This window comes from Flavobacterium sp. GL_143 (assembly GCF_057834355.1).
In genome coordinates this window covers 115,344-346,029 of sequence record NZ_CM174401.1, presented here as the reverse complement: position 1 = coordinate 346,029, position 230,686 = coordinate 115,344, and the positions used below count along the sequence as shown (strand labels likewise).

Here is a 230,686-nt window from a genome sequence, read left to right as displayed (position 1 = left end):
AGAGTACAATCAACAACTAGTGTTATAGTTCCTGCATTAATCGAAGAGAAATCGACCGTTACAACTATTCCCTTCTTTAAAAATAATGAATTTGATTACGCCGAATTATTGGCTTGGACAGGCGAAGGATATGAAAAATGGGCTTGGTTAATTTTTATCCCAGTTGTAATTTTTATTATCACAGCAGTTTCTAATGGAGCTAATTTAACCGATGGAATAGATGGTCTTGCAGCGGGAACCTCGGCAGTGTCCGTCCTCGCGCTCGGGATATTTACGTTTCTTTCCGGGAATATTATTTTTTCGAATTACCTCAATATAATGTATATCCCCAATTCGGGAGAAATGACCGTTTTTATATCCGCCTTCGTAGGTGCATTAATTGGTTTTCTATGGTATAATTCATATCCCGCATCTGTTTTTATGGGAGATACAGGAAGTTTAACAATAGGAGGTATTATAGCTGTTTTGGCAATTGCGGTTCGTAAAGAAATGCTGATTGTTTTGTTCTGTGGTATTTTCTTGGCAGAAAGTGCCTCGGTAATTATCCAGGTGGCTTATTTTAAATATACAAAAAAGCGTTTTGGCGAAGGACGAAGGATTTTCCTGATGTCGCCATTGCATCATCATTACCAGAAAAAAGGGTATCATGAAAGTAAAATTGTAACCCGTTTTTGGATTGTTGCAATCATGTTAGCCATATTGTCTATCGTAACATTAAAACTAAGATAATATGAGGTTAGTTGTTTTAGGTGGTGGAGAAAGCGGTGTTGGTACTGCTATTCTTGGAAAAAAGAAAGGATATGATGTTTTTGTTTCCGATTATGGAAAGATAAACGAGAGTTATAAAGAAGTTCTTATCATTAACGGAATTGCCTGGGAAGAAGGAAAGCATACCGAAGAATTGATTTTGAATGCCGATGTCGTCATGAAAAGTCCTGGTATTCCTGAAAAATCACCTATAGTTAAGAAGCTTATAGAAAAAGGAATTAAAGTAATCTCCGAAATTGAGTTTGCAAAACCTTTTACTGAAGCCTTAACAGTTGGAATTACCGGAAGTAATGGTAAGACAACAACAACAATGTTAACCTATCATTTGCTAAAGTCGGCAGGATTAAACGTAGGATTGGGAGGTAATATCGGAAAGAGTTTTGCATGGCAGGTAGCCGAAAACAAATTTGATTTTTACGTGCTTGAGCTAAGCAGTTTTCAATTGGACGGGATTATAGATTACAGGCCAGATATTGCGATTATAACCAATATTAGTCCAGATCATTTAGATAGATATGATTATAAGTATGAAAATTACATTAACTCGAAGTTTCGGGTAACGATGAATCAGACAGAAAGTGATTATCTTATTTATGATGGCGATGATGAAGCATCCGCCGAATGGCTTAAAAATAACACGACAAAAGCAAAACTAATTCCTTTTTCATTGACAGAAGAATTCAATGAAGGAGCATTTATAAAAAACAACAAAATGGAAATCAAGATTAACCAAGAAGAGTTTACAATGGATACTGAGTACATTGCTTTAGAAGGAAAACATAATTTGAAAAACGCAATGGCAGCAAGTTCAGTAGCTAAGTTGATGCAAATCAGAAACGCAACAATTCGTGAGAGTTTATCTAATTTTCAAGGCGTTGAACACCGCTTAGAAAAAGTTCTGAAAATTCAGAATGTACAATATATTAATGATTCAAAAGCAACAAACGTAAACGCTACATTCTTTGCTTTGGATAGTATGAATGCTCCAACAGTTTGGATTGTTGGTGGTGTTGACAAAGGAAATGATTATAACGAATTAATGTCATTGGTTCGTGAGAAAGTAAAAGCTATTATTTGTCTTGGAGTTGATAACCGAAAAATTATCGATGCTTTTGGAAATGTAGTTGATATTATGGTTGAAGTTAATAATATGAACGACGCTGTAAAAACAGCACAACGCTTAACCGAAAAAGGTGATGCAGTATTATTGTCTCCAGCTTGTGCAAGTTTTGATTTATTCGAAAACTACGAAGACAGAGGAAAGCAATTTAAGCAAGCGGTTCACAACCTATAAAAAGTTTAAGGTTTAATGTTTAAGGTTGAACAACTTTGAACATTAAACAAAAATAACTTTAAACAAAATTGAAGATGAAAGAGCTAGTAAACAAATTAAAAGGAGATAGAGTAATATGGTCATTCGTGGCTTTATTGGCTTTGTTTTCGTTTATGCCTGTTTTTAGTGCGAGTAGTAATTTGGCCTATTTAGGTCATGGAACAGGAAATACACTAGGGTATTTGGTAAAACATTTGGCTCATATTTGTATTGGTTTTTTAATTATTTACTGGGTACACAAAGTACCGTACCATTATTTTAGAGCAATTTCTAAAGTTGCCTTGCCAGTAGTTTGGCTTTTGTTAGCCTATACACTTTTAAAAGGAACCGTTATTGCTGGTGCAAATGCGAGTCGATGGATACAGGTTCCGTTTATCGGGATTACGTTCCAGACATCTACATTAGCATCGATGGTGTTGTTTATTTTTGTGGCACGTTATTTATCGAAAACAAGAGATGAAGATGAACCTTTTCAGACCTCGTTGATACAGCTTTGGATGCCGGTTTTTGTTACGCTGATGCTTATTTTGCCAGCGAATTTCTCGACAACAGCGCTTATCTTTTCGATGGTATTAATGCTTACGTTTATTGGTAAATATCCCTTAAAATATATAGGATTAATTATAGGTTCGGGAGTTGTAATGTTTTTGTTCTTTCTTCTTTTAGCGAAAGCGTTTCCTGAATCCCGCTTTTTTAGTAGGGTAGGAACATGGGGAAGTCGAATCGAGAATTTTACGACTGATAAACCAGATGAAGATGATTATCAGATAGAGAAAGCAAAAATTGCAATTGCATCTGGGAAATTAGGAGGTTTAGGGCCTGGGAAAAGTGTTCAGAAGAACTTTTTGCCACAATCATCTTCCGATTTTATTTATGCAATTATTGTAGAAGAATACGGTTTAATAGGAGGATTAACAATCTTGTGTTTGTATTTATTACTGATGTTCCGATTTGTAATCGCATCGCATAAAGCCAATACATTATTCGGGAAATTAGTCGTCGTCGGGCTCGGATTCCCTATGATATTTCAGGCGATGATTAATATGGCTGTTGCGGTCGAATTATTGCCAGTAACAGGACAAACGTTGCCACTTATTAGTAGTGGAGGTAGTTCGATTTGGATGACATGTTTTGCACTTGGAATCATTATTAGCGTTACCAAAAAAGACGAAGAAATTGAAGAAGAGCTGAAAGAAAAGGAAAAAAGAGAAGAAGCGCTTAAGAAATTAATCGATAAACAATTAGAAGAAGAGAATGAAGTAGGGAGTGATCAAGAAGTAGCAGCAGCATATTCTATAGAAGACAATGCAAAGAATCCAATGGAAGCTGTTATGAGGTAGTTAGAGTAAAAAGAGAATATAATAATTTTTAAAATGTAGTAACATTTAAAAATATGACAAAATATAAATTCATATTAAGCGGTGGTGGAACAGGAGGACATATTTATCCTGCAATCGCAATTGCGAATGAATTAAAATTACAATATCCTGATGCTGAATTTCTTTTTGTTGGTGCAAAAGACAAAATGGAAATGCAGAAAGTACCACAAGCGGGATATGAAATAAAAGGTCTTTGGATTGCTGGGTTACAACGAAAATTAACTTTACAGAATGCCATGTTTCCTTTTAAGTTAATGAGTAGTTTATTGCAATCAAGAAAAATAATAAAAGCATTTAAACCAAATGTAGTTATCGGTACAGGAGGTTTTGCGAGTGGGCCATTATTAAAAATGGCAGGTTCGGCAGGAATTCCAACAGTTATCCAAGAACAAAACTCATTTCCGGGAATTACAAATAAGTTGCTTAGCAAAAAAGCGAATGCAATTTGTGTAGCTTATAAAAACTTAGAGCGTTTTTTTCCTGCAGATAAAATTGTTTTAACTGGTAATCCTGTTCGTCAGGATTTAATTGATATTGATAGCAAAAGAGACGAAGCAATTGCATTTTACAATTTAGATGCAAATAAAAAAACATTGTTGGTTCTTGGCGGAAGCCTTGGTGCTCGAAGAGTGAATCAATTAATAGAAAAAGAATTACCAAATATGCTTTCGCAAAATGTTCAGGTAATCTGGCAATGTGGGAAATTATATTTTGAAGATTATAAAAAATACAATCAGCCAAATGTAAAAGTGGTTGATTTTATAGAGCGAATGGATTTTGTTTATGCAGCTGCCGATGTAATTATTTCAAGAGCAGGAGCGTCATCAGTTTCGGAATTATGTATAGTTGGAAAGCCAGTTATTTTTATTCCGTCACCGAATGTTGCCGAAGATCATCAAACAAAAAACGCACAAGCTATTGTAGATCAGAAGGGTGCGATTTTGTTAAAAGAATCTGAGTTAAATAGCGAGTTTAGCATTGTTTTTGAAGCGTTGTTGAAGGATGAAGAGAAGCAAAAACAGCTTAGAGAGAATATAAAAAGATTGGCAATGCCAGGTGCAACAAAAGCGATTGTTGCAGAAATTATAAAGTTGATTAAGTAAAAAAATAGTCATAAAGTTGAGAGTCTAAGTTTTAAAGCTTAGTGCTTAAAGCTTAAAGCAAAAAAGAAATGAATTTAAACCAAATACAGAACGTCTATTTTATAGGAATTGGAGGCATCGGAATGAGTGCTCTGGCTCGTTATTTCAAGAACATTGGAAAACAAGTTTCAGGGTATGACAAGACACCTTCAATGCTTACAAGTGAACTTATCGAAAGTGGGATTAATATTCATTTTGAAGATAATATCAGTTTAATTCCAAGTGATTATTTTGTAGAAAATACACTAGTAATTATAACGCCAGCAGTTCCAACTAAACATTCGGAGTGGAATTACTTTTTAGAAAGAAATTATCAGGTTAAGAAAAGAGCCGAAGTTCTAGGAATCATTACTCAGGGTACTTTTAGTTTTGCTGTAGCAGGTACGCATGGTAAAACAACAACATCTAGTATTTTAGGACATATTCTTTACGAAAGTGGAGCCGATGTTACTGCTTTTGTAGGTGGAATTGTTGAGAATTATAATTCGAATTTAATAGGAAACGGAAAAACGGTTACTGTTGTCGAAGCAGATGAATTTGATCGTTCGTTCTTGCATTTACACCCAAATATCGCTTGTATCACATCTATGGATGCAGATCATTTGGATATTTACGGAACAAGTGAGGCTATTGAAGAATCTTTTGTAGAATTTGCTTCAAAAGTTGAAGATAAAAATAATCTTTTTATAACCAAAGAATTGCCTCTGGAGGGAGTTCAATGTGCTATAAATGAAGATGCTCCGTTTAAAGCGTTTAATGTAAGAATTGCTAAAGGGAGCTATATTTTTGATGTGCAAACGCCATCAGAAACAATTAAAGATTTGCATTTTGGTTTGCCAGGAAAGCATAATTTAATGAATGCGTTAATGGCTATTGCAATGGCAAAAACATACGGAACATCAACCAATGCAATTGCAAAAGCTTTGGCTTCATTTAAAGGAATAAGAAGACGTTTTTCTTATCAGATAAAAACAGATAATCTGGTTTATATAGATGATTATGCACATCATCCGACAGAGATAAATGCAGTTAATCAAGCGGTTAGAGAATTGTATCCGGGACAAAAAGTACTGGCTATATTTCAGCCACATTTATTTAGCAGAACAAGAGATTTTGTCGATGGTTTTGCCAAAAGTTTATCAGCATTTGATGAAGTGATTTTATTAGATATTTATCCAGCAAGAGAATTGCCGATGGAAGGAATTACATCGCAATGGTTAATGGATAAAATGAGTAATTCTAACAGGAAAATAGTTGCTAAAAATGATTTATTAGCATCAATTAAGGCTAGCGATGCAACCATAATTGTGACTATTGGAGCGGGTGATTTAGGAGAATTAGTACCGTCAATTAAAAATATTTTAAATGAAACTAATTAATTGGATAAATCTTCGTTTGGTACTCATGTTCGGAGTCGTTATTGTTTTATTTTCGTTTACTTCTCATAGAAATGGAGAGCGAAAATTAAAGAAATCGACTGTTGTTTTTGTAGGGGAAAACGCTATTTTTGTTAAGCTGGAGGCGGTTAATAAATTGTTAATAGAAAATGAAAAAGATGCTTCTAGCATTAAAAAAGAAGGGTTAGATTTGAATAAGATAGAGAAAGCCCTTAATACGCAAGAGATGATTGAAAAATCAGATGTATTTGTGAGTATTGATGGTATTCTAAAAGCAGTAGTAAAACAGAAGACGCCGATAGCCCGCATTATGAACGGGAATGAGTCGTTTTATATTGATTACGAGGGTAGTAAAATGCCTTTGTCGGATAATTTTACAGCTAGAGTTCCTCTTGTTTCGGGGAACTTAAATGAGAAAAATAACGAAGAATTAGCTACATTATTCCGCATGATTTTTGACGATGCTTTTTTGAAAAAAAATATCATTGCGATTCAAATTATGCCTAATGGTAGCTTGAAAATGCTTAACAGAAATTTTAATTACGAGATAGATTTTGGCAGAACAATAAATGTTGAGCGAAAATTTAATAATTATAAAGCCTTTTTTCAAAAGGCAGTTTTGGATAGCTCGTTATACAAATACAAAAGGATAGATCTTAGGTTTACGGAACAAGTAGTTTGCACAAAATAATAGATAATGGGAAAAGATAATATTGCAGTAGGTCTAGATATTGGTACAACCAAAATTGTTGCCATGATAGGTAAGAAGAATGAATATGGTAAGCTTGAGATCCTGGGAATAGGAAAATCAAAAAGCTTAGGTGTTGCGAGAGGTGTTGTAAACAATATTACTCAAACAATACAATCTATTCAGCAAGCGATACATGAAGCGGAGAATAATTCGGGTTACAAGATTAAAGATGTAGTTGTAGGTATAGCAGGACAGCATATTCGCAGTATTCAGCATACAGACTATATTAGCAGAACCAATCCTGAAGAGGTAATTGGCGAGAATGACATCCAGCTTTTAATAGACCAGGTGAATAAACTGGCGATGTTACCAGGTGAAGAAATAATTCATGTTTTACCACAGGAATTTAAAATTGATGGACAATCGGAGATTAAAGAACCGATTGGAATGTACGGAGGAAGATTAGAATCTAGTTTTCACGTTGTAGTTGGACAAGCTTCATCTATAAGAAACGTTGGAAGATGTATTCAGAGTTCAGGAATAGAATTGTCAGGCTTAACATTAGAGCCATTGGCTTCTGCAGATGCAGTATTGAGTCAGGAAGAAAAAGAAGCAGGAGTAGCACTTATTGATATAGGTGGCGGTACAACAGATTTAGCGATTTTTAAAGACGGAATCATTCGTCATACGGCTGTAATTCCTTTTGGAGGAAATGTAATTACAGATGATATAAAAGAAGGTTGTTCGATTATTGAGAAACAAGCTGAATTATTGAAAATTAAATTTGGATCTGCATGGCCAGGTGAAAACAAAGACAATGAAATTGTTTCGATTCCGGGATTAAGAGGAAGAGAGCCAAAAGAAATTTCTTTGAAGAATTTATCAAAAATAATCCATGCTCGTGTAGTCGAAATTGTAGATCAGGTTTTTACAGAAGTAAAAGCTTATGGACATGAAGATCCTCGTAAAAAATTAATTGCAGGAATTGTTCTTACAGGTGGTGGAGCTCAACTAAAACACATTAAGCAATTAGTAGAGTACATTACAGGAATGGATACCAGAATTGGTTATCCAAATGAGCATTTGGCAGGAAATTCTAACGAAGAAATCTCAAGTCCGTTATACGCTACAGCTGTTGGTTTAGTAATGAACAGCATTGAAAATAGAACTCAAAGTGCCGTAAGATTGGATGTTATAGAACAACCAAAGGCACCAGTACATAGAGCTCCGGTACAACAGCAACACTATGAGGTTGAAGAATCTTATGTGGAAACTGTTGAAGAAGTGAAGAAAGTAGTTAAGGAAGAATCGACTGAAACAAAAATAAGAAGATCCTTTTTTGACCGCTATGTCGATAAAATCAAAGATTTTTTAGACAACGCTGAATAAGCGATTTGAAATAATACAAGAATTAATATTTAATATCAAAAAACCAAAAATATGATGGGCAACTCAGAATTTGGAAGCATTTCATTTGATTTACCAAAGAATCAATCAAATGTAATAAAAGTTATCGGTGTAGGAGGTGGAGGTAGTAATGCCATAAACCATATGTTTAAACAAGGAATTAAAGGAGTAGATTTTATCGTTTGTAATACAGATTCACAAGCGCTACAAAATAGTTCCGTGCCTAATAAAATTCAGTTAGGGGTTAACTTGACAGAAGGTTTAGGAGCAGGTGCCAATCCAGATGTAGGACAGCAGTCGGCTATTGAAAGTATTGCAGACATCGAGAAGATGTTGGATCGCAATACCAAGATGGTATTTATTACTGCAGGAATGGGTGGAGGTACCGGTACAGGTGCTGCGCCAGTAATTGCACAATTATCCAAGGAAAGAGAGATTCTTACAGTTGGAATCGTTACTATTCCGTTTCTTTTTGAAGGTAAAGTACGTCAGGAGCAAGCGCTTTTGGGTATTGAAAAGTTACGTAAGCAAGTCGATTCATTAATTGTAATTAATAATAATAAGTTAAGAGAAGTATACGGAAATCTTGGTTTTAAAGCAGGATTCTCTAAAGCTGATGAAGTTTTGGCAACAGCCTCTAGAGGTATTGCTGAAGTTATTACGCATCACTATACTCAGAATATCGATTTACGTGACGCTAAAACAGTATTGTCTAATAGTGGAACTGCTATAATGGGATCATCTACTGCATCTGGAGAAAACAGAGCAAAAGATGCTATTATTTCGGCATTAGATTCTCCATTGTTAAATGACAATAAAATTACGGGAGCTAAAAACGTATTGTTGCTTATCGTTTCAGGTTCTAACGAGATTACTCTTGATGAAATTGGAGAGATCAATGATCATATCCAGGTAGAAGCAGGTTTTAACGCTAATATAATTATGGGGGTTGGTGAAGACGAAACTCTTGGTGATGCTATTGCGGTTACAATTATTGCGACTGGTTTTGATGTTGAACAACAAAATGAAATCGTAAATACAGAGCCTAAAAAAATTATCCATACGCTAGAAGATGAGCAAAGAAGTGTTCATAATTTAACGAATAAAACAGTTACTTCTTTTGATTTGAATGCTGAAACACCTTCAACACCAAAACCAGAAGAAAAAATAGTTTTTGAATTAATCGATGATACTCCTGCACCTACAGCAGTTGCACCGATTGTTCAAACTCCAGTGATTAACGAAGATGAATTAGTTGTAATGTCTGAATTTATTAAAAATTTAGATGTGACTTTTGAAATCGTTTCTCCAATTACAGATATTGATTTTACTATTTCAGCTCCTGAAGTTGCCCCTGTAAGAGCTGTTCAACATAGAATCGTAGAAAAAGAAGAGCAAACTACTTTTTCTTTTGACTTGCCTCTTTTTAGAACTGAGCCAGAAGTTAAAGCTCCACCAGTAGTAGAAGATACAAGAGTTTTATTTGAATTATCAAATGAAACACGTGATATTAAAGTAAATCAGCCAGTTCAGTTTGTTCCAGTTACAGAACTTTCAGATAAAGGTATTATCAAATATTCTTTGGAAGAGTATATGGAGCTTGAAAATGATTTTACTTCATCTAAACCTGTTGAAAAGGTAATTGAAGAAGTTATTCCAGAAGAGCTTAATATTACAGTTCACCAAAGAGCGGTTACTCCGGAAACTAATTTTTCTGCAGAGGTATCTCCGATGGAATTAACTATCGAAGAAACATTACGTTTGAGAGCTGACGAAAGAAGAAAGAAATTAAAAGAATTTAATTATAAGTTCCATAATAACGTTTCTAGAGTTGAAGAACTAGAGAAAGAGCCAGCCTATAAAAGATTAGGTATTGATCTTTCTAACAGTTCACAGAACAACACAAATTCTAGAATCTCTGTAGGAACAGATAGTAATAATGATTTACAGTTGCGTTCTAACAATTCATTTTTGCACGACAACGTAGATTAATACGATAAAATCAAAATGAGGTAACCCGAAAATTGAATTTAATTTTCGGGTTATTTTTTTTATCTTCGCACAGAATTAGAAATTTGACTTCTTTCATAGACTTTTAAAGTGAATTTTATTATCAGTTCGAGTCCTTCGGCTTTGTTCAGGATAAATAAGGAGAGAACAAATTTTAAATAAATATATAAATCTATAAGCCTGGCTTATAAAAAAATAAAACTGAGATGAGTTTACAAACATTAATCATGGACGAAATTAAAACCGCCATGAGAGCAAAAGATACTGTTGCATTAGAAGCTTTAAGAGCAATTAAATCAGAAATGTTATTGGCTGCTACAGCTACAGGATCTAAAGAAGAATTAACGGAAGATGATGAAATTAAATTGCTTCAGAGACTAGTTAAAACTCGTAAAGAGAGCGCTAGAATTTTTACAGAGCAAAATCGTCCAGATTTAGCAGAGCCAGAATTAGCTCAGATTGCTGTAATCGAGAAATTCTTGCCTGCACAATTAAGCGAAGAAGAAGTAGAGGTAGTTATTGCAAAAATCATTGCAGAAACTGGAGCTTCTGGAATTGCTTCAATGGGTAAAGTAATGGGATTAGCATCTGCTCAATTGGGTGGAACTGCTGAAGGAAAAACCATTTCGACTATTGTGAAGAAATTATTAGTATAAAAAATCCAAAAAATAAATTCCAAATTCCAAACTTAAAATTGGAATTTGGAATTTAAAAAATTGAATTTTAAATATTTTGACCGCGTAGTTCAACTGGATAGAATATCAGATTTCGACTCTGAGGGTTGTAGGTTCGAACCCTACCGTGGTCACAAGAAAATTAAAAAGCCTGTAAAATCAATGTTTTACAGGCTTTTTTTATGTTCGACAAAATCATTGATAGTTTAAACTGATTGATAACCTCTCTATGTTTATTAAGTTTACCGGTTTGAATCCTTTATAGTTTTTAACTTAGATTTTAAAGATTCAAATTTAAAAGCATTAATTTATTCTGAGTGGTTACTAACTCTTGCATCGATTTTTTTAAATCACTTGGTATATTATCAATTTCATTTTGCTTGGTATAAAAGTCATTTTCATCTTTGTAATGTGTAATACTCACTAAAAGGTTTTTATCTTGAAAAACGGGTAGTCTTGGAAAATGATTTTCAGTCATTTCGCTTACCCAAAGTGTTATATCTTCTATTTCTAAATTTTTAAGAAAAGGAATATATGTAGTGTCAAATAGGTCAATAACCTTTTCAAGTGTGCTGTTACAAATATAAAAATCTACAACGGTAATTGTTTTATCGGTTTTTAGCAATCCACTATTAATTTCTTTCTTTAATGGTCGTAATAAATAAACATTGTCAGAATTTATCATCAGCTGGTTTGCACCTTTACCATATTCTTTCCAAGTTGCACTATCAATATAAAAATCATTCAAAAATTTTAATCTAGTTTTCATGTCTCTAAAACCACGAAACCAAACAAATCTATCATTTACGCTATTAATTTTGAATTCTCCCAAAGTGTAGCCACCCAATTCATTCATTTGGTCAACAAATTTGGAATGAAAATAATCACTGAACTTATCGACTAAATTTGGTTTTAATAAATAATTACGGATTTCTAATACTTTTATGTTTACTGAATCTTGTTGGGCTAAATTACTCATATTGTTTTTTTTGCGTTCAATAATATCGATTTGCAAGTAATTATGGTGAATAACATAAATACTGCTAATTGTTTTATATTCATTTTCCTTTAAAGACTATAGTAAATAAAGTAATTTAATATCTTTATTGCAAGTACATACATTTTAGTGATTAAGATGTTAAAAATATACTATTGCTGATTATCAGTAATTTAAAAAATTAATTAATGGAAAAAAGTTTAAAAAAAGCATATTGTCCAGTTGATTATGCTTTTCAAAGAATAGGCGGGAAATACAAAGGAAGAATTTTATGGTATTTAAAAGATGGTTTGATGAGATACGGTGAATTAAAAAGAATAGTTGAAGGTATAACCCCCAAAATGCTCACTCAAACACTCAAAGAATTAGAAGCCGATGAACTAATTTCAAGAAAGGTTTATGCTGAAGTTCCACCTCGTGTTGAATATACTCTTACTGAAAATGGAATAGAATTAATCCCTTTTATCAATCAAATGAGGATCTGGGGCGAAAAACAAATGAGCTTGGGTAAATAATTGAAATGATTTACCGATTGAGGTAAATTATGTATTCAGTTTTATCAGGGGTAAATTTTCTTTCCTAAACTCTGGAAATCTCCATGTAAAAGTCTCGAATTTTGTACCGAGGCATTCCCTAAAAAAGGTAAAATACATTATGTGTTTTACCTTTTTTTTTTGAATATATGAATTATCACATGTTCTCTTTATGAGTCTTAATTGGTAATCATTGGAACTCAAAGCTTATCATTTTTACCTCTTTTATTCAATTCCAGAATCTACTTTGCGCTATCTATTTGATTAGATTATCATTGAAGTGCAATATTTGAGCATTTTTTTGTTTTTAAAGATTATACTTGTTTATATTTTTAAAATAACACTACATTTCTTATAAATATCTTTATTTGTCAGTTTAAAAACTTTTGAAAGTAAAAACAGATCTTAATTACTGCAATATTTGAATAATATAATAGCGCTAACCCTCATGGTTGGCTAACTCGCCAACTTATAATTGCAATAATTTTACAATCAGGACATTATGTTTTTGGGGTTGTTTTTTTGTAAAATTCCTACTTGCTTAAAGTGTTTTTTTGAGAATTTTAAAATTAATGTTTAGTGAGTTATGTGCGATTGTTTTTAAAGAGTTGTATTGGTCTTTAAAATTAAAAAAAAGAGTGATAAATAAATGAATTTAAAAAATTAAAAAGATGAAATAGAAAATTAGCAAAAATGAATAAAAACTTAAAAAAAAACGAACAGAAATAAAATAAAAATGAACAAAAATTTACTTATAGTATTAGCCATTCTTTTATTTAATATAGGATATGGCCAAGATCTAAAAACATGGACAGGAGCCCAGAGCACTGCATGGGATGATGATGCAAATTGGGCGCCTGAAGGAATGCCGACATTTGACAATGACATATTAATATCAAACGGACCTAATGTGCTATATCAGCCGATAATATCTATCCCAGGAATTACTTGCGGTACTCTTACGTTGCAAAATTCAACTCCAGGTAGTATTGTTGTTCTGACAGTTAAGGGGTTAGGTGGATTGACTACTGCATCAATAATTATGAATAGTAGCGTAGCTACCAGCAAGTGTAGTTTAAATATCGGCTCAACTGTAACTGTAAAAGGTGATGTTAAAATGAATGGAACTGCGCTTCAAAATGATGTGACTTTTTCCGGAGATGGAAATTTACTAATTGGAGGAATGATGACTGGAGGTTCTTTAAATACTGGTACTGTATCAGATCAAAAAGGAACTGTAACTTATAATGGTACAACAACACGATCTGTTGGTGCATATAGTTATCATAATCTAACGCTTTCTGGTAGTGGTGTAAGAACAATTGGTTCTGGAGTAATTGTAAATGGTACGCTAACTATGACTGGTTCTGCAACAGCTTCTGCTGCGCCGGTTTATGGTGATAATGCAGCTTTAAGGTACAATAGTGTATCGAATCAGACAGTTGGACCGGAGTGGGTTACTCCCTTTGTTTCGAAAGGTGGGGTTCAGATTTCTACTGTTGCTCCAAAAGTAGTCACTATAGGTGATAATTTAGAGAAGAAATTTGATAAAGGAGTGTCGCTTATCATAGATTCAGAAGCTTCATTAGTAGTTGGTAACAACAGTAATATGTATTTCGCGGGTAATTTTATGAACAGCGAAGGGTCATTAATAACTGATGGATATGTTTATTTGACAGGTACAAGTAATCAAAATATTGGTGGTTTTGTATCTACAAAGGGAGTTGTTATGAGCAAAACTGCTGGAACAGCTACTTTTACAGCTAATGTTAAGGCAGAAGAATTAACAATTGACGGTATAGGTGGGGCACTTAATCTTGGAAAAAATTTGACTCATACATTTACTAAATGGATTAGAACCCAAGGAACATTAAACGGAGGTTCAAGTATTTTAAAAATTTCAGGGGATGTTGTAGGTAACGGAAGTAATTTTGTACCAGGAACTAGTACTGTAGAATTTAATGGAGAAGCTCAAAATTTAGGATCAGGATCCATAACTTATAATAATTTGGTATTATCAGGAACTGGAGTTAAAACATTTGGTGCTAAAACTACAATAAATGATACTTTTTCTATAGCGACTGGAGTAGTTGCTGATCTTACAGCTGGTTTCGTGCATACAGCTAAAAGTATAAAACTTGGTGGCAATGCAGGATCTGGTGGATCATGGGGAAGCTCACTTTCAAACGCAGTGAATAAAAATAATGTTTATTTTACTTCTAATAGTGGTATCGTAAATGTTGGGCCAACAATAGTAGTAAGTACAAATAGCTTACCAGCATTAACGACAATTTATGGCACACCATCAGTATCAAAAAACTTTGATATAACAGGTATCGCAATGCTTGAAGGAATTGTAGTTACGCCATCTTCAGAGTTTGAAGTAAGTACAGATGGAATTACTTTTGCTAATACACTTACTCTTGGAGCGACTGGTAATATTGCGCAATCAAAGATTTATGTTCGATTAAAAGCGACAACTGCAGCAGGAAGTTATTCCTCTGGAAATATTGCTTTAACGAGTAATGGTACAACTACGGTAAATATACCAATAGCGACAAGTACTGTAGATAAAGCAGAATTAACTATCAAAGCAGAGAACAAGGAAAAAGCTTATGGATCAGACAATCCAGTTTTAACAGTAAGTTATGATGGATTTGTAAATGGAGAGACTGTAGCGATTTTAATTAAACTACCTACAATTACAACTACGGCAGTTAAAGGAAGTGTAGCAGGAACAACTTATCCAATCACTGCTACTGGAGCAGAGGCATTGAATTATAAGTTTAAATATGAGCCGATAAATGGATCATTAACTATTACTCCTGTAGCTTTAACTATTACAACAATTGATAATAGTAAAGTTTACGGATCTCAGAATCCAGTTTTAACAGTAAGTTATGATGGTTTTGTGCCTGGTGAAACTGAAGCGAATTTAACCGCAAAGCCTACTATTGCTACTACAGCAGTTACAGGAAGTCCCGTAGGAAAATATGAAATTACAGCTACTGGAGCGGCTTCATCAAATTATAAAATTACATATGTTAATAAAGGATCATTAATTATTACTCCTGCGGCTTTAACTATTACAACAAATGATAATAGTAAAGTTTACGGATCTCAGAATCCAGTTTTAACAGTAAGTTATGATGGTTTTGTGCCTGGTGAAACTGAAGCGAATTTAACCGCAAAGCCTACAATTGCTACTACAGCAGTTACAGGAAGCCCAGTAGGAAAATATGAAATTACAGCTACTGGAGCGGCTTCATCAAATTATAAAATTACATATGTTAATAAAGGATCATTAACTATTACTCCTGCGGCTTTAACTATTACAACAAATGATAATAGTAAAGTTTACGGATCTCAGAATCCAGTTTTAACAGTAAGTTATGTTGGTTTTGTAAATGAAGATACTGAAGCAAGTTTGGCCCCATCAGCTAAGATTGTAACTAGTGCACTTATAGGAAGTGGAGTAGGAACTTATTCAATCATAGCTAGTGAAGCAGTTTCATCAAACTATACCATTACTTATGATAACAAAGGATTATTAACTGTTACTCCTGCTGAGCTAAAAATCACAGCAGATAATAAGGAAAAAGAGCATGGTAATGATAATCCAGTTTTAACAGCAACTTATGTTGGGTTTGTAAATGGAGATACTGTTACAAGTTTAAGTATGCCAGTGACAATTGTTACGCAGGCAGTTAAAGATAGTTCAGTAGGAAAATATGACATCACTGTTAGTGGAGCAAAATCAACAAATTATGATATTACTTTCGTTTCTGGTACTTTAGAAGTGACTAAATCTACTAATGCAGGTTTAACAGATTTAGCTATTAGTGAAGGTAAGTTAAGTCCGGATTTTGCAGAAGGAACTAAAGATTATACAGCTACAGTACCAAATGATGTTAAAACTATTACAGTTACACCAACTACAGCAGACACTGAAGCAAAAGTAACAGTAAATGGAGTAGAAGTGCCTAGTAGAACTCCTAGCGGAGAAATTACTTTACAAGTAGGTGAAAATAAGATTACCACTATAATAACAGCTCAAGATGGAACTATTAATACTTATACTGTAATTGTTACAAGAGAGCCTTCTAGTAATGCAGGTATGACAGATTTAGCTATTAGCGAAGGTACTTTAAGCCCAGTATTTGCAGAGGTAACTAAAGATTATACAGCTACAGTAAAAAACGATGTTAAAGATATTACAGTTACACCTTTTACTTCTGATAGTACTGCAACAATAACAGTAAACGGAAAAGAAGTAGCTAATGGCACTGCTAGTGGAAACATTCTTTTAGAAGTTGGTAAAAATGAGATTACTACTATAATTACAGCACAGGATGGAAAAACACAAGAAACATATACTGTTGTTGTTACAAGAGAGCCTTCTAGTGATGCAGGTTTAGCTGATATTACGGTTAGTGAAGGAACTTTAAGTCCTATTTTTAATACAGACACTAAAGGATATACAGTTGATGTGCCAAATGGAACTAACTCAATCATAGTTACACCTACACCAAGAGATCCGGATGCCAAAGTTGAAATGATAGTTGATGGAAAAACGATTACTGATAACGCAGCTCCAATCGATTTAAAAGTTGGTGATAATGAAGTTACAGTAGTTATGACTGCTCCTGACGGAACACAAGAAACATATACTGTTGTTGTTACAAGAGAGCCTTCTAGTGATGCGGGTTTAGCTGATATTACGGTTAGTGAAGGAACTTTAAGTCCTGCTTTTAATACAGATACAAAAGATTATAGTGTAGATGTACCAAATGAAACTGACTCAATTGTAATTACACCTAAATCAATCGATCCGGATGCAAAGGTTGAAATGATTGTTGACGGAAAAACGATTACTGATAACGCAGCTCCAATCGATTTAAAAGTTGGTGATAACGAAGTTACAGTAGTGGTTACTGCTCCTGACGGAACACAAGAAACATATACTGTTGTTGTTACAAGAGAGCCTTCTAATGATGCAGGTTTAGCTGATATTACGGTTAGTGAAGGAACTTTAAGTCCTGTTTTTAATACAGACACTAAAGGATATACAGTTGATGTGCCAAATGGAACTAACTCAATCATAGTTACACCTACACCAAAAGATCCGGATGCCAAAGTTGAAATGATAGTTGATGGAAAAACGATTACTGATAACGCAGCTCCAATCGATTTAAAAGTTGGTGATAACGAAGTTACAGTAGTGGTTACTGCTCCTGACGGTACACAAGAAACATATACTGTTGTTGTTACAAGAGAAGATGCTGATGTTAAGCCTTCTGATAATGCTGGTTTATCTGATATTGTTGTAAGTGATGGGACATTAAGTCCTGCTTTTAATACAGATACAAAAGATTATAGTGTAGATGTACCAAATGAAACTGACTCAATTGTAATTACACCTAAAGCAATCGATCCAGATGCAAAGGTTGAAATGATTGTTGATGGAAAAACGATTACTGATAACGCAGCTCCAATCGATTTAAAAGTTGGTGATAACGAAGTTACAGTAGTGGTTACTGCTCCTGACGGTACACAAGAAACTTACACTGTAATTGTTACAAGAGAAGATGCTAATGATAAGCCTTCTGATAATGCTGGTTTATCTGATATTGTTGTAAGTGATGGGACATTAAGTCCTGCTTTTAATACAGATACAAAAGATTATAGTGTAGATGTACCAAATGAAACTGACTCAATTGTAATTACACCTAAATCAATCGATCCGGATGCAAAGGTTGAAATGATTGTTGACGGAAAAACGATTACAGATGCTACAGCTCCAATCGATTTAAAAGTTGGTGATAACGAAGTTACAGTAGTGGTTACAGCGCCAGATGGTACACAAGAAACATATATTGTTATTGTAAATAGAGCAGATGCTGTACCACAAGAAATTATACCAACAAACATTGTTACTCCAAACGGAGATGGTAAAAATGATTTTTGGATAGTTCCAGGTCTTGATAAATATCCAAACAATTCGGTTAAAGTTTTTGATAGAGCAGCAAGATTAGTGTATTCTAAAAATAATTATAACAATGAGTGGGATGGTACTTATAAAGGATCTCCACTTAATGAGGATACTTATTACTATTTAATTGATCTAGGAAATGGTTCACCTAAAATGAAAGGGTTCATTTCAATTATTAGAGATAACAATTAAGAATAAAATAAATAAGAATAGTAAAAATGGTTAGAAGATAGCCACACAGAAATGAATACAATGAAAATAAAATCAATGAGAGCAATCTATATACAGGTAATTATGTTCCTGATTATATTAGGGACAAACTCCGCAAATGCGCAGTTAACAGAATTCGAGTCTATGTATTTTCAAAACCAATATTTAAACAACCCTGCAATGGCAGGGTTAGATAAAGGGATGAAGTTTAATGTAGGTTACCAAAGACAATGGGATGAAGTTCCGGGAAATCCGATATTAATGAACGCTACTTTCGAATACAATTCCGGAAACAGAACTGGACTAGGGTTAAATGTTAATAGCGACAGAGCAGGTTTAATCAATAGAACAAGGATAATGGGAACTTATGCTTATCATTTACCAACAGGAGTTGACCAAAAGATACATTTCGGCTTGTCTGCGGGTGCAAAATTTTCTGCTATAGATTATAATAAAGTGGAAGGAAGTCTGGATGATGTTGCACTACAGAACTATAACGAGGGTGCCATTTTTGATGGAGATTTGGGTATTGCTTATACTAGCAGATTATTAACAGTTCAGGCATCATTGCCAAAACTTCATAATCTTTTCTATGAAAATGATAATGGTATTAAAAATTATGCAGATCGTTCTACTTTTTATTCGGCTATAAGTTACAAGATATTACTATCTAATGGAGATGAAAACTTAAATGTTGAGCCATTGTTAGCTTATAGAGGTGTTAAAGGGCACAAAGATATTTTGGATATGGGTGGAAGGTTTAATTTTCCAGATTATAAAATAAACATTTCTGCATTTTACCATACTAATAAAACTGTTTCTACAGCATTTGGAATTTCGCTTGATGATTTGGGTGTTTTCCTGGCTTACTCTAAATATTTTGGAGCATTAGGTGCTTATGCAAACAATACTTTTGAATGTGGACTTAGTTATAAAATGTAATAAAAGAGTTTGTTAGAATTTAAATAAGAAGCTCTGCTCTTCACACTATTTTTTTATAAAAAAGAGTTTTATTTTAGGAACGAAGTTGAAAATGAATTGGTTATGACTGTTGAGTGATTTAGAGGTGCCTGATGTTTTTGGGATTTAAAAATGGAAAGCTAATGCTAGAGTAAGTTTAGGTGTTTTTAATCATGTTTCATAAACTTAGGGAATCAAATGCTTTTCTTTTCAGACCTCTGTCAAGTTTCACAAAATCTGGAAATCTCTAAGTAAAAGGCTTTAATTTTGTATCAAGATTGTTCATAAAAAAAGGTAAAATACATAATGTATTTTACCTTTTTTTTATTTCTATAATTACGAAGTCAGTGTTAAAAGAAATATGTAATCATGTTCAAAAGTTGAATATGAAGTGAATATAGTTCCTCTTTAAAATTGTTTTATTCGTATATTCAACGTTCACGTATAAAATCAGAGTATCTTTACCCATGATTGCGATAAAGAATATGCAGATGATTGATCATCTCTCCTTTTCATAACTTCAAATTCTAGTTTCAAGTCATAATAACAAAGTTCCCAAATACACATTAACTTATTGCTAATTCCATTCCTTTTAGGTTTTTTATTAGTTTTTTGCATTCAACCTTAATTAGCTATAATATATGACATTGATCTCCAAAGAAAAATTTTCTGAAGCTGCTGGCCTTTCTAAAATTCCTATCCCGGGATTATCCTCTTATTTAATGAAAGTAATGAAAATTAACAATTTAAATACTGTTGTAAAAGAAGCAGGTAATCTTGAGGGTGCAGATTTTGCTAATTATGTTTTAATGAAAATTGGTGTAAAAGTCCAATATGATGCTACCGAATTACTTAATATTCCTCGCGAAGGAGCTTTTATTGTTGTTGCAAATCATCCTTATGGAGGTATCGAATCATTAGCTTTATTAAGTACAATTGCAAAAATACGTCCTGATACAATGTATATGGGGAATTTTTTATTAAAGGAAATACCAAATCTTGAAAAATGCATTATCGCAGTAAATCCATTTGAAAATCTGCAAAATTCTGCGAGTATTACGGGATTAAAAATGACGCTAAAAGCTTTATCAGAAGGTATTCCTGTTGCAATATTTCCTGCTGGAGAAGTTTCATCTTATAATTTTAAGACGAGTGAAATCACTGATCCTGAGTGGCATCCCGTGGTAGGGAAAATTATCTGTAAAGCTGATGTTCCTATTCTGCCTATATATTTTCATGGAAATAATGGTTTTTTCTTCAGTATGTTAAAATCAATTCACCCGATGTTGCAAACTTCAAAACTGATTTCGGAACTTTTTAATAAACAAGGACATGCTTTAAAGATGACTATCGGAGAAGTTATTTTTTTAACCAGGGTTAAAGGTAAAGTTTCGGATCCTCTAATGTTAAAAAATCTTAGAAGCAAGTTGTACGCTCTCAAAAATCAATTACATAATTAAGAGATTAAAGTTTATTTAACGCTTGTAATTAACTTTAAAAATTAAATACTTTCTTTTCATACCTCTGGCAAGTTGCTTAAAGCTCGAAAATATTCAAGTAAAAGGTTCAAATTTTGAACCGAGGAGTGTCTCGTCCTAAAAAAACGATACGAATTATTAAATAAAATTAAAATATTAAACAGCAGTAAAAACGTTTTTACTGCTGTTTTTTGCTTTATATGTTCTCATGTTTATTTTGTTTTGAGAATGCATTTGATTAGGGGTCAGCATATAGTTGGAATAATGAGGTCTAAGTTCATTATAAACAGCAATTGATTCCTTAATAATTTTATTTACAATTTTATCTCTTGAATTATACTTATCAATCCAAAATTCTTGTTTTAGTATTCCATTTATTCTTTCAGCCACTGCATTTTCATAAGGATCTGAGTTTTGAGTCATACTACATAAAATCTTGTTTTTAATAAGTTCATTTTGATACTCATTAGCACAATATTGAATTCCTCTATCAGAATGATGTATCAAAGGTAAATTGCAATTTTTTCTTTGCTTAAGAGCCATTTTTAAAGCTTTTATGCTGCTTTGAGTATTTAAATTGTCAGCTACATAATACCCCATTATCTTCTTGGAATAAGCATCAGTAATTAAACTTAAATAACGAGGATTATCTCTTTTTCCAATATATGTGATATCAGATACCCAAACTTGTTCGGGTCTGATTATATTTAAATCTAAAATTAAATTCTCATGTTTTCTAAAGCGATGATGCGAGTTGGTTGTTACATGATATAACCGTTTAGGCTTTATCAACAAATGATTAGCTCTGAGTATATCAAAGAATTTATCTCTTCCAATCTTCATTAAATGGAGTTGATCCAATAAAAGATAATAGAGCTTTCGAGTACCAATTCTAGGCATTACTGATCTAATATTATGAACCAATGATACAACTTCTTTGGCTTTATTCTGACTGGATGTTGTTCTTCTAATTTTTCGATAATAAACCTGTCTGTCTATCCCGAACAAAAAACAGGTAAATGCTATTGTTTCTCGTTCTCTTTGTCTGAAATGGGCGATTGTTCGGGCACAGAGTTTTTTCGGATATCAATATGATATTCCTTTTCAGCTAAATCAATCATCATATCAAACAGAATCGCTTTTTTGTCAGCAACAAAAGCCTGTCTCTCTAAGAATGCCTTTTGTTTCTCTAAAAGTTTGACTTGAGCTTCAAGCTCCATAATCTTTTGTTCGGGTGTTTTTATCATTTTGATTGGGGTTTGGTTCTCCCAATCAAAGTTACCAAATTTTATAAGCCACTGAACAACAGTTGAACGGGCTTGAATACCATATTGTTTCTTTGCCTGAGTAATAGATATAAATCCTTTCTCAATATCACTAACAATTTGAAGCTTTAATGACATACTGTAGTCGCGTTGACTACGCTTTACATAATTTGAGTGCTCTTTCATAACGATGTTTTTTTATGTATCGTTATTTCAGGACTAGACAGAGTTATAAAATAAAAAACCTATTTCGTAATGAAATAGGTTTTTTTATGTCTTTGAAACTTCATTTCATTTGTTAGTAGAAACAACTCTGGAATCAGTTAAGAAATTGTTCCAAACAGTTAAAGGAATTATGTACGATGTTTGATAACTTGTATCAAAAATAAATGCTTTATCTTTTACTTTTAAAGTATCAACATTAAACCTTTTTAGTCTTTTTTGCTGCTTATATAAATCGATTCTATAATGAGTTTTAGGACAGCAGCAGTAGCCTTCATTTTTTGTTGAATCAAATAAAGAATCAAATTCTTTTATTTTCTTTTTATCAAGTATTCTGTCTAACCCAACAAGTTTTGTTGTGTCCTGCCGAGTATCGTCTTTAATTCTATAGAGAGAAATTTCTATTCTATCCATTTCATTTCGTAGCTTTTTGAAATAATTTTTGTGATAGTCTAAAACTAAATGCTTTTGGTCTTTAACGTCTTGTTCTATCTTTGGTTTTACAACTTCATTTTTTTTATTGCAACTACTACAAAGTATTACAATCCCAATAATAATCAGCTTTTCAAGTTTAATCATACTTACAATCAATGTGTTACATATGCATTTTTTGTTTCAAGTAGTAGCTATCTTTTAGATGTAATAAAATAGTTTCTGTATCTCTATCAAATAGAGATACAGTTATTAGCTCATTTCTGTAATTACTAATATATAACTATTTTTATTAGATCAATTACCTTTTAAAGCAGATCTTGGTAAAAGGTAATGTTACGCACATTAACAGGATCCCAGCCTCCGTTGGAAATACGATGCAATTCGATATAATAAATTCCTTCTTCAAGATAAACATCGCCCAATTGTTTCGTTTGATAGTTTGTAAAGCTATTGTTGGTTGTGGTAAACGGATAAATAATACTTGAAATATCTTTTATCACCAATTGAAATTTACCAGAATATCCGGCTAGTTCACTTTGCCAGTGATAAATTCCTGCCTTATTCACCTTTACTCTCCACCCTACATAAGCATCTGCATTTGTCCATCCTCCAATGTTATAATTAGGAGCATGTTCTATTACAATGCCACTTCCGTGTAGTATGGCATTTTGCGCAGGAAGAACAAGAGTGTTATCTGTATTTTGATTAATAATAGGAGTTGTGTCAATATAAGGATGAATTAGAATTTGACGCACATTGACAGGATCCCATCCTCCGTTAGAAATACGATGTAGTTCTATGTTGTAAATACCAACAGACAGATTAATCATTCCGAGAGATAAAGTTTGATAATTACTAAAACCGTTTGTTGTTGTAAACGGATACGGTCCCTGATCTACTCCGTTTACTTTAAGTACAAACTGTCCTGAGTAGCCAGATACAATAGCATCCAAAAAGAAGTTTCCGGGTTTAATGACTTCTACATACCAAGTCGCAAAGTTAGCATCATCAGTCCATGATCCGAGATTATAAAGCGGTCCATTTTCAATACTTAATCCAGTTGCTTTAGCATCGACTGCATTTAAATTAAGTGTACCATCTTTGTGTTGTTTAACAAAGTGAATAAGTATATCTACAATTTCAGACATTTCTAAAACAATGGTTGTACTAATACTATCCAAAGGATTTTCTGGTACAGGAATAATATATCCCGATGCATTGTCATTGGGAGTTATGTTTAACGCAGTTTTGGTAGTATCGGCAAGGAAATACGCTTTAACAACGCTTCCTTCACGTAAATCGGGAACAGCTAGATTTCCGTCTTGAGGCCAATCATCGGCAAATACATGTAGGTATAGATATTGTGTTCCGTTTACAATTTTGCGAGTAGCTCGTCCCCAAGGTAATTGTTTTGTATAAGGACTAGGTAAGGCTTTCTCTATTGCCATTTTATTTATTGCCATCCAGGCAGCAAATCCATCAAGTCTGTTTATTGCTTCAGGCGGGAATGTTCCATCTCCTTCAGGACCTATATTGAGAAGGAAATTACCTCCTTTACTGATAATATCAATCAACTTTTGAATTAAATCTGTTTCGGTTTTCCAACGCGGATCGTAAGCATCATAACCCCAATTATCATTCATGGTCATACAAGTCTCCCAGTCTGTTCCATCTCCGTTTGGAGGCATATTAGGAATGTTTTGTTCGGGGGTAGCATAATCTCCGGTCAAACCATCTTCCATTCGGTTATTAAATATCAAACGATCAGATCCAGGGATATTTTTAATAGCCTTCATCATTCGGTAGCGGAATTCAGGTTTGCTGCCGCCTCCCATATCCCACCAAATAAGGTCGATGTTATAATCATTAATCATGGTTTCGAGATGAGGAACTACAATAGTATCTGTATATTGCGCCATGTCGTCATAAGCAGCTTCATGACTAGGGGTTGTGTTTTGGGGAATCCATCCCATTCCTCCGGGATTCATCCAGTCCAGACATTGCGAATAATAAAACCCAATTTTTAACCCTTCGGCATGAGCCAAAGTCACTAAATTTTTTAAAATATCGGCTGAGATATTAGTATCATCCTGAATATTGTACCCCACATGATGTGTATGCATTAAGGCAAAACCTTCGTGGTGTTTGGCAGTAATGACAATATATTTCATACCAGCATCTTTTGCCATTCGTACCCATTCGGCAGCATTGAAGTTTTGTGCTGTAAAGTTTTGTTGCCAGCGCGTTTTGTATTCAGTTCTGGGAATCTGGGCAGCAAACATAATCCATTCGGCATATTGACCACGTTTGTAAGGCTCTCCTGTAGTAGGGTCTATTTTAATAGTCCCATCGGGGTTAATCCATTCGGGGCGATAAGCCGAATAATAATCCTGCATCCAATAATCGGGGCCAGTATAAGGTCCGGATTTCATTAAAGTTGGTCCTGTATAATGTCCCGCCAGTCCAGAGTAAGCACCCCAATGTAAGAATAGTCCAAAACCTGCTTCACGCCACCAACTCATTCGTTCATCTTTGTGCGCTTTTGTCTCTAGCGTCGCTACATAAAGACTGTTACTCATATCGGTAAAAAGATTCTGGTTGTCATCCCGCCCTCTTACTGTGAAGTAGTAAATATCAAATGTATTCAGGTTATGTATCGTTATCGAATTAGTGCTAATGTTTTGATGAAAAACACCTTCTTTAAAAACATCGTATGAAGTTACCCCGGGAAGAATATCCCATGTTAAAGAAATAGAATTGGTCTGTATATCGGTTGTTTTTAGCTCTTTTGGGACATTGTTGTAGAAAGGATTAAGATCAATTTCGGTATCGCTAAAGGTTAGTTGATCGATGTAAACAGTATCTCCAACGGCACGATTATCAGTAAAATCAGGCTGAATGCCAAAAGTAGAGATATCTTTTACCTTATTCGTCAATAAATCAAATACGGCAACTCCCCATTCATTTTGTTTATCTAATGGACTTTGAGATAAGAATTCAGTCGAAATATTAACCCTGATCTGAGAATTCGGATTATTGCGATAATATTTCATGTATAAATATTTATACTCCGAGAGCGGCTCCTTTAGAGAAGAAAAAAAACCTGCCCATTTAGTAGCATTGTCCAGTCGTTTAAATTTCAGGACTTTATTACTTTGATTTGATCCTGTTTTGTCGGGATTATCTACTACCGTAATTTGCATAGAAGCAGCCGGGTTAATATTAATTTTATTGGTAAAGTTAATTTGCCCGTTTTCAAAATTGTCAATTACAAGTGGTTCTCTAATTATGGGACGCGGATAATAATCTGGTTTAAATTGTATTTTGATTAATGCTGATTGAATTTCGGGAGCCGACATAAAATAATCCCATAGCATACCCGAACGATAATTTTCGATCATGCAAATAATAGGCCCCTGATCGATAGCCAAATAACTACCATCAACCCAATTGGCGGTTTCATTAAAGGAGTCTACAAATCCCGCTTTTTCGTTCCAGATTTTCGACCCCAACTTTTCATAAAAATATCTGAGAGCGGCTAATGACTCTTTAGGAGTATATGGCATTGACGAGATAGCAGCTGTTGGGGCAATTACGCCTTTGTCATTTCCGGGTGAATGGGCGCTGTAACTTGTCGGGCCATCAGAAGCAGTTAATCCCCAGGCTTTGTTTTGGCCATATCCCGTATATGTAAGCGGGTTTTGTTCGCAATAAGCTCTGTTTATTAATGTATGAGCCTGATTTTGCTGAAAATAATTTACATCATTATAAGTGTCCCTTAAATTTTTAGGATTAAATCCGAGAAATGAATAATGAGCAAAAAATAGAGGGCCACCTTTTGCATTTCCGTTTCCAATAGGAAGCGTAATATCATAAAATTTTTGATTCTTGGTTTTATAAGTACCGCCCGATGACCAGCCGCTTTGCCACAAACTGGGATCGATAGCATGAGTGGGTGAAGCAATAGCCAACAGATACGTAATCATACACTCGTTCCAGCCTACAATACCCAAATTCTTTACATTTTGCAGCTCATTGTTGCAATGCCAGTACAGCTTATTTGATCCGAATGTAAAATAATTCCAATCAACATTGTTCCAAAGTATGTTAATCTTAATAACCAGAGCTTGTTCTGTTACTATTGGTTGGTTAAAATACTGACGTGCCGTAATCAAGCCCTGCATCATAAAAGATGTTTCGACCAAATCACCTCCATTGTCATCTGCGCTAAACGGAATGGTTGCACCTGTATTTCCATTTATCCAATGAGCAAAAGCTCCTTTGTAATTAGTGGCCGAGTTGGTTAAGAAATCGACAATTTTATCAATACGTTGTCGTCCTTGTTCTCTTGTAATAAATCCTCTCTCGATGCCAACTAAAATTGCCATTACTCCAAATCCCGAACCGCCAGAGGTAACGGTATTTCCGGCTGTTCCCGAAACAGGAATACGCTCGTATGCCATTCCTGAGCTTGATGCATAATCCCAAAAGTATTTAAATGTGTATCGTTGCGTTATAGTAAGCAACTCTTCATCCGTAAGCGTAGGTGTTAATGGAGTAGATTCTCTCATAAGATTAATTAGATTATTAAGTAAATATTAGGGAAAGGGGGCGTGGTATTGATATTTTAAACAACTCATATATCCTGTTGTAGATAATACTGCCAATAACAAACTTTGAGAGTCTGTCGGAAATGAGGCTTTGGATGTTTTGTTGTTTTATGTAATTGAAAATCAATGTTATACGAATATATTAATTATTATTGAATAACACAACACGAAAAAATATTATTTATTTAATTTATTCTCCAATGTTAAATTTATCTTTAAATCGTTTTCTTTTTTTATTTCAAGAACTTGTTCTAATAAATCTATTATCGTTAATTAAAAGTATGTCTTATCTTATCATAAATAAAACTACAGACAAATTCGCTATTATCTGCTTTTCTATAAGTTTGTAGATGATTAAGTTATTGATTATAAGTTATGTATATTATTTGTGGAATAGATGAAGTATTAACTTGGGAAGATTAATTTTGAAAAATAAAATTTATGAAAGCTAATGAAAAAGTAAAATGATATATAGAAAATTATTAATACTAATCTTTTCGGTGCTTATAATTAGCTGTAAAGACAATTGTAAAAACATTGAGAATATACGTTTCTCGACAGGTATAGAAAAAATGATTGAATCTAAGCAAATATGCGATGCTGGTGTGTCGTCTGCTAAATGGGGATTGAATTTAAAACTAGAATATGATGATAGTAATTTTTCATTATTTGGATTTGATGAAAAAATAAAAATTCTTTCGGATAAAAAAAGAAATATTATACTATGTATTAAGACCAATGAAGCTTATAATTTTGGTGTGTTTTATAATCCTAATGAAAAAATTATGTATGGTATATATGAAATTATTTTTTTAGACAAAGATTTAGTACCCCTGTATTCTATGGGAGAATATGGTTCTTATAAATATGAAGATGATTTAAAAAATCAACAAATAAAATATTATATGATTAATAAAGATGAAACATTTTTTCTCAATCTTGATTACAATAATGTTTTAGATATGTATGATAAGTTAAAGAAAAGTCCAATTAAAAGTGATGGAGGAGGGATCAGTCCTTATTATAAAAAGCCTTATTCTTGGGAAATACCATGATGTAAAAGAAAAAAAATATGAAACAAAGGATTCTAAAAGGCATTTTATTGAGCTTTGTCGTTATAATATTTTTGATAGGGGCATATTTATTTTATAATGTTAAGATTAAATCTTCTAATTGGTATAAAGAAAAAGTTTGGAACGAACGTGTTAGAGAAAAACAAGGAGAAGTAGTAACAGTTAAAAAGGGAAAAGATGAATAAAAAAATAATTTTTAGTTTTCTTCTAGTTATTAGTTATATCTATTTTATATACAATCCAATACTTATTCATACAAAATTTGATGAGTCAGATAGTCTAACTTATGATAAATCCAATAAAGGAGACAGAATAAATGTTTTTAGTTCTTTTAATTTTGATGATGGGAATTATTGGAAAGCTTCAGTGATAATAAATGAAAGAGATGAAATTTCTACAAAAATACCGTATGGACAATATTTAATGACCAAAGATATAAAGCTAATTAAAAAGCTAAGTGAGATTCCGCTTAGGTACACAGAAAGCGATATGACTACAGTTTTAAATGAATTAATATTATATAGAAACGATACAATAGTTTTCCGAAGTTACCTTGTTATAGATAATAAGATAGAAGGACTTCAAAATTATAAATATGGATGGCTTGAGGCAAATGGAAATAAATTTTCTAGTATTATTAAAGATTTTGAAATAACTTATTTTCCAATTGTATGTTGGTAAAATAAAGATATTTGATAGAGAATAGAAAAGTTCAGTTAAAAATGACGAAAGAGGAATTAGTCCTAATTACAATAGTCGTTTATGAAATAATAAAGAGAAAAATATATTACGAATAGATTTTTTAATGAAGCTATAAAAACGTGACATTTTAAATTATGGATAAAGGAAAAATCATACCTATGGAATCAACAGATTATGTGTTTGTTAATAATCTACTTTTTAAAAATTTAGATGTCATTATTTTAGGAGTGATATTTTTAATTGTGTTGAATACTGTTTTATTGATAATATTACTGAAACGAATAAAAAATCGGTAATCTATAGGATAAACCTAATAAACCTGAAGATAAATTATAATTTCATTTCCCAAAAAAAGTTAATCATATGGTTATATTTTTCGGTTTTAAAACTAAGGAATAAATGAAAAGAAGTTTTATTATATTGCTGTTAATTTTAATGAATCTAGTCATCATTTTTTATATTGACTATAAGATAAATTTACCCGATTTAGATTATTATCATGGGAAAGATGGTGGTGTAATTGTAAGGTTTCATGTAACTATTGTTATGAGTGTTATCTATTTTTTTATCATGAGTAAAAAGAACAAGATTATATATTCTATTTATGGATTTATTATCGGGATAGTATCAATGGTCATTTGTTACTTGGCTCTAGCGGAGTTTACAAAATTGAGTGATATCTTTTATCAAATAGTAGCAACCATGGTTTTTATGTCAGCATTTTATTTGATTGAAAAAAGGGGTGAAGTTTATAAGGATAGAAGTAAGGTGTTTGATATTGAATAATTTAAAGAAATAATTTAAGATAATGGAGAATAATACAATACTAGAAAATATTGATTTAATTCAATTTGTTTCAAAAAGACCAGCAATGTTTTCAATTCATAATGTAGAATCTTTCTTTATCTTTTTTAAAGGATATTCAATTGGTAAAAGTGATTCCGTAGTTCACGATTTTTTTGACTCTTTTAGAGGTTTTATTCATGAAAAATTTGCTGAGGATGGGTTAAAAGATATTGATCCTGAAAGAATTATTAGGCTATATAGTGCTAATGATGGTCACTCTTTAGAACTTTTAAGGATTTTGATAAAAGAATTTATGGAGAGATAATATATTATAAAACAATAAAAAATTAAAGAGAATAATTAATGAAAATCATAATTAATATTGCGTTGGTATTGTTTTAGATTTAATATTATAAAAATTCTTTTTAGATTATCACATTTCATAAAAATTACTTTAAAAATCTATAAAATTTAAATACATGGTTGCCAAAACACATATAAAATTAATTTTTTCAATCTATGGAGATGTATTTAATTCAAATGAATTTACTGAACTTGTCGGAATATCACCGACAGCTTGCTGGAACAAAGGAGATTTAATAAAAAATAACAAGAAAGAAAAGAAAAGAATAGAGTCAGCTTGGGAATATTCTATCAATAATATTGAGACAATATACTTTGAAGAAATATCAAATGAGTTTGTTAAGTTATTTAATGAAAAAGTAGAGAAGATACTATTGTTTAAGAAGAAGAATAAATTGGCAATAAAATTTGATATAGTATTAGAAATAGTGAAGGATAATGGAGTTGTAATGTCTTTTAATAGAGATTTCTTAGAGGTAGTAAATAGGTTAGGTGCCGAAATTGAGATAGATATTTATGTTTTGGATTAGGGTAACCTATGATATATGAGTGACGTGAGTATTCAAGGGAAAAATATAAAATGTTTTTTGCGAATAATTTAAAATTTAAAAATAAAGAGAATAATTAATGAAAATCATAATTAATATTGTGTTGGTATTGTTTTACATCTTACTTGTATTTTTTGCCGTAATTTGGTTTCTTGCTCATGGTTCAGGCCACAAAATACCACTCGAAACAGATTTAAGTATAGCAGGATCTATAGTATTAGATATTCTAGTAATAGTCGTTTTGAGATTTGCTAAAAAACGGATAACAAAAGATGAATAGGTTAGGGGTTTATAATCCCCAAATCTCTAAACACGGACTTCGTGATATCTTTTCGGCAAGGACCGAAATTAGTACTATTTAATTTTCTGTCTTGTATAAGGCGTGTTGCAAAAAAGTAAGTTCCGTTTTTATTCTCGATGTAGCCAACCCACCAACCCGTATTGATTTCATTTTCTCTAGTCCAGCCAGTTTTGGAGTGAATAGTATATTCTGGATTTTGTTCGGTTATCATGACCTTTTTTACTATTTCGATGTTTCGCTTAGAAAAAGGAAGGTTTCCTTCGTAGAATTTTTTGAGAAATTCAACTTGATTGATTGGCGAGATTCCGAAAGCACCAAAATTCCAAAAGTCAGCATCCGTTTGTGAGAGGTCAAGATTACCGTAATTGCAAAGGGATAAATATTTTTTGTAATTGGCTTTGCCAATTTTTTTAGCTAATTCTATAAACGCCCAACCTGCCGAAACTTCAAAAGCTTCTTTTACCGTTATATCATGATAAATAGTAGGGCGATAATCATATTTTATAGTATCGGTACTTCCGGGCCATTTCACTATCTCATTCTCACTAGCAATAGTTTTTGTTTCTAATGCAATAAGCAGATTAATGATTTTAAATGTCGATGCTGGTAACGTTTCCTTTTTTGTATTGATAGTGTCGGATAAAATCCATTTATGATTGTTATTGTCATAAATCGCAATCGAGCCTTCGACATTACAATTATCAAAATATTTTTTAAAATCCTCCCGTATTAAAACTTTTTTGCTATTTGATGTAATTGAGGAATTGTCTTTTTTCTTGTTCGATGAACAGGAGAAAAGAAGTCCGATAAATAACAATCCAAATAACAATCGTTTCAATTTCATTTTGGTGTTTTTAAAATGTATTCTTGACTATGTCTTTAGCCACAGATTAAAATGATTTTATAGATTTCTTTATGAAAAGGATTACCACGAAGTGCACTAATTTTTTATGCTAATTGAACATAGTGAATGTTCTGATTCGTGAAAATTCGTGCAATTCGTGGCAATCCAAGAAAACAAAAAACTAAAAAAACTTTACTATATGTTTTATACTTTAAAAATCAGTTTCTTTTTATAGAAAACCCAAAGTATAAGTGACCAAAAAATGGCGTATGATATTGCATAAGCTAATGATGCATTTAGTGGATTTTCAAAACAAGGCGTAATTCCAAATTTGTAAATCAAGGCTTGAAGATTGATTTCTTCTGTAGCTATATCTGGACTTTGAACTTTAATAGAACTCAAAACTCTAGGAATTATCCCCGAAAAGTAAAAAACAATCATTGGATTTACTCCCCAAATTAAAAATAGTTTAGTCCATTTTTTATAGTTTGCTACATCTATTATATAGTATAATATGGTTAAGCATATTGTAGCTATACCAGCGGTATATAAAACATAAGAACTTGACCAGAGTGATTTGTTTATTGGGAATATTATGTTCCAAAGCATACCGATAACTAAGAGTACAATTCCTGAGATTGCTAATTTTTTTAGAATTTCGGTTTTTGTAATCTGTAAGTTTAGTATTTGTCCTATGAACATTCCGAGAATTCCTGTACCAATAGCTGGTAAAGTACTTAAAATTCCTTCTGGATCCCAAGTTTTAGAGAAGCTCCATAAATGCCCATTCAAGAGTAAATTGTCTAACCAAGCAGCCAGATTGGTTCCTTTGTCAAAATTGGCAGCGCCAAATCCTGGAACAGGAACAAAAGCCATCAAAATCCAGTAAATCAACAAAATTGAAGCTGTAACCAGAAGTTGCGTTTTTAAATTTGTTTTTAGATATAATAGCGAAGTAAAGAAATATACAATTCCGATACGTTGTAAAACACCAGGGATTCTTACGTCCTCAAAAGCTTCTATTTTACTATATGCTAGGAATAATAATAAAGCAAAGATTCCAAAAACAAGATATGTTTTAACTTTTAAAGTAAAGTTTCCTAAAAGGGCATAGGCTACTGCAAATGTTATACTTAATCTAAGAAGTAACAAAGGGATTCCTTCTAGTCCAAACAATTGAATTCGGCTGAAATAATTTAAAGATAATCCTAAACAGAATATTCGTAAGGAACGAACCAAAATTTTATTAAAAACTCCTGAGTCAAAATGTTTTGTAGGCATTGCAAACGGGATTGCTGTTCCCATTATAAAAATAAAAAAGGGAAAAACTAAATCGGTAGGAGTACAGCCGTGCCATTCGGCATGTTCTAAAGGGGGATAAATAGATGCCCAGCTTCCTGGATTATTAACAATAGTCATTAATAAAATCGTAAATCCTCTAAATACATCTAGTGAAATTAAACGTTCTTTTGTCATTGGTTTGGTTTATTTTATTATTTAAAAGTGAAACTTTTAATCTACTGTATGGATATAAGTACAAAAAGTAAACACGAATTGACACAAATTTTAATGGTTGACTTAGTTTGTGAAATTAATTCCACAAACTAATTCGTGTCAATTCGTGGAATTCGTGTTTAAAATTCATTTGTAATATTTGTGTTCATACGGTTGAAGTTTTACTGGTTCTTTATTTTAACTTGGAAAAGAAATTTTACCCATCGATACAGACGGAATTCCTTTGCGTGTTCCAAAATCTGATGTTCCACCAGAAACAGTTTCATTTGCCAAAATCGCAAAAAGTATTGCTTCTTTTGCATCTCCTGAGATTCCTAAAACATCGGTATTTAAAAAAGTACAAGGCAATAGTTCTTTTAGCCAACTTACTAATAATGGATTATGTGCGCCTCCGCCTGACATATAAATCGTAAAACTTTCAACAGGATGTGTTGTGTTCTTTATAGCTGTGTGTATGGCGCTGGCTATCGTTTCGGCACTAAATCGGGTTAGGGTTGCCAATAAATCTTCAACAGAAATATCGTTTGTATTGCTTTGGGTTTGAGCTTTTTTAACATATTCTATATTAAAAAGTTCTGGACCTGTAGTCTTCGGGAAAGAGGCAAGGAAGAACTCATCGGCTTTTAAAGCTTCTAAAAGTGAATTGTTTACTTTGCCTTGTTTCGCGATTTCGGCATCTTTATCATAGGCTTTATCAGGAAATGAAAGTCTGGTAAAGGCATCGATTAAGGTGTTTCCGGTTCCTGTATCGGTAACAAAAACTTCTTCGGGATTACTGCTTGATGGCAAATAGGTAAAATTTGCAATTCCGCCCATATTAAGCATAATACGATTTTCTCCTTTTTTTCCAAAGAGGAAATAATCGCCATAAACGGCAAGTGGAGCTCCTTCTCCTCCTGCAGCAAGATGCTTTTGACGAAAGTCTGACAGTGTTATAATTCCAGTTTTTACAGCAATATGATCTCCGTCACCAATTTGTAAAGTAGCGTTTGGGAACTTTTCTTGTTGGTGTAAAATCTTAGGTGCATGAAAAACAGTTTGACCATGCGAGGCTACCAAATCTACTTTATCTGTTGGAACTCCCCAACGTTCTAAACATTCCAAAATCATGTTGGCATGAAGAACCCCAATCCATTCATTTAATAAAACCAGTTTCTGAAAATCAATGGTTTGTTTAGCAAATACGGTTCTGATTTCTGATTTTATTTCTTCAGAATAATCAATGGTATCGAATTGTACTAATTGAACTTCGGTGTTTTCACCAGAACCAGAGATTTCGCATAGAGCCACATCAAGACCATCTAAAGAAGTACCAGACATTAATCCGATAATAGTTCGGGAAGGTTTTTGAGCAATTTTATACAGTGATTCCAGATTTGTGTTCATGATTTTTGTTTTTAAAAGTTCATTTTAATATCCTTTTTAAACCATGTAAGTAATGTAAGTTCATTTAAGCTGTATTTTGAGGAGACTCTAATATGAACTTATATTTCTTATATGGTTAAATTTAATACAGGTTTTATTTAACCTTTGATTGATATAAATAGAACTGTTTTTTATTTTATAATAGCGTCCTGAATTATTTGCTGAATATCTTCTCGGATTTTTCCTCTAGCTAATTTATTCTCATCATTAATAACTTCGGGATAGGTTCTATTGGATAAAAATACATAAACAATTTCTGTTTCTGGATCAACCCAAGCTATGTTTCCAGTAAATCCGGTATGTCCAAAACTAGATGGAGAAACGCAGGCACACGTAGGACCTTTTTCGTTTATTCTTTTATCAAAACCTAAACCTCTTTGTACTCCTTTGTCAGCGTAATAGCAAGTATTAAAGGCATCAAATGTTTGTTTGGAGAAATATTGTTTATTACCATAATTTCCTTTTTGTAAAAATAGTTGCATCATTTTAGCAACATCCATAGCGTTGGAGAAAATCCCAGCATGACCCGCAACTCCGCCTTCCATTGCTGCTGCCATATCGTGTACATATCCCTGAATAACCTGGTGTCTGAAATAATTATCAATTTCGGTAGGAGCAATGTTACTTCTATCAAATCTGTCTAAAGGATTGTAAAGCGTATTGTTCATTCCGAGTGTGTTGTAAAAATTTTGCTGACTCAGTACTTCTAATTTCTTATGCGTTTTTCTTTCTAAATATTCTTTCAGGATAATAAAGGTAAAATCGCTATATCTGTATTCTTTTTTTAAGGATAAGGGAGTATCGGCAATGATTTTCATGATGGTGTCGTGATAGTCATTTCTAATAAAAAGATTGTCTGCAACTTTTGTAGAAAAATCAGATTCGGCTACTCTGCGATAGTATTTAGCCGAAGGTTTTCCTTCGCTATCCAGCGTTGCTTTGTAAAACGGAATCCAAGCCTGAAGCCCTGCATAATGAGTTAGTAAATCCTTGAAGCTGATATTTTCTTTATTTGTTTTCGCGAAAAGCGGCACCATATCTTTTAATTTGGTATCCAGATTTACTTTTTCATTATCATACAATTGCATTACGTTAGGCAATGTCGAAATCATTTTTGAAATCGAAGCTACATCGTATAAATCTGAGTTTGTAACTTTTCGGGTATTATCATAGGTTTGACTACCGTATGATTTCTGGAAAATAACACTTCCTTTTCTAGCTACAAGTACCTGCATTCCCGGAGTCATTTTTCCATCAATTGCTTTTTGTGCGATAGCATCAATTTTAGATAAAATAAGCGGATTCATGCCTACATTTTCTGGCTTTGTAAAACCCAAACGATTTATTTTTTCGGTAGTTAAACCATCATTTACATTAAAAGATGTATTGATAGACACGGGTAGTTTTCCTTTGGCAGGGATGGCTCCAAATAATAATTCTGCCGAAACTATCTGACTGATATCTGAGTTTTGATAGGAAACTACTAATCCTTCGATATCATCAAAATTAGTGATTGGCAATAGTGAATAGGGCTTTGTGAAAATATCCAAAATCACTTTGTTGTGTTTTGCAATTTCTTGTAACCAAATCAGTTCAGTATCTGTGAAATTTTGTTTTTCCCAAGTTTTATTTACTTTGTGAAAACCAATAATAACAAGATCGTATTTTTTTAATTCTTTATTTAAGCTATCTATGTTCGTGTTGGCTACTTCGGTAACTTCTGTGTATTTTTTTAAAGTAGTAACAAAATCACTATTAACATCTTCTCCTAGTTTTACATACGCTATCTTTTGTCCTAAATCTTTGATAGGAAGTATTTCCTTTTCATTTTTTAAAACGGTAATAGCGTTTTCGTATAATTTATAGTGCAAAGCATCATTTTGCGGCGGATTAAGCTCGTCGTATATGTTTGCCATATCGATAGGTTTGTATTTGTTTAATCCTGCTTTAAATTTATAATGCAATATTTTTTTTACCGAATGTGCCAAACGTTCCTCGGTAATAACACCTTCGTTATAGGCAACTTCAAGTTTCTGGAATGCTACAGGAACATTTTCTGAACAAAGCAAAATGTCATTTCCTGCAAGTAGTACGGCAATTTCCAGATCCCCAGGGCCTTTAAAATTACTTGCGCCTTTCATCGCTAGACCATCTGTAAAAATTAAACCTTCAAAGCCTAATTCTTTTTGAAGCAGATTAGTTACTACATTATAAGAAGCAGAAGATGGAAGATTTGGTGTTGGTTCCAGACTTGGAATATTAAGATGGGCAACCATAACCGATACTAAACCTTCGTCGAAGATTCGTTTGTACGGATACAATTCGACTAATTCAAGTCTGTCTTTTGTGAAATTAACCAAAGGCAATGCGTGATGAGAATCTGTTGAGGTGTCTCCATGTCCAGGGAAGTGTTTTCCGGTACTAAAAACACCTTGACTTTGTACCCCTTTCATTAAGGCAATGGCTTTGTCGCTTACATTAACTTTGTCTTCACCAAATGAACGGTTTCCGATAATAGGATTTTTAGGATTGGTGTTGATGTCAAGAACTGGAGCGAAATTAAAATGGATTCCGATTCGTTTGTTTTCATTGGCCATGTTTCTTCCAACATTTTCAATTAAACTTAAATCCTGAATTGCGCCTAAAGTCATATTCCAAGGGTAACGATAAGTTGAGTCTAATCGCATACCCAATCCCCATTCGGCATCAATCCCTACGAACAAAGGAACTTTTGCTTTAGATTGATACTGGTTGGTTAATTTGGCCTGACGAACAGGACCTCCTTGAAAAAATATAACTCCACCTACTTTATAGTCTTGAACTAATTTATTGATTTGATTGGTATGAACAGAATCTTTGTTAGAATAGGCAGAAATCATAAATAGTTGACCTATTTTTTCCTGAACCGACATTTTATTGTAAATACTATCTACCCAAGCAGTTTCTCTGTCTGAATCTTTAAAGAATGTTTTCTTTTCGGATTTACTTGGAGCTACATAAACTACTGTATCTGCTGGGGAGGTATCATTTTTTGAATCTGTAACTGTATTGTTTTTTCTGGAAACGCCACAATTGGTGATTAAAAATAAAAATGTGGCACAAAGGCTAATTTTTATAAAGTAATCTTTCATATCATTATTTTTTGGCAATTGAATATTTAGAGTCTGTTTAAATTTTAAACAGGCTCTAGCTTATTTAAAAGCGTTCAATTGATTAGTTAATTAGTTTTGTTTTTAAGGTGGTTTTAAAAACTTATTTTTTCGCTACTGCGTGAGCTTGTCAGGAATAATCCTAAGTAAGTTATTAAACCATTTAGCACGATTAATTCATTATCAAATACATATCCTGCAAACAATACTTTTGAATTTTCATTTATTAAATACGTGAAGAAAGGAGATAATAAACAGATAAATGGAACGAGTTTATCATTTACATTTCTTGATTTTTGGAACAATCCAAATGCATATAATCCTAATAATGGACCATAAGTGTAGGATGCGACCTTAAATATCATCCCAACTACTGAACTATCATTGATGGAATTAAAGATGATTATTACGAAGAAAATCAATGCTGAGAAGCTGATATGAACCAAGTGTCTTGTACGTACTGAGTTTTTCTTATTGCTATTTTCGGCTTTGTCCATGCCTAAGAAATCAACACAAAAAGAAGTTGTTAATGCTGTTAATGCTGAATCTGTCGTAGCAAATGTTGCAGCAATAATTCCTAATAAGAATACAATTGCCGGAATTGTGGCTAAATGATTTAAGGCAATTTCTGGGAAAAGTAAATCGGTTCTTGGTTTACCTGTAATTAAATCTGTTGGAATTGCAATTCCGTTTTTATTAGCATAAATGTATAGTAAAGCTCCAACACTCAAAAAGAAGATATTGATTATAACGAAGATTCCTGTAAAGGTAAACATGTTTTTTTGTGCTTCGCCAATGTTTTTACAGCTCAGGTTTTTTTGCATTAAATCTTGATCAAGTCCTGTCATTGCTATAGTAACAAACATTCCTCCTAATATTTGTTTTATAAAATGAAATTTGCTTCCTAGAAAATCATCAAAGAAAAATATTTTAGAGTAATTACTATTTTTAACTTCTTCAAAAGCACCAATAGCACTTAAATCCATACGATCACAAATAAAATAGATGGTAAGAAAAACTGAGGTAACTAAGAAAAACGTTTGTAACGTATCTGTTATAATAATGGTTTTTAGTCCACCTCTATACGTGTAAGAAAAAATAAGAATTAAGGACATTAATACTGTAAAAGCGAAAGGAATACCATAAAAATCGAATACAAAACGCTGTAATACAATTACCACTAAGTATAGTCTGAATGCTGAACTAACGGTTCTACTAATCAGGAAAATAGAAGCTGCAGTCTTATAGCTGTAAAACCCCATTCGTTGTTCTATATATCCATAAATAGAGGTTAAGTTCATTCGGTAATAAAGCGGTAATAATAACTTTGTAATTATTATAAATCCGATTGCATTACCTAATACAAACTGAAAATATTTGAATTGTTCACCACTCGCAGCACCAACTTCTCCAGGAACAGAGATAAAAGTTACTCCAGAAAGAGCAGTTCCTATCATCCCAAAAGCAACTAAATACCATTTTGAGTTTTTATTGGCTGTAAAAAAAGCATCATTTCCATCATCCTTTCGGCTCACTCTATGCGAGATATAGAATAGTGTTCCGAAATAAATGATAATAAGAAGAAGGATAGTACTTGGTGTCATTTTATCTTTTGTGGTTTAGTATTTTATAAATTTACTTGTTGGGCGTAATTAATTTTTAACACATAGAAACATAGATTTTGTAATCTTAAAAAAGGCGTTTCACTTGTTTAAAACACACAGAGTTTGCTATGTGAAAGAAATGTATTTCTCTTCGTATTTTTTTACACATAAAATCTATGTTTCTATGTGTTAAATGAAATTTTCATGAGTTATATCCAACGTGTATAAATCTATAAAAGATTTTGATTAGTTTGGTTATTAAATTTCCAGATCTTTATTTTCTGCCAATAAAACGGCTCTTACACTTTTGTGTTTTTTTAATAATTCTGAAGCTAGTTTCTCATCAATATGAAGTTCTTCTACAATCATTTCTACACCTCTTTGTACTAGTTTTTTGTTAGACAATTGCATGTCTATCATTTTGTTACCGTAAATTCTTCCTAGTTTAATCATAACAGATGTTGAAATCATGTTTAAGACTAGTTTTTGAGATGTTCCCGCTTTCATTCTTGTACTACCTGTAAGGAATTCTGGCCCTACAATTAGCTCTATAGGATGGTCGGCTTCTTTAGAAATAAGACTTGCGCTATTACAAGAAATACTCCCTGTAATGATATTATTTTCTCTTGCTTTTTTTAATCCTCCAATAACATAAGGAGTATTTCCTGAAGCTGCGATTCCTAAAACGACATCTAAACTCGAAATATCATAGGCAGATAAATCTCTCCAAGCCTGATCAATATCGTCTTCGGCATTTTCTACCGCTTTTCTAATGGCCGAATCACCTCCAGCTATAATACCAATAATCCAATTGTCTGGAACACCAAAAGTAGGAGGACATTCAGAAGCATCAAGAATACCGATTCTTCCAGATGTACCTGCGCCGATATAAAATAGTCTTCCGCCAAGTTTCATTTTAGAAACAATAGCATCTACTAATTTCTCAATAGTAGGGATTTGTTTTTCGACAATCTCGGCTACTTTTTTATCTTCATTATTTATATTGGTAAGCAATTCATTTGTGCTCATTTTATCTAAATTAGAGTAAAGTGATTCACGTTCTGTATCGGGATTTATTTTTGCCATTTTATTTTGTTTTTAGCTAATTTTTTTAATTTTTTAATTTTGTTTGGAACATATTTTATGATTGGGCATCATAAAAAACAGTCCAGAATTTATTTGACAATAAATAAGGGTATGATTTAATAGATTAGGTATTTTGTGCGCATTTTTTTAAATGCTTCTAAATCCTTTTGCCAGGTCTTTCTAATTTTATCTTCAGAAATTCCGCTTTCAATTTGCTGTTGCAATTTTTTTGTTCCAGCAAGTTTTGTAAAAAAAGGATTGAAGAATTTAGTTTTATCACTAGTGTTTTGGTAAGCTTTAATCAACCATTTTAATTCTAAACGTGTTAGTTTAGGATAAGATGTTAAATCCTCACCAAAGCATTCTTTCCCATTATAAAGTGGGTCTTTGGCTCCAAAATTTGGTTTAGGAGTAAAGCTAAAATTAGTTTTTGTTAAAAAAGGAGAACCATAAATCTGGAATTGTTTCTCGGTTCCACGCCCCATACTTACATTAGTTCCTTCAAAAAGACATAAACTTGCGTATAGGTTTATAGATTGATCATTTGGTAAGTTTGGCGATGGTTTTGCAAGCAAGCTATATTCCATTTTTCGGTTATAATCGACACAAGGAATAACGGTTAGCTTACATTGTACTTCATTTTTAAGCCATTTTTCGCCATTAATCATTTGAGCATATTCGCCGATAGTCATCCCGTGAAGCAGTGGGATAGGGTGCATACCCACAAAACTTGTAAATTCTTTTTCTAAAAGTGGCCCATCGACAATACCTCCATTAGGATTTGGTCTGTCAAGAATAATAAGCGGAATCCCATTTTCTGCGCAAGCTTCCATCACATAATGCAAAGAAGAAATATAGGTGTAAAAACGTGCTCCAACATCTTGTAAATCAAATATCATAACATCGACTCCTGCTAATTGTGCTGCTTTTGGTTTTTTATTATCTCCGTAAAGAGAAATGATTGATAGTCCGGTTTTTGGATCTTTTCCGTCTACAACATGTTCGCCAGCATCGGCAGTTCCTCTAAACCCATGCTCGGGAGCAAAAATGGTTTGAACAGCAATTTTTTTCTCTAATAAAAAATCTACCAGGTGAGTTTTGTTAGTCAAAATCCCTGTTTGATTTGTAACGATTCCTACTTTTTTATCTTTTAATAAGGGTAGGTATTTTTCATAATTATCGGCTCCGGTTTTAATTGCCGGTGCGTTTAATTCTTGAGTGTTGTTTTTTGTAATTGTTTGTAATGAACTGGAATATGATGTTGTGTAAAACATTGATGCTACAATAACACATTTAGCTATGAATTTTATCATTTTAAATTACAGTTTAATAGTTAGAAGGCAGAAATTGACTAAATAAAGTTAGATTATTATTTGATTGGTATTCTGTATTTTTTTGATTGTTGTTGTGTGGTTTATTGTAGTAGCGTTTATCTGAGTTTATCAGACTAGGATTTTATTTTCGTCGGTTTATTAAACGATGTCTTCGTTGTACGAAATAATAATTTTAAAATACTACCTCTGGAGTTTTCCATGACCAGAGGTAGTTTATTATTTTGTTAGTATTCAGTTTTTGAGATTCTGAATTACCAACCTGGGTTTTGTTTTAATTCTACCCCTTGAGCTTTGTACAAATCGATATCGTTTGTTGGGATATTCAATAAATAATGTTTGGCTTCAAAGGTTCTTGCATTTGCTGGGTATAATTTAATATATCCGTTACCATCTACTATAACTTGTGTTCCAACAGGTGTACCTATTCTTGCTCCAAGATTTACATCTATATTTTTTGAAGTATCAAGGTAATCTCCTTTTTTCCAACGGTAAATATCCATTTGTCTAAGCGTTGTCCAGCTCATAAATTCAATTTGACGCTCACGACGTACTTCCCATATAAGAGGGCTAACAGAACCTGAGATTTGCTCTAAAGTAGCCGTTCTTCTTGGGTCATTAATTTGTATTCCTCCAGCAGAAGCATTAGTCCCGTCTGTAGTTAAAGGCGCAATTCCTGCACGGGCACGTACTTTATTGATAGACATATCAAGATCAGTATTTGTAGCAGTACCAAGTTCTGCGCAAGCTTCGGCATAATTTAAATATACTTCGCTTAAAGTAAATACAGGGGCATCAGTATAATTACGTCCTCCTGTAGTAACATCGGGACCTGTTGTTGCAGGGTTGTTGTATAATTCGAATACATATCCTGACATTGAAACTAATGTAGCAGCACTAAAAGGTTTTCCTTTATATCCATAATTAGTAGGATTTACAGTTTTACCAAAACGAGGATCTCTGTTAGCAAAAGTTTTTGTAATGTCATCATCACCTGTGTATTGGCTGTTTCCTGCTTGTTGTATTGGTAATCCATTTGTGGTCACATAACTATCTGCAGCCCATTTTGTTAAACCATATTGTATGGTTGACGTATTGGTGTAGTTTTGAAGAGAATGCATCAATACGTTTGATAAATAACGTTTTGTAAGTATCACCTCTGTATTACCAGCCAATTCAACAGAGTTGTAAAGAGATTTCCAATCTGAGTTTAATTTATAACCACCATTATTCATTACAGCAAGTGATGCTGTTTTGGCTTTGTTAAGATAAGCGCTTCCATCTTGACCTAAATGATATTTTCTGTACGTTCCTTCGTAGATACAAATGTTACTTAAAGCAGCATAAGCGGTATATTTATTAACAGTAGTATTTTTATCATCTACCGGAAGTAACAAGTCTATAGCTTCTTCCATATCTTTAATAGCTCTATCAATAACTTCAGCTCTTTGCATTGAAGGAGAATATACCTCAGGATCATTCTGAGCTAAAAATTTATCGGTGTATGGAACATTTCCCATTTTTTGTACTAAACGGAAATATGTATAGGCTCTGAAAAATTTAGCTACACCTAAATAATGATTCTTTTTTACCTCTGCCATAGGAACGCCAGGTACTTTTTCTATCATTAAATTACAACGACGAATCAGTGTGTAAAATTCATCCCAGGAATACTTATTGGTAGTACTTGCTGTAACAGGCATTTGAAAAAAAGTATAAGCTGCCAGGTTATCATCTACTTTAGAGTCGGTGCCATGGAAATAGAAAGAAGAAACTCCAATTGTTGTCCCGTTGCCGTAACCAAAAAAAGTATCATAATTAAGCCATGAAAATGTTTTTACGTTGTCTTCAGATTGCCAGAAGTTCTCGTTTGTAAATTTATCTGCAGGCTCATCTGTCAGGTAGTCCGAACAACCAACGGCGCTCATTGCCATTATAGTTGCTGCAAACATCAGCTGTAATTTGGATTTTATAATTGATTTTTTCATTTTAAAATTTTTGAATTGTTAGTATTAGAAAGATAGCTCAACACCAAAAGACCATGTTTTGGTAAAAGGATAAGCTCTTCCCCAGAAGATTTCCGATTCGTCAAGTTCAGGATCTACAGGAAGACGGCTATCTGCCCAAGTCACTAAGTTTTCACCCGAAGCATATATTCTTAATTTTTCTAACCCTGCTTTTTTGATGAATTCTTTTGGTAAAGAATAACCAAGAGTAACATTTTTAAGACGTAAATAAGACATATTAAGTAAGTATCTTGTTTGAGTTACGAAGTTATTCATACCTTCAGTACTACCTCCAAAAGCTGTCGATTCGCTACCATAATAAGGATTTGGCCAGTAAGCTCCTGTATTTTCTGGTGTCCAATAGTCTGATTGGTTTGCATACATTTGTTGAGGTGCACGATAGAAAGGTAAAACAGCATCTGATGCAGCCCAATAATCACGTTTAGCAACCCCTTGGAAGAAACCAGAAATGTCAAGACCACGATATTTTCCACCTAAAGTTACTCCGTATTTGTAACGAGGAGTTGTATTTCCAATTTTGCTTAAATCTCCATGATCGTCTGCAGTTCCAGCTCCACGTGATATAACACCATCACCATTTGTATCTACATAATGTACGTCTCCAGGTCCGTATTTAAAACTACCAAGCATAGTTTTAGAATAGTCAACACCATTTACCGTTTTACCGTTATTGGTAAACACGTCATTAGATTGTAAAAGTCTGTCACTCGTTAAACCCCAGATTTGACCAATTTCATATCCGTCATAATAAGTAGTTAATAATTTAGAGCTATTATTCCATTTAGTAACTACCGATTTGTAATCAGATAAAGCAACATCTACAAAAACTGAAGCACTCTCGCTTAATTGTTTATTAAAGTTTAAAGATAGTTCCCATCCTCTTGTTCTCATGTTCCCTGAGTTTGTTTTAGCTGCATCCTGACCAAAAGAACCTGGAAGCGTTATACCAGGGGCAAGCATTCCTTTTGTATCACGTTGGTACCAATCAAACGAAGCACCAAGCATATCAAATATTCTCACATCTATACCTATGTCTTTTGTATATACTTTTTCCCAAGTTAATGATGGGTCAACGTTAGTTGGTAATTCTGTTGAAGGAGGTAATACTGCTCCACCATTTATCCACGAAGGATTTTTAGTTTTCATGATAGATAAGAAAGCATTGTTACCAATGTTTTGATTTCCTATAGATCCCATTGATGCACGTAATTTAAGGTCATTTAACCATCTGCGTGTACCTTCCATAAAACTCTCATTAATAATTTTGTATCCTATAGATGCCGAAGGGAAGAATCCCCATTGTTGGTCTGTAGGGAATTTAGAAGAACCATCATAACGAGCGTTTAATTCTAATAAGTAAATTCCGTTATAGTCATAATTTACACGACCAAAGAAACCTGCGATTGAATAAGCTGTTACATCTGGGTTCAAATCAGTATTTGTAGCTCCAGAAACAAATTGTTCTCCTACAGCAAGATTAAATTCTGGTTTTGTTTTGTCTAAAAGTGTGTTTCTTCTTGCATATGTACGAGAAAAATCTTGCCACTCTGAGTTAAAACCTCCTAAGAATTTTAAATTATGTTTGTTAAATTGCTTTTTATAGTTCGCATAAATATTAACAACATTTGTTCTTGTTTCTGCTTTTGATTGTGCTACAAAATCATTTCCTGCTTCAAGAGTTGCAGGTGTAGCTGTTTGTATTGTTGTAGCGTCGTATGGCATAGATGACCAGCTATCCCAAGCCTGAAATTTACCTCCGTTTTGTTTTCTGGAGTAATAATCAGTAACACTGCTTATCTCAGTAATTATATTAAGATCTTTTATAACTTCGGCTGTAAATTTTGCACTTAACCTGTTATTGTATTGATCATTTTCGTTCATAGACGCATTAGATAAATACCCTCCGGCAGTACGGAAATTATATCCTCTATAGGTTCCGAAGTTTGGAGTATATTGTCCCCAACGAAGTGCGTAACCAAAATAACCTCCATATTTTGTATCATCAGTACCAGAACCACCATAATAGTTAAATGGCTGATCGTAAGTACTGCGAATAGTCATTACTTTGAAATCTCCTGTAAGCCAATCCGTTAATTTTGTAGTAAATCCTAAATTGATATTTGTTCTCTTTCTAGTTTCCTGATTTACTCTTAACATACCTTGTTGGTCTGTAATTGCAAACGAAGCAAAGAATGAACTTTTATCTCCCAGATTACCTTGAGCAGAGAAATTATGAGAAGTTTGAAGCGCATTTTTTGCATACATTTCTTTATTAGCATCCCAAACTCTGTAGAAATAAGGAGTACCATTTTTAATTTCCCAATCTTCACCATAAACCATTTCATTGCTAGTACGATTGTTTGCATATTTCTCTTTCCAGGTTTTAATTCCGGCAAGTAAAGTGTTGTAATTTGCTCCAAAAAATTCTGGTGTAGAACCATCAGTACGCGTTCCTGCAGCAATTAGTCCAGGAATTTCGTCTGTAGGGTCTAAGAATTGTAATGTAGAAATCGGATTGGTAAAAGCAGTGTTTCCGCTATAAGAAAATCTAACTTTTCCTTCTCCTGTTTTTCCTCCTTTTGTAGTAATAAGTACTACCCCAAAAGCGGCACGAGCACCATAGATAGAAGCCGAAGCTGCATCTTTAAGTACTGTCATCGTTGCTACATCATTAGGGTTGATAAGAGATAAATCTGTAGGAACTCCATCAACCAATATTAAAGGATCGTCAGAGCCGTTAACATTCACAGTTCCAGATCCACGTATGTTTATTTTTGCCATACGATTAATATTCCCTGAGTTAAAACTAACATTTACACCAGGCGTAGTACCCTGTAATGCCTTGCTTATATCAGTTAAAGGTCTGCTGCCAATAGTTTTAGCAACATCTATAGACGCAACAGCACCAGTTACGTTGGTTTTTTTCTGAGAAGAAAACCCTACGACAACTACTTCGTCTAATTTTGAAGCGGTTTCAGAAAGATCAACATTAACCTTTTGTTGTCCCTCTATTTTTACCACCTTAGTTTCAAAACCCATGTAGCTAAAGCTAAGGCTTTCTCCTGGTGATATTGCGATACTGTAGTTACCATCAAAATCAGTAGAGCTACCTTTTGCAGTTCCCTGAATAAGGACACTCACTCCAGGAATAGGAATCCCATCCGCTTTGTTTTTTACAGTTCCGGTTATTGTTTTTGTTTGCCCAAATGTTACTTGAATGAACAAAACCAACAATGAAATAAGGAATAATTTTTTCATGATAATTTGGTTTTTTTAATGGTTGTTGAGCAAATATATTTATTTATTGCATATAAATGCGGTATTTTATATTTATTTTCAAAAATTAACTAAAATAACGCAAAACAATGCAGTTTTTGCGTAGTAATACCCTATAAGGTCTATAGGAGATTCAAAATATGCAAACTATTGCATATACTAAGGAGTCCTCAGCTTTTGAATTGAATTATTTGATATATTTGCCCTGAATTTTTAATTTTTAAAAAATGCTGAAAGCCGAAAGACATAAATACATAATGACTAAACTCCTTGAAGAACAAAAGGTTGTTACGACGGATTTGGCTTTAGCTCTAGATCTGTCAGAAGACACTATAAGGAGAGATTTGAATGAATTAGACAGTAAGAATCTTCTTGAGAAAGTTTATGGAGGTGCTATACAGCCTACAGAAAAATCTGTTGATGTTTTTGATATTGTCATATCGGCAGAAGAAGAAAAGAAAAAAATTGTCACAAAAGCGTTGTCATTATTGCATGATGGACAGGTTATTATAATGAGCGGAGGCAGCACCAATCTTGTGTTTGCGAAGCTAATCCCTTCCGATTTAAAGGCTACAATCTATACTTATAGCTTACCAATAGCAATGCAATTATCACAGCATCCTAATATAGATTTAATATTCATAGGTGGAAAAATGCAAAAAAACGCAATGGTTACTATTGGTATGGATGTAATCCAGGTTTTGTCTAAGATTAAAGCCGATATCTGTTTTATTGGAGCCAGTAGTATTAATGTAAAACAAGGATTAACAGAGATAGGGTATGAAGTGTCTATTGTTAAAAAAGCAATGATAGAGTCTTCTGACAGAGTAGTTTCGATGTTTTCTTCGAATAAATTAAATACTAAAATGCCACATGTTGTTTGCGAACTTAGTCAGCTCGATACTATTGTTACAAACCTTGATCCAGAAGATCCAACGCTGGAAGAATATAGAAAATCAGGAGTTTTTGTGTTGTAATTTGAGATTCAATCAGTAATTTCTGCGTTATTTTACGGTATTTTAATTTAATTTTGTTAAATAACGCAAAATAATGTATTCGTTTTGTTTTTTGTATATATTTGTTAAACTAATTTTTTAACTAAGAGATATATTATGAAAACCAATACTTCTTTGGCTTACGACATACCTGGCAAATTTGAAGAAACCCGATTTGAGAAAAATCATAATGTGATTTTTGATAATTCAATTGTAGGTTCAAAAGCAGTTGCTCAGGAAATAGCCGAATTAATACGTTCAAAACAAGCCAAGAATAAAACTTGTGTACTTGGTCTGGCAACAGGCTCATCACCTATAAAAGTATACGAAGAGTTAGTTCGAATGCACAAAGAAGATGGTCTTAGTTTTTATAATGTAGTTACTTTTAATCTGGATGAATATTATCCAATGACCAAAGAGAACCGTCAGAGCTATCATTATTTTATGCATCAATATCTCTTTAATCATATTGATATAAAACCAGAAAATGTAAATGTTCCAGACGGAACTGTTGTTTTAGAAGAACTTAATCAATATTGTGTTGATTATGAAATGAAAATAAAAGAAGCCGGAGGGCTTGATTTTCAGCTTCTGGGAATTGGTCGTACAGGACACGTAGGATTTAATGAGCCAGGATCACACATTAATTCAGGAACCAGAATTATAACCCTAGATCATATTACCAGAGTCGATGCTTCATCAGACTTTAATGGTATCGATAACGTTCCTAAAAGAGCAATCACAATGGGAGTTTCTACGATTCTTAGATCTAAAAGAATTGTTTTGATGGCTTGGGGACAAAATAAAGCCGAAATTATTAAGAGAACTATTCAGGGAGATATAAGCTCAGAAGTTCCTGCTACATTCTTGCAAAATCATTCTAATGCTACTTTTGTATTAGATCAGTCTTCAGCATCTGCATTAACACGATTTGAAACCCCTTGGTTAGTAGGCGGATGTACCTGGACACAAGAATTAAAAAGCAAAGCAATCGTTTGGCTTTGTAGAGAAACCAAACAATCTATATTAAAACTTACCGACAGAGATTATAATAATAATGGTATGTCAGATCTTTTGGCACAAGAAGGTTCTGCTTACGATTTGAATATTAATATGTTCAATGTTTTGCAGCATACTATCACGGGTTGGCCAGGAGGTAAACCAAATACAGATGATTCACATCGCCCTGAGAGAGCCAATCCGGCTAAGAAAAGAGTAATCCTTTTTAGTCCACATCCAGATGATGATGTTATCTCGATGGGAGGAACATTTTCTAAATTAATAAAACAAGGACATGATGTACATGTAGTATATCAAACTTCTGGAAATATTGCTGTTACAGATGATGAGGCATTAAAGTTTGCCGAAGTATGTAGCGATTTTGTTGGAAAAGAGATAGAAGGAGTTAATTTTTCATTGGTTATTAATTTCCTAAATAATAAGACAGAAAATCAAATTGATTCTTTGGAAGTTCGAAAATTAAAAGGACTAATAAGAAGACGTGAGTCGTATGCAGCCACGAGATATATTGGTTTAAAAGATGAAAACACTCATTTCCTTGATCTTCCTTTTTATGAAACAGGTCAAGTTAAGAAAAATCCGTTAGGTACTGAAGATATTGCAATCGTTAAGGATATTATTGCCAAAATAAAACCACATCAAGTATTTGCAGCAGGAGATTTAGCAGACCCACACGGGACGCACGAAGTATGTTTGAATGCGATATTTGCAGCAATGAAAGAATTAAAGTCAGAACTTTATATGAATGATTGCTGGTTATGGTTATATAGAGGAGCTTGGCATGAATGGGATATTCATGAAATAGATATGGCAGTACCCTTAAGCCCATCAGAAGTATTATTGAAACGTCATGCAATTTTATACCACCAATCTCAGAAAGACAGAGTAATGTTTCAAGGAAATGACTCAAGAGAATTCTGGGTTAGAGCCGAAGATCGTAATAAAAACACAGCCATTTTATATGATGAATTAGGACTTGCCGAATACGAAGCAATCGAAGCATTTAAACGTTTTGATTACTAATAATTTGTGGTAGTTTAATAAATTATAATATAGATTTCCAACAAAGGATTATAATCCTGCAAGATTTTGTACCGCAGACCTGACGTTTTTTAAAAGAAGTTAGGTCTAATCTTGCTAACTTGCAAAGTCAAATTAACACCTTGAAATACAATAATAAAACAATAGCAATATCATATTAAATGTCTGATACTCTTCAACTACAGCAATTATCCGATTCATTAGAAGGAACTCTTTTTTATGACGAGCTTCATAAAAAATTATATGCCACTGATGCATCTGCTTATAGAATTATACCACAAGCAGTAGCAGTTCCAAAAACAGAAGAAGATATTGTTAAAATTATTCGCTTTGCAGCAAAAAATAAAATTTCAATAACGCCCAGAACGGCAGGAACTTCTCTGGCAGGGCAAACTGTAGGGAATGGAATAATTGTAGATGTATCTAAACATTTTACTAAGATTGTTGCTTTTGATGCTGCTAAGAAAACCATAACAGTTCAGCCCGGAGTAATTCGCGATGAGCTGAATTTGTATTTAAAACCACACGGATTATTTTTCGGACCTAATACTTCGACCACAAATCGATGTATGATTGGCGGAATGGTAGGAAATAATTCATCAGGAACAACATCAATACGTTATGGAGTAACCCGTGACAAAATAGTCGAGATAAAAGCTGTTTTAAGCGACGGAAGCATTGTTGTATTTAAGGAAATGACTTCGAAGGAATTTATAGAAAAGACAAAAGGAGATTCGCTGGAAAGCAAAATCTACAAAGCGATTTATGAAGAACTTTCGAATAAAGAAAACCAGGAAGAAATTGTAAAAGAATTTCCAAAACCTGAAATTCACAGAAGAAATACAGGATATGCAATTGATTTATTATTAAAATCAGACTTGTTTTCGGGTACAGAAAACACAATAAATTTAGGAAAGCTACTTTGCGGAAGTGAAGGAACTTTGGCATTTACCACAGAAATCACACTGAAAGTAGATGATTTGCCACCAACAAATAATGTTATGGTTGTGGCACATTTTCATACTATTCAAGAAAGTTTAGAAGCCGTAGTTACTGCAATGAAACATCATTTGTACACTTGCGAAATGATGGATGATACAATATTAGATTGTACTAAAACCAATAGGGAACAAGCTAAAAACAGGTTTTTTATCGTAGGAGAACCTAAGGCAGTAATTATGCTCGAAGTAGGATCACACCATAGTATGGAAGATGCCGAACGACAAGCAGATGCGTTAATTAAAGATCTTGAAGAAAATAATTTTGGGTATGCTTTGCCTAAAATTTATGGAACCGATATTGATAAAATAAATGACTTACGAAAAGCAGGACTCGGACTTTTAGGAAGTATTGTTGGCGATGATAAAGCTGCCGATTCTATAGAAGATACAGCGGTTGAATTAAGTGATTTGCCTAATTATATAGCCGATTTTTCTGCCATGATGCAAAGACATGGGCAAAGTGCTATTTATTATGCGCACGCAGGAGCGGGAGAAATACATTTGCGTCCCGTTTTAAATTTAAAAACAAAAGAAGGATTACACCAGTTTAGAAACATTGCTACCGAAGTGGCAATTTTGGTAAAAAAATATAGAGGTTCACTAAGTGGAGAACACGGTGACGGAATTGTTCGTGGAGAGTTTTTGCCATTTATGATAGGCGAAAAGAATTACGAATTATTAAAAAGAATTAAAAGTGCTTTTGATCCGCATACAATTCTGAATGTTGGAAAAATTGTGAACGCTTTTAAAATGGACGAAAACCTGCGGGTAGAATCAGGAAGAGTAGAACCAGATATTAAAACAATTCAGGATTTCTCGGATAGTATGGGGATTTTGCGTGCTGCCGAGAAATGTAATGGTTCAGGCGATTGCAGAAAATTACCTTCGGCAGGAGGAACTTTATGCCCTAGTTACCGAGCTACAAGAAATGAAAAAGATACGACTCGCGCCAGAGCCAACGCACTGAGAGAATATTTAACGCATTCAGAGAAAGACAATAAATTTGACCACGAAGAATTATATAAAGTATTTGAGTTGTGTGTGAGCTGTAAAGCCTGCGCAAGCGAATGCCCAAGTAATGTAGATGTAGCGACTTTAAAATCGGAGTTTTTATATCAATACCAAAAAGCAAACGGATTTTCTGTTCGAAATAAAATATTTGCTTTCAATTCTAAACTCAATAAGCTAGGAAGCATTGCGCCTTCCATGACAAATTTTGTTGCCAATTTGGGCTTTGTTAAAAAAAGTATGGGAATTGCTTCTCAAAGACAAGTTCCATTATTAGCACCAACAACTTTTAGAAAGTGGTACGAAAAAAATAAAAAATCAACAGTAAATAGTCCTTTTGCAAATGGAGCAGTCTATCTTTTTTGTGATGAGTTTACCAATTATTATGATGTTCCAGTTGGAATAGATGCCTATGAATTGCTGACAGGACTAGGCTATGAAGTAATAATTGTGGACCACGAAGAAAGCGGAAGAGCATTCATATCCAAAGGATTCTTAGAAGAAGCACAAGAAATCGCTAATAAAAACGTAGGTATTTTTAAAGATTTAATTTCAGAAAATATACCCCTGATAGGAATCGAACCATCTGCAATATTGACTTTTAGAGACGAATACATTCGATTGGCAAAAGACAAAGAAAGTGCTGAACGATTATCGAAAAACACATTTACTGTCGAAGAGTTCTTTAAGAGAGAAATTGCTGCAGGAAAAATTCATTCTGGACAATTTTCGGATGTAGAGAAAACAATAAAAATTCACGGACACTGCCATCAAAAATCATTAAGTACAGTCGAAGCTTCTTTTGCAATGCTCAATGTGCCTAAAAATAGTTCGGTTACCATTTATAATTCAGGTTGTTGTGGTATGGCAGGTTCATTTGGATATGAAAAAGAGCATTACGAAATCAGTATGCAAATGGGTGAGGATACTTTGTTCCCGAAAATCCGTTCAACCGAAGCAACAACTGCAATTGCAGCTGCAGGAACGAGTTGCCGTCACCAGATTTTTGACGGAACCAATAGAAAAGCAATGCACCCAGTGACGATTTTGAGGGATTGTTTGAAGTAAATTTCTCGAATCTAAATTTTATATTTTTTGAGTTTTATTAAAGAAATAAAATTGTAACAAAAAAAGTTAACCATGTAAGTGATGTAAGAAAATATAAGCATGACTAATCAGCGTAAAACTTAAATGGACTTATATCACTTACATGGTTAAAATAGTTTTATTTAATTGTGTGTTACCTTTTAGCTTAAGCTTTAAAGTCAGTGAAATAATAACTTAAAAGAAAGAAAGTTAATCATTTAACCCGTTATATTTTTTTGTCAAAATGTATCAGAAATAAAAAATCTCATACATTTTGAAGAAAAATTATTGCCTCTTTTTAACCAAAAGAAACCATAATTCTATGAAAAAAACAATTTACACATTACTCTTAGTATTTCTATTTTTTTCTGCCAAAGCAGCTAAGATTGACACGATACAAGTGTTTAGCGCTTCGATGAGTAAAAACATACAGACGTGTGTAATAGTTCCTGATAATTATAAAAAAAGCAGGAAAAAATTTCCAGTAGTTTATCTGCTTCACGGATACAGCGGAAATTATGCAACTTGGGTAAAAAGTTTTAAAGAGGTTGGAGAACAGGTTGATAAATATGGTTTTATAGTAATTGGTGTTGATGGGAATTATTCAAGTTGGTATTTTGATAGTCCAATAGATTCCACTTTTAAATATGAAACTTATGTTGTAAATGAGTTAGTTCCCTTTATAGATAAAAATTACAAAACGATTGCAAGTCGTGAAAGCAGAGCTATATCTGGTCTTAGTATGGGCGGACATGGAGCATTGTATCTCTCGTTTAAACATCAGGATGTTTTTGGAGCTGCTGGGAGTATGAGCGGAGGAGTAGATTTTCGTCCGTTTCCTGAAAAGTGGGATATAAAAAAACGTTTAGGTTCTATAACTGAATTCCCTGAAAATTGGGAGAAAAACACAGTAGTAAATATGCTTGAATTAGTAGAAAACAATAATCTAAAACTTATTATCGATTGTGGAGTAGATGATTTTTTTATTGATGTAAATAGAGAACTTCATACAAAGATGCTTACCCAAAAAATTAACCATGATTATATAGAACGTCCAGGAAAACATAATATTGAATATTGGGAGAACTCCTTAAAATTTCAATTGCTGTTTTTCTATAATTTTTTTAATAATTGAGAGAGGTTTAAAGGGACAGAGTAACAAAGGTTCAAAGGTTTTCTGTAGAGGCGCATAGTGTAGAGACGCACCGCAGTGCGTCTAACATAAAGGATTAAAATATTTTTTTTCTCCACGAATTAATGAATTTGCAGGAATTAAATCTGTTAAATCTGCTGAATCTGCGAGAGAAAACACACAAAGATGTATCGTAGAGACGCACCGCAGTGCGTCTAACATAAAGGATTAAAATATTTTTTTTTCGCCACGAATTAATGAATTTACAGGAATTAAATCTGCTAAATCTGCAGAATCTGCGAGAGAAAACACATAAAGATGTATCGTAGAGACGCACCGCAGTGTGTCTAACACAAAGTAACCACAATATAATTTGTTTCAAAATAAAATAAAAAAACATACCAATGAAACATTCATTTTCCATAATATTATTGATTTTTATAATTGCATCAGGGTTTTCTCAAAAGGCAGAAAAATCAGGAAATATCAAGTTTGTGCAACTTACAGATTTGCATGTTTCTGTGGGAAACGAAAATGATTTTTTGTTGCAAGATATTATAAAAGAAATCAATAATTCGGATAATGAATTTGTTGTAGTAACAGGAGATTTAACGAATCGTGGAGCAGACGATGAACTAAAACAAGTGCATTCTATTCTGGCTAAATTGAAAATTCCGTATTATGTAATCTCAGGAAATCACGAAACCAATTGGAGTGAAAGCGCAGGTTTAACGTATAAAAAAATATGGGGTAACGATAGATTTGTTTTCTCAAAAGGCGACTATCTTTTTATCGGATTTCCGTGTGGACCTTATATGAAAATGGGTGATGGTTTTGTAAAGCATGAAGACGTTCTTTGGCTTGACCAAACACTAAAAGACAGTCTTAAAAATAGCAATAAAAAAGTATTGAACTTTGCGCATTATCCATTAGATAATAGTGTGAGTAATTATAAAGAAGTACTTTCTGTTTTAGAAAAATATCCTACAGTTGTTAGTTTTTGTGGTCACGGACACACCTTAAAAAAATATGATTTCTCTGGTCTAAGCGGTATTATGGGAGCATCGATTACCTCTCGTGATGGAAAAACAAGAAGCTACAACGAAGTTGTAATCAGTAATGATAGCATTAGTGTTTATCAGAAAATGATAGACAAACCAGGAGTTTTTAATTTCTCAGTTCCAACGAAACCTTCAAAAATTGAAATCCCAAAAGACAATTTAGAAACTAATTTCTCTCCATTTATAAAAGACATTGCATCTATTTATAGTGTCCCTTGTTTTGATAAAAAGAGCCTCTATTTTACCAATTCTATTGGCGAGATACAATCGGTTAATTTGAAAAACAAAACCCTGAATTGGAAAATAGAAACAGGAAATGCTATTTATTTCTCTCCAATTATTGCAAAAAATAATCTTGTTATTGGTACAATAGAAGGAAATCTGTTAGGATTTAATACAGAATCTGGCAAACAAAAATGGAAGATTCCTGTAGGTGGAGTTTTGGTAGGTTCGCCAATTGTTGAAAATAATAAAATTTATACAGCAAGCTCTACAGCGTTTATATGCATTGATGCCGTTAATGGACAGGTAATTTGGAAGAATAACTTACCACAATCGTATTCGCAAGGAACTCCATTGATACAAGGAGATAAGATTATTTTTGGAGCATGGGATGCCAATGTTTATTGTTTAAATAAAAATACGGGAGCACTTATCTGGCGATGGAATAATGGCAATATAAATCAGCTTTTGTATTCGGCTGGAAATGTAAATGTAGTGTCGTCAAAAAGCAGACTTTACTTTGTTACACCAGAACGTTTTTTGACTATTCTGGATATCGAAACAGGTAAAACTCTTTTAAGAACCTCTAAATGGAAAGTCAGAGAATCGATGGGAAAAAGCCAAGACGGAAAATGGTTTTATGCAAAAACGATGAATGGGGAATTGTTAAGATTACCAGTAAGTGACAATCTAGAATTAACCGAAGAAAATTTGATTAGTCAAAGTAAGATTTTAGATTTAAAACTAGGGTACGAGCATAATCCAGCGCCAATAGTAGAAAACAATAATAAAATATATATAGGAAGCCGAAAAGGAGAAGTCGTTATTGTTGATGCAGAGAAATTTGAGATTATAAAACAAATCAATTTAGGAAGCTCGAGCGTAAACGGATTTTCAGTTGATGATCTGGGAAAAGTTTGGACATCGCTTATAGAAGGTGGGGTTTATTTGTTAGAGTAAGTTGTTATCCTAACAGGTTTCAAAAACCTGTTAGGTATTTATTTATCGACAAATATTATGGAGCTTTTCGCGAAACAATTGCACAAATTAAATCTGCTTAATCTGCCAAATCTGCGTGAAAAAAAAATTACACGTTCCAAATTATGTTAAGTTTTTTGGTTATTTTCCGCCACAGATTAAAAAGATTAGAATGATTAGAAAATTATATTGAGTAAATATGCTATGCTATAAAAGCTCCAGCGGAGCGTAATATTTATAGCCAATGTTATACGTTCTTTTTGTAAAAGCTCCAGCGGAGCGATATGTATGTTTGTCTTCGGGTTGCTGAAATGTCACCCCGCTGGGGTTTCTTTAGATAAACAATTAAATTTCTATAAATATAATGTCCCGATGGGACTTATTTCGTTGGTGATTTAATAATGAATTAGATAGAAATTAAAGGATTAAACAGATTAAAAACTTTGTGGACTTTGCGTAAAACCCTTGCGGACTTTGCGGTTAAATTGCCCGAAAAACATTAACTAACCAAAAATAGAATTTATGAAAATCTTAAAAATTTTAATTCTAGTGCTGTTGTTTCAAGCCAATCTCTTTGGACAACAACCAGCAAAAAGAGAAATGCGGGCTGCTTGGATTTCTACTGTAGATAATATCGATTGGCCTTCAAAACCAGGTTTATCAGACAAAGCGATGAAAGCCGAAATGATAACAATTCTGGATAATTTACGGTCGTATAATCTGAACACCGTAATCTTTCAAATTCGCCCTACGGCAGATGCCTATTATAAATCGACCAAAGAACCAGCATCACATTGGATAACCGGAACTCAGGGCGTTGCCCCGGGTTTTGACCCATTGCAATTAATGATTGACGAAGCGGGGAAAAGAGGAATGAGTGTACATGTCTGGCTAAATCCGTATCGTGTACAAAAAGATACGGCTAAGAATGTGCTAGCAAAGACACATTTATATTTTAAAAAACCAGAGCTATTCCTTACTTACGGAAATACGAGATATTTTAATCCGGGTTACAAAGAGACCAGAGATTTTGTTGCTTCTGTGGTGGGCGAAATAGTTCGAAATTATGATATTCAGGCAATACACATGGACGATTATTTTTATCCATATAGAATTGCTGGACAAGAATTTCCTGATCAGGTTGCATTTGCCAAAGAGCCTCGACAGTTTAAAGACAAAGACGATTGGAGAAGGGATAATGTTGATTTGATAATCAAACAAATACGAGATACTATAATTGCAAATAAACCAGAGGTCGAATTCGGAATTTCACCTTTTGGAGTATGGCGAAATATTGCCAAAGATTCAGAAGGATCAAACACAATGGCAGGAGCTACAAACTATGATGATTTGTATGCCAATGTTTTAAAATGGCAAAAAGAAAACTGGATAGATTATGTAACACCTCAAATATACTGGCACATTGGTTTTGACAGAGCTAATTTTGAAGTTTTGGCAAAATGGTGGGCAACACATAAATACGGGACAAATGTATATGTAGGTCATGGAGTTTATAAGCTTTCGAAGACAGCAAACGAAGTAGAGTGGAGAAGTCCAGACCAGATTGTGAAGCAAATAGAAATGGTTCGGTCTCTGCCTTTACTAGATGGCTCTATGTATTTTACAGCAAATAATTTTCTAAAAAAAGGAGATACGCTTAGAAAGCCTCTTATCGAAAAACAATATAAATATATCGCGTTAACACCCGAAGCAAATAGAATTACAAGAATAACACCACAGTCGCCAATAAACGCTACGATTGCTAAGAGCGGAGATAAAGGACTGCTTACCTGGAAGGCTGGATTGAACAATAAAAAATATGTGATATATAGATTTGCTAAAGGAAAAATAACCGATTTCTCTAATCCTGAGAATATTTACTATGTAACCACAGCCACAAAATTAGAAATACCAAATGCTAATTTTGAAAAATATATTTATGCCATTACCGCTTTGAGTACCACACAAACGGAAAGTATTCCAATACAATTTTAACAAAACAAAAAACCAGAAAAGATGAAAAAAAGTATGCTACTAATCGCAGTTTTCCTGAGTTCCCTGAATGTATTACAGGCTCAGAAACTCGATATAATTCCGCAACCAGTAAAAATAGAACAGAAAGAAGGAACATTTGTAATTCCTTCATCAGTACAAATTGTTGTAGACAAAAAGTTGCAAAAAAGTGCCCATTATATAGGGAGTGATTTTTTTGCAACTACAGGAATTAAACCGATTGTTTCTATTGGAAAAGGAAATAAAAAAGATGGAATATCATTTTTAGTAGATGAAAAATTAAATCTTCCTAATGATGGTTACGAATTGAGCGTAACCAAAAAAGGAGTGGTTATAAAAGGAAAATCTTCAAATGGAGTCCTAAACGGACTTCAAAGCTTATTACAAATTTGCTCTGCCAAAGAGGTGAAAAAAGGAACAATTCCGTTTGTGAAAATAGAAGATTATCCTCGTTTTGAATGGCGCGGAATGATGCTTGATTGTTCAAGACAGTTTTTTGATAAGCAAACGGTTAAGAATTATATCGACTGGTTAGCAGCACACAAGATGAATGTTTTTCATTGGCATCTTACCGATGATAACGGTTGGAGAGCCGAGATTAAATCAATGCCAGATTTAACCTTAAAAGGAGCCTGGAGAGGACCAGGAGGAGTATTGTTGCCATCTTACGGTTCAGGAAACAAACGTTACGGCGGTTATTATACCCAAGCCGATATGAAAGAAGTGGTGACTTATGCAGCAGCTCGTGGAATCTCAATCATGCCCGAAATCGAAATTCCGGGACATTCTCGCGCTGTAACGGCAGCATATCCAGAAATAGGATGTGTTACGACACAGGAAACAAAAAGTGTTCAGGGAGAAGTAAAAAATGTATGGTGTGTGGGGCGTGAAGAAAATTATCAGATTTTAGATTCTATAATTAGAGAAGTTTCTGAAATGTTTCCTTTTGAATATATTCATGTTGCAGGAGACGAGGTAAACAGAGCCAATTGGGAACATTGCCCAAAATGTAAAGCGCTGATGGAAAAAGAAGGCTATACAGATACTTTCCAACTTCAGAATTATTTCTTTAGACGTGTTGAAAAAATCGTAGAAAAATACAATAAAAAAACAGCTGGCTGGAATGAAATTTTAAAAGGAGGAGAGATAAATCCAAACACTTTAATTAGTGCTTGGCAGGGAATAAGCTACGGAATTGAATCGGCTAAAAAAGGATATGAAACTGTTATGATGCCAGGACAATTTACTTATTTTGACATGGCACAGTCCGAAAATGAGCGTGGTCATCGTTGGGCAGCAATTACAGATACAAAAAGAGCTTATTCGTTTGAGCCAATTCCAGACAACGATTTAACACCCGAACAACAAAAATTGATAAAAGGAGTTCAAGGTGCTTTGTGGAGTGAATATCTTGATCGTCCGACACGATTTGTAGAATACCAAAGTTACCCAAGAATTAGTGCTTTGTCTGAAATTGGATGGTCTAAAAAAGAAGATAAAAACTGGGATAATTTTTATGGAAGATTAACCAATAGCCATTTGCAACGTTTGGCTAATATGGGAATTGCTTTTAGAGATTTTCCGCCAACGGCAATTTACAAAAGCGGAACGATTACAGTAACACCACCTTATGAACGAGCAGTTGTACGTTATGATGCGCAAGGAAACGAACCTACGAGACAATCCCCTTTATATACTGGACCAATCCAGACTAAGAATTACGAGCAATATTTGTTCCGTACCTTCTTTAATGAAGATTCGGCAAGTCCTGCGGTAAAAGTTGAGAAATTACCAGTTGCAAATTGGAGCACTTCTAAAGTTGAGGTTTTAAACATTTCGGAGAATATTACAGAGCATGTTGATAAAAGCGGGATTTGGTATTTAACTTTTAATCCAACTGCAGATGAGGCTAGTAATGGAGTTATTAAATTGGTTTCACTTTATGAAAATGATAAATTAATCCAAACCTATTCAGAAGAAAAAACACTGAAATCAAAACCTCGTTTGCGATTTGTGATTGATAATTATAATGATAAAAACACTTATCGTTTAGATTTTATTGTAGATAATAAAGAGGCTACAGCATCTTCGGCTAAGGTAAAATTCAATTGTTCACCATATCTGGAACCAGAGGTAAAAGTTACCTCATCGATGGCTGAAAATCCTAAATTTCCAATTTCAAGATTAGAAGATTATAATGAAGAGACTTATTTGCGTACCGATGTTCCGTGTGTAAGTGGTGACTGGATTCTATACACTTTTACCAATCCTGTTGTTTCTTCAAAAATTGATGTATTGACAGGAATTCCGCATCACCCAAGATTTATTGTAAATGATGGTTATGTTGAATATTCGTATAACGGAATTGATTTTGAAAAAGGAGATATTTTTGATTACGGAAATGCTTCCATCTACCCAAAGAAACCTGTAAAAGCAGTTAGAATAATGATCACAGGAACCAACAACGAGCCTCTTATGGCAGGTCAGGACTTGAGAGTTAATCCATAAAGAACATGAAGAAAATAGGAGTTAAAATCGTACTTGTTTTTTTGATTCTTCTAGAGATTAGTTGCCATTCTCTAAAGAGTTCAATAAAATCTTTCGATACAAAGCAAAATGAAGTTTACATCGATTCGATGATGAATAATGCGCTCGAAAAAGGATTTTTTCCTGGAGCTCAAATTATTGTAGGTAGCAAAGATTCTGTTTTCATTTTGAAAAATTATGGGTATCACGATTATTCAAAAAAAGAGTTAGTAAAAACAGACGACGTGTACGATTTAGCTTCTATGTCTAAAGTTTTAGGAGCAACCCTCGTCGCCATGCGTTTGGTTGGAGAAAACAGATTAAAATTAGAAGATAAGTTGGGAGACGTAGTTCCTATGTATAAAAACACAGCTATTGCCGATTTAACTTTTTTTGAATTACTCACGCATACTTCGGGATTAACGCCCAGTATTACTTTTTATCAAAGTATGTTATCTACACCAGATGGATCTCCTTTGTTAAGTAAAGAAAAGTCGGAGAACTATCCTGATTTATTTGATACGATGTATGTAAACAAGAATATTGTTTATGATGCAAATTATCTCTCTTTTGAACCTAAAGAGAATTATGTTCAGGTTTATAAAAATATGTGGATAAATCCTGAGTTTTATAAATCGGTATATGAGAAAATAGCTGTAGCCAATACCAATCCTCGTGGTAAGTATTTGTACAGCGATTTAAACCTGATTCTTGTGCAACAAATGATGGAGATAAATACAGGTAAAAAGTTAGATCAACTGGCTAATAAAATTTATGCTGAATTAGGGATTTCAAAAATTGGATATAATCCTTTAAAATGGACTTCGGAGCAAAATGTAATGCCAACCGAAATTGATAATTTTTTCAGAAAAGATACCATCAAAGGATATGTTCACGATGAAGCTGCGGCTATTTTAGGTGGAGTTTCCGGGAATGCAGGTTTGTTTGCCAATGCACAATCGATCTCGGTAATTTGCCAGATGTTGCTTAACAATGGGAAGTATCAAGGAAAGCAAATTCTAAAAGCAAAGGCGGTTGCAACATTTACAAATTCGCCTCTTGCCAAAGAAGGAATTTATCGTGGACTTGGTTTTGATAAACGAAAACCAGATGCGTTTTATTGCAAAAATGATTTTGGACATACGGGTTTTACAGGAACATTTTTCTTTTTGAATCCCGATAATAATAGGTTCTTAATTATTCTTACCAATCGTGTAAACCCTACAAGAACTAATAGATTAATGTATAAAGATGATTTTTGCCCGAAGATTTGGAAACAAATAAATAATTAAAAAAAGTTAGTCACAGATTAAAAATGATTTTTGTTTTGTTGACGCTAAGTTTTTCACGCAGATTTTACAGATTTAAGCAGATCAACACAGATTATAAAATTTAAATCTGCCAGAATCTGCAAAATCTGCGAGAAACAATTTATTATAATGTAAATGTCCTAAATCTGCAGAATCTGCGAGAAACAAAAATTAGTGGCAAAAAACAATCTGTGTTAATCGGCTTAAATCTGCTAAATCTGAGTGAAACAATTTATGCTAATTCGTGCAATTAGTGAAAAACAAATAAACCCTATGAAAAAACTAACCATAATATGCGTATTAATTACAACCGTTTCTTTTGCGCAAAAAATAAAAACAGGAGCAGAAAATTATACTGAATATTTACCTTTACTAAAAGGGAAAACTATTGGTATTGTAACCAATCAAACAGGAATTATTGATAAGAAAACCCATCTGGTTGATTTTTTGGTTGAAAAGAAAGTAAAGATAAAAACCATTTTTGCACCAGAACATGGTTTTCGTGGTACTGCCGATGCTGGCGAACACGTATCTGATGAAATCGATACCAAAACAGGATTATCGATTGCTTCCCTTTACGGGAAAAATAACAAACCAAATGCTGAGCAATTAAAAGGAATTGATATCATGGTTTTTGATTTGCAAGATGTAGGAACACGATTATATACGTATGTTTCTACAATGCATAGAATTATGGAAGCTTGTGCCGAGAATAACATTCCGTTAATTGTATTAGATCGCCCGAATCCGAATATTGGTATTGTGGATGGTCCTGTTTTGGATATTGCGTTTCAAAGCGGAATTGGAATGCACCGAACTCCTTTGCTCCACGGAATGACTTTAGGCGAAGAAGCTAAAATGATTAATGGAGAAAAATGGCTTAAAGACGGAATTCAATGTAAATTGACCGTTATTCCGTGTCTGAATTATAATAGAACCATGAGTTATAGTCTGCCAGTACGACCTTCTCCTAATTTACCTAACGATCAATCGATTAATTTATATGTTAGTTTATGCCTTTTTGAAGGTACTAATATAAGTATGGGACGTGGAACGGAGAAACAATTCCAGATATACGGTTCTCCTTATTTGCCAAAAAGCGATTTTGCATTTACTCCAAAACCAAATTTTGGAGATAAAGATCCTTTATATAATGGTGTAGAATGTAATGGGGAGGATTTGTCGGCAATTCCTAGAATTAATAGACTAGAAATTAAATGGCTGATTAAGGCATACCAAACAACTGTCGATAAGTCTAAATTCTTCGATAAAAGAAAATTCTCTATACGAGCTGGAAATGAAAAATTGCAACAACAAATAGAAGCTGGAATCTCCGAAGAAGAAATTAGAAATAGTTGGAAAGATGGTTTGCGAGATTTCAAAAAAATGAGAGCAAAATATCTGATTTACAAATAAGAATAATAAATTTATGGGCATGCCCCGCAGAAAAAGCGGGTCGGGCTATACATTCCAATCTTTTTATTTTTTAAAGAAAAAAATAAAAAGGATTTCCATTGCTATCCCTCATGCGACCCCAGCAGATAAAAGATAAAAAGATTTAAGATTTTTGACTAACGATTTTTGATTTCAGATGTGGGAAACAGTGTAAAATCAGCAATCTTATTATTTATTAACACAAAATCAAAAATCGACAATCGTTACCCGAGCCTGAAAGAGCGAACAGGCGAAGCAATCTTCAATCAAAAATCTCTTAACCTTAATGGCATTGGGGTCTCCGCGAGTAGCTCCACAATCTAATACTCTTTTATGTTAGTTTCTTACGGAGATCCTTCCTTCGTGAGGAAGACAAGATTGAGGTAAAGGATACGCTGATTCATCATGGATTTTTTATGTAACATTATTAAATCTATTTTATCTGCGTTTCCTTTACGCGTAATCCAAGCCTTTGCACCTTTGTCTCTCAGCGCCTTTGCACCTTCTTCAAACAATCTTGTCAACCTGGGCGGAGTCGAAGGGCATAACGTGCAACCAACTTTGTCCTAAAAAAGTAACGCGGATAAAATGGATTCGCTATCGCGAAGACGCTGAAAAAAAACGGATTTAATAATGTTGCATAAGAAATCCGTGATTAATCCGTGTCTTTACGGAGTAAATCCGTTTCATCCGCGTTCCTTTTATGCGTAACGTTTTATACGTGGGCTTCGACTCACTCAGCCTGACAAGATTATGGTTGTTTTACGCGTAATCCAAGCCTTTGCTCCTTTGTCACTTAAAACCTCAACAACTCAATAACTTACTCTGAATCAGTTTTTTTTGTAACAAAATGACATTTGTAATGTATTGATATTTAGTATGTTAAATATTTGGTAAAAAAATTATTTATTCGTTGAACGACACAATAATTTGCAGAATAATTTAAATATATGCAGAAATATTTTGTTAATTTTATCATTAAATATTTTAAATACCTGTAATTCAGCAACTTGTGAATTATGTGTTTCTTGATGAAAAATGCCTTGATAACATTTTAATCAAATGAAATTTCTTTTTAATACCACACTTATCATAAATACCCTTTTCCCAAAATAATTAACTGATTTTTTTCATTATTAAAACCTACTATTATGAAATTAAAATTATTTTTATTACTCGTTTTTATTAGTTTTTATTCGTGGTCACAGACCACCAATACATTTACAACTAGTAGTGGTACATTGGTTCTGCCAGCAGGTGTGACTAGCATTTTTGGTCAGGCTTGGGGCGGTGGCGGCTCAGGCGGAGGTGCTAGTGGCGCAGGATTACTCCTTGGGCGAGGTGCTGCAGGAGGAGGAGGAGGTGCTTATGCAAGTGCTAGACTATCAGTTACTTCTGGAGCGACCTTAAATGTGGTTGTTGCAGGACAGACAACTGGAACTACAGGAGCTAATGGTACAACAGGAGGAAACTCTACTATTATAGGATATGAATCTTCATTTTTGGCAGCTGGCGGTTCAGGCGGAGGAGCAAATAATGCAGGAGGAACACCTCTTGGAGGAGTTGGAGGTACAGTTGCCAATTCTGCAGGAACAGTTCGGTTTGCAGGTACTAATGGAGGTAATGGTACTACAGGGGCACTTTTAATCAATTCTGGAGCAGGTGGTGGTGGTGCAAATTTTGGTGGTGCAGGCGGAGCAGCTGTTATGGGGGCTCTATTAGGGAGTAATGCGCCAGGAAATGCTGGAGCAGTCTCTGGTGGTGGCGGTAGTGGAGCAATAAATTCAGGACTGGGTGCAGCTCAGGTTGGTGGAAGTGGTGCAGCTGGTAAAGTAATAGTTTCCTATAATTGTCCTACTTATAACATTACTGGCACAACAGCATCAAATGTATGTTTGGGTACAACATCTACAATAACGGTAGTTTCTAGTGCGGCATTATTGCCTACGGGTAGTTATGTAGTAACTTACAATAGGAGTAGTCCTAGTGCAACTGCATTAACTGCAAATATGACGGTGAGTACAGCAGGAACTGGAACTTTTACAGTTACAGGATTAACTACTGTAGGGACTAGTACAATAACAATTACGAAACTCAGTTCAGAGAATTGTTCATCCAATATCACAACCAATAATACAGCTACTATAACTGTTTTTACCAATACTGTTGGCGGAACTGTATTTGTACCTAATGGAGAGGTTGATTACGGAAGCACGAGTGGAGTATTGACATTAGTAGGTAATGTAGGTTCGGTCATCAAATGGCAATATTCAATAAATCCGTTTACGACATGGATAGATGTGCCTAATCCGAGTACCAGCACGGATTATACTTCGGTGGCATTAACAGAAACAACAGATTTTAGAGCCGTTGTAAAGAATGGAGTTTGTGGTACTGAAAATTCTTTTTCAAATGTCGTACTAGTAAAACCAAGGCCTACTATAGCTTTAGCTTCTTCGGCAATAAGTGTTTGTGAAAGCGGTATTATCGAAAATACAATATTATCTTACAAAACAACAACAGGGGACCCAACAACTTATAGTATCGTTTGGGATTCCTCGCCAGCCAATAGTTTTGTACCAGTTGTTGATGCTGCATTACCAACTAGTCCAATCACGATTGCTGTTTCTGGAGGAACAGCTGCAGGAACTTATACAGGAACATTGACTGTGAAAAACGCAAACGGAGTTGCCAGTATCAATTATCCTTTTGATTTAGTTGTACATGATACTCCTACAATTGTTTCATATGGAACAGTTAAACCAATTCATGCAAGTGCCAATTTACAGAATGGAGAACTGTTTTATGATAGGGTTTATGCTAATCCTACAGCATATCGTATTGATTGGAATGATAATGCAAATAATGCTTTATTAGTAGATCAGCCTAATACTCCATTTACTTTTTCGCCAAACGGGGGTGTTTTAAATACAATTGTGATACCTGCCAATGTTCCACCTGGAAATTATACAGGTGAAATTTATATATTCAATGAGTATTGTTCTGAACATGAGGTGATATTCTTGGAGGTCACTCCAGGATTACCTACTATAGCTTTGGCTTCTTCGGCAAAGGATATTTGTTTTAGTGATAATGCAACAAGTACCTCATTATCCTATAAAACAACAACAGGGGACCCAACAACATATAGTATCGTTTGGGATTCCTCGCCAGCCAATAGTTTTGTACCAGTTGTTGATGCTGAATTACCAACTAGTCCAATCACGATTGATGTTCCTGGAGGAACAGTTGCAGGATTTTATACAGGAACATTGACTGTAAAAAACGCAAACGGAGATGTTAGCGGAGGATATGCCTTTGAATTAGTTGTAAATGCTTCACCTACAATTACTACAACAGGATCAGTTGAATCGGTTTATACAAGTGTTAATTCACAAAACACAACATTGGCCTACGATACCACCACAGGTAACCCTACATCATATCTTATCGATTGGAACTATGATGCAAATCAGGCCTCATTGGCAGATCAGGGAGCTACTCCATTTATTTTTCCGTCAAGCGGAGGTGCTATAGATACAATTGTTATCCCGGCCAATGTTCCAGCGGGAACTTATTATGGTGATCTTTATGTTGACAACGTAACCTGTTTTAATATGTATCCAATATCGATAACAGTAACAGATATACTTAGTATAGGTTTGGCAGAATCTGCTAGTAATATATGTACAAGTAAAGAGGGTAATGCACAGAATACAACAATAGATTATTCGGGAACTACTGGAGACCCAATAACTTATAGTATCGTTTGGGATTCTACTCCAACCAATAGTTTTGTATCAGTTGTTGATGCTGCATTACCAACTAGTCCAATCACGATTGATGTTCCAGGAGGAGCAGTTGCAGGAATTTATACAGGAACATTGACTGTGAAAAATGCAAACGGAGATGTTAGCGGAGGATATGCCTTTGAATTGGTTGTAAATGAGACTCCTACAATTACTACAACAGGGTCAGTTGATTCGGTTTATACAAGTGTTAACTCGCAAAACGCAACATTGGCTTATAATACCACCACGGGTAACCCTACATCGTATCTTATTGATTGGAACTATGATGCAAATCAGGCTTCATTGGCAGATCAGGGGTCTACTCCATTTACTTTTCCGTCAAGTGGAGGTGCTATAAATACAATTGTTATCTCGGCAGATGTCCCTCCGGGAACATACTATGGAGATCTCTATATCGACAATGTAAATTGTTATGATGTTTATCCAATATCTATAACTGTTATTTCAGCCGAAGTTCCAAGGATAGGATTATCTACATCAGAAAATAAAATTTTGATTTCAGCTTTAAGCAAAGTGATTACAGTTGAAACTTCTGATGAAACAATTGATAAAGTGTATGTTTTTGATGTTTCGGGTAACTTACTCTACCAGAAAGATGCGGTAGGAAATCCTAAATTGAGTATCAATAATTTAAAATCTGCTAATCAGGTTTTGGTAGTCAAAGTAGTTTTAGATAATAATAAAACTCAGACAACAAAAGTGATTTATTAAATTGAATAAAGATTGTGTTTTTAAAAACCATTCCGTTTTGCGGAATGGTTTTTTGTTAAAGATCAGGGAGAACTGAAGCTCAAAGCCTAAGTAACATTGAATCTCCTTATTATCTCAGTACTTTTTTTGTAACAAAACAACATTTGTAACTTATTGATTTGTAATGTGTTAAAAAATAAAGAAAAATCTCTTTTTATCTGTTTAAGTACACAATTATATGCAGAAATATTTTGTTAATTTTATTAACACAAAGACTTAATGTATTAAAATACAGTACGTTATGATTTTTAAGAAAAAAAGAAACATTCTAGATTGCTCTTCAATCTAATCCTGTCTTTCTTTTTAATACCACTCTTCATAAATACCCTTTTCCCCAAATAGTTAACTGATTTTTTTCATTATTAAAACCTACTATTATGAAGCTAAAATTATTTTTATTACTCGTATTTATTAGTATTTATTCGTGGTCACAGACCACCAAAACATTTGCAACTAATGGTACACTTATTGTCCCCGCAGGCGTGACCAGTATTTCCGGTCAGGCATGGGGCGGCGGTGGCTCAGGCGGAGGAGCCAGTGGTGCCGGGTTACTTTTAGGGAGAGGCGCTGCCGGAGGTGGTGGCGGAGCTTATGCCAGTAGTATACTTACAGTTGCTTCTGGGCAAATCTTGAATGTGGTTGTTGCAGGACAGACTACTGGAACTACTGGAGCCAATGGTACAAGAGGAGGAAACTCTACTATTACAGGATATGAATCTTCATTTTTGGCATCAGGCGGATCAGGCGGAGGAGCTAACAATGCAGGAGGTACGCCACTTGGCGGAGTTGGTGGTACGGTTGATAATTCCGCAGGAACTATTCGTTTTGCAGGGGTTGATGGTGTTATTGGTAACACAGGGGCACTTTTATCACTATTGCTTACCTCGGGCGCTGGAGGTAGTGGCGCTAATTTTGGAGGCGCAGGAGGCGCAGGAGTTGGAAGCTTAATTTTAGGTAATGCACCTGGTAATGCAGGATCAGCCCCGGGCGGAGGAGGTAGCGGAGCTATAAATTCGGCATTAGGTACTGCACAGACAGGAGGAATTGGTGCAGCGGGACAGGTAATTGTTTCGTATACTTGCCCTACTTATAGTATTACATCTACAACTGCTGCAAGCATTTGTGCTTCTAGTGATACAACTTCTACAATAACAGTAACAGGTAGTGCTACATCATTGCCTGTTGGTAATTATGTAGTGACTTATAACAGAAGCAGTCCTAGTGCTACAGCATTAACTGCTAATTTAGCGGTTAGTACAGCAGGTATAGGAACCTTTACAGCAGTAGGATTAACTACCACAGGCTCTAGTATAATAACTGTTACTAAACTTACATCAGAGACTTGTTCTTCTACTATTACCGCTAACAATACTGCTACAGTAATTGTATCGCCAGCAACAGTTGGAGGAACAGTAAATGGCGGAACTATTATTAATGCAGGAAGTACAAGTGGTTTGTTAACCTTATCAGGTCATACAGGATCTGTTGTTAAGTGGCAATCAGCTGTAAGTCCTTTTACTACTTGGGCAGATATCGCTAATACAACCACAACTTATACTTCTGGAGTATTAAATGTAACAACTCAATTTAGAGCGGTTGTTCAGAGTGGAAATTCTGCTGTCGAAAATTCTGCAGCAACAACGATTACTGTAAATCCAAGACCAACTATAACATTAACTTCATCTGCTATCAGTCGTTGTTCTACTAACGATGGTAGTGCCTCGCAAATAGCATTAGGCTATTCTGCAACAACAGAAAACCCAACAACCTATAGTATTGTCTGGAGTTCATCTCCTACAAATAGTTTTGTACCTGTTACCGATGCAGCATTGCCGGCAAATTCAATTAATATTGCTATTCCTGCAGGAGTAATTCCTGCAACATATACAGGTACATTGACGGTAAAAGATGCAAACGGAGGTGTTAGTAATCCAGGTTCAATTTTTACTTTAAAAATAAATCCAGGTGTTACTATTAATACTGTAACAACAATCACTGCTGTTAATGCAAGTAGTAATCCGCAAACTACAGACTTGTATTATGGTGCTAATACTGGTACTCCTAATAAGTATTCTATTGATTGGGCATCTCCTTTATTTGCAGATCAAGGGGATACTCCAAATTACTTTTATGGAAATGGATTTATGATACAAAGTATTCAGGTACCAGCAAATGTTCCTGCCGGAACTTATATGGGAACCATACTTATTAGCAATGATAATTGTTCGGTATCTAAACCAGTATCTATAACCATTAATCCAGCTATACCACCAAGTATACAGTTAGTATCTACCTTAGTAAAACGCTGTACTGGAGGTGGTAATTATCCGCATTATGTTGCATTACCGTATAATCAGGTAACAGGTAATCCTATAACATAGAGTATTGTCTGGGATGTATTACCAACGAATAGCTTTACAGCAGTTACTGATGCAGTGTTGCCAGACAGTCCTATTTCAATTCTGGTTCCTTATAATGCTCCGACTGGAACTTATACTGGAACATTAACGGTAAAAAATGCAAATGGTAGTATAAGTAGTCCATTAGCTTTTAGTGTAAAGACATCTCTGGGAGCGCCTTCAATTACCACAACAGGAATAATCACAGCAGTTTTTACAGCAGCTAGCTCACAAACTACAACATTACAATATTCAGCTAGTATGGATAATCCTGAGCAATATTATATTGATTGGGACAGCACTGCAAATAATGCTTTATTGGAAGACCAACCTAATACTTTATTTGCTTTTAACCCGAGTGGTGGTACTATAGACTCAATTAATATTCCGGCAAATGTTGCACCTGGAACTTACAATGGGACATTATTTGTTGTTTTTGATTCTTGTGTGAGACTTTATGAAGTATCTATAACGATTAATGGTGAGGCACCAACCATTGATTTAGCAGCTTCGGCAGAAAATCGTTGTTATACAGGTACTAATATAGTTCAAAGTTCAAAGTTAAATTATGCAGGAACTACAGGGGCGCCAGTAACATACAGTATTGTTTGGGATTCCTCTCCGGCAAATAGTTTTGTACCAATTACTGATGAAGTGTTACCAGCTAGTCCAATCATAATCACTATTCCAGCTGGAACAAATATTGGAACTTATAGAGGAACATTAACTGTGAAAGACGCAAACGGCGTTATTAGTTTAGGGACGGTTTTTAAAGTAAACATCGGATTACTAGCAACAATTCTTAATGGAGGTACCGTTAACTCAGTGGCAACAAGTGGCAGTTTACAAAATGCCTCATTAAAATACACAGGGGCCTTTGCTACTGCTCCTACTAAGTATTCTATTGATTGGGATCAAGCGGCAAATGATGCTTTATTGGCAGATCAGCCTACCTCTTCATTTGCTTTTTCATCAAGTGGAGGTATTCTAAATACAATCCAGATACCTGCAAATGTTTTGCCAGGAACTTATACTGGTTCGTTAATTACTTCTACTGAAACTTCTTGCGATGCACAGCAAAAAATATCTATAACGATAAATCCACAGGTAATAATACCTACTATAGCCTTAGCTACTTCGACAAAGGATGTTTGTTTTGATAACAATGCTGTAAGTACAACATTGTCTTATAAGGGAACAAGTGGAGACCCGATAACATATAGTATTGTTTGGAATTCTTCTCCTGCAAATAGTTTTGCTGCTGTTACAGATGAATCTTTGCCAGCCAGCCCAATTACGATTAATGTTCCTGCCGGAACAGCTGCCGGAACTTATGTAGGAACATTGACTGTAAAAAATGCAAGTGGTGGTGTTAGTATTAATCATGATTTTAATGTAGTTGTAAATAAGACACCTTCTTTTAGGTTGTCTCCTGAGGTTGAACCGAGATGTACAAGTACCAACTCACAAAATTCAAGATTATCGTACGGCGATACCTCTGGAAATCCCACAAGCTATTATATTGATTGGGACCAAGCTGCAAATGATGCTTTACTTGAAGATCAGCCTAACACTCCACATGTTTTTAGAGAAGATAATGGTATTATAAGCACAATTATGATCTCTGCAAATGCTCAACCTGGAACTTATTTTGGTAGAATATATATTGTTAATGCTCTTTGCAGTACATCTTATGAAACGTCAGTACGTATTATTCCGTTGACAGCAACTCCGATTATTGGAGAAATTAAGCCATCAAAAGAAGGGGCTTCAACAGGTAGTGTTGCTTTAAGCGGATTACCTTCGGGTAGATGGGAAATTGAAAGTGATCCGGCGATAGGATTTAGACCAGGATCTGGTACAAGTACAGTTGTAAAAGGTCTTGCAGCGGGTACATATATTTTTAAGGTACTTGCTGAAAGTGGAGGATGTATCTCATTAGCATCAGAAAGCGCTACAGTTTATTCTTATACAGAGATGAGAGGAACTCTTCCAAAAGATATTATGGCAGCAGAAATACCAGCGACACAAGATTTAGATTCGGATGAAAATAGAATTTCGGTAGCTACCTTAAACAAAGTAATAAGTGTTAATGCTTTTAATCAGAATATTGATCAGGTGTTTATTTACGATGTTTCAGGTAATTTACTCTATCAGAAAGAAGCGGTAGGAAATCCTAAATTGAGTATTGATAATTTAAAATCTGCTAATCAAGTTTTAGTGGTTAAAGTTGTTTTAGATAACAACCAGACCAAAACCCAAAAAGTGATTTTTTAAATTAAATAAAGTGTTGTTTTTAAAAACCATTCCGTTTTGCGGAATGGTTTTTTGTTTTTTAATAGATTCTAAACTGTTGAGGTTTAAAGGTGCTAAGTGGCAAAGGTTCAAAGGTTCAAAGGTGCTGAGGTTCAAAGTTGCAAAGGGACAAAGGGACAAAGACTTGATCACAACAGAACCCTAATCTTGTCATTCCGAAGAATTGAGGAATCTCCGCGAGTGGCTCCGCAATTTAAGAAAAACTTTATGTTAGTTACTTGCGGGGCTTCGACTCCTCAGCCTGACATTCGCAAACCTAATTTTTGCACTTTTGTCTCTCAGGTTCAAAGGGACAAAGGTTTTCTATCGATGTGCTAAGAAAGGTTCAAAGGTTTTCCACCAATGCGCTAAGAGAGGTTCAAAGGTTTTAAGTTGCAAAGGGACAAATACTTGATCACAACATAACCACAATCTTGTCATTCCGAAGAATTGAGGAATCTCCGCGAGTGGCTCCGTAATTTAAGAAAAACTTTATGTTAGTTACTTGCGGAACTTCGACTCCGCCCAGCCTGACATTCGCAAACCTAATTTTTGCACTTTTGTCTCTCAGGTTCAAAGGGACAAAGGTTTTCTATCGATGTGCTAAGAAAGGTTCAAAGGTTTTCCACCAATGCCTAAGAGAGGTTCAAAGGTTCTAAGTTTCAAAGGGACAAAGGCTTGATCACAACATAACCCCAAACTTGTCATTCCGAAGAATTGAGGAATCTCCGCGAGTGGCTCCGCAATTTAAGAAAAACTTTATGTTAGTTACTTGCGGGGCTTCAATTCCGCCTGACATTCGCAAACCTAATTTTTACACTTTTGACTCTCAGTTTCAAAGGGACAAAGGCGCTGAGGTTCTGAGCTGCAAAGAGACTAAGACTAAGGCAATTTTGCGGTTAATTTTTTAGCTACAAATTTCACGAATTTAAACTTTTAAAATCCGTTTTTATCTGTGTTTTCGCTTTAGCGAATCTGTCTTATCCGCGTTCCTTTTCAGCGACAGATTATCCCGATGCTTTGGGATTGCGTGTTTTGCGTAATTCTTTGCGAACTTTTCGATTAATTTTTTCTACCACAAATTGCACAAATTTTCACAAATTTAAACTTTTAAAATCCGCTTTTATCTGTTTTATCCGCGTTCCTTTTCATCCACAGACTTAAAAAAAAAGCTCCGAAATTAAATTTCAGAGCTTTTAGAATGGTATTATATAATTATATTTTTATTTGTCTATTCTAAGGAAATTTCCAAGAGTGTCAAAAATTAAATCAGTATCATTAGAAAGTTCTACTTCAGTATATGTTTTTTCATTATCAATAGATGTTATGAATAAACCTGGATAAGTGGTTGTAACATATGTATTGATTTTTGCAGGAATTAATGCAACAGGAATTGCAAGACGATCTCCATCGATATCAATCCATTTTCCATTTACATCAAAATCAATTTCAAATCCGTTAGAAAGAGAAACATCATAAACAGAACCGTTTGCATCTGGTTGATTTTGTTTTTCTACCAATCTAATTGTTGCATTAGGGAAATGCGTACTAATTAATGTTTTTGCAGTTTGAGGTAAAGCTGTAGGGTTAATAACTATTTCATTATGATTATCTCCATCATGATCTATTCTAACAAAATCTCCTTGTGTAGTAAAAACTAAATCTAGATCATTAGATAATTCTACGTCGTATTTAGTTTTTTCATTTTCGATTTGTACGATAAACAAACCTGGATAATTTGCAGCAACATAAGCATTAATTTTCTCTGGAATTAAAGCAGTAGGTATTGCTTGGTTACCTCCGTCTATTTCTGTCCAGTTTCCGTTAGCATCAAAATCTATTTCGAAACCATTTGCAAGCGAAACATCATAAATAGTTCCATTTAAACTAGGTGTATTTAATTTTACTGTTGATTTATATACAGGATTAGGAAAATAGGTTTCTGTAAATGTTTTTGCCGTAGTAGGAAGAGTAGTTGGCTCGATTGTATTTTTATCATTATTGATAATGTCTTCATTACTATCACAAGAAGTTGTTGAAAGTAAAATTGATAAAATTGTAAAACTTGTTAAAAATGTTTTTTTCATGGTAGTAGTATTAAATTGTTATTTTTTTATACTGCAATATTATAACCTGATTCTGGAAACATTTAGGAATATTCTTATTTTTTTTACAAAAGAGATAGTAAGGGAGATTAATCTTTATTGACGATATGTTTTTAAAAAGATTATAGTGATTTATAACGGTTTAATGATTTGTGTAGATTCGTGAAATCTGTAGCGAAAAATTAACCGCAAAGTTTTAGGAAAAGGTTCTAAGGCGCTGAGATGCAAATGCGCAAAGGTTTCTCTGAATGTGCTGAAAAATTCCTTTTATTCTTTTACCCCGATAGCTATTCTGAATGGGTAAATTTTTTCTCACGCAGATTTTAAAAAAATTTAAGCCGATGTGCGCAGATTTATTTATTACTATTTTTTTAAATTAAATCTGCTTAAATCTGTCGGATCTGCGTGAAAAAAATCATTTTAATCAGTGGCTAAAGAAAGGTACTGAGGTACTGATTTACAAAGGTTCAAAGGTTTCCTATCTATACGTGAAAAAATCATTTTAATCTGTGGCTAAAAAAGGTTTCCTATCGATACGCTTAAAAATTTGTGTAAATTCGTGTAATTTGTGGCAGAAAAATTTTAAAATCTCCAGCAAAAAAAGCCCCGAGATTAAATTTCGGAGCTTTTAGAGTATGATGCAGTTTTGTTTTTATTTATCTATTCGAAGAAAATTTCCTTCAAGATCAAAAACTAGTTCCAGATTATTAGAAAGTTCTATTTCTATAAACGTTTTTTCGTTATCGATTGATGTTACAAATTGATCAGGATAATTTGTAGTTACATAAGTATTGATTTTTGTAGGAATCAAAGCAACCGGAATTGCCTGATGATTTCCATCTATATCAATCCAATTTCCTTTAGCATCAAAATCAATGTCGAAATTATTACTTAGTAAAACATCATAAATTGACCCATCGGCATCAGGAATATTTTGTCTAGTTATAAGCTTATAAGTAGCATCAGGAAAATATGTAGTAACAAATGCAGTTGCCGGTTGAGGTAAATCGGTGGCACTAATTATTGTTTCATGATCATTATCATCATCGCTATCACAAGATGTTGCCGAGAATAAAAGTGTTAAGGCTATAAAGCCAGATAAGATTATTTTTTTCATGATTGTTGTATTTAATGTTAATTATCAATTCTTATAAAATTGCCTTTAGAGTTAAATTCTAATTCAAGACCGTTACTTAAATTTACTTCATATCCCCAAGTTCCTTTGTCAATTTTGGTTATTACAGTATTTGCAAAATTAGTAGTAAGGTAAGATGCTATTTTTTTAGGAATTATACTACTTGGAATTGCTTGGTGATTACCATCTACTTCTTCCCAATTTCCTTTTCCGTCAAATTCTATTTCTATATAATTTGTAAACTGAACTTTGTAATCTTTAGAGAAGGTTTCTTTATCCTCAATAATATTAACAGGTTCTTGTCCTGGAAAATGAGTTTTTAAAAAAGTCTGAGTATTTGCAGGTAAAGCATTTTTTGTAATTACTGTTTTTTGTGCATTTGCAGAAAGTCCAAATGCTAATCCTGCTATTAGGCATGTAGCCAAGTTTAATTTAGTTTTCATAATTGATGTTTTTAATTCTGGTACAAGTGTATAACCAGAATTTGGAAACAATTAGGAAAATAAATAAAAGACTACTTTTTTGGAAAAATAATTTTGAATTGATGATTTCCCGTGAACAAATATTCGATAGTAATCGAGTAATTATTTATGATAGATTTTACGATAGACAAACCTAAACCGGTAGATTCATTGGTTGTGGTATGGCGATAGAATCTGCCAAAAATAGCTTCAGGATTTAATGGAGAATTATTACCACTATTCGAAATGATGATATCATTCTTGTTTATTACAAAATTTACAAAACCATCAGGATGATTATGAATCAAGGCGTTTTTTAATAAATTACTAATTAATGCAATGGCTAATCCTTTGTTCATCATAAAAAACAAAGTATCATTTTCGGTTACTGTGATTTTTATTTTTTTGAATTCTGCCAAGTCTGCATAATCCTCTGTTAATACTAATATGAGTTTATTAAAGTTGACGCTTTCTTCTTCAGAATATTGTTGGTTTTCTATTTTGGATAACATCAATAACGATTTATTCAATCTTGTTAATCGAGTCAGTGTATCTGTTATTTTACCTATCTCCATCATTTGTTCATCAGAAAGTGTACTATTCTCGGCAAATAATTCGAGTTTGTTAATGCTAATCGCCAGAGGAGTTTGTAATTCGTGTGAAGCATTTTCTATAAATTGTTTCTGACTAGAATAAATTGTTTCATTACGATTTAGCATTTTCTCTACTTCTTTTGCCAAAACATTAAATTCATCAATAGGAGAATTTATAGGTTTTAATCGGCTGCCAGTTCCTAATTTAATCTCTTTAAGATTTTCTAAAACGATATGAAACGATTTCCAGATTCTTTTTAAGAGCAAATGGTTTACTACTAATATGCTAATAACAAGCATAACATACAAACCAATTAATGCAAGAAGTAAATCTTCTAGCAACTCATCTTCTTCTACAATCGATGCTTTTATAATTAATTCATGAGGATTACCTTTATCATCATTAAAAATAGTTCTTAATGTTCTAATAGGCTCGTTATCGTTATCATATTCCATGAATTCCTTAGAAGTAGAAAATTCATCTTTTCGAGAATAATCACCTTTAGGAAGTGGTTTTATAGTAAACTTATTGATACCAAATTCGGGAGAATTTAATAGTTTTTTGTCGGCAAAAGCATGTCGGATAATAATGATTTTAGAGTTTTTTAAATCATCATCAATATTATCATGCACTTCATCTAAAATCAGCATATAAAAAATCCCAGCCCAAATTGGGATGACAATAAGTAGCGTAAGTGCGAGATAGCGAAGTGTATAGTTTTGTAATTTCATTAATTCATTTTATATCCAATTCCGTAAACAGCCTGAATATCAATTTCGGCATTACTGTCTTTTAGTTTTTTGCGTAAATTTTTAATCTGTGAATATACAAAATCCAGATTGTCTGCCTGATCTGTATGGTCGCCCCAAACATATTCGGCTATTGCAGTTTTATTAATTAATCGGTTTGGGTTTATTATAAAATAGTAAAGTAAATCAAATTCTTTTCTGTTTAAGATTAGTTCATTATTGTCTATAGAAACTGTTCGTTGTTCTGGGCAAAGCGTTACGTTTTTCCAAACAATTAAATTGTCTCCATTGTGATTGTTTCTCCGAAGTGCCGATTTAATTCGAGCATGTAATTCTGATAAATGAAAAGGCTTACTTAAATAATCATCAGCGCCTAAGTCCAGTCCTTTTACTTTATCATCAACAGCATCTTTTGCCGATATGATAATAACTGCACTTTGTTTCTTTTGATTTTTTATTTCCCTCAGTAAGTCCAAACCATTTCCGTTAGGAAGCATAATATCGATTAATATACAATCATAATCGTACGCGCCTAGTTTGTCTAGTCCGGAAATATAATCATGTGCGGTTTCGACAATATATTTCTCTTTTTCAAGTGATTGTTGCACGACTTCACGTAAACCAGCTTCATCTTCTATTATTAAAATTTTCATGTTACCTGTTTTATGTAATTCAAATGTATGAATACGAATTCAAAATAAAACTTGGTTTCTGGAAACATTTAGGAATTAATGGAATTTGCATTAAATAATTTATTTAAAAAGGCTAAATACAAAAATGATGTATCTAGCCTTTTTTATAATTGGTTATTTTTTTAATATCAAATTGTTTTGATTTTAGAGCTTAATTATCTTCGACCTCTAAAACCTCCGCCACCACCTAATCTATTTCCGCCACCTCTTTGAAAGTTTTGAAAATCTCGTGTTTGAGTTTCTCCACGTTGTCTGGCAAAATCCGAATGGTTTAGCCCTTGTATGGTATTATCATGATCAGGTTCTCTAAGAGGTCTGTCAGGTGAACCAGAACCAAGCGTTTGGTTCGGTTTCTGTATGTTATTGCGTTCAGTTTCTCCTCCAAGAGATCTGTTAGGAGAGTTAAGCGTTTGGTTTGGTTTCTGAACGTTATCACGCTGGATTTTATCTCCATTATGTTGTGTAGAACCTAGCGTACCAGCTTTAGACCATCCGCCGTTGCCATTATTATAATGACTCCAGTTACCGTTATTGTCTTTTTTATAAACGTGTCCATCATGTCCGGCATAAAGATTATTGTTTGTGTGTACAGTAGTTCCTCCGCCTCTATGGTGTGTGATTATGCCCTCTTTACCACCAGAAGTTTGATAACCAACTACTGTTCCTTGTCTTGTTGTTACATGACCAGATTGTACCCATTGGCGACCATTGGACGCTGCTGAATGTCCCCATTGCGCATACGCATTATGCCCTTGTTCTGTTCTTCCATAATTTCCTGTCCAAGGGTTGTAACCACCAGCTGCGGTGCGCCCGCCATACCAACCTTGTACACTAGCCGAACGACCATATCTTCCTGTTGCAGGATTATACCAAGCTGCTGTTCCTACAGATCCGTATGGGCCATATGCAGCTCTTCCTGCTGCCCAACCTCCCGACCACGGATTATAAACTGCTCCAACACCATAAGTACATGGCCACGGGCGATATACAGGATAAATTCCGGGACCATAATAAAGATATGGAGGATAGTAAAATCCAGTTCCATAAGTAAGTACAGATCCTATTACCGCGCCTACAATAAAAGCTCCAAAATAACCTGCAGTAGTACTACTCTCTACAGTTGTATCTGTAACATTTGTTTGGGTTACATAGGTAACATTATAAACAGGAGAGCTAGGCGGAATAGAATAGATTTCTTTAGGTACAGAATCGGTTACTTTCCAAGGGCCATTAGGAGTTGTAGACATAAACCATACAGCCTGAAAACACAGATAATATAAATCTCCAACCTTTATTACTTTTTCTTGTGTGTTGCTCGCGTATTGAAGTGATGTACCCTGAATAGGTTTAAACTGAGGAGTTCCGTCGTAAGTAACTTTAGCCTTGGCTTCGGCATCGGCTTTTTTTACAATAGCTGTTGTTGGAACTTGTGATAGCATTACTGCATCCGAGGCTTCTTGTGTTCCAGGAACTGAAGCTAATACATTTGCTCGAGGAGAATCTTTAGGGATTTTTGCAAAATCAGCAGGTAACTTATCAGTTGCATAACTCCATGGACCAGTAAGCTCTTTAGAGCGAAACCATCTGCCCGATAATAATACATAATATTGCCCGTCACCTTCATCTGCAAAAACATCGTTATCCGTATTCTCAATATATATTAATTTAGTTCCGGGTATTTTAACAAATTTAGGAGTTCCGTTTATGGCAATAAGTTCAGCTGGTTTATCACTAAAGAAAACTTGTAATGAGGTATTGCTTGTTGGTGGAGGAATCATTTTCTTTACTTCATCAAAGTTTTGTCCTGATGGTAAATTGCTCATTTCTTTAGGTAAACTGGTCGTCTTTTCCCATTTGCCTTTTAAATCTGTAGCAGTTAACCAAACATTTTCGACTAATAGATAGTATTTCTTAGCCGATTTATCAAAAAATAAATCCCAATTTGTATTTACAACATAGCTCAGATTTGTTTTTTCAATCGGAACCAAAACGGGATCTCCTTGAACCATCAATAATATCGAAGGACTTGTACTATAAAAAATAGGAGGAGGGTCATTTTTAACCGCTATACCTTTAGGTGGAGTTTTGGTTTTACTTAAATCTGCCATTACACGATCTATAGAAATAGGATCTCCTCCTTTAGGAATTAATTCTTTAAATAGTTTTTCCATTTGCGGAACTAGTTTTTCATCGAGAGCAGGAAATCTGATATCGGTAACTTCTACATTTCTAAAAAATACACTTCTGGCATCTTTATCTACCAAGGTTCCAGCTTTTAGAGAAGCTACACCCAGAACCTCTTTGCCATCTTTTGGAGTTAAGGCAAATGCAATTCGTGCAGTTATTTCTTTAAAATCTTTCCAGTCATCTACCTGCGGTTGGTAATAAACTAATTTGGCATCATTGTTTGTTACTTCGCGTGGCCAACCATTATCGATTGTTTTTGTAGAATCTGAAGCAGAAGGATTTTCTGCTTGAGCTTTTTTATCTTCTTTGTCTTTTTTACAAGAAAAAGAAATCAAGAGAAAACTAAAGGCTATTGCAATTAAAAATGTCTTTTTCATAATTTTAGAATATATATCATAAAATTAAGTTGGCATCTATTACAAGCCTAATATTTAATAGTTTAGTCTGTTTCAGATTTTAAAATGATACAAAAAAAATCAACTATTTAAAGTTTACGAATTGTTTTTAAAATTAAACTGTAAAATTGACTCTCTTTTTATTAATAGAACCCGTTGTGTGTAATTAATTTTAACACATAGAAACATAGGCTTTGTATTCTCAAAAGAAGTCGTTTCACTTATTTTAAATGCACATAGCTAAGCTATGTGAAAGAAATGTATTTCTTTTTGTGTTCTTTTTTACACATAAAATCTATGTTTCTATGTGTTAAATGAAATTTTTACGAATTACACCCAACGGGTTAATAGATTATAGTTCTATTAAAACGGACTCAACATTTTGACGAATGGTCGTATTTCATTGACGTAATTCCCAGATTTGTGATTAAAATCAATTTATTATGTACTATTTTTATATACTTATAAACTCTTGTTAAATAAGTTTTTTTGAAATAATAAGGGGTATTAATTTTCGTTCTAAAAACACAATGAAATCATATTTTTCTTTTTTACTCCTTTTTACTTTTCCTCTTTTTTGCAATGCGCAAATCGATACGACTTACATTAAACCTTTTGAGAATAAACTTTCGCTAAGGACATATATGTCAATGAAACTTATTTCTATGGAAAAAGAAGTAGATGGAAAGGTTAAAAGTTTCATGCCCAATAACCCTATGAGCTTAGGCTTTGGAGTGTCTATAAATAACACAATAATTAATTTGAGTTATGGATATGGTTTGAGCTTTATGAACGATAAAGAAAAGGGAAGAACCAAAGCATTAGATTTTCAAATTCATAATTATGGTCGAAAGTTTATAATTGACCTTTTTGTACAAAAATATCATGGATTTTATACTGCTGATAATAATGATAAAAACATACAATTATATCCAGATTTAAATATTCAGCAATATGGTGCGTTTGGACAATATGTATTTAATAATAAAAAGTTCTCCTATAAAGCTGCTTTCAATCAGAACGAAAAGCAATTAAAATCGGCAGGGAGTTTTTTATTAGGAGGTGGAGTTTATTTTACAAAAATAGATTCAGATAGTTCTTTTGTGCATAAGGACAAGAATTCCTTGCGTAATTTTCAGTTTGGAGTAAGTGGAGGATATGCTTATACCTGGGCAATAAATAAAAGATGGTTTGCCAGTGGCTCTGTAACAGTAGGTGCTAATTTTGGTACGGAAAGAATAGATGACTTTGGCAAAAAAAAGATAGAAATATATCCCACATTCTTCCCAAGAACGGCTATAGGGTATAACAAAGAGAAATGGTCCCTCGGATTATCGTATGTCAATAATCTGATTTTCTCTTCATTTTCAGATAATAATGATACGGGTAACGTAGGACTGTCTTCGGGAAATTTTCAAATTGCTTATATATGGAGACTTGATTCAAACCCTTTTTGGGGAAAGAAAAAGGCAAAGTAAGTATTTTATGAGTATCTATTGCCTTCTATGTTTGAAGTACTGATTTGATTACATTCACTGCATTAATAATTCAAGTTTTGCTAAAACACTATATATAATTCAATATAATTATTTTAACCATCTAAGTGATTTAAGCAGATATAAGCTTGACTAACAAATTAGCACTTAGCTTAAATGAACTTACATCACTTATATGGTTAACTTTTTGGTTGCAATCTTAGATTTATATAGCTTAATTAGTATTTAATGTTTTCAATGTTTAAGCAATATGATTTGGGTAATTATTTACCCTTAATAAGGTATTTTGCTATAGCTTCGTAAGCAGGTAAAGAATAAGGATCATTTGCAGAGTTAGCCGCAACTGGGTTAGATGCAAAACGCACAATAACCATATCCGCTTTTGGGTCTATATAAATAAGTTGTCCATGTACGCCACGAGCACAAAATGCACCATTATCATTATTAGTTATCCACCACATATTTCGGTAGCTCCATCCTTTTAACAATGTATAGTTTGCTTTTGCAAATACTTTTTTGTTTCCGCCCTTTTTTATGTCATCAATTGCCGATTTTGGGATAATTTGTTCTCCGTTAGCCTTACCATTATCTAAGATTAACTGTCCAAAGCGCGCCATATCTCTTAAGCCTAGATTATAACCTCCACCAGCAAATGGAGTACCTGCAGCATCTACAGAGTAATAACCATCTTGTTCTGTTCCTAGTTTCTTCCATATTTTTTCGGATAAAACTTCGGCAACTGTTTTTCCTGTAACTCTGGCAATAATCCATCCCAAAACATCGGAGTTTACAGTTTTATAGCCAAAGGCATCTCCATGAGTTCCTTTTTTCTTAACCGTTGGTAGGTATTCGTAATACGTTTTAGGTCCAGTGTAATCTTTAGGTTTTGGTAGCGGATTACCTGCTGCCGAAAATTTCCATATTTCGGCATTAGGATCAGCGTAATCCTCACTAAACTGTAAAGCGGTAGTCATATCCATTACTTGTCTTACAGTTGCGTCCCCAAAAGCTGAATTTTGAAGTTCTGGAATATATTCTGAAACTAGTTTGGTAGGATCTATAAGACCTTCTTCGACCAACATAATCCCAAGTGTTCCCGTAAAAGATTTTGTTACAGACATGGCAGCATGTTGTCCATCGGTAGTTAATGCTCCAAGATATTTTTCATATACAACCTTTCCGTGGTGCATGATAATAACACCATCGGCATAGGTTTTTTGCAACGATTCTTCCCAGGAAATTGTTTTTTTCTCGTTTAGAGGTTTGAATTTAATTTGATCAATGTCACTTTTAATATTTGCTTCTAATGGAGTTGAATTTCCTAAACCACGAGAAACATTTACTGTTGGCATAAATTGGCGCATATGTGCTACGCTCCATCTTAGTGCTGGAAATTGAAAAAAACTGCCATCATCAAAACGTACAAGACGGTCAGCAGGTGGCGGAGAACCTACCATCCAACCCATTTTTACAGGATCACTCTGTTCAGCATTTAGATATTTGTTTTTCTCTTGAGCATTACCAATGTTACTTGATAATAATATTGAACAGGAAAATAATACACTGGAATAAAAATAGGTTTGTTTCATATTGTCTTAATTGATTAGCTAATGGGTAATAGAAAATGGAATGTAGAATGAGTTATTTTTCAGCTCGTTTTTGGATGTTGTTTTACTGAAAAAATAAGAATTTACGCTAAGTTAAGAACTTAATTTTGAAATGTTAAAATTTAAAGAAATATAATTTATCTAAAATGGAAATGTGATTATTATTAGAAAGGAGTTTTTACTGATGAAAAGTCTTCTTTTTGTGCTAGAATTAATAAGATTAAAAGGATTTTTAAGTGCGTCTATAGGGAATCTTTGAGCCTTTGTTACTCATTACCTTTCTTTCTAAACACAATCTTGTCATGCCGAAGAATGAGGCATCTCCGCGAGAAACTAACACAAACTTGTCGAGCCACTCGCGGAGATTGCTTTGCCAGTTCGCTATCGCTCGTGCCTTCGTTCCTCAGAAAGACAAGTTTGTGGTTATTTTATGGTTAACTAAAAAAAGAGCTGAGTTTTTTAAACGTAATCGATAGGAAACCTTTGTACCTCAGTTCCTCAGTCCCTCTGAACCTTTTTCAGTGTGTCTACAGAAAACCTTAGTACCTTAGTTTCTTAGTGTCTTTTTAGAAGAATTAAAAAAATAAAAACTCATCAATGCTAAAATCCAGACTCCAAAACCTCCGTACAAGAGGATTAAGTCAAAACCATGTGCAAGCGCTTCGTGTACAATTCGACCTGATGCGTCTAATGAAGCTAGTTCAGGAAAATCTTGATTGAGAGAAGAAAAGTTTCCTGCTGCTATTTTTTCTGCTAATGAACGTAATGTTTCTCGATTTAGAGATTCAGAAAAGGCAGTTGATAAATGAGAAAAGATTCCTTCGACTAGTATAAAACCCATTAATGCAATATTTATAGATAATGAAATCATTCGTGCGCTCATGTCTATTCCCGAAGCCATTCCTGCTCGATTACTCGATACAGAACTAGTTATAGTATTGGTTACAGGTGTGTTGGTTAAGCCTAAGCCAATACCTGCCAAAAGTGAACCAGGAAGCATGGTAAGCCAACTAGGATTTTCTGCTACGGTACCATATCTCATAATAATAAAGCCTAATCCTAATATAAACAATCCCAAAGGAATTACGATTCCTGAACGATAGCGAACTGAAAGATATTCTGCCAACGGAGGTATAATTAGAGTAGGTAGGGTATAGGCAAGTAATGAGAGTCCTACTGTTACAACATCGTAACCCAAGCAACTTTGGAAATAAATAGGTAAGTAAATTATAAACGGCCAAAAACTAAAATTCATACCGATTGAGCCAAAGATAGCGCCAGAGAAATTACGACTTTTAAATACCGAGAAATCAAACATGGGATGAGGGTTTGTTTTTTCGACCTTTATAAAAAGTACTAAACTTATCACCGCAATAAGGATACTTGCTAGGGCAATAGGGCTAGAGAAACCTAAATCTGGACCTTGTGTAATAAAATAAGTAAGCCCAAAAATGGATATAGACAAGGTGAGCATTCCCCAAATGTCTAGTTTTTTGGCTTGAGGATCTTTGGATTCATTTACATTACTATAAACAAGAATAGCTGCTATAATAGCTATTGGAACGTGAATCAGGAATACCCATTCCCAAGATAATAAAGCTGTGATTGAACCACCAATAATAGGTCCGAATCCTAACCCAACTCCAAGAATTATTCCCCAGATGCTAAAAGCCCTGCTGCGTTCTTTTCCTTCTTGAAATTGATAGGATAAAGTAGCTACTTGGCATATAAGCATTGCACCGCCACTTACTCCCTGAAAGAATCGGCTTATGATTAATACGGTTACATTTTGTGCTAAACCACAGATTAGGGATGAAATACCAAATAGAATTAAAGTGATGATAAGAATGCGTTTTCGACCATATCGATCGGCCAAGGTTCCAGCGGCCATAAGAACTGCAGTGCAACCAATTGTATAAATATTCATTATCCATTGCATATCCCGAAGGTTAGCGTTTAAGACTTTTTCGAGAGTTGGGAGAATTACAGGAACACTCGAAATTTCTAGTGAGAACATTAATGTGGCTAGACAAATGGCGATTAAGGCAATTGTATTTTTGGTGAGTTTAAATTTTTGCGTCATTTTTAAGTTTTTATATTTAGCAAAAATAAACTGAGTATGGCTGATATTTCGGTACAATTTTATGATAAAGAGGTATCTTTGCAAGATGAGAAAAGAAAATATGCACCAATCTGTCGAGGTAATTTATAAGAAGGTTAATGAATGCCCTATCGGAAATTCGCAATTCAGCTTTTTCCAGATGGTTTATGTTATTTCAGGAAATGGATTTCTTCATATTAACGGAAATTGTATCTCTTATCAAGCGGGTAATTTAATGTTGCTTACGCCAAATGATTATCATACGTTTGATATCGTTACAACTACAGAGTTTTTATTGGTTAAACTTAATAGTGAATATGTAAGAGATTATAAGTCGAAAAGTATCGATCATATTGAATGTATATTGCATTATGCAACTCATTTATCAGGCTGTATTTTAAATCGTAAAGAAGATGAATTTCTTGTTAAGTCTATTGCAGAATCTTTGATACATAGTATTGATAACAAAGATATTTATGATGAAGATTTAATTATTCATTACGTAAATGCATTGATTGTAATTGCTGCAAGAAATATTGCTAAAATAAAACCAGTTGGGATAAAGGAGAATGCTGATAAAAGAATTTTGGAAATCATAAATTACATTCAATCTAATATTTTGTGTCCTCAAAAATTAAAAGCTTCTGCAATAGCAGAGAAATTTGATATATCGGATACGTATTTAGGGAGTTATTTCAAGAATCATTGTGGAGAAACGATTCAGTCTTTTATTTCAAATTATAAAATTAGATTGATAGAGCACCGATTAAGTTTTAGTGATATGCGAATTAATGAGATTGTAGATGAATTTGGTTTTTCTGACGAAAGCCATCTTAATAAATTTTTCAAGAAACACAGAAACATTAGTTTAACGGGGTATCGAAAGGCTAAAGTTTTGTTGAGCCATGATTCTTAATATCTCACTTTAAGTGCAGCATAAAAAAAGCCGAAGAGATATCTTCGGCTTTTGTATTTTTATTTACTTCTAAAGAAATTAAAAAGAAGTCAATGCTTTTAAATCGGCGATTGTTGCTGTTGGGTTTTCGGCTTTAAAAACGAAACTTCCTGCTACTAGAACGTCTGCTCCAGCTTCGACTAATTGTTTTGCATTTTTATTAGTTACACCACCATCAATTTCAATAATTGTAGATGCATTTTTTTTGGTAATTAAATCTTTTAGTTTTTTAACTTTTGCGTATGTATTCTCGATAAATGATTGTCCGCCAAAACCAGGATTTACACTCATGATACAAACCAAATCGATGTCGTTTATAACATCTTCTAGTAAATCTATGTTTGTATGTGGATTAATTGCTACTCCAGCTTTCATCCCTTCTGCTTTAATCGCTTGTAAGGTTCTATGAAGATGTGTGCAAGCTTCATAATGTACGCTTAATATATTAGCGCCTAAGTCGGCAAAAGTTTTAATATATCTATCTGGATCAACTATCATTAAGTGAACATCGATAGTTTTTTTTGCATGTTTGTTAATTGCTTCTAAAACTGGCATTCCGAAAGAAATGTTTGGAACAAAAACGCCATCCATGATGTCTATATGAAACCAATCGGCTTGACTGTTGTTAATCATCTCGATGTCACGTTGTAAGTTTGCAAAATCGGCAGCAAGAACAGACGGTGCAATAAGTGTATTTTTCATTGTGTAGTTGTGTGTTGTGTTATTTTTTGCAAAGGTAATTTTTTTAACCGCAAAGTTCGTAAGGATTTATGTAAAGTTCATTAGGGTATTTTATGCTGTTTTTTTAACCGCAAAGGGCACAAGGATTTACGCAAAGTTCACAAAGCTTTGTGTTCTTTGCGTTTAAAATTCAATATAAGACATGAAAACCTTCGACTACTAAAATGGTTTTGCGTGAGGGATTGAGTAATTGTTTGAGCTCTTTTTTAAAGGATGTAACGTAGTGGAATGATTTAAAAAAAGCGAGTGCGAAAGCCTGACCTGTAGTTTTTACGGAAGGGCACGCCCAATTATAAGATGAAATAGTTGATGGTATAAAAAAATAAAACTCCGGTAATCAGCCGGAGTTTCAATCATCAATCAAAAAACGAACAGTCAATCAAACTGTTGTTTACTGTTTAGTCGAAAGTTAAATGTCTTAAAGCCTAAACCTTTGGACTTTATAAACTTTCTAACTTTAAGGCTAGTTTTAACCTAAATAAGTTTTAAGAATTTTACTTCTTGAAGTATGTTTTAATCTACGGATTGCTTTTTCTTTAATCTGACGTACACGCTCACGAGTTAGGTCGAAAGTTTCTCCAATTTCTTCCAGAGTCATTGGGTGTTGGTCTCCAAGACCAAAATATAAACGAACTACATCTGCCTCTCTTGGAGTTAATGTTTCTAATGAACGTTCGATTTCTGTACGTAATGATTCGTGAATTAATTCTCTGTCAGGATTTGGAGATTCACCAGAACGTAATACATCGTAAAGGTTTGAATCTTCTCCTTCTACAAGAGGTGCATCCATTGATAGGTGACGACCAGAGTTTTTCATTGACTCTTTTACGTCATTTACTGTCATGTCTAGTTCCTTAGCAATTTCTTCAGCAGATGGCGGACGCTCATTAGATTGCTCTAATAAGGCATACATCTTGTTGATTTTATTGATAGAACCAATTTTATTTAAAGGTAAACGAACGATACGTGATTGTTCTGCTAATGCTTGAAGAATCGATTGACGAATCCACCAAACTGCATATGATATAAATTTGAAACCACGTGTTTCATCAAAACGTTGTGCCGCTTTAATCAAACCTAAATTTCCTTCGTTTATTAAATCGGGAAGTGTTAATCCTTGATTTTGATATTGTTTTGCCACCGAAACCACAAAACGTAAGTTGGCTTTTGTTAATTTTTCTAATGCTCTTTGATCACCAGCTTTAATTTTTTGTGCTAACTCTACTTCTTCGTCAGCGGTAATTAGGTCAACTTTTCCAATTTCTTGTAAATATTTGTCTAATGAAGCAGTCTCACGATTGGTTACCTGCTTGGTGATTTTAAGTTGTCTCATGTTTTTGTCTCCTCAATTTTTAAGTGTACAAATGGTTATACGTATGAAGTTGCAAAAAAGTTACAAAAATTTAAAAATAATTATTTTACTTCGAAAGTTTCTCTCAATGATACAGGGATTCCTTCTTGTGTAAAGCCTTCTAAATTGATCTCATATTCTCCAGATACATCAGAAGTGAAAAAGGAAATTGTGTTCTCTTTGTTTTCCAGCGTTAAGTCTGGTTGCCAAAGTAATTGGTATCTATAATCAGGAATTCTGTCGTATTTATCACCATCAGTATAATCTTGTTTGAAATAGATAGTTTTATTTAAAGGTCTTTGAATTTCAGATTTCAAAATATAGTTTCCAGTTTCTTTACTTACGTAATCATTTCTTTTTGTAGTGATGCTTATGATGCCATTAAATGCTTTTGGACCATAAAAATAAACTCCTGGGACAACACTTATTTTGTATATATTTTCTGTTTTGTAATCAAATAATTCGTTGACATTCTGGATTAATAATCCATCGACTAATACTAATGTTGGCTCAGAAAAATATTTTAAATCATAGTTTATGTCTCTCACATTGAGGCTATATTTTTTATCTTCTTCACGATAATAAACTTCTTTTACCACTTCAGTTATTGTTTCTTTTAAACTCGGAAAGCTTGTGTAGTCCCCAAGAATATACTCTTTCTGTAATGGATTAAAAAATGATACAGCTTTACTATTGGCTTCTACACTATCTTTTTTTATGGAGTAATAAGCGTTTTCTATTTGGTTTGCAATTGATCTTTCTTCAATGCTATTTTTATAATCTGAAGTAAGATTTAACTCATCTGTAAATTTTAACTCTGATAAAGTGTATGGTTTGGTTTTATCAATTTCTATAGTGTAATCATTTTTGTCATCTCCTATTACCTGAGCTACAACATTAGTGTAGTTGGGGTTTTTATCTAAAATAAAGTTGAATTTACCATTTTGATCTGTCTTAACTATTTTAAAACCAAAATCAGTCCCGGGTATAGATAATGCTACACTTTTGTCGTTTATTTGTTTTGAATCTTTACTGTTTGTAATTGTACCAGATATTATTTCTCCTCTAAGTTCCGGTATAAATAAGATTGTATCATTTATTGTATTTGCCCATTTATTATTTGAATTATACTTTACAAATTCATAAGAATTTAATGGTTTTTTAGAAGGTAAGTTATCAATCTTTTTTATCGAAAGAGAATAGTTTCCTTTACCGCTAATAGTGTTTAAGGATTTAATTTTAAGTGAAAGTTGTTCTCTTTTTATTGCACTTATCTTATTTAATTCTATCGCAAAAGTTTGGTCTTTAGTAGGAGATAAGGCTAAATCTGATTTAGTTTCAGAAACTTTTGTTTCGTTTTTTTGAGAGTTGGAATCTTTGATCGAATTGCTTTTTACGCTCTTTAGATAGGGATTAATTATTACAAGATCAATTTCTGATACTTTAGAATCTTTTTTGTTTAACATCCAATTTGTATAAGCAATAAGCTTGTAGTTACCAGTGTTAATAGTTGTTGGTATAAAGAAATCACCGTGTCCCTTTCCGTTATCTAAATAGATTTTATTCATGAAAATAAGATTATTTTCACTGTCAATAAGTTCTACATGAGCAATTTTGCTAATGCTGCTTAATTTATTATTTTCAGGGTTTACAGCATATAATTTGCAATGCAACGTTTCTCCAGTAATTAGAGTAGAGGTGCTTAAGTGAACAAATATATTTTCGCTAGTTGATCTGCTTATAAATCCATTTTTATTTAATGAACTATTTTGTGCAATAGCCAATGTGTGAATTGCTATTAACATCACTATGCTTATGATTTTTTTTAGTCTATCCAAAATAAAGGTTTAATGTTAGATGAAATTTTTGTGCAGTCAGTACAAGGAGCGGTAATAAATGCAAAGGTATCTTTATCGTTTCCATAATATAAAACATCCATTCCTGACCCTTTAACAATCGAAAGTATTTTATCTCCTCCACATCCTCTATCTTTCCAACAGTTACTGTACAAACTAATTTCACATTTGAAATAATATGGAGGATATGGGTCGTCTATAAAAATATCTCTAAAATTAAAAAATATTCTTTTTGACGAAATTGATGATACTTCAAAAAAGCCAATTATTTTTTCACTGGGACTGTCATTTGATTTTAAATTACCATAGTTAAATCCAGGCTGAACTTGTGAGAAGATGCTTTCGGAAGTAGATAAACTTTTTAATGTTTTGTAATAGGTATAAGATTCTAAGTTCTGAACATATTGGCGTACTATAATACTGTAACGCTCATTAAGAATCGGGTTTTTGATGTCTATAAAACGTATTGGTAAATTAATGCGATCTTCACTTAATCCTACAGTATTCATTAAAAGTAAATCATCAGATTTTTTTGTGGTATAACAAACTCGGGATTCTCCTTCTCTGGGTACAACCAAGAAATCAGGATGACCATCTGTAGTAAATGGTGCTACTATAAGTTTATCCGGTTTCCAATCGGGTGCTATAACCTTATAGGTTTCATCATATTCATATCTGTAATACTTTGATTTAGCATCTGGATCATAACTACTCACAACTATTTGTACTCCTTTTTCTCCTTTAATGGTTTCAATCTTTGGTTCTACCTGAATTTCACTAACAGGCGTTAAAGACTGAACAGATGAAGAGTATGATTTTCCTTCTTTTGTAGTGATGTTTAATTGATATGTTTTTCCAGGAACTGCCTGAAATTCATTATTTGAAACATATAGGCCAGATATTTTTTCAAGACTAAATGAATAGTTGTTATTGTCATTATCGGTTACATAAACAGTAGCTCCTTCTTCTATAGTTGGACCATTCTCTTCGAAACGATAAGATCTTGAAATTTTTATTTCTTGTTTTTTGTATTCATTTGTAATGTTTGCCTGAACAACAAGTATATTTTCAAACGTACTGGTTTTAAAGGCATATTGTTCTGTGCAACTACTTATAGTAAAGCAAAAAAGTATAAAAAATAATGTTTTATATAAGCATCTGATATGTTGGATTCTTAATTCCATTTGCTTTGGTTGTTGAAATTTATTACTATGTGTTTTAATCTCATTTTTATTTAATGCAATAACAATCTATAATTTCTATCAATTTTAGAATGTTTATTATTTAGTCTCTCCAAAATAAAGGTCTAATGTTAGATGAAATTTTGGTACAGTCGCCACAAGGCGCGGTCACAAAATAAAAGTTTCCTTTCGCATCAGCTCCATAATATACTTGCTCAGTTCCAGATCCGTTAACTAGAGATAGTATTTTGTTTCCTCCGCATCCTCTTTCAGTCCAGCAGTTACTGTATGGAGTAATAAAACACTCGAAATAATAGGGAGGATATGGATCATCAAAAAAGATATCTCTAAAGTTAAAGAAAATTCTTTTTGATGAAATTGATGATACTTCAAAAAAGCCAATTATTTTTTCACTAGGATCATCATTTGATTTTAAATTACCGTAGTTAAATCCAGGCTGAACTTGCGAGAAGATACTTTTGCTAGTTGACAAACTTTTTAATGTTTCATAATAGGTATAAGACTCTAAGTTCTGGACATATTGACGCACTATAATGCTGTATCGCTCATTAAGAATCGGACTTTTAATATCTATAAAACGTATAGGGTAATTAATTCGATCTTCACTTAAACCTAATGTATTCAATAAAAATAAATCATCAGATTTTTTTGTAGTGTAACAAATTCTGGTCTCTTCTGTTCTGGGAACAACCAAAAAATCTGGATGTCCATTTGTTGTAAATGGAGCTACAATAAGTTTATCAGATGTCCAGCTCGGGGCAATTACCTTATAGGTTTCGTCATATTCATATCTGTAAAACTTTGATTTGGCATCTGGATCATAACTACTCACAACTATTTGTACCCCTTTTTGTCCATCAATAGTAGCAACCTTTGGTTCTACCTGAATTTCACTAGCAGCTGTTAAAGACTGCACATTTGAAGAATATGATTTTCCTTCTTTTGTGATAACGTTTAATTGATATGTTTTTTCCGGAACTGCTTGAAATTCGCTATTTGAAACATATAAACCTGATATTTTTTCAAATCCAAATTGATAGCTATTATTGTCACTATCGGTTACATAAACAGTAGCACCTTCTTCGTTAGTTGGCCCATTTTCTTCAAAACGATAAGATCTGGAAATTTTTATTTCTTGTTTTTTGTATTCATTCGTAATGTTTGCCTGGATAACAAGTATATTTTCGAATGTACTGGTTTTAAAAGCATACTGCTCTGTACAACTACTTATAGTAAGACAAAGAAGTATAAGAACAAATGACTTGTGTAAGTATCTAATATCTAGGATTCTTAGTTTCATTTGTTAAAATTTAATATTATAAGTTATCGTAGGAATAGGAACAGAAAAAATGGAAGTTTTGTATGCTTTAATTTCTCCATTTGCTGTTACAAAAAAGATAGAATATGGATTATTTCTTCCTAATACATTATAGATAGATATGTTCCAGAAACTATGTGTTAATTTCTTAATTTTATGATTTCCTTCTATATTAAAACCAATATCCAATCGATAATAGTCTGGTATTCTGTATTTATTTCGGTCACTATATACGGTATATTCTATCCCATTGTACATATAACTTCCTATAGGGTAGGTAATTGGTCTTCCTGATTGATATACAAAATTACTTGATACGCTATATCTCTTCGTGAACTTATAATTTAATACAGCACTTATCTCATGAGGTTTATCAAAATTTGTTGGAAAATAATCTCCGTTGTTTACTTTTTCCTCATTAAACTGAGTGTCTAATTTTATAAAAGTACGTGAATAGGTATATCCTAACCAACCATTAAGTTTTCCTGCATTTTTTTTAAGTAACAATTCAATTCCATAAGCTTTCCCTTCACCTTGTAATAATTGTGTTTCTGTGTTTTTGTTTAAGACTAAATCGGCTCCAACTTTATAATCTAGTAAGTTGTTAGATTTTTTATAATACCCCTCCAAACTAAGCTCAATATTATCATTATCAAGATTTTTATAAAAACCTAATGAGAATTGTTGAGCATCTTGTGGCGCAATGTGTAAGCCAGATAACTTCCATGCATCTGTAGGCGATTGAGTCGTATTATTGGTTAATAGGTGAATGTATTGGTACGTTTTGTCATAGCTTGCCTTTACAGAGAAATCATCAGTAAATAAATAGCGTACTGCTAGTCTGGGTTCAAATCCACCATAAGTTTTAATCACTTCATTTTTTTTGTAATATTGGGTACCAACAACGGTATTATCATTAACAGGAGTATTATCTCCGTAAATTCTTTGTGTTGATTCTCCTAGTGCTGAATATGTTGAATAACGCAGCCCCATACTAACTAATATTTTTTCACTTAGATTATAATTGTCCGAAATGTAAACTGCAGATTCTACTGCTTTTTCGTCAGCTATAGTTATTGGAATTAATGTAGAGTTGGGATTTTTTGGGTTGAGATATCCAGGTTCAACATTATACAGTTTGCTTGAAACTCCATAATTAAAAGCGTGCTTATTATTTGGTGTATAATTACCATTTAATATAACTTGAGTTTCATTTAATTTATAACCGTAATCAAAAGAATTCATTCCTCCATTATCATAGTCGATATTGAATTTGTATTCGCTATTTGTAAAAATTAAGTCAGCTTTACTTTTGTTGTTAAATGCATGGTTCCATTTTAATGAAATTAGGGCATTACTATATTTATAAACAGAATCTGAAGAGATACTAAAACGATCTTTGCTATAATATAAGGTAGATTCAATAGTATTGTTGGTATTTATTTTATGATTGTATTTTAGAATACCATCAAAAAATGCTGCTTGGCTATTATTTAAAGATTCATTATCTATTTTTTTCAAAATCCACTCAGAATAAGTAGCTCTTACACCAACTAACAAGCTAGATTTATTTTTTATAACAGGAGTTCCTATAGAAAGATTACTTGTTACAGATCCAATTCCTCCTTCTCCAGAAAATTTTTCTGGATTACCATTTTTTGTTGTAATGTCAAAAACAGACGATAGTCTGCCTCCAAATCGAGCAGGAATACTTCCTTTATAAATATCCACTTTACTGGTAGTATAAGGGTTGACTGCAGAGAAAAATCCTAAAAAATGAGATGTATTATATAAAACGGCATTATCTAAAAGGATAAGATTTTGATCATCTTTACCTCCTCTAACATTGAAACCAGCAGAACCTTCTCCAGTAGTTTTTATTCCGGGTAAAGTTGTAGCTACTCTAAAAATGTCTCTTTCTCCAAGAACTAGAGGAACATTCTTTATTCCTTCTACATCTATAGTAGAAACTCCAGCAATGACATTCTTTACGTTTTTATTTGCGTCTTTCTTTATGATAACTTCATCTAATTCATTTATGTTCTCATAAAGAGTTACGTCTAGTTTTCCATTGCCATAAATCATGACAGTCTCCGTATTTTTTTTGTGACTGATTGACTCTATTTCAATATAATTAAGACCATATGGGGCTTCAATAGTGTAGTATCCTTCATTATTGGTAACTGTGCTTGTGTTTTTATCACGTATTCTAATCGTAACGTTAGAAAGAGGTTTTTTTGTTTTTTCATTTTTTATAAAACCAGAAAGAGTATATGATTTTAATTCTCCTCCCTTTTTTTCTTTACCAATGTAAGTTATGCCAGAATTAATATTGTTGTGTATTATTGTATCATATTGTTGATGAAATATTGGTTTTGCAGAGTCTTTATTCTCAGTTTTATCTATTTGTGGAGTTGATGAAGACCCAAAATAATCGTTGGGTAGCGAATTGTGAATGATGCTATTTTTTGTTAGAATTATTTTTTTGTCAGAAATAAAATAATTCAGATTAGTCTTCTCAAAAAGATTATCTAATATATCTTCAACCGAAGTATTTACATAATTTTTATTAATTAAGACGGCATCAACAGTATTAAGCCAATTTGTATCAAAATAAAATTTATAATCTGTAGTTTTTTCAATTTTCTCTAATGCAGTTTTTAAATCAACGTTATTAAATTCAATGGATATTTTATTTCCTTTTTCTTGACTAAATGATAACGCATGAAAAGTTAATAAAAATAGGGTTAGTATAATTTTTCTCATTTTTTAATTGAATACATTAGTTAGAGGGAGTACTGTTGATTTCTTTTATTAGATTTTCAATGAAAATTTTCTTATCCGATTCCTCTAACTGAGAATAGTTATTGTAATAATTCTTTATTTTACTTTTAGACTCGGGAAATATTTTGATAATATCACTTTTGGAACTTATTTTATAATAGTTGCCTTTGTGTTTTAGGATAAAATCATTCTTCTCAATAAATTCATCAAATGTATTTTGGTTAGCTACATCAGAAATTCTTTTATTATCAATAATCTTTCCTCTGTTTTTATGATGTTTAATATAAAGAACATCATCTGGAGAATAAATAATTTCTTGATAATAACCATTCATGTAGTCTGGACATGTAGGATTGTTGTAGTTTACATTAATAAAATTTTTATGATTAATGCTAAAACTAGCTGTTTTTTCTTTTATGACATTAATTCCTAGGTAGTCAAATTCGCCAGTGGCTTTTAAGACCAGAACATCATTATTAACATCGTATTTAAGATCAAGGTTATTATAGTCTTGACCTTCATAGTTAAGATTTCCAATACTAAAGTTATTTGAAAAATAATAACTATGGCTGTTATCTATTGTTCTGTAATAGTTCACATGGCGTGAGCCATTGTATATTGCTAAATTTTCTTTACCTATGGCTTTATCAAACAAATTATATATAGAAGTTTCTTTGTTTGTTTGAGAATGTAAAGCATTAATGCTTATGATAACGCCTAGTAATAGTAATGTTAGTTTGTTTTGGGAATTTTTCAACTGTATCTTTTGATATAAAGTTAATTTCTTGCTTAATTTCAAAAGTATTAAAAAAATGTTATAAATATCACGTAAATGTGTTAAATAGTAATAAAATAACTACTCCAAAAACTATAAAAAATGATTATTCCTTTAAAACAGTAGGTCTACCTGAGAATTTATTTTTTCGATATAATAATCTATTTTTCGATTGGCTCGATTGTAGAATGAATTTTGCTCTTTGATTCCCGAAGCGCCCAAAGACTTTGAGTTGATAATTTGCTGCTTAAAGAATTGATGTACATTTTTGCAACTATCTACATTATCAGTAATAAAATAACCGAGTAAGGTATAAGGAACAAACATGGTTAGTTTTTCTTCGGTTTCTATGAGCATATTATTGTTTAATAATATTAACTCGTTGTAGTATATAGTGAAATTAGAATTTGGTTTATTGCCTTTTTCCTGAATAGAATTGATGATTCTTTTTAAGTCTTTACAAAGAGCATTTGCATTTTTTAAGTTAAGTAAGCCAGCCTCATAAAAGTATAAAATTTGTTGTAGACTACTGTTTATTGTAGTGTCATTCCATACCTCATTTACAATAGCATTATCATAAACATTTTTCAATTTTTGCATATATTCTGTAAAGGATTCTTCGATTACAAAATTTTCAAAAGTAACTTTCTTTTGATTCGTATTTAAAAGATTCAGCCACACAAATGCTTTGAATTTAGATAAAATGGTTCCGTCCATAAAATAAAACAGTGGAATATCCTTGGCAGAATAAAAAAGGGTCGTTTTTGGATTTTTAGTTAAAAACTCAATTTGTTCTGCTGAAGTTTTGAAATACTGAAGCATATCTTTTAATGTTTCTATTTCAATTGTTTTCTCTACAATAACTTTTTCTTTTTTTGAGAATAAATTATCTAACGAAATATTAAAATGATCCGCTAGTTTGATAGTTTCATCTATCGAAAATTTACTTTTTTCAGATATTCTTCGGTGTGATGCATCGTAACTAATTTCTAATACAGAAGCAACTTCGTCTATTAAAGAAGCTGATTTTGGAACTTTACTTCGAATGGCTTTTAATAATGATTCTTGGTATTTCATAATTTGCGATAATCACAAATATAAGAAATGGTTTTATTGATTTAAGCAAATTCATGTGTGATAATTGCAATAGGTTTGTCCTGTAATTTTAAAACAATGATTTATGAAAACGTCAATTTTAGTATTCCTGTTTTTTGCATTTGGATTTATTCATGCTCAGGATACAATCCAGATTCATACAGTTGATTCCGTAAAAACACATTCGCAGATTTTTAGTCTTTCGCCAATTTCTAAAAAAGTAGATCAAGTAAATGGACTTGTGTTTGGTCTTGGTCATATCAATAATAAAAATATAGAGCATCAAACAATTAATGGGATAAATATAGAAGCAAACCCGGCACCAGCCGCTGGAGCATTATATGCTTTTATATCGTTAATGTATCTGCCAGAAATCATTAAGAATAATAAAAAGTACCATGTTGTTAAAGAACCGAATGAGGTTTATAAAATTAAGAATATGAGCTATACTCCTTATTTAAAATTGAATGGCTTAAATCTTAGTTCAGGTTGCTTTTTTACAACAGCAAGCATGAATGGCTTAAATATTTCGGCAGGAAACAAGTTCAATGATTTTAATGGATTTTCGGTTACTGTTTTAGGAACAATTGCTGATAATCAGAACGGATTGTCGATAGGTGTTTATAATGCTAATAATGATTTAATTGGTTCAACAATTGGAGTTTATAATCAATCGTATGAGTTGAAGGGATTGCATTTGGGAGTTTTTAATCAGGCACAAATTAATAGAGGATTACAGATTGGTGTTTTTAATAAATCAAATTCTAAAGGTTTTCAGTTAGGGCTTTGGAATGTGAATAATAAAAGGTCGATGCCTTTTTTAAATTGGTAGTTATGAGAAGTTTTTTATTCCTATTCATTCTTCTGTTCTCAGAATTTGCATTCTCACAAAATGATTCTCAAGATTACTCGGATGATTATGAAAGAATTTATATTGAAGCTGGTTTTGTTCAGCCAATCGGGAAACTTTCGGATAAGTTTGATTTATCGCCCTCATTTGGTTTTTGGTTTAGAAATAAACTGAATCGGGAAGATTTTATAGATTTTGGGTTTAATTTTTTTATACCTAAAAGACCAGTAGAGCCTGATTTTGAATATCGAGATTCTATTGTTCAATACAAGTCAAGTCATTTTGCGATAAATATTGGAACTCGTTTTGCAAAAGTTGTTCCTTTATCTATGCGAAAAAAAGATTTTAATTTAGAATGGAATTCTGGAATTGGTTTGGCTTTAAATTTTTATAAAGCGCCAGACGAATTAGATTTTGAAGATGGAGAACATACAAAAGAAGTTTTAACTACATTTTACCTTTCGCAAGGAATTAAGCTCAATTATAAAAATATTGGATTACAATGTCATTATCAATGGTCTCCTTATGGATTGTTTAATGATAAGGTTGAGAAAGATTTTGGATCACAGAGTTTAATGTTCGGAATTGTTTATCGACAATAGCTAAAAACGAAAAACCCCAATTCAACTAAATGAATTGGGGTTTTCTATGAATAAACCTTTAGTAAACTAAGATCTGATTACTCTTTTTTCTCCTCACGTGGAGGTCTTGGAAGAAGTGCTTTTCTAGACACTTTTTCTTTTCTAGTTTTAGGATCAAGTCCAAGGTATTTAACTTGGAATACATCTCCCATGTTTACTACATCAGTAACGTTTTCTGTACGTTCCCAAGCTAGCTCAGATACGTGAAGTAAAACTTCATTTCCTGGTGCAGCAGTATATTCTACTACAGCTCCAAAATCAAGCATTTTAATTACTTTAACTTCGTAAGCTTCGCCCATTTGAGGTTTGAAAGTAATAGATTGAATTTTAGCTAAAACTGCTTCAATTCCTGCAGGATCTGTACCTAAGATTTCGATAACACCTTGTTCATCAACTTCGTTGATTACAATAGTTGTTCCAGTAGCTTTTTGTAATTCTTGAATTACTTTTCCTCCAGGTCCAATTAATGCTCCAATAAAGTTTCCAGGAATAGTTCTAGTGATGATTTTTGGAGAGTGTGCTTTAACGTCTGCTCTTGGAGCAGCAATAGTCTCAGTTAATTTTCCTAAAATGTGTAAACGTCCTTCACGTGCTTGCCCTAAAGCTTGCTCCATGATGTCGTAACGTAAACCATCAATTTTAATATCCATTTGACAAGCTGTAATACCGTCAGCAGTTCCAGTTACTTTAAAGTCCATATCACCTAAGTGATCTTCATCACCTAAAATGTCAGACAATACAGCAAACTTTTCACCGTCAGTAATTAATCCCATAGCAATTCCAGAAACTGGTTTTACCATTTGAACTCCAGCATCCATCAAAGCCATTGTACCAGCACAAACTGTAGCCATAGAAGAAGAACCATTAGATTCTAAAACTTCAGATACAATACGGATAGTATAAGGACAATCAGCAGGGATCATGTTTTTTAAAGCTCTTTGAGCTAAGTTACCGTGACCAACTTCTCTTCTTGAAGTTCCTCTTAGAGGTTTAGCTTCACCAGTTGAGAAAGGAGGGAAGTTATAGTGTAAATAGAATTTCTCTTCACCTTGCTCAGATGGAGAATCAATTTGGTTAGCTTCTCTAGAAGTTCCTAAAGTTACAGTTGCCAAAGCTTGAGTTTCTCCACGTGTAAATAAAGAAGAACCGTGAACTCTTGGTAAATAATCAATTTCACACCAGATTGGTCTGATATCTGTTGTTTTTCTACCATCTAAACGAACACCTAATTCTAATACTACGTTACGAACAGCTTCTTTGTTTGTTTTGTAGAAATATTTAGAAACTAAATCTCCATCAGCAGCTAATTCTTCTTCAGTAAATAAAGCTTTTACTTCTTCTTTTACTTCAGCAAATGCAGCAGTTCTTTCGTGTTTAGCCGAACCAACTTTTGCAATAGCATAAATTTTATCGTATGCTGCAGCTTTTACTTTTTTGTAAATTTCTTCGTTTTCTTTCTCACCTTCGTAAGTACGAATTTCTTTTTTACCAAAAGCAGCTTGCAAACGTAATTGTGCTTGGATTTGAACTTTAATAGCTTCGTGAGCAAATTTAATTGCTTCTACCATTTCAGCTTCTGAAATTTCTTTCATCTCTCCTTCAACCATCGCAACTGAGTCCATAGAAGCTCCAATCATCATGTCGATGTCAGATTTTGCTAAGTCTTCTCTACTTGGGTTAATTACAAATTTTCCGTCAATACGTGCAACACGTACTTCAGAAATTAAGTTGTAAAAAGGAATGTCTGAAACTGCCAATGCTGCAGATGCAGCTAAACCAGCTAAAGCATCAGGCATAACAGTTTCGTCATGAGACATTAATTGAATCATAACTTGTGTTTCAGCATGGTAATCATCTGGGAAAAGCGGACGTAAAACACGGTCAACTAATCTCATTGTTAATACCTCGCTATCGCTTGGACGAGCTTCTCTCTTAAAGAAACCTCCTGGGAAACGACCAGCTGCTGCAAATTTTTCGCGATAATCTACCGTTAATGGTAAAAAATCAACATTTGGGTTAGCGCTACGTGCAGATACTGCTGTTGCAAGTATCATCGTATCGCCCATTCTTACTACTACAGAACCATCAGCTTGTTTAGCTAAGCGTCCTGTCTCGATTGTGATGCTTCTGCCATCACCTAAATCGATTTTTTCTACAAATAATTGTGGAATCATAAATTTTTCCTTATTGGTTATACAATGGGTTTTAGTTGTGTTGTAGTTGTTGTTGTGCGTAGTTAATGCCTAAAACCCAATGAAAAACCAAACTTTTTTTCTTTGTTTGTGTAAAAACAAAAAGAGGCACTCTCGCACCTCTTTTTTATATTGATTATTTTCTGATATTCAATACTTTGATAATCTCACGATATCTGTTGATTTCTTTTTTCTTCAAGTAATCTAACAAAGCTCTTCTTTTACCTACTAAAAGTACAAGTGAACGCTCAGTGTTATAATCGTGACGATTTTTTTTCAAGTGTTCAGTTAAGTGTGAAATTCTGTAAGTGAACAATGCGATTTGACCTTCAGCTTTTCCAGTGTTTGTAACATCACCGTGTTGTGCAAAAATCTCTTCCTTTTTTTCTTTAGTTAAATACATTCCAATATTATTTAATGATTTTTATGTATGTCATACAACTTTTGTAAGACGGGTGCAAAAATAGTACTTTTTTCTCTAAAAATAAATTTTATTGAGTATTTTTTCTAATTGTTATAGGTAATGAATAGCTAACTCGGCTTGGAATGCCTCTTATTAAGCCCGGATTCCATTTTCCAGCATTTGTAATTGTGGTTATTGCCTTTAGATTTAAATCGTAGCCAAGTCCTCTTAAAATTCTTGGTTCAATCAGGTTTCCTTCCTTGTCTATAACGAAATAAATATACATTTTTCCTAAAAATCTATTTTCAGAAGTATCTAAATTTTGTGATATGTATTTGTAAAATGATTCCATTCCGGATTTAGGCACGGGTTTTTGAAAGACAACTTTATAATGATGTCCGATTTGTAAGGAATCAATGCTTGTTCCTGATTTTAATTTTCCGTTTTCATAAATCTCTGTAAAAGTGTATTGACTTTTTATACTTTTTCCCTTCCAGATTCCGTCAGGAAAACCATCTTTTATTTTTCCGCTTTGTTCAATGTTTTCATTTACCTCTTTAAGTTCGCCGTTACCATTTATCACAGTTTGTTCTTTTTCGGGATTCCAAAAGTTATTTACTTTAAACTGAACTTCTCTTTTTTTTTCAAAATATTCAAGCTCAGATTTCGGGTTTCCGTTTTCATACCAATTAAACTCTTTTCCAGTTTTTTTTCTATTTGAATAATTGACGGAGAGTTTTTTATTCCCATTTTCGTAATAATAAATATAAGGTCCTTCTTCTTTGATAATGTCCTTGTCAGTTGTACCACCAATCATTTGCAAGGTTTTTGATTTGTAGTAATCCTTAACGATATAAATTTTTTTATCATCAGAGTAATAATCTTTAATGACTCTTATATATTTATAGTTTTCAGACGTTGTTTCTAGCCAAGTAGAATCGAGATAAACAATTTTATCTGAAGAAATTGCCGTTTGTGTTTGTGCAAACAGTTTTGTCGAAATAGTGAGAAAAAAGAAAACGCGTAAAATTAGTTTCATAAAAGAGTTTAAAAGTAAAGTTACGCGAATGTATTATTTTTAGTACAATTTTGCAACTTCCAAATTTACAAACTCTAAAAATCTTTCGTCAGCTTCTGTAAAAGGGTCAATAACGTGACTATCAATATCAATTTGACCAATATTTACTCCGTCAACAAATAAAGGAACCACGATTTCAGATTTTACAGTAAAGCTACAAGCAATATAATTGTCTTGAGCAGCTACATCTGGAACTACAAAATTCTCGTTAGAAACAGCAACTTGTCCACAAATTCCTTTTCCAAATGGAATTACAGTATGATCAGTTTCAGCTCCTACATACGGTCCTAAATGCAATGTTTTATTTTCGTGATTGGCAAAATAAAATCCAACCCAGTTATAATAGTCAACATTATTGCTTAATAATTGACAAATGTTTAATAGTTTTTCGTCTCTAGACTGATTTGTATCTGCTACAATTGCAGTTATTTTTGGTTGTAATTCCTGAAAAGTCATCTTATTTAGTTTTTATACAAAAGTATTTAAAGCCAAATTCAAAAAATACATAAATTTGTTAAAAATTTCTCTTGAAAAAATATTTAATCCAGTACAAGCCTTTTCTTCTTTTTATAGGTACATTTTTTGGGACTTATATTCTATTGACATTAGTTTATCAATTCTATTTAGGTAGTTTTGAGAATGATAAAATAGATGGAATAACAAAATTAGTAGGTAATCATACCGAGTGGTTGTTGCAATTATTTAATAATGATGCTAGGGTTGATGAAATTTCCTCAGAGCCATATTTACAGATATTCTACAATCAGGAAGTAGTTGCTGTAATTGTAGAAGGCTGTAATGCGATTAGCGTGATTATTTTGTTTGTCGCTTTTATAGTCGCTTTTTCAGGTAAATTAAAGCCGACATTGTTTTATATTTTAGGAGGAAGTCTTTTTATTTATATTCTTAATATTTGCCGAATCGCTTCATTAGCAGGATTGTTATATTATTTCCCAGAGAAAACACATCTCTTACATGGTGTGCTTTTTCCATTGGTTATTTATGGAGTAGTTTTTATTTTGTGGATTATTTGGGTAAGTAAATTTTCAAAATATGCTAAATAATATTCTTCAAAATAAATCAAGAATTTTTCTCTTAATTGTGTTTGTGTTTCTTCTGGTAGGCATAAGAGCATACGAAAATCAATTATTTTATGATCCTTTTCTCGTTTATTTTGAGAGAGATTATAAAGAACTTCCTCTGCCTGAATTCAATTCGATTCAATTGTTCTTGGGATTGTTATTTAGATATTTCTTAAATACGATTATATCATTGGGAATAATTTATGTCATTTTTAGAGAAACAGAACTGGTTAAGTTTGCTTTGGTTTTATATGTTCTGTTTTTTCTTATCCTCATTATTGCTTTCTATTGTATTGTTTATTTTTATGGCAACCATAATAATTTGATTCTTTTTTATGTACGTCGTTTTTTAATTCAACCTATTCTTATACTGTTGTTTATTCCTGGATTTTATTATCAAAAAATAAATAAATAGCCCTTTTTTTGTACCTTTATTAGTCGATTTGTATTTGTTTAATTTTCAAATCAAAAAATAAATGAGAGTTGTAAAAAAATCAGGAGATACTGTTGTTTTTGATAGAAAGAAATTAGAGAAATCTCTTTTGAATTCTGGTGCAAATCAATCAGTTGTTCAGGATGTTTTACAAATGATAGAGAAAGAAATGTACGAGGGGATTTCGACCAAGAGAATCTATAAGATGGCTTTTAAATTGTTAAGAAAAATATCCCATTCGCATGCGGCACGTTATAACCTAAAAGAAGCCATTCAGTTATTAGGACCTGCTGGTTTTTACTTCGAAAAATATATTGCCAGACTTTTTTCTAAAGAAAATTATGAAACAAAGACTAATTTGACTTTGCAAGGCAAATGTGTTACTCATGAAATAGATGTCCTGATAAAAAAGAATGATGTTATTGCAATGGTAGAGTGTAAGTTTCATATGGGAAAAGAAGCATCTACAGATGTAAAAGTGCCAATGTATATTCTATCCCGATTTAATGATATTAAAGAAAGGAAACATCCTGTTTTTACAGACAAAGATGTTATCTCAGAGTGTTGGATAGTTACCAATAATCGATTTACATTGGATGCGATGACTTTTGGAGCGTGTTCAGGATTAAATTTATTAAGTTGGGATTATCCTGCAAATAATAACTTGAGAACAAAGAATGAGAATAATAATCTATATCCTATAACTTGTTTAACCACACTAGCCTTGGCCGAAAAGGATAAATTATTGGCTTTGGATGTGATTTTGGTTAAAGAATTGTTGAATAACCGCAGTTGTTTAGAAGAAATTGGATTGAGTTCTCAAAGAATAATAAGTGTTACAAAAGAAGCCTCAGAATTATGTAGGTATTCTTGAAAGTATTGCTTTTTGTTGTCGGTGTAATTTAAATTCAAATAAAATGAAAGTCAAATTCATTGGAGGTGCGGGAACAGTAACAGGTTCCAAAACGTTGATTGAGAGTAATGGGGTTAGAATTTTAATTGATTGTGGGCAGTTTCAGGGGATAAAACCTTTACGGGAACTCAACTGGGAACCTTTGCCTATTTTACCTTCAACTATAGATTTTGTGTTGCTTACACATGGACATTTAGATCATTGTGGTTGGTTGCCGAGATTGGTATACCAGGGATTTAAAGGGAAAATATATTGTTCTGGCCCTACAAAAGAAATAGCCAAGCTTATTCTTCTGGATAGTGCTAAGATTCAGGAAGAAGAAGCTAATAAAGCTAACGAAGAGCAATATTCTAAACATGAAATAGCAGAACCACTTTATACTGTGGAACAAGCCAGGAAAGTCTTTCCGCTTTTTAGAGTGGTAACAATAAATGAACCATCTTTTTTAGAAGCAGATATTTCGGCAGTTTTTTTTACTGCGGGACATATTATGGGAGCTTGTAGCATTGCATTAACGGTTGAGAAAAAAACACTAGTTTTTTCGGGAGATATTGGTCGTGATAATGATGTACTGTTATATCCTCCAGAAAAACCTAAAACTGCTGATTATATATTTTTAGAAAGTACCTACGGAAACCGATTGCATCCAGATACCGATGCTAAAGATGAACTCGAAAAATACATCAATGCTACATTTCAGAAAAAGGGAACAGTTATCATTCCTAGTTTTGCTGTAGAGCGAGCACAAAGTGTAATGTATTTGTTGTGGCAGCTTAAGAAAGAAGGTAGGATTCCGAATATTCCTTATATTATTGATACACCAATGGGAATTAGTGCCTTAGAAATCTTTATGAATAATAGAGAATGGCATAAATTAACGATGGAAGAATGTACAGGTATGGCCAAAATGTTTTCTCTAGTTTCGGATTATCAGGAAACGATGGATGTTATTTATAATAAAAGTACAAAGGTTATTATTGCTGCAAGCGGAATGGCAACAGGAGGAAGGGTTCTAAATTATTTTGAACATTATATCGGATTGCGTGAAACAACGGTAATTATTGTTGGTTATCAAGCCGAAGGAACTCGTGGTAGAAAGTTATTAGAAGGTGATAATGAAATTAAAATTAGAGGTAAATATTTCCCCGTTAAAGCTAAGATTTTAGAAATAGCGGGACTTTCTGCTCATGGTGATCAGGATGATTTGCTCCTTTGGCTTTCGGCATTAGAAAATAAGCCTAAAAAAGTTTTTCTGGTTCATGGAGAAAATGTTCCTGCAGATGCGCTTCGTATAAAAATTAAAGAGAAATACGGTTTTAATTGTTCTATTCCTTTAATGGGGCAGGAGTTTGACTTGTAAAAGGTGCTTTTTGAAATTTTTAACAAGAATTTGATTTTAAGAATTGATTATAATGCTAATTTTGCAGACGATATGAATATAAAAAAATGCACTAGTTTATTTTTAGCATTTCTACTATTGGTTTGCAATGTAGGACTAGCTTTTGATGTGCATTATTGTGGTGACAAATTAGCTTCAATTTCATTAAACAAAACTGTAGAAGCTCCACCAACAAAAACATGTTGTGGAATTACTTCCGAAAAAAAATCATCTTGCTGCAAAGACAAAGTAGTTCATTTTGAGAAAAAGTCAGATACAGCTACGATTAAAACATTCTTGTTTCAGTTTGATTTTCCTTTTACACTACAAGAATTTAAAACTGTTGCGTTTTTCTCTATTCCGAGTTTTAAAAACAAACAGATAATTGCATATTATAGCGATGCTCATGCACCTCCGCTATTTAAACTCTATCACCAATATATATTTTACGCCTGATTTTAATGTTTTTTTAAAGTCAAATCATTCAGTATGGTTTGAATCTACTTTTTTAAACATTAAAATTATTCTCATGAAAAAAAATATAGCACTTTTTGCTATGCTTTTGCTTTGTATTCCTGTTTTTGCGCAAGAAAAATTGGAAGAAGTTAAGATTACTAAAAAGCAAAAAGGAATTAAAAAATCATATACACTTACAGGAAATACTTCGCTTATAACAAGTAAAGAATTGCTTAAAGCAGCTTGTTGTAATCTTGCCGAAAGTTTTGAAACTAATCCATCTATTGATGTTAACTTTTCGGATGCATTAACGGGAACGAAGCAAATTAAAATGTTGGGGCTTACGAGTCCATATTTAATGATTACTGAAGAGAATGTTCCATCAGTTCGTGGAGCTTCTCAAGCCTATGGAATGTCATTTACACCAGGAACTTGGGTCGAAAGTATTCAGATAACCAAAGGAGCTGGAAGTGTTGTAAATGGTTATGAAAGTATTTCTGGACAAATAAACACAGAGTTGTTAAAGCCGATGAATGACATCCCATTCTTTTTGAATGCTTATGGCTCTGCCGATTCTCGTTTTGAATTAAATACCCATTTTACTAAGCAACTTTCGGATAAATGGGCAACAAGTTTGTTGGTTCATGGTAATGCGCGTGTTGCAAAAACCGATATGAATGATGATGGATTTATGGATAATCCATTAGCGAAGCAAATCAATATTTTAAATCGTTATCAATATACTAATGCCGAGAAAGGTTGGGTTGGTTTTGTTAATCTTAGATATATGAATGACAAAAAGCAAACTGGAGAGCTTGACTTTGATAAAGATCGGGATAAAGGCACAACCAATTATTGGGGATCTGAAATAAATACAGAGCGAATTGATGTTTCGACCAAAATAGGTTATGTTTTTCCAGATATGCCTTTTCAGAGTATTGGTTTTCAGAACGCATTTAATAGTCATAATCAGAAATCTTACTATGGTTTAAATGATTATAATATCAAGCAGAATAGTTATTATTCTAATTTGATTTTTAATTCGATTATCGATAATACCAAGAACAAATTTGCAGCAGGATTAAACTTTACATACGATCAATATCAGGAGTTTGTGAATGTAACTGATTATAGCCGAATCGATAATTCTGTTGGAGCTTTCTTTGAATATACGTATGACAACTCTGATAACTTCAGTATTATTTTAGGCGGAAGAATAGATAACCATAATCGGTTGGGAACTTTTGTAACACCACGTTTGCATGTAAGGTACAACCCTTGGGAAAAAGCAGTTTTGAGATTTTCGGCAGGAAGAGGAAAACGTTCGGCTAATATTTTTGCCGAGAATCAGCAACTCTTTGCTAGTTCAAGAGTATTCTCGATTCTTGATAATAGCGGTAAAATTTACGGAATGAATCCTGAGATCGCTTGGAATTATGGGTTGAGCTTTTCACAAAGATTTTCTCTTTTTGATAGACATGCCGAAGTTGTTTTTGATTTATACAGAACCGATTTTCAAAATCAGGTTGTTGTAGATGTAATGCAAAGTCCACAGGAAGTTTTATTCTATAATTTAAATGGAAAATCATATGCTAATAGTCTGCAAGTTGAGTTTAATTATGAATTATTAAAGAATTTTAATTTCCGTTCGGCTTATAAGTATTATGATATTCGAACAGATTATTTGTCTGGAAATTACGCAAGACCGTTACAGGCAAAACATCGTTTTTTTGGTAATCTGGAATATGAAACAAATCTTGTTGACGGAAAGCAATGGAAAATGGACTATACTTTTAATTGGATTGGACAACAGCAATTGCCAAACACAGCTTCAAATCCAGAAAAGGATAGATTGCCTGAGTTTTCACCTTCATACTCTTTGATGAATGCACAAGTGACAAGAGTTTTTTCGGATACTTTTGAAGTGTATGTAGGAGGGGAGAATATTGGAAATTACCGACAAGACAAGGCTATCTTAGGAAGTGATAATCCGTTTGGACCAGATTTTGATGCGTCGATTGTCTATGCTCCGGTTTTTGGACAAATGTATTATGCAGGATTACGATTTAAAATAAAATAAAAACAACTTAAATATAATTTAATAAACCCTTAAAAATAAAACAAAATGAAATCGAAGATTTATGAACTCCCAAAAAATAATAGAAAAATGATGAGTAATAATATAATAATAGTTTTACTAGTGACTCTTTTCTCATTTGCTGCTCAGGCACAAGAGAAAAAGAATAAGAATGCAAAATACGAGACAGAGGTAAGTGGTAATTGCGAGGATTGTAAAAAGCGAATAGAAAAAGCAGCTTTTAGTGTTTCGGGAGTGAAATCGGCAACATGGGATATTAGTACCCATAAATTAAATTTAATCTTGAATGAAGAGAAAACTTCACTTGTAGATGTGAAAAATGCTATTGCCAAAGTAGGTCATGATACTGATGCAGCGAAGACTACGCAAGATGTTTATGATGGACTTCCGACGTGTTGCCAATATGAAAGAAAATAATATTAGAGAACAAGTGTGAATTTGACTTTTTATAGCGTTAATAAAACTTTAAAATATGCCAATTTATTGTGGCTAAACTAATTTATTATTACTTTCACCAACTTATAAATTTAACGAATAAATCGCTTATATGAATAATTTTGATTGGACTCAATTAATCAATCCTGAGTTTTATATTACCCTTACCATTGGTGGATTTCAAATTGGTTTATACATTGTTATATTTATAGTTTTTGCCGAAACAGGACTTTTTGCAGGTTTCTTTTTACCAGGTGATAGCTTACTTTTTTTAGCAGGAATTTATAGCCGTGATTTAATCCAGAATATGGTTTATATCGAAAGCGACTTTATAAATGTTTTTTTGCTCTCTTTAATGGTGGCTGTTTCTGGAATTTTTGGTAATATGACTGGATATTGGTTTGGAGCCAAAAGCGGTTATTATTTATTTAAAAAAGAAGATACATTTTGGTTTAAGAAAAAATACTTGTTACAATCAAAAGATTTCTTTGAAAAATACGGAGGTAAAGCTATAATCTATGCTCGTTTTTTACCAATTTTTAGAACATTTGCTCCTATAGTTGCAGGAATTGTATCTATGGACAAAAAGAAATTTATGTTCTACAATATTTTAAGTTCATTTTTATGGGCTTTCATTCTGATATTTTCAGGACACTATCTTTACGGTGTGTTTTTGAAACAAGGAGTTGACTTAAAGCAGCATATTGAATACATCATTATAATTATTGTTATCATAACGACTTTTCCAGTTTTAATGAAACTACTAAAGAAAAGACCAGCAGATAAAATACAATAGATATTAAAACTAAGAAATCCGAAGCTTAAACTTCGGATTTTTTTTATTTATGATTGTTATCATAACAACTTTTTAGCTTTAATAAATTGCTAAAGAAGTGATAGTAGAAAAAATACGATAGGTGTTAAAACAAAAAATCCGAAGCTATAAACTTCGGATTTTTTTATTTCGGGACTTTTGTAAGTCAGAAAGGATATTACATCATTCCTGGCATACCTCCACCCATTGGGTTTCCGCCTCCATTATCTTCTTTAATATCGATCAAAGCACATTCAGTAGTTAAGATCATACCTGCTACAGAAGCAGCATTTTCTAAAGCAACACGAGTTACTTTTTTAGGATCGATAATTCCTGCTTTAAGCATATCTACATACTCGTCAGTTTTAGCATTGTATCCAAAATCACCAGAACCTTCGGCAACTTTAGCAACAACTACAGAACCTTCAAGACCTGCGTTTTCAACGATAGTTCTTAACGGAGCTTCTACAGCACGAGACACGATTTGAATACCTGTAGCTTCATCAGCATTGTCAGCTTTGATTTCGCTTAAAGCGTTTTTAGCTCTTAACAAAGCAACTCCACCACCAGCAACAATTCCTTCTTCAACAGCAGCACGAGTAGCATGTAATGCATCATCAACTCTGTCTTTTTTCTCTTTCATTTCTACTTCAGATGCAGCACCAACATAAAGTACAGCAACACCACCAGCTAATTTAGCTAAACGTTCCTGTAATTTTTCTTTGTCATAATCAGAAGTTGTAGCTTCCATTTGACCTTTAATTTGGTTTACACGATTTTTGATCATGTCAGCTTCACCAGCACCACTTACAATTGTAGTGTTATCTTTATCGATAGTTACTTTTTTAGAAGTACCTAGCATTTCGATTGTAGTGTTTTCTAAAGTATAACCTCTTTCTTCAGAGATTACAGTTCCGCCAGTTAAGATAGCGATATCTTCAAGCATTGCTTTTCTTCTGTCTCCAAAACCAGGTGCTTTTACAGCAGCAATTTTAAGAGCTCCACGTAATTTGTTAACTACAAGAGTTGATAAAGCTTCTCCGTCAACATCTTCAGCAATAATTAATAATGGTTTTCCTGATTGAGCTACTGGCTCTAAAACTGGTAAAAGTTCTTTTAAAGAAGAAACTTTTTTGTCGTACAAAAGGATATATGGATTCTCTAATTCTACTTCCATTTTTTCAGGATTTGTAACGAAATATGGAGAAAGGTATCCTCTGTCAAATTGCATTCCTTCTACAACATCTACGAAAGTATCTGTTCCTTTTGCTTCTTCAACAGTAATAACACCTTCTTTTCCTACTTTTGCGAAAGCAGTAGCGATTAACTCACCAATTACTTCGTCGTTATTTGCAGAAATAGAGGCAATTTGTTTTATTTTTTCAGAATCACTTCCAACTACTTTAGCTTGTTTAGCTAAGTCGGCAACGATAGCTTCAACAGCTTTGTCGATACCACGTTTTAAATCCATTGGGTTAGCTCCGGCAGCTACGTTTTTCAAACCTTCTTTTACAATCGCTTGAGCTAAAACTGTAGCAGTTGTAGTACCATCTCCAGCTAAATCATTAGTTTTTGACGCTACTTCTTTAACCATCTGAGCTCCCATATTTTCTAATGGGTCTTTTAATTCGATTTCTTTAGCAACTGTAACACCATCTTTAGTTACGTTTGGTCCACCAAAAGATTTTCCGATGATTACGTTACGACCTTTTGGTCCTAAAGTTACTTTTACTGCATTTGCCAATGCATCAACACCACGTTTTAATCCGTCACGTGCTTCAATATCAAATTTTATATCTTTTGCCATTTTTGTTTTTAGATTTAGGCAGTATGCTTTAGGCTTTAAGCTAGGCTCATACTGCTGATTAATTTTGTTTTTTATTTAAATAGAATTGATTAAAGCTTTTTTTAAATTGTAAATTTTGCTTTTAATTATGTTTATCTCCTTTTCAAGAGGTTCATATAATTCAATACTAATGTAATTTAAATCTTTTGAGAGTAATAGTAAATATTCTGTTTCATTGGCAGAACCCAAAGCAATATTGAGAAACTGATTAAATTCTTTGTCGCTATTTCTTCCACATCCTTCACTAATATTTGTAGGTATTGACGAGGATGCTCTTCGAATCTGACTTGTTAATCCATACAATTCTTCTTTTGGGTATATAGAAGTAATTTTATATAGTTTTAAAGTAAAAGAATGACTTAACTGCCAGACATCATATTTCTTAAAATCTCTCATTTTTTTTTTCGCATTAAGCTTTAGGTAATATATTTTAAGCAACTGAGGAAGCTTAAAGCCTACAGCTTATAGCGTAAAGTCTTTAGATTATCGCTAAGATATCATCTTCACGCATAATCAAATAATCAATTCCTTCATGTTTTAATTCTGTTCCTGCATATTTACCATAAAGAACTGTATCTCCAATTTTCACAGTCATAGTATGGTCTTTAGTACCATTACCTACGGCTACAACAGTTCCTTTTTGTGGTTTTTCTTTGGCAGTATCTGGAATAAAAATCCCTGACGCAGTTTTAGTTTCAGCAGCAACTGGCTCAATAAGTACGCGATCTGAAAGCGGTTTAATGTTTAAAGTCATGATTTTATAATTATGTTATGTTTATAATTTTGTTTGCTTATAAACTTTCAGAAACTATGCCACCTTAAAAAAACTGACATTATTTCTTATAAAAAATGCCAGCTTTGACAGGCTGGCATTTCTATATTTTATAAAGAATGTATTATTTTGCTGGGTTTGTCGCAGCAGGTGCTTCTTGTGCTGGAGCTGCAGGCGTAGTGACTGGAGCTGTAGTTGTAGATTTCTCGATAATTTTAGATTCTACATCGCTTAATGAACCAGTAAAACTTAAACTAGAAAGTAAGATTAATGCAATTAAAATTGTAGCCAAAGTCCAAGTACTTTTGTCTAAAAAGTCAGTTGTTTTTTGAACTCCACCTAACATTTGAGATCCACTTATTGTTGAAGATAATCCACCACCTTTAGGGTTTTGAACCATGATTACTACGATCAATAGAAAACATACTATTGTGATTAAAACTAAAAAAATTGAAAATGTGCTCATTGTTTAATTATTATTGTTATTTTGTTGTAATGTCTTAATATCCGAAATACGGTCTGCAAAGAAACTAATTTTTTCTGGATATTTCAAAATTAATATTTCATATGCTTGTATTGCTTTTGTATATTTCTTTTGTTCTAAATATACTCTGGCTAAAGTCTCTGTCATTAAATAGGTATTATCGTCCTTGTTAATGTCTATCTGTATGTTTGCTGCAACTGTTGTGGTTTGTTTTACAGGAGATATTTTTGGGCTTGTTTCAATAAATTTATCTATTAACTCAGCTTTTTTCTTTTTCTCTTCATCAATTTCGATTATAGAAGAATCAATTTCAACTGGTTTTACTTGTTTCTCTTCTTCCTTTTCTTCTTTTTCTTTCTTTTCCTCGTTTTTTACTTCGATTTTTACTTCTTTCTTTTCCTCTTTTCGCTCAATAGGCTCAGTTCTGGAAAGTTGAAGCCATTCTTGAAAAGAATGTTTTTCGCTTTTTGAAAAATCTAAAGGTTTTCCTATTTCCAGATTCTCTTCAGCAGTTTCTATAGCTTCAGTACTTTCTATCGTTTCTAAGGATTCTACAGTTTCTAAGATTTCTTCAGAAGTATTTACATTTCCCTCAATATTTGGAATAGAAGATTCTTTTATAGAAGTAAGAATAGAGCGCTCAATAGGGTCTATTAATTTAGGTTCTACCTTTTCTATAAAATCTTCCAGAGCAACGACTTCAGGTAAAATATGTTCGCTATCAACAACATCTATGTCCAAAAGAGCCAAAGCTTTTTTGTCATAATACTCTTTTTGAATGATCGAAAAAGTTTCGGATGTTATAAAATCAAATAAAATAGCTCTATCTGTTGTATGTGCAGCGGTAACTTTTAAGGCGTAATTATACTTAAAGCTGTTTTGACTGTAAAGCCCTTTTAATCGTAATGCTCTTGCACTCTGAAAATATGGAAATTCATTCAATACATTGCCTAATGCTTCCGTTTGCTTTTCTGTAATAGCATCGGGTCTGTTTATTAGGTATGTATAATCGTTAACATTCATTATTTTAAAATTGTTTAACTGTTTATTCGTTGAATTGTTTATTTGTATACTCGTTTTTTTTGAATCGAATTAACGATTAACCAATTAAACGAATCAACCTTTTTACCATTTTGCCAACGACTCATTAAATATATCTTGGGTAATACGGTCGAAAATTTCTTTAAGAGCCGTGTCTAATACAGATCCTACAAGTTGATCTTGTGCAGGGTAATCATAATAGAATTCAAAAGATTTTTCGAAATCGTCAGTTTCTTTCTTTTTATTAGTGAATCGTACGTTTACACGAATTTTTAATCTGTTTTGAGATGCTTGTTGATCTGCTGTTGCAGTCATTGGGCTAATTCTGTAATCGGTAATTTCTCCTTCATATACTAAATCACCACCTGTACTTACTAAATTCAGGTTAGTTTGATTTTGGATAAGATCCTGTAATTGTAAAGTGAAAGTACGATCCAGTCCTGGCTGAATTAAATCAGCATTATTCTGGAAGTAATTAACTTGAAATGTTTTTGCATCAATTTTTCCTGTTCCTGTAAAGTTGTAAACAGAACAACTACTAAAAGTGAAAAGAATTGCAATTATAATTAGGTACTGTATGTTTTTCATTTTATTTTTTAAAAGAACCAAAGGTATTTATTTTAGTTAATCAATTTTACTCCATTTGTTTTTTTACAAATCAAATTGTTTTATTTTTCGATATAAAGTTCGTTCCGAAATTCCTAATTCGTCTGCGGCAGCTTTTCGTTTTCCTTTATTTTTTTCTAATGATTTTTTAATCATTTCGATTTCTTTTTGCTCCAATCGTAAAACTTCTTCTTCCTCGATTGTTTCTGCAAATAAATAATTGTCATCGTTTGACTGGTATTGTTCCTCACGATTAGGAGTCGTCATAACAGCTGTTCTTGGCTCTTCTTCAAAATCAATTTCGCTATCATTTTCTTGGGAACCATATATTTTTTTGATCAAGTTTTTATTGGTTTCCTGTACATTTGCGCTACCATTTTGCATTAATTCCAGAGTAAGCTTCTTTAAATCATGTAAATCACTTTTCATGTCAAAAAGGACTTTGTATAAAATCTCTCTCTCCGTATTAAAGTCACTATCATTTTTTTTATCATTAATTACAGAAGGTAAATTTGGACCTTCGGCTGGTAAGTAAGATTGTAGTGTTGCGAGAGTAATATCGCGATTTGTTTCCAGAACCGAAATTTGTTCGGCTACATTTCGTAACTGACGAATGTTACCGTTCCATCTGAATTTTTGCAATAGTTGTACCGCATCATCATCTAGTTTTAATGGAGGCATTTTGTATTTATGAGCAAAATCAGATACGAATTTTCTAAATAATAAATGAATATCTTCTTTTCGCTCACGCAAAGGAGGTAAAGTAATTTCAACAGTGCTTAAACGATAGTATAAATCTTCACGAAATTTACCTTTTTCGATTGCATTAAATAAATTAACGTTGGTTGCTGCAACAATCCTCACATTTGTTTTCTGTACTTGTGATGAACCTACTTTTATAAATTCGCCATTTTCTAGTACACGTAGTAGTCTTACCTGTGTGGTAAGTGGTAATTCTCCAACTTCATCCAGAAAAATAGTTCCTCCATCAGCAACTTCAAAATAACCTTCACGTGTACTTGTAGCACCTGTAAAAGCTCCTTTTTCGTGACCAAATAATTCACTATCTATAGTTCCTTCTGGAATTGCACCACAGTTTACAGCTATGTATTTTCCGTGTTTTCTATGTGAAAGGGAGTGTATGATTTTTGGGATACTTTCTTTACCAACACCACTTTCTCCAGTTACCATTACCGAAATATCGGTTGGCGCAACCTGAATTGCTTTTTCGATGGCGCGATTAAGCTTAGGATCATTTCCAATAATTTCAAAACGTTGTTTTATAGCTTGAACTGTCTCCATTTGTATATTTTTTGCCACAGATTAAAATGATTAGCACAGATTTTTTTTAATTATTTTATATAATATATCTTTTATATTGAAGTGATTTTGTTTGAAAATTGACAAGCAATCCTACTTCAGATCCAGATAGTTTTATATAATTTAAAACCTGAGCAATATGTTCATTTGAAAATTCTTTTATTGCTTTGACCTCTAAAACGATGTCCTGATTAATTATAAAATCAGCATAAAATTTATGAGGTAAAATTTTTCCTTTATATTCAATTGAATATTCTTTTTCTCTTTCGAAAAGAATATTATTTTCTTTAAACTCTATTTCTAAGGCGTCTTTGTAAATTATTTCTAATAAACCTGGTCCAAGATTTCGATGCACTTCCATGCAAATGCCGATTATCTTATAGGTTTCGCCTTCTTTGTAATGTTGCATAAATTTATTTGTTTACCATATTTTTTAAATATAAGAAAAATAAGATAAAAATCATTTTTAATCCTATTAATCTGTGGCAACAAAAAAAATTAATTCATTTCGCTCAACCCAACAGCCTGACCTTTTAAAGTTCCACTAGTGCAACTTGTAATTTTTACATTTACAAAATCTCCTATTTTATAATTCTCTTTTGGGAAAACCACTGTAATACTTTGTGAATTTCTTCCTGAGAATTCTTCAGTTGATTTTTTTGAAACTTTTTCAACTAAAACTTCTACAGTTTGACCTATAAACTCTTCAGAGCGTAACCAAGCATGTTTTTGTTGTAAATCGACAATTTCTTGTAATCTTCTTGCTTTGGTTTCGTCGGTGACATCATCTTCCATTTTTCTTCCGGCCAAAGTCCCAGGGCGTTCTGAATAGGAATACATATAGCCAAAGTTATATTTTACGTATTCCATTAAGCTCATAGTGTCTTGGTGATCTTGCTCGGTTTCTGTTGGGAAACCTGCAATCATATCTTGTGAGATAGAACTGTTTGGGATTATGGTTTTGATTTTATCAATCAAAGTCATGTATTCCTCACGTGTATGTAAACGGTTCATTTCTTTTAGGATTCTATTGCTTCCTGACTGAACCGGTAAATGTATGTGTTTGCAAATATTAGGATATTTTGCAATAATGTGTAAAACACTCTCGTGCATATCTTGAGGATTCGAAGTTGAGAAACGAATACGCATTTTAGGGAAAGTAACGGCTACCATTTCTAGTAATTGGTCGAAGTTTACAGCAGTAGCTTTTTGCATATCTGTAGCATTATCGAAATCCTTTTTTAATCCGCCGCCATACCATAAATAACTATCTACGTTCTGACCTAAAAGTGTGATTTCTTTAAAGCCTTTGTCCCATAAATCCTGAATCTCATTCATAATACTTTGAGGCTCACGACTACGTTCACGTCCGCGGGTAAAAGGTACTACACAAAACGTACACATATTATCGCAACCACGAGTAATAGAAACCAAAGCGGTAATTCCGTTGCTCATCAATCGTACAGGTGAGATATCACCATAGGTTTCATCTTTGGATAAAATCACGTTTATAGCATCACGACCTTCTTCAACTTCACTTAATAAATTAGGCAAATCTTTGTAGGCATCTGGACCAACAACAAGGTCAACGATTTTTTCTTCTTCTAGAAACTGACTTTTCAAACGTTCTGCCATACAGCCCAAAACACCAACTTTCATTTTTGGGTTAATGCGTTTTACAGCATTGTATTTTTCTAAACGTTTGCGTATAGTTTGCTCTGCTTTATCACGGATAGAGCAGGTGTTTACCAAAACTAAATCGGCTTCTTCAAGCTTCTGAGTTGTATTAAAGCCATTTGCTGATAAAATTGAAGCAACGATTTCGCTATCCGAGAAATTCATCGCACAACCGTAGCTTTCTATAAAGAGTTTTTTTGTATTCTCAGGTTTATGTTCTAAAACAAGACTTTCACCTTGTTTGCTTTCTTCAATAATCTTTTCCATAAGTCACTTTCAAAAGTGTATTTTAATAAGGTCGCAAAGGTACGATTATTTGTATGATTGTGACAAGATGTCAGATGAAGATTTAACATTGTTTTTTATTTTAAAATTTGAATAAAAAAAAGCTCTCTTTTGAGGATAAAGAGAGCTTTGATTAACAAATTAAAATCTATGCAGAGATTAGAACAAATTGACGTCTAATTGTACTCTTGCAATTTTATTAGCAGGATTCCACATTGCAGTTGCCGATATAGGTAATTTATAGTTAAATACCGAAATATCTTTGGAGACTTTTATCCCCGTGTTTACAATGCCAAAAGCGCTTTCTTCCTGATTTGTGTACAAATATTTTTTCCCGTCGATTGCAAAAGCTCCTCCCATAAAAATATTTAGATTTACTTTTTGATTTCGGATAACTGGGTAGCTTAATTCTACGTACGTTGAATATCTACTTCTGTAATCATTATTGTTGTCTAATTCTCTATCATTTAACCCACTATAAAGTAAAATATCAGCTTCTATTCGAATGGGGAATGACTCGGGAAAACGATACGAAGTTCTTAAATCAATAAGGTGAGTAGTAGTTAGTTTATTGTAATTAAAAACTTCAGGGTTTTCAATTCCTGTAGTATTAAATAAATCCCATAGTCCGATTGATAAGTTATTTTTTTGATATTGAATATAATAGTTTATCTCACGATATTTCCCGTCAAATCCAGCACCTCCCCAAATTCCAACGGTAAAATTTCGTCCTTCATTTAATGCATAATGGATGTTTCCAGTTGCAGTCATACCATCATTTATAACGAGTCCTCTCCATAAATGGCTAGTTTCTAAACCTACGTTAAAGTCTAAACGAGATGGTTTTGTGTCTTCTATTGGAGTAGAAATGCTATCTTGAACTGTTCTTTTTTGAGCGTATCCAGCTAGCCCTATAATCGAGATTATAGAGAAAAATAATATTTTTTTCATGATTTTTTGATTTATAAAGCCATACTAGAGCATTGCTATATATAAGAGTGCTGCTAAACATGCTCCTATAATTGGACCAAGAATTGGGATCCAGGCATAGCTCCAGTCGCTGCTTCCTTTAAGAAGAAGAGTGTGCATAATACGCGGTCCTAAGTCTCTTGCGGGATTAATAGCGTAACCTGTAGTGCCACCTAAAGACAATCCAATCGCCCATACCAAAATAGCAACCGGTAAAGCACCAATAGATCCAAGTCCAATTTTAGCGTCAGAAGCAGTGCTGATGCTGAGTTCGGGACCTGCAATATAAAAGATTACGAAAATAAGAACGAAAGCCCCGATAATCTCACTAATCAAATTAGAAAAGGTATTTCTGATTGCTGGTATTGTACTAAAACAAGCAAGTTTTCCACCTTCGTCCTCAGTAATGGCAAAATGATCTTTATGGAATAACCAGACTAAGAATGCTCCTAACATGGCTCCGATTATTTGAGCAATAATGTAATAAGATACTTGGCTCCAGGCAAATTTTCCAATAAGAGCTAGTCCGATTGTTACGGCAGGGTTTAAGTGCGCACCACTAATTGGCCCTGCAACTGTTACGCCTACAAAAACGGCAAATGCCCAACCGGTAGTAATTACAATCCATCCCGAGTTATTTCCTTTTGTTCCTTTAAGAACTACGTTTGCAACAACGCCATTACCTAGTAAGATAACTAGCATTGTTCCTATGATTTCAGCAGTAAATGGCGACATCTTTTAAGTTTTAATGATTCATATTTTTAGTCCTCAATCCAGTTTTTAGTACGTCCAACGGCTTTATCCCAGTTTTTTACAAGTTTGTCAACTTCTGCCTTAGGCATTTCTGGAGTAAAAGTTTTGTCGATATGCCATTGTTCTTGTAATTCGCTTATGTTTTTCCAGTATCCTACGGCTAATCCTGCCAGGTATGCGGCGCCTAATGCTGTTGTTTCTAGTGTTTTAGGTCTAACTACATTAAAACCAAATATATCTGATTGAAATTGCATCATTAAGTTGTTAATGGCAGCTCCACCATCTACTCTTAGTTCTTTTCCTTTTCTTCCAAAATCTGCTTCCATTGATGTTGCTAAATCTAGTACTTGGTAAGCGATTCCTTCTAAAGTAGCACGTGCTATATGTGCGTTTGTAGTTCCTCTTGTAATTCCTAAAATTGCACCTCTGGCATATTGGTCCCAATGTGGTGCGCCTAAACCTGTTAAAGCAGGAACAAAATATACACCGCCATTGTCTGGTACGCTTGCTGCTAAGGTTTCGATTTCTTGGGCTGAGTTGATCATTTTTGCACCGTCTCGCAACCATTGTACAGCAGCTCCACCTACAAATACACTTCCTTCTAAGGCATACGTTGTTTCGCCATTTATTTTCCAAGCAACTGTGGTAAGTAAATTATTTTTAGAATAAACAGCCTTATTTCCTGTATTCATTAACATGAAGCAACCTGTTCCGTAAGTATTTTTCACCATTCCGGGGTCTGTACATAATTGTCCAAAAAGAGCTGCTTGCTGGTCGCCAGCTACACCTGAGATTGGAATTTTTGTAGAAAATAATGTTGTACTAGTTTCTCCGTATATTTCGCTACTTTGTTTTACTTCGGGTAACATTGCTCTTGGGATGTTGAACAATTCTAGTAATTCAGTATCCCATTCTAATGTGTGAATGTTTAATAATAAAGTTCTGCTTGCGTTAGAGACATCGGTCATGAATATTTTGCCTCGAGTAAGTTTCCAGATCAGCCATGTGTCTACAGTTCCGAAACATAGTTTTCCTTGTTCTGCTTTTTCACGTGCCCCTTCGACATTGTCTAAAATCCATTTAATTTTAGTCCCCGAAAAATAGGCGTCTAATAATAATCCAGTCTTTTTCTTGATCATTTCAGCATGACCTTTTGCTTTTAATTCGTCACAATATTTTGCTGTTCTGCGATCTTGCCAGACGATAGCATTATATAAAGGTTCGCTGGTTTCTCTGTCCCAAACAATTGTTGTTTCGCGTTGATTGGTGATTCCAATTGCGGCTATTTCTTTTCCAGAAATTCCCACTTTTGCAATAACTTCGGCAGCGACGCTAATTTGAGATGACCAAATTTCGTTAGGGTCATGTTCTACCCATCCTGGTTTTGGAAATATCTGTTCAAAAGGTCTTTGAGAAATACTTACTATTTCTCCGTCATGATTAAATACGATGGCTCTGGAAGAAGTTGTTCCTTGGTCTAGTGTTAAGATTAATTTGTCCTGCATGATATATGTATGTTGTTACTGATGATTTTTTTGAAAATCTGATAAGATGAATCCGTTAGCGATTGTTTTGAAATGCGATATTTGGGTTTGTGCCCATGTTTCGTCATGACCAAGTTCTTTTGCTAATAAATGTCCCACTTTTTCGCATGAAGCAATGGCTGCATGAGCATCTAGAAATAATAAACGTACTCTTCTTGCTAAAATATCGTCTATCGTTCTTGCCATTTCATGACGAATTGCCCAGGCTACTTCTGCCATAGTGTAGTCGTAATTAGGGTGTAGCTTTTCTTTTAATTCAGGCTCTTGATTTTGTAATTCTAGTATTTTAGGAATGTCAGTTCCGTATATGTATAAATGATTTTGACGGGTTGTAGAATTTGTTTCCGTACTTCCGTGAATTGCGATATGTTCCGTTTTACATTCCTTTTTTGGTAAGCGGTGTACAACTATTGCTTTGTCTATGATGTCTTCGGCAATTTTTCTATAAGTAGTCCATTTTCCACCAGTTATAGTTATTAATCCGGTTTCGGAAACAATTATTTTATGACTTCTTGAAACTTCTTTGGTACTTGTTCCTTCTTTTTCTGGTGCTGCCAATGGTCTTAATCCTGCAAAAACTGATAAAACATCAGCACGAGTAGGTTTTTTTGCTAAGAATCTTTGTGCTGTTTCTAAAACAAATTCAATTTCTGATTCTAATGCAATAGGTTCTAGACTATGTTTTTTAATTAGAGTATCAGTTGTTCCTACTACTATTTTATCATGCCAAGGCACTGCAAATAATACTCTTCCATCGCTAGTTTTTGGAATCATTAAAGCGTGGTCGCTTGGTAGGAAAGATTTGTCGAATACAAGATGAATTCCCTGACTTGGTACGATGTATTTTTTATATACAGCGTCGTTTAGTTTCATTATTGCATTAGTAAAAACACCTGTAGCATTAATAACTGCTCTACCTTTTATATCATACCACTCGCCAGATTCGTGATCTACTATTTGTACACCGATAACTTTATGGTTGTCGTCTTTTAATAGATTCATAACTTTGGCATAGTTTAAAATACATGCGCCTTTTTCTGCTGCAGTCTGTGCGATATTTATAGCCAAGCGAGAATCGTCAAATTGTCCGTCTTGATAAATAACACCACTTACTAAGCCTTTTTGTTCTATTGTAGGAAGTAGTTCAATAGTTTTTTTCTTCGAAATATACTTAGATCTACCTAGGCTTAATCTTCCGGCTAATAGGTCATATATAGTAAGTCCGATAGTGTAAAAATAGCCACCCCACCAGTTATAATTTGGTATAACAAAAGATTGGTTTTTTACTAGATGGGCTGCATTTTGAGCCATTAAACCTCTTTCTTTTAAAGCTTCTCTTACCAGAGAGATATCTCCTTGTTCTAGGTAGCGAACACCACCATGAACTAATTTTGTACTTCTGCTTGATGTTCCTTTTGCAAAATCTATTGCTTCGACTAAAACTGTTTTGTAGCCTCTACTAGCTGCATCGAGTGCGGTACCTAGCCCGCTAGCTCCGCCACCAATAACGATTACATCCCATTCAGGTGTTTGTTTTAGTTTTGTTAATTGTTCGAGTCGTTTCATTATATGTCTTATTTGTTGTGTTTTATGTCGTTTTACTTTCGAATAACAAACATAACGAAATTAAATGAAACTAAATAAAACAAAATGAAATTTATTTTTTTATTTAATTGTTGTATCTTTCGATTGTGGAAAATCTTAATACTAAAGAGGAATTATGACTATAATCAATAGGAGGCAAGAGGATATACTTAAGGAATTAAATCAAAAGGGATATGTAAATGTGGTTGATTTATGCGAAACACTTAATGTTTCAAGCGTAACCATACGAAAGGACTTAACTTTTTTGGAGAATCAAAAGCTCTTGCATCGTACACATGGAGGAGCGAGCAAGCAACCTATTTATGCTTTTGAAAGAGATGTTAATGATAAAGAAGGGTTGCAAGTAGAGCAAAAAAAACAAATAGCAGAAGAGGCGGTAAAATATATAAGTAATCACGATTATATTATATTAGGGTCGGGATCGAATATTCATTATTTATCTCGGGTTATAAAAGGATTTCAAAAACTAACGGTACTTACGCCTTCATTAAAAGTCTCTTTAGAGCTTAGTAAGGAAACAAATATTGACACAATACAATTAGGAGGAGATATCCGAAATAGTTCAACTTCGGCTGTGGGACCTATTGCAGAAGCAACTTTGAGCCAGTTTTCTTGTAATAAATTATTTTTAGGAACAGATGGTGTTCATTTAGATTTTGGTTTAAGTACATCAAATGCTTTGGAGGCGCATTTAAATCAAGCGATGATAGAGGTTGCAGAGAAGGTTATTGTCTTGGCCGATTCGACAAAAATGAATGTTCGGGGTTTTGGTAAAATTTGTGATTTAAGTAAAATTGATGTGCTGATTACAGATGCGGGCATTGATGCTGAAACTAAAACGAAACTCGAAGAAATGGGTATTGATGTAGTTGTTGCTGGTAAAATTTAGTTTTGATTTTGTAAATCAGGCTTTTTTTAATGTAGTTATTTATTGGATAGGCTTTTGTAATAAAGTTTTTGATTTTTATTTTGTTTTGAAGGAAAGGAATACATAATAACGAGAATATTTTTGTTATATATTAAGGTATAAAATAGCAGCTGCGAAAATAGATTTTTCTCAAAAAACGATTTGGGTGCACTCTCATTTAAAAAAAACTTCTACTTTTGTTCCAGAAAAATAGAGTAATGGCAAAGAATTTAGTAATAGTTGAGTCACCTGCAAAGGCAAAAACGATAGAGAAATTTTTGGGAAGTGATTTTCAAGTAGAGTCAAGTTATGGGCATATTGCCGACTTGCCTTCAAAAGAAATCGGTGTGGATGTAGAGAATGGTTTTAAACCTAAATATGAAGTTTCTCCGGATAAAAAAGCTTTAGTTAGTAAACTAAAAACATTATCTAAGAATGCCGAAATGGTTTGGTTAGCAAGTGATGAGGACCGCGAGGGGGAGGCTATTTCATGGCATCTTGCGGAAGAATTAAAACTTGATGTTAAAAAGACTAAGCGAATTGTTTTTCACGAAATCACAAAATCAGCAATCCTAAAAGCGATTGAAAATCCTAGAGAGATAGATTATAATTTGGTTAACGCACAACAAGCGCGTCGTGTATTAGACAGGTTGGTTGGTTACGAATTATCTCCTGTATTATGGAGAAAAATTAAAGGAGGTTTATCTGCAGGACGTGTTCAGTCAGTTTCAGTTCGTTTAATTGTTGAGAGAGAAAGAGAAATTCAGAATTTTAATGCAATAGCATCGTATTCTGTTGTAGCTGAGTTTACAAATGAAAGCGGAAAAACATTTAAGGCTAAACTGCCTAAAAATTTTAATACAAAAAAAGAAGCCGAAGATTTTTTAAATAAAAATATTGGTTCTTCATATAAGGTATCGGATTTAGAAACGAAACCTACCAAAAAATCACCAACAGCACCATTTACAACTTCTACATTGCAACAAGAAGCAGCAAGAAAGTTGTATTTACCAGTTGGAATCACAATGCAACTAGCACAACGACTATACGAAGCAGGACTTATTACTTATATGAGAACTGATAGCGTTAATCTTTCTAAAGATGCAATGGATGCTGCACAAGCTGAAATTATAAAATCGTACGGGAAAGAATTCTCAAAACCAAGAACTTTTACAAACAAAAGCAAAGGAGCGCAAGAAGCGCACGAAGCTATTCGTCCTACTGATATGTCACGTCACACAGTGAACATCGACAGAGATCAAGCTCGTTTGTATGATTTGATTTGGAAAAGAACATTGGCTTCGCAAATGAGTGATGCACAATTAGAAAGAACTAATGTGAAGATTGAAGCTAATAATCATAGCGAAATTTTTACAGCATCTGGAGAAGTTTTACTTTTTGAAGGATTCTTAAAAGTATATCTTGAAGGTCATGATGATGACGAAGAAGAGCAAGAAGGAATGTTGCCTGCAATGAAAGTGAATGAGAAATTATTAAATAATTATATCACAGCAACCGAAAGATATTCAAGACCACCGGCACGTTATACAGAAGCTTCTTTGGTGAAGAAATTAGAGGAACTTGGTATTGGTCGTCCTTCGACTTATGCGCCAACTATTTCTACAATCATCAACAGAAATTATGTAGAAAAAGGTAACCTTGATGGTCAGGAGCGTAATTATACTCAACTTACTTTACAATCAAACAAAGTAGGAGAGAAGTTGCTTAAAGAAAATACAGGTTCGGATAAAGGGAAGTTAGTTCCAACTGATATCGGAACAATTGTTACAGACTTCCTGGTTAAGAATTTTGGGACAATATTAGATTACAACTTTACAGCAAAAGTAGAACAGGATTTTGATGAAATTGCTGAAGGAAATATCGACTGGGCACAAATGATGAAGGAGTTTTATGATAAATTCCATCCAAATGTAAAAGATGTCGAAGCTAATGCTGAGAGAGAAAGTGGAGAAAGAATCTTAGGAAAAGATCCAGTTTCAGGAAGACCAGTTTCTGTTCGTTTAGGAAAGTTTGGGCCAATGGCACAAATTGGAGAGCCGGATGATGAAGATAAAAAATTCGCCAGTTTAATGGCAGATCAAAATATCGGAAATATAACACTGGAAGAAGCTTTGAATTTGTTTTTATTGCCTAAAAACTTAGGGGAATACAAAGGAGAAGAAGTAGAGGTAAGTAATGGTCGTTATGGACCATATGTTCGTCACGGAAGTGTTTTTATCTCATTGCCAAAAGGAGAAGATCCTCTGGATGTAACAATTACAAGAGCTCAGGAGTTAATAGATGAAAAAGCACTTGCTGATGCGCCTATTGCTGTATATAAAGGAGAAGGAGTACAAAAAGGAGTAGGTCGTTTTGGACCTTTTATCAAATGGAATGGATTGTTTATTAACGTAAGCAAAAAATACAATTTTGATAATTTATCACAATCAGATATTGAAGCGCTGATAGAAGATAAACTTCAAAAAAATATTGATAAAGTACTTCATAACTGGGAAGAAGAAGGTATTCTTGTTGAAAAAGCACGTTGGGGACGTTCGGTTATTACTAAAGGTAAGATTAAAATTGAACTTAGTAAAGATGTTGACGCTACAAAATTAACGTTGGCCGAAGTTCAGGAAATGATTGCTAAGAAAACCCCAGTAAAAAAGACAGCTGCAAAGAAAGCACCTGCTGCTAAGAAAGCAGTGGCTAAAAAACCAGTAGCTAAAAAGAAATAAAGAATGGAATTTGATTTTCTACAACCAGTTGCCGAAGAAATTCTAAACTACATTGATACATTGTCTTCTCAAGAATTGGGAAGTAAAATAGTTTTACATACAAAAGAACAGTTTCCAGATTTAGCAAAAGTAAATATTGCTATAATTGGTGTTTTAGATAATCGCGGAGATACTTCTGCGATTAGCGATGTAAACTTAAATCCTTTTCGTAAAAAGCTATATAGTATGTTTCCTGGAAACTGGGATATGACTATTGCTGATTTAGGGGATATTTTACCAGGAAATTCAATAGATGATACCTACTATCTTTTAAAAAAAATAACTGCAGCCTTAATAAAAAACAGAGTTGTACCTATAGTTATAGGTGGATCTCAGGATTTAACCTATGCTTTGTATCGTGCTTACGATGATTTAGAGCAAATGGTTAATTTGGTTGCTGTAGATAATAAATTTGATTTTGGAAAAGAAAGTGAAGATTCTTCAGCAACTTCATATTTAACCAAGATTATAGTTGATGAGCCAAACAATCTATTTAATTATTGTAACATAGGTTATCAAACTTATTACAACTCACAAGAAGAGATTGATTTAATCGAAAAATTGTTTTTTGATGCGTATCGATTAGGAGAGGTTTCGAATAAAATTGCGCTTGCTGAGCCAGTTTTTAGAGATGCTGATTTAGTGAGTTTTGATTTAAATTCAATAAAATCTGCCGATTCAGGAAACATCATCACTTTTGAACCTAATGGGTTTAATGGGAAAGAGATTTGTTCGCTTGCTCGATATGCAGGTATTAGTGATAAAGTGTCTGCTTTTGGACTTTTTAATCATAATAATACATCGCAAGAAGCTCCTTTAATGGCGCAGATCGTTTGGTATTTTATCGAAGGGTATCATTATCGTTCTAACGAGTATCCATATGGTAGCCGAAAAAACTATTTAAAATACATAGTTCCATTAGAGGAAGAAGAGCTGGTTTTTTATAAAAGCGACAAAACTGACCGTTGGTGGATAGAAATTCCTTTTATTTCTGACGGAAGTAATAAATTGAAGAGAAATACGTTGTTATCATGTTCGTATGACGAATATTTGACCGCTTGTAATCAGGAATTACCTGAAAGATGGTGGAAAGCACAACGTAAAAATACTGTGTAATCGTTTTCGTAATAAGGTACCAGTATTTAAGGGTTTTTTGAAATGATTGTTTTTGATTTTATTAGTAGGAATAGATTTATAAATACTAAAATTTAACGTTTTATGTCGATTTTTAATGACAGTTTATCGACTAAATATTTTTTTTTTATTTTTTTTAACTTTATTTTTGAACCGTGAAATAAATTACACAAAAAGCTATTGTTTTTTAAGAAAATAATAAATAGGTTTACGGACTTATAATAATGAATAGATAATCCAAATATATATGAAGAAGTTTATTGCATTTGCGGCATTTTTAACACTAATGATTAGTTGTGGTAGGTCAAGTGACAAAGGAGAATTGGTAGGTGTTAAAGGTGGGAAATGGTATCCTGAAAAGCCTTATGGAATGACTTTAGTTCCAGGTGGGTCGTTCATTATGGGTAAGTCAGATGATGACTTAGCTCAAGTAGAAGATGCACCAACAAAAACGGTTACCGTTCGTTCTTTTTATATGGATGAAACAGAGATAACAAATAGTGAATACCGTCAATTTGTGGAGTGGGTAAAAGACTCAACAATGAGAGTTCGTTTGGCAATTATGGCAGATGAAATGGGACAAAAACCAGGTGGCGGAACAGATGCTAAAGGTAAAAAAGGTGGAAGCATAGGAGATTATGCTTTTAACGATTCTGATCCAGAAAAAATGACAGCTTACGATAAATATATGTATGATAATTACTATAGTATCGGTACTGCTGATGATCCTTATGCAGGAAGAAAATTAAATAGAAAAGTAAAGTTAGCTAAAGGTACTCAAGCATATCCAGATGAGTATTATACAGAGGTAATGGATTCTATGTATATTCCTATAGAAGAGTCATATAATGGTTTAAGAACTATTGATGTTAATAAATTGAAATTTAGATATTCTTGGATGGATATTCAAGCTGCAGCTAAAGCTAAAGTTGGAAAAAGAAAAGATTTCGTTAAGACAGAAGAAGTTAAGGTTTACCCAGATACAACAGTTTGGATTAAAGATTTTACTTACTCATATAATGAGCCAATGCATAATGACTATTTCTGGCACAAAGCATATGGAGATTATCCAGTTGTAGGAGTACAATGGACTCAGGCAAAAGCATTCTGTGCTTGGAGAACATTAAACAAAAACACATACATAAAAGCTAAAAAGAAAGGTCATGATTTAGTGAACTCTTTCAGATTGCCTACAGAGGCAGAATGGGAGTATGCTGCTAGAGGAGGTCTGGAGTCTGCTACTTACCCTTGGGGAGGTCCTTACATCAGAAATGATAGAGGTTGTTTTATGGCTAACTTCAAGCCAAACAGAGGAGATTATGCTGCAGATAATGCTTTGTACACTGTAGAAGCAAAATCATACGATCCAAACGGATACAATTTATACAATATGGCAGGTAACGTTGCCGAGTGGACAGATTCTTCATATAGCCCAAATGCTTACGAATATGTTTCTACTATGAATCCTAACGTTCAAGATGGTTCAAACAAGCGTAAAGTAGTTCGTGGAGGTTCATGGAAAGATGTTGCTTATTTCCTACAAGTAAGTACCAGAGATTTTGAATACGCAGATTCAGCAAGAAGTTTTATTGGTTTTAGAACAGTTCAAGATTACATGGGAACGCAAGTGACCGGGAATAAAAAGAGTAAATTATAATTAGAGAGTACAATTAAAACAATAACCAAATCCTTATTTTTAAAACCTAAAACAAACAAACAAAATTATGGCATTATTAAGTAAAAAAGCGATGAACTTCGCTTACGGTATGGGAGCAGCAGTAGTAATTATTGGAGCTTTATTCAAAATTACCCACTTTGAAATCGGACCGTTAACAGGAACCTTGATGCTTTCAATCGGATTAGTAACAGAGGCATTAATCTTTGCTTTATCTGCTTTTGAACCAGTTGACGAAGAATTAGACTGGACTTTAGTTTATCCAGAATTGGCTAATGGTCAAGCAAAAACTAAAGCTGCAAAAGTTGAAACCCCATCTGATGCACAAGGTCTATTATCTCAAAAATTAGACGTTATGCTTAAAGAAGCTAAAATTGACGGTGAGTTAATGTCAAGCTTAGGTAACAGTATCAAAAACTTTGAATCTGCTGCTAAAGGAATTGCTCCAACTGTTGATTCAATCGCTTCTACTAAAAAATACAGCGAAGAGTTATCTACTGCAGCTGCACAAATGGAATCATTAAATAGTTTATATAAAGTTCAATTAGAAAGTGCTTCAAGAAACGCAGAAGCAAACAAAGAAATCGCTGAAAATGCAGGTAAGTTAAAAGAGCAAATGCAATCTATGACTGCAAATATTGCTTCTTTAAACAATGTATATGGTGGTATGCTTTCGGCTATGAATAATAAAGGATAATTAGTTAAAAACAATTATTATTAATAAAAAACTAATTATTTAGAAAATATGGCAGGAGGAAAATTAACCCCTAGACAGAAGATGATAAACCTGATGTATCTGGTTTTTATCGCAATGTTAGCAATGAATATGTCAAAAGAAGTATTATCTGCTTTTGGCTTAATGAATGAAAAATTTGAAAGTGCAAACGAGTCTGCTAATATGACTAATGAGCAAATGTTGATGTCATTAGACCAGAAAGCTGCTGAAGCTAAAGGTGAATTTGAAACAGCTGCTCAAACAGCTCACAAAGTGGCAGCAATATCTAAAGATTTTTATACATACATCGGAACTTTAAAAGGTGATGTATTAAAAGGATTCGAAAAAGATAAAGAAACTGGAAAATTGCCTTACGAGTCTATGGACAAAGGTGATAATATCGACAACTGGTTTACAGGTGAAGGTTATACTAAAAAAGGTGACGAAATCGTTGCAAAAATCAATCAGTATAGAGCAGATATGAAATCTGTATTGAGCGATAAAAAATATAGTGCAATTGTAGCTGAGATTGATAATAAATTTAATACTTCTGACGTTAAAAACAAAGAAGGTTTAAAAGATAAATTTTTAGCTTATAACTTTAAAGGTTTTCCAGCTGTTGCTTCAGTTGCAAAATTATCTGCTTGGCAGAGTGATGTTAAAAAAGTAGAATCTGATGTTTATAGTTCAGCTTTAGGAAAAGCGGCAGTAGCTGCAGCTTCTTATAACAACTATAAAGCGATTGTAGTTCTAGATAAAAGTGCTTACTTCCAAGGAGAAACTGTTACAGGTAAAGTTGTTTTAGGTCGTTATGACGAAAACACAACTCCTACTTCATTCTCAGGACCTGGTAAAATTGTTAACGGACAAGCTGTTATTTCGATGACTGCTGGTGGAATTGGAGAACAAAGCATTAACGGACAATTTACATTCTTAGAAGATGGAAAAAACATTCCACTTAAATTTGAAGGTAAATATGTTGTAGTACCAAAACCAAACTCTGCAACTATTTCTGCAGATAAAATGAATGTAGTTTATAGAGGTGTTGTTAACCCAATTTCAGTTTCATTTGCGGGTGTTGCTGATAATAAAGTTGTTGCAACTGCTCCAGGATTATCTTCTGCTGGTAAACCAGGTAAATATAACATGAGTCCAAGTACAGGTACTGAAACTACAATTACTGTTACAGGTACATTGCCAAATGGTTCTACAGTTTCTGACAAGAAAACTTTTAGAATTAAAGGTATTCCTGGACCAACTGGAACAATTAGAGGAGAAATGGGTGTTGTAAAAGGACCTAAATCGAATTTAGAGATTGCTACAATTGGAGCTAAATTAGTTGATTTTGATTTCGAAGTTGGATTAGATGTTGTTGGATTTAATTTAAAAGTTACTGGACAACCTACAGTTGTAGTTTCTGGTAATAGATTAAATGCACAATGTAAATCAGTTCTTTCAAAAGCAGGTAGAGGAGACCAAGTTACTATTTCTGAGATTAAAACTAAACTTGTTGGAGCAGGAAGTTATTTATTGCCTAGAACCGCTCCAGTAATTTATGAAATACAATAATAAGTAGATCTATAAAGTAAAACTACTTCAATATTATACTGATACCATGATGAATGTAAGAAATTTTTTAATAGCTATTATCTCTATTGCAGGGAGTTATACCACATTTGCACAGTCGAATTTGCTTAATGCAAAAACACCAGCTGAAATTGGTTTAAAAACTCCAGCACAACTTGTTTCTGATAATGACAAACCATTAGCTTATGGTTATGTACATGATAGAGACGTTTTGATGGGGAAAACTGTTTGGGAAATCATTGATTTAAATGAAAAAATCAACTTTTCTATGTATTTCCCAATTGATACTGCAAATATCGGTTCGGACAGACGTTCTATGTACGATGTTTTGACAAAGGCAATTAAAAATGGTAAAATTACTGAAGTTTATACTGATAGTTATTTCAATACCAAAAAGTCTATGAAAGACATTCAATCTTCTTTATCTCGTATCGATACAACTGATGCTGGTAGAGAACAATTGAATCAAGATCCGAATGCGTATGTTACGCAAACAATCGAAAAAAAGAAGACAACTGGTAAAGGAAAAAACAAAGTAACAACTTCAGAAACTGTAACTGTTCCTGCATCTAAAACTATATCTTCTGAATATATCTTGAAAACTGATTTAACAGCTCAAGATGTTACAGAATATAAAATTAAAGGATATTGGTATTTTGACAAACGTCAAAGTGAATTGAAGTATCGTCTTTTAGGAATTTGTCCTGTTACTCCAGATGTTTACACTATTAATAGTGAAGAAAAAGATTATATTGAATTGTTCTGGGTATTCTTCCCAGATGCGAGAGGTGTCTTACATGAGGCTAAAGCCTTTAATGACAAGAACTCTGCAATGCCAATTTCTTTTGATCAAATCTTAAACTCTAGACGTTTTAATAGTACAATCTATAAAGAAGAAAACGTTTACGGAGATAGAGCTATAGAAGAATACATGAAGGATAACGCTCAGAACCAATTATTGGAGTCTGAGAGAGTGAAAGAGAAAATTAGAAATTTCGAATCAGATATGTGGAATTACTAAAATTTAATTTCCTTCTTTAATATAAAAAACTCTTACCATTTTTTGGTAAGAGTTTTTTCATTTATGTTTGTTGGCGGTAACAGTTTAATTTATTTTTTCATGATTGACTATTTAATTATTGGTTCAGGTTTAGCAGGAATTTCTTTTTCAGAAAAAGCATTGTCGGACAATAAATCTATTTTGGTAGTAGATGATAAATCACAAAATTCATCAAAAATAGCAGGAGGTTTGTATAATCCCGTAATTTTAAAAAGATTTAGTGAAGTATGGCAAGCGCAACAACAGCTTGTTTTAATGGATTCTTTTTATGCAGATATTGAAAATAAACTTGCTACAAAATTCAATTTCCAGCTACCTATTTTAAGAAAGTTTTTCTCGATAGAAGAGCAAAATAATTGGTTTAGTGCTTCAGATAAAAAGAACTTAGCGCCTTTCTTGTCTACCAAATTAGTTAACAGAAAATATAACAGTATAGATTCTCCATACGATTATGGTGAAGTTTTGCACACAGGTTATGTTGATACGGCTTTATTATTAGAAAAGTATAGAGAATATTTACTTGCTAATAATTTACTGTTACAAGAATCATTTGATTATAATCAGATTGAATTTTTAGATTCAGGAATTCAATATAAAAATATACAAGCGCGTCATATTATTTTTGCAGAAGGATTTGGGTTGCATAAGAACCCATTCTTTAATGATTTGCCTCTGGATGGAACTAAAGGAGAACTATTTATTATTAAAGCAGTAGGTTTAAATTTAGACGTTATTGTAAATACAAGTGTATTTATCCTGCCTTTAGGAGATGATTTGTTTAAAGTAGGGGCAACATATAATTGGAAAGATAAAACCGATTTGCCTACGGAGGAGGCAAAACAAGAACTCCTGGAACGCATTCGCGAAATAATTACCTGCGAGTTTGAAATCGTTGAGCATTTTGCTGGTGTTCGTCCTACAGTACAAGATAGAAGACCACTGGTAGGAATGCATAATACACATAAATCGTTACATATACTTAACGGATTAGGTACACGAGGAGTAATGTTAGGACCAGCAATGGCTGAAGCTTTATTCGAAAATATAGAAAATCAAATTCCTTTGGATAACGAAATAAATATCGAACGATTTTACAGAAAGAGAAACAGGTAAATTGTTATATGTATAAACTATTTAAACGATATAGGCTATTTAAGGAAATATAAGTTTTAGCATTTCTTAAATGAACTTATATGGTTTCTTTTTTTTATAATTAACTTATACTTTCAATTCAGGCTATCTAGTATAATCTCTATTTTTTGATATTAGTGGTTGGGTCGTAAGAAACAAACATGTTGATGTAAATGTTTCTCGACCATCTTAATACAAATGGAAATAATACAACAAGTGTTACTACAATTGCTATAAAAGAAGCTTCGATACTAGAGTTTAGGAAAACGTAGGATATGATAAAAGCAGCAATTCCTAATGCTACATTTAATCCGTAACTTACATACATTGCTCCGTAAAAAAAGGAAGGTTCAATCTGGTATTTAAGACCACAATGACTGCAAGATTCATTCATTTTTAAAACCTTGGTTAAATGTAGCGGGTTCTTGTCTTCATACATACTTTCGTTTTGACATTTAGGACAAGTTCCTTTTAAAATACTATTTAGTTTAGATCCTTTTTTGAACATTTTGAGTAAGTTTTTGTAATGTATAAACTGCGATGTAAATACTTCGAAGAGAAATTATGCAGTTGTTTTTTTAATAAAAATGATGAATTTATCCCAAAGATAATCATTGGTCATCACATTAACAATTTTCAATTCTTAATATCCAAAAACAGCCTTTTTATCTTTATAGCATAATACATTCCTTTTCACTACCTTTGCATTTTTAAAATTATAAGTAAAAGGCAATATAAATTGCAATATGTTTTAGAAAAACAAGAATGAAAAATACTGATTAGAGGTTGATTAAATAAAATATTTAAAGTTTTAATAAGCTTAAAGAAATATTTTGTTATTCAGAGAAAGGTATTTTTAATGTCTGCAAAAATTAAATTTCTAGTCAAACTAGAGATATAAATTTAAACAATCAATTAGTTTATAATAACAATAATAAATGCTTAATATACATAATTTATCAGTTTCTTTTGGAGGTACTTATTTGTTTGAAGAAGTTACTTTTCGTTTAGGTGCTGGAGACCGAGTAGGTCTTGTAGGAAAAAATGGTGCTGGAAAATCAACAATGCTAAAAATTCTTGCAGGAGATTTTAAACCAGATTCTGGACAAATCGCAACAGAAAAAGAAGTTCGAATGGGTTTCTTACGTCAAGATATCGATTTTGAACAAGGAAGAACAGTATTAGAAGAAGCCTACGAAGCCTTTACGGATATTAAAGTCGTTGAGAAAAAATTAGAACATATTAATCATCAATTGGTAACCAGAACCGATTATGAAAGCGAAGAATACAGTCAGATTATCGAAGATTTATCTGATTATACACATCGTTTTGAGTTATTGGGTGGTTATAATTATGTAGGAGATACAGAGAAAATTCTTTTAGGATTAGGTTTTAAAAGAGAAGTATTTAATAATCAAACAGAAACTTTTTCTGGAGGTTGGAGAATGCGTATCGAGTTGGCTAAATTATTATTACAAGCTAATGATGTATTGTTGCTGGATGAGCCTACGAATCACTTGGATATCGAGAGTATCATTTGGTTAGAGAGTTTCTTGCGTAATTATCCTGGAGTAGTGGTAATCGTATCGCACGATAAAATGTTCCTGGATAATGTAACCAACAGAACTATCGAAATTTCATTAGGTAAAGCATATGATTTTAATAAACCATATTCTCAGTACTTAGAATTGCGTCATGAAATTCGTGAAAAACAATTGGCCACGCAAAAGAATCAAGCCAAAAAAATAGAAGAAACAGAAAAACTAATCGAGAAATTCCGTGCAAAAGCTTCTAAAGCTTCTATGGCGCAATCGCTTATCAAGAAATTAGATAAAGTAGAGCGTATCGAGGTTGACGAAGATGATAATTCGGTAATGAATATTTCTTTCCCAGTTTCTAAAGAACCAGGTAGAGTAGTAGTAGAAGCCGATAATGTTACAAAGGCTTACGGAGATAAAGTTATTCTTAAAGACATAAACCTGTTAGTGGAACGCGGAAGCAAAATTGCTTTTGTTGGACAGAATGGACAAGGAAAATCAACTTTTATTAAAGCAATCGTTGATGAGTTTGAATACCAAGGAAGTATAAAATTAGGACATAATGTACAGTTAGGTTATTTTGCCCAAAATCAAGCTGAATACCTAGACGGAGAAATCACATTGTTGCAAACAATGGAAGATGCTGCAATGGATACCAATAGATCAAAAGTTCGTGATATGTTGGGTTCATTCTTGTTCCGTGGAGATGATGTAGAGAAAAAAGTAAAAGTACTTTCAGGAGGAGAAAGAAACCGTTTGGCATTATGTAAGTTGTTATTACAACCTATAAACGTTTTGTTAATGGATGAGCCTACGAATCACTTGGATATCAAATCTAAGAATGTATTAAAAGCGGCACTTCAAAAATTTGGTGGAACTTTACTACTTGTTTCTCACGATAGAGATTTCCTTCAGGGAATGTCTAATTTGGTTTACGAATTTAAAGATCAGAAGATAAAAGAATATTTAGGAGACATTAACTATTTCTTAGAGCAACGTAATATGGAAAATATGCGTGAAGTTGAGAAAAAAGATGCTGTAAAAGCTGCTGCTCCTAAAGAAAGTAATAAAACTTCTTACGAAGATCAGAAGAAAACGAAAGCATTACAAAATCGCTTGAGTAAAGTCGAAAGTCAAATCAAACAATTAGAAAAAGATATTCAGCATGACGATAAAATGTTGGCATCTAATTATGATAAACACATCGAAGACGCTTCTTTCTTTATGGCATACAATAAAAAGAAAAAAGATTTGGATCAATTATTATCAGACTGGGAAGTAGTTCAGGAGGAGATTGATAATTTCAACGCATAATACAGTTTTTAGTCTCAGTTTTCAGTTTTTTGAAAATAAGAATATTATCTATAAACCTTTGTCAAAGTTTTCGAATTTTGACAAAGGTTTTTCAGTTTCAGCTGACATTTCACATTTTCAAAATACCTTTCACAGTTACATTATAATTCCAATCTTTTTAGAATGCTCAATGGCTTCGCTGCTGTGTTTAAAATAGCAAACAGAAACCTCAAGGTTTTCTAAATTTTTAAGGATTGCTTTCGTTGATTCTTTTTTGTTTTTACCAGTTTGCCTTATATAAACCGCTTTTACCGTTACAGGAAATATTTTGCAAATTCGTTCATATAACATTGGGTCGTGTTGAGAATCGTCACCCAATAAAACATATTTTAGGTTTGGGTAAAACTCCAAGACATGCTTGATTTTATCAAACTTATGGTCATGGTTTCCTCTGCCGCTCATAAAAAAGTCGGCAATTCCGGTTTTAATATCCTTTAATAAAATTACTGCCCTTGGTAGTTCGTGTATTTTGGTAAAACGAACAATAAAACTATATAAATTCCACTCGCTACTCGAGATGTAAAAAAAAGCATTTTTCTCTTCTTTGTTGTTTCTTTCTGCGGAACTTAATGCTTGATAATGCGGTACAACTTCATCAAATATTTTGCGATCATTTACATTTCTGAACAATAAAATATATAATTTCCTGAAGAAATTATGTGTGTGCGAAACCAAAAAAGTATCATCAATATCTGATATAATCCCAAGATTTCCTTCATGAGGTCTTATAAAAGTGCTGGCACAGGATATTGTTTCGTTTTTATGAGAAATGCTAACTTGGTAATTCATCCATCCAAAACCTGTTTCCTCTTTTAAAGGAATGCAGAATTTAAAAAAACCATCATCGAGCGTTTTGGTATGAATCTGGTTCTCTCCATGTTTTAAATAAACATCGTAATTTGGGATTGTTTTTATCTGGAAAAGTTTAAGAACAGAAGTGGCATTTTTAAAACTTCGCTTTTGAAAATCATAATCATTGGCAGTCGATGGTTTAAAAACGTGTCCCATAACAATTAGTTCCTGATCATTGGCATAACCGCGATATAATTTTAAAATAGGTTTCATTAATTGCTTACTTTTGGGATAACTAGTGTAATTACTTTTGAATAAATATAAAGATAAAATTTTGAAAAGGAATATCTTATTTGTTGTAAACCCTATTTCGGGTGATCTGGATAAATCTGAGCTTATTGAGACAGTAAAATCCTATGCGGTAACGTGTCATATTAATTTGAAAGTTTACGAAACTACTGGGCAGAATGACATCAGCCAAATACAAGCGTTGTATAACCAACATTTACCCATTAGAATCGTTGTTGCTGGTGGAGATGGAACCGTAAAAATGGTTGCCGAAGCAATGGAGGAATATGATGTTATTGTTGGGATATTGCCAGCAGGATCTGCCAACGGATTATCGGTTGATTTAAACTTACCTAAAACGCTCGAAGAGAATCTAAGTATTGCTTTTAATAACAATTATATCGAGATGGATATGATTTGTATCAACGGGAAAAAAAGTATTCATTTAAGTGATTTAGGACTCAATGCCGATTTAATCAAGAATTATGAAGAAAGCAATATAAGAGGATTTTGGGGTTATGCATCTCAAGCTTATACTACTATAAAAGAGTCTGGAGATTCTTTTGTAGTTTCTATTACAGCCAATAATCAAACGGTTGAACATGAAGCAAGAATGGTTGTAATTGCCAATTCTCAAAAATATGGAACAGGCGTTGTCATTAACCCAAATGGAGCAATTAATGATGGTAAATTTGAATTGGTTGTTTTAAAAAATCTAGATTTAATAATTCTTGGAAAAATAATTACGGGCAATATGCCTATCGATTCTGATGATATTGTTATTATTTCGACAGATCAAGCTGTAATAAAAACAAATCATCCAGTTAGTTTCCAAATTGATGGTGAGTATTGTGGCGCTCAGACTAAATTGGATATTCGTATTTTGCATAAGCAAATGAAAATTGCCATTCCTTAAAAATCTGTGACAAAGTTTTGAGCCAAGGATGTAAGAAACTTTGATAAAAGCCTAATTTTAAAGTTGGTCTGCGCATTTTTGTCATTTCGACGAAGGAGAAATCTCCACAAGTAGCTCGACAATTTAAGAAAAAAACTGGGAGTTAGTTTCTTGCGGAGATTTCTCCTTCGTCGAAATGACAAGTTTGGGATTATTTTGTGTAAAACTAAAGTTCCTTACATCCTTGGCAATATGATTATTTAAACGGATTTCGTTCTTGCCAATCTGTTTTGGGTTCCAGATAATTAAATAATTTGGCAATATTATGGTTGATTAAAGAATTACTGTGTGTGATAAGTCCGTACATTTTTACTGGTTTTGCACCCACAGAACTTTTGATTTCCAGAGCCGTTCTGGCAAAAATAACTTCTTTAAAATTCCTGTTTATAGAAAGTGCAATCATGTCGTAAAGCATGTTTAAATACAGCATTTTTTCGCGCTGAACACTTTCGTCATAACCTAAAAAATAAGTGTCCATTGCAGTTCCATTCATGATTAAAGTATTGAAACCAATTAGTTTTCCATCAATAAAATAACCATAAAAAAGGAACTTCTCTTTTAATGTTTCTTTAAAAACTCTAAAGTGATTTTTGGCTAAGAAAAAGGTATTAAAAGGAGCATTTTTGGCTACGTGATGATACAAATCATAGATAGTATCTTCAAAAGTTATGATGTCATCTATATCCATTTTCCTCTTTTCTATTCCTAAGGCTTTTTTGCGGGTACGTTTATATTGGTCGCGGTATTTTTTGGATAATGCATTAATATAATCTTCTTCGGTTTTCCAATCTTCATTGATTTTAAAAACCATATTTGGCTGGATCGAAAATGTATACCCTTTTTTGAATTCAGCAGAAAGCATATCAATTTCTGTTGCCGAAAAATCTTTGATAGTCGTGATATGGATTTTTTGCCCTTTCGATTTAAAATCTTTTTTTAGTGCATTGATTCCTTTATGTAATAATTTAATTGCTTTTGGTTGGCTTATTTTTTCAGAAAATGAATAAGCATTTTGACCTGTGAGCATATTGTTTCCAACAAACAAAACGTGTGAAGCAAATTTCTTGAAAGCAAAATTACGAACGGAAGTTTTTACACATTTATCTCGTTCTCCAAATGACTCGAGCTTATTAGAATCTAAGAATTGGGTTAGAGCAATACCAACTAATTCAGCGTCTTTAAAAAGTCCGATATAATGGCACAGCATATTGGTTGGTGCCGATTTTTCTAATACTTCCAGATATTCTCTGGATAAGAAAATATTATGCGTTGCCAAGTCATTCCATGTTTCAGGAAGTGAGGCAGTATTAGTATAAATCTGGAAGGAATAAGATGCATTCAAGGTAAGAGTACTATATTGTTCAAATTTACTTAATAATAACAGAATAATATAATTTAGGGTTTGTTTTACTTGTAAATTTTCTAAAAAAGAAATCCGTTTGATTTTCTAATTTCAAACGGATTTTATGTTTTAATTATTTATGCCCAAGCACAAATAATTCCTCCCATAATAGTTAGGGTAAGAATCCAATATCCGGCATGCACAAAAATATATTTCCAAGATTTTCTTTCGAATAAACCATTGATTGCTAACATAGGGAAAGCAAAGAATAAACCTGTCATGAAGCCATGAAGCGCTCCGTGTTTAAAAGTGCGAAATGCAGTTCCGTAATCGGCCATAAAAGCTGCAAAAGATGGTTTTGCACTTTCTATCATTGGTGGTCCGCCTACCATTCCTACTGCGCCCGATTGATGTATTGTTAATCCCGAAACAATTATAGTCATCATTAAAGAAAAGATGTATGTTAATACGAATATTTTAAGCATACTTCCTTTCTGGAGGTCTTCTTGAGTAACTCCAGCTTCTCTCATCCAGATAGTTCCAAATACTTTAGGGTTATACCAGATAAAACCAGTAACAAGAGTTGTTAGTGCCGAAGCAAAAAAAGCTAAGAAATTCATTTCCATAAGATTAGGATTTAAGGTTAGTTATTCAAATTTAATAAAATATTAAATACTAATTACATCAGATATTTTTGTTTTAAATAACTGATGTCTAAAATGTTAGGTGCGTTTTTTATTCTGTTCTATTTTGATAAAAAAAGGGATTAAAGCATCCCTTTTTTTCTATTTAATTAAGAAATTAGATTTATAAGTTGTTTCTGAATTGCGTAATACCAGATAATACACTCCGGTAGTTTTTAAATGGGTATGGATTTCTTTTTTAAAGTTATCGTTTACATTTATTTTATCCTGTTCATAAACAATTCTTCCTCCCACATCATATATTGTGAGTTTAAATGTTCCCTGCTCACCAATTAAAGATAGTGTGAATATACCATTATTAGGAACGGGAGCAATTGTTAATCCTTTTTTATCTGGATTTGTATGATCGTCGATAGCCAGAGTAGCATCTACTTTTATTTCTGAAGATGTTGTTTTGCTACATAAACCTGTTGTTACATAATTTAGAGAAAGAGTTTGTGTACCCTTTTGTGTCCATTTTATGGTAACAGTATTATTTGCCTGACTTACAATTTCTCCTCCGGTTACAGTCCAGTTATAGCTTTGCATATTTGGAGTAGCGGTGTAGATAGTAGTAGCATTGGTTTCGGTAATAAGAGCATCTCCTGTTATACTAGCCAAAATAGTATTTATAACACCCACATTTTCATAAACAATTCCTTTTCCTTGTAAGGCACTTGTTTTTTTCTGTAGTTTAGATAAATCGATACCAAATGTAAGTTCTCCATTCTCATTGAATTTCTCTATATTCTGAATTTTAAATTCAGTATCAGATACTTTAGCGATTACTGCATTTTCATTAGAGATATTTATCCCTCCGGCTTTGATTATTAAAGCGTCTTTTGTAAACTGAGATGCCGTGATTTCATCTGTAAAAAGTACTTTAAGATGCTCTATTTCGGCACAATCGGTATTGTTTGTTTTTACTGGTGTAATTGTACTGCTAAAGTCCACAACATCTATGTATGTTTCGATACTTATAGGGTCACTAGCATTTCCATATTCATCATAAGCAATGGCTTCAAAAGTATTTTTTCCGATATATCCTGTAATAGCAAAACTTAAATCTCCTGCTGTTTCTACGTATTTTTTATCTACTAATACTTTACTAGTTGGAGTTATTACATAAAGTTCTATAGATTGTTTATTGTCTATAGTTTTTAGAGCGATAGATAAATCATTGCCAGAAGTAATGTTATCTGTTGCTGAAATTCCTCTATCAGGAGTTATACGTATATTATTTGGAGAAGCTGGTTTATCAAATTTCACAGTCCACATCGTGCTTGTAGTTCCAGTTCCATAATTTCCAGATACATCTACAAAGTTAGATTGATCAATTATTAGTTTGTATCCACCTGCAGTATGTGTGTGTTCTCCTAATCCCGAGATTAGATAATGTAAATCATCCTGTTTTGTAACAGTTAATTTAGCATTTAGATCCACACTTCCTTTGTATAGCTTAATCCAGCTAGCTTCAAAATTATTTTTTAATGGTTTATTTAAAACTATCTGCATATCTGTTACGTTCTGGCTATTAAGCGCTCCCTGATATTGTGGCTTAAAGCTATCTACTTCCGGAACAACTAAATCAACTTTCCATTTATGAGATTGTACTACTAAACCTAACGAGTTATCTTCGGCTTTCATAGATGGCAAATCAACAGTTAATTCATATTCTCCTTTTTCCAGATTGTATTGGTTTAATCCTACGATAGTATACTTTTGATTGTTCTCTGTTACTATCGAAATGTTATCCAAAGATTTTCCGTTTAGCTTTAATTTGTCTTTAGTAAACTGGATTGGTTTTACTATTTTATTAAATGATATCTCAACGCTATTTACGGCTTGGGCTTCTGTTTGATCTGTTTTAAATTGAATGATTCCTAATTCTCCAATTATTTGTGTCCAGGAAACAGATTTGCCTTCAACTCCTTCGTTCTCTTCCAGATCTTTTATTCCTGCACATTGCACTGTTAGTTCATAATAACCAGAAGCAATGGTTAGGGTTTTAACGTTTAATACATAAGTAGAGTCGTTTACTTTACCTATAAAACTATCATTAAAAGGGATTTTATTTCCTTGGTGAATTAATGTTATGTTTTGGGCAGTAAAGGTACTCGGGTTTATGGCTTTATTAAAGTTTACCTGAACTGATTCTATTGCTTTGGTTGTTGTTGACGGAATGCTCTCAAAAGAAACTACTTTCGGTACATTGGTATTTATTGGTGTATAATACAATGTGTATTTTTCTAATCCTGATATTTTGTCAACAAAATGAAGATTGTTCTCATATTTAGGATCTGCTCCATCTCTTAATGTAACAAATGTCTGCCAGAAGTTTAGCAAAGGCAATTCCAGTTGATCACTGTTTCTAACAACTTTTACAAGTTTGTATTTGTCTCTACCCGGATCTGTTAAATTACCATAATTCCATCCTGTTTTAGACGAGTTCATAGTTAGAATTGTCGTTACCTGAGTTGGTGAAATAGGGTTAGAAATAGTTGCGGTACTTACTTTATATACTTCGTCACTTCCGCCATTAGAATAATAAATAGCATCAGGAACATCGTTTATATCTGCAATATCATTTACTAAGAAATCGGCTATGTTATCATGTCCAGCCTCATAAGCCTTTACGCTTTTAATAAGTTCATGAACATAAGATGCTTTTATTAGGCTCAGATTTTTATTTCCGTAGCTGCTCAAATGTTTTACTTTTAAATCATATTCTATAAAATGTCCTAACAATGTACTGGTAAACCACCATTGTCCGATTGCAGCTTTTTGTGGTTCAATATTTCCAAAATCTACGTTAAGTAAACCTAATTGTTTAGGCTCATTATTAAAGTTACTACCTATGATTTCAAAATCAATTAATAGTCCTTTTTTGTTTTCGATAATTTCAGGTTGCACAGATTCTACCTGAACATTTTTGGCTTGACCGTAACCTTCATTTTTAATTAATAATGCCATTTCTGCAGGAACCGTAGGCTCTACTTTTTCGGTTAATGGATCATCTCCAATAATATCACGCTGCATAAAATAATGCAGTACTAAATCTGGGCTTGGATTTACTTCCAGCGTAACTGGATATAATTTTATTGTTGCTATTTCTCCTGTATTTGGATCCAGATAAGATAATGTTCCTCCAAACGAATAAGATTTAGCAACTGTAGGAGCAGCCTCTTTTGTTGGTATAAAAAGTACTGTTCCAGATTTGTTACTTTGCGGACCAACAATTCCTGTTCCGCTCAGGAAAGCATCTTTATTAATTTGGAATAGATGGGTCATATCATTTCCAGATTCGTCTGTGATTATCAAATCTAAGTTTATGTTTTTTATTGAGTTAAGATCACTACCATTGTTCATAGTTAAAGTACCTTCAAAAGCTTCTCTGGTCATCGTCATTTTTTGAGAGAACTTTACTGTAACTGTGGCACAAACAGAATTAGATGATTTTCTGTCTACATATTCTTGTAAGTCACTTTTATCTTTTTCATACATTTCGTAAGCAGAAACAAAACCTCTTGCTTTTGTACGGTCTGCTAATTCTTTTGCCTTTAAGGCATAAACATCTAAACTATCTTTACTAATAATGGTAGCATATTGTGCATTTGGAGAAGTAATTCCTTTATTCCAGGCTTCTACAGACTCATTCCATCTTTGACTGAATACATTTATGTCGGCAGCGCTAATATCTGTTAAAACAAACCTGCTTTTCATAACAGCAATATCTGTTTCGGTAAAAATTTGTTTCTTATCTAAGTTTGTAGCTACTTCTTTTACAAAATCAGGGAAATTTTCGCTTTCAAGAATTTTATTGTTATTAAAAATAAGTTCTTTTTTCTTGGTAAAAGCATCGTCTGCAGCTTTTAATTTTGTTAAATCCTGTTCAATTACTTCGAACAAGCTTGGTCCTGCGTTTCGCCCTGTTATTGAAAGTCCCAGACACGTTTTTACCGCGCTTAATGCTCCCCATATACAACCATAAGTCTGTTTTTTTATGAGGCATCCGATTCCGCTTATTATTGCATCTTCCCAAGTAGTCGATGTAAGGAGAGAAAGCCCACAACTAAGAAGAACTGTAGGTGGATAACAGGCTAGAACTGCAGTTCCAATGGCAAATGCACATGGGTCACATGTAATATTGGCATCATAAGTAAAATCGATTGGGGAATAACCGGTTCCTCCTGGTACAGGACAATTTCTACAATATACATAATTTGGACCATTAATTACCGGAATGTCTACAGGTCCTAGATTGGTACATTCTCTAGAAAAAGAAAATGAATGTGGTACAGCTACCCAATGACTATCAATACATTGATACGTATACCAAGCCATTACAACTGCATCACAAGGGGCTGCTGATGCTGCTGCTCTTAATATGGTTCCCGTCATTCTTTCGACCTTAACAGGAATCTGGATAGATTGTTTGGCTAATATATCTATTTTATCAATTAATGGTGTAAACTTATATTCGTTGTCACTCGGAAACTGCAGATATACATCTTTGGCAGTAATAAGTCCTTTGTTTGTAAGGGTTGCCATTAGTATATAGCTACTTCCTTTGGCTATATCCTGAACTTTTTTATCCATTTCTACGACAACTACCGGAATGGGAACATTGGTTTCGTATTTTACAACAAGTTCAGTTTCATATTTATCTTCTATTTCTGTAGGTTTTACAGTCCATTCGTAACTGATTGCCTGATAAGCCAAATAAATACTTTGCTTATTAACTTTACCCGGATCAACCAAAATATTACTTTGATGATTACTGTGTTTGTCTGCCGTTACGGTTAAAACATAACTTCCTTCTGGAAGATTTTCGGCATTAAATAATCCGTTTTGATCAGTTACACCTTCTGCAACAATAACGCCCGAGAATGGATGACGTACTACTACTTTTGCTCCTTTTAGATGTGGTGCTTCTACAGTATTGTATGTATAGTCATCGACTGCATCAATAAGTAAAGAACCTTTGGATTCGGATACTGTTTCTATTTTAAAAGGGACACTAATTCCTTGTCCATTAGCAAGAGATATTGCTAAGTTTCCAGATAGAGGAATGTTAACTTGTTGTTTCACTGTAGGGGCTAATTCTAATATTATATTAGCGGTTTCATTTGGAGCTATTTTATCTATAACCGATTGACTTTTAAGTTTCATCCAGTCTAGTTTAGGTAATTCCACTTTTACTTTTTCGGCATCTATAGCTCCAGTATTGGTAATTGCCAATTCATAATAGCGAGAACTTCCTTTGGTCATTGTGGTATTAATACTTACAGGGTTTGCTACTATTTTTGCCGTTTGAATTTGACAATGGTAATAAGCTAGAGCTGTTAGTTTTGCTCCTTCATCAGATGAGATGGTAAAGTTAATAGGATAGTACTTCTCTTCTTCAGAAGCTTTATCGGCTAATATTGTATAATTTAATATGGCTTCTTGTCCTGCTGCCAGTGTTAATGGCGTTACTTGAATGTTAAATCCAGCATCTCCAGGAAGTTCAACTTTTATATTAGTTAGCGCAGTTTTACCATTATTTTTTAATTTAAACTCTCCTTTAAAAGGTGTTTTTTCTACTACTTCCCATTTTAAATAACCAGATGGTTTGTTGGTCCATTCAAAACCAATAATGTCAAATTCTGCTTGTGCAGCATTATTCGTTCCTGGGTAACCAGCACTTACGCCATAGTGCCCGCTTTCTGTTTGTAGCGGTTCAAAATCATAAGCAAAGTTTCCAGAAGCATTTGTTGTAACGGTATATAGGCGAACAAAGTTTCCGCTTGTAATCGTGATTTCTACTTCTTTGATTGCTGCAGGAGAATTATTGAGCATTTTGGCAGATCCGGTTATAGTAACTAACTCGCCAGATTTGTATAATGATTTAGCTACGGTAGCAGTTGCAAAATAACCCGGAAGTAATTTTATTTCAGTATTGGCTTCGTTATTTGTAAATGTTAATTCGTCTGTTTTTTGATTTGAATTTATAGTTACAATTAAAAAATAATCGCCAGCTTTTTCAGGCAGCTGAATAGGTTTAACTAAATTTAATGATTTTCCTGCTTCGATATCTTTGTCTAATTCGGTAGTTGCCAGTAGGATTGCGTTTTTTGTAGATTTATCTTTAGAAAGGTAATATTCTATTTTAGAACCTTTGGTAAGAATGGCAAATCCTTGATTGGTAATTGTTGTAGCTACTTCGATGTTATCTTTTCCTGTTGCTTGAGTTACTGTGTTTATTTTTGTAATAGTAGCATCAGGTTTATTTTGATCGGTTACAATTATCCACGCAAATCCAGAACTATAATTGTCTGCTTCGGCTTGAACACGTATGGTTTGATCTCCTTTTTTATTTGGATCTATTTTAGTGCTTATTTCTATCTCTATGGCTTCTTTTCCTACAGGAATAGTAGCAGTTGCAGGAATAGATACAATTGTAGGAGCATCTGACGAAAGTCTGACAGGAATAGCTGTCGATGTATCTACAGTATTTCTTGCAATAGTTATTTTTGCAGAATTTTCTTGTCCTGCCTTAACGGTTGTAGGGTTTGCTTTTACAAACAAAGCAGGGCCATTACTATCTAGTATGGTAATGGTTTTTGCCAATTGGCTTCCTCCGTTTCCTGCAGCAACTGTACAGTTACAAGAAGGAATATAAGCATCTGCGGTTACTTTTACAGTTTTTGTTCCATCGACAAGTCCGTTATTTATGACTCCAATGTTGATTTTTTTCTGGTTTACATTTGCAGGAAATTCAATAATATCAGGAAGAATTAAAGTATTTGCTACATTGGCAGACAAACGGATTTTTATGCTAACATCTGTTTTATCCAATCGTTTTATGATGGCATAAGTTGCATAAACTCCATCTCCTTTAGAAATGGTTTCGGGTGTTATCTCGAATTCAAAAGTAGGAATGTTCGAGCTTTTTAAGATGATTTCGGTGCTACTAGCCTGGAAACCTTCGGCTCGGGTTGTAATCTTTCCTATTACTGTTGCTTCTGGTACTTTATTGTCTCTAACCTGAACAGTAAAAGAAACACTTTTGCTTCCAGAAGGAAGAATGATTTCTGATGGGATATTCCAACGGGAATTCTGATCAGCAGTAATGCTGAATTTTGTGTCTTTGTTTTTTGCAAAATCGGTTTGTAAAGTAACAGTAATCATCTCCCCATCTGTGGCTGTTGTTTTTGATGGTGTTAGTGTAATTAATGAAACCTCATCATCTATAATTTCGATATTATCCGAGACTGTAGGGTAATCATTGCCCGTTACAGATAGTGCTACAGTTCTGTTTCCATCGGCTGCAGTATTGTCTACAGGTTTTATATAAAAAACGGCAGATGATTGGTCTTTAGGGATTTTTATACTCGCAGGAAAATCTAGTTGTCCGTTTTGCGAAGCAGCAAGTTGATATGTTTTATCAGTGCTTCGGTCTCCGCTTTGGGTTATGGTTGCCCGGATTACTTCTGTGGCATTTTCGGGAATAGATTTTTTATCTAAGGTTAAATACAATACTTTTTCGAGCAATATTGTATTGGGACTAATAAGTTTATTGTTGCCTTGTAACGCATCTGGTTCTTTTACAGATGGATTAGGAACCAGGTTAATTTTAATTTTTACGTTTCCGTCTATCCCTATAATTTTAGGAAGGTTGAAAGTAGCATTTCTGCTAATGGTTTTCTTGCTCTCTAAATCACCATCATAGGAAACACTTCCTAAATTATACTCGATACCAGTTGTTTCCGAAATTATACTAATTTGTTCTGTCCATCCTCCAGCTGCAATACGATCTCCGATGTTGTTTACTCCCCATGACAATGTAATTTTTCCGTTAGGAGTAATCTGAGATTCGCTGCTTGTTATACCCGAAATAGTTAAATCGGGATATTGTGCTGTTGCTATTGTAAGTATTCCGTTTGTATGGTTTGAGCCTATGTCTATTGCATTTTTAGAACTCAATACAACACTAGAAAGGTTTAGGTTATGAGTTTGCCCAGACGGATAATTTATCGGAATTTCGATCGGAATTTCTAATAAAGTTCCACTATTTCCTTTAAAAGGATTACTTGTTAGCGAGAGAATTATAAAATGATAATTTCGTGGGTTATTCTTCTCGATATTTACATAAACTGCGTGGTCTCCTTTACGGCTATCACTTATTTTACTTGCTTTTTCGTTAATGATAAGTCCTTGTGGAACTGTTAGCGTAAACTCAGCTCCAAGTACTTCATCTGTATTGGATAAATCGATTAAAATTTTTGATTCTTCTCCTGGTCCGGCAGTTGCATTTATAACTTTTAAACTATTTTGTGCATAAGTAAATGTTCCTAAAAACAGAAGAATAAATGCAAGAAAGGGTCTTAATTTTATAGGGGTTAATTTAGTAGATGTCATTTTAATAAATTTATTGTATTAACATTTTTCCTTTAAATATTTTTGGGCTGTTTGAAGCTTGTACTTCCAGAGTATAAAAATATACTCCTGCAGCAAGTTCTTTTTGTAAAAAGACCGCTTCATGTTTCCCTTCTGAGGTTTCTAAATCTGATTGTAGTCGAACAATTTGCCCTTGCATATTGTAGACTTTCAGCGTTACCTTAGTTGCATTTTCTAGTAAATGATATTTTATTGTTGTTTGTTCTCTAAAAGGGTTAGGGAAGTTCATAACAATATCTTTTCCAGAATTAACATCGATATCATCTATTCCTAGTGTTCCGTTTACAATTTTATAAGGAACTTCGTTTGCATTATCATCGGATATTACGGCAGAAACAATAGTCGTTTTAGGAGCTACTTTGGCAATAGCCACCTTACCCGATAATGTTTTGTCTATAGAAAATCCGACAACACTTGTTTCTTCTTTATTCTCTGCAATAGATACTGTATATCCTTTGGCAGAAAGTAAATCTGATACTTGTTCTTTGCTTATTCCTTTTAAACGAATGTCAAATGCTGCTGTAGCTGTTGCTTGACTATCGAGGTATATAATATCATTTTCAATGCTTAAAACTGTATTCTGATCATTTGTTAAGGCAAAACGTTTAGCAGCTTGTTGTACGTTTTCTTGTACTCCATCCTGTATTTTATTTATCAGAAGAATAATATCTAACAGATTTAAATTCTTATCCTTATTAATATCGGCTGCAGCATAATTAAAATATTTTGGTTTTTGGCTCAGAGTATAATTTAAAGAAGATTGGATGTCTAATATATTTACAATACCATCCAGATTGCTGTCTCCCTCACGATAGGTTAATGTATAAGTAAGGATACTATTTCTAGCTGATCCGGCTATTTGTCTAAGCTCAAGAGTTTGGTTGTTAGGGATATTCCATTCGCTCATTATATTCATTAGCTTAATACCATCTTCAGGAACTGTTACCATTTGGTAATTGTCTTTTAGCGTCATATTATACGATTGACTTGGACTGAATAACTGATTGGTATGGTCGTAACGATTTATCTTCTTGTCTTTTATTACTGTATTTACTGTTAGCGGTAATGCGCCTAAATTAATTTTTTGACGGTCAATTTTAAAATTCACGTTGGACGGAAATACAGCATTTGTTTCTGTAAGTTCATTCTCCGAAAGGTCGATTGTTTTAAGTTTGGTTAATCTTGATAACTCGTCTGGAATACTGCCTGTTAATTTATTACGGGTTAGGTTAAGGCTTTGTAGCTCTACAAATTTGCCTAACTCGGCACTTATATCTCCAATTAAGTTATTATCGGTTAGGTTAATTGCTACAACGTGTCCATCATTGGTTGTAACTCCTTTCCATCTTTTTTCATGAAGATTATTTGTAGATATATCCCAAGGTATTTTCCAGTTTGCACCTCCGGCTTTTTGGAAAAATGCAACCAAGGCATCAAATTCTTCTGCTAAAAGAGGTGTTTCAGATCCGTCGGCAATTCCTTTATATTGCAAGTAAGTACCCTGAGAAGCACCTGTTCTTTGCCAGATAGTAATTTTTGCTCCCGCAGGAACATCTGCAATAGATACGCTCGGGAATACAAGAATATTGCCTTCTGGTGTTGCCTCAGATATTTTAAAGTTATTTGCTTGTAAGGCAAATAAATACTTTCCTTCTTGCTCTGGATTAGTTTCGTTATAGGTAGTGATAGGAGGTAGGACTACACTAATTTCGTCTCCTTTTAAATACAGGAATTCCTCTTTTACAATTGTTTGTCCTCTTAGGTTTACATATACTTTACTCAGATCATAGGTAAAAGCTGTTTCCAGAGTATCAAAACCATTATTAGATAAATCCAGCTGTTCTATATTCTGGAATTGATTGAATTGTGCCGGGATAGTTCCTTTAAACAGGTTGGCTGCTATAGATAATTTTTTTAACCCTGATATTCCAGAAAGTACTGGTATTGTTCCTCCTAGTTTATTTGCTTGTAAGTTCAGGGTTTTTAAATTTGTGAGTTGCCCAATAGTTGTTGGAATATTTCCTTCAATAACATTCGATTGCAGGTTTAGGGTTTCCAGATAGGTTAAACCAGATAATTCTTCAGGAAGTGTTCCTGACAGATTATTTCCTGATAAACTTATTGAAACAACATGACCTTCTTTTGTGCCTACACCATACCAACTTACTTCATGAAGTTTGTTTTGTGAAGTATCCCATTTTTGAGTCCATTGTGCTCCATTAGTACTAGCATAGAATTTTTTTAGAATTTCAAATTCTTCCTCTGCCAATGGTTTTCCAAAAGTCACTTTATTATAGTTGATCGTTGTTCCCTGAGCAGTTCCGTCGTTTTGTGTAATCGAAATTTTGTCGGTTAGTTTTATGCTCAGTAATGCTATATCCTTAAAGATTAAGTTGCCTTCTTTATTAGAATAATTCGATACTTTATTTACGCCATTGATGAAAAGCGTAAAATAATTTTTGTTGTTAATACTTCCTCCATCAGCGTTAAAAATAAAAGTGCTAAGTGTTGGCAGGTTTATCACCAATTCATTTGCACCTACTTCGATAGTTGGGATAGCGATGGTTTGATATGTAAAATCAACTGTTTTTAGTAAAGGCAAACTAGCTAATGCTTCGTCTGCATTTTCGATATTATTATAACTTAGAGTAAGTGTTTTAAATGCTTTTAATTTCCCCCATGAAGAAGGAATAACACCTTTTAATTTGCAATATCTTAAATCTAAAGATTCTAGAGATTCCAACTCAGAAAAGATTGCTAAATCGGTGGTGCTTAAATCTTTTGTGTAGTTTCCTCCATACAAAGAAAGGTTTTTTAGGAATTTTAAATTCCCAAAAGAAGCAGGTATTGCTCCTGCAACGTTGCTATTATTGTTGAGGTTAATACCAGTAATATGTCCGTTTTGTATACTTACACCATACCAGGGACCTTCATGCAAATTATTTAGGCTAGTGTCCCATTTATTAGTCCATTTACTGCCTCCCATTGCATTATAAAAATCAACCAAAGCTTGATATTCTACATCTGGAATCTTAGGCTGATCTACTTTTACATTAGTGAAATAAATATTACTATAATAAGCTGCACCCGAAGCTCCATCATATTGCTGACGCAGATATAGCTGATCTCCTGTTTTTAGTGTTGCCAGATAAGTTGCAGGAATGGTTAAGCTTGCATCTTGCGCAACGGTTAGGTTAGTTCCTACCTGAGTACCACGCACGTATACTATGAATTGTCTTTTTGCCGAAAAATCATTAATAGGTCTGTTATAAAGAACGGTATTAGGTAAATTACTAATCTTTACATCGGTTCCTTCATACAGAAAGTTTTCTATACTAAGAGTTTGTGAGTTTAATTCCAGAGCTACAGAAGTTTTTAATAATCCCTGAATAGTACCTACTTTATTGCTAGAAAGATCTAAAGATGTTAATGCATTTAGGTTTTCTAATTCTTTTATAAGAACTTCTATCTGATTGCTATTTAGGTTTATAGTTGTTAAATTGGCAAGAGAACCTATTGATGCAGGGATAGTTTTTAACTGATTAACAGATAAATCCATTGTAACAAGACTTGTCATTGCGCCCAAATCTTCTGGCAATCCTGTAATTGCATTGCTACTTAAATACAATGATTTTAGTTTCTTAAGCTTGCTCCATGAAGCAGGTATGTCTCCTTTTAATTTGCTATATCTTAAGTCTAAAGTTTCTAGAGATTCTAACTCAGATAAAACACTTAAATCGGTAGTGCTTAAATCTTTGGGGTAACTTCCTCCATAAAGAGAAAGATTTTTTAGGAATTTTAAATTTCCAAAAGAAGCAGGAATTGATCCCGCAACGTAATTGTTATTATTAAGGTTAAGACCTGTTATATGTCCGTTTTCGATACTCACACCGTACCATGCTCCTTCATGAAGGTTGTTCAGGCTAGTGTCCCATTTATTGGTCCATTTATTGCCGCCCATTACGGTATAAAAATCTACCAAAGCTTCGTATTCGGCATCGGGTATTTTTGGTTGATTAACCTTTACATTAGTAAAAAAGATGTTGGTATAATATGCTGCACTTAGTGTTCCGTCGTATTGCTGACGCAGGTATAATTGATCTCCGGTTTTTAGTGTAGCGAGATAGCTTACAGGAATCGTCAGGCTGGCATCTGGCGCCATAGTTAAATTTGCTCCTACCTGACTACCGCGTATGTAAACGCCAATTTGTCTTCGACCTGAGAAATCATTTTTAGATTTATTGTAAGTAACTACATTCGGGAAATTGTCCACTTTTACATCGGTTCCTTCGTACAAGAAATTCTCTATGTTTACGGTTTGTGAATTTAGCTCGAGGCTTACAGTACTTTTTAGCAACGCTACAATATTGGATATTTTATTGCTTGAAAGATCTAGTGTTTTTAACGCATTCAGATTTTCGAATTCTTTTATAAGTACTTCTATTTGGTTACTTGCCAGGTTTAAGGTTACAAGATTTAAGAGGTTGCCTATTGATACTGGGATAGTTTTTATCTGGTTGGATGATAAGTCTATCGTTACCAGACTTTCCATTGTGCCAAACTCTTCTGGCAATCCTGTAATTGCATTGTAACTTAAATACAATGATTTTAGTTTTTTTAATTTACCCCATGAAGCAGGAATATCTCCTTTTAATTTTGAATATCTTAAATCTAAAGTTTCCAGAAATTCAAAGTCAGATAAGATTCCTAAATCGGTTGTGCTTAAATCTTTAGTATAACTTCCTCCATAAAGAGAAAGACTTTTTAGATATTTTAAATTTTTAAAAGAAGCTGGTATTGCTCCCGCAACATTACTATTATTGTTAAGGTTAAGGCTTGTAATATGTCCATTTTCGATACCCACACCATACCATGCACCTTCGTGAAGATTGTTCTGAGTTATATCCCATTTATTATTCCATTGTGTTCCGCCCATAGTATTATAAAAATCTACTAAAGCCTGATATTCTAAATCGGGTATTTGTGGTTGGTCAACTTTTACATTAGTAAAAAAGATGTTGGTATAATAAGCCGCACTAAGCGTTCCATCATATTGTTGACGTAAATATACCTGATCGCCTGTTTTTAAGGTTGCGAGATAACTTGCTGGAATAGTTAGGCTGGCATCTTCTGCCATTGCAATATTTGCTCCTACCTGACTGCCTCGTATGTAAACACCAATTTGTCTTCTGCCCGAAAAATCATTTTTAGATTTATTATAGGTAACTATATTCGGTATGTTATCGATTTTTACATCGGTACCACTGTACAAAAAGTTCTCCAGGCTTACAGATTGAGAATTTAGCTCTAAGCTTACCGTACTTTTTAGCAAGGCTACAATATTCGAAATTTTGTTGCTTGAAAGATCTAAGGTTTTTAAAGCATTTAAACCTTCAAATTCTTTTATAAGAACTTCTATCTGATTACTGGCTAAGTTTAGCGTTACTAAATAAGAGAGATTACCTATAGAAACAGGAATTGTTTTTATCAGGTTGGAAGATAAATCCAAGGTTACCAGATTTTCTATTTCTCCTAGTTCATCCGGTAATCCGGTAATTGTATTGTTGCTTAAATACAATGTTTTTAATTTTTTTAGTTTACTCCATGAAGCTGGGATATTCCCTTTTAGCTTGGTATATCTTAGATCAAGAGTTTCTAGAGATTCCAGTTCTGATAGAGAACTCAAATCTGTAGTATTTAAATCTTTGCCGTAGTTTCCTCCATATAGAGAAAAGCTTTTTAGATATTTTAAGTTTCCAAAAGAAGCCGGTATTGCTCCCGATATATTGTTGGTATTGTTGAGGTTAATTCCCGTTACATGTCCGTTTTCTATACTTAGACCATTCCATGCACCTTCATTAAGGTTGTTTTCGTTAATGTCCCATTTATTATTCCATTTGCTACCATTCATGGCATTGTAAAAATCGACCAATGCCTGATATTCTATATTTGGTATTCCGGGTTGGTTTACTTTTACAGTAGTGAAATAAATATTACTGTAATATGCCGCTCCAGAAGTTCCATCATATTGCTGACGCAGATATACTTCATCTCCATTTTTTAATGTAGCGAGATAAGCCGATGGAATCGTAAGGCTGCCATCTTCGGCAACAGTTATATTTGTTCCTACCTGACTCCCGCGGACATAAATTCCTATTGGTCTTCTGGCCGAGAAATCATTTTTGGTTCTGTTGTAAAGAACAACATTTGGGAGATTACTAATTTTTAAATCAACTCCCTCATATTGCAATTTATCAATGCTAAGAGTTTGGGAATTTAATTCTAAGCTAACGGTACTTTTTAATAAAGCGTCGATAGTTGATACTTTATTGCTGGCAAGGTTTACTGTTTTTAAGGCAGTAAGGTTTTCTAATTCTTTTGTTAAGACAGTTATCTGGTTGGTAGATAATTCTAAAGTTATTAAGCTTTCCATCTCTCCAATTTCTTTAGGTAAAGAAGTGATGGCGTTGTTGCTTAGATATAAAGTTTTTAATTTTTTTAGCTTATTCCATGAAGCAGGAATACTACCTTTTATGTTACAATTTCTTAGGTCGAGAGTTTCTAGCGCTTCTAATTCTGATAGAACTCCCAGATCGGTTGTGCTTAAGTCTTTGCTGTAACTTGCGCCGTAAAGGGAAAGGCTTTTTAGGAATTTTAAATTCCCAAAAGATACTGGGATTTTTCCAACAATGTTACTTGTATTGTTGAGGTTAATTGCTGTTACGTGTCCGTTTTCTACGGTTACACCATACCAGGCAACTTCGTGAAGATTATTTTCTTTGGTATTCCATTTATTATTCCAGTTGGACTCACCGGTAGCTTTGTAAAAATCGACCAAAGCTTGGTATTCTGTATCAGGAATTGGAATGTTTGTTGGGGTTTGGAATGCAAAAATTTGGGAACTAATAAGGAGGAATATTAGTCTAATGAGTAGTTTTTTTTCCATAACTCAAGGGTTTAAAGGTCAGTTGATTGGCGTTATTTTTAGTCGTTAGGTAATAATTGCCAAAAGTAGGAAAAATATCTATGTAAAAAATTGACTAAATTATTTATTTAAGAAAATACGTGTGATATTCTTATTTGTTAGTTCAAAAAGTAAGAATTTGATAATAATATTTAGCTCGAATCCGAGTAAATACAAGGGTGGAGAGAAGAGGTGATTTCTAGAAAATATTTTAAAAAAAATCACGAATTAAAAAGATTTTATTACTAAATTTATTTTTACAAACGATTACATAAAAAACAATAGTAACAAAGTTGTATTTAATTTAAACCGATAAAACTATGAAAGTACAATATCAAGGAGAACATAATGGGAAACCGACAACATTCGAAATAAGAATAATTGGTAATAATCTTTCTAAATCTAGTTCTAATTATCAAATCGATTTATTGGTAGGAGATAATAAACTGCCTATAACTTCATCAATGATACATCAGAGTTTATCTAATTGTTTAAAAGATATTTACTTATTCCGCAAAGCAAATAATATAAAGTTTGATCCCAATTCTGAAAAAGTATTGCCAAACTTAGTACCATACGATTTAGTATTGTATAACTATAATAAGCATGCCTTGTTTATGGCTTAGGAGGAAGGTTTCCTTTTTAGGTTCTGAGGCACTAAGGTTCAAAGGGACAGAGGCTTCTCAGTTTGTCTATAATGAGGTTCAGAGTAGCAAGGTTCAGAGGCTCTTAGTTTGTCTGTAAAGAGGTTAAAGCCTTCATTATGAGTAAAAAACGCAATATTATCATGAGAGATAGTATTGCGTTTTTTTATGTTCAATCCAAAAACTTAGCATCTTAGTACCTCAGAACCTTAGTGCCTTTTTTAAACCCTTTGAACCTTCTAAGTAAACTAAGAAAACAATAATAATTATTTCGAGTATAAAATAAATTATACCTAAAAGGGTTAGTTTATGGAAATGGTAAATTATAAGTCCCGTTGTAAGGCAACAATATAAAGCATTAGCAATCATGATTATATTTAGATAAAAGCGCCATTTGTTAGAAACAAACAAATAACAACACAAAGAGTATGTTGCGAAAATAAACGCTATAGCCGATAAAATATAAAGCGTTTCTTGAGGCATTCCGAAACTATATTGAAATCTTATCAAGACAAATCCCAATAAGAAAGCAGTTAAAAATGCACCAATACTATCCAAAAGGAATATATTTTTTGGGTTAGAGCTAAGTTTGGATATTACGGAGTTTGGGTTGTTTCGCATTTTTTCTTTTTGAGGTTCAAAGGTTCTGAGGCATTAAGGTTTTAAGTATTCGCAATCTTGTCATTCTGAGCGTCCCGAAGCTTCGGGAGAAGAACACATAAGTAGCTCGACAATCAAAGCCAAATATTATTTTAAAGTTTTAATTCAAGGGGACAAGGAACTTGATTTCATGTGCCAAAGAACTCTAATTTATTAAATTCTATTCAATTTTATCATAGCCCACGGTTTCAACCGTGTGATACAGATTGCGATAATTCATTGCGTTCCAACGGTTGAAACCGTTGGCTATGTTTATAGCATGTTATTTGTGGCTCGAATCCGTTGTCGAGCTATTAGTTTGATTTATATTATCTGAGTTTTCCTTGCATCAAATCACAAAATTGCATTTTATGTTCAATCCAAACCTTAGTACCTCAGTATCTTTGTGCCTTTGAACCTTTTTTCAAAACCTTTTTCAAAACCTTTCTACACACAAACTGAGAAACCTTTGTCCCTTTGCATCTCAGAACCTCAGAACCTTTTAGACTTTAAAATTTCCTCAACAATTCTTTTATTAATATCAATCTTGGCACCTGTAAATACAAAAATGGTTGTTTTGTATTCTCGGGCATTTTTATTTGTGATAGAATCGGCTATTATAGCAGTCTGAAAGTATGGACCAGTTTCTGCCATTTCATCATCATTTTCATGGTATTCCTTAACTCGTATTAAGTTGTTGTATTGTATATCAAGATTAAACCAGTTAATATAATCGGCATTAAAAGAGACGGCTTTTATTCCTTGTTTAGTATAATAATTAATAGCTCCTGCCTGTCCATAATTGTCACAAAGAACGAGGGTTTTCTTTTTCTCTGGATTTGGAATAGTTGCATAAACCGAATCGGTTTTGCGGGCAAGTTCTTTCCAACCAAGCATATCGGCGTAATCCTGAGGTAAATTATGATCTTTGCCATCTTCCCATTTAAGCATGCCTAGTTTTTTGTAGCCTTCGGGATGCTTTATGATGTATTCAGGACTTTTATTAGGAAAAGACAAGTTGTACATAGGGATAAACAACAACAACGGAATGATTACAAATACAGGCTGTAAATAACGTTTCTTACCCGAGTTTAAAATTTGTGAAAGATAAACAGCGCCAAAAGCAATGTAAATAGGATACAGTCCAATTGCGTAATAAGCTTTGGCTTTAAAGTATAGAAAAACGATTATTGTAAAGATAAGTGAGCTGAAAAAGAATCTATATTTCTCGAAAGGTTTATAAAATAATAACGCATATAAAGCGGAGAGAATTACAAGAGAAGAACCTATAAAATAAAGGAATTGCTTTTTTAAAAATTCTACGCGATCCATATTTATCAATTGTGTTTCGGCGAGTTCCTTCATGTGGTGAACAACCGGAAAATGGTTGTTGTATTGCCATAAAAGATTTGGAAGAATCAATACTAAACCTAAAAGTAAGGCGATATAGAGCTTTTTTTCTGTAAATATTTTTCTTTGTTTAGATAGTATTAAGGCAGGAAGTAAACCTATAAGTAGGAAAAGAATATTGTATTTGTTGAGGAATCCAAAGGCAAATGCAATTGCTCCTATATAAAGCCATTTAGGTTTTTCGGTTGTAACGTATTGTATTAGGATATAATAAAATCCTGTCCAACATAATACGTCGAGAGAGTTGGGCTGATAAAGAATGTTTATTCGCAGTAATGACGAAAATATAATGCAAGTTGCACCGAGAATTAAAGCATATAAATTTCCGTTGAGCTTTTCGATAGTTTTCCAGACGATTAAAAGTGTTAAAACACCAAAAAGAGCTGGGAAGAATTTTACCCAGAAAACAGAATTTCCGAGTAACAGGATGATATAAGAAATCCAGGATGTTACAGGAGGAACCGATAAATATCCCCAAGCGAGATGATTTGCCTGGTCGAGATGTAGGTATTCATCACGTTGCAAATCATATTCCGGACTTATTAATATGTATTGTAAAGCAAACTTTAAAATAATAAATCCGAGTAAGATTATGGTTTTCTTAGTCATGGGGTTCGTGGTCTAAATAGCTAAAATGGTTTGTATTAATTCTTTAGCTAATATATAATTTATTTTAATTTTAGACCAAGATGAAAATACGAGAACTTATAAAGTTCTAGATTCTCTAAAATTTTTTTTATTTATGCATTTTGTTTTAATTCGTATTCGATATGGTTGTCTTCCAGATTACCAATTTTAATGAAGTTAAGACGCTCAAGAAGTTTTATTGCGTTTTGGTTTTCCTGAGATGTTTCGGCCCAAATACGGTTTAATCCTATATGATTATTTCCAAATTCTATGGCCAGAGTCATTGCCAAAGTCATAAAACCTTGTCCACGATATTGAGGCAATAAAACACAACCAAGTTCTCCGGCTCCAATGTCTAGTCCGCGATAGTAGCCACAAGTTCCAACAATTTTATTGGTTGTATTATCTGCAATACCCCAATGTATAGAGTTGCCATCAGTATAATCTTTATCGATTTTAGCTTGCATTTCTGCTGCTTGCTCTAGTGTTTTTGCTTGAACAGCATCATAATACGAAATTTCGATGATGTCGTTAAGATCAGAAGGCAGTATTTGGCGCAAAGAGATTTTATCGCCAATAACGTTTGCAAAACTATTGTAAGGAGGTAATTTCATTTTACATTTTTTTATTGTTTGGTTTAGCTAATATATAATTTATTTTGAGGTAGACTTAAATAGGAAAGCTGTAAAATGCAAAAGCTCCGGATTTCTCCGAAGCTTTGTTTATGATATAAAATGATTATGTATTGTATTTAATGTGTAGCGTTTATTCTAATTGTTGCCTTTAGTAACGCTAATCCTTTAACGTTTTTAAAGTGAATATCTTTAGCTTGATGCTGAGGATTTTCGCTTACTAATTGTATCCAATCTTCGCCTTTATCCGATTTTTGGACTTTTTTAATCATTACAAATTCTTCAGAATCATCGGTTATTAAAGAAACCAAATACATTTCGCCCCAAAAAATATTCTCTGGAATGTTATTTACTTTTTTGTACACAATAATATCTCCACTTTTTAAAAGAGGATACATACTATCACCATTTACATAAATAGCACCATCGCATTTTGGTAAACCAGGAATCGAAATAAAATCTATTGGGTCTTGGTTGGCATCTTTAAACAAAGAAACAATTCCAGCAGAATCCTGGATATCGTATAAAGGCACTTTATTTTGTGCAGTTTTATTATAAACAGAATTTGGTTCCTGAAGTAAATTATTTCCTAAATCAGACTCGTCTTCAAAACCAATTGGCTTTAAAATCATGTTTCCTCTTCCCATTAAAAGCCATTCGGCACTAATATCTGGATAGACATTGAGTATATGCTCTATTTTTGATACACCAATATCTCTAACCTTATCTAAAAAACCATTAGAAAGACCAGTTTCGATATAGAATTTTCTTTTGTTAATTCCTTTATATTTAATAAGTTGTAGGATTCTGTCGATAATCATTGTATATATTTATAGATTATTTACTCAATTTATTATAATATGTAGGATATACTCTATATATTTGTAACATTATAAGAAAAAGATTAACTAAAAGACAAACGTACAAAAAAAAAGAAGAAGTATGCTTATGACTCACGTATCATTAGCAGCTTGTACAAGAAATGAGGCGAAAGTCTTTAGTATTCAGGAGTGTTTAGGTGGTTATAAGGGCAAGATTAGTAGCTACAAAATAGGGGATGTTTTAACAAGTAAAAGTAAATTATGGATTATCCGATTAAAATAGCACAAAGTAATCCCCATCGTGAGCGATTGGAAAAAGTAATTAAAGATTTGCTTCATTTTATCGAAGCAGGAGCAGTTTATGTATCCTATAGTGCTAGCAATAATGTAGTTATTATAACATTTGTCCTGAAAGAAAATTGTAGTCAGGACGGAGATGCATTAAATGAAACAACTCATAAATTCATAAAATTATATCCTGATTTTGTCTTTAAATTCATTAATTCTAATTGGGTAGATTATGGATTTAAAAAAGGAAAATTGTTTTTTATACAACATTGTACTTTTAAAGAATTGGTTTATTTTGAGCCAGATTCTAAAGTATTCTATCCACGTACAGACACTTCTAAACAATTGTCTAAAAGAGCCAAAAAACGATTTGATATAGACATTGAAGCTGCGGTTGTAATTTTTCGTAATGTTTCTATTTATACCAGAAACAATAAGCGGGTAGAAGCAGCCTTTGCATTGCATCAAACCTTGCGTTATATTTATATCTGTGCTTCAGAGTTTCTTATGCCAGAATTTATTAGTTCTACGTGTTTATTAATGCATTATGATTATATAATAGATTTTGCACCTACATTTAAAACCATACTTAATAAAGAAAACCAAGAAGATAAAGAGATTTTGGTAATGCTTAATGCCGCTTACAATAGCATACAGCAAAACCGTGATATGGTCGATATTGATGCTGCATTAATTGATAAAGCCAAAGGAAAAATCGAATTAATGCAGAGAGAAATTAACAGACTCTTTATTGAATACGTAAAATCGTGTAAACAAAAAGTAAGAGAACTGAATAATCAATCTTTTTTAGGGGAATCGATTTTTAATGGAAGAATCCAGCCTAATTATATTATGGATGAGGCATTCTCCCAGATAAGTGCTGTAATTGTAGAATCCCTTAAAACAAGATCAATATATTGTTTTGGATATACAACAAATCATAATCAGGAATTAATAGATAAAAATAAGAATTATAGTAATGAACTTCCTGATTATCATTTTTATTTGTTGGTTCTTAACCTGGAACATATAGAGAATGTGATAGAGTTGCTGCAAACTCAGATTACGGAGAAATTTGGGAATAAGTATAAAGTAACCATCCTTAATCATAGTGCTAGTTACTTGCGTAAGAAAAGCCAAAACAAGAAATATTTCTTAGATACTATTATAGCAAACGGACTCTTGATTTATAATAATCCTTTATATCTTGTTTATTCTAATGTTTTTGAGGTGGAAAGAGATACAGATTTTTCAAAGAAATATTTTGAAAACCGTATGTTGCTTGCTCAACAGTTCCTTAGCCTTGCTCAAAATTGTTTTATAGAAGATTCGACTTTTATAAAAAATATACTCCATCATAAAGCTGTTGAACAAATAGCAGGAGGACTCATTTACTTGTTTCTGGGATATCACTCGGGTAAGTTTTCTATGAATTATTTATTTTCTTTATTGAATTACATAGAAGAAATTGAGTTTCCTTTTGATTTTACTGATGAAAAAGAAACAGCAATCCATCAGCTGATGATTGCAAATTCTGAAATGTCAGGATCTAAAGATGTGCAAAGTGTAACTATCGAAGATGGAAATATTCTAGAAGAAAAGTGTATTAAATTCTTTATGATGGCAAAAGAAATAGCCGAAAAAGAATTTGAAAGACTAGAGAATCGTTCGGATTTGTCAACGTAACGCTAGGCGAAATTTTTTATGCATTGAAATTAATTGTAGCAATAGGTATCATTGGTTTATGAGATTTTTTTGGTTTAACCAATAAAAAAAACAATTACTCGTTTACTGCCAATGTATCTTCTAAATTAATTACTTTGTATAAAATTTAAAGTCAAATGAATAAAATTTACTACCATATTCTTTTTTGGGTATTTATCTTTTTATATGTATTTGATTATATAGCCTCTTTTTACAATTTCAAAGAAAGTGTTTTGTACTCTTCTCTTGAAGTTATATTTTTTGGTATAGAATTTTATATTAATCTATTGGTTTTACTTCCGTTTGTTTTAAACAAAAAAGGGAAAATAGCCTATATAGCATCTCTAGTTGTCTTATTAAGTCTTAGTTTCTCTATTTATTACTTTACGGGTTTAAATGTTATTTTGTACGATGATGATTTACTAAAGTCTTTTACATCTTTTCTTTTAAACCATTCGCTTTATATTTTTATCTCCTATATCGTTTGGGTTTTTAATAAATATTTTACCGAGAAACAGTTGCGATTACAATTAGAAAACGAAAAATTACAAACGGAAATGATGCTGCTAAAATCTCAAATTAGCCCACATTTTCTTTTTAATGCGCTCAATAATATTTATGCATTAACCGTAATAAAAAGTGATAATGCACCCAAAATGCTTGCTACTCTGGCAGATATACTTCGTTATTTTCTTTACGAAGGCAGCAAAAAACAAACGTCTTTAACATCAGAAATTGAGATAATCAATAAGTATATTCAGATTCAAAAATATCGCCAGATAGAAGGGATGGATAATATCACGTTTAATGTTTCCGACGACAATTCGGTAGAAGAAGTACCACCATTGTTACTCATTACACTTATAGAAAATGCGTTTAAACACGGTGATATTATTGAAAGTAAAAATGGATTTGTTACAATAGATTTAAAAACGATCCAGAATAAGATTGAATTCTCGATTGCAAATTCATTTCAGTTTAAATCAAATAATCAAGGAATTGGATTGCAGAATTTAGAGTCTCAGCTTAAAAATTTGTTTGGGAATGAATATGAATTAAAAGTTGAAGATAACAATTCGATATATAAAGTAAGCCTAAGTTTTTATGGAAACAAAGACAGTATATAAATGTTTAATCGTCGATGACGAAACTCTTGCCCGTATATTAATACGCACGCATTTGCTGCAAATTCCAGAACTCGAAGTTGTACACGAATGCTCATCGGCTATAGAAGCAGACAAATACTTAAAAACGCATAAAGTTGATTTAGTTTTTTTAGATATTCAGATGCAGCATTTATCAGGAATAGATTTTTTAAAGTCATTACAAAATCCGCCAAAAGTAATTTTTACAACTGCTTACTCAGAATTTGCTTTGGATGGTTATGAATTAAACATTGTAGATTATTTATTAAAACCAATAACATTTGAGCGCTTTTATAAAGCAGCAACCAGAGCATTAGAATTATTGAATTTAGAGAATGATACCAAAGATGCTACCGAAGCTACTTTTGTAGATAAATCGATAGTTATAAAATCCAGCCATCAGCATATTAAAATTCTCTTGACAGATATTTTATACATAGAAGGGCTTCATAAATATGTAAAAATTGTTACGGAGAAAAAAAATTACACAACCTTAATTGCTCTGTCAACAATGGAAGAAGAACTTTCGAACCAGACTTTTTATCGTTGCCATCGTTCCTTTATTGTTAACCTCAATAAGGTAGAATTAATAGATGGTAATCTAGCCATTATTGGCACTCATAAAGTGCCGATTAGTAAACTAAACAAACAAGAATTTCTAGCCAAATTAGGTAAGAGAATTGGTTAAGAAATAAGCAAAACAAACTTTCTGTACCCAAAACAATCCATTTGGGAGAAAAAAAATAATTAGGGGTTTAATAAGTATTCTATTTGTCGAATAATTATTAAACCCCTTCCCGTATTAGTCAATAGTTTTTGCCTAAAATAAAAGAGGAATTATAGTTATACCAAAGAGTATAAATAATTTAAAAAACAAAAAAAATGAACAATAAAGCAATCTTAACTATGACTTTTGCAATTATAATTTCGGCTTGCGATAGCGCAGATCTTGATGCGACAACATCTAAACCAGATCCAACTAAGCCACTTACTTCTGTTCTTTATACGATGCCAGAAGAATCTTCGACTCATGAAGGAACGTGGTTACAATGGCCACATCAATATGAGTACGGAGTAAGTTATAGAAATAGTCTGGATGCAACATGGGTTGCTATGACCAAAGCATTAGAGTCTACAGAAAAAGTTCATATTATAGCGTATGATACAACAGAAAAATCAAGAATAGAAAAACTTTTGGCAACAGCCGGAATACCATTAACTAATGTTGATTTTAAAATACATCAAACAAACGACGTTTGGGTTAGGGATAACGGTCCTATTTTTGCCAAAAGCCAATCAGGTCAGTTAGTACTTCAGGACTGGGGATTTAATGGTTGGGGAGAAAAATTTGGTTATGAAAAATGTGATGCAATCCCATCTTTTATAGCATCAGAAATTGGTATGACAGCAATAAAAGTTCCGATGGTAAACGAAGGCGGAGCTGTAGAACTAGATGGTAATGGCGTATTAATGGCTACTAAAAGTGCTGTTTTGAGTCAGAAAAACAGATCGACCAGAAATTACGGTATGACACAAGCTCAAGCAGAAGCTAATTTCACAAAGTATTATGGTGCTACAAAATTTATTTGGTTAGAAGGAGGTTTTAGTAAATACGATGTAACCGATATGCATATTGATGGAATTGCAAAGTTTGTTCCTGGTAATAAATTGGTAACGATGAGTAATGATGATTTGCTGGATTGGGGATTAAAGCAAAGTGATATCGATTTATTGTATAATGCCTCTAACAAAAATAATCAGGCATATACCAAAGTTTATTTGCCATTATCTCAAAATGATGTAGTAACTACAAACGGAACCAATTTAGGCTATAAAGGATGTTATATAAACTTTTATATCTTCAACGGAAAAGTATTAGTGCCAAATTATAATGATCCTAATGATGCTGTAGCAAATAATATTATTGCAGGTTTGTTTCCGGGTAGAAAGGTTATAGGAATCGATGTTCGAAATTTATACAAAAATGGAGGAATGGTGCATTGTGTAACACAGCAACAACCGAAATAATAAAAAAGAATTAAAAATACCACGAGTGCTTCATTAAAGGAGAAAGTTCAAAACCTCTTCAAATGTTTCATTTTGGAGAGGTTTTTTATTTAAATTTAATTTATATCAGTGTAAAGATGTTCTTCTTAACTTAATGATATTCTATTCAGGTAACGTACTTTTTAATTCATTCAAAAAAGTATTTTGCATATATTTGAAATATGGATATAAATAATAAAAACATAGCTACAAGGCGAGCCACAAATGCCGATTTGCCTAAACTTTCAGAATTTTTGCAACATCTTGTTAATGCAGAACGTCCGTTTGACCCAACATTAAGAGAGGGCGAAATATTCTATTATGATATACAAGAACTTATATTAGATGAGGTGACGGAAGTTCTGGTTGTCGAAAGCGATAATCAAATTATCGGATGCGGATATGCGCAAATCCGATCGGCAAAAGATTTCCAGAAACATGAATTATTCGGGTATATAGGTTTCATGTTTGTGAGCCCCGAATTTAGAGGAAAAGGTGTTAGTAATCTAATACTTAACGACCTTAAAAAATGGGTTTTATCTCAAGGAATAACAGAGGTAAGACTCGAAGTATATTATGAGAATGAATCGGCAGTTAAAGCATATGAAAAAGCGGGCTTTAAAAATCTAACTACAACAATGCGCTGTGTTATTGGATAATGATTTAGTTATATATTTTGAACACAAATTTCACTAATTTACACAAACCTTAATGGTTAATTTAGTGGTAATTAGTGAAATTCGTGTTTGTTTTGTATTCATAACCTCAGCAAAAAACTATTTTGAATCAAAGACATTTGTCTGAAACCAATCTCGTGTTTTATCAATCATTTCTTGTCCGTATTGTTTACGAATTGTATCATGAACCCATTGCAGGTTTTTTTCTCGTAACGAATCCTTTATCTTGTTTTCTGTCTCAATCATTGCCAGATGTATTGCACAAAAGTTGCCTTTTTTCCAAGGAAGATTTTCCTTGTCCAGCAGTACACAATTACCTCTGATTTCGTTGCATTCAAAAAAAGATATTTCTCCTTCTACAGCAAGAATTATATCCAGAAATGTAATCTCTGTGGCAGATCTGGCGAGTTTATAACCACCTTTTACACCTATATTTGAGCGTACAATTCCTGCTTTTTTTAGTTTAGTAAAAGCCTTAGCGAGATAAGTTTCTGATATGTTTTGGAAATTTGCCAAATCACGTACAGTAATCGTATTCCCTTCTGGAGGATCTATTAAATACACCAATGAGTGTATCGCATATTCTACATTCTTTCCTAAAGTTGGCATATAATCGATTTGATAAAATTCATAAGAATCTAGTTTTAATTCGTTGGCAGTAATTACTTAGTTTGTTCGCTTTGTTTGGGGCATAAAAAATATTAAACACATAGAGACATAGATTTTATGTATGGCAAAGGAGACAAAAAGAAATGCATTTTTTTTACATAATATAACTATGTGTGTTTTAAATAAGTGAAACACCTTTTTTAAGCAAACAAAAACTATGTTTCTATGTGTTAAAAATGTTAGTTTCTATATTAAACAGCATTTTGGCTCACATTCGGAACTTCAGGATAAGAATCTTCCAAAGCAGTTTTAACATCATCTGCAGGATAGATTAATTTAGTAGTAACTTCCATTTTTATAGTTTTTCCTTCAATCCCACTGGCTACCAGTTTGCGATCCCAGCCACTAGTTAGCATTCCGTCTTGCTGACCTAAATCTAAACAAGTTACATAATCAGTATAACTGTACGGTTTAAGCGGTTGCGAAAATAAATCGTTAACAGCATTATGTCCAGCCCATTTGCCAAGGAACATAGAAAACTGACAAGCCATAAGCGAACTATTCCCTTTATCGTCAACCGGAATATTAGCAACATCACCAGCAGCAATTACGTTTTCATATTCTTCCAATTTTAAATATTCATTTACATGAAGTCGCCCCAGTTTATCTTTTTTTCCTTTAAAAAAGTTACAAAGAGAACTTGCCACTAATCCAACAGTCGAAATAACTGTTTGCGAAGCTATAAAACGACCATCACTTAATGTGGCTCCGTTATTTTCTACTGCGGCCAGATATACACCGTTTGCAATAGTAATATCTTTGGCTTTTAATGTCTCTAATACATAATCTTGAGCTTCAGGAGCATAATAATTCCCTACTTTCTCTGACTTTTCGATAAGTACTACTTCAAATTCAATTGCATCCTGACCAAGATCGGCTAAAATTTTATTTGCTTTTTCTTTGATCACAGTTGCTACTTCAAGTCCCGTTAATCCGCTTCCTGCAACTACAAAAGTTGTAGCTCCTTCGCCTTCAAATTTTTTATTTGCCAATTGTGTTAAATGATCTTCTAGTTTCTGAGCACCATAAAAAGTATCAACATTAAATGTGTTTTCAATACCAGGAATATTTATAGCTTTCAGGACACTTCCAGAAGATAAGATTAGATAATCATAGCTCAACAATCTTGATCCGCTTTCGGTTGCTACTGTTACCTTTTTTTGGTCAGGATCTATGATTTCTGCTTTACCAATAATAAGTTTAATACCTAATGGTTTAAAGTATTTATTTAATTCGACCCTTAAACCTTCCAGAGAAACTTCGTATAATCTTGGGCGAATGGTCATATACGCATCCATATTAACTAAAGTTACCTCTAATTCATTTTCTTTTTTTAGTTCACGACTTTGGCGTATAGCGCTTAAAGCACTCCAAAAACCTGCAAAACCACCTCCGATAATTAATAATTGTTTTTTCATTTTTATAATAGATAATTACGATAATAATTGTCGCAAATTAAGGCAAATTAAATCATATTGTAAAATTATTCTTTCATTATTTAATTTTAAATATTTAAAAATGTAGTTAAATACTGATAATCAGATATTGTAATTTTGCATTTTAACTTTTCGGATAACCTTTATTATAAACAATAGAAAAGTGGAGACACATTTGTTTTGTATTCTTTTTCAGACACCTTTATGATTAAGAGAGAAATTTATTTTAGAAACTAAATCTGAAAAAATAAGTCTTTAATTGGTTGATAGTTAATGTTTTGTTTTTTTAGAAGAGTAGGAGATTGAGCCCTTTAAATATGGGAGATTGCATTTTTTAAAGCTTACTATTTTTATCGAGTCTAAATTAAGTTATATTTGCAACTTTTAATCACCTTTCTGTTATATATCATATAACTGCATTACAAATTAACTACAATGACTTATTGTAATAGTCTCCCGCCAATATTTTCTAAAAGCATTATTCTGTTAGTATTCATCTTATTTTCTAACCTTGGTTTTACACAAAATATAAATAAGTTAAATATTCAGATTACCGTTAAAGATGCCGAAAGTAAACTGCCTATAAAAGGGGCTTTGCTAACTGTAGAAGGATCGTCTCAGAAATATGAAGCACAATCAGACGATTTTGGAAGCATTGTTCTGAATGCTATTGTAAGCGGTAATTACAAAATAAAGCTATCACATTCAGGTTACGAAACCATCGAAAAAAAGCTAGAGTTTACAACCAATCAAAATTTGTCTTTAGAGTTAAAACCTGCAAGTATTGAGTTAAACGAAGTAGTTATTACAGCTACAGAGTCTCGAGGAATGACAAGTACCTCTATTATCGATAAAAGAGCCATGCAGCATTTGCAGCCTTCGAGCTTTACCGATTTATTAGAACTATTACCGGGCGGACGCTCAAAAGATCCTGTGTTTAATGCATCAAATCATATTAAATTAAGAGAAGTAGGTATAGCCGATTCTAATTATGATATTTCCTCTCTTGGAACCGCTTTTGTAATCGACGGAATTCCTCTTAATACCGACGCTAACTTGCAATATTCGACTGGACCAAGAATGACTATTACTCCGGGTTCCGGATATGCAAATACACGCAGAAACACAACATCAAAAGGAGTAGACATGCGCTCTATATCTACAGATCAAATTGAGAAAGTCGAAATTATAAGAGGTATTCCATCTGTAGAATATGGAGATTTAACTAGCGGACTTATTAAAATTAAACGAAAAAGAGGACGCAGTAATTGGGAATCTCGTTTTAAAGCAGATGAATTTAGTAAGCTGTATTATTTAGGAAAAGGGTTTGAATCTGAAGAGAAACGATTTGTATTGAATGTTGGGCTTGATTATTTGGATGCAAAATCGGACCCTCGTAATAGTTTCGAAAACTACAAAAGAATCACTGCATCTATACGAGTGCAAAAAACATGGGAGGATGATTCTTATCTGCTTCAATGGGATTCTAGTTTAGATTATAGCGGTTCGATGGATAATGAGAGAGCAGATCCTAATGTTGGTTACGCAAAAATTGATAGATATAGTTCTGATTATAATCGATTTTCTATAGCTAACTCTTTTGATTTAGACTTTAAAACATCACGATTTTTAAAATCGATTCATGTAGCTACATCACTTAGTCAGCAATATGATAAAATCGAACAAACCAAATGGGTACAAGTATCAAATGCTACAGCGATACCTAATAATACAGAACAAGGAGAATCCGACGGTATTTTTTTAACGCCTCAATACGCCTCAGATCTTCTGGTTGATGGTAAACCATTTGATGCTTTTTTAAAAGCAATGGGAGATTTTGAAGTTCGTTTATTTGGAATAACACATGCTTTAAAAGCAGGTTCGGAGTGGACATATTCTAAAAATAACGGGAAAGGTCAGGTTTATGATACAACCCATCCGCCATCTCCAGAAATGACAACACGCCCCAGATCCTACAAAGATATTCCTGCTAGTACAGATATTGCTTTTTTTGCCGAAGATGCTATTACAATTCCTTTAGGAAAACATCAATTAAACCTTGCGGGTGGTATTCGAGCCATGTCATTATTAAATGTACCATCGGCTTATGCTATACACGGAAAATATTATTTTGATCCCCGAATTAATGCACAATGGGTACTTCCGTCTTTCAAGATAGAGAAACATGCATTAAAAACGGAACTTACAGTAGGAGCAGGGCAATATACTAAGTTCCCAACATTGGCACAGCTTTATCCCGATTATGTATATAATGATTTGGTGCAGCTTAACTATTATCATAATACTCCCGAATACCGAAGAATTAATTTAATGACCTATAAAACGTCTGCAATAAATTACGATTTAACGCCGGCAATAAATAAAAAATGGGAAGTTCGCACAGATTTCTCTTATGATAATAACCGATTCTCTGTTACTTTTTTTAATGAACGTTTAGATTCCGGATTCAGAAGTGGGTCACGATATCATGCGCTTTCTTATAAAAAATACGATAGTAGTTCTATAGATCCTTCATCATTAACATCGCAACCTGATCTTGCCCAAATGAGTTTTGTAATGGATACTTTATTAACCACTTACAACATTACAAAAAACGGAAGTAAACTACTAAAAAGCGGTGTTGAATTTCAGTTTTCGTCTAAACGTTTTAAAGCTATAAATACGCGATTTACAGTAAATGGTGCTTGGTTTAAAACGACTTATACTAATAGTAATCCTGTGTATAAAAGTGGACAAAAAGATATAATTATTAATGGCAAACGACTTCCGTATTTAGGTCTTTACCAGTGGGACGATGGCTCTATAAAACAGCAATTAAATACAAACTTAATTGTCGATACTTATATTCCTTCACTTGGTTTAGAATTTTCTAGTTCCTTTCAATTTATGTGGTTTAGAAGCAATCAATCTACACCTATGAACGGAACACCAATTGCTTATATAAATCCTTCGGGAGAACAATATCCTTATCTCGAAGAAGATAAATCAGATCCTATTTTGCAATGGTTGGATATAAAATACAACGACGATTTATTTGAGAAAAGAACAATCCCAATGTCAATGAATATGAATTTGAAAATCTCTAAAGATTTTTATAAAAAAATCAGAATATCAATGTTCGTTAACCGACTCTTTAGTTACTATCAAAACTACGAAATCAATGGGCAGAAGATAGAACAAAGAGGGCTCACTTCTCCTTATTTCGGGATGGAATTAAACTTGAATTTATAATCTTTAATATTAAATAAATACCTCAATTATGAAAATTAAACTATTACCCATTTATCTCACAATAGCCATAATGGCTTTACTACAATCTTGCTCAAAAGATGACGATAATTATAGTAGCAACCAAACCGCTATAAGCTTAAAACTTGTTAACCCAGAAGATTTAAATAATGTTGTACTTTCTAACCTTTCGGTATCTTTTAAAGAACTTAATACAGGCAAAATAACAGAGAGTAAGTCATTTGTAAATAATGATCTTTCTATCGAATTAAGTGAGGGATCTTACGAAATTTCTATCAACGGAAAAATTCAATATTCTGCGGGAGAAAGTACTGTTGAGGCAGCAGTAAGCGGTTACAAAGAATCGGTTGTTATTACAGGAAAAACAGCGCTGGTTTCTTTAAACCTTTTCCTAAAAACAAGCCAATCAGATTTTATTATCGAAGAAGTGTTTTTTACAGGAACGCGAACTGCCGAAGGAAAACAATATCTAGGAGACAAATACTTTAAAATTTACAACAATACAGATAAAGTATTATACGCAGATGGATTAATGATTGCCCAATCGGAATTTATGACGGTAGAGAAACAGGCTTATACGCCTAATATCATGGCAAAATCTTTTGCTGCATCGGCAATTGCTATTGTTCCCGGAACAGGAACTACATATCCTATTGCTCCAGGAGGGTTTTTTATTATTGCTGAAGATGCAATTAATCATAAAGAATACAACCCAGGTTCAATTGATTTAAGAACAGCCAATTTCGAATTTTATACAGAAGATGCAGATGACGTAGATAATCCTGCAGTTCCTAATATGGAGAATTTATTCTCATCGATGATTGTACATAACAGAGGATTCAAGAGCTTTGTTATTGCTCGTTTGCCAATAAATAAAGATACTTACTTGGCAGATTACACGTACGACTATGAATATAACTTGGTAGTAGGAGGAGAAAGTTATCCTATGGGAGAGAGTGTTTACTCTATTCCTAATTCATGGATTGTAGATGCAGTTAATTTAAGTGTTGCGTCAGAATTTCAATGGATTGTTACCGACCCTTCATTGGATATGGGATGGACATACTGCGGAAAAGTCGATGCAGACCAAAGTCGTTACGGAAAAAGTGTTCGTCGTAAAGTGCTTTCAACGGACTCAAAAGGTAAAAAAGAATTGAAAGACACCAATAACTCTACATTAGATTTTAGCCCTGAGGTTAAACCATCTTTAATGAATTAATAATTTAATCATGAGTTTTCGTTCCCTCTTTCTATTTATTATTTTTAGTTCAGCTATGCTACATGCACAGGATAGTACCTCGGTTCTTATCCGTATTCATGAGGATTTAGCTCCCGAAAATAATTTTTCTGGTGCATTTTATACAAATCCTGCAAATATGCAATATGCTCGCCGCTATTCCTTATCAGAGTTTAGCGCCGGTTATAATACTACATCGCAGCAAACCAATATTCAACAATTAGGAAATGGCATTAGTGAGTTTCTTATTAACGCACAATCCTATTATAAGATTGATCCTAAAAATACGGTTTGGGGAAATGCAAACTATAAAAATGGTCAACGTAAAAATGTACAATGGAACGAAAGCTCAGATTATCAGGTGATATATCCTTATGTAACCGCCGATTCTATAGGAGGAGATCTTTCTTTTGAAGAATATTCTTTTAAAGGAGGTTATACTAAAGGATATCAAAAAATGACTCTAGGAATCGTTGCCGAATACCGTGCCTTGATGGAATACCGAGATATAGATCCCAGACCTAAAAATACAGTTTCGGATCTTAAAGTAGCACTCGGAATATCACGAAATATAGGAAATCATTATGCGATTGGATCGGCTATTAATTTGCAAAAATACACACAGTCAAATAATTTGAAATTCTTCAGCGAGTTAGGTGCTCCCGCTGTTTATCATATGACAGGACTTGGAGTCTATAACAACCTGCTCACAGGAAACAAACTGAGTTCTTATTATGATGGGAAAGGATATGGAGCAAATGTGCAATTATTTCCAAAAGACAGGAATGGTTTTGCTTTATCTATTGGATATAACCATTTTGATTATGAAAAAATAATGACCGAATTTCAAGACCTTATCGCATCTAGTATTCTAGAGAAACGGTATGATGGAGAACTTTCTTATTTAAAAAAATCAGAAGAAAAGGCTTGGGGTACAAAAATCGGATTTTATTATATAGACCGAGCAGGAACCGAAAACATATTCGACAATCAGACTTCATCATCTTACGTAAAAATATCCGAAGCTACTAAATATACAAACCAGGTTACATCGGTTATATTCTCAGGTTTATACAGTATTCCTAATCCAGAATTATCATGGTCTATTGCGCCAAGTTTTAATTTAAAAAATACAGCAACAAAGTATATCGATCCCTTAAGAACTATCGATGTTCAGCAAGGTATTGGCCGATTAGATTTTTCGGTTTCAAAACTGGTGTCGCAATCATTAATCAAAGTCTCGACATCTTTAGAGCATAGCTGGGCTTTAGATTCTAAGATGAAACTTAGTGACCGCATAAATACAAATCAAATTTTTGAAATGTTAGATTATAATTTTGCTTACTTATCAGCAGCATATACTAAAGTAAATCTAACAGCACGTTGGGATTACAAATATGAAACAGACCTTAATTTTTTTATCAAAACAGGTTTGGATTACTACAATTATTCTAAAAACAAAAACAATACTTATTTTCAAATGTCACTAGGAATGACGTTTTAATAGGCATTGCAAAATATCTATTACTTTATAATGAAGTCTATTTTATTAAAAACCTTTTTTCTTATTCTGTCCGTTGGTATTGTACATTCATTATTGAGTTTTAGCGTTACGCTAAGCGAAAAAATAGCAAATACCAATTGGAGAGAACTTTATAGTAAGCCAACAAATCAATGGCCAAAACCAACTATCGACAAAGGTGTTACTTGGCAAGAATTTGAACCTTTGGATGTAGATACAAGTTATTACGAAAGGATGGATGATCCTAAAGTTATATTAGGGCAGATGCTTTTCTTTGATCCAAAACTTTCAGGTTCTAATCAGGTTTCCTGTAGTAGCTGCCATGATCCAGAACTGGCTTGGGGAGATGGTAGAGAAGTATCTTTGGGAAATGATCATTTGCAAGGCAAGCGCAATACACCGTCTTTATATAATATTAATGCACGAAAATCATTCTTTTGGGATGGTCGCGCAACAACGTTAGAAGAGCAAGCGCAAGGACCAATTACGGCACATCATGAAATGAATATGGATGCTAAAAGTCTGGCTAAAAAGATAAAAAATGTTAAAGGCTACGCCGTTTTATTCCAAAATGCCTACGGAAACGCTGATGTTACTTATGATAAAATCTTACAATCATTGGCAACTTTCCAAAAAACAATACTGAGTAAAAGAAGCCGATTTGATGCTTTTATTGATGGAGATTACAGTCAATTATCTGATCAGGAAATACAAGGGTTGCATCTTTTCCGTACCAAAGCACGTTGTATGAATTGCCATTCAGGGAAATATTTTACCGATGAATCATTCCACAATATAGGACTTACCTATTATAAGAGAGACTATGAAGATTTAGGGCTCTATCATATTACTAAAAAGGCAGAAGATGTCGGGAAATTCCGAACGCCTTCACTTCGCGATGTCATGCACACAGGGCCATGGATGCATAATGGTTTGTTTGATAATATGACAGGTATTGTTAATATATACAATAGCGGAATGCACATGATAGATCCAGATGAAAGCGAGAAAGCTGCAGATCCTTTATTCCCGCAAACAGATGTATTGTTACAACCGCTAAATCTAGATGATGATGAGATTGTAGCCTTGGTTTCTTTCATTAAAACCTTATCAGGAAGACAATATAAAATGGAGCGTCCACAGATACCGAGGTAAATATAATGGCATAAAATTAAAATTATCCAGTTTGTTATTTGTAGTATAAATACTTATATATTAGCGTTTGTAAAAAAGCAAGTTATGTGATGTAAAATCATTTATAATTTGCTTTTTTTATCATTAACTAACTAAATTAAGTAGCAATACTATCTAAAGAAAACAATGAAAAGACTGAAATTACTGGCTATTATCTTTCTATTATTTGGAAAAAATATAAATGCTCAAAATAAAATCGATGACATTTTTAAATTAAAAATCGAGCAATCTCTAATTTCTCGAGGAGATAATTTTCCTGATTTTAAAACGAAGAAAGACAGTTTAGATATATTTTTATTTGCGCTGCATAAAGGTTTTTCACCAGCTGATTTTCAGAAGTACACGAAGTTTAGTGACGAAAAAATGACGAGTTTAATTACCTTGTTAGAATCTAAAAATTGGCTTCATAAAATTAATAATCAGTATAAACCAACTGTTTTTATTACCGATGCAAAAGATGGAGAACTGCTTTATAAATATGCAAAACCAATTTCGGAAAAAATAACCAAATCAATAATTAAGAATTTAGCCGAAATAAAGCAGCAATTTGGTAAAACAGAGATTTCAAAAACACAAGATTTCCAAAAATGGTCATTCCTTATTTTAAGTAATGTGCTATTAGATTCCTGGCAAATTAATGATGTCGAAAAAGGATTTCTTAAGCAAGAAGATAGGCCTTTAAGACACGGAAATCATTACTATTACAGAATCAGCGAAAATACAAATGCAAAAACAGAATCTTTTGGAATTTATGGAAATCAGTCAGAACAAATAGATGGCAAAGATGTTTGTGTTTACGGAAATAACAGACTTCATGTGCAAACAAATTCATTCGGAAATTTAGTTTCTAAATCAGACAATATTTTGTTTGAAGAAATAGCTAAAAACTATTTACCAGACTTATTAAAGATTCTGGAGAGCGAAAGAGAATACAGTAAAAAGATTTACACTAAATTAGGTTATGATAAGGAAATATCTTTCGAGGAATTTTTTATTTGGTGGTATCATTTTATCTATACACAAGCAACAGACGAAATGCATAAAAAAGGAGTTTTATCTATTCCAGCTGATGGGAATTTTGATTACGTAATAGAAGAATAAATGATTAAAACTTAAATTTGTATGAAAGGGAGATTTTGTACAAATTTAAGTTCTAATATTATTTTTGTTTGATAAAACTCCCTATCCCTTTCATTTTGAATGCATAACCTTATCATTTTGATAGGTATTATAAATTAAACAGCAATATTAATTATTTAATTTATTGGTATTTAGTGCTTTAATTTATTTTTGATTGCTTTGGCATACAGTTTGCACACTTTGATTCCTAATATTATGAATTAAAATTAAAAAACATGAAAGCAAATAAAACAAGAAAAAAAGATTTGACAGAGCTAGACATATCAGAAAAATCGATGAAGAGAAAAGACAGAATTATTAACTCAATAGTGTTTGCTGTGGTTTCCTTTATTGCTATTATGATGATTTCTAAAATAGTGTAGTACTATTTAATTATTATAATTTTTAGCAATTGTTAGATTTGCTTTTTTTGTCTTATTCGGAATTTTATTAAACTATAATAAAAGGGTTATAAAATAGTAAAGCCTCAGATTTCGCTGAAGCTTTACTGCACCCCTCACAGGACAATTTTGGAATTGTTTTATTGATTATTTTGTTTTATTAAACATATAACGGGCAATTTTCCATTCTCCATTTTCTTTTGCCAATACAAATAACTCCCTGTTTTCTTCAGGAACAGTTTGTCCATTAGCGTGAATTAATGTTGTGCCTTTTGAGTTTGTTACTGCATAAGCAATATCTCCACTAATGTTTATTTCTTCAATAAAGAACTCAATATTTAATTGTATTGATTTAAATACAAAATCATAGGAATCTTTTAATTGTTGTTGGCCTTTTGCAGTTGGGGCAGAGGTTGGCATAAATACACCATCTTGAGTGTATAATGACAAAACTTTAGATACATCTGATGTGTTTAAGGCATCACGATAAGAGAAAAATAATTTTTCTATGGCTGTTTTTTCTGCTGTTGTATTCATTTCTACTTGTTTTAAATTATTTGTTACGGATTTGTTTTCTGTTTGTTTTTGACAACTTGCCATCAGCAAGAGCAAAGAAATTGGGATTAGTATTTTTTTCATTTTATAATGCTTTAATTACATTACAAAGTTGAGGTAAACAGAAGAGTAACACTTATAAACAAGTTTAAGAAATACCCTTAAACTATATTAAGGGTAAATTACTTTTTAGTAATATTATTGCGGATTTTACTCAGGAATTCAGGAGTTATACCAAGATAAGAAGCTATTTGAGTATTAGGAATTCGGTTAGAAAGTTTCGGGTATTGACCCAGAAAAGTCTGATATCTTTCTTCGGCAGTAGAACTAATATTTTGTAGAACCCTATTTTCGAGTTCAATAAATTTGTCTTCGATAATAACTCTAAAATTTCGGTCAAATTTCGGAAAATGAGTATAGAGATATAAAAGGTTTGATTTTTCTATTTGCAAAATAACAGCTGGTTCCATAGCTTCGATATAAAGTCGGCTTGGTTGTTCAGAATGAAAACTACCAATGTCAGTAATCCATTCATTTTCTGAAGCAAATTGAATGTTATGTTCCGTTCCGTTTTTATCAACAGCATACATTTTAAAAAGTCCAGAAATAACAAAAGTATAATGCCTGCAAACATCATTTTCCTGAAGTATAAATTGTCTTCGTTTGATGTTTCTTTCAATCACACGATTACTCAATTCTTCCTTTTCCTTGCTGTCAAGAGGAAGATAATTATCAAAATGCGATATGAGTATATCTATGTTCACTATGTTTTTTAAAAGCTAATATAAAGCTAATTTACTACAAGTAATAAATTTTTCAGCAACGATTTAGCAACATTATCTTTTGATCAGTCATAAAATACTATTCTATAAAAAAAGCTTCAGATTTCTCTGAAGCTTTGCTTAATGTTATATGTAAGTTCTATAATGACAAAACAGAATAGACTTTGTAAGAGTGTAAAAAAAGATACTTAAAAATTAGTATTTACTTTTTTAGAGCGATCAGCAATGTATGACATAAGCCAAGTTACTTGTCCGTCTTTTACAAAGTATATTTTCTTTTTCTCTAGATTTGGAATACTTTCCAGGCAAGTTACTAGTATATTGTTTGCTGAAATAAGGTATCGTTGATCGTATGTAGTCAAAACTCTAGCAGCTTCTTTATTCGTTTTAGCATAGGTAGTAAACTTACCGAAATTATTTTTCAGGATTGCATCATAATTCATAACGTCCTCCAATGTAAAAGAAATATAATGATCTTTAGTGTTTTCATCATAATAAAGAGCTGAAAACGCCCAGACAGCTCCTCCGGATAAATAAATCTTTTCCTTTTTTAATAAAAGAGGATTTGCATCAAGCAATTGTTTTATCTTCTTACGCAGAATTGGGTTAAAATCAAAAGCCTTTTCCTGATAGGTTGACATATCATTAGCTTGACTTTGATTTACAACCGTTTTTTTAACAGCATCGGTAAGTGTCATTGTACCGAAATCAAGCTCCAAAGGAATAAACTCTAATCTGTTATCTCCAATCTCATCAATGTATCCACCTTTAGTAGTTTGGGCACCAATATCGAGGAGCAGAGCGTTAGAATAATCAACAGGTGGTATAGCACCTTTAACTAGTATTTTAGCTTCTTCGTCAACATTAATTATATCAAAACTTTTGCTAGTTAAAGTAGAAATTCTATTTCTTAAAACGTCAATGTTGCGAGCAGATGAAAAAGCAGGAGCAGCAACTATAAAAATATTTTCTTCGGGAATTTTAAATTTCGCTCTTATTTCTCTCAGTTGACTAAGAACTATATTGCTAGTTTTATTAATGTCGTCCTGAGGAAGCTCTCCGTAAGTAGAAATATGTTCGGCAAGGTTAATTCTTTCATTCGAGAAATGGAGAATTGTATAGTCTGCTTTCTTAATATTATTTATCTCTACAACAGAAGTTTTTATTGCTCTACGTCCGATTTCAATTCCTGCGTAAATGTTTTTTTGAGAAAATGAATTGATGGAAAAAAATAAACTTAAAAGGGTAAAAATTAGAATTTGGGTTGTGTGTTTTTTAAGCATTGGATTTAATTACTGTTATAATTTAATGAATAAAGATTGTGAGGGAATTGTTTGTTGTTTTGTTTGTAAATTAGATATTTGAATTGTGAGTAATATTTTTTTAGTGTAAATAATTTAAAGACTACAGAAGTGGACTTCTCAAGGTTAATATATCTTTTATATTAACAATAAAGTAAAAGGATCTCATGATTAGTTGCTTATATATAAGTGACAAAATGATAGAGTATTTGGTTACTAAGTCTTAAATACTGTGAAGTAAAAACTATTAAATACAAGGCCACAAATTTATAAAAACATTTATTAGAACAAACTCAGTTATTAGGAAAATATATTATTAAATTGTTAATACACTCGCATATTATTTTATATTTCTAATGTGTTGAAAAAGAGTGATAAGCAAATGGGATTTATTTAGAAAAGAGAAATAATGACTCATTTAGGGAAGTGTTTCTATATAAAAATGCATTAGGATTCCTGTATCTGTACAACTTTTCGTATTTTATAAAATCTATAAAAATCTCATAACCTTTGTTATAGTTCTTAGAAATTACAAAAAAGAGATAAGTTTAGGAATGCGAGATTATAATTTTGATTTCTTACTTGGCATTAATATCTACTATAAAAAACGTAATGTCTAATGTTTCCTTAAAATATATATAAGGCTTAATGATTCGTAGGATAAATATTATATATTTGACAAAAAAATAAGGCAAACCTTTGTAAATCTATCTTAATTTAGAGGTAAGCATAAGGTTTACTGCGCCATTATTAAGTAATATCAATTAAGCAAAGGCAAATTTTACATTTACAAGAAATAAGATGAAAAATAATATAAAAAAAATCGTTGTAATATTAAGTGCGATACGACTTTTACCTCATATTCTTTTGTTTAATTTTCATGGGAATAAAAAAGTAATACATTATGATGTCGAACGTTGGTTGAAGATAACTAATTCAGGTAGTAATACTCAATTTGGTTTCCTAACACTTATGACATTTTACCCAGAATATAGAAACGTTTTTTATGTAAGAGTAGGGAAAATTTCTTTTTTAATAAATTGGATGTGTCCGAAGATGAATACACTATTTATTTTGACAAAAAATATTGGGCCAGGGTTATTTATCCAGCATGGTTTTGCAACAATAATATCTGCTAAATCTATTGGACGCGATTGTTGGATTAATCAACAAGTAACTATTGGATTTTCAAATGCTACAGATAGTCCTGAATTAGGAGATAACGTAACAATTAATGCAGGTGCTAAAATAATTGGAAAAGTTAAAATGGGAAATAACTCTAAGGCTGGAGCAAACGCTGTAGTTGTAAAAAATGTTCCTGAGAATTGTACCGTAATTGGTGTTCCTGCATATATTATTAGGAGAGATGGAGTCCGAGTGAAGGAAGAATTGTAAATATCACTAGTAATATCAAAAGTTCTAAAAAAGAAAGCTTCAGAGAGATCTGAAGCTTTCTTTAGATTAAATCAATTAATTCACCTTTAGTTTCTGCTAATTGGCCATGTGGTAAATTGCCTTTTTTATATTCTAACCACAGCGAATTTAACCAGTAATCATTATGTTTAATTTCTAATGACTGTAATATTAAGCCAAAATCATCAGATACGTAGGAAGATAAATCAGGATGATTTGTTATAGAATATACGAGTTTAAAAACTTTTTCTCTTAAGCTGTGGCTACTAGTTTTGTCTATTTTACTTTCACTAACTTTTACTTTGATGATATCAAATATTTCCATCCATTTTTCAGAAAAATAGTCTTCGTCTCTTTCATCTAAAATCATGTCAAAATCATCTTCAGTATAATTCGACAGTACAAGAGGTAAATTGTTCTCAATAAAAAAGTTTAGCTTTTCTAAAATTTGCTCCATTTTACTATTATTTATTATTAATGCAGTCCTTTTTTTGTGTTGATTTAACTGCAAAGATTTATAAAGCTATTGATTAAATTTTGTAAACCTTTGTGTTATCTATTCTCTAAAGAGTGCAGTTTTTATTTCTTTAAAGTAAATATAAACAAAAAAGCTTCAGATTTCTCTGAAGCTTTTTCTTAGTAGCCCGTAGCGGAATCGAACCGCTCTTACATGGATGAAAACCATGCGTCCTAACCGATAGACGAACGGGCCTACTTTGCTATTGCGGGTGCAAAAATACAATCAATTTTAAAATACACAATAGTTTTTTCGAAAAACTTTTTTTGGTTACACTGAAAAGAGCATTGTTAGAAATCATCAATCGTAAACAGAATTGAGTTAATTAAAATGTATTTATTTGATTAATAATTGGTTGTTTTGTTTTTGAAAAGAACGAATAGGTTTTTTCTCTTCTTTATATTAAAATGTTAAATTTTATTAAGAATGATAAATATTTACTTTTGAGAGATTATTCTTGTAGTTTTTCTGTTGATTTTTTGAAAAAATGCCTGTTATTGGAAGTGTTTTAATGAGATATAATGTGAATATTACTGACTTTGCACATTTTTTTGTTATTGTGAATGATGATTGCGATAAGATGCACTGGTTTTGTTTAAGCAATAGAGCAGTGATGGATAATGTAAATGCAAATGGCGATACTTGTAATAGATTGCCTTTGTCGGAATTTAATTTATGTTATAGAATTATATACTTACTGATATTCCTACTCAGAATTGAAGTTATACGCATGTTAAATAACAATTAGATGATTAATCTCCGACAAACTATGTTCAAATCATTCTATAAGTTGGTAGCGTAAATTTAGAATGTTCTAATATTTTAGAGGCAAACAAACAGATGCGACTGCATCTCAAATAAATCTACTGTGTATTTTAGGCTTTTTTTATAAACATCAAATAGCTAGTGTTTCTAGAATTAGATTAAAATAGATTTATTTATGGATAATATAATATAATTATGAATTTAAAAAAAAATGTTCTTTTGCTGTTAAAAATTTATGATGAAAAATCTTTCTGGAAAGGCATTAAAAATTTCTACTATAATTGTATTATTTGTATTATTTGGGATATTGGGGTATTCTTACAATCAATATGTATATGCTCAAACAGTAGCTAATGATTTAAAAGTAGAAAAAATAGAACTGGTAAAGAATTTAATAGAATCAAAAAAAGAACTTGAAACTGCTATTTCCGAAAATATTTATTATAAAGATGAATTGATTAACGAAAAGCAAAAAGTAGAAAATTTATTATATGAAATAAAGAATACTAATGTTGATGCTGTAGTTATAATAAAATATAAAAAAGAAGTACTTCGATTGAAAAGAATTGTTTCTCTTATGCAAAAAGAAAAAATAAAACTATCAAAAATTGCGATATTGTATAAAATGCAAAGAGACAGTACAAAAATGATTTTAGGTAGTGTAAAGAAAAAAAATGACACTCTCATTGCTTGGAATAATTATTTGAAGGAAATACAAAAAAACAGCAACGAAATTGTATTGACTAACCTTGAAGTACAGTCTTTTAAAGAAGAGAGAGGAAAATTTACAGTTACTGATAAAGCAAAAAAAGTAAATATCTTAAAAATTTCTTTTACAATAGTGGGGTTTTTAAATTCGGGGCTTTCTTTGAAAAAAAAATATTATGTTCAGGTTATTGATAGTGAGAATAATATATTGGGTGAAAATAAGGAAATCAAATTTGGAAATTCTGTTTTGAATTACAGTTATATTTCTAATGTAAAATATCCAAATGATTCATTGAAATTTGAACATGAAATTAGAATGAAAGAGTTTAAAAAAGGGATTCATTTTGTTAATATATTTGATAAAGGAAAACTAACAAATAAAGATAAGTTTGTGCTGAGATAGTCCCGTGAACGTAACGAATATAAAAGTTTCAACGAAAGTTTAGAAACAAAAAAAGCTTTAGAGTAATCTGAAGCTTTTTGATTTTACGGGAACAGGACTCAAACCTGTGTTTGCTGCTTTAATTATTAGCATTTGTAAATAGACAGTCATAAATGGAGGAACGTATAAGTCTAGTCATATACGTTCCTATTTTATTGTAAAAACTTCCTGAACTATGCAAATAAAAATAATAAAATATCATGGAAATAGCTGAAACTAAAAAATTAGAGAATCTTAAAAAAATAATGAGTAACATGGAATTTTTTACAAAACTAAACCCCGATGCTAATAATAATTCGCTTAGTGTACCAATAAAATTATCTTCTTATTATGAATTAAATCTAATGGTTTCTTCTTTGCTTAAAACAAGTATTAGTTTACTTAAAAATGATATTTCTTCTGAAATCTCAATTGATTTAATAATCTTACTCGAAATTGCTTTACAGCTTCTTCCTGAGGATGAAATGGAGTTGCTGGATAAGATACGTGAAATAGATAAAAGATAATGTGGGGTTGTAATCTTTCGGACAAAGTGAATAAATAGAAAACTACAGCTGTAAAATGTTGTAATTTCTTGTTTTTTAGAAATTACCAGTTTAAAAGTTTTAGTTGTGTTTTATAGTCAGAATGAGGACGATTGCAAATCCTTGCTATCGAATTTAAGAGATGTTAGTTAGATATAGAAAGAAAAAGACGACAATTGCAGAAATCTATAAAACATAACAATCCAGATTAATTAATTTCGACAAAAAATAATTATTATGAAAAATATTGCCTTTTTATTTTTATTCGCTACCCATTTACTTGAAAGCGGAACTGATTTAAGGTATATTCAATAATTATTAGGTTATCAAAGCAGCAAGACCACCGAAATTTATACCTATGTTAGTAAGAAAAGTATTTAACAAATAAAAGCTTATTTGATGATTTGTGAAATAAAAATCCTATTTTTGAAAAGAAATAATACTGACAATTGTCAGACATAGCGACCCAATTTAGGGTAGATAAGTCGGACGTAGTCAGACATATATACAAGTTAGTGGTTACCTTAAAAAATCGACAATAATGAACATATTTGGAAATAAAAAAAAAGTTGAAATTATAAAAAAATCTATTAATCCTGTTGAGACTATCGAAACAATTAAGACTATTGAAACTATTGAACGTCCACGTATTTGTTGCATTGACATTAATGAAGAATATATCGAACTACTGAAAAAAAATGGCTTTAATATTTATAACGGTTCTTTAGGCTCAAAAGTAAAAGTGCCTAATACTTATAATAACAATAATCATCTTTTACTTTTAAATTATGATTTCCCACCAAACCTTCATGAATTTGATATAGTATTAATAGATTTGGAAGGTTACAAAACAATAGATTATAATTTTAAAGAAAATACAAGAGAAGATCATACAGGAAAAACATCAATTTCTCTCTTAAGTAGCTATCCTGAAACACTTTTTGACCCAAGACCAATTACAAGTAGTCTTTTAAGGGAATATTTAGACAAAATAACTAACCGAAAATTTTTAGTTTTAGCTTTTTCTACTGAATCTTATGAAATTGAATATGAATCAGTTGAAATATCAGAAAATTCAAACCAAAGACAACGTACTGAAAGTCATAATATATACTCTTTTTGGAATCATATTCCAATTTCGACACCAAAATTTGGAAAAGAAATCCACATAAATAATATAGATGCTGATTTTAAATCACTTTTAGAGAAATATAAAACTGACTCAACTTACAGTCAAACATTCTATCATCCAACAAGTTACAAAGGAATGGAATTAGTTAAAGATGAAAACTATTTTCCTTTAATGACTAACATTAATGGTGATATAATTTCTTACTTTGAAATAAAGGAATTTGAAAATTTAATTTTATTACCTCAAATTAAAGAAAAAGGTCTTTTTTTAAACGAATTTTTAACTAAAATTGGTCCCGCAATTTTTTCAGAATTATTCCCTTTTTCAAGCAATTTCGGATGGAAAACCGATAAAGAATATTGGTTACCAAATCATTCTAACTTAATAGTTGAAAAAAATAATCTTCAAAAAGAATATGAAATTAAACTGCAAAAAAGTGATTTAAAAATAGGAGCCAATCAAAAAAAATTCTCTTTTTTACACGACATATTGACTGAAACAGGTGATAATTTGGTAAATGCTCTAATAGAATATTTTAATTGGCTTGAATTTGAAAATATAATAAATTTTGATGAAACAAAAACCGAGTCTAAAATTCTAGAAGAAGATATTCAAATAAAACTAAATGAGGGTATATTAATTATTGAATGTAAAGGAATAGGTGGAACATCAACAGATTCCGATTGCAATCAAATCTCAAAAATAAAACATCGAAGATGTAAAGAAAGAAAGAAATTTGATGTTTATGCTTTATATATTGTAAATCATCAAAGATATCTGCCTCCTCTAAATCGTCAAAATCCACCATTTACATTCAATCAATTGGAAGATGCTCAAAGTGATGAAAGAGGTCTTTTAACTACTTGGCAATTATACAATCTATATTTTGATATTGAAAATAAAATTATATCAAAAACAGAAGCAAGAGATTCAATATTAAAATATGGATTGATTAATTTTAGACCTGCAAATCTTACATATTTATATGAACCTAAAGAGTTTTTTAATGATAATAAAGTATGTATCGTTAATATTAAAGACCTTTTATTAGTAAAAAATCAAGAAGTTTATATTGAAAAAAATGGCATATTCGAAATAGCAAAATTATTAGATATACAATTAAATGGACAGTCTGTTGAAAATTGTAACTGTGGTGAATTAGGATTGAAATTTGATAAAAAAATATATAAGAAATCAACTCTTTGGATAAAAGGCAACCACTAACACACGCTACAAGCAAGCTGGGCATTTGGCTTTATTTGAATATGGTTTTGTATTTTAAAAATTAGTTTTTAACCGAAAGTTTAGGTTTTCTTAATCCCAGCCTACGTGTAGCGCGAGAACGTTAGTGGCAAGCTTTCCGCGAATCTGCAAAAAAGAAACATTTTATCGACACAAAAATGGAAGAAAAAAAACTAATGAAAAGTATAGAAGATAGTTTTAATCGTATGAAAGAATACGACAAAAAGAAATTGATAGCTGATAAAAGAAATAAAACTGAACTTCAAGAGCTTGTTGATTTTGTAAATTCAATTTTTGCTAAATATCAAATTGATGATAGAATTACAAATAAACACATTCGTTTTAATGCAGAATTTATTGGGAATATAGTTAAGGTTGACGACAAAAAACTTTCTCAAATAATCTTTGACAAATATTTCCCAAAACCAATACGAGAATCATACTATCATTATACTTCTTTTGAAGCATTCAAAAGTATTCTTGAGAATAAAAAAATTAGATTATCAAACCTTAATAAGAGATTTAACGACGGAGAATTTTCAACCTTTTACGAAGAGCATGGAATGGATGGTTACAAAAAAGGAGGTTTTACATTAGGTGTTGACCATAGTGAAAAAGCAATCATGTCAAAAATATATTTCTTGTCGCTGACAGGTTCCGGCTATAATTTTGGCGACAACAATTTATGGCGTGATTTCGGCAAAGATGGAGATGGAGTTAGATTAGAATTTAAAATTACACCAAAGACACTTGATTTTAGAGAAATATTTTATTCAACACCTAAAGTTGATAATTCACTTCCAATGTTGAAAGAACTTTTCACAGGAATAAAAGCAAAATATGGGTTACCTTTTAATTTTACTTATTCATCTAAAATAGGTGCATATTATATCAAAGGTATGTTTCAAAACGAAGATGAATTTAGGTTTATAATTAAAACAACAGCAGACGATTACGACGCTTCTAATATTCAATCTGTGACCGTTAACGAAGAAAAAGCTATTGAATATATTGAAGTTGATTTCTTGAATAATTACGCTGACTTTGAGCTATTAACCGTTCAGCCAGGATACAATTGTTCTGATGAAGACATAAAAGAAATTGAAAATATAATTTTAAATTCAGAATTAAGTGCAACTGTAACACCGAAAGCACTTGAAAGCTATTATTAAATACGAAACAGAATAATAAGCCAGCCACTAACAGCTAGTAAGCAATAGTCGGGGATTGGGCTTAATTTGAAGTTGGTTTTGTACTTGGAAAAATAGTGATTATCAGAAATAATAGTTTTACTTAGCCCGACCATCGCCTACTACCAGAACGTTGGCGGTAATATTGCCAAAAAACGGATTCAATCTACCATTCAGCTTAAAATAGATTCTTTTAAATTTAAAATATTTTGACATGAAATTAAAAATACTACTTATTCTAATCATTATCTCTATATTCACTTCATGCAATAGCAATTCTTCTAAAGAGAAAAGCAATGTAATAGAAGGAACTTACGAAGCAACAGAAACTGGACTCGTATCTCAAATTGGGATATGGGTATTTTCGCGAGATGAAATTACTATTTTAATAGGTCATGATTTGAAAAACCCTTTTTCTACTTTAGGCTTGGTAGCAGTTCAAAAATATTATATAAAAGATGATATTATTTATACATGTCTTTGTAACTCTCAAGATTGTTTAGATAAAGGAAAAAACTATGAGAAACTCTGGAAAATTGAAGCAATAAGTCAAACTAACAACAAAAGAACCATTTTACTTACGAATGTTTATAACCCTGCATTTAAAGTAAAACTAGAAAAAGATAAAGGGATTGGTTTAGACGTAAAAAATTGGAATTAGCAAATAAGAATACTACCGCCAACACACGCTACAAGCAAGCTGGGCATTTGGCTTAATTTGAAGGTAGTTTTGTATTTGAAAAATTATTTTTTAACCGAAAGTTTTAGGTCTTCTTAATCCCAGCCTGCGTGTAGCGCGAGAACGTTATGGGCAATTAGACAATAATGGTAAAGCAATGAAAACATGGATGAAATACCCAAAATAGAGGATAAAATAAAGGCTCTGTATTTGTATATTGAAGGTAATGCATCAGACACTGAAGGTGATTCTTGGTATTACGGACATAATCCAATAATAGTTTCTTACATAAATAATTTATCTAAAAAAGATTGCGAAAGATTAGCATCTGAAATTTGGAATTGGAAAGAAGAAATTCTTATAGATTTAGCCGATCCATTTCTTGAAATAAGGAATCCAAATTTGAACGGTTGTTTTTTGTATTGTAAAATCTTTATGGAAATATACGATATTGAAAATGAGGAATATTTACTCGGTAATATACATGTTGTCAATGCTATTCCAAAGGGAAGTCAACCAATGAGTTTTTATATTGAGTTAGAAAATAAAATTACAAAACTAAACGAAAAACTAAAAGGAAACTATAAATATCCTGTCGAGCAAATAAAACTAAAAATCGATACTGAGAACAATTAACTGCCCAAAACAGCTACTACAACGGATTTGGGCAATTGGCTTAATGGAAACTTGGTTTTGTATTTGGGATGATTTGGCAAATCCGAAAAATAGTGCTTAATTTAATCCCAAACCCGCTGTAGCACAGGAACGTTAGCTAACATTGTAAAAAAAAGATTCTCTATGAAAACATTTTTTCCCTTAATTTTATTATTCTTTCTGTCTTGTAATGATAAACAAAAGCAACTGGAAGAAGCGCTTTTAAAAAAAGAAGGACAGGTTGAACTGGATTACTTTCACTTGCTTGATCAAAGTTCTGATAAGAGTTATGGCTTTACTGAATCAAATCCAATTAAGGTAGGAGGTCGTTCTGAAAGTATGGGGCCAAAAAATGAACGAAGATTTTTAAGTGCGTTAAAAGGTCCAAATGGAGAAACAGTTAGATTTTATAGAGAAGGAAGTTGTTGTCTTTTTGAAACTCCTAATGTAGAAAAAGGAATGAAAGGTTCACTTGATACTTATAAAGTATATTGGGAAAATATGACGGATGATACTCTACGAATTTACATAAATATGTACGATAAAGACAGTTTAATGATTCCTGTAGGTTTGACTTCAAAAAATTAACCAAAAGGTTACCTGCTATTTTAAACAAACACTATGCAAATACAACCATTAACATCGAATCAGTCAAGTGAGGAAAATTTATTTGACAGTTTTGTAATCGAAAATCTAAAATCTTTCGATGAACTAATTGAAATTTATAAGACTTATAAACAAAATAATTCTGATAAGACAATAATTTTGACACTTGATGATTTAGGGCAAGCTGAATATACAAGTGGACATTCGATAAATTCAAATGACCTTGACGAAACAGAAGGATATGACTTATCAGGGCTTGATAAATCGTGTTTTGAAGATGGCGAACATTTGGGCTATCTTTCAACACCATCTGAGTTTTTTATTAGAAAGGAGAACTTATTGAAACAAGCAAAAGACATTGACTTCACATCTGTTTGTGAAAGAAAATTAACAATTGACGAAGCTGAAATTTTAATTTTAGAGAAAGTTAATCGAACGCCACTTGATTACTTAGACGAACAGGTAATTCTTAAAATCGTTCCTGTAGAAAAGCCATATGAAGGAATTTGCGGTTTCCCGAATGGTTATTTTGAAAGCGACCTAAATCCTTTTGAAAATTGCGCTTTAGCAAAACACTTATTTGAAAAATACAATTTTGAACTTTTTGGAATAGGTGCTTCACTTTTAGGCTTTTTTAGAAATGAAAAATTGGAAGAAGATAAAGCAAAAGAATTAATTTCAGATTTATCAAAATTATACAACACTAACGAAACAGCATTCGATAAATTCTTTGAAATAATTAAAAGTAATAATTATCTGTTTTTAAAATACTGTGAATACTTGGAAGAATAAAAAAAGTGATCTTCGAAGTGTTCTTATGAGGAGCTATGGCGAATGTCTCCTGACTTCGCACTCGAAATCTAAATCAAGAAGAAAAGTACGTGATTTTTAGTAGTCTAGCTTATGAAAAGTTGTGCAAATGTCAATTGTCTCTACTTATTTACGCTTGGTATAACCTTCGGGAATTTTTAAAGAAAAATCTCTTACTGCGCTATTAGTCTTTTTATTTTGACCATTTACTATTGAAAAAACACTTAATAATATAAAAATTATTGTTTTCATGAGGTACATTTATTTTTGGGAAGGAATGTTTATTATGTATCTTTAAGCAACACAATCATAAAACCCGCTTTTAATCTTTTCCAACAATTTTTTCACTAATTTACGATAGAACCTATTACTTTGTCTAGCGGCTTTTTTACTTTGAAAAGAAATTGAGTAAGTACCGGTCACTGTACCGAGATTAATTTCATAGCAGTTTTTATCTGTAATTAAAATCTTTCGGGTTTTAATAAAGTCTCCTTGAATAATTAATACGTCAGTTTCTTTTGCTTCAATTTCAAATTTGCCATCATCGTCTGTTTTTGTCTTTCTATCCGTTCCTATTATTTCAATAGGAACTTCAACAGCTGGTAAAGGAATGCTTGCATATTCGGAGTTATCAAAAACAAACCCTCTGATTAATTTATTTTTTGGTGCTGCTTCTTGTCCAAAAGACAGAAGCGTCAAATGGCAAAGCAAAAGGCAAATAACTTTTTTCATATGTTTTTTTGTAATTAATGCTGTTAAATCTAAGTTTTTTTGTTTTAAAAAGATTAGAAATTTTATCTAAGATGAAGCACTAAAGAAATTGATCGCCAAACTAAAAATAAAAAATACAATTGAAACCTCAGATTTTCTTTGATAATATTATAGATGTTATAAAATTGAAAAAGGTTGGGAAGGAATAAAAAAACAAAAAAGCTCCAAATTTCTCTGAAGCTTTTTCTTAGTAGCGGGAACAGGGCTCGAACCTTTGTCCGCCGCGGCGGATATGGGCCTGATAGCTTAGATTTTGTAATAAAAAAAAGCTCCAGATTTCTCTGAAGTTTTTTTTCTTAGTAGCCACGCCCGAACTAATGTCGAACTTTTTTGTAGAGGATTTAGAAAAGTTCTTAAACATTCCTATCAATAGAAATGTATCGTAGAGTTATCATCATATGGCAAATTTAATGCAGTTAGACATATTTGTATAAGGAATTTTTGTTATTCAATTTCAGTTGTTGGAGGAAACTTTTGATTTGTTGTTTCTTCAGTCTTTCTTCTAATTTCCTGAAAACGATCTGACTCCATATTTCTGATCCTGCAGGTTAAGACTCTGGTTTGAGCATTTTTTTGCTTTATCTATAATTTGTATTAAATTTTCTGATCAATTTCAAATCCAATAGTTTTAGCATAAGTATTTAAATCAATTGCTGCAACTGTTCCGATAGATTGTTGCAAGTATCTTGTGAGTTGAAGAAAAAATGTAACTAATGAGTTTTCTTTGTCACTAAAAGTAATGCTTTCAAATTTCCTGCTTAAATAATAATCATTAATCCTTTTGTCAAAATCTTTACTACTTATGTCTTCTACACCATCATAATTAACGTAAAAACTACCATAATCTACTGCACAACCCATTTCTATTGTCTGTAAATTTTTTAGATTTTTCAGATGGCCTTCAATTGTATTGTTATTTGAATGAGTAAATGAATTTGTACTTGTTAATATTCCTCCTACTATTTTCGTTAATGGGCGGGCTGGTACTTCAACTCCAGCATTAATAATTTTGACAGAAGTCCTTTTTAAACTTCTAACACTTTCAATTTTTTTACCCGCATATTCGAAAAAATTATCTTCTCCGACTTTACCTTGTAAGTCAGGCTTTACTTCAAACACAGCGTATACACCCTCCGCAGGAATGTAATGAATCCCATTCTGGGTAAAAACAAAAGGTGTATATTGTTGATCATAAATCACTAAGTCTAATTGATGACTTAAACTTCCAGTGCTATCAACCACTATTGCTTTGTCAACACAATATCTATTAGGTAAATATTTTCTCAGCCATTCTATCCAAACATTTTCTAAAGAATCTCCTTTTGAACCCGGATGTAAAATAAATTCTCTGTTTGTGTTTAATTGAGCAACCATTTGGTTCTGCAATCCACTAAATAAATCTCCTAATTTAATTTTATTACTCATATCTATATATTTTATTTTTAAATTGAACATAGAAACCAAGTTCAATCTTGGTCTTGTCGTAACCTATGATCAGTATTAAGGGGTTTTTAATTGATACTTCAGGATGATTTGCAATTGAATTAATGGCATTGATATCAGTACTACTTGGTATTGGTAAATTGTTTGGATGGGTATGCCACTCTCCAAGGTAATATTTCTTAGGTTCCTCATCGTAAAATTGCTTTAATTTATCATCTATTCCTATTGTATCTCTCTCGAACAAGTAAGGTGTCCCTTTATATTTATTTGGGAGAATTGTATCTGTTATTTTTAAATGGGTTTGCGTCTGTGAATAATTACCAATTAAGAAGCCTCCAAACTCATTCGGGTAATGTTGAACTCCAATATCAATAATAGTAGATAATAAATTATCATCTATCTCCATTGTTAAACCTAATTCAGTTATTTTATATGTCAAAACTCATCTAATTTTATTGAAAATATATTATTCTCATTCGTACTTAAAACAAAGTTTCTCAAACTTTTACTATCATCACTCAATTTCATGTTAATATGCTTAATGGCAAATTGAACCAATGTACTGATATCATTATATGAAGCCTTGAATGTTGGACTCCAACATCCAGTTGGATTATGTAAATCTTCCATCTCATTTTCCAAAACATTTTCATATTGATTCATTACCCAATTATAACTATTTGATTCAACTGAACAAACAAGGTCTTTGGCATTATTAGTTATTGATAGTGTTATGTACTTGTTCAGTTTAAGATTACTCAAAATATACAACAAATCGTTATCTGTTGAACAATCTATAATCATATCATAATGAAGTAGTTTTTCTTGCAATTTAGTATTAGTACTGTTCAATCCTTGTGCTATTTTTGCGTCAATATGAAACATAACTGGATTAATTATTCCAACTTCAACAAAAGGAGATATTGAGAATAATTCATTGGATAAATCATCTACTTTATTACAAATCCCTGTTAAAAAAGAATATTCAGACCGACATACATTTTCTGGTTCTTTAATATCATAGTCAACTACATCAATACTGGTACAGCCGCATCTTGTCAACGTTGTCGCAACCATACTACCTATTGCGCCTATCCCAATGATAAGTATTTTGCTTTTAGTAATATTTTCGGTTAATCTACCTCTGCCAAAGAAATAATCATAAGAACAATTTTTAGTGATACCCCATATAATATCTTCATGAATAAATCCACCTTTCCATACTTTGTCTTCTTTATAAGACTCAATTGGAAATTTCCCAATTTCTAAAATAGCTACTTGCCAGTGTATCTCTTTTTCAGATATTCTATAACCGATTAAAAAAGGAATAGGTTGTCCCTTCAGTTTTGAGTTGTTTTTCTGGACATTATAAAGAAAACTGTGAAGATTTTGATCAACCAAGCCTTCTAAATCTTCCCAATTATTTATTGAAAACTTCCCCATTATTGATGGAGGTTTCTCTAAATATAAATATATTCCAATATTTTTATTAGATAATTGCTTTATTGCACTACTCCATTTACATTCTGCAATTTTTTTACTTAAAGAATCTCTAAATTCAAGGATAACGTTATTTAGAATAATCTTTTTATGAAATAGTCCATTATTTATTTTTGCATATTCGAAAAAACCAAATTGCTTCTTACTAAAGATATCGTCTACTTCTGTAAACAGAAAAGAAAAATGATTGTCTTTAAATTCTTTAGGCTGTAAAATTAAATGCTCATAATGTAAATCATTATCTTTATTTAAATAATATTTCCAAATCCATCTTTTTAATGAACTAATATCGATTTCAATTTTCTTCTTTAAATCGGTCTGATGCGACGTATGTATGCAAATGGAACCATCTCCCATTACATGTCCATACTCTAAATAAGAACTATTGGAAAAAGTAATAGATTCGTTATCCATTCTTTTTGACGGATATTCGGGATGAATCTTAACATCGAAAAATAAATAATCGTCTGTTGATTCGACTGGAACTTTAATTTTTCCAACTATGTTAAATTCTAAATCCGAACTAAATGGTATCTCAATTGAAATACCATTTAGTTCGGAAAAAATTTGCTGGATTGTATTTAGTCTTTTGTCCATCATTTAACCGAATCTTTCATTTTTTGGTGGATTAGAATAGAATCCGTTTCCTTTATTTTCGTATTTGTTGTCACTTTCTTCTTCCTCAAGAAATTTTGAATTTTCAGGGAAATACGTTTTGATATTTTCATCGTTATCCTCAATTCTTTCAAGCATATTCTTCATATCATCAGATAGGGTTTGTCTCTCTAATGTCGTTAAAGTATCGATTAAATCATTAGAACCATTTCCTGGATCTTTCAATGTAAAACTTTCGCCGGTAACTTCGTCACGGATATATTGCAATACGGTTTCTAGCTTACTCCATAAATTCCCCGATACATCTTTATTGTCAAAAGCTTTAATTGTAATCAATTCTAAAAAGAAGGATTTCGCAGGGTTATTATACTTGGTATTCTTCCAGACTTTAAGCAGACGGATGATCTTTCTAATGGAATCTTTTTCTTTTGTTGCTCTATCTTTAATATTTTTGATTTGGGCCTGTACATTAGTTTTAATTCTTTCACTGCCTTGGTCAAAGTTTCCATATTTGTAGTAAACGTAGAGGTTAAGGCTTTCATCATCTTTGTATTGATCTTGATTTAATTCACGCCCTGGTACAACATCAATTTTTACAACATCCCTGTCTTCATCTGCAAAAAACTCAATCCCAATAGAAACTTTTTGCTTTCTGACATTTGCCTCATCTTTGTATTTCTCATATAAAAAATCAAAAACATCTTCGTACATCTGCTTTAATGTGCCATTAGAACCAAACGCATTTCTTTTAAAAGGGCATACCATATCAAAATCAAATTTGGTATTCATAGCAGTATTTTTTGCATAGGAACCAGAATTAAAAGGAGAGTAAATATTGCTTTCATACTTCTGCTGTAAAGCCTCTTTAACTTCCTTGTTTTTGTCTTTGTGCTTATTTAAAAGCCCCTCCTCTTTTGTAATTTGATGCGTTTTAATTACCGAATCTAAATGTAAACTCTTATCCATATTTATAATTATTTAATTGTTTTCATTGATATTAAATTGTCTAGATTATCTTTTGTAGTAGCATTTGCATCACTTCTTAAATATTCTTTTCCAGCACTCTGAACATATGTTACCTTAGATTTAATACTCCATCCAGGATAACCCCATATTACCGTCTTAATAACATTTCCTTTTTTTAATAATCCTATCGTATCTGCTTCTGAGGTTTTAACCCCTGCGTTGAAAGAATCTCCATCATTTACCGGATGCAACATTACATGTGTAATATTATCATTTGAATCCTTCCACACGCCAGATATTAAATAATTTGCTGATTTGCTCATATTTTTTGTTTAAGTTAAACCTCTCATATACATTGTAATGCTATATAAATTTCATAAATTGCCATCGCTATGGAAAATTTTTAAAAAATTTAAGCATTACTATATAAATGAAGTCAAATAATAGAGAGGTTGCAACTTTTGATGAGAAATGCAGAGCGCTTCAGGAGGTTTACACTTCGGAGTTTTATGCTATTCTTTTCAAACACGCTATCATAAGGCTTAAGACTGTTTTTGGAATCAAATACAATTATCAAAAGGGGTTTAGGGGTATTATGATTGAAGACATGATTAATGATACGATCGAAGCCTTTTTAAGAGAAGGGGGTCGGAACTGGTATCTTGATAAGTTTCCTGATTTCCGAAAGCAAATAATAAGTGCGTTAGATAGTGTTATTTCAAACACATTAAATGCTGAACTTGATAAAGCAAATGAAACATTTGAAATTATGGATAATGATGTCGAAATGTCTTTTGACGATTCCGATTACCAATCATTATTATCTATATGCCATGATGAATTAACAGCTATGGGAGCCACAGATGATGAGTTATTATTGTTCGAACCATATATAATTAATGGTATGAAACGAAACGACTTGTCAGAGTTACTAGGCATCGGGATCGATGAACTGACAAATATTAAAAAGCGATTAGATCGCAAGTTACCATTTATAAAAGAAAAATTGAAAGTTTTGAATTATGAAAAATAACTTCATCAAAAAGATAGACGAGGCAATTATCTCCAAAATTATTGACGGAGATTCCAGTACCTATGATGAAATTCTTAAAGAGGAAGGCTTTGATATTAATGATATTGAAAATTATGCTCTTAAGAATTTTCGTAAACATTCATTTCTCTTAAAAGGTTATATCAATAAACAGAGAGATACCGATTTATTAGAAAAAGCTTCTGCATTACTACAAAATGCAATCGAGAAAAATATTGACAAACCAATTAGTTATTTAAAATCTTTAATTGCAAATAATCAATTTCATGTACAATATAGAAATTTAGATAATCTAGGAATTGATGAAATTAAAGAAATTATTAAAGATCAAAATTTATTAGAACTACTGGAACAATTGGAAAATGATCAGAAATAGAAGAGGTTCAAATAGAGCTAAAGCACTATTAGAAGAAATTGGCTTCGATGAAATAACTGATATTCCTTTGGATATTTTTGTTGCTGGACTTGGAGCAACATTAATAGAAGAGAAATTGCCAAGTTCGGACGGTAAAATTATCAGAGGTAATTCCAAAACATTAATAAAAGTAAACTCCAATATTCAGTTTGAAGAGAGAAAAAGGTTTACTGTCGCCCATGAAATCGGGCATTTTTTACTACATGACAAACTAGATTTAGAAATTCACGATGAAACATCTAATACACTAAACTGGTTTAATAATGCAGAGCAGCAAGCAAAAAAAGGAATTCAGGAATGGGAAGCTAACGATTTTGCATCAGAGCTTTTAATGCCGGAAGATATAATCCGGAAAGCTGCATTTAAAAAAAAGTTCTCTCCTGATTTAGTAAAAGAATTATCAGAAAGATTCAAAACCAGTTTAACCTCAATTATTTATAGATTATTATCATTAAATATCTATCCCTTATTTGTTGTTTTTATTAATAATGGTCAAGTTAAATATTGGAGTAAGTCAGATGGTTATTGGATAAAGATTAAAGAAATTACTAAATTATCTCCTCCCGAGGACTCTGTTGCCCAAGAATATATTGATGGTAAATATGATTTTTTATATTCAGGTAAAGATAAAGCGCAATCAATTTATAAATCGACATGGTTTGAGTTAAAAGATGAAGAGGAGGATAGTGATTTTTTTGAATATTGCATTCCTTACAAGCAACTTAAAACTATAATAAGCGTAGTTTGGGAAGAATAAGGCATATCATTGCTTCTAATCTTTTGTGCAATTATTTAAATATTACAAATTGTTTATTGAATACACATGTTCGAAGCTAGATTGATATGATGCATAAAAATGACTTTTATAAATCTTTGAAAAACTCATATAAAATAAATGACTATATACGAAAATGAACCAAAAACATGGAAAGATTTACAAAACAAAGTTGCCGAGATTTTAACTGTATGTGGCTATCTATGCGAAACAGAGAAAGACATAATTACGGTGAGGGAAAAAATTAATGTTGATGTGTATGCAGAAATAAGTAACCAAGTGTCTAGAAGCGTAATTATCTGTGAATGTAAATTCTGGAAAAAAAAAGTTCCGAAACATGTTGTGCACTCTTTTCGTACAGTTATAAATGACTATGGAGCTAATTACGGGCTTATAATTTCAAAAATTGGCTTTCAGAGCGGGGCATTTGAAGCAATTAAAAATACTAATGTTCAATTAGTTAATTGGTCTGAATTTGAAAATACTTTTAGGGCAGAATGGATCAGAAAAAAGTTAATTGCCATTTCTAAGACGACAAAACCTTTATATGATTATGTTGGTGTAGGTTTTATAGTGCTTTTTAAAGAACAACTTTCTAAACTTTCTCAAGATAAACTTGAAAAATACTACTACTTAACGGAAAAATACTTTAACCCTGTTTTTGCCACGGGAAATATTGATTACAAAAATGAAGAAACAAAAGAATTTGACATTGAAATGTTTGATAAACTTTTCCCATACTCTATGAGAGATTTAAATATAAATTTCGATTCATACGAAAGTTATTTTCTTTATTTAGAAAAAGTTTGTAACCAAGGACTAATTGAATTTGACAAATTATTTAAAGAAAAATTACGTCGATAAGATTAAACTAAAATTGTCTTAGTAGAAGTTGTTATTTCATGAAGAAAATTCATACTTGGTAGAGAAAACTCGGTCCCCTGCTCTGCGAAGAGTTCTTGCAAAAGATAAATTTGTAGCGAGTGCTGTGCGAATGTCTCCTGACTTCGCATCCGCAATCTAAATCGAATTTTAGTATAATAAAAAAAAGCTCCAGATTTCTCTGAAGCTTTTTGTCTTAGTAGCGGGAACAGGACTCGAACCTGTGACCTTCGGGTTATGAGCCCGACGAGCTGCCTACTGCTCTATCCCGCGTTGTTTCGGGTGCAAAGGTATAACCAATTATTGGATATTTCAACAAAAACTTTAAAAAATGTTTTATTTTCTGTATTGACTTGATATGACTACCTTTGCAGAATAAATAGTACACAAATGTCACATAAAGCAGGTTTCGTAAACATTATCGGAAATCCAAACGTTGGAAAATCAACACTAATGAATGCCTTCGTTGGAGAACGATTGTCTATAATAACATCTAAAGCACAAACTACACGTCATAGAATCCTAGGAATCGTAAATGGAGAAGATTTTCAGTTGATCTTATCTGATACTCCGGGAATTATCAAACCAGCATACGAAATGCAGGAATCGATGATGAACTTTGTAAAATCGGCTTTTGAAGATGCTGATATCCTAGTTTATATGGTAGAGATAGGGGAGCAGGAGCTAAAAGACGAAGCTTTCTTTAATAAAATCATACATGCCAAAATTCCAGTTCTATTGTTATTGAATAAAATCGATAATTCGAATCAGGAACAATTAGAGGAGCAAGTAGCATTCTGGACCGCTAAAGTTCCTAATGCTGAGATTTTCCCAATTTCGGCTTTACAAAATTTTAATGTGCCTGAGGTTTTTGGTAGAATCATCGAATTATTACCTGAATCGCCAGCGTATTACCCAAAAGATCAATTGACAGATAAGCCGGAACGTTTCTTTGTAAACGAAACTATTCGTGAGAAAATCTTATTGAATTATAGTAAAGAAATCCCATACGCAGTAGAAATTGTAACCGAAGAATTTTTTGAAGATGAGAATATCATCCGTATTCGTTCTTTGATTATGGTAGAACGCGATACTCAAAAAGGAATTATCATTGGTCATAAAGGTGCTGCTTTGAAAAAAGTGGGAATGGAAGCTCGTGCGGATTTAGAGAAGTTCTTCGGAAAACAAATTCATATTGAACTATATGTAAAAGTGAATAAAAACTGGAGAAGTAATGCTAATATGCTAAAACGTTTTGGGTATAACCAATAAATGTTGATTTGGTTAATCGTTTAACTGTTTAATCGGGAATCGTTTTAAACGTATAATCTAAAGTTGATGATAAAATCGGATATTAATCCTATGCCAGAATACTTTGACAGGTATATTAATCTTGTTGAGGATATAGGACTAGAGGAAGCTTTTGAGAAAAGTATAGAACAATTACAATTGTTGGATCTTTCGACTTTTATAGCATTAAAAGGAAAAACGTATCAGGAAGGTAAATGGACAGTTAATGAAATTATCCAGCATATTACTGATATCGAAAGATTATTATGTTCTGGGACTTTGAGATTTGCTAGGGATGAAAAGGATTTTGTTATGAGTTTTGATGAAGATGAAATGGCAAGAAAATCTAAAGCAAATTCTAAATCGATAACTGAAATCATTGATGAGTTAATTGCGGTAAGACGAGCGACAGCGTTATTGTTTAAGAGTTTTGATGCTGAAGATTTGCAGAAAACAGGAATCAATTGGAAGCATAGAATGTCTGTACTAGCAATGGGATTTAATATAATTGGTCATCAAATTCATCATTTGGATTTTATTGAAGAAAAATATTTACCACTGATTGGTTAATTGTAAAAAAGGTTAATCGTTGAATCGGGTTAATTGTTTAATCGAAAGTCTAGCCCTGATAGTAGTGAAAATCCTTTTGTGACGCTCCTTTAGCGGAACAAAAGATTACTTCACTTTATGTATATTTAAAAGCGGAGTTCAGTGAACTTCGTTTGAAGCGGATAGCAGGAAAGAGCTCCTGAAAAAAGTAGTCAGTTTTTTGGTTTAGAGTCACAGTTTTAGCAGTTTTTTTACTGAATATTTAAAACTGATAACTGCAAACTAAAAAAGACTACCTTTGCAAAAAATTAAAATAAAGCATTTTGGATTACAAGTGATTAGGTTTTTGGGTAACTAAAAATCTAAAATTTGAAATTCAAGATCTAAAATTCAAAAAAATGAATAACATTGTTGCGATAGTAGGAAGACCTAATGTAGGGAAATCAACCCTTTTTAATAGGCTGATACAAAGAAGAGAAGCTATTGTAGATTCAGTATCTGGGGTTACCCGTGATAGAAACTATGGTAAAAGCGAGTGGAACGGAAAAGAATTTTCGGTTATTGATACCGGCGGATACGTTCGTGGTTCTGATGACGTTTTTGAAGGAGAAATCCGCAAACAAGTAGAATTGGCTATTGATGAGGCTGATGTTATTATTTTTGTGGTAGATGTAGAAGAAGGAATTACACCAATGGATGACATTGTTGCTCGTTTGTTGCGTAAAGTTACAAAACCGGTTTTACTTGCTGTAAATAAGGTAGATAACGCAATGCGTGAGAAAGATGCAATTGAGTTTTATAATCTTGGTTTAGGTGAATATTATACGTTTGCTAGTATTTCGGGAAGTGGAACAGGAGATTTATTAGATGCTTTAATCGAATCTTTTCCTGTAAAACCAGAACCTGTTCAGGAAGAAGTGGTTTTACCACGTTTTGCTGTTGTAGGACGTCCGAATGCTGGAAAATCTAGTTTTATCAATGCACTTATTGGTAAAGAACGTTTTATGGTAACGGATATTGCGGGAACAACTCGTGATGCAATTGATACTAAATTTGACCGTTTTGGTTTTGAATTTAACTTGGTTGATACTGCGGGAATCCGTCGTAAGGCTAAAGTGAAGGAAGATTTAGAGTTTTACTCAGTAATGCGTTCAGTTCGTGCAATTGAGCATGCTGATATTTGTATCTTGGTTATCGATGCAACTCGTGGATTTGAAGGTCAGGATCAAAGTATTTTTTGGTTGGCTGAGAAAAACCGTAAAGGGGTTGTAATCCTTGTGAACAAATGGGATTTGGTTGAAAAAGATACGATGTCGACTCGTGATTACGAAGAGAAGATCAAAAAAGAATTAATGCCTTTTACGGATGTGCCAATTTTGTTCGTTTCGGCTTTAACGAAACAACGTTTATTGAAAGCATTAGAAGCTACGGTTCAGGTTTATGAAAATAGACAACAAAGAATACCTACATCTAAATTTAATGAATTTATGTTGAAGGTGATCGAAGCTTACCCGCCACCAGCGACTAAAGGAAAATATGTGAAAATTAAATATTGTATGCAGTTGCCAACACCTACGCCTCAGTTTGTGTTTTTTGCTAACATGCCACAATATGTTAAGGAACCATATAAAAGATATCTTGAAAATAAGATTAGAGAAAATTGGGACTTCTCAGGAGTGCCAATCGATATTTATATCAGAGAGAAATAATAAACAGAAATCCCGAGAAATCGGGATTTTTTTATGCAATTAATGTATGTTTACAGCGTTTTATTTTGGTGAATTATCTTTGTTAGCAAGGTTAGTTTGTAAAGCCAAGAAAATAGATGATAAATAGTTAAACCTTTGGCCTTTTTTTTGGTCTTATAGTATTAAAAAATCTTTTCATGTTTAGATTATACTCTTTCGTTTTGTTTTTTATTTTAGGTTATACAGCTAGTGCTCAAAATGACATTGTTATAAAGGGAACTGTCATCGATATTAATACGCAATTACCTCTGGAACTGGCTACAGTTTATTTTACCACAGTTAAAGATTCGACTATAATTGAATATGCAACGACGGATAAGAATGGTTTTTTTAGCATAAACACCAAGAAATACGATAAACCTGTTTTTATGAAGATAAATTACATGGGATATCAGCCGTATTATGAGGAGGAAAAAGGATTACTTGCAAGTAAGGATTATGGGAAGTTGTATTTACTCGAGAATGTAAATGCCTTAGATAATGTGGTTATAAAAAGTGAAGCGGCACCAATAACAATGAAAAAAGATACGCTAGAGTTTAATGCAGCTTCGTATAAAGTGCGCCCAGACTCGAATGTAGAAGCTTTATTGAAGCAATTGCCAGGCGTAGATGTAGATAATGATGGTAAGGTGACTGTAAACGGAAAACAAGTAACTCAGTTTTTGGTAAATGGAAAAGCTTTTTTTGATAAAGATGGAGCGATTGCTTTGAAAAATTTGCCTGCTGATATTATAAAAAAAGTTCAGGTTTCTGATTTTAAAACCAAAAAAGAAGAATTATCTAAACAAGAATCGACTTCGGATTATTCGAGTATAAACTTAACTATAGACGAAAAGAAAAATAAAGGTTTCTTTGGGAAGATTCTTGGCGGTTATGGCTCTGACGATAGATATGAGAGTAGCCTTATCATGAACTTTTTTAATAATAAACAAAAGATTAGTGTTTTAGCTTCTTCTAATAATATTAATTCTACGGGATTCTCTATGGATGATGTGTTTGATAATATGGGAGGAGGAAGAAATAGTAAAGGATTAAATAATAACTCTTCTGGTGGTGGTAAAGGAATCACGCAATCGAACTTGTTAGGATTTAATTACTCTGATGAGTGGTCTAAAGATTTGGAAGCTACGGCGAGTTATGATTTCTCTAATACGGTTAACAAAAACGCAAGTAAGTCTGATCAAACTAGTTTTTTGCCTACAGGAAATATTATAACCAGTTCAGACTCGAACACAAGAAATGAAAATACAGGAAATAATGTAAATCTTGAGTTAGAGTATAAAATTAACCCAACTACTCAAATTTTTGTTTCGCCAAAACTTAGCCAGTCTCGTTCTAATAACAATTCGGATTCATCTAGTTTTTCTGAAGATGGTAACGGGGAATCTTTAAACGAAAGTAATTCGAAATCCTATTCAGAAAGTACCAATACTAACTTTAGTAATGTTATTAACTTCAATAAAAATTTTGAGAGAAAGCATCGTAACCTAAGTTTGGTATTTATTAATAATAATACAAGTAATGATTCGGACGCGTTAAATCTTTCGGAAACTATTTTTTATCAAGACAGTAAGCCTAACGATCAGAGAAATCAAAATACAAAGAAGAATACCATTAGTGATACTTACTCGTTAGATCTGGAATATACTGAGCCTATAACTGATTCGTTGAGAGTAAGATTTGGGTCAAATTTTGATTTGGCAAATACTATAAATGATGAAAAAACATTCAACTTTGATCCAACTACAGAATCGTATTCGGATTTAAATTTATCATTGACGAATTATATAACTTCCAAACAAAATTCTGTTAGCCCTAAAGTTGGTATTACTTGGCAAAAAGATAAGTTTACCATAAACGTGAATTCTAGAACAGCAATTATTGATTATGATAATCACTCTTTGTACTTGAATAAAGAAACTGATTTGAATAAAAAATATGCTTTGCCTTATGGTGATTTCCAGATTAGATACAAGTTTAGTAAGTCTAAAAATATATCGTTTAAGTATGATTATTCTAATGCACTTCCTACTTCGACTCAGTTATTGCCTGTCTTGAATCTGAGTAATCCATTGAATACTATAATAGGAAATCCAGATTTAAATCCTATTGAGAAAAATAGTGCTAATTTTAATTTTAGGAATTTTGATTTCCGAACACGATCGGGTTATAGTTTGTTTGTAAGGGGAGATTATTATAAAAATGATGTTGTTTCGACCTCAATTTATGATGATAGCGGAAAAAGAACGACTACTTACACTAATATTTCGGGAACTTATGCTATTAATGCAGGAGGTAACTGGAACCAGTCTATAAAAAAAGACGCCCATGTTTTAAGATATGGTCTAGGATTAAATGGTAGTTATTCTTTTGATAAAGGATATACAAATGCGGTTTTGTACAATGCTAAATCTACTGCAATTACGCCAAAAGTATATTTATCATACGATTATGGCGAGTTGCTTACTATTGCTCCATCATATAGTTTTTCTTATAACGAAACAACGTATGAGAACTATTCTAGAGATGCGACCTCTAACGTGATTCATAAAATTAATTTGCAGGCAACAACTTATTGGCCTGAAAATTTAGTTTTTGGTAATGATTTTGGATACACTTACAATTCTAATATTTCGAGTGATTTTAAGAAAGATTTCTTTCTTTGGAATACAAGTTTGTCTTATGGAATCTTGGATAAGAAAATGTTTGTAAAAGTAAAAGTTTACGATCTTTTAAACCAAAACCAAAGCGCCACAAGAACAATTTCGGCAACATCTATTCGTGATGAAGAAAATACTGTTTTAAAACGATATGTAATGTTTTCACTATCGTATAAAATTGGAAATTTTGCATCTGATAAAAAAGGATCTAAGAGAAAAGGGTAAAAGGGAGGAAGCAACAAAGATTCAAAGCAACAAAGATTCAAAGGTTCAAAGCAACAAAGGTTCTAAGGTTTTATAGGTTCAAAAGAAACAAATTTAGAAGAACTTAAAGCTTGAATTGGCTCCAGCTAAAGCTGGAGATATTAATGATTAAGAGGAAAAGGGCTTTAGCCAAATCTTTTCGTCTTGCATCTTTTCATCTCACATTCTCAAGTCTTCACGCTCTCACATTTTTCGGTTAATTCTATGATAAAGTGTAAATCTGATAATATCTCTGTCGTAAAAATCGACTCCGCTCGCTCTTCGCTGAAAGTTTTTTAAGTAGCCAAGTTCTAAGCCAACATTTGGATTAAAATGATAACGTAATGCGAGGTAGATTCTATTTTGGTCGAAAGTATTTCTCTTGATTTCTTTTCCGAAATTGAATAAAACTTCATCAGAGATAGTTCCTTTTAAACTGCGTTTTTCTTTCTCCCAAAGGGTAAATGTAGATTGTAAACGGTACCGAAATCGAAAGGAAAAAGAGTAACCATCGAGTAATTCTTCTTGATTGGCTTTGTGAATAAAACGTTCTTCTAGCTGAAAACGATTGTGGAAAGTGATTTTTGCAATGTCGTTTATAAGTGTAATATCTTGTTGTGCTCTGTATTCTGGAATCGAAAAATCGGGATCAATTTCTGTATTCTGGGTATTGACATTAAAATAAGCGAAACCTCCACCAAGATCAATAAGTTTATTTGCTCGGTATCTTCCCTGAACTCTTAAAACCCATAGGTTTTCGTGAATAGGATTGAGAAAACTGCGATTATCAATTTCAGAATGTAAGGACCACTTTTGGCTTAACGGCAATATATTGTAATATCTTATCCAGGTAAGAGTTTGCTGGTCGATATTTTTTTTGGTTTGCCCTGCCAATAATTGACTTGTTAGTACGAGAAAAAAAAGTAATCTGCAAGATTTCATTCAGCTGTTATTCAGGCTGCGAATATATACAATTGATGTTGATTATAAATCGGCTTTTGGTTTGATTTTGTGATTTGTAAATATAAGGTACGCGGATTATACGGATTCGCTAGGCGAAAACGCAGATAAAAACTGATTTTTTAAAATTTATAATTTTGGAGAAATCCTTTTAATTCTTTTAATCTGTGGCAAGAAAAATTAACCGCAAAGTTTGCAAAGATTTACGCAAAGTTCGCAAAGTTTTTTAATCGCTTTATCTGTATTATTTATGATAGAAAAAGAGAGCAAGTATAAATAGAAAATCTGTTTTTATCCGCGTCTTTACTTTAGTAAATCTGCGTCATCTGCGTTCCCTTTTTTGACAATTTTGAATAAAAAAACTGGGACAAGTTATTTTAAAACTTATCCCAGTTAATAGATTTTTAATTTATGTTGAATGAAGTTCTGCTATAAAGAATACTTTAAAGTAACTCCATAAGTTCTTTGATCTCCTAATACTCCTGCATATTGTCCCGTGTTTCCTCCTGCAGGCAATAATTGCTCATAGTAATCTTTGTTTAAAAGGTTACGTCCCCAGAAGTGAACAGATAAACCTTCGGCTGCACGGAAACCAAAACGAGCATTAAAAATAGCATAGCCTTGAACTACTAAATATTTTGAAGCTGATGGGCTTGATGAGAATTCAGAACGAGCATAAGAATCTATCGCTACGAAAACTTTACCAGCATTTCCGAAGAATTTTGCTTTATCAGAAAGCTCGCCTCCTAAAGATCCAGCCCATTTTGATGCGCCTGGTAAATCAGTTCCCGAAACATCTTTAAATGCTACTGGAGCTCCTGTTTCTTCTAATGGAAGTGGTGCGTTTGTAAATTTTACATACTTACCATCTGTATAAGTTGCAGCTGCATTTACAGTAAAATGTTGACTAAATACAAAGCTAGCATCTAGTTCTACACCTCTTACACGTACTTTATCTGCATTAGCAAGATATCCACGGTTAACGCCCAATTCAGCTGCTTGAACATTTGTTTGGAAATCTTTAATATCTGTATTAAAGAATGCTAAGTTGAATATGGAGTTTTTAAAAGGAGATGTTTTTATTCCTATTTCGTAATGATTTACTTTCTCTGGTTTAATTACCGCAAGATCAAGTAATGGCTGTCCTTTGGCATCTGTTGGAAGACCAGCTACGTTTACCCCAACTGGTTTGTAACTTTTTGCATAAGTAGCGTAAGCATTAATTTTATCTGAAGCTTTGTAAGTAACTGTTATATTTCCAGAAAAGTCTGTGTTGTCAGTATCTGATGTAAAAGCTTGATCACTATAAACAGATTTTTTTAAAGCAAGTAATGCTGGATCAGTGGTTTGTAAACCTCCGTATGTTGTACGAGTGTAATCGGCTTCTTTTTTATCAAAGTTATAACGTAAACCAGGTAATATATGTAAACGTTCTGTTACTGCCCAGTCTAATTGTCCAAATACGGCAGCACTAGATGATCTGATTCTTGCATCGGTTTTTATTCCGTATCCTTCAAAAAGACCTGGAGTTTTCCATAATGGGCTAGTGGTGCTTTGTGAAAATCTCCATTGTGCATTACCAGATTCTTCGGTACCGTTTGTTTTAGATGTTTGGTCGATAAAAAACACACCTACAACACCACTTATTTTAGATGAAAGTTGTCCTGCATAACGAACTTCTTGTGTTATTTGTGTTTGTCTGGTTGGGTTTTGCGATTTTGCCAATACTTGTAATCCTGTAAAATCTCTATCATTTGATGGATCCCAGTTCCAGAATCTCCATGCAGTAGTCGAAGTAAGTGTACCGCCTCCAATTTTTGTATCAACATTAAGCGATATACCTCCTAAATCTTGTCCAGAACGCCATGGAGTATCTTGATCTATTTTGCGGTCAAATGCATTTAAACTTGGTAATTGATAATTTAAATCTTTAATAATAGCATCAAACTGGCGATAACCTGCTCTTTGAGTAGGAGCAACACCAGCTACAACTTGAGCATATCCATCAGGACGCTGCGTTGTAATATCTGCGGCTAATATAATATTAGTATTTTCTGAAGGAGTATAAAGTAATTGTCCTCTAATTCCTTGATTGTTTAGTGTGTTTGTAGCTCTTCCGGTAACGATATTGTCAACTAAACCATCACGTTGTGTTCCTGAAAAAGATAAACGACCTGCTATTTTTTTTCCTAAAGCACCAGTAACTGAAGCTTTGGCTTGTAAGAAAGCAAAATTTCCGTAGCTCACTTCAAAGTCTGCACCCGAAGTAAAACTTGGCTTACGAGTAGTAATGTTAAATGCACCTGAGGTTGTGTTTTTACCAAACAAAGATCCTTGTGGTCCACGTAGCACTTCAATTTGTTCTACATCGATAAAATCTAATGTTGTTGCTGCTGGACGGGCATAGTATACACCATCTACATAAAAACCAACACCAGGATCGATTCCGTCATTTGTAAGACCAAAAGGAGAACCTAAACTACGAATGTTGATTCCTGTATTTCTTGGGTTTGATGAATATAGTTGTACTGATGGAACAAGTTCTTTTATACGGTTTACGTTGAATGCTCCTGTTTGTTCTGCTTGTTTACCAGTTATAACTGATATGGCGATAGGTACATCTTGAACTTTTTCTATTCTTCGTCTCGAAGAAACAACTACTTCTATAAGGGCATTTTCTTCGTTAAGAGTAACTTGTAATGGAGTGGTTATTGGTAAAGCTGTAATTTCTATCTCTGCAGTTTTGTAGCCAATATATTGAACTAAGAGGGTTAGTGGGAGTTTTCCTTTGGAGTCAATGCTAAATTTTCCGCTTTGATCTGTAGTTGTATTAGAGGTTGTTCCTTTTATGATAACATTAGCGGCTTCTAATGGAATATTTTCGCTATTTGTAATAACGCCTTCTATGTTTTGTGCAAATGATATAGAGAAGGTTAAAAAGAATAGTATTGTAAGTGTGTTTTTTATAGATTGTTTCATTTTATATTAAGTATATGTAATTAGTAGAATTTAAATTAAATTTTTTTTACTAGCACATACACATACATAAAATAGAACTGGTATTGTTTTTTGCAATTAATTTTGAAATGCTACTCTGCAGCCGACTTGTCTTTTTGACAAGGATTCTTTTAAGTGGTTTCATAAGGTTGGTTTTAATTAGTTTGTGTTTATTTTTGGCAAATATATATAAATTCTACATAATTACTAGACTTTAAAATATATTTTTTTATTTTTCTACTAATGAGGCTATTGTAATCCCCTGCATTGCTTGTAAAGTTTTGTCTCTAATAAGCATTAAACCGTGTCTTAAGTGGCATTCTGACTCCGTTTTGCAATCAGAACAAGGTTCGTAAAAGTTTAAAGAAGCACACGGCAAAAGCGCAATTGCTCCATCAAAAAGACGATGAATTTCGGCTAATGTAATATCGTTTTTGGATTTTATAAGATAATAACCACCGTATTTTCCTTGTTTACTACTCACAAAATGCCCTCTTTTTAGATCAAGTAAAATTTGTTCTAAAAACTTTTTAGGAATATTGGCGCCCTCAGCAATTTCTATAGTTTTAGAAATGTGATTTTCGTCTTGCTCCGCTAAATAAAGTAATGCTTTAAGAGCATATTTGGCTTTATGTGATAACATTATTATAAATTATGATTTGCAAATATATTATAAGTTTTTAAACTGTGATAGGTAATTGGGACTGAAAAACGAAAACTACCAGCTTCCTCCAGAACCTCCACCAGAGAATCCTCCTCCGCCAAAGCCTCCACCAAAACCGCCGCCTCCGCCAGATGATCCACCACCAAAACCGCCAAAACCACCACCGCCACTTCGGCCAAGATTGCTTAAAATGATTACGTCGAGTAGGCTAGGGCCTCCACCGCCACTATTTCCGGAGTTTCCGCCACCACCTTTATTTCTTGACATAAGAAATATGATAACACCTACAATAATAATGAACATGATGAAAGGGAAATTTTGTCCTTCGTCTTGTTTACGGCTTCCTTTATATTTTCCTTTAAAAACGTCAAAAAGAGCATCGGCGCCTTTGTCAAGACCTTTGTAGTAACTTCCTGCTTTAAATTCAGGGATAATAATATTTCGGGTAATTTCACCACCAATACCAGCAGTTAATTTGTCTTCAAGACCATAACCAGGTGATATCCATATTTTTCTTTCGGCTTTAGCCAATAAAATAAGAACTCCGTTATCATTTTTTGCAGTTCCGCCAATTCCCCATTCTTGCCCCCATTTTGGAGTTAATATACCAATGTCTTCACCTTTAAGGCTTTCGATGGTAATTACAACAATTTGAGTAGTAGTAGAATCTGAGTAACGAATTAGTTTTTCTTCTAACTGTGCTTTTTCTGTAGGGCTTAAAACATTTGCATAATCGTAAACAGAAGTCTGAAATTTTGGTTTTTCAGGAATTGTAAATTGAGCAAAACCTATTTGGGTAAAGAACAGACAAACGATTAATTTTAGGAAAATCGAGGTATTTAGTTTGGGTGTAATCATTATCCTTTAGATATTTCGTTTGATAATTCGTTAGTATTGTCAGCAGACCAAGGGAAATATTTTTTTAATTGTTCACCTGCTACCAAGATACCGTCAATAAGTCCTTGTTTAAAATTTTGTTGTTTGAATTGTGCTGCCATTGCTTCTTTGGTAGAATCCCAAAAATCAGGATGCACAACGTCATTTATTCCTTTGTCTCCGCAAATAACAAACTTATGGTCGTCTACAGCAACATAAACTAAAACACCGTTTTGAAGATGTGTTTCGTCCATTTTTAATTCATGAAAAACTTCCAAAGCCCTATCAAAATGGGCTTTAGAAGTTGATTTTTCTATATGAACTCTAATCTCGCCAGAAGTATTTTTTTCGGCCACACGAATAGCTTCAACAATTGCTTCTTCTTCTTCCTTGGTTAAAAAATCTTCTACTTTTGACATTGAAATTAGTTTTTAGATGAATAATAATGATTTTTAAATTTAGTATTTCTACAATCAAAAATCGTTTATCAATTTTTTTAGAATTTTACTTCTACAGGTTTATCAGCTCCAGCAACAGCTTCAAAATATGGTTTTTCTTTATAATCTAAGAACCATTTGTTAGGAATTGATAATATGTAACCATTGTATTCCTGAACAGCTTCATTAAAACGAGTTCTTGCAGTAAGAATTTGATTTTCTGTACTAGCTAATTCGTCTTGTAACTTTAAGAAATTTTCATTCGCTTTTAGAGTTGGGTATTGCTCAACCGAAACTAATAATCTAGATAAAGATGAAGATACACCGCTTTGTGCTTGGTTAAATTGAGCCAATTGTTCTGGAGTAACATTACTTGGGTCTATTGTTACCGCAGTTGCTTTTGCACGAGCCTCGATAACAGCAGTCAATGTAGATTTTTCAAAATCAGCAGCACCTTTTACCGTATTCACTAAGTTTCCGATAAGGTCGTTACGACGTTGGTAAGCTGTGTTTACATTTCCCCATTCTTTGTTTACTGCCTGGTTATATTTTAAACCAGTATTTTTAATTCCAATTGACCAAAAAGCTATAATAGCGATTAGTACAACAATAATTCCTACAGGGATTAACCATTTTTTCATATTTGCTTTAATTTAAGTTTATTGATTTGTTTTTACAATTCGTTTTTAATTTCAGTCAATTGTGTTTTTATCGTCTCTAATTTACGTATTATTTCGAATTTATCTAATGTTTTCTTTTGGCCTTCCTTCAGGTGAATTTTGGCGCCTTCCAGCGTAAAACCGCGTTCTTTAACTAAGTGGAAAATTAATTGTAAATTTTTCACATCCTCAGGTGTAAACATTCTATTACCCTTAGCGTTTTTTTTGGGTTTAAGAATATCAAATTCTCCATCCCAAAAGCGTATCAAAGAAGCATTCACATGAAATGCTTTGGCGATTTCGCCAATACTATAATATCGTTTATCAGGTTGTAATTCTATATGCATTTTAATCTAATGATTGATTTTCTTGGTTTGCTAATTGCGAAATGGCAACATATTCCACCGCCGAAATATTTCCGTAATAAAAATTAAGAGGGTTTACTACTTTTCCATCTTTATGAACTTCGTAATGGCAATGAGGTCCTTCGGATCTTCCGGTGCTACCTACATAACCTATAACGTCACCACGTTTTACTTTTTGACCAGGTCGGCAGTTGTATTTGCTTAAATGGGCATACAAAGTTTCATAACCAAAACCGTGCCTAATTACGACATGATTTCCAAAACCAGAGGCATTACTGTCGGCTCTATCTATTACACCATCACCAGTGGCATAAACAGGAGTTCCTGTTTTGGCCGTAAAATCCATACCCTCATGCATCTTACGTACTTTGGTAAATGGATCTGTTCTATAACCAAAACCAGAAACCATACGTTTTAAATTTTCGTTCTGTACTGGCTGAATGGCAGGAATTGCCGATAATAAATCTTCTTTGGCACTAGCCAGTTTCAAAATTTCGTCTAATGATCTTGATTGTATTGCTAATTGTTTAGAAAGAACATCGATTCTTTTGGTGGTTTTAATTACCAATTGCGAATTATTGTAGCCTTCTAAAGCTTTATATCTTTCGATTCTCGAAAAACCAGCTTTTCGTATTGAATCTGGAATTTCTTTTTTGTTAAAATAAACTCGGTATAAATTATTGTCACGTTCCTCAAGACTCTCAACAACAGCATCAATCTGATCCATTTTTTTATTTAAAATCGAATAATTCAACTTTAAATTCTCAATTTCACGAGTTTGTAACCGGTCTTTTGGAGTTTCAAAGTAAGGAGTGTTCAATAAAATAACAAAACCTAAAAAACCAAACAACGTCGAAGCAACTAAAAACAAGACAATAAAGCCAAATTTAGTCCTTTTTTTAGTTTTTATTTTTCGGTAGGCCAAATTTTCCGAATCGTAATAATATTTTACTTTCGCCATATTTTAAAATACCCTATTTTTGCACACTGTAAAAATGTTAGTGGAACAAATTTAATAAATGTTTCAGTTGTTCCGCCCTTTTTTCAATAATAAAAAAATAATTAGTCAATTAGATAACGGGATAATTAGATAATTAATTATAAAAAAATTATCACATTTTTAATTGACACATTTTCAAATTGGCACATTTTCAAATTTAAATATGAAATCACAAGACGTACGCAAGCAATTTTTAGACTTTTTTCAGAGCAAAGGGCATTTAATTGTTCCATCTGCTCCAATTGTTCTTAAAGACGACCCAACCCTTATGTTCAATAACTCGGGAATGGCCCAGTTTAAAGAATATTTTTTAGGGAATGGAACGCCAAAAAGTCCTAGAATAGCCGACACGCAAAAATGTCTTCGTGTTTCAGGAAAACACAACGATTTAGAAGATGTAGGTTTTGATACGTATCACCATACGATGTTTGAAATGCTTGGAAACTGGTCTTTTGGAGATTATTTCAAAAAAGAAGCAATTAACTGGGCATGGGAATTATTGACTGAAGTTTATAAAATTCCAAAAGAAAATCTGTATGTTTCTGTTTTTGAAGGAAGCAAAGAAGATAATGTTCCTTTTGATCAGGAAGCTTGGGATATCTGGAAAACTCTTGTTGCTGAAGACCGAATTATTCTTGGAAATAAAAAGGATAATTTTTGGGAAATGGGTGATCAGGGACCTTGTGGGCCATGTTCGGAAATTCATGTTGATTTACGTACAGAGGAAGAAAAAGCATTGAAACCTGGAAGAGAAGAAGTAAATAATGACCATCCGCAAGTGGTAGAAATCTGGAATAATGTATTCATGGAATTCAACCGTAAAGCCGATGGATCTCTTGAGAAACTTCCTGCACAGCACGTTGATACTGGAATGGGATTTGAGCGTTTATGTATGGCATTACAAGGAAAAACGTCTAATTATGATACTGATGTTTTTACACCACTTATTGAAAAAGTAGAACAAATTACAGGTTTTAAATATACTTCTGATGAAGTTAAAAATATAAGTGAAGAACAAAACAAAACTAATATTGCTATTCGTGTAGTAGTAGATCACGTTCGTGCTGTTGCATTTGCAATTGCCGATGGACAATTGCCATCTAACACAGGAGCAGGATATGTAATACGCAGAATATTGCGTCGTGCTATTCGTTATGGATTTACATTTTTAGATACCAAAGAGCCTTTTATTTATAAGCTGGTAGATACACTAAGCACACAAATGGGAGTTCCGTTTCCAGAAATTAAATTGCAAAAAGAACTTTGTGCAAATGTAATTCGTGAAGAAGAAAATTCATTCTTACGTACACTGGATCAGGGATTGGTATTACTAGATAATATTATTGCAAATAACACTGATAAAGTTGTTTCGGGTAAAAAAGCATTCGAATTATATGATACGTATGGTTTTCCAATCGATTTAACAGCTTTGATACTTTCAGAAAAAGGATTAAAATTAGACGAAGCAGGTTTCGAATCAGAATTACAAAAACAAAAAGAGCGTTCTCGTGCAGCTTCGAAAGTAAAAGCGGGAGATTGGCAAATTTTGATTGATGATGAAGATGAAGAATTCATAGGATACGACCGTACCGAAGCAATGGTAAAGATTACTCGTTACCGTAAAGTCGAAAGTGCTAAAGATGGAGAAATCTATCAAATCGTATTTAATATGACACCTTTTTATCCAGAAGGTGGGGGACAAGTAGGAGATAAAGGATATTTTGAAGCTAGTAACGGAGATGTAATTTACATAATTGATACTAAGAAAGAGAATAATGTAATTATACATTTTGCTAAAGAAATTCCGAATAATCTAACAGAGACTTTTAAAGCTTTTGTAGATGTAAGCACAAGAAAAAGCTCTGCTTCAAACCACTCTGCTACGCACTTAATGCATCAGGCATTACGTTCTATTTTAGGAACGCACGTAGAGCAAAAAGGATCATTGGTAAGTCCGAAACATTTAAGATTTGACTTTTCTCATTTCTCAAAAGTAACCGATGAAGAATTGCAACAAGTTGAGGATTTTGTAAATGCAAGAATCCAGGAGCAATTGCCTTTAATAGAAAGAAGAAGTGTACCATTTGAGCAAGCAGTTCAAGAAGGAGCAATGGCTTTGTTTGGTGAAAAATATGGAGATCATGTACGTGCTATTAAATTTGGTGATAGTATGGAATTATGTGGAGGAATTCACGTAAACAATACAGCTGATATTTGGTATTTCAAGATAGTGAGCGAAGGTGCAGTTGCATCAGGAATTCGTCGTATCGAAGCAATAACTTCGGGAGCTGTAAAAGAATATTTTGCAAATCAAGCAGAGAAATTAAAAGAGATTAATGCAGTTTTAAAAAATGCACAAGATCCTATAAAAGCTGTTGTTTCATTGCAAGATGAAAATGCTAAACTTAAAAAACAGTTAGAAGTTTTATTAAAAGATAAAGCCAAAAACATGAAAGGAGATTTGGCTAAAGAATTACAAGAAATTAATGGTGTGCAATTCTTAGCAAAACAAGTCGATTTATCTCCAGAAGGAGCTAAAGATTTGGTTTATGAACTAGGTAATTCTTACACAAATTTATTTGTAGTATTGGCTACAGCCGAAGAAGGAAAACCAATGTTAACGTGTTATATCTCTAAAGAATTAGTTGCTGATAAAAAACTAAACGCTGGACAAGTAGTTCGTGAGTTAGGGAAATATATCCAAGGTGGAGGAGGAGGACAACCTTTCTTCGCGACTGCAGGAGGAAAAAATGCAGATGGAATTCCAGAAGCTTTAGCGAAAGCTATTGATTATGTGAAATAAAAAATCGCTTAGAATCTCAGATACTAAGTGTCTTAGGATATTATATTAAAAATAAAGACCCAAATAGCAATTTATATTGTTTTATTTGGGTTTTTTATTACAAAAAAATGAATTTTTATTAGGTTTTTAAGAGCTTAGTCTTTTATATTTACACTCTAATTGTTAATCTATAACCTATTAAAAAATGAAAATAAAATTACTTTACTTATTTAGTGCTTTATTAATGCTAGCTTCTTGTTCTAATGACGAAACTAGAGAAGATAATAATGATAATGGCGTTATTGTTATTACTCCGGAGAGTTCTGTTTTGTTACAAAAAACCATAGATAAAGATGAGGATGGTTCGACTAGAACAACTGTTTATATTTATAATGGGAATAAGATAGTTAGTCAATTATATAATAATACCAAAGAAGGTATTTACTATACATATACTGGAGATTTAATTACTAAAATGGAATTTAAACTTGCAGACGGTACTGTAGAACAAGTAAACTCGTATGAGTATGATCCTAAAGGAAAGTTGCTTACTTTTAGAAGAATAGATCCAGTAGAAAATCTTGGTAATAAAGAAGTTTATAGATATGACGCAGATGGTTCGATTTCTGTAACAGAGTATATTGGAGATAGTAAAACTCAAACACAGACTAATGCAACAAGTAAAATCACTTTTCTTAACGGAGAAGTAGCTGAAATTGTAAGTACAAATTCGCCAAATCATAAATATACTTATGATACCAAAAACAACCCTGAAAAGAACATTTTAGGAATGGACAAAATTGCTTTTGTTGATGGAGAGGCTGATGGAACTTTGCACAACACACTTACAGATACATCTGGAGATAAACTTTCGTCTAGTTATAGCTATACTTATAATGTAGGGAATTATCCTGCTACAAGTGTAGAAACTTCTTCTGAGGGAAAAGTTACTACACAGTATTTCTACAATGAATTAAAATAATAGCGTTTAAGATTCATTCTTAAAAAAAAAACAGAAAAAGTCAGATACGATAAATATTGCATCTGATTTTTTTATAAAGTAAAATTATTTGTTATCCAGTAATATTAAGATGAGAAAAACATTCAAGTTAATTTGTCTTAAAGTGTTACTTATAAAACATGTCGCAAGGGGGTCGGTTGATGAAAATGATTCTTTTTGCATTTAATTATTCTAAATGAAAATATATTATGAAAACAAAAATATTTTATTTCTTGATTGCCTCTTTATTTGTATTAAGTTCTTGTTCTGGTGATACTGACGGAAGAGATATTGAGCCAATAAAAGATATCAAAACTGAACCAAAAAAGGAAGATCAAGTTTTGTTGAGAAAAATGATTCAAACTCACGAAGATGGTACTGTCGACATATTGAACTATAAATATGACGGAAATAAAATCATTAGTGCTATTGATTCAAATGAGGAAGGTGGAGTATATTGGATTTATAATCAGGATTTAATTACAAAAATGATAATTAAACTTGCTGATGAAACTATACTTCAGGAAAATACATATACATATGATGCTAATAAAAAATTAAGTATTTTTTTAAGAGTTGATCCTGAATTAAAAGAAGGTTATAAAGAAGTCTATACTTATAATGCAGATAATACTATTACAGTTAAAGCATATTCGGGAGATGATAAAAGCCAAACTGTTTTTCAAGGGACTTCAGTCATAACTATTATAGGAGGAGAGGTTAGTAAAATTGATTCAAATTATTCGCCTAGTTTTGTTTATACATATGATACCAAATATAACCCGCATAGAAACATTCTAGGTTTGGATAAAACCTCTTTTGCAGATGGAGAAGCTTCAGGGAATGTACATAATATTATTTCTCAAAAGGTTGGGGATGGAGTTACTAAAACTTCAAAAATTACATACAATGCAGATGGTTATCCAGCGAAATCTTTTGATAATTTTGAAGATGCAGGAACTACTACGGAGTACTTTTATTAGTTGATTTATAAAAATTAAAAGCCCAATATCTTTTTTAATAGATATTGGGCTTTTTTTATGGAGTAAAATGATTTGTTGTTTATATATCTTAAAATGATATTTATAAGACGTATCGCAGGAGGTTAGTTAAATAAAAAGGTTTCTTTTTGTAGTTAATCATTTTAAAAAACCAATATTATGAAAACTAAATTTTTTTATTTTCTGGTAAGTTCTTTACTAGTATTAAGTTCATGTTCTAACGATATCGAAACTAAACCAACTACGCCAGTTAAAACAATATTGCCTAAAACGATAACTTATAAAATGGCTTCTTATGATTATAGTGGTGGTGGGACTACTGGTGTTATTACGGGCTATAATAATCAAACAAATAAAATTACTTATGATGGTAATAAAATTGTAAGCGCTGAATGTTTTGTTTATAATCATACAATGAAAACAGTCTTTACTTATACTGGAAGTCTGATAACAAAAACAGAAGGTTATGTAGATAATAGTTTAATTAGTAGGGTTTCATATGCATATGAAAATGGTAAATTAAAAGAAGTGGTTCTTTCATCACCAAATAATGATCTAATTACCGATTTTTATGTAAAAAATGTGTACACTCATAATACAGATGGAACAATTTCTAGCAGAATGTACCGTCATGATAATCCAACAGTACCAGAGGATGGAGAACAAATTCTAACTTTTAAAAATGGTAATCTTGTTAAGAAAACAACGAAGTATCTAGAAGATAATAGTTATTATAAATATACTTACGAATATAAATATGATACTCAAAACAATCCTTTAAAAAATATTTTAGGACTTAATTTGATAATGTTTGATATGGGAGGAATATATAATGGTCATGATATGTCTCACGGAGATTTTGGAATCAATGATTTTGGTATTAATAACGTTATTGAAAAAATCACCTATGTATCAGATAAAGAAAAAACAACGAAGTATGTAGAGGGATTAACATACCAATATGATGAAAATGGATATCCTGTAGAGAAAAAAGGGGATGAATATGTAGATGAAATTATTTATACCTATTAATGCAGAATTGTTTGTATTAAAAAAGCTCAATATCTTTTTAATAGATATTGGGCTTTTTTTATGGACTATTTTCTTTCACCAATTTGCTGACGCCACATGGCATAGTATAATCCTTTTTCGAGTACTAAATCATCGTGTTTTCCTTGTTCGATAATTTTTCCTTGTTCCAGAACAAATATTTTATCAGCGTGCATTACCGTAGATAATCGATGTGCGATTAAAACTGTAATCCTGTTTTTGTCGGATATATTTCTAATTGTAGTATTAATTTCTTCTTCGGTAATAGAGTCTAATGCAGAAGTTGCTTCATCAAAAATCAATAAATTCGGATTTCTTAAAATGGCACGAGCAATAGACAAACGTTGTTTTTCTCCACCCGAAACTTTAATTCCTCCTTCGCCAATTGTTGTGTTTAAACCATCTTCGGCACGATGTAATAGTGTCTCGCAACTGGCTCTTTTTAAAGCATCGTATAAATCCTCATCAGTAGCAGATGGTCTTACAAATAGTAAATTCTCACGGATTGTTCCTGAGAATAATTGAGCATCTTGGGTTACAAAACCTAATTGCTTTCTTAAATCTAATAAATCAATTTCGGTAGAATCGATGTCATTATAAAATACTTTACCCTCGGCAGGAGTATATAAACCGACTAATAATTTAACTAAAGTAGTTTTTCCAGAACCAGATGGTCCCACAAAAGCTACGGTTTGTCCTTGCTTAATATCAAAGTTAATATTCTCTACAGCTTTATATTTAGCCGTTTTGTGTTGGAAACTTACATTCGAGAAAAATAAAGATCTAATAGCGCCCACGTGTTTAGGATTCTTTGGGCGAAATTCTTTAGGAGCACTTAATAAGGTTTTAAAGTTTTCCATTGAAACTTTTGTTTCATTTAGCGCAATTATAAAATTACCTAATTCTTGTAAAGGACCAAAAATGAAAAAAGTAAAGAATACCATAGTAAGTAAATCACCCACAATTATTTTTTGTCCAAACAAGAAATAATATAGAGTAAACACTACACAGGTTCTTAAAAAGTGAACTGTTGTGCCTTGAATAAAACTTAAGCTTCTTATAAAACGAATTTTTTGCAGTTCCAGTTGCAAGATTTTAAACGTATTTAAATTCAAACGCTTTTCTTCCTGGTATGTTAATCCAAGACTTTTTACAAGTTCGATATTTCTTAAACTTTCGGTAGTAGAACCAGCTAATGCATTGGTTTGGTTTACAATTTTGCGAGAAACAATTTTTATCTTCTTGCCTAAGTACGAGCTTACTAAAGCAATGATTGGAGCAGTAACTAAAAATATTAACGAGATACGGTAATCAATTCTAGCAACATAAACAATTACAAATATGAATCCGATAACAGTTTGAAAAATTAAAGAAATAGATAGTGTAATTAATTTTTCGGAATCAGAACGTACTTTGGTTAATTTACTTAATGTTTCCCCACTACGTTGGTCTTCAAATTCTGCAAAAGGTAAGTCGAGTGATTTTTTAATACCATCAGTATACATTTGAGCGCCGGTACGCTGGATGACTACATTGGTGAAATAATCCTGAAAGTTTTTGGTAATTCTGGAAATCATCGCCGCACCAAGCGAAAGACCTAGCCAAAAGGCTACAGATTTAATAAAACCGATTTCATTTCCTTTGTATTTAGCTAATCCAACACCGCAGTCTTGCATTAATTTACCAGTAATAACAGAATCGGATAAACTGAAACAGATGTTTATAGACGCCATAATCAAGGCTAGAAACAACAGCATTTTATGTTTGATTATATAAGAATATAGTAATTTCATTTGAGAATTTTAATTTATAGGAGATGCAAAAGTAGTAAATAGATTGGCTTAGTAATTCTGATTATTGTATTAAGTTTTTAAATGTATCTCGCAAAGTCGCAGAGTCGCAAAGTTTAAAATTGCCTTTTTTTTGTTGTCTTTTTATCATTTTTGAAAAGCAATTAGCTAAATCAAAGACTTATTATAATTTTCATCAGTAGATTAAAGTTTAAAGATTGCTTTGCGACTCTGCGACTTTGCGAGATTTTTGTTTGATATGCTTAAAATGTAAGTTTTTACTTTAATTTAGTAAAAAAAATAAAAATGACAGAAAATGAAATTTCAAGTATTGTAGTTGATACTTGTTATAGGATACATGTAAAGTTAGGGCCAGGTCTATTAGAGTCTGTTTATGAGGCTATTTTGTATTTTGAATTAACCAAAAGAGGATTAAAAGTAGAAAGACAGAAACCATTACCCGTTATTTGGGATGAAGTAAAATTAGATATAGGATTTAGAGCTGATTTAATAGTTGAAAATAAGGTAATTTTAGAAATAAAATCGATTGAACAAATTTCAAATGTTCATCCTAAACAAGTTTTAACTTACCTCAGAATAACAAAAATGAAGTTAGGATTGCTGATTAATTTTAATGTACCAATTATTAAATTAGGTATTACAAGAGTTGTTAGTAATCTTTAATTTTTAGTCTGGATAAAAAATGATGATTTTCAGAGCATAAATTTTATTGATGAGATCTTAATTGTTTTTATCTATTGCATCTTACTACAAATAGTATTGGGGATCTTTAATGAAAATAAAATCTCATCAATAAGTTGTGCCTTAAAATGATATTTTTAAACCTTTTTTTGTGACCTAATTACAGTTAAAATCTTTCTTTTTGTTGCTTATTATCATGTCGACATTATGGGAAAAAAATTACACTATTTTTTAGTTGCTTCTTTGTTAATACTGACTTCGTGTTCTAAAAACAATGCTGAACAAGGAGATGGGAATATAAAATTGCCTAAAGCCAAATATTATAAATACATTGATTTTCCTTCAGATAATTATGAATCCACTTATAGGTATAATGGTAACAAAATCGAAAGTATTCTGGATGATAATGGATCAAAAACAGTTTTTACCTATACTGGAGATTTAATTACGAAAAAAGAAGATTTTTCTAATAAGAAGCTATTGGTTTATTGTACTTTGTATGAATATGAAAATAATAAACTAAAAGAAGCTGTTCATATATTTAATAATCAGAAGTTCTTAAAAAAGTATACTTATAATAAGGATAAAACAGTAAGCTATAGCGTACATCTTTATAATGATAAATCGAATACTACAACAGAAATTGCTACCGGAATATTTACATTAGAGAATGGCAATATTATAAAACAGGTAGATAAAGAGAGTAAAGATTATGGTAGTGCCGATATTGTAGCTTTTAAGTATGATACAAATAACAGCCCACTTAAAAATGTTATAGGAATTGGTTTGTTGTTAGATGTCGACTATTCTATTAATAATATTATTGAAACTACACATACCATATCTTCACAGGATTTGGCGATGCATATAACTTCTTTTCGAAATTCAATAACGCCCTATAAATCTACAAATACAGCTACTTACACTTACGATTCCGAAGGGTATGTACTAACAAAAGCATTTTATAATGATGGAAAGTTAGGATACAGATTATCATACACCTATTAAAAAAGCGGAATGTCATTGCATCGTGCTTTCGTATTTATAAAAAATAGACGAAATTTACACGAAACAACGATTATGCAATTCAGAACCCAAATTCCTATTTCGCAAAGTAACAATCCTATCGATTATAATTCTAGAGTATTGTCCTTTGGTTCTTGTTTTGCAGTAAATATGGCAGAGAAACTGGATTATTTTAAATTCGATAATAGTTGTAATCCTTTTGGAATTTTGTTTCATCCGTTGGCGATTGAAAAATTGATAAACTTTGCAGTTTCACAAAAGACATTTACCGAGAACGATGTGTTTTTTCATAACGAACGATGGCATTCGTTTGATGTACATTCAGATTTGAGCAACACAAATAAAGAAGATTTAATTAATAATCTGAATGAGATTATTAAAAAATTGTACCAACAATTAACTGAATCTACTCACATCATTATTACCTACGGAACTTCTTGGATTTATAGAAATATAGAAAGTAATGAGATTGTGGCTAATTGCCATAAAGTGACACAAAAGCAATTTATAAAAGAGCTTTTATCTGTAGATATAATAAAAGATAGTATTGAGAAAACAATAGATTTAATCACTTCGATAAATCCTGAAGCAAAGATTATTTTTACCGTTTCGCCAGTACGCCATATAAAAGATGGTTTTGTGGAGAATCAATGGAGTAAATCTAACTTAATTTCTTCGTTGCATGATACCCTGAATACTGAATACTATAAACTGCAAACTAAATATTTTCCTTCGTACGAAATCATGATGGACGAACTTCGTGACTATCGTTTTTATACCGAAGATATGTTACATGCTAATCAAGTTGCTATCGATTATATTTGGGAGAAATTCAGTGAAAATTATATTTCTAAAGAAGGGATTCTTATCATGAAAGAGGTATCCGAAATACAAAAAGGGCTTTCCCATCGAAGCTTCAATCCTGATTCTGAACAGCATCGTACTTTCTTATCAAAACTAAGTGATAAAATAAAAAAGATAGAACAGAAATGGCCTCATATTAAGTTTTAAATCCGTTCTTTGTTTTGAAGTTAAAGTAGAAATATACTTACAATAGTCCTTAATTTTAAAATAAGTTTGGATAATTATGTAAAGTATTGAGGTATATTTTTTACAATTTTGTAAATTGGATATGGTTAGTTAAATTTAGTAACCATATATCGATAATCTAAACCAGTTATTAGCCTTATTTTCTTTATATGAATAAGAAACGAATTTCTTTTCTGAAAAAAATACTTCGAGTGCTACTTTGGTGCGTCATTACATTAGTAGCATTATTGTTATTAATTACAATTTTAATTCAGGTTCCGGCAGTACAAAACTACGCCAAGGATAAGGCAATTACTTATTTGCAAAAAAAAATAAGAACCAAAGTAGCTTTAGATAGAATTGCCATTAATTTTCCTAAAGAAATCGTATTAGAAGGTTTTTATTTTGAAGATCAAAAGAAAGATACTTTACTTAGCGGAAAACGATTAGAGATAGACATTGATTTGTTTAAACTCATAAGTAGCGAAGTAGAAATAAATTCTATTTCGCTTGAAAATACAACAACAAATATTTCCAGAAACAAAGACGGAGTTTTTAATTTCGATTATATAATTGCAGCATTTGCTTCCAAAGAACCAGAACCTGCAGATCCCAATAGTAAACCTTTTAAAATATCGGTAGTTAAAATCAATTTGGATAAAATCAATTTTAATTTTAAAGATGATTTGTCCAAAAATGATGTTCGTGTTAAACTAGCTAATTTTCAAACAGAATTTAAAAAATTCGATTTGGATAAAATGGATTTTGATATTCCGAATATAGATTTAAACGGGTTAAAATTAGTTCTAAATCAGGATTTAGTAGAGAAGATAGCCGAAACATCAGTAAAAACCGTAGATACAATTTCGAAAAGACCAGATTTTAATTTAAAACTAAATAAAATCAGCTTGGCTAAAATCGATATTTCTTATGACAATAAAGATTCTAAACTCGCTTCAGGAATAACTCTGGGGAAATTACAGTTACTGGTTAATAAATTAGATTTAAATAATCAGTTGCTGGATTTTGATACTTTCGAACTAAAAGATCTAAAAGGAAATCTACAATTAGGCGTAAAAGACAAACAACTTAAAACGCCCGATTTAGATTCTACAGCTATTCCTCAAGCAGGCTGGAAGTTAAAACTGAAGTCAGCCGATATACAAAATATCGCTTTTAAATATGATGATATGCAATCAAAACTTACTAAGAAAGGGATTGATTATGGACATCTTGATTTGGATAATTTTAATTTAAAAGCCGAAAAGTTGTATTATGCAAATGATACCATTTCGGGGAGCGTAAAATCATTTACAGTAAATGAAAAAAGCGGACTTAAAATCCAAACGTTTAAAACAGATTTTTTCTATGGGCCTAAAAATGCATATTTGGATAATCTGTATTTAAAAACACCACAAACTTTATTGCAAAAGAATATTAAAGTTGCCTATCCATCAATCGCGGCGGTAACTAAAAATATTGATAATCTTAGTTTAGACGCCAATTTAAGTCAGGCAAAAGTTGGACTTAAAGACATATTGCTTTTTGTTCCAGATTTACAAAATACCAATCCGTTTAAGAGCAATCCCAATGCAGTTTTATCTATAAATGCACGAGTAAGTGGGAAAGTAAAGGATTTAGCAATTCCGCAGTTTGAAATGAGCGGAATAGGAACGACAAAAGTTTCTATTTCAGGAAAAATTACAGGAATGCCAGACGCGCAAAAAGCATATTATGATTTAGATATAAAAAACTTTGTGAGTTCATCCAAAGATGTGATTTCGTTTGTGCCAGCAGGAACAATTCCAAAAAGTATACAGTTACCTTCTCAATTTAATTTAAAAGGAAAATTTAAAGGTTCAGTCAATAATTTTAAAACTAATTTGGCGCTAAATAGTAGTTTCGGAAATGCCAAAGTAGATGCTTTGTTTGACCAACGAATTAAAAAATCTGAGAAATATGATGCTACAATTTCTTTTTCAGAATTTGATTTAGGTAAACTAATAAAAAACGATTCATTAGGAAAAATTACGCTTAAAGCAAAAGTAAAAGGAAAGGGACTAGATCCTAAAACGGCACAAGCACATTTGGACGGAATTGTACAAAAAGCAGTATTTAATAAATATACCTACCGAGATTTAACTTTAAAGGGAGAGATTGCCAAAGGAGCATTTGCAATAAATTCAGGAATTAAAGACCCAAATTTAAATTTTGGTTTAGTTGCCAACGGAAAATTTGATGATAAATATCCCGCAGTAAAATTAAAATTAAACCTTGATATTGCCGATTTAGAGAAACTAAATCTTCATGCAGGCCCGATGAAAATTAGAGGAAATGTTGATGCAGATATTGCCAATAGTAATCCTGATTTTTTAAACGGAAAGGTTTTCTTGTCGAATATTCAGGTTTTAAAAGAGGCACAACCAATTGTATTAGATTCCATTAAAATTTTGGCTTATGCCGATAAAGAAAAAAATAATATCAAGGTAATATCTCAATTCCTGAAAGCAGAAGTTGATGGGAAATATAAACTCACAACATTATCGGCAGCATTAAAAAAATCGCTATCAAAATACATGGATTTGCAAGTTCCTAAAACCAAAGGAGATTCAGATGAGCAGCGATTAACATTTAATTTATCAGTAGATAGTGATCCATTACTTTTTCAATTAGTTCCAAAGCTTAAAGGTTTAGAACCTATTAAAATTACAGGAAAATATAATAATGTAGCAGATTCTTTAGAGATAAAAGGAACTATCCCTAAGATTATTTATGATACAAATACAATTTCGGATGGTAAGATAAATATAGAAGCAAAAGAGAATGCGCTAGAATATCAGGTTTCTGTAGCTCCGGTAGAAAGCGGAGAATTTAAAATCCCTTTTGTTAGTTTATCAGGTAAAATCGAGAATAACATCTTAGGGTATGCATTACAAATAAAAGACAAAGAAGATAAAGAACAGTATTTTATTAAAGGCGAATTGCTTCATGAAAATGCTAAAAACACTATAAAATTTGATTCAGATAATTTTGTATTGAATTATGATAAATGGAATTTAGATCAGGATAATTCTATTGAATTTGGAGATAAGAGACTTTACATTAATAAGTTCTTTTTGAGCAATTCGGGTAATGAACTAAAAATTCAATCACAAAACGACGGAAAGAACGCACCTTTACAAGTCGATTTTGTCAATTTTAAAATTGAGACCATTTTAAATATGGTTAAAAAAGATGAATTATTAATGCAAGGATTGATTGATGGTTCAGTTTTGGTCGAAAATGTAATGACAAAACCAACTTTTACTTCCGATCTAAAAATAGTTGATTTTGCTTTTAAAGGTGAACCAGTTGGTAATATTGGTATAAAAGTAGATAATAAAACCGATAATTTATTAGCAGCAAATGTTACATTAACAGAGAATGGAAATGACGTAAACCTAACAGGTAATTATAAAATCGATGATAGTACTTTTGATTTTGATATAGCCATCAATCATTTAAATATTAAAAGTATTCAAGGTTTTAGCATGGGTAATGTTACCGATGGCTCTGGTTATTTATCAGGAAAATTTAAAATTACTGGTAATGCCGATTTATCTAAAGTAAATGGAGAATTAGATTTTAATGACGCTGCTTTTAAAGTGACGAAGTTTAATTCTATTTATAAAATAGCCAATGAGAAAATAAGGTTTGAAAACGAAGCGATTGTTTTTGATAATTTCTCTGTTTATGATGAAAACAAGAATGAATTATTTGTAAATGGAAATATCAACTCTAAAGATTTTAGAAATTATGATTTTGCTTTAACCATAAAAGCAGATCAGTTTAGAGCCATTCATTCTACAGAAGCTGATAATGATTTGTTTTATGGAGATTTATCATTAGATGCAAATCTAAATATAAAAGGAACATTAGATAATCCGGTTGTTGGAGGAAATATAAAAATTAATGAGGATACAAAATTTACAGTTGTTATGCCTCAATCAGACCCTTCGATTGCCGATAGAGAAGGAATTGTAGAGTTTGTAAATGAAGATAATTTACTACTGAAACAAACTGCTGCGATGGAAAGCAAACTCAATCAATCGAAACTGATTGGCATGGATGTGAGCGTTGCCATCTCTGTAGATAAAAAAGCAGAACTTACATTGGTAATAGATAAAGGCAACGGTGATTATCTGAGATTGCTTGGAGAAGCAGATCTTATTGGCGGGATTGATCCATCTGGAAAAACTACACTAACAGGGAAATATGAGTTTAGTGAAGGTGCATATGAGATGAGTTTTAATATGATAAGACGAAAATTTGATATCCAGAAAGGAAGTTATATTTTATGGACTGGAGAGCCTACAATGGCAAATTTAAATTTAACAGCTATATATAAAGTAAATACTGCGCCGATA

At 32.7% G+C, this 230,686-nt stretch carries 168 protein-coding genes and 3 tRNA genes (2 of these 171 only partly in view); 91 read left to right on the top strand and 80 right to left on the bottom strand.

Annotation, left to right across the window (positions count from 1 at the left end; translation table 11 throughout):
* The 10 genes from mraY to AC3IPI_RS01300 form a co-directional block, all read left to right on the top strand.
* Positions 1–729: the 3' portion of a phospho-N-acetylmuramoyl-pentapeptide-transferase gene (mraY, locus tag AC3IPI_RS01345; protein WP_039114483.1), read on the top strand. The gene continues 504 nt to the left of window position 1, outside the view; only the last 729 of its 1,233 coding nucleotides appear in the window; its start codon lies beyond the left edge, outside the window; it ends in the stop codon at positions 727–729.
* 1 nt (position 730) lies between these two features.
* A complete protein-coding gene (gene murD / locus AC3IPI_RS01340) occupies positions 731–2,062 on the top strand; it encodes a UDP-N-acetylmuramoyl-L-alanine--D-glutamate ligase (RefSeq protein ID WP_039114485.1) in 1,332 nt (443 codons plus the stop codon).
* 74 nt (positions 2,063–2,136) lie between these two features.
* Entirely contained in the window at positions 2,137–3,441 is a 1,305-nt protein-coding gene (locus tag AC3IPI_RS01335) for an FtsW/RodA/SpoVE family cell cycle protein (protein WP_039114486.1), read from the top strand.
* 53 nt (positions 3,442–3,494) lie between these two features.
* Positions 3,495–4,583 (top strand): undecaprenyldiphospho-muramoylpentapeptide beta-N-acetylglucosaminyltransferase, encoded by a 1,089-nt coding sequence (gene murG / locus AC3IPI_RS01330; protein WP_039114487.1) that lies wholly within the window; start codon positions 3,495–3,497, stop codon positions 4,581–4,583.
* Between the two features lie 68 nt (positions 4,584–4,651).
* Positions 4,652–6,001, top strand: coding sequence for a UDP-N-acetylmuramate--L-alanine ligase (gene murC / locus AC3IPI_RS01325; protein WP_323488746.1), 1,350 nt, complete (start codon positions 4,652–4,654; stop codon positions 5,999–6,001).
* Positions 5,988–6,710 (top strand): cell division protein FtsQ/DivIB, encoded by a 723-nt coding sequence (locus AC3IPI_RS01320; RefSeq protein ID WP_489156650.1) that lies wholly within the window; start codon positions 5,988–5,990, stop codon positions 6,708–6,710. Before murC ends, AC3IPI_RS01320 begins: the two co-directional genes overlap by 14 nt.
* 6 nt (positions 6,711–6,716) lie before the next feature.
* Entirely contained in the window at positions 6,717–8,099 is a 1,383-nt protein-coding gene (ftsA, locus tag AC3IPI_RS01315; RefSeq protein ID WP_039118455.1) for a cell division protein FtsA, read from the top strand.
* Between the two features lie 51 nt (positions 8,100–8,150).
* Positions 8,151–10,109, top strand: a complete 1,959-nt coding sequence (gene ftsZ / locus AC3IPI_RS01310; protein WP_489156648.1) for a cell division protein FtsZ — start codon at positions 8,151–8,153, stop codon at positions 10,107–10,109.
* A 224-nt stretch (positions 10,110–10,333) separates the two neighbouring features.
* A complete protein-coding gene (locus tag AC3IPI_RS01305; protein WP_489156646.1) occupies positions 10,334–10,783 on the top strand; it encodes a GatB/YqeY domain-containing protein in 450 nt (149 codons plus the stop codon).
* A 78-nt stretch (positions 10,784–10,861) separates the two neighbouring features.
* Positions 10,862–10,935, top strand: a tRNA-Arg gene (locus tag AC3IPI_RS01300).
* A 146-nt stretch (positions 10,936–11,081) separates the two neighbouring features.
* Here the strand turns inward: AC3IPI_RS01300 and AC3IPI_RS01295 are convergent.
* Positions 11,082–11,780 carry a hypothetical protein gene (locus tag AC3IPI_RS01295; protein WP_489156644.1) on the bottom strand — a complete coding sequence of 233 codons (699 nt, stop codon included), beginning with the start codon at positions 11,778–11,780 and terminating at the stop codon, positions 11,082–11,084.
* 206 nt (positions 11,781–11,986) lie between these two features.
* On the opposite strand from AC3IPI_RS01295, the gene AC3IPI_RS01290 reads away from it, so the two are divergent.
* From AC3IPI_RS01290 to AC3IPI_RS01275, 4 genes are all read left to right on the top strand, one after another.
* Positions 11,987–12,313, top strand: a complete 327-nt coding sequence (locus tag AC3IPI_RS01290) for a winged helix-turn-helix transcriptional regulator (RefSeq protein WP_039118454.1) — start codon at positions 11,987–11,989, stop codon at positions 12,311–12,313.
* 754 nt (positions 12,314–13,067) lie between these two features.
* Complete coding sequence (locus tag AC3IPI_RS01285; RefSeq protein ID WP_489156642.1) at positions 13,068–18,515, top strand: cadherin-like beta sandwich domain-containing protein; 5,448 nt, start codon at positions 13,068–13,070, stop codon at positions 18,513–18,515.
* Positions 18,516–18,575: 60 nt separating this feature from the next.
* Positions 18,576–19,475, top strand: a complete 900-nt coding sequence (locus AC3IPI_RS01280) for a PorP/SprF family type IX secretion system membrane protein (RefSeq protein WP_323488750.1) — start codon at positions 18,576–18,578, stop codon at positions 19,473–19,475.
* A gap of 659 nt (positions 19,476–20,134) precedes the next feature.
* Positions 20,135–20,953, top strand: coding sequence for a lysophospholipid acyltransferase family protein (locus tag AC3IPI_RS01275; protein ID WP_052250148.1), 819 nt, complete (start codon positions 20,135–20,137; stop codon positions 20,951–20,953).
* Between the two features lie 174 nt (positions 20,954–21,127).
* Here AC3IPI_RS01275 and AC3IPI_RS01270 read toward each other — a convergent pair whose 3' ends face one another.
* The 4 genes from AC3IPI_RS01270 to AC3IPI_RS01255 form a co-directional block, all read right to left on the bottom strand.
* A complete protein-coding gene (locus tag AC3IPI_RS01270) occupies positions 21,128–21,979 on the bottom strand; it encodes an IS3 family transposase (RefSeq protein ID WP_489154862.1) in 852 nt (283 codons plus the stop codon).
* A 14-nt stretch (positions 21,980–21,993) separates the two neighbouring features.
* Positions 21,994–22,422, bottom strand: a complete 429-nt coding sequence (locus tag AC3IPI_RS01265) for a transposase (protein WP_489154864.1) — start codon at positions 22,420–22,422, stop codon at positions 21,994–21,996.
* Between the two features lie 105 nt (positions 22,423–22,527).
* Complete coding sequence (locus AC3IPI_RS01260; protein ID WP_489156639.1) at positions 22,528–23,037, bottom strand: hypothetical protein; 510 nt, start codon at positions 23,035–23,037, stop codon at positions 22,528–22,530.
* Between the two features lie 161 nt (positions 23,038–23,198).
* Positions 23,199–27,464, bottom strand: coding sequence for an alpha-L-fucosidase (locus AC3IPI_RS01255; RefSeq protein WP_489156637.1), 4,266 nt, complete (start codon positions 27,462–27,464; stop codon positions 23,199–23,201).
* 503 nt (positions 27,465–27,967) lie between these two features.
* On the opposite strand from AC3IPI_RS01255, the gene AC3IPI_RS01250 reads away from it, so the two are divergent.
* The 6 genes from AC3IPI_RS01250 to AC3IPI_RS01225 all read left to right on the top strand — a co-directional run bounded on the left by AC3IPI_RS01250 (position 27,968) and on the right by AC3IPI_RS01225 (position 30,957).
* Positions 27,968–28,558, top strand: a complete 591-nt coding sequence (locus tag AC3IPI_RS01250; protein WP_489156635.1) for a hypothetical protein — start codon at positions 27,968–27,970, stop codon at positions 28,556–28,558.
* Between the two features lie 17 nt (positions 28,559–28,575).
* Positions 28,576–28,761, top strand: a complete 186-nt coding sequence (locus tag AC3IPI_RS01245) for a hypothetical protein (protein WP_489156633.1) — start codon at positions 28,576–28,578, stop codon at positions 28,759–28,761.
* The gene (locus AC3IPI_RS01240; protein WP_489156631.1) at positions 28,754–29,257 is read left to right on the top strand and encodes a hypothetical protein; all 504 of its coding nucleotides are present in this window, start codon (positions 28,754–28,756) and stop codon (positions 29,255–29,257) included. Before AC3IPI_RS01245 ends, AC3IPI_RS01240 begins: the two co-directional genes overlap by 8 nt.
* Positions 29,258–29,677: 420 nt before the next feature.
* Positions 29,678–30,064 (top strand): hypothetical protein, encoded by a 387-nt coding sequence (locus AC3IPI_RS01235; RefSeq protein ID WP_489156629.1) that lies wholly within the window; start codon positions 29,678–29,680, stop codon positions 30,062–30,064.
* Positions 30,065–30,086: 22 nt separating this feature from the next.
* Positions 30,087–30,389, top strand: a complete 303-nt coding sequence (locus tag AC3IPI_RS01230) for a hypothetical protein (protein ID WP_489156627.1) — start codon at positions 30,087–30,089, stop codon at positions 30,387–30,389.
* Positions 30,390–30,543: 154 nt separating this feature from the next.
* Positions 30,544–30,957, top strand: coding sequence for a DUF4279 domain-containing protein (locus tag AC3IPI_RS01225; RefSeq protein WP_489156625.1), 414 nt, complete (start codon positions 30,544–30,546; stop codon positions 30,955–30,957).
* A gap of 299 nt (positions 30,958–31,256) precedes the next feature.
* Here AC3IPI_RS01225 and AC3IPI_RS01220 read toward each other — a convergent pair whose 3' ends face one another.
* The 9 genes from AC3IPI_RS01220 to AC3IPI_RS01180 form a co-directional block, all read right to left on the bottom strand.
* Entirely contained in the window at positions 31,257–32,120 is an 864-nt protein-coding gene (locus AC3IPI_RS01220; RefSeq protein ID WP_489156623.1) for a penicillin-binding transpeptidase domain-containing protein, read from the bottom strand.
* A 204-nt stretch (positions 32,121–32,324) separates the two neighbouring features.
* A complete protein-coding gene (locus AC3IPI_RS01215) occupies positions 32,325–33,596 on the bottom strand; it encodes an acyltransferase family protein (RefSeq protein WP_489156621.1) in 1,272 nt (423 codons plus the stop codon).
* Between the two features lie 216 nt (positions 33,597–33,812).
* Positions 33,813–35,021, bottom strand: coding sequence for an anhydro-N-acetylmuramic acid kinase (locus tag AC3IPI_RS01210; RefSeq protein WP_489156619.1), 1,209 nt, complete (start codon positions 35,019–35,021; stop codon positions 33,813–33,815).
* Between the two features lie 170 nt (positions 35,022–35,191).
* Entirely contained in the window at positions 35,192–38,191 is a 3,000-nt protein-coding gene (locus AC3IPI_RS01205; RefSeq protein ID WP_489156617.1) for a serine hydrolase domain-containing protein, read from the bottom strand.
* A gap of 113 nt (positions 38,192–38,304) precedes the next feature.
* The gene (locus AC3IPI_RS01200) at positions 38,305–39,813 is read right to left on the bottom strand and encodes a sodium:solute symporter (RefSeq protein ID WP_039111542.1); all 1,509 of its coding nucleotides are present in this window, start codon (positions 39,811–39,813) and stop codon (positions 38,305–38,307) included.
* Positions 39,814–40,071: 258 nt separating this feature from the next.
* The gene (gene murQ, locus AC3IPI_RS01195; protein ID WP_039119813.1) at positions 40,072–40,899 is read right to left on the bottom strand and encodes an N-acetylmuramic acid 6-phosphate etherase; all 828 of its coding nucleotides are present in this window, start codon (positions 40,897–40,899) and stop codon (positions 40,072–40,074) included.
* A gap of 116 nt (positions 40,900–41,015) precedes the next feature.
* Positions 41,016–42,212 carry an exo-beta-N-acetylmuramidase NamZ family protein gene (locus AC3IPI_RS01190; RefSeq protein ID WP_489156614.1) on the bottom strand — a complete coding sequence of 399 codons (1,197 nt, stop codon included), beginning with the start codon at positions 42,210–42,212 and terminating at the stop codon, positions 41,016–41,018.
* A 272-nt stretch (positions 42,213–42,484) separates the two neighbouring features.
* The gene (locus AC3IPI_RS01185) at positions 42,485–44,218 is read right to left on the bottom strand and encodes a RagB/SusD family nutrient uptake outer membrane protein (protein WP_489156612.1); all 1,734 of its coding nucleotides are present in this window, start codon (positions 44,216–44,218) and stop codon (positions 42,485–42,487) included.
* Positions 44,219–44,242: 24 nt separating this feature from the next.
* A complete protein-coding gene (locus AC3IPI_RS01180) occupies positions 44,243–47,515 on the bottom strand; it encodes a SusC/RagA family TonB-linked outer membrane protein (RefSeq protein ID WP_489156610.1) in 3,273 nt (1,090 codons plus the stop codon).
* 245 nt (positions 47,516–47,760) lie between these two features.
* Here AC3IPI_RS01180 and AC3IPI_RS01175 point away from each other — a divergent pair, with 245 nt between their 5' ends.
* The 12 genes from AC3IPI_RS01175 (at position 47,761) to AC3IPI_RS01120 (ending at position 73,598) form a co-directional block, all read left to right on the top strand.
* Positions 47,761–48,510: a DeoR/GlpR family DNA-binding transcription regulator gene (locus AC3IPI_RS01175; protein WP_039119817.1), complete on the top strand. Its 750-nt coding sequence runs from the start codon at positions 47,761–47,763 to the stop codon at positions 48,508–48,510.
* Between the two features lie 135 nt (positions 48,511–48,645).
* Positions 48,646–50,571, top strand: coding sequence for a glucosamine-6-phosphate deaminase (gene nagB, locus AC3IPI_RS01170; RefSeq protein WP_489156608.1), 1,926 nt, complete (start codon positions 48,646–48,648; stop codon positions 50,569–50,571).
* Between the two features lie 179 nt (positions 50,572–50,750).
* Positions 50,751–53,666, top strand: coding sequence for an FAD-binding and (Fe-S)-binding domain-containing protein (locus AC3IPI_RS01165; RefSeq protein WP_489156606.1), 2,916 nt, complete (start codon positions 50,751–50,753; stop codon positions 53,664–53,666).
* A gap of 340 nt (positions 53,667–54,006) precedes the next feature.
* Positions 54,007–54,819 (top strand): alpha/beta hydrolase, encoded by an 813-nt coding sequence (locus AC3IPI_RS01160; protein ID WP_489156604.1) that lies wholly within the window; start codon positions 54,007–54,009, stop codon positions 54,817–54,819.
* Positions 54,820–55,220: 401 nt separating this feature from the next.
* Positions 55,221–57,059 (top strand): outer membrane protein assembly factor BamB family protein, encoded by a 1,839-nt coding sequence (locus AC3IPI_RS01155; protein WP_489156602.1) that lies wholly within the window; start codon positions 55,221–55,223, stop codon positions 57,057–57,059.
* A 540-nt stretch (positions 57,060–57,599) separates the two neighbouring features.
* Positions 57,600–59,072 (top strand): glycoside hydrolase family 10-like protein, encoded by a 1,473-nt coding sequence (locus AC3IPI_RS01150; RefSeq protein WP_489156600.1) that lies wholly within the window; start codon positions 57,600–57,602, stop codon positions 59,070–59,072.
* A gap of 21 nt (positions 59,073–59,093) precedes the next feature.
* On the top strand, positions 59,094–61,598 hold the full coding sequence (locus AC3IPI_RS01145; RefSeq protein ID WP_489156598.1) for a beta-N-acetylhexosaminidase: 2,505 nt from the start codon (positions 59,094–59,096) through the stop codon (positions 61,596–61,598).
* 5 nt (positions 61,599–61,603) lie between these two features.
* Positions 61,604–62,908, top strand: coding sequence for a serine hydrolase domain-containing protein (locus AC3IPI_RS01140; RefSeq protein WP_489156596.1), 1,305 nt, complete (start codon positions 61,604–61,606; stop codon positions 62,906–62,908).
* Positions 62,909–63,199: 291 nt separating this feature from the next.
* The gene (locus tag AC3IPI_RS01135; RefSeq protein ID WP_489156594.1) at positions 63,200–64,342 is read left to right on the top strand and encodes an exo-beta-N-acetylmuramidase NamZ family protein; all 1,143 of its coding nucleotides are present in this window, start codon (positions 63,200–63,202) and stop codon (positions 64,340–64,342) included.
* Between the two features lie 1,169 nt (positions 64,343–65,511).
* The gene (locus AC3IPI_RS01130; RefSeq protein ID WP_489156592.1) at positions 65,512–68,883 is read left to right on the top strand and encodes a DUF8694 domain-containing protein; all 3,372 of its coding nucleotides are present in this window, start codon (positions 65,512–65,514) and stop codon (positions 68,881–68,883) included.
* 416 nt (positions 68,884–69,299) lie between these two features.
* Complete coding sequence (locus AC3IPI_RS01125; protein ID WP_489156590.1) at positions 69,300–71,303, top strand: DUF8696 domain-containing protein; 2,004 nt, start codon at positions 69,300–69,302, stop codon at positions 71,301–71,303.
* A gap of 54 nt (positions 71,304–71,357) precedes the next feature.
* A complete protein-coding gene (locus tag AC3IPI_RS01120; RefSeq protein WP_489156588.1) occupies positions 71,358–73,598 on the top strand; it encodes a DUF8694 domain-containing protein in 2,241 nt (746 codons plus the stop codon).
* 1,241 nt (positions 73,599–74,839) lie between these two features.
* Here AC3IPI_RS01120 and AC3IPI_RS01115 read toward each other — a convergent pair.
* The 6 genes from AC3IPI_RS01115 to AC3IPI_RS01090 all read right to left on the bottom strand — a co-directional run bounded on the left by AC3IPI_RS01115 (position 74,840) and on the right by AC3IPI_RS01090 (position 81,916).
* Entirely contained in the window at positions 74,840–75,703 is an 864-nt protein-coding gene (locus AC3IPI_RS01115) for a PepSY-like domain-containing protein (RefSeq protein ID WP_489156586.1), read from the bottom strand.
* A 670-nt stretch (positions 75,704–76,373) separates the two neighbouring features.
* Positions 76,374–76,838 carry a PepSY-like domain-containing protein gene (locus tag AC3IPI_RS01110; protein ID WP_409417355.1) on the bottom strand — a complete coding sequence of 155 codons (465 nt, stop codon included), beginning with the start codon at positions 76,836–76,838 and terminating at the stop codon, positions 76,374–76,376.
* A 17-nt stretch (positions 76,839–76,855) separates the two neighbouring features.
* Positions 76,856–77,299, bottom strand: a complete 444-nt coding sequence (locus tag AC3IPI_RS01105) for a PepSY-like domain-containing protein (RefSeq protein ID WP_489156583.1) — start codon at positions 77,297–77,299, stop codon at positions 76,856–76,858.
* Between the two features lie 71 nt (positions 77,300–77,370).
* Complete coding sequence (locus AC3IPI_RS01100; protein WP_489156581.1) at positions 77,371–78,642, bottom strand: sensor histidine kinase; 1,272 nt, start codon at positions 78,640–78,642, stop codon at positions 77,371–77,373.
* Entirely contained in the window at positions 78,642–79,313 is a 672-nt protein-coding gene (locus tag AC3IPI_RS01095; protein ID WP_489156579.1) for a response regulator transcription factor, read from the bottom strand. The genes AC3IPI_RS01100 and AC3IPI_RS01095 overlap by 1 nt, the downstream gene beginning before the upstream one ends.
* Positions 79,314–79,507: 194 nt before the next feature.
* A complete protein-coding gene (locus AC3IPI_RS01090) occupies positions 79,508–81,916 on the bottom strand; it encodes a dermokine domain-containing protein (protein ID WP_489156577.1) in 2,409 nt (802 codons plus the stop codon).
* Between the two features lie 548 nt (positions 81,917–82,464).
* Between AC3IPI_RS01090 and AC3IPI_RS01085 the strand changes: the two genes are divergently transcribed.
* The gene (locus tag AC3IPI_RS01085) at positions 82,465–83,412 is read left to right on the top strand and encodes a DUF4421 family protein (RefSeq protein WP_489156575.1); all 948 of its coding nucleotides are present in this window, start codon (positions 82,465–82,467) and stop codon (positions 83,410–83,412) included.
* Positions 83,413–83,693: 281 nt separating this feature from the next.
* Here the strand turns inward: AC3IPI_RS01085 and AC3IPI_RS01080 are convergent, their stop codons facing one another.
* Together AC3IPI_RS01080 and AC3IPI_RS01075 are read right to left on the bottom strand one after the other, a co-directional pair.
* A complete protein-coding gene (locus tag AC3IPI_RS01080; RefSeq protein ID WP_489156573.1) occupies positions 83,694–85,019 on the bottom strand; it encodes a serine hydrolase domain-containing protein in 1,326 nt (441 codons plus the stop codon).
* 565 nt (positions 85,020–85,584) lie between these two features.
* Entirely contained in the window at positions 85,585–87,120 is a 1,536-nt protein-coding gene (locus AC3IPI_RS01075; protein WP_489156571.1) for an MFS transporter, read from the bottom strand.
* Between the two features lie 85 nt (positions 87,121–87,205).
* Between AC3IPI_RS01075 and AC3IPI_RS01070 the strand changes: the two genes are divergently transcribed.
* Positions 87,206–88,054: an AraC family transcriptional regulator gene (locus AC3IPI_RS01070; protein ID WP_039119422.1), complete on the top strand. Its 849-nt coding sequence runs from the start codon at positions 87,206–87,208 to the stop codon at positions 88,052–88,054.
* 78 nt (positions 88,055–88,132) lie between these two features.
* Here AC3IPI_RS01070 and rpe read toward each other — a convergent pair whose 3' ends face one another.
* From rpe to AC3IPI_RS01030, 8 genes are all read right to left on the bottom strand, one after another.
* Positions 88,133–88,795, bottom strand: a complete 663-nt coding sequence (gene rpe / locus AC3IPI_RS01065) for a ribulose-phosphate 3-epimerase (protein WP_323488781.1) — start codon at positions 88,793–88,795, stop codon at positions 88,133–88,135.
* 508 nt (positions 88,796–89,303) lie between these two features.
* Complete coding sequence (locus AC3IPI_RS01060; protein ID WP_026707723.1) at positions 89,304–90,167, bottom strand: sigma-70 family RNA polymerase sigma factor; 864 nt, start codon at positions 90,165–90,167, stop codon at positions 89,304–89,306.
* Positions 90,168–90,247: 80 nt separating this feature from the next.
* A complete protein-coding gene (locus tag AC3IPI_RS01055; RefSeq protein ID WP_489156567.1) occupies positions 90,248–91,990 on the bottom strand; it encodes a hypothetical protein in 1,743 nt (580 codons plus the stop codon).
* A 20-nt stretch (positions 91,991–92,010) separates the two neighbouring features.
* Positions 92,011–93,225 carry a DUF4249 domain-containing protein gene (locus tag AC3IPI_RS01050; protein ID WP_489156565.1) on the bottom strand — a complete coding sequence of 405 codons (1,215 nt, stop codon included), beginning with the start codon at positions 93,223–93,225 and terminating at the stop codon, positions 92,011–92,013.
* Between the two features lie 100 nt (positions 93,226–93,325).
* Complete coding sequence (locus tag AC3IPI_RS01045; RefSeq protein WP_489156563.1) at positions 93,326–94,543, bottom strand: DUF4249 domain-containing protein; 1,218 nt, start codon at positions 94,541–94,543, stop codon at positions 93,326–93,328.
* 3 nt (positions 94,544–94,546) lie between these two features.
* Positions 94,547–97,327: a TonB-dependent receptor gene (locus AC3IPI_RS01040; protein ID WP_489156561.1), complete on the bottom strand. Its 2,781-nt coding sequence runs from the start codon at positions 97,325–97,327 to the stop codon at positions 94,547–94,549.
* A gap of 16 nt (positions 97,328–97,343) precedes the next feature.
* Positions 97,344–98,102, bottom strand: coding sequence for a hypothetical protein (locus tag AC3IPI_RS01035; protein ID WP_489156559.1), 759 nt, complete (start codon positions 98,100–98,102; stop codon positions 97,344–97,346).
* 132 nt (positions 98,103–98,234) lie between these two features.
* Positions 98,235–99,197, bottom strand: a complete 963-nt coding sequence (locus AC3IPI_RS01030) for a hypothetical protein (protein ID WP_489156557.1) — start codon at positions 99,195–99,197, stop codon at positions 98,235–98,237.
* 103 nt (positions 99,198–99,300) lie between these two features.
* Here AC3IPI_RS01030 and AC3IPI_RS01025 point away from each other — a divergent pair, with 103 nt between their 5' ends.
* Together AC3IPI_RS01025 and AC3IPI_RS01020 are read left to right on the top strand one after the other, a co-directional pair.
* Positions 99,301–100,047: an LA_2272 family surface repeat-containing protein gene (locus AC3IPI_RS01025; RefSeq protein WP_489156555.1), complete on the top strand. Its 747-nt coding sequence runs from the start codon at positions 99,301–99,303 to the stop codon at positions 100,045–100,047.
* A gap of 2 nt (positions 100,048–100,049) precedes the next feature.
* Positions 100,050–100,667 (top strand): hypothetical protein, encoded by a 618-nt coding sequence (locus tag AC3IPI_RS01020; protein ID WP_489156553.1) that lies wholly within the window; start codon positions 100,050–100,052, stop codon positions 100,665–100,667.
* A gap of 77 nt (positions 100,668–100,744) precedes the next feature.
* On the opposite strand, the gene AC3IPI_RS01015 is transcribed toward AC3IPI_RS01020, so the two are convergent.
* From AC3IPI_RS01015 to AC3IPI_RS01000, 4 genes are all read right to left on the bottom strand, one after another.
* Positions 100,745–102,880: a polyribonucleotide nucleotidyltransferase gene (locus AC3IPI_RS01015; RefSeq protein ID WP_489156551.1), complete on the bottom strand. Its 2,136-nt coding sequence runs from the start codon at positions 102,878–102,880 to the stop codon at positions 100,745–100,747.
* Positions 102,881–103,034: 154 nt separating this feature from the next.
* On the bottom strand, positions 103,035–103,301 hold the full coding sequence (gene rpsO, locus AC3IPI_RS01010; RefSeq protein ID WP_039111513.1) for a 30S ribosomal protein S15: 267 nt from the start codon (positions 103,299–103,301) through the stop codon (positions 103,035–103,037).
* A gap of 88 nt (positions 103,302–103,389) precedes the next feature.
* Entirely contained in the window at positions 103,390–104,340 is a 951-nt protein-coding gene (locus AC3IPI_RS01005) for an energy transducer TonB (protein WP_489156548.1), read from the bottom strand.
* 39 nt (positions 104,341–104,379) lie between these two features.
* Positions 104,380–104,835: a GAF domain-containing protein gene (locus tag AC3IPI_RS01000; RefSeq protein ID WP_489156546.1), complete on the bottom strand. Its 456-nt coding sequence runs from the start codon at positions 104,833–104,835 to the stop codon at positions 104,380–104,382.
* Between the two features lie 71 nt (positions 104,836–104,906).
* On the opposite strand from AC3IPI_RS01000, the gene xrtF reads away from it, so the two are divergent.
* The 8 genes from xrtF (at position 104,907) to AC3IPI_RS00960 (ending at position 111,970) form a co-directional block, all read left to right on the top strand.
* Positions 104,907–105,443: an exosortase family protein XrtF gene (gene xrtF / locus AC3IPI_RS00995; RefSeq protein ID WP_489156544.1), complete on the top strand. Its 537-nt coding sequence runs from the start codon at positions 104,907–104,909 to the stop codon at positions 105,441–105,443.
* A complete protein-coding gene (locus tag AC3IPI_RS00990) occupies positions 105,433–105,876 on the top strand; it encodes an exosortase F system-associated membrane protein (protein WP_323488793.1) in 444 nt (147 codons plus the stop codon). Before xrtF ends, AC3IPI_RS00990 begins: the two co-directional genes overlap by 11 nt.
* Positions 105,877–105,937: 61 nt before the next feature.
* Positions 105,938–106,768 (top strand): ATP cone domain-containing protein, encoded by an 831-nt coding sequence (locus AC3IPI_RS00985; RefSeq protein WP_489156542.1) that lies wholly within the window; start codon positions 105,938–105,940, stop codon positions 106,766–106,768.
* A gap of 43 nt (positions 106,769–106,811) precedes the next feature.
* Positions 106,812–108,167 carry an MBL fold metallo-hydrolase gene (locus AC3IPI_RS00980; RefSeq protein WP_489156540.1) on the top strand — a complete coding sequence of 452 codons (1,356 nt, stop codon included), beginning with the start codon at positions 106,812–106,814 and terminating at the stop codon, positions 108,165–108,167.
* Between the two features lie 72 nt (positions 108,168–108,239).
* The gene (locus tag AC3IPI_RS00975) at positions 108,240–108,641 is read left to right on the top strand and encodes an HYC_CC_PP family protein (RefSeq protein ID WP_039111605.1); all 402 of its coding nucleotides are present in this window, start codon (positions 108,240–108,242) and stop codon (positions 108,639–108,641) included.
* A 73-nt stretch (positions 108,642–108,714) separates the two neighbouring features.
* Entirely contained in the window at positions 108,715–110,721 is a 2,007-nt protein-coding gene (locus AC3IPI_RS00970; RefSeq protein WP_489156538.1) for a TonB-dependent receptor plug domain-containing protein, read from the top strand.
* Between the two features lie 45 nt (positions 110,722–110,766).
* On the top strand, positions 110,767–111,156 hold the full coding sequence (locus AC3IPI_RS00965; RefSeq protein ID WP_489156537.1) for a heavy-metal-associated domain-containing protein: 390 nt from the start codon (positions 110,767–110,769) through the stop codon (positions 111,154–111,156).
* Positions 111,157–111,286: 130 nt separating this feature from the next.
* The gene (locus AC3IPI_RS00960; RefSeq protein WP_489156535.1) at positions 111,287–111,970 is read left to right on the top strand and encodes a DedA family protein; all 684 of its coding nucleotides are present in this window, start codon (positions 111,287–111,289) and stop codon (positions 111,968–111,970) included.
* Between the two features lie 196 nt (positions 111,971–112,166).
* On the opposite strand, the gene groL is transcribed toward AC3IPI_RS00960, so the two are convergent.
* The 13 genes from groL to AC3IPI_RS00895 all read right to left on the bottom strand — a co-directional run bounded on the left by groL (position 112,167) and on the right by AC3IPI_RS00895 (position 124,851).
* Positions 112,167–113,795 (bottom strand): chaperonin GroEL, encoded by a 1,629-nt coding sequence (groL, locus tag AC3IPI_RS00955; protein ID WP_039111504.1) that lies wholly within the window; start codon positions 113,793–113,795, stop codon positions 112,167–112,169.
* 75 nt (positions 113,796–113,870) lie between these two features.
* Positions 113,871–114,230 (bottom strand): four helix bundle protein, encoded by a 360-nt coding sequence (locus tag AC3IPI_RS00950; RefSeq protein WP_086895115.1) that lies wholly within the window; start codon positions 114,228–114,230, stop codon positions 113,871–113,873.
* Positions 114,231–114,312: 82 nt separating this feature from the next.
* A complete protein-coding gene (locus AC3IPI_RS00945) occupies positions 114,313–114,588 on the bottom strand; it encodes a co-chaperone GroES (protein ID WP_035623321.1) in 276 nt (91 codons plus the stop codon).
* A 142-nt stretch (positions 114,589–114,730) separates the two neighbouring features.
* On the bottom strand, positions 114,731–115,072 hold the full coding sequence (secG, locus tag AC3IPI_RS00940) for a preprotein translocase subunit SecG (protein WP_039111503.1): 342 nt from the start codon (positions 115,070–115,072) through the stop codon (positions 114,731–114,733).
* A gap of 3 nt (positions 115,073–115,075) precedes the next feature.
* A complete protein-coding gene (locus AC3IPI_RS00935) occupies positions 115,076–116,113 on the bottom strand; it encodes a tetratricopeptide repeat protein (protein WP_489156531.1) in 1,038 nt (345 codons plus the stop codon).
* 102 nt (positions 116,114–116,215) lie between these two features.
* A complete protein-coding gene (locus tag AC3IPI_RS00930; protein WP_086895117.1) occupies positions 116,216–116,719 on the bottom strand; it encodes an LptE family protein in 504 nt (167 codons plus the stop codon).
* 63 nt (positions 116,720–116,782) lie between these two features.
* On the bottom strand, positions 116,783–118,039 hold the full coding sequence (locus tag AC3IPI_RS00925) for a sigma-54 interaction domain-containing protein (protein WP_039111500.1): 1,257 nt from the start codon (positions 118,037–118,039) through the stop codon (positions 116,783–116,785).
* A gap of 55 nt (positions 118,040–118,094) precedes the next feature.
* Positions 118,095–118,466 carry a GxxExxY protein gene (locus tag AC3IPI_RS00920; RefSeq protein WP_039111499.1) on the bottom strand — a complete coding sequence of 124 codons (372 nt, stop codon included), beginning with the start codon at positions 118,464–118,466 and terminating at the stop codon, positions 118,095–118,097.
* Between the two features lie 89 nt (positions 118,467–118,555).
* Positions 118,556–120,001 (bottom strand): tRNA (N6-isopentenyl adenosine(37)-C2)-methylthiotransferase MiaB, encoded by a 1,446-nt coding sequence (miaB, locus tag AC3IPI_RS00915; protein WP_039111498.1) that lies wholly within the window; start codon positions 119,999–120,001, stop codon positions 118,556–118,558.
* Between the two features lie 177 nt (positions 120,002–120,178).
* Positions 120,179–120,970, bottom strand: coding sequence for a hypothetical protein (locus AC3IPI_RS00910; RefSeq protein WP_489156527.1), 792 nt, complete (start codon positions 120,968–120,970; stop codon positions 120,179–120,181).
* A 24-nt stretch (positions 120,971–120,994) separates the two neighbouring features.
* Positions 120,995–121,723, bottom strand: a complete 729-nt coding sequence (locus AC3IPI_RS00905) for an MIP/aquaporin family protein (protein WP_039118725.1) — start codon at positions 121,721–121,723, stop codon at positions 120,995–120,997.
* 26 nt (positions 121,724–121,749) lie between these two features.
* Positions 121,750–123,246 (bottom strand): glycerol kinase GlpK, encoded by a 1,497-nt coding sequence (gene glpK, locus AC3IPI_RS00900; RefSeq protein WP_039118726.1) that lies wholly within the window; start codon positions 123,244–123,246, stop codon positions 121,750–121,752.
* A 15-nt stretch (positions 123,247–123,261) separates the two neighbouring features.
* A complete protein-coding gene (locus tag AC3IPI_RS00895) occupies positions 123,262–124,851 on the bottom strand; it encodes a glycerol-3-phosphate dehydrogenase/oxidase (protein ID WP_489156524.1) in 1,590 nt (529 codons plus the stop codon).
* Between the two features lie 154 nt (positions 124,852–125,005).
* Between AC3IPI_RS00895 and AC3IPI_RS00890 the strand changes: the two genes are divergently transcribed.
* The 8 genes from AC3IPI_RS00890 to AC3IPI_RS00855 all read left to right on the top strand — a co-directional run bounded on the left by AC3IPI_RS00890 (position 125,006) and on the right by AC3IPI_RS00855 (position 135,858).
* Positions 125,006–125,779 (top strand): DeoR/GlpR family DNA-binding transcription regulator, encoded by a 774-nt coding sequence (locus tag AC3IPI_RS00890; protein WP_039118728.1) that lies wholly within the window; start codon positions 125,006–125,008, stop codon positions 125,777–125,779.
* 236 nt (positions 125,780–126,015) lie between these two features.
* Positions 126,016–128,535, top strand: coding sequence for a type I DNA topoisomerase (gene topA, locus AC3IPI_RS00885; protein ID WP_039111492.1), 2,520 nt, complete (start codon positions 126,016–126,018; stop codon positions 128,533–128,535).
* A 3-nt stretch (positions 128,536–128,538) separates the two neighbouring features.
* Positions 128,539–129,690, top strand: coding sequence for a formimidoylglutamase (locus AC3IPI_RS00880; protein ID WP_039111491.1), 1,152 nt, complete (start codon positions 128,539–128,541; stop codon positions 129,688–129,690).
* Between the two features lie 265 nt (positions 129,691–129,955).
* Entirely contained in the window at positions 129,956–131,365 is a 1,410-nt protein-coding gene (porK, locus tag AC3IPI_RS00875) for a T9SS ring complex lipoprotein PorK/GldK (protein ID WP_039118731.1), read from the top strand.
* Positions 131,366–131,432: 67 nt separating this feature from the next.
* A complete protein-coding gene (gene porL / locus AC3IPI_RS00870; RefSeq protein WP_035623274.1) occupies positions 131,433–132,080 on the top strand; it encodes a type IX secretion system motor protein PorL/GldL in 648 nt (215 codons plus the stop codon).
* Positions 132,081–132,128: 48 nt separating this feature from the next.
* Positions 132,129–133,667, top strand: a complete 1,539-nt coding sequence (gene porM, locus AC3IPI_RS00865; RefSeq protein ID WP_489156520.1) for a type IX secretion system motor protein PorM/GldM — start codon at positions 132,129–132,131, stop codon at positions 133,665–133,667.
* Positions 133,668–133,716: 49 nt separating this feature from the next.
* Positions 133,717–134,706: a type IX secretion system ring subunit PorN/GldN gene (porN, locus tag AC3IPI_RS00860; RefSeq protein ID WP_039118764.1), complete on the top strand. Its 990-nt coding sequence runs from the start codon at positions 133,717–133,719 to the stop codon at positions 134,704–134,706.
* Positions 134,707–134,805: 99 nt separating this feature from the next.
* Positions 134,806–135,858 carry an NAD(P)/FAD-dependent oxidoreductase gene (locus tag AC3IPI_RS00855; RefSeq protein ID WP_489156518.1) on the top strand — a complete coding sequence of 351 codons (1,053 nt, stop codon included), beginning with the start codon at positions 134,806–134,808 and terminating at the stop codon, positions 135,856–135,858.
* A 139-nt stretch (positions 135,859–135,997) separates the two neighbouring features.
* On the opposite strand, the gene AC3IPI_RS00850 is transcribed toward AC3IPI_RS00855, so the two are convergent.
* Positions 135,998–136,384, bottom strand: a complete 387-nt coding sequence (locus AC3IPI_RS00850; protein ID WP_039118733.1) for a DUF983 domain-containing protein — start codon at positions 136,382–136,384, stop codon at positions 135,998–136,000.
* A gap of 430 nt (positions 136,385–136,814) precedes the next feature.
* Between AC3IPI_RS00850 and AC3IPI_RS00845 the strand changes: the two genes are divergently transcribed.
* Positions 136,815–138,728: an ABC-F family ATP-binding cassette domain-containing protein gene (locus tag AC3IPI_RS00845; RefSeq protein WP_039111487.1), complete on the top strand. Its 1,914-nt coding sequence runs from the start codon at positions 136,815–136,817 to the stop codon at positions 138,726–138,728.
* Between the two features lie 135 nt (positions 138,729–138,863).
* Here AC3IPI_RS00845 and AC3IPI_RS00840 read toward each other — a convergent pair whose 3' ends face one another.
* Positions 138,864–139,832: an App1 family protein phosphatidate phosphatase gene (locus tag AC3IPI_RS00840; RefSeq protein ID WP_086895517.1), complete on the bottom strand. Its 969-nt coding sequence runs from the start codon at positions 139,830–139,832 to the stop codon at positions 138,864–138,866.
* Positions 139,833–139,893: 61 nt separating this feature from the next.
* On the opposite strand from AC3IPI_RS00840, the gene AC3IPI_RS00835 reads away from it, so the two are divergent.
* Positions 139,894–140,763: a diacylglycerol/lipid kinase family protein gene (locus tag AC3IPI_RS00835; protein ID WP_489156515.1), complete on the top strand. Its 870-nt coding sequence runs from the start codon at positions 139,894–139,896 to the stop codon at positions 140,761–140,763.
* A gap of 235 nt (positions 140,764–140,998) precedes the next feature.
* Here AC3IPI_RS00835 and AC3IPI_RS00830 read toward each other — a convergent pair whose 3' ends face one another.
* The 4 genes from AC3IPI_RS00830 to AC3IPI_RS00815 form a co-directional block, all read right to left on the bottom strand.
* Positions 140,999–142,144 (bottom strand): peptidogalycan biosysnthesis protein, encoded by a 1,146-nt coding sequence (locus AC3IPI_RS00830; RefSeq protein WP_489156513.1) that lies wholly within the window; start codon positions 142,142–142,144, stop codon positions 140,999–141,001.
* A 137-nt stretch (positions 142,145–142,281) separates the two neighbouring features.
* On the bottom strand, positions 142,282–142,770 hold the full coding sequence (locus tag AC3IPI_RS00825; protein ID WP_039111483.1) for a DUF1761 domain-containing protein: 489 nt from the start codon (positions 142,768–142,770) through the stop codon (positions 142,282–142,284).
* A 159-nt stretch (positions 142,771–142,929) separates the two neighbouring features.
* Entirely contained in the window at positions 142,930–151,230 is an 8,301-nt protein-coding gene (locus tag AC3IPI_RS00820) for a CARDB domain-containing protein (RefSeq protein WP_489156511.1), read from the bottom strand.
* A 10-nt stretch (positions 151,231–151,240) separates the two neighbouring features.
* Positions 151,241–158,215, bottom strand: a complete 6,975-nt coding sequence (locus AC3IPI_RS00815) for a leucine-rich repeat domain-containing protein (RefSeq protein ID WP_489156509.1) — start codon at positions 158,213–158,215, stop codon at positions 151,241–151,243.
* A 338-nt stretch (positions 158,216–158,553) separates the two neighbouring features.
* Here AC3IPI_RS00815 and AC3IPI_RS00810 point away from each other — a divergent pair, with 338 nt between their 5' ends.
* Positions 158,554–158,859 (top strand): hypothetical protein, encoded by a 306-nt coding sequence (locus AC3IPI_RS00810; RefSeq protein WP_039118743.1) that lies wholly within the window; start codon positions 158,554–158,556, stop codon positions 158,857–158,859.
* A gap of 1,149 nt (positions 158,860–160,008) precedes the next feature.
* Here the strand turns inward: AC3IPI_RS00810 and AC3IPI_RS00805 are convergent.
* The 3 genes from AC3IPI_RS00805 to AC3IPI_RS00795 form a co-directional block, all read right to left on the bottom strand.
* Positions 160,009–161,535: an ArnT family glycosyltransferase gene (locus AC3IPI_RS00805; RefSeq protein ID WP_489156506.1), complete on the bottom strand. Its 1,527-nt coding sequence runs from the start codon at positions 161,533–161,535 to the stop codon at positions 160,009–160,011.
* Positions 161,536–161,666: 131 nt separating this feature from the next.
* Positions 161,667–162,167 (bottom strand): GNAT family N-acetyltransferase, encoded by a 501-nt coding sequence (locus tag AC3IPI_RS00800; protein WP_489156504.1) that lies wholly within the window; start codon positions 162,165–162,167, stop codon positions 161,667–161,669.
* 137 nt (positions 162,168–162,304) lie between these two features.
* Complete coding sequence (locus tag AC3IPI_RS00795) at positions 162,305–163,006, bottom strand: S24 family peptidase (protein ID WP_489156502.1); 702 nt, start codon at positions 163,004–163,006, stop codon at positions 162,305–162,307.
* A gap of 261 nt (positions 163,007–163,267) precedes the next feature.
* Here AC3IPI_RS00795 and AC3IPI_RS00790 point away from each other — a divergent pair, with 261 nt between their 5' ends.
* The 5 genes from AC3IPI_RS00790 (at position 163,268) to AC3IPI_RS00770 (ending at position 168,848) form a co-directional block, all read left to right on the top strand.
* Positions 163,268–164,980 carry a hypothetical protein gene (locus tag AC3IPI_RS00790; RefSeq protein ID WP_489156500.1) on the top strand — a complete coding sequence of 571 codons (1,713 nt, stop codon included), beginning with the start codon at positions 163,268–163,270 and terminating at the stop codon, positions 164,978–164,980.
* A 155-nt stretch (positions 164,981–165,135) separates the two neighbouring features.
* A complete protein-coding gene (locus AC3IPI_RS00785; RefSeq protein WP_489156498.1) occupies positions 165,136–166,125 on the top strand; it encodes a sensor histidine kinase in 990 nt (329 codons plus the stop codon).
* Entirely contained in the window at positions 166,103–166,831 is a 729-nt protein-coding gene (locus AC3IPI_RS00780) for a LytR/AlgR family response regulator transcription factor (protein ID WP_489156496.1), read from the top strand. The genes AC3IPI_RS00785 and AC3IPI_RS00780 overlap by 23 nt, the downstream gene beginning before the upstream one ends.
* A gap of 194 nt (positions 166,832–167,025) precedes the next feature.
* Positions 167,026–168,171, top strand: a complete 1,146-nt coding sequence (locus AC3IPI_RS00775; protein WP_489156494.1) for an agmatine deiminase family protein — start codon at positions 167,026–167,028, stop codon at positions 168,169–168,171.
* Positions 168,172–168,371: 200 nt separating this feature from the next.
* Entirely contained in the window at positions 168,372–168,848 is a 477-nt protein-coding gene (locus tag AC3IPI_RS00770; protein WP_489156492.1) for a GNAT family N-acetyltransferase, read from the top strand.
* Between the two features lie 117 nt (positions 168,849–168,965).
* On the opposite strand, the gene AC3IPI_RS00765 is transcribed toward AC3IPI_RS00770, so the two are convergent.
* Together AC3IPI_RS00765 and AC3IPI_RS00760 are read right to left on the bottom strand one after the other, a co-directional pair.
* A complete protein-coding gene (locus AC3IPI_RS00765; protein ID WP_489156490.1) occupies positions 168,966–169,475 on the bottom strand; it encodes an RrF2 family transcriptional regulator in 510 nt (169 codons plus the stop codon).
* A 251-nt stretch (positions 169,476–169,726) separates the two neighbouring features.
* On the bottom strand, positions 169,727–170,953 hold the full coding sequence (locus AC3IPI_RS00760) for an NAD(P)/FAD-dependent oxidoreductase (RefSeq protein ID WP_489156488.1): 1,227 nt from the start codon (positions 170,951–170,953) through the stop codon (positions 169,727–169,729).
* Between the two features lie 453 nt (positions 170,954–171,406).
* On the opposite strand from AC3IPI_RS00760, the gene AC3IPI_RS00755 reads away from it, so the two are divergent.
* The 6 genes from AC3IPI_RS00755 to AC3IPI_RS00730 all read left to right on the top strand — a co-directional run bounded on the left by AC3IPI_RS00755 (position 171,407) and on the right by AC3IPI_RS00730 (position 179,696).
* Positions 171,407–174,223, top strand: a complete 2,817-nt coding sequence (locus tag AC3IPI_RS00755; protein WP_489156486.1) for a TonB-dependent receptor — start codon at positions 171,407–171,409, stop codon at positions 174,221–174,223.
* 28 nt (positions 174,224–174,251) lie between these two features.
* The gene (locus tag AC3IPI_RS00750; RefSeq protein WP_489156484.1) at positions 174,252–175,460 is read left to right on the top strand and encodes a DUF4876 domain-containing protein; all 1,209 of its coding nucleotides are present in this window, start codon (positions 174,252–174,254) and stop codon (positions 175,458–175,460) included.
* A gap of 10 nt (positions 175,461–175,470) precedes the next feature.
* The gene (locus AC3IPI_RS00745) at positions 175,471–176,982 is read left to right on the top strand and encodes a DUF6850 family outer membrane beta-barrel protein (RefSeq protein WP_489156482.1); all 1,512 of its coding nucleotides are present in this window, start codon (positions 175,471–175,473) and stop codon (positions 176,980–176,982) included.
* A 30-nt stretch (positions 176,983–177,012) separates the two neighbouring features.
* Complete coding sequence (locus tag AC3IPI_RS00740) at positions 177,013–178,155, top strand: cytochrome-c peroxidase (protein WP_489156480.1); 1,143 nt, start codon at positions 177,013–177,015, stop codon at positions 178,153–178,155.
* Positions 178,156–178,320: 165 nt separating this feature from the next.
* Positions 178,321–179,295, top strand: coding sequence for a hypothetical protein (locus tag AC3IPI_RS00735; RefSeq protein WP_489156478.1), 975 nt, complete (start codon positions 178,321–178,323; stop codon positions 179,293–179,295).
* A 254-nt stretch (positions 179,296–179,549) separates the two neighbouring features.
* Entirely contained in the window at positions 179,550–179,696 is a 147-nt protein-coding gene (locus tag AC3IPI_RS00730; protein WP_165572306.1) for a hypothetical protein, read from the top strand.
* A 165-nt stretch (positions 179,697–179,861) separates the two neighbouring features.
* On the opposite strand, the gene AC3IPI_RS00725 is transcribed toward AC3IPI_RS00730, so the two are convergent.
* The 3 genes from AC3IPI_RS00725 to AC3IPI_RS00715 all read right to left on the bottom strand — a co-directional run bounded on the left by AC3IPI_RS00725 (position 179,862) and on the right by AC3IPI_RS00715 (position 182,334).
* The gene (locus tag AC3IPI_RS00725; protein WP_489156476.1) at positions 179,862–180,353 is read right to left on the bottom strand and encodes a YybH family protein; all 492 of its coding nucleotides are present in this window, start codon (positions 180,351–180,353) and stop codon (positions 179,862–179,864) included.
* A gap of 98 nt (positions 180,354–180,451) precedes the next feature.
* The gene (locus tag AC3IPI_RS00720; RefSeq protein WP_039118762.1) at positions 180,452–181,033 is read right to left on the bottom strand and encodes a Crp/Fnr family transcriptional regulator; all 582 of its coding nucleotides are present in this window, start codon (positions 181,031–181,033) and stop codon (positions 180,452–180,454) included.
* A 206-nt stretch (positions 181,034–181,239) separates the two neighbouring features.
* Entirely contained in the window at positions 181,240–182,334 is a 1,095-nt protein-coding gene (locus tag AC3IPI_RS00715; RefSeq protein ID WP_039111468.1) for a Ppx/GppA phosphatase family protein, read from the bottom strand.
* 819 nt (positions 182,335–183,153) lie between these two features.
* Between AC3IPI_RS00715 and AC3IPI_RS00710 the strand changes: the two genes are divergently transcribed.
* Positions 183,154–183,747: a serine O-acetyltransferase gene (locus tag AC3IPI_RS00710; protein ID WP_323488827.1), complete on the top strand. Its 594-nt coding sequence runs from the start codon at positions 183,154–183,156 to the stop codon at positions 183,745–183,747.
* 61 nt (positions 183,748–183,808) lie between these two features.
* On the opposite strand, the gene AC3IPI_RS00705 is transcribed toward AC3IPI_RS00710, so the two are convergent.
* Together AC3IPI_RS00705 and AC3IPI_RS00700 are read right to left on the bottom strand one after the other, a co-directional pair.
* Positions 183,809–184,222 carry a hypothetical protein gene (locus AC3IPI_RS00705; protein WP_052259339.1) on the bottom strand — a complete coding sequence of 138 codons (414 nt, stop codon included), beginning with the start codon at positions 184,220–184,222 and terminating at the stop codon, positions 183,809–183,811.
* Between the two features lie 183 nt (positions 184,223–184,405).
* Positions 184,406–184,477 (bottom strand) — tRNA-Glu (locus AC3IPI_RS00700).
* Between the two features lie 805 nt (positions 184,478–185,282).
* Here AC3IPI_RS00700 and AC3IPI_RS00695 point away from each other — a divergent pair.
* The 8 genes from AC3IPI_RS00695 to AC3IPI_RS00660 all read left to right on the top strand — a co-directional run bounded on the left by AC3IPI_RS00695 (position 185,283) and on the right by AC3IPI_RS00660 (position 193,016).
* On the top strand, positions 185,283–186,158 hold the full coding sequence (locus tag AC3IPI_RS00695) for a hypothetical protein (RefSeq protein ID WP_489156473.1): 876 nt from the start codon (positions 185,283–185,285) through the stop codon (positions 186,156–186,158).
* A 239-nt stretch (positions 186,159–186,397) separates the two neighbouring features.
* Positions 186,398–186,703: a hypothetical protein gene (locus AC3IPI_RS00690; RefSeq protein WP_489156471.1), complete on the top strand. Its 306-nt coding sequence runs from the start codon at positions 186,398–186,400 to the stop codon at positions 186,701–186,703.
* A gap of 559 nt (positions 186,704–187,262) precedes the next feature.
* Positions 187,263–189,077, top strand: a complete 1,815-nt coding sequence (locus tag AC3IPI_RS00685; RefSeq protein WP_489156470.1) for a hypothetical protein — start codon at positions 187,263–187,265, stop codon at positions 189,075–189,077.
* A 176-nt stretch (positions 189,078–189,253) separates the two neighbouring features.
* Complete coding sequence (locus AC3IPI_RS00680; protein ID WP_489156468.1) at positions 189,254–190,267, top strand: hypothetical protein; 1,014 nt, start codon at positions 189,254–189,256, stop codon at positions 190,265–190,267.
* 232 nt (positions 190,268–190,499) lie between these two features.
* On the top strand, positions 190,500–190,946 hold the full coding sequence (locus AC3IPI_RS00675; protein WP_489156466.1) for a hypothetical protein: 447 nt from the start codon (positions 190,500–190,502) through the stop codon (positions 190,944–190,946).
* Positions 190,947–191,129: 183 nt separating this feature from the next.
* Positions 191,130–191,600, top strand: coding sequence for a hypothetical protein (locus tag AC3IPI_RS00670; protein WP_489156464.1), 471 nt, complete (start codon positions 191,130–191,132; stop codon positions 191,598–191,600).
* Between the two features lie 162 nt (positions 191,601–191,762).
* A complete protein-coding gene (locus AC3IPI_RS00665) occupies positions 191,763–192,206 on the top strand; it encodes a 2-dehydro-3-deoxyphosphooctonate aldolase (RefSeq protein ID WP_489156462.1) in 444 nt (147 codons plus the stop codon).
* Between the two features lie 33 nt (positions 192,207–192,239).
* Positions 192,240–193,016, top strand: coding sequence for a hypothetical protein (locus AC3IPI_RS00660; RefSeq protein WP_489156460.1), 777 nt, complete (start codon positions 192,240–192,242; stop codon positions 193,014–193,016).
* A gap of 144 nt (positions 193,017–193,160) precedes the next feature.
* Here the strand turns inward: AC3IPI_RS00660 and AC3IPI_RS00655 are convergent, their stop codons facing one another.
* The 7 genes from AC3IPI_RS00655 to AC3IPI_RS00625 all read right to left on the bottom strand — a co-directional run bounded on the left by AC3IPI_RS00655 (position 193,161) and on the right by AC3IPI_RS00625 (position 198,652).
* Positions 193,161–193,286, bottom strand: coding sequence for a hypothetical protein (locus AC3IPI_RS00655; protein ID WP_489156458.1), 126 nt, complete (start codon positions 193,284–193,286; stop codon positions 193,161–193,163).
* A 42-nt stretch (positions 193,287–193,328) separates the two neighbouring features.
* Positions 193,329–193,766 (bottom strand): hypothetical protein, encoded by a 438-nt coding sequence (locus AC3IPI_RS00650; protein ID WP_489156456.1) that lies wholly within the window; start codon positions 193,764–193,766, stop codon positions 193,329–193,331.
* Positions 193,767–194,399: 633 nt separating this feature from the next.
* The gene (locus tag AC3IPI_RS00645; RefSeq protein WP_489156454.1) at positions 194,400–195,230 is read right to left on the bottom strand and encodes a DUF6602 domain-containing protein; all 831 of its coding nucleotides are present in this window, start codon (positions 195,228–195,230) and stop codon (positions 194,400–194,402) included.
* The gene (locus tag AC3IPI_RS00640) at positions 195,223–195,687 is read right to left on the bottom strand and encodes a Mov34/MPN/PAD-1 family protein (protein WP_086896070.1); all 465 of its coding nucleotides are present in this window, start codon (positions 195,685–195,687) and stop codon (positions 195,223–195,225) included. The genes AC3IPI_RS00645 and AC3IPI_RS00640 overlap by 8 nt, the downstream gene beginning before the upstream one ends.
* On the bottom strand, positions 195,684–197,348 hold the full coding sequence (locus AC3IPI_RS00635) for a ThiF family adenylyltransferase (RefSeq protein WP_489156452.1): 1,665 nt from the start codon (positions 197,346–197,348) through the stop codon (positions 195,684–195,686). The genes AC3IPI_RS00640 and AC3IPI_RS00635 overlap by 4 nt, the downstream gene beginning before the upstream one ends.
* Positions 197,349–198,329, bottom strand: a complete 981-nt coding sequence (locus AC3IPI_RS00630) for a nucleotidyltransferase family protein (RefSeq protein WP_086896068.1) — start codon at positions 198,327–198,329, stop codon at positions 197,349–197,351.
* 8 nt (positions 198,330–198,337) lie between these two features.
* Entirely contained in the window at positions 198,338–198,652 is a 315-nt protein-coding gene (locus AC3IPI_RS00625) for a DUF3892 domain-containing protein (protein ID WP_086896067.1), read from the bottom strand.
* Between the two features lie 107 nt (positions 198,653–198,759).
* Between AC3IPI_RS00625 and AC3IPI_RS00620 the strand changes: the two genes are divergently transcribed.
* The 4 genes from AC3IPI_RS00620 to AC3IPI_RS00605 all read left to right on the top strand — a co-directional run bounded on the left by AC3IPI_RS00620 (position 198,760) and on the right by AC3IPI_RS00605 (position 201,434).
* Positions 198,760–199,362, top strand: coding sequence for a hypothetical protein (locus AC3IPI_RS00620; protein ID WP_086896066.1), 603 nt, complete (start codon positions 198,760–198,762; stop codon positions 199,360–199,362).
* The gene (locus tag AC3IPI_RS00615; RefSeq protein WP_489156449.1) at positions 199,352–199,756 is read left to right on the top strand and encodes a hypothetical protein; all 405 of its coding nucleotides are present in this window, start codon (positions 199,352–199,354) and stop codon (positions 199,754–199,756) included. Before AC3IPI_RS00620 ends, AC3IPI_RS00615 begins: the two co-directional genes overlap by 11 nt.
* Positions 199,743–200,552, top strand: coding sequence for an ImmA/IrrE family metallo-endopeptidase (locus AC3IPI_RS00610; protein ID WP_086894172.1), 810 nt, complete (start codon positions 199,743–199,745; stop codon positions 200,550–200,552). Before AC3IPI_RS00615 ends, AC3IPI_RS00610 begins: the two co-directional genes overlap by 14 nt.
* A 138-nt stretch (positions 200,553–200,690) precedes the next feature.
* A complete protein-coding gene (locus AC3IPI_RS00605; protein ID WP_086894171.1) occupies positions 200,691–201,434 on the top strand; it encodes a restriction endonuclease in 744 nt (247 codons plus the stop codon).
* Positions 201,435–201,652: 218 nt separating this feature from the next.
* Here the strand turns inward: AC3IPI_RS00605 and AC3IPI_RS00600 are convergent.
* A tRNA-Met gene (locus tag AC3IPI_RS00600) sits at positions 201,653–201,725 on the bottom strand.
* Between the two features lie 117 nt (positions 201,726–201,842).
* On the opposite strand from AC3IPI_RS00600, the gene era reads away from it, so the two are divergent.
* The 4 genes from era (at position 201,843) to AC3IPI_RS00580 (ending at position 207,924) form a co-directional block, all read left to right on the top strand.
* Positions 201,843–202,724 (top strand): GTPase Era, encoded by an 882-nt coding sequence (gene era / locus AC3IPI_RS00595; protein WP_039111452.1) that lies wholly within the window; start codon positions 201,843–201,845, stop codon positions 202,722–202,724.
* Between the two features lie 66 nt (positions 202,725–202,790).
* Complete coding sequence (locus AC3IPI_RS00590; protein WP_489156446.1) at positions 202,791–203,312, top strand: DinB family protein; 522 nt, start codon at positions 202,791–202,793, stop codon at positions 203,310–203,312.
* 377 nt (positions 203,313–203,689) lie between these two features.
* A complete protein-coding gene (gene der, locus AC3IPI_RS00585) occupies positions 203,690–205,000 on the top strand; it encodes a ribosome biogenesis GTPase Der (RefSeq protein WP_039111450.1) in 1,311 nt (436 codons plus the stop codon).
* Between the two features lie 176 nt (positions 205,001–205,176).
* Positions 205,177–207,924, top strand: a complete 2,748-nt coding sequence (locus AC3IPI_RS00580; protein WP_489156444.1) for an outer membrane beta-barrel protein — start codon at positions 205,177–205,179, stop codon at positions 207,922–207,924.
* 222 nt (positions 207,925–208,146) lie between these two features.
* On the opposite strand, the gene AC3IPI_RS00575 is transcribed toward AC3IPI_RS00580, so the two are convergent.
* From AC3IPI_RS00575 to AC3IPI_RS00540, 8 genes are all read right to left on the bottom strand, one after another.
* Positions 208,147–208,884 carry a DUF2490 domain-containing protein gene (locus AC3IPI_RS00575; protein WP_489156442.1) on the bottom strand — a complete coding sequence of 246 codons (738 nt, stop codon included), beginning with the start codon at positions 208,882–208,884 and terminating at the stop codon, positions 208,147–208,149.
* A 447-nt stretch (positions 208,885–209,331) separates the two neighbouring features.
* Entirely contained in the window at positions 209,332–211,881 is a 2,550-nt protein-coding gene (locus tag AC3IPI_RS00570) for a TonB-dependent receptor (RefSeq protein WP_489156440.1), read from the bottom strand.
* A gap of 247 nt (positions 211,882–212,128) precedes the next feature.
* On the bottom strand, positions 212,129–212,542 hold the full coding sequence (locus AC3IPI_RS00565; protein WP_035619335.1) for an RrF2 family transcriptional regulator: 414 nt from the start codon (positions 212,540–212,542) through the stop codon (positions 212,129–212,131).
* A 75-nt stretch (positions 212,543–212,617) separates the two neighbouring features.
* On the bottom strand, positions 212,618–213,421 hold the full coding sequence (locus tag AC3IPI_RS00560) for a TPM domain-containing protein (RefSeq protein ID WP_039111446.1): 804 nt from the start codon (positions 213,419–213,421) through the stop codon (positions 212,618–212,620).
* The gene (locus tag AC3IPI_RS00555; protein ID WP_039117528.1) at positions 213,421–213,858 is read right to left on the bottom strand and encodes a TPM domain-containing protein; all 438 of its coding nucleotides are present in this window, start codon (positions 213,856–213,858) and stop codon (positions 213,421–213,423) included. The genes AC3IPI_RS00560 and AC3IPI_RS00555 overlap by 1 nt, the downstream gene beginning before the upstream one ends.
* 77 nt (positions 213,859–213,935) lie before the next feature.
* Positions 213,936–214,517 (bottom strand): LemA family protein, encoded by a 582-nt coding sequence (locus AC3IPI_RS00550; RefSeq protein WP_035619329.1) that lies wholly within the window; start codon positions 214,515–214,517, stop codon positions 213,936–213,938.
* A gap of 32 nt (positions 214,518–214,549) precedes the next feature.
* Positions 214,550–214,882 carry a MerR family transcriptional regulator gene (locus tag AC3IPI_RS00545; RefSeq protein WP_035619327.1) on the bottom strand — a complete coding sequence of 111 codons (333 nt, stop codon included), beginning with the start codon at positions 214,880–214,882 and terminating at the stop codon, positions 214,550–214,552.
* 1 nt (position 214,883) lies between these two features.
* The gene (locus AC3IPI_RS00540) at positions 214,884–215,861 is read right to left on the bottom strand and encodes a M23 family metallopeptidase (protein ID WP_039111443.1); all 978 of its coding nucleotides are present in this window, start codon (positions 215,859–215,861) and stop codon (positions 214,884–214,886) included.
* A 202-nt stretch (positions 215,862–216,063) separates the two neighbouring features.
* On the opposite strand from AC3IPI_RS00540, the gene alaS reads away from it, so the two are divergent.
* The 4 genes from alaS (at position 216,064) to AC3IPI_RS00520 (ending at position 221,715) form a co-directional block, all read left to right on the top strand.
* Positions 216,064–218,703 carry an alanine--tRNA ligase gene (alaS, locus tag AC3IPI_RS00535; protein ID WP_086894165.1) on the top strand — a complete coding sequence of 880 codons (2,640 nt, stop codon included), beginning with the start codon at positions 216,064–216,066 and terminating at the stop codon, positions 218,701–218,703.
* Between the two features lie 184 nt (positions 218,704–218,887).
* Positions 218,888–219,664 (top strand): hypothetical protein, encoded by a 777-nt coding sequence (locus AC3IPI_RS00530; RefSeq protein WP_409417290.1) that lies wholly within the window; start codon positions 218,888–218,890, stop codon positions 219,662–219,664.
* Positions 219,665–219,891: 227 nt separating this feature from the next.
* Positions 219,892–220,665, top strand: a complete 774-nt coding sequence (locus tag AC3IPI_RS00525; protein ID WP_039117531.1) for a hypothetical protein — start codon at positions 219,892–219,894, stop codon at positions 220,663–220,665.
* A 177-nt stretch (positions 220,666–220,842) separates the two neighbouring features.
* Positions 220,843–221,715, top strand: a complete 873-nt coding sequence (locus AC3IPI_RS00520) for a hypothetical protein (RefSeq protein WP_489156434.1) — start codon at positions 220,843–220,845, stop codon at positions 221,713–221,715.
* A 65-nt stretch (positions 221,716–221,780) separates the two neighbouring features.
* Here AC3IPI_RS00520 and AC3IPI_RS00515 read toward each other — a convergent pair whose 3' ends face one another.
* Positions 221,781–223,526 carry an ABC transporter ATP-binding protein gene (locus AC3IPI_RS00515; RefSeq protein WP_489156432.1) on the bottom strand — a complete coding sequence of 582 codons (1,746 nt, stop codon included), beginning with the start codon at positions 223,524–223,526 and terminating at the stop codon, positions 221,781–221,783.
* Between the two features lie 303 nt (positions 223,527–223,829).
* Here AC3IPI_RS00515 and AC3IPI_RS00510 point away from each other — a divergent pair, with 303 nt between their 5' ends.
* The 4 genes from AC3IPI_RS00510 to AC3IPI_RS00495 form a co-directional block, all read left to right on the top strand.
* Positions 223,830–224,207: a GxxExxY protein gene (locus tag AC3IPI_RS00510; RefSeq protein WP_039111437.1), complete on the top strand. Its 378-nt coding sequence runs from the start codon at positions 223,830–223,832 to the stop codon at positions 224,205–224,207.
* Positions 224,208–224,432: 225 nt separating this feature from the next.
* Positions 224,433–225,233, top strand: a complete 801-nt coding sequence (locus tag AC3IPI_RS00505) for a hypothetical protein (protein ID WP_489156430.1) — start codon at positions 224,433–224,435, stop codon at positions 225,231–225,233.
* A gap of 72 nt (positions 225,234–225,305) precedes the next feature.
* A complete protein-coding gene (locus tag AC3IPI_RS00500; protein WP_489159255.1) occupies positions 225,306–226,262 on the top strand; it encodes a GSCFA domain-containing protein in 957 nt (318 codons plus the stop codon).
* Positions 226,263–226,450: 188 nt separating this feature from the next.
* Positions 226,451–230,686 carry the 5' portion of a translocation/assembly module TamB domain-containing protein gene (locus AC3IPI_RS00495; protein ID WP_489156428.1) on the top strand. The gene runs 849 nt beyond the window's last position, so the window shows 4,236 of its 5,085 coding nt (coding positions 1–4,236); the start codon lies at positions 226,451–226,453; the stop codon falls past the right edge of the window.

Excerpts from the sequence above, each read along its gene's own strand:
- murD (WP_039114485.1), top strand. The coding sequence starts at position 731 with ATGAGGTTAGTTGTTTTAGGTGGTGGAGAAAGCGGTGTTGGTACTGCT.
- AC3IPI_RS01335 (WP_039114486.1), top strand. The coding sequence starts at position 2,137 with ATGAAAGAGCTAGTAAACAAATTAAAAGGAGATAGAGTAATATGGTCA.
- murG (WP_039114487.1), top strand. The coding sequence starts at position 3,495 with ATGACAAAATATAAATTCATATTAAGCGGTGGTGGAACAGGAGGACAT.
- murC (WP_323488746.1), top strand. The coding sequence starts at position 4,652 with ATGAATTTAAACCAAATACAGAACGTCTATTTTATAGGAATTGGAGGC.
- AC3IPI_RS01320 (WP_489156650.1), top strand. The coding sequence starts at position 5,988 with ATGAAACTAATTAATTGGATAAATCTTCGTTTGGTACTCATGTTCGGA.
- ftsA (WP_039118455.1), top strand. The coding sequence starts at position 6,717 with ATGGGAAAAGATAATATTGCAGTAGGTCTAGATATTGGTACAACCAAA.
- ftsZ (WP_489156648.1), top strand. The coding sequence starts at position 8,151 with ATGATGGGCAACTCAGAATTTGGAAGCATTTCATTTGATTTACCAAAG.
- AC3IPI_RS01305 (WP_489156646.1), top strand. The coding sequence starts at position 10,334 with ATGAGTTTACAAACATTAATCATGGACGAAATTAAAACCGCCATGAGA.
- AC3IPI_RS01295 (WP_489156644.1), bottom strand. The coding sequence starts at position 11,780 with ATGAGTAATTTAGCCCAACAAGATTCAGTAAACATAAAAGTATTAGAA.
- AC3IPI_RS01290 (WP_039118454.1), top strand. The coding sequence starts at position 11,987 with ATGGAAAAAAGTTTAAAAAAAGCATATTGTCCAGTTGATTATGCTTTT.
- AC3IPI_RS01285 (WP_489156642.1), top strand. The coding sequence starts at position 13,068 with ATGAACAAAAATTTACTTATAGTATTAGCCATTCTTTTATTTAATATA.
- AC3IPI_RS01280 (WP_323488750.1), top strand. The coding sequence starts at position 18,576 with ATGAAAATAAAATCAATGAGAGCAATCTATATACAGGTAATTATGTTC.
- AC3IPI_RS01275 (WP_052250148.1), top strand. The coding sequence starts at position 20,135 with ATGACATTGATCTCCAAAGAAAAATTTTCTGAAGCTGCTGGCCTTTCT.
- AC3IPI_RS01265 (WP_489154864.1), bottom strand. The coding sequence starts at position 22,422 with ATGAAAGAGCACTCAAATTATGTAAAGCGTAGTCAACGCGACTACAGT.
- AC3IPI_RS01260 (WP_489156639.1), bottom strand. The coding sequence starts at position 23,037 with ATGATTAAACTTGAAAAGCTGATTATTATTGGGATTGTAATACTTTGT.
- AC3IPI_RS01255 (WP_489156637.1), bottom strand. The coding sequence starts at position 27,464 with ATGAGAGAATCTACTCCATTAACACCTACGCTTACGGATGAAGAGTTG.
- AC3IPI_RS01250 (WP_489156635.1), top strand. The coding sequence starts at position 27,968 with ATGATATATAGAAAATTATTAATACTAATCTTTTCGGTGCTTATAATT.
- AC3IPI_RS01245 (WP_489156633.1), top strand. The coding sequence starts at position 28,576 with ATGAAACAAAGGATTCTAAAAGGCATTTTATTGAGCTTTGTCGTTATA.
- AC3IPI_RS01240 (WP_489156631.1), top strand. The coding sequence starts at position 28,754 with ATGAATAAAAAAATAATTTTTAGTTTTCTTCTAGTTATTAGTTATATC.
- AC3IPI_RS01235 (WP_489156629.1), top strand. The coding sequence starts at position 29,678 with ATGAAAAGAAGTTTTATTATATTGCTGTTAATTTTAATGAATCTAGTC.
- AC3IPI_RS01230 (WP_489156627.1), top strand. The coding sequence starts at position 30,087 with ATGGAGAATAATACAATACTAGAAAATATTGATTTAATTCAATTTGTT.
- AC3IPI_RS01225 (WP_489156625.1), top strand. The coding sequence starts at position 30,544 with ATGGTTGCCAAAACACATATAAAATTAATTTTTTCAATCTATGGAGAT.
- AC3IPI_RS01220 (WP_489156623.1), bottom strand. The coding sequence starts at position 32,120 with ATGAAATTGAAACGATTGTTATTTGGATTGTTATTTATCGGACTTCTT.
- AC3IPI_RS01215 (WP_489156621.1), bottom strand. The coding sequence starts at position 33,596 with ATGACAAAAGAACGTTTAATTTCACTAGATGTATTTAGAGGATTTACG.
- AC3IPI_RS01210 (WP_489156619.1), bottom strand. The coding sequence starts at position 35,021 with ATGAACACAAATCTGGAATCACTGTATAAAATTGCTCAAAAACCTTCC.
- AC3IPI_RS01205 (WP_489156617.1), bottom strand. The coding sequence starts at position 38,191 with ATGAAAGATTACTTTATAAAAATTAGCCTTTGTGCCACATTTTTATTT.
- AC3IPI_RS01200 (WP_039111542.1), bottom strand. The coding sequence starts at position 39,813 with ATGACACCAAGTACTATCCTTCTTCTTATTATCATTTATTTCGGAACA.
- murQ (WP_039119813.1), bottom strand. The coding sequence starts at position 40,899 with ATGGCAAAAATAAATCCCGATACAGAACGTGAATCACTTTACTCTAAT.
- AC3IPI_RS01190 (WP_489156614.1), bottom strand. The coding sequence starts at position 42,212 with ATGATAAAATTCATAGCTAAATGTGTTATTGTAGCATCAATGTTTTAC.
- AC3IPI_RS01185 (WP_489156612.1), bottom strand. The coding sequence starts at position 44,218 with ATGAAAAAATCAATTATAAAATCCAAATTACAGCTGATGTTTGCAGCA.
- AC3IPI_RS01180 (WP_489156610.1), bottom strand. The coding sequence starts at position 47,515 with ATGAAAAAATTATTCCTTATTTCATTGTTGGTTTTGTTCATTCAAGTA.
- AC3IPI_RS01175 (WP_039119817.1), top strand. The coding sequence starts at position 47,761 with ATGCTGAAAGCCGAAAGACATAAATACATAATGACTAAACTCCTTGAA.
- nagB (WP_489156608.1), top strand. The coding sequence starts at position 48,646 with ATGAAAACCAATACTTCTTTGGCTTACGACATACCTGGCAAATTTGAA.
- AC3IPI_RS01165 (WP_489156606.1), top strand. The coding sequence starts at position 50,751 with ATGTCTGATACTCTTCAACTACAGCAATTATCCGATTCATTAGAAGGA.
- AC3IPI_RS01160 (WP_489156604.1), top strand. The coding sequence starts at position 54,007 with ATGAAAAAAACAATTTACACATTACTCTTAGTATTTCTATTTTTTTCT.
- AC3IPI_RS01155 (WP_489156602.1), top strand. The coding sequence starts at position 55,221 with ATGAAACATTCATTTTCCATAATATTATTGATTTTTATAATTGCATCA.
- AC3IPI_RS01150 (WP_489156600.1), top strand. The coding sequence starts at position 57,600 with ATGAAAATCTTAAAAATTTTAATTCTAGTGCTGTTGTTTCAAGCCAAT.
- AC3IPI_RS01145 (WP_489156598.1), top strand. The coding sequence starts at position 59,094 with ATGAAAAAAAGTATGCTACTAATCGCAGTTTTCCTGAGTTCCCTGAAT.
- AC3IPI_RS01140 (WP_489156596.1), top strand. The coding sequence starts at position 61,604 with ATGAAGAAAATAGGAGTTAAAATCGTACTTGTTTTTTTGATTCTTCTA.
- AC3IPI_RS01135 (WP_489156594.1), top strand. The coding sequence starts at position 63,200 with ATGAAAAAACTAACCATAATATGCGTATTAATTACAACCGTTTCTTTT.
- AC3IPI_RS01130 (WP_489156592.1), top strand. The coding sequence starts at position 65,512 with ATGAAATTAAAATTATTTTTATTACTCGTTTTTATTAGTTTTTATTCG.
- AC3IPI_RS01125 (WP_489156590.1), top strand. The coding sequence starts at position 69,300 with ATGAAGCTAAAATTATTTTTATTACTCGTATTTATTAGTATTTATTCG.
- AC3IPI_RS01115 (WP_489156586.1), bottom strand. The coding sequence starts at position 75,703 with ATGAAAAAAACATTTTTAACAAGTTTTACAATTTTATCAATTTTACTT.
- AC3IPI_RS01110 (WP_409417355.1), bottom strand. The coding sequence starts at position 76,838 with ATGAAAAAAATAATCTTATCTGGCTTTATAGCCTTAACACTTTTATTC.
- AC3IPI_RS01105 (WP_489156583.1), bottom strand. The coding sequence starts at position 77,299 with ATGAAAACTAAATTAAACTTGGCTACATGCCTAATAGCAGGATTAGCA.
- AC3IPI_RS01100 (WP_489156581.1), bottom strand. The coding sequence starts at position 78,642 with ATGAAATTACAAAACTATACACTTCGCTATCTCGCACTTACGCTACTT.
- AC3IPI_RS01095 (WP_489156579.1), bottom strand. The coding sequence starts at position 79,313 with ATGAAAATTTTAATAATAGAAGATGAAGCTGGTTTACGTGAAGTCGTG.
- AC3IPI_RS01090 (WP_489156577.1), bottom strand. The coding sequence starts at position 81,916 with ATGAAAAAGACATTTTTAATTGCAATAGCCTTTAGTTTTCTCTTGATT.
- AC3IPI_RS01085 (WP_489156575.1), top strand. The coding sequence starts at position 82,465 with ATGAAATCATATTTTTCTTTTTTACTCCTTTTTACTTTTCCTCTTTTT.
- AC3IPI_RS01080 (WP_489156573.1), bottom strand. The coding sequence starts at position 85,019 with ATGAAACAAACCTATTTTTATTCCAGTGTATTATTTTCCTGTTCAATA.
- AC3IPI_RS01075 (WP_489156571.1), bottom strand. The coding sequence starts at position 87,120 with ATGACGCAAAAATTTAAACTCACCAAAAATACAATTGCCTTAATCGCC.
- AC3IPI_RS01070 (WP_039119422.1), top strand. The coding sequence starts at position 87,206 with ATGAGAAAAGAAAATATGCACCAATCTGTCGAGGTAATTTATAAGAAG.
- rpe (WP_323488781.1), bottom strand. The coding sequence starts at position 88,795 with ATGAAAAATACACTTATTGCACCGTCTGTTCTTGCTGCCGATTTTGCA.
- AC3IPI_RS01060 (WP_026707723.1), bottom strand. The coding sequence starts at position 90,167 with ATGAGACAACTTAAAATCACCAAGCAGGTAACCAATCGTGAGACTGCT.
- AC3IPI_RS01055 (WP_489156567.1), bottom strand. The coding sequence starts at position 91,990 with ATGTTAATAGCAATTCACACATTGGCTATTGCACAAAATAGTTCATTA.
- AC3IPI_RS01050 (WP_489156565.1), bottom strand. The coding sequence starts at position 93,225 with ATGGAATTAAGAATCCAACATATCAGATGCTTATATAAAACATTATTT.
- AC3IPI_RS01045 (WP_489156563.1), bottom strand. The coding sequence starts at position 94,543 with ATGAAACTAAGAATCCTAGATATTAGATACTTACACAAGTCATTTGTT.
- AC3IPI_RS01040 (WP_489156561.1), bottom strand. The coding sequence starts at position 97,327 with ATGAGAAAAATTATACTAACCCTATTTTTATTAACTTTTCATGCGTTA.
- AC3IPI_RS01030 (WP_489156557.1), bottom strand. The coding sequence starts at position 99,197 with ATGAAATACCAAGAATCATTATTAAAAGCCATTCGAAGTAAAGTTCCA.
- AC3IPI_RS01025 (WP_489156555.1), top strand. The coding sequence starts at position 99,301 with ATGAAAACGTCAATTTTAGTATTCCTGTTTTTTGCATTTGGATTTATT.
- AC3IPI_RS01020 (WP_489156553.1), top strand. The coding sequence starts at position 100,050 with ATGAGAAGTTTTTTATTCCTATTCATTCTTCTGTTCTCAGAATTTGCA.
- AC3IPI_RS01015 (WP_489156551.1), bottom strand. The coding sequence starts at position 102,880 with ATGATTCCACAATTATTTGTAGAAAAAATCGATTTAGGTGATGGCAGA.
- rpsO (WP_039111513.1), bottom strand. The coding sequence starts at position 103,301 with ATGTATTTAACTAAAGAAAAAAAGGAAGAGATTTTTGCACAACACGGT.
- AC3IPI_RS01005 (WP_489156548.1), bottom strand. The coding sequence starts at position 104,340 with ATGAAACTAATTTTACGCGTTTTCTTTTTTCTCACTATTTCGACAAAA.
- AC3IPI_RS01000 (WP_489156546.1), bottom strand. The coding sequence starts at position 104,835 with ATGACTTTTCAGGAATTACAACCAAAAATAACTGCAATTGTAGCAGAT.
- AC3IPI_RS00990 (WP_323488793.1), top strand. The coding sequence starts at position 105,433 with ATGCTAAATAATATTCTTCAAAATAAATCAAGAATTTTTCTCTTAATT.
- AC3IPI_RS00985 (WP_489156542.1), top strand. The coding sequence starts at position 105,938 with ATGAGAGTTGTAAAAAAATCAGGAGATACTGTTGTTTTTGATAGAAAG.
- AC3IPI_RS00980 (WP_489156540.1), top strand. The coding sequence starts at position 106,812 with ATGAAAGTCAAATTCATTGGAGGTGCGGGAACAGTAACAGGTTCCAAA.
- AC3IPI_RS00975 (WP_039111605.1), top strand. The coding sequence starts at position 108,240 with ATGAATATAAAAAAATGCACTAGTTTATTTTTAGCATTTCTACTATTG.
- AC3IPI_RS00970 (WP_489156538.1), top strand. The coding sequence starts at position 108,715 with ATGAAAAAAAATATAGCACTTTTTGCTATGCTTTTGCTTTGTATTCCT.
- AC3IPI_RS00965 (WP_489156537.1), top strand. The coding sequence starts at position 110,767 with ATGAAATCGAAGATTTATGAACTCCCAAAAAATAATAGAAAAATGATG.
- AC3IPI_RS00960 (WP_489156535.1), top strand. The coding sequence starts at position 111,287 with ATGAATAATTTTGATTGGACTCAATTAATCAATCCTGAGTTTTATATT.
- groL (WP_039111504.1), bottom strand. The coding sequence starts at position 113,795 with ATGGCAAAAGATATAAAATTTGATATTGAAGCACGTGACGGATTAAAA.
- AC3IPI_RS00950 (WP_086895115.1), bottom strand. The coding sequence starts at position 114,230 with ATGAGAGATTTTAAGAAATATGATGTCTGGCAGTTAAGTCATTCTTTT.
- AC3IPI_RS00945 (WP_035623321.1), bottom strand. The coding sequence starts at position 114,588 with ATGACTTTAAACATTAAACCGCTTTCAGATCGCGTACTTATTGAGCCA.
- secG (WP_039111503.1), bottom strand. The coding sequence starts at position 115,072 with ATGAGCACATTTTCAATTTTTTTAGTTTTAATCACAATAGTATGTTTT.
- AC3IPI_RS00935 (WP_489156531.1), bottom strand. The coding sequence starts at position 116,113 with ATGAATGTTAACGATTATACATACCTAATAAACAGACCCGATGCTATT.
- AC3IPI_RS00930 (WP_086895117.1), bottom strand. The coding sequence starts at position 116,719 with ATGAAAAACATACAGTACCTAATTATAATTGCAATTCTTTTCACTTTT.
- AC3IPI_RS00925 (WP_039111500.1), bottom strand. The coding sequence starts at position 118,039 with ATGGAGACAGTTCAAGCTATAAAACAACGTTTTGAAATTATTGGAAAT.
- AC3IPI_RS00920 (WP_039111499.1), bottom strand. The coding sequence starts at position 118,466 with ATGCAACATTACAAAGAAGGCGAAACCTATAAGATAATCGGCATTTGC.
- miaB (WP_039111498.1), bottom strand. The coding sequence starts at position 120,001 with ATGGAAAAGATTATTGAAGAAAGCAAACAAGGTGAAAGTCTTGTTTTA.
- AC3IPI_RS00910 (WP_489156527.1), bottom strand. The coding sequence starts at position 120,970 with ATGAAAAAAATATTATTTTTCTCTATAATCTCGATTATAGGGCTAGCT.
- AC3IPI_RS00905 (WP_039118725.1), bottom strand. The coding sequence starts at position 121,723 with ATGTCGCCATTTACTGCTGAAATCATAGGAACAATGCTAGTTATCTTA.
- glpK (WP_039118726.1), bottom strand. The coding sequence starts at position 123,246 with ATGCAGGACAAATTAATCTTAACACTAGACCAAGGAACAACTTCTTCC.
- AC3IPI_RS00895 (WP_489156524.1), bottom strand. The coding sequence starts at position 124,851 with ATGAAACGACTCGAACAATTAACAAAACTAAAACAAACACCTGAATGG.
- AC3IPI_RS00890 (WP_039118728.1), top strand. The coding sequence starts at position 125,006 with ATGACTATAATCAATAGGAGGCAAGAGGATATACTTAAGGAATTAAAT.
- topA (WP_039111492.1), top strand. The coding sequence starts at position 126,016 with ATGGCAAAGAATTTAGTAATAGTTGAGTCACCTGCAAAGGCAAAAACG.
- AC3IPI_RS00880 (WP_039111491.1), top strand. The coding sequence starts at position 128,539 with ATGGAATTTGATTTTCTACAACCAGTTGCCGAAGAAATTCTAAACTAC.
- porK (WP_039118731.1), top strand. The coding sequence starts at position 129,956 with ATGAAGAAGTTTATTGCATTTGCGGCATTTTTAACACTAATGATTAGT.
- porL (WP_035623274.1), top strand. The coding sequence starts at position 131,433 with ATGGCATTATTAAGTAAAAAAGCGATGAACTTCGCTTACGGTATGGGA.
- porM (WP_489156520.1), top strand. The coding sequence starts at position 132,129 with ATGGCAGGAGGAAAATTAACCCCTAGACAGAAGATGATAAACCTGATG.
- porN (WP_039118764.1), top strand. The coding sequence starts at position 133,717 with ATGAATGTAAGAAATTTTTTAATAGCTATTATCTCTATTGCAGGGAGT.
- AC3IPI_RS00855 (WP_489156518.1), top strand. The coding sequence starts at position 134,806 with ATGATTGACTATTTAATTATTGGTTCAGGTTTAGCAGGAATTTCTTTT.
- AC3IPI_RS00850 (WP_039118733.1), bottom strand. The coding sequence starts at position 136,384 with ATGTTCAAAAAAGGATCTAAACTAAATAGTATTTTAAAAGGAACTTGT.
- AC3IPI_RS00845 (WP_039111487.1), top strand. The coding sequence starts at position 136,815 with ATGCTTAATATACATAATTTATCAGTTTCTTTTGGAGGTACTTATTTG.
- AC3IPI_RS00840 (WP_086895517.1), bottom strand. The coding sequence starts at position 139,832 with ATGAAACCTATTTTAAAATTATATCGCGGTTATGCCAATGATCAGGAA.
- AC3IPI_RS00825 (WP_039111483.1), bottom strand. The coding sequence starts at position 142,770 with ATGGAAATGAATTTCTTAGCTTTTTTTGCTTCGGCACTAACAACTCTT.
- AC3IPI_RS00820 (WP_489156511.1), bottom strand. The coding sequence starts at position 151,230 with ATGACATCTACTAAATTAACCCCTATAAAATTAAGACCCTTTCTTGCA.
- AC3IPI_RS00815 (WP_489156509.1), bottom strand. The coding sequence starts at position 158,215 with ATGGAAAAAAAACTACTCATTAGACTAATATTCCTCCTTATTAGTTCC.
- AC3IPI_RS00810 (WP_039118743.1), top strand. The coding sequence starts at position 158,554 with ATGAAAGTACAATATCAAGGAGAACATAATGGGAAACCGACAACATTC.
- AC3IPI_RS00805 (WP_489156506.1), bottom strand. The coding sequence starts at position 161,535 with ATGACTAAGAAAACCATAATCTTACTCGGATTTATTATTTTAAAGTTT.
- AC3IPI_RS00800 (WP_489156504.1), bottom strand. The coding sequence starts at position 162,167 with ATGAAATTACCTCCTTACAATAGTTTTGCAAACGTTATTGGCGATAAA.
- AC3IPI_RS00795 (WP_489156502.1), bottom strand. The coding sequence starts at position 163,006 with ATGATTATCGACAGAATCCTACAACTTATTAAATATAAAGGAATTAAC.
- AC3IPI_RS00790 (WP_489156500.1), top strand. The coding sequence starts at position 163,268 with ATGGATTATCCGATTAAAATAGCACAAAGTAATCCCCATCGTGAGCGA.
- AC3IPI_RS00785 (WP_489156498.1), top strand. The coding sequence starts at position 165,136 with ATGAATAAAATTTACTACCATATTCTTTTTTGGGTATTTATCTTTTTA.
- AC3IPI_RS00780 (WP_489156496.1), top strand. The coding sequence starts at position 166,103 with ATGGAAACAAAGACAGTATATAAATGTTTAATCGTCGATGACGAAACT.
- AC3IPI_RS00775 (WP_489156494.1), top strand. The coding sequence starts at position 167,026 with ATGAACAATAAAGCAATCTTAACTATGACTTTTGCAATTATAATTTCG.
- AC3IPI_RS00770 (WP_489156492.1), top strand. The coding sequence starts at position 168,372 with ATGGATATAAATAATAAAAACATAGCTACAAGGCGAGCCACAAATGCC.
- AC3IPI_RS00765 (WP_489156490.1), bottom strand. The coding sequence starts at position 169,475 with ATGCCAACTTTAGGAAAGAATGTAGAATATGCGATACACTCATTGGTG.
- AC3IPI_RS00760 (WP_489156488.1), bottom strand. The coding sequence starts at position 170,953 with ATGAAAAAACAATTATTAATTATCGGAGGTGGTTTTGCAGGTTTTTGG.
- AC3IPI_RS00755 (WP_489156486.1), top strand. The coding sequence starts at position 171,407 with ATGACTTATTGTAATAGTCTCCCGCCAATATTTTCTAAAAGCATTATT.
- AC3IPI_RS00750 (WP_489156484.1), top strand. The coding sequence starts at position 174,252 with ATGAAAATTAAACTATTACCCATTTATCTCACAATAGCCATAATGGCT.
- AC3IPI_RS00745 (WP_489156482.1), top strand. The coding sequence starts at position 175,471 with ATGAGTTTTCGTTCCCTCTTTCTATTTATTATTTTTAGTTCAGCTATG.
- AC3IPI_RS00740 (WP_489156480.1), top strand. The coding sequence starts at position 177,013 with ATGAAGTCTATTTTATTAAAAACCTTTTTTCTTATTCTGTCCGTTGGT.
- AC3IPI_RS00735 (WP_489156478.1), top strand. The coding sequence starts at position 178,321 with ATGAAAAGACTGAAATTACTGGCTATTATCTTTCTATTATTTGGAAAA.
- AC3IPI_RS00730 (WP_165572306.1), top strand. The coding sequence starts at position 179,550 with ATGAAAGCAAATAAAACAAGAAAAAAAGATTTGACAGAGCTAGACATA.
- AC3IPI_RS00725 (WP_489156476.1), bottom strand. The coding sequence starts at position 180,353 with ATGAAAAAAATACTAATCCCAATTTCTTTGCTCTTGCTGATGGCAAGT.
- AC3IPI_RS00715 (WP_039111468.1), bottom strand. The coding sequence starts at position 182,334 with ATGCTTAAAAAACACACAACCCAAATTCTAATTTTTACCCTTTTAAGT.
- AC3IPI_RS00710 (WP_323488827.1), top strand. The coding sequence starts at position 183,154 with ATGAAAAATAATATAAAAAAAATCGTTGTAATATTAAGTGCGATACGA.
- AC3IPI_RS00705 (WP_052259339.1), bottom strand. The coding sequence starts at position 184,222 with ATGGAGCAAATTTTAGAAAAGCTAAACTTTTTTATTGAGAACAATTTA.
- AC3IPI_RS00695 (WP_489156473.1), top strand. The coding sequence starts at position 185,283 with ATGATGAAAAATCTTTCTGGAAAGGCATTAAAAATTTCTACTATAATT.
- AC3IPI_RS00690 (WP_489156471.1), top strand. The coding sequence starts at position 186,398 with ATGGAAATAGCTGAAACTAAAAAATTAGAGAATCTTAAAAAAATAATG.
- AC3IPI_RS00685 (WP_489156470.1), top strand. The coding sequence starts at position 187,263 with ATGAACATATTTGGAAATAAAAAAAAAGTTGAAATTATAAAAAAATCT.
- AC3IPI_RS00680 (WP_489156468.1), top strand. The coding sequence starts at position 189,254 with ATGGAAGAAAAAAAACTAATGAAAAGTATAGAAGATAGTTTTAATCGT.
- AC3IPI_RS00675 (WP_489156466.1), top strand. The coding sequence starts at position 190,500 with ATGAAATTAAAAATACTACTTATTCTAATCATTATCTCTATATTCACT.
- AC3IPI_RS00670 (WP_489156464.1), top strand. The coding sequence starts at position 191,130 with ATGGATGAAATACCCAAAATAGAGGATAAAATAAAGGCTCTGTATTTG.
- AC3IPI_RS00665 (WP_489156462.1), top strand. The coding sequence starts at position 191,763 with ATGAAAACATTTTTTCCCTTAATTTTATTATTCTTTCTGTCTTGTAAT.
- AC3IPI_RS00660 (WP_489156460.1), top strand. The coding sequence starts at position 192,240 with ATGCAAATACAACCATTAACATCGAATCAGTCAAGTGAGGAAAATTTA.
- AC3IPI_RS00655 (WP_489156458.1), bottom strand. The coding sequence starts at position 193,286 with ATGAAAACAATAATTTTTATATTATTAAGTGTTTTTTCAATAGTAAAT.
- AC3IPI_RS00650 (WP_489156456.1), bottom strand. The coding sequence starts at position 193,766 with ATGAAAAAAGTTATTTGCCTTTTGCTTTGCCATTTGACGCTTCTGTCT.
- AC3IPI_RS00645 (WP_489156454.1), bottom strand. The coding sequence starts at position 195,230 with ATGAGTAATAAAATTAAATTAGGAGATTTATTTAGTGGATTGCAGAAC.
- AC3IPI_RS00635 (WP_489156452.1), bottom strand. The coding sequence starts at position 197,348 with ATGATGGACAAAAGACTAAATACAATCCAGCAAATTTTTTCCGAACTA.
- AC3IPI_RS00630 (WP_086896068.1), bottom strand. The coding sequence starts at position 198,329 with ATGGATAAGAGTTTACATTTAGATTCGGTAATTAAAACGCATCAAATT.
- AC3IPI_RS00625 (WP_086896067.1), bottom strand. The coding sequence starts at position 198,652 with ATGAGCAAATCAGCAAATTATTTAATATCTGGCGTGTGGAAGGATTCA.
- AC3IPI_RS00620 (WP_086896066.1), top strand. The coding sequence starts at position 198,760 with ATGAAGTCAAATAATAGAGAGGTTGCAACTTTTGATGAGAAATGCAGA.
- AC3IPI_RS00615 (WP_489156449.1), top strand. The coding sequence starts at position 199,352 with ATGAAAAATAACTTCATCAAAAAGATAGACGAGGCAATTATCTCCAAA.
- AC3IPI_RS00610 (WP_086894172.1), top strand. The coding sequence starts at position 199,743 with ATGATCAGAAATAGAAGAGGTTCAAATAGAGCTAAAGCACTATTAGAA.
- AC3IPI_RS00605 (WP_086894171.1), top strand. The coding sequence starts at position 200,691 with ATGACTATATACGAAAATGAACCAAAAACATGGAAAGATTTACAAAAC.
- era (WP_039111452.1), top strand. The coding sequence starts at position 201,843 with ATGTCACATAAAGCAGGTTTCGTAAACATTATCGGAAATCCAAACGTT.
- AC3IPI_RS00590 (WP_489156446.1), top strand. The coding sequence starts at position 202,791 with ATGATAAAATCGGATATTAATCCTATGCCAGAATACTTTGACAGGTAT.
- der (WP_039111450.1), top strand. The coding sequence starts at position 203,690 with ATGAATAACATTGTTGCGATAGTAGGAAGACCTAATGTAGGGAAATCA.
- AC3IPI_RS00580 (WP_489156444.1), top strand. The coding sequence starts at position 205,177 with ATGTTTAGATTATACTCTTTCGTTTTGTTTTTTATTTTAGGTTATACA.
- AC3IPI_RS00575 (WP_489156442.1), bottom strand. The coding sequence starts at position 208,884 with ATGAAATCTTGCAGATTACTTTTTTTTCTCGTACTAACAAGTCAATTA.
- AC3IPI_RS00570 (WP_489156440.1), bottom strand. The coding sequence starts at position 211,881 with ATGAAACAATCTATAAAAAACACACTTACAATACTATTCTTTTTAACC.
- AC3IPI_RS00565 (WP_035619335.1), bottom strand. The coding sequence starts at position 212,542 with ATGTTATCACATAAAGCCAAATATGCTCTTAAAGCATTACTTTATTTA.
- AC3IPI_RS00560 (WP_039111446.1), bottom strand. The coding sequence starts at position 213,421 with ATGATTACACCCAAACTAAATACCTCGATTTTCCTAAAATTAATCGTT.
- AC3IPI_RS00555 (WP_039117528.1), bottom strand. The coding sequence starts at position 213,858 with ATGTCAAAAGTAGAAGATTTTTTAACCAAGGAAGAAGAAGAAGCAATT.
- AC3IPI_RS00550 (WP_035619329.1), bottom strand. The coding sequence starts at position 214,517 with ATGAAAAAATGGTTAATCCCTGTAGGAATTATTGTTGTACTAATCGCT.
- AC3IPI_RS00545 (WP_035619327.1), bottom strand. The coding sequence starts at position 214,882 with ATGCATATAGAATTACAACCTGATAAACGATATTATAGTATTGGCGAA.
- AC3IPI_RS00540 (WP_039111443.1), bottom strand. The coding sequence starts at position 215,861 with ATGGCGAAAGTAAAATATTATTACGATTCGGAAAATTTGGCCTACCGA.
- alaS (WP_086894165.1), top strand. The coding sequence starts at position 216,064 with ATGAAATCACAAGACGTACGCAAGCAATTTTTAGACTTTTTTCAGAGC.
- AC3IPI_RS00530 (WP_409417290.1), top strand. The coding sequence starts at position 218,888 with ATGAAAATAAAATTACTTTACTTATTTAGTGCTTTATTAATGCTAGCT.
- AC3IPI_RS00525 (WP_039117531.1), top strand. The coding sequence starts at position 219,892 with ATGAAAACAAAAATATTTTATTTCTTGATTGCCTCTTTATTTGTATTA.
- AC3IPI_RS00520 (WP_489156434.1), top strand. The coding sequence starts at position 220,843 with ATGAAAACTAAATTTTTTTATTTTCTGGTAAGTTCTTTACTAGTATTA.
- AC3IPI_RS00515 (WP_489156432.1), bottom strand. The coding sequence starts at position 223,526 with ATGAAATTACTATATTCTTATATAATCAAACATAAAATGCTGTTGTTT.
- AC3IPI_RS00510 (WP_039111437.1), top strand. The coding sequence starts at position 223,830 with ATGACAGAAAATGAAATTTCAAGTATTGTAGTTGATACTTGTTATAGG.
- AC3IPI_RS00505 (WP_489156430.1), top strand. The coding sequence starts at position 224,433 with ATGGGAAAAAAATTACACTATTTTTTAGTTGCTTCTTTGTTAATACTG.
- AC3IPI_RS00500 (WP_489159255.1), top strand. The coding sequence starts at position 225,306 with ATGCAATTCAGAACCCAAATTCCTATTTCGCAAAGTAACAATCCTATC.